We start from the raw sequence: 168,449 nt of genomic DNA, 5'->3' as shown, positions 1-168,449 counted from the left end.
GAACACAACAAATAACCACACACTATAAAAGTGTAGCACCCACTTTTAAATTTCCCTTTTCCGGCCGATACCCCCCCCCCCCCCCACCCCCTTTTTTTCTTTTGCGGGGGCGCCCCCCCCCCCCCCCCCCCCCCCAAAACCCAAAAATGAGCTCAAACAAATGCTGCAATCGGGGCTAAAATATTGTTTAAAAAAATAAATCCTTGTCAAGGTTTCAAACCTTGACAAGGATTAAAAAAAAACAAAACCTAAATATTAAAAATGAAATTAAAACTAAACCATTTACCACTTTTACTTCTGTCACTGTCATTGAACCTTAATGCTCAGGAAATCAAAGCAGAATTAAACAAAGAAATTAAAAGACAGGAAAAAATTTCCTACATTCTCGATTACCCTCAAAAAGTAAAAGGAAATGTACCGTTGATCGTGTTTTTACACGGTTCGGGAGAAAGAGGAAATAATCTGGAAGCGGTAAAAGCGCACAGCCCGTTCACGTATAAAAACCTGATCAAGGAGCCTGTAGCCATTTTAGCGCCTCAATGTCCGGAAAATACATGGTGGGATACGGTGACAGTTTATAATTTGATTAAAGAAATTCAGAAAAAGTATAAGATTGATGCTTCCAGAATTTACCTTACAGGGCTTTCTATGGGAGGTTGGGGAACACTAAAACTGGCAATGGAGCATCCTGAAATGTTTGCGGCCGTAGTTTCAGTTTGTGCGCCGACCGATAGAGTGATGTATGCGAACATTGATCAGTACAAAAATTTGAATATGAAAATTTTTCATGGCGGAATGGATGATGTGGTGTTACCCGAAAATGCATTTAATTTTTACCAAAAATTACACCCTGTAAATCCATCTGCGGAATTAACTATTTTTCCAAATGACAACCACAATTCATGGGATTCAACGTATTCCAATCCTGAATTGTATGACTGGATGTTGTCAAAGAAAAAGGAAAAATAATTAGATAATATTGATAATTTTAAGAAATTGCTATCATTTGCTGGGTTGAGCGCCCTTAATATGCACGACAATTTTAAAGTAAAACTTGGCAAACCTAGCATTAAAATTCATTATTATAAAAAACAAAGCCTAAAACCTTTGTTAAGTGAAACGCCTTTGCGCCAAAAAATTATAAAGTTTATCAAAGAACTTTGCGCCTTTGCGTTTAACCAACAAAAAAACAAAAAATAGAACTATAATTTATAAGAAGATAGATTTATGAAAAAGTTAATTGTAATGGCAACTTTAGCCCTTGCGCCGGTATTTTCGGCACAGGAAATGGTAACAAAGCCCGTTCAGTCTTATCAGACGGCTCAATATCAGGCTAAAAAGAAAGCTTTTGTAGATAATCTTTTGTCAAAAATGACATTAGATGAGAAAATCGGACAGCTGAATTTACCAAGTTCAGGTGATTTTACTACAGGTTTGGCTAAAAGTTCCGATATAGGAAAAAAAGTTGAACAAGGTTTAGTCGGTGGACTATTCAATATAAAAGGAGCTGACAAAATTAAAGCGGTTCAGAAAGTAGCTGTAGAAAACAGCCGTTTGAAAATCCCGATGATTTTCGGAATGGATGTTATTCATGGATATGAAACTACTTTCCCTATTCCATTAGGATTAGCAGCGTCTTGGGACATGAATTTGGTTCAGCAGTCAGCAAGAGTGGCTGCAAAAGAAGCTGCAGCAGACGGAATCAACTGGACGTTCTCTCCGATGGTTGACATTTCCCGTGAACCAAGATGGGGAAGGGTTTCTGAAGGTTCCGGTGAAGATCCGTTCTTAGGAAGCGAAATTGCTAAAAATATGGTATACGGTTATCAGGGAAAAGACTTGGCAAACGGAACCAATATTTTAGCTTGCGTAAAACATTTCGCCCTTTATGGAGCAGGTGAAGCGGGAAGAGATTACAATACAGTTGACATGAGTCACGTGAGAATGTTCAATGAATATTTTCCGCCTTACAAAGCAGCTGTTGATGCAGGAGTAGCTTCTGTAATGGCTTCTTTCAATGAAGTGGACGGAGTTCCTGCTACCGGAAACAGATGGCTTCAAACAGAAGTATTAAGAAACAAATGGAACTTCAAAGGTTTCGTAGTGACGGATTATACGGGAATCAACGAAATGGTTGACCACGGAATGGGAGATCTTCAGCAGGTTTCTGCACTGGCCTTAAAAGCGGGTGTTGATATGGATATGGTAGGAGAAGGTTTTTTAACAACATTAAAAAAATCTTTATCTGAAGGAAAGGTAACCCAGGCAGAAATCGATATGGCGGCGAGAAGAATTCTTGAAGCAAAATATGATTTAGGTTTATTCGACAATCCATATAAACATGGAGATGCAAAACTAGCGGCAAAAGAGGTTTACAGTATGGAAAACCGTAATATCGCGAGAAATGCTGCAGCTCAGTCAATGGTATTGATGAAAAATGAAAATCAGGTGTTGCCATTGAAAAAATCAGGAACGGTTGCAGTGATCGGTCCATTGGTTAACAACTCGATGAATATGGCAGGAACATGGAGTGTAGCGACAAAACATGCTATTTCTGTGAATTTAATGCAAGGTCTTCAGGCTAATTATGGTAAGGACGTGAAATTCCTTTCTGCTAAAGGAGCCAATATCGATTATGATGCTAAATTAGAAGATATTTATGCCGCTCACGGTAAAAAAACAGACAGGGATAACCGTTCAAAAGAAGCTTTATTAAAAGAAGCTGTGGACGTGGCTAATAAAGCGGATGTTATTGTTTTAGCGATCGGAGAATCAGCAGAAATGAGTGGTGAATCTTCTTCCAGAACTGAAATCACGATTCCTCAGTCTCAGGTAGATTTGTTAAACGAATTAAAAAAGACCGGAAAACCGATTGCAATGGTTCTTTTCACAGGTCGTCCTTTAGCATTAACGAATGTAAAAGATACTCCTGATGCGATACTGAATGCATGGTTTGCTGGTTCTGAAGCCGGAAATGCGATTGCTGATGTTCTTTTCGGAAAAGTAAATCCTTCCGGAAAACTTCCAATGACATTCCCAAGAAGCTTAGGTCAGGTGCCTATTTATTATAATGCTAAAAATACAGGTCGCCCGCTGGATCAGACTCTTGTTGACAAATGCGAATATCAGAGATTCCGTTCCAATTATATGGATGAGTGTAATACACCATTGTATCCGTTTGGTTATGGATTGAGTTATTCAAAATTCAATTATTCTGATATAACGGTTTCTAATGCAAATCCAAAAGGAAATCAGTCTATTCAGGCTTCGGTTACGGTAACGAATTCAGGAAATTACGATGGAGCTGAGGTGGTTCAGTTATACATCAGAGATATGGTGGGAAGCATCACCAGACCGGTAAAAGAACTGAAAGGTTTCCAAAAAGTAATGCTCAAAAAAGGTGAATCCAAAAAGATTACTTTTGACATTACTCCGGAAAATCTGAAATTCTACAACGGAGATTTGAAGTATGATTGGGAATCCGGAGAATTTGATATCATGATCGGTACCAATTCTGAGGATGTAAAACATTCAAAAATCAACTGGACGAAATAAATTTTATAAGCCGCTCAAAATGAGCGGCTTTTTTTATATCTTAGAATTAAATTTACTAATACCGTATTTTGGCATAATTTTTACCAAATTGAAAACATTAAAAATTTAAATATGAAAAAAACTATTTTATTAGGCGCAATGTTCCTGGGTTCTTTAGCTTTTGCACAGAAAGTCGGGGGTGACAGGGATGTTCACGGTTGTATCGGTTCGGCAGGTTATACGTATTCACAACTTAAAAATGACTGTGTACGGGTTTTTGAGCAGAAAATAAAGTTAAATGAAGTAAAATCGGATAAGAGCTATACTTCAATGACTGCCGTTATTTTCAGTAAGAATATGAAAAAAGCAGAAATTTTCATCCCGGATGGAAATGCAAAAAGCATCATTCTTGACAGACAGGGCAAAGGCAAGAGGTGGAAAAGTGGAAGTCATGTAAAAGACAGCTATGTTTTAGTTCCTTACAAAAAAACAGGCTACCAGATTAAGAAAAATGATGTCGTAATCTATCAATAAAAGTAAAAAGCCATTCGAAAGAGTGGCTTTTTTTCGTTGCAAGTAAAATAAAACGAACTCAAAAATTTATTTTAAATGTCATTTCGATATTAGGAGGGAAATCTACTATCCATAATCTTGTAACTCTAAAACTTTCCAACATAATCAGGAGCTTTATCCCGCTTTTGCTACTCGCTTTTTCTGTTTTCGGCGTCGGCAGAGCCGACGCCGAAAACAGAAAAGAGCTCAAACATGCCGCTCAATCGGGGCTAGTGATAATATACTGCAAAAAAAACCTAACAGGTTTTAAAAATCTGCTAGGTTTGATTATTAAAAAATCATTAATATTATCCGGCAACCACTTCCTCAGCATATACAGCACCTTCATAACAAGCATTGTAAATTGCTTTTAGCTCTTCTAATGTAGGAACTCTCGGGTTGAATCCGGTACATGGATCAATTAAGGCATTGTTAGCGATATAATCAAGATTTTTGTCCCAGTCTTCTCTTGAAATTCCAAATTCTTTGATGGCAGATTGATTATTAACCTCAGAACGTAACGTTTCAATAGCCTGAGCCAATTCTTCAGTCGTTTCTTTACCAATTACTTTGGCTAAGTCTGGGTAACGCTCAGTCGCAAAAGAGTTATAACGGATAACATTCGGTAAGAAAATAGCGTTTGAAGCCCCGTGAGGAATCCCGTATAAAGCTCCAACCTGGTGAGATAATGAGTGAACAATCCCCAACCAGGCGTTATTAAACGCCAAACCGGCCATAAAAGAAGCATCATGCATATTTTGACGGGCTGTAATATTGTTCGGATTTTCTACCGCCTCTTTCAAATTATCAAAAACAATCTCTAAACCTCCTTTTGAAAGCGCATCTGCTATATTGTTATCGATATTTGAAACATACGCTTCTACACAATGGGTTAAGGCATCAAGACCTGTATTTGATGTTACGTGAGCCGGCATTGAAGCACAGATTTCACCATCTACAATTGCAATATCCGGAGTCAGTTCGTAAGAAACAATAGGATATTTTACTCCTTTTTCTCTGTCTGTGATGACAGCAAGACCGGTTGTTTCAGTTCCTGTTCCGCTTGTAGAAGGAATAGCGATAAATTTAGCTTTATTTCTTAAAACCGGAACTGTAAAAGGTTTAATCATCGCATCAAAATCAGCATCAGGATATTCGTAAAATACCCACATGATTTTTGCTGCATCAATCGCAGAACATCCGCCCAAACCGATAATCCAGTCTGGTTCAAAAGCTTTGATCACTTCAGCACCTTTCATACATGTCGCAGATGAAGGGTCTTCCTCCACACCTTCGAAAATTTCCGTTTCGATTCCTGCTTCTTTAAGGTAAGCCACAGCTTTATCCAGTGTTCCGCTCTTTCTCATTGAGCTTCCTCCTGTTACGATCACTGCTTTTGTCCCTTTAATATTTTTTAATTCTTCAAGACTTCCCGCGCCATGGAAAACTTCTCCTGCAATAAATAATTTACTCATTTTTCTTATTAATTTTCGATGAGACAAAATTAGACAAGCCGGAATGAGTAATGTTATACAAACAGGACTACGCGTTATACATTTGCGCCAGCTCCTGCTGAAGTTCAGTAGGAGTTTCTTTCAGTTTTGATTTTACAAATTTATTAAGTGCTGAAGGAGAATTAAAACCAAGATCAAAAGCTATTTCCTTATGAGAAAGGTCAGAAAACATGAGCTGACGTTTGATTTCTATTAAAATACGATTGTGAATGGCCTGAATGGCTGTTTCTCCACAATGTTTTTTGGTAATGGAATTTAGTTTTTTCGGACTGATTGCCAGTTTTTCAGCATAGTACTGAACAGTTCGGTGATGTTTATAATGCTCATTCAGTAACTTTTTAAATCGGACATAAACCGGTTTGTCCGCAGTTTCTTTATGTAAAACAGGATGAAGTCCGTGTACAGATTCTATAAGTCCCAGGAGAAATATTTTAATGTGAAATCTCGCCTGTTCTTTTTTGATAAGACTGGGTTTTTGATAAATGCTTTTTATGACTTCTATAGTGTGTAGGCTTTGCTGAAAATCTTCGGAAGAAAGCACCGTACAGTTCAATTGTGTAGAAAGATTGACATTATAGGTACTCAGTTCGTTTTTCAGAATATCCGAACAAAATAATATTTCCTCAAAAAGGATGATTTTTCCTTTAAGATCCTCGCTTACATTAGAAATAAAATGAACCTGCTCAGGAAATATCACAGAAGTTTTTCCAGCTTTCAAAGAATGTGTTTTTTCTTCAATATGTATCTGGAGGCTGCCATTTTCCAGGACAATAATTAAGAAATGATCTTTTTTATGAGGCTTAAAATAATCTTTTAAATTTTCCTTCGTTAGGTCAAAAACACGGAATAAAAGGTTTTTATCTTCTTCTTTTTGAATGTTCTTTTTGATCTCCAGTTTCTTCAATCCGCCCATGAATAGTAATTTGAAGCAAAGTTAATACTTTCATAAAGACTACACTATAAACAAAAATGCGGTCTCAAAGTTATTTTTCAGCTTTGAGACCGCATTTATATAATGACATAGTTGATCAGGAATACTATTTAATGCCTAATTTGCTTTTCACAGATGCAGTAATATCGTCTCCGGCATTAGAATAAATCATACTGTTGCTGCCTTGGGATTTTGAGCTGTCAAAAACATAGGTTAAACCCTTTTCTTTGGCTACAGCAGCGATAGCATCGCTTACTTTCTTCTGGATAGGAGCGAATAGCTCATTTTGCTTATCAGAAACATCTTTTGCAGACTGTGTTTTCAGTGTTTCAATCTTCGTTCCCAATGCCTTAAGCTCAGTTTCTGCGCCGGCCAGTTCTTTTGTTAATTTATCTTTGTTAGCTGCAGTTAATGTTTTTTCCTTGTCCTGAGCGGCTTTCAGTTTCGTTTGAAATTCTCCGACCATTTTTGCAACCTCAGTCTGTTTTGTTTTGGCAAAATTTTCGGCAGTGGCAGAAGCCGTTTTTACATCGGCATAATTGGCGAAAATAGCATCAGAATTTATATGACCCAATTTCTGTTGTGCATTGGTAAAATTACTAACTAAAAAAAGTCCTGCAGAAAGCGCAATAATTAATTTTTTCATCTGTGATTTATTTAAAATATTAAGCCAAAATTATTGTATAATATTGAATAGTGCAGGAGTTTAACCGTTAAATTATTATAAATGTGATGATTATTAATGAATTAGTTATTTATAGTTTAAAATTTGATTTTTTAAATCTTATTTTGTTAAAAATATCATCCCTCAATAAAAGCCCGATCACAATTTTCATCTCTCACCGAAAAACCCTATTTTTGCATATCTAAAAAAGTAAAAGAAAAGAATGAATTCCTACAAAAATCCTTTGGAAGAACGCTATTCAAGCGAAGAAATGTTATTTAACTTCTCACATAATAACAAATTCCAGAATTGGAGAAAACTTTGGATTGCTCTTGCTGAAATCGAAAAAGATCTTGGGCTTGACATCACAGACGAGCAAATCGCTGAGTTGAAAGCTAATGCTGAAAACATCGATTATGATAAAGCGGCTGAGTATGAAAAAAAATTCCGTCATGATGTAATGGCTCACGTTCACGCATATGGTGATGTGGCGCCTTCAGCAAAAGGAATTATTCACCTGGGAGCTACTTCGGCATTTGTAGGAGATAATACAGATTTAATTCAAATCCGTGACGGACTTTTAATTTTAAAGAAAAAGCTGGTTAACGTGATGAAAAATTTATCTGATTTTGCAATTCAGTATAAAGATTTACCGACTTTAGGATTTACTCATTTCCAGCCGGCTCAGTTAACAACAGTTGGAAAAAGAGCAACACTTTGGCTACAAAGTTTAGTGCTTGACATCGAAGAATTGGATTTCTTCCTTGAAACATTAAGATTCAGAGGAGTAAAAGGAACAACAGGAACTGCAGCAAGTTTCCTTGAACTTTTCAACGGTGATTATTCTAAAGTTAAGCATTTAGATAAAGAATTATCAAAAAGATTCGGATTCGAAAAAGTTTTTGGAGTGTCCGGACAAACTTATGACAGAAAAATCGATGCTAAAGTAGTAGCATTATTAGGAAATATCGCACAATCTGCGCATAAATTCACAAACGATTTACGTCTTCTTCAAAATTTAAAAGAAATTGAAGAACCATTCGAAAAAAACCAAATCGGTTCATCTGCAATGGCTTACAAGCGTAATCCAATGAGAAGCGAAAGAATCGGAGCATTAGCAAAATATGTAATGTCTTTAACGACAAGTTCTGCAATGGTAGCTTCAACACAATGGTTTGAAAGAACATTGGATGATTCTGCAAACAAAAGATTAACAATTCCTCAGGCTTTCTTAGCTGTTGATGCAATCCTATTAATTTGGAACAACATCATGAACGGAATCGTGGTTTATCCAAACAGAATCAACAAACATATTATGGAAGAACTTCCTTTCATGGCGACAGAATACATCATCATGGAAGAGGTGAAAGCTGGTGGAGACCGTCAGGAGATCCACGAAGTCATTAGAGTTCATTCAATGGAAGCGTCTAAAAAGGTGAAAGAAGAAGGTAAGGAAAATGACCTTATCGAAAGAATTTTAAACGACGATTCATTAAAACTAGATAAATCAAAATTAAAAGAAGTTCTAGATCCTAAAAACTTCATCGGTTTTGCACCCATTCAAACGGAGGAATTCATCGCAAATGAAGTCCAGCCTATTATTGATGCAAACAAAGATCTGATAGGATTGGAGGCTGATCTTAAAGTATAAACAATATGCAGTCTTTTCGGCTGCATTTTTTATTTATAACCCAACATGAAAAAACTGCTTTTAACCATTCTCTTAGTCCCGATACTTTCTTTTTCCCAGGGAAAAGAAGTATTGACTTATTTTAAATCAAAGGATTCTCTGTTTGGAGTGAAAAATGAAAAAGGGAAAATTATTGTTCCTGCCCAGTTCAAAGTATTTTCAGATCTTCAGGATGGAGAGTTGGTGAAAGGGGAAACAATTTTTTTTGATGGCGACAGAAATGGCGAAAAAAGAGAAAAGAATGCTTGGGGATTCGTTTATGACAAAAAAGGGAATTTTCTGTACAGACCTTTCTTTTATGATAATGGAGCAGATTATTTCTCAGAAGGGGTAAGAAGATTTGTTAAAAACGGGAAAATGGGGTTTGTTGACAGAAACGGAACGGTTGTCATAAAACCTGTACATGATTTTATAGCTCCCTTCAATTATGGGTATGCTGCATTTTGTGACGGTTGCGACTGGGAAAAAACAAATGCAGAGCACAAAGCAATGGTAGGCGGAAAATGGGGAGTGATGAACCATAAAGGAGAAATCGCGGAACCTGTTGAGAAGTCTTTCAATACAATAGAGGTTGAAGGGCAGTCTTTTCCTAATCCTTTTAAATACAATGAAAAAGAGAAGAATATTCTTCAGTTTTTCGAAAAACAAAATAAAAAACTTTCCAATATTTATTATGTGAATGTTTATAATAAACTATCTGAAAATCAAAAGAGACTATTCTTTGAAATCGTTGAAAGACCAAAAGAAAATTTCCCGTATTATCAGATAAACACATATGATTACAGAAAGATGGAAGCAGGATTATCCCATCGGTTTAAGTTTCTGGTTTCAGAAGACGGTAAAACCTTTGAGGCTATGGATTATGATGATCAGAAGGTACCCTTTGAAAAGTGGCTGAAAAATGAATATGTTGAAGCTGAAAATTATCAGAGAGAACATCCGGATAATCCGAATAAATTAAGTAAATAAGTCTAATAATATTTAATATCTGGCATCTAATGTCTAATAACAAAAGAATTTTCGTAGAAAAGAGAGGTATTTTCGATGTAGAAAGTCCAAAAATTTTTGATGAAGTAAAAGCGGTTGCTCCGTCTATCCAAAGCGTAAAGGTATATAACGTTTACGATATTTTTGGATTAAATGACGGTGAATTCGAAAAAGTGGTAAACAGCACTTTCGTAGATCCGGTTACTGATATTTTAATCGAAGAAAATCCTGCAAAAGGAGTTCATTTCGCATTAGAATTTTTACCGGGACAGTACGATCAGCGTGCAGATTCTGCACAACAGTGTATTGCTTTACTGACTGAAAATGAGAAGTCAAAAGTAAGAAGTGGTAAATTAATCGAGTTTGAAGGAGTTTCCGAATCTGATTTAGCAAAAATCAAAGACCTTTTAATCAATAAAGTAGAGTCTCAGGAAAAAGATTTAAGCATCTTGGATATTCCTGCTGAAGAAATACCGTCAAAAGTTATTGTTCACGAAAACTTCATCAATTTTGATGATGCTCAGCTTGAAGAGTTCTTTAACAGCCATGGTTTTGCATTAGGTTTGGATGATTTAAAATTCATTCAGGAATATTTTAAAACTGAACAGAGAAATCCTACGGAAACAGAACTTAAAGTTTTAGATACGTATTGGAGCGATCACTGTCGTCACACAACGTTTGAAACAGAATTGTCAAATATTGAATTTGAAGGACAGTTTAAACATACATTGGAAACGATTTTCAATGATTATATCGAAAAAAGAAAATTTTTAGGACGCGAATTGAAACCAATTTCTTTAATGGATCTGGCGACAGTTTGCGGAAGATATTTCCATAAAACAGGTGATTTGGAAAACCTGGTGGTTTCTGACGAAATCAATGCCTGTACGATCAAAATCGAAGCTGAATACGATGGTAAAAAAGAACCGTGGTATTTATTATTCAAAAATGAAACACACAATCACCCAACAGAAATTGAACCTTTTGGAGGTGCTTCAACGTGTTTAGGTGGTGCAATCAGAGATCCTTTGTCCGGACGTTCTTTCGTTTTCCAGGCGATGAGATTAACGGGCGCTGCTGATGTGTTGGAGTCTGTAGATCAAACATTACCGGGTAAATTACCTCAGAAAACAATCACAAAACAGGCTGCAAACGGATATTCTTCTTACGGTAACCAAATCGGTTTGGCCACTACAATGGTTTCTGAAATCTATGATGAAGGCTACAAAGCAAAAAGAATGGAAGTTGGTTTTGTTGCCGGAGCGGTTCCTGTGGATTGGGTAAGACGTGAAAAGCCTGAAGCTGGTGACTCTATCATCATTTTAGGTGGTGCAACGGGTCGTGATGGTGTTGGTGGAGCAAGCGGAAGTTCGAAAGAACAGGACGAAACTTCTATTCACACGATGAGTTCTGAAGTTCAGAAAGGAAATGCCGTTGAAGAACGTAAAATCCAGAGATTATTCAGAAATCCTGAAGTGACGAGATTGATTAAAAAATCTAATGACTTCGGAGCGGGAGGTGTTTCCGTAGCAATCGGTGAAATCGCTGACTCTTTGGAAGTTAATCTGGATGTTTTACCTTTGAAATATGAAGGTTTGAACGGAACGGAGCTTGCTATTTCTGAATCTCAGGAAAGAATGGCGGTTGTGGTCGAACCAAAGGATAAAGAGCAGTTCATCAAATTCTGTGAAGCTGAAAATATTGTAGCCGTTGAGGTTGCAAAAGTGACAGATTCAGGAAGAATGCAGATGTTCTGGAAAGGCGATAAAATTGTTGATCTTTCAAGAGCGTTTTTAGATACAAACGGTTGTTCTAAAAGTCAGGAGGTTAAAATTACTCACCTTAATGAAGTAAAAGAAGAAACTCCATCATTTAATGAAGAGAATTTCTTGAAAATTTTAGGCGATAAAAATGTTGCTTCTCAAAAAGGTTTATTGGAGATGTTCGATTCATCTATCGGTGCGACTACGGTGGCAATGCCTTTAGGTGGAAAATATCAGCAGACTTTAATGGAAGGAAGCGTTCAGACGTTACCGGTCATCGGAGCAAAAAATATTGAAACGGTTTCTTTGGCAAGTTGGGGGTTTGATGCAGAGATTTCTAAACAGAATTCTTTGTTAGGGGCTTCTTACGCAGTTGTAGAAAGTGTGGCAAAAATCGTTGCAATGGGTGGTGATTATAAAAATATCAGATTCAGTTTCCAGGAATATTTTGAAAAATTAGGTCAGAACCCTGAAAAATGGGGTAAGCCTTTAGCTTCACTTTTGGGAGCTTATGATGCTCAGATTAATTTCGGTCTGGCTGCCATCGGAGGAAAAGATTCAATGAGTGGAACGTATCAGGATTTGAATGTTCCGCCAACGTTGATTTCTTTCGCTTGTGCAAACGGAGAAAAGAAAAATATTATCTCTCCTGAATTTAAAAATGAAGGAAATAAAGTGTATTTTTTCAATCATATTGCTCAGGAAAACGGGCTTCCGAATTATGATGCTTTAAAAGCTGTTTTTGAATTTATTTTCGAAAATATCAAAGCAGGAAAAATCGTTTCTGTGAAAACGGTTAAAGAAGGTGGAGTTGCAGTTGCTTTGGCTAAAATGAGCTTCGGAAACAGATTAGGTGCTGAAATTACAGTTGATGAAAATGGTTTGTTGACTAAAAATATCGGTAGCTTAATCATCGAATCTAAAGAGGAATTAAGTGCTACAAATCTTCAATTCATCGGAGAAGTTAAAAATTCAAATGTTATCAAGATTAATGATGCTGAATTTGCAATTGAAAAATTATTAGCTGCAAATACCAATACGTTTGAAAATCTTTTCCCAACAGTTGAAAAAGAAAAATTGACGGTTGAAATTGATGAAAAACTAAACTCAATCAACCCAAGAAATATCATTATTAAAAAATACGGAATCGCTCAGCCAAAAGTATTCGCACCGGTTTTCCCGGGAACAAACTGTGAATACGATACGTTGAACGCTTTCGCAAAAGAAGGTGCTGTCATCAGCAGTTTACCTTTAATTAATATCAATCACCAGTTATTGGATGAAAGTATCGATGCTTGGGTAGAAGAAATCAAAACTTCTCAGATTTTGGCTTTCTCAGGAGGTTTCTCCGCGGGTGACGAGCCGGATGGTTCTGCAAAATTCATTGTAAACGTTTTGAAAAACGAAAAGATGAGAAATGCAGTTCATGAATTGTTAGACAGAGACGGAATGATTATCGGTATTTGTAACGGTTTCCAGGCATTGGTTAAATCTGGATTATTGCCTTACGGAAGAATCAAAGATCTGGATGAAAATTCTCCGACGTTGGCTCACAATGCAATCAGAAGACATATTTCTCAGATGGTGAACGTAAGAGTTGTAAATGACGAATCACCTTGGCTAAAAGGTATGAAAGATCAGGTGTTTACTATTCCGATTTCTCATGGTGAAGGTCGTTTTATGGCTTCGGAAGCAGAAATTCAGAAGTTATATGAAAACGGACAGATTGCAACGCAATACTTAGATTTAGAAGGAAACATCGCCCACGGAATGCCGTTCAATCCAAATAATTCATTGTTCGGAATTGAAGGGGTAACGAGTCCTGATGGGAAAATCTTCGGTAGAATGGGACACCCGGAACGTTTTGCAGAAGGGTTGATGAAAAATATTCCAACCGCGAATTATCACAATATATTTAAAAATGGAGTCGAGTACTTCAAATAACAATAAAAAGAAAATGACTGTCATCAATGGCAGTCATTTTTCAAATCTGGAGGGTTTCTACGAAGAGGTTTCTCGACTTTTTATGAAAGATGAAGACTGGAAAGTCGGAACTCTGGACGGTTTTGATGATATTTTATATGGAATTGATACAGACATCAGCTGGAAAGATTCACAAAAATCAAAAAATGATTTAGGATTTGATTTAACTAAAGAATTTTATGAAAATAAAATCAGGCAGGGAAAACCTTTTAATGTTCAATTGATTCAGCAAAAACTGAATGAGCTGATTGACGGAACCGGTCAAACTTTATTTGAAATTTTAATTGAAATTATAGAATCCCATAAAAATATTACACTAATTTTGGATTGATTTTTAGGTAAACCATTACAATTTTATTTAAGAGTTACCCGTTGTGCATTTTGCAAAATTTTGGTATTAGATTCGTCAGTTCGAGTGTTTTTTCGTAACAAAGTGGAGAAAAAATGTATCGAGAAAAGATTCATCTTCAAAATTATAAACTTCTCGATACGATTTTTTTTCAAAAATCTACTCGAAGTGACGAAAACAAATTAAAATGCACAACGGGTTTAAGAGTTAAAATGAATTAAGTAATAGTAAACAGCTAGTATTAGAAGTGTCATGCTGAGTTTATCGAAGCATATTAATACTCTTAACTTCTTAAATTAAGACTTGATGGTTCAAAATTCTCAATTAAAAATATTAAAAAAGTAAATGAAAAAAATAGTATACGGATTATTCTTCGGCGACAGCATCACTTACGGAGAATATGACGGCGTTTTTGGGGGCTGGGTCGATATTCTGAAAAGATATGCTTTACAGAAATACAACGAAGGAAAAACCGATGAACTGATTCTTTTTAATCTTGGGATCGGAGGCGAAACAACGGAAGGTCTTGTCAGAAGAATTCCTCACGAAATGGCAGCCAGAAATTCTGCTGAAGGAAATATTGTTTTTATGGGCTACGGTGCAAATGATCTGGCAATTAAAGATGGTACTCAGATGGTAAATCCTGAAAATTTCAAAACAAATATTTTAACAGCAATTCAGGAGGCAAAAAAATATTCTAACGATATTTATCTGATAAGTATTCTTCCTTTTTCTAAAAACGTGGATGGAATAGTGGTCGCTTCAGGAAAGTTGAGAACTAATGATGGTGTTTTGGCTTACAATCAGATTCTGAAAGATATTGCAGTTGAAAACTCACTACATTATATTGATTTCTATTCCGCTTTTTTATACGATAAAGAAGTTTTACTTTCCAGAGACGGCGTTCATCCCAACGAAAAAGGCTATGGTATGATGGCTGAAATAGCAATTCCAATCATTGAAAAATATTTATAATGCCTCATTTATTTTCTTACGGAACCTTGCAGAAAGAGCAGGTTCAGATCGAAACCTTTGGTCGGATTTTAAAAGGAGAAAAAGATATTTTGACAGCGTATAAACTTGAAATGCTGGAAATAAAAGATCCTGAAGTATTACGAAAAAGTAACCAAAATTACCATCCTATTTTGGTATTTTCCGGAAATATCGAAGATGAGGTAGAAGGTGTTTTGTTTGAAGTCACAGATAAAGAAATTCTTCAGGCTGACGAATATGAGGTTGATGATTATAAAAGAATTGAAATAGTTTTCAAATCCGGAAAGAAAGGATTTATTTACGTTGGAAAATAGTTGTAGGCAGAAAAAATTAGAAAGACATCTGTGTGAACCATTGGACGTATTTAATTAAAAATGTATTTCCAATACACCAAAATTCCGGTTATAACAGACAAAATAGCCATTAAAATGACTGCTCCTGCTGCAATATCTTTGATGAACCTAATCCTTTTGTCAAACTCAGGCTGTACGATATCACAAATTTTTTCGATGGCAGTATTAAATATCTCTGCAGCTAAAACGCCAAAAGAAACCATTAAAATAAAAACGGTGTCAAGTTTGGAAAGTTTTAAATAAAAAATTAAAAAAAGATTAATAAAAAAGGCAAAAAGCTCAAGCTGAAAATTTCTTTCACTTTTCATCATTACAAAAATACCTCGGAAAGCATTTAAAAAACTTTTATGAATCGGTGGTTTTCGCATGAAAAAAGAATATTTACAAATATAATTATTTGCTTGAAGAAAATCCTTATCTTTAGTCCTTTCTGGTATTTTTTATCTATCAGAAAATTTAAAAGTAGAAATGATGTTAAAAAATCTTTGATTGTTGTTAATAACTCTCAGGATTATATTTTTCAGTCTATTTTCTATTTATTATATTTGTAAAAACTTATTTTTAAATCTATGAAATTTATTATTTCAAGTGGTGAACTGCAGAAGGCTTTGCAAACTGTAAGTGGCGTAATATCAAGCTCTCAATCGAGACCGATTTTAGAAAACTATCTTTTTGAATTAGACGGAAATAATGTTACTATTACAGCATCTGATGGTGAGACGACTCTTGTTACCTCTCTTGACGTGAAGTCTGATGACTCAGGGAAATTTGCTGTTCCTGCTAAGATTTTTCAGGATTTTATAAAGACGTATGGTGAACAGCCTTTGACTTTATCTGTAAAAGATAATGCAGAAGGTACCGGAAGTCAGCTTGAAATTTTGGATGAAAAAGATAATTTCGCAGTAGCATTGGATAATGCTGATGATTACCCGGAATTACCGGAATTTGATGCTTCTCAAAGTGTAACAATGCCTGCGGGAGTTTTGTCCGAAGCTCTTACCAATACTCTTTTTGCAACTAGTAATGACTCTCTTCGTCCTGTAATGACGGGAGTTCTTTTCCAGTTTGGAGAGAATGAGACCAATTTTGTTTCTACGGATTCTCACAGATTGGTCGTATATAAAAGAATGGACCTGATGAATGCCGAGCCAATGGAATTCATTATGCCTAAAAAACCGTTGAATATTTTCAAAAATATCCTGGCAAGCTCTAATGAAGATGTTACCATCGAATTTAATGAGAATATGGCTAAGTTTACTTTTGGAAAACATATCTGGATCTGCAGACTGATCGATGGGAAATATCCAAACTATACTGCGGTAATTCCTAAAGAAAATCCAAATGTATTGACGATCAACAGAAATCTATTGTTGGGAGCCATTAAAAGAGCTTCTATTATGTCCAATAAATCTACCAATCAGGTGAGATTTAAGCTTTCTGCAAATATCCTTCACCTTCATGCTGAAGATACTGAATATGCGAACAAAGCAGACATGCAGATTCCTTGTGATTATAATGGAGAAGATATCAATATTGGATTTAGCTCAAAATTCCTTACAGAAATGTTATCAATTCTTGGAGCTGATGATATTACAATGAAGATGTCTCAGCCTAACAGACCAGGAATTATTGAACCGCTGGATGGTCTTGAAGAAAATGAAAATATCCTGATGTTATCAATGCCGGTGATCGGATTGTAAACATCTTGACATAAAATCATAAAGAGATTGAAAATTTTTCAGTCTCTTTTTATTTTTAATTATTATGAAAAGCTTTTTTACATTGTTGTGTCTACTGCAATTTATAATCCTTTTTTCTCAGAAAAATATCAAAGTATATTATGAGAGAAAAGGAGATACAATGGTATATTATGCCGATAATCAGGAGATGTTTCCAATGTCTTTTGTCTTCTCCGGTCAGCCGGAACTGGAAAATATGAGAAGCCCGGAAGCTTTCAGAATGATTCAGGTAATGCCTTCAAAATCTTTGAAAAACAGAGTTGCTTATTTTGTTGTAAATAATAGAACAAAGAGATGGGGCGTAAAGAAGATGCCTCCTTATATGATGTATATCGGAGATGTGACTTTGAAAACCTATAATGAAGATTATCCATATGATCTTCCTTTCCGAAAAGGAAAGTCTGCGACTGTTTATCAGGGATATAACGGGACTTTTTCTCACCAGAACGAAAATTCTTTAGATTTTACAATGCCGGAAGGAACGGAAGTTCTTGCTGCCCGGGAAGGTTTAATTGTAGATTTTGTAAAGCATAATACAATAGGTTGCCCCACCAGAAATTGTGCTGATAAAGCGAATTATATTACCATAATGCATCCGGACGGAACATTTGCTCATTATTATCATTTAAAGCAAAATGGTGTTAAAGTAAATATGGGAGATTATGTGAATAAAGGAGCGGTGATAGGACTGAGTGGAAATACAGGCTGGAGTAAAGGGCCCCATCTTCATTTCGTATGCTATATTCCAAGTGCTACCAACGAGAAATTCAGGAAAACATTAAAAACTCTTTTCAGAACCGGAAATGGAAATAAAACGGAATATCTTGTTGAGAAAAAAACTTATTCCAGAGAGTATTAAAGAAAATCACATTAAAAATAGCGGATAACCTATTTAAAGTTATCTCTAAATTTCTATATTTCTCAAAAAAACACGACATTTGTAGACTCAAAAATTGAAGTAAAATTTCAAAATAATAAGATGAAACCGATCGGTTTTATCTGACCTTAGAAAAAATAAAGATTATCAGATGAAAATATCAAACAATTGGCTTAAAGACTACATTAAAACGGAATTGAAAACTGAAAGAATCGGTGAATTCCTTACTGATATCGGTCTTGAAGTTGAAGGGATAGAAAAATTTGAAAGTGTAAAAGGCAGTCTGGAAGGGATCGTTGTAGGAAAAGTGTTGACTTGCGAAAAACATCCGAATGCTGATAAATTGAAGAAGACAACAGTAGAAGTAGGAAACGGAAAGGTTTTAAATATTGTTTGCGGTGCTCCCAACGTTGAAGCAGGGCAAACAGTTCCTGTAGCAGTTGTCGGAACAAAAATCTACGATAAAACCGGAAACTTTTTTGAAATCAAAGAAGCAAAGATCAGAGGAGAGGTTTCTCAGGGAATGATCTGTGCGGAAGATGAGTTGGGTCTGAGTGAAGATCACGGCGGAATCATGGTTTTAGATGAAGAAAAGTATGAGGTTGGAAAGAATTTCGCGGATTATTTTGAATTGACGAACGATGAAGTTTTTGAGATTGGTTTAACGCCAAACAGAACGGATGCGATGTCTCATTATGGGGTTGCAAGAGATTTGTTCGCATATCTTTCTACCAACAAACAAAAATCTGAGTTTGAAAAAGTATCTTCAGAATCTTTGAATAATGAAGGTACCCACGAGTTTACTTTAGAAGTTGAAAGCACTGAATTGTGTCCAAGATATATCGGAGCTGTTATTGAAAACGTTAAAGTTGCAGAATCTCCGGCTTGGCTGAAAAACAGACTGAAAGCGATAGGATTAAGTCCAATCAACAATGTTGTAGATATTACAAATTATGTTCTTCACGGATACGGGCAGCCGCTTCATGCTTTTGATGCAGATAAAATTGCAGATAAAAAAGTAAAGGTGGGAACGGTAAAAGAAGGGACAAAATTCACAACTTTGGATGGTGTTGAAAGAACATTGAATGGTACTGAAATCATCATCAAAGACGGAAAAGATATACCAATGTGTATTGCGGGAGTTTTTGGAGGAGCCACTTCTGGAGTTTCTAATGAAACAAAAACTATTTTCCTTGAAAGTGCCTACTTTAACCCTGTTGCAGTAAGAAAAGGAGCTAAATTCCACGGTTTGAATACCGATGCCTCTTTCAGATTCGAAAGAGGAGTAGATCCGAATATCACCAGAACAGCAATTACTCATGCGATCAAATTGATTACGGAACTGGCTGAAGGAAAACTGACCGGAGATTTGTTGGAAGAATATCCTAAGAAAATTGAGGACAGCTATGTGATCATCAGATTCTCTAAAATTGAACAGATCTTAGGAACTAAAATTCACAGAGAGAAAGTAAAAGAAATTTTAAAAGCACTGGAAATTCAGGTTTTAAATGAAATTCAGAATGGGCTTGAAATTTCTGTTCCTGCATACAGAGCGGATGTGACAAGAGAAATTGATGTAATCGAAGAGATTCTGAGAATCTACGGATATAATAAAATTGATGCCCCTCAGAAAATTTCGTTTACGCCAGTGAAGCTTAGTGCACACGATCAGGATGAACTGGAAAACAGCTGGGCCAGAAATTTACAGAGTTTAGGCTTCAATGAGGTGATGAATAACTCTCTGACTTTTGTAAAAGATGAAGCTGATGCTGTAAAGCTGCTAAACCCGTTAAGCAATGATTTAGCATTTATGAGAAAGTCTTTACTGGAAGGACTTCTTCAAAATGCAATCTATAATATCAACAGAAAAAATCAGGATATTAAGTTTTTTGAATTCGGAAAAATTTATCATAAAAGAGATAAGTATGAAGAAAGAAAACAAATGGCTATTCTGGTTACAGGAAGAGAAGTTGCAGAAAACTGGCTTCAACCGAAATCTGTTACAGGTTTCTATAATTTAAAAGCTTATGTAAAAGTTTTATTGGAAAAACTGGCTGTTGATTATAAGGAAGTTGCTCTGTCTGATGAAAGATTTTCTGATGCTTTAGCTTATGAAATTGACGGAAAAGTATTAGTAAGAATCGGAAAAGTATCTTCTCAGATGTTGAAAGACTTTGATATTGATCAGGAATGTTTCTATGCTGAAATAGAATTGGAATTTGCTCAGGAACTGCGTTCTACAAATGAACTGAAGTTTAAAGATATTCCTAAATTTAACAAAATCAGAAGAGATTTAGCGTTATTGATTGATAAGAATATTAATTACGAAGATCTATATCAGGCTGCAAAAAAGAATAAGTCTCCATTCATTAAAAATATCAATTTATTTGATGTTTACGAAGGGAAAAATCTTCCGGAAGGTAAGAAGTCTTATGCTATGAGTTTTGAGCTTTTAAATGAAGAGAAAACGTTGGAAGAAAAAGAAATTGCAACGGTAATGGATTCTTTGATTAAATCTTTCCAAAAAGAATTCAATGCTGAATTGAGATCATAACTTTAAAAATTAATGCAAATTATATAAACGGACTTTTTTAAGTCCGTTTTTTTTGATGCCAGTTAATATCATTTTTTTAGTAAAAATTGATATAATTTTCAGCATGATTTTTGGAACATATCAACTGTTAAAGAATAATAAAATCTTCTGAAAACCGTTCAGATAATAATATTTCCGTAAATTTGATTTAAATAAAAATAGGAAGAAAAAATGAAAAATATCTTTTTAAGTATAGGTGCAGCTGTCGTGTTGGCGTCTTGTGGATCAATGACGAGCCCGTCTGCTTCAAAAGTAGGAAAAGCACAACCTTCACTGGCGAGTACAAAATGGGAACTGGCTGATAATGTAAAGGGTAAAGTACCAACTTTGAATATCGAAGGTGAGAAAATCAGTGGAAATGCAGGATGTAATAATTACTTTGGGACGGCAAAAGTTGATCCTACAAGTGGAAATTTTTCTGCCGGACAAATGGGTTCTACCAAAATGGCTTGTGATAATATGAGCGTAGAACAGAATTTTATGGATATGGTAGGAAAAGCTAATAAATATGTAGTATCTGGAAATACTCTGGAATTATATAAAGATAACTTATTACTTCTGAAATTTAATAAAGCTCAATAAAAAATAAAAGGAACTCAATCTGAGTTCCTTTTTTATGGATAAAATTGTTATTATTCTTCCTCTTCTTCGTCGTACTTAGCCAATTCTTCATCACACCATTTGAAAGCAGCTTCTACAACTTTAGTAGCTTCATCTGCCATAGTTTCCTCGTCGTCACCTTCTAGATCATCCAACCACTCAACTTCTTCTTCTTCAACGTTTAAGATGAATCTTGGGTATTCTGTATGAACTACGAATAGATCTTCTGGAAATTCCGAATTATCTGCTAATAAAAACTTTGGTAATTTCATTTTTTTAATGTTTTAACTTTGAATCAAAGATAATAAAATTATTGATATTTGTTCTTGTCGATCTTAACTTTTTGCAAAACTTTATAGCGTGTCAATGTTGTTTTCTGCAGGCTGTCATTTGGCTTAAAAGTAGTTCTTATTTGTGGGTTTACGGTACTTATCAGTTCTGCAATCTGCATTTTATCCAAATCCAATTCATCTTCCAGATAAAACTTTAATGGAACTTTATCTAATTTTTCAGATTTTAAAAATTCGGCGATAACTTTCCTGTTTTCAAGATAATTTCCTTTTGAAAGCCATGTGAAAAGCATTCCTGACAGTAAACTTAAAACTGCAATTACATATACTTTTAGCCCAAAAACCTGGAAGAGCCTTTTAAAATAAACCAACCAGATAGGAAGGCTGAAAGGAGCCATTAACCGATAATCTATAGGGTTTACGGAATAGAAATACTGAACAAAATAAGAACAGATAATTCCTGCGACACTCACAAAAACAAAGAAATATTCAGTATCGGATAATTTGTATTTAATAAAGAGATAAATGAGTAAAAGAATATTGGCTAGACCGATGCCATAAATTCCATAATTAACAATACCGCCACCCGGATTGGCAATATGAATAAAAGGATTGAAAGTAGTGCATAATCCTTGAAATAATTGAATCAGCAGTTCAGGAGTTGTATGAAGTCCCATTTCTAAAAATTGCTGAACATACTCGCTGTTAAAGTAATCGATAAATAAAAACTTGTATAAAACAATGAAAACAGTTCCAATAATTGCTGAAATGATGAAAGACACACCATATTTCCTTTTCCAGAAAATAAGACCATATAAACCCGTTGCGCCAATGGTAAAAAGAGCACTGTATCTGATGTTATAAAGAGCAATTAAACATAAAGAAAGATAAAAAACAGACTTCCATTTTTCCATTTTTCCATTGATAGTAAGCGTTGCGGCGTACATAAAAAGAAATATAAATGGTAAGATCAGAGCCTCACTCATTGTATAGGAAAAGATTGAAAGAAAGCTGAATAAAGTGCATAAAACAATAGACTCACGGAAGTAAAATTTCTTTTTCCAGGAGAAAAATATAATAAATAAGAACGCCAAAATTCCGATTACTTTACTGCTCCAAAATTCGTCAAACCCAAAATAGGTAAAGAATTTTATAGCAGCGGGATAACCTACAGGAGTCGTTGTATTATCAATAACCGGCAATCCCCGGGCAAACCTCATATAGCGGATAGAGTCCGGATTTACTCTGCCTTTTTCGTTGAGTAAAAAACGTAAAATGGTCATCACTAATGTAATGATGACCAATGATATCTGGATATTTTTTTCTTTTAATTTTATCAAAGTTATAGTTCTTAGATTATAAATAGGAGGCTTGAGCACCCAAATTTATAACTATAACTCTTAACTTTAAAATTATTTTGAAAACATTTTAGCCACTTTTTCAGCTTTTTTGCTTTCTGAGTAATCATAGAAACCTTCTCCTGATTTTATACCCAGTTTCCCTGCCATTACCATGTTTACCAATAATGGATTGGGAGCATATTTAGGATTTTTGAAACCGTCGTACATTACATTCAGAATCGCCAGGCATACATCAAGACCGATAAAATCAGCTAATTGAAGAGGTCCCATCGGATGAGCCATCCCCAATTTCATTACGGTATCGATTTCTTCAACACCGGCAACACCGTTATACAGAGTCTCAATAGATTCGTTGATCATCGGCATCAAAATTCTGTTAGCTACAAATCCGGGATAATCGTTAACTTCTACAGGAACTTTTCCTAAAGTTTTGCTCATCTCGTAAATTGAGTCGAATGTTTCTTTAGAAGTAGAATATCCTTTAATGATTTCAACCAGCTTCATAATTGGAACCGGATTCATAAAGTGCATTCCGATTACTTTGTCAGCTCTTTTTGTAGCAGCTGCAATTTTAGTAATAGAAATTGATGAAGTATTTGTAGCCAGAATACAGTTTTCCGGAGCAAACTCATCCATTTGTCCGAATATTTTTAACTTTAATTCCTGATTTTCAGTCGCTGCTTCTACAATAAGGTCTGCAGATCCTACTGCATCCTGAAGTGCAGTGAAAGTCGCAATATTTCCTAATGTTTCTGCTTTTTGTTCTTCTGTAAGGTTTCCCTTTGCAATTATTCTGTCAAGATTGGTAGTAATGGTTTTCAACCCTCTGTCTAAAGCTTCCTGTGATACATCTACCAAATTTACTTTAAACCCGCTTTGTGCGAAAGTATGTGCAATACCATTCCCCATGGTTCCAGCTCCGATAACTACAATGTTTTTGATCATTTTTCTTTTATTTTTTATAGATAGTTAAATTTCTAGCGTTGGCTAAATCAGCTTTTTTTACTATTTCTGTTTCCTCAAAACCCACTATCCCGTCATGATTTTTCTGTCTTGCATTATTTTGAGTTTCAACAGCTGATTTTAATCCTTTCATAAAGGCTGTTTTCTGTTTTTTTGAAAGATTATCTATCCCTATGTACAGATTGAATTCACCTTCTCTTCCCAAACCGCTTTGCCTGTAGATTTCCAGATTTTTAATTTTATTTTTTTTCTGAAATTGGGTTACGTATTTGTCTACAGGTTCTGTAGAAGGAGTGCCACAACAGATGCTTCCGTATCTTACCTGCAAATAGTTTTCTCCCTTCTGTGCGTAGAAGAAAGAAAAACTGAAAATTCCTGCTATTAATATTATTTTTTTCATAATTAATGTCCTTTATAGCCGCCTAAAATTAAGCTTAAAATTTTACTTATTAAAATAATCCCAAACTGTTTTGGAAACATCAGAAATAATTTTGCAGTTTACCGCATCGGTTTCCATTGAATTGCTGACAAATACAGCGATTGCATAATGTTTGTTATTGGGTAAAGTGACGATGGCAATTTCATTTTCAGCACCTGTAAGCCCTTCATTATTCTTTCCTGAAGCTCCCGTTTTTCTGGCGACAGGTGTGTCTTTTGGAAGTTGTTCGACCAATTTATTTTTGCCGGTGGATGTTGACAGTAATACTTTTGTAAGATAATCTGTCGATTTTTTGGATAATAACTTACCGTCATAAAATTTTTTCAGGACATCAACAGCCGATTTTGTTGTGCTGTAATTTTCATATTGAGCATTCCAGTCTTTATGCATCGCTGCTTCATTATATTTAATCTGAAAACCTTTTACTCCTTTAGAATCCATGAATTTCTGAACATTTTGGGTGCCTCCCAATAATTTAAGCATGATATCACAACCGTTATTATCACTTTTGGCGACCGTGAATTCAAGGATTTCGCTTAGTGGAACCTCAATGTTTCCGTCAGGATATTTATCGCGGAGCGGCGACCATGTATTTTCCAGTAAATTGGATGTATCCAGTAGAATTTTCTGATCAAGCGAAAGTTTTCCTTTATCGACCTGGTCTAATACTGCTGCTGCAATATGGAATTTGAATACACTTTGCATCGGAAGTTTTTTATCCTGATTTTTGCCATATTTAAAAGCATTTTCAAAACCAAGTACAGAAACTCCGACAGTAGCTTTTTTGTCTTTAATGATAGAATTGATTTTTTGTTCTAAAACTGATTGCTGAGCGAAGAGGCACGCTGAAATCAAAAGAAAAAGCAGACTTATTTTTTTCATAATATAAGGGTTAAAAAAATCCTTCTTAAAAGAGAAGGATTATGATTAATTTTAAAGAAATACTTCATTATCTCATACCGCTGATCCCTGCAATCATCGCACCAAAAATGGCAAGAATATACAGAGCAAATACAATAATAGTCAGAATTCCTATAAATTTATAATGCGATTTTAAATATTCAAATGCTTTGGTAAGCTCGGTTTGGTTATTTGAGCGCAGAGCAGACTTCATATTTGATGCAAACCTATAAAGATAATTGATAGGGATGAAATACAATGCAGCGAACACCAGATAAAAAAGTGAAAACACCAGACCTCCGCCAAATGGCATCATGCTGTTTCCGGAGCTCATAGACGCACCTAATGTCATCATAAATAAGGCAGCAATGACCATAATACCAATACCGATATATCCTAATATTGCGAGAAATGAAGTCCATTTTGCAGCTTCTGCAAGAAATAATTTTGATGCGTTGTCGATCCTTAATTCATCAAATTGTTCGAAAGGAGATTTTGTTTCCATGATAGTTTAATTTTTCAGGAAAAATACTTAAAATTATTAGAACTATGAATTATATTTTTGAATTTTAATACATTATTTCACTTCAAAATAATTAAAGTTTACTCCGTTATTTTCAAAGATAATCCGGATTTTATTGTCACCTTTTTTTAGACTGATTCCTTTTGTAGTGGCTGTTTTCCAATTTTCATTTCCTCCGGTGGATGGTAGTGAAAAGGTCCCCAGTTGTTTCCCGGAAGCATCTTCAATCCTGATTTTAGCATCCTGATCGGCAGCATATTTTATTTCAAAAGTGTAGGCTTTATCGCTTTTTGAATTTACGGTGTATTGTAGCCATTCTCCCGGTTCCGTTTTTCCTACATAATATTGGTGGTCTTTTGTTTTGTAAATATCGACTCCATCATTTCTTAGTTGATTTCCGGAATTCCATTCAGATCTTTTTGCCGGATCACTTACCCACAGATTCACAAAATCTTTATCGGAATATGCAGAACCTATTCTTCCTAAATCATAGTCGGTAGCCCCTATTTTTCCCGGAGCCTGAAGATTCTTAAAAGGTTTTGTGGAACTGTCTGTAGTTTGTCTGAACATCGCATCAATGACATCATTTTTAATTTCGGTATTGCCGAACTTATAGTTATCAGCAATTTTCATCAGTGCTTTTGTGGCAAATTCTTTTGATGGTTTTTCGCCTCCGTTCTTCCAGTAATCAAGGAGTTTTTGGTACTCAGGAGTGATTTTAACGTTATTAATGCCAGCGATATTGTCGATTTTTTTCATCGGCCAGAATGCATATCCGATATTGTGTTTATCGAGGAGTTGAATAAGTTCTGTAAACCATACGTTGGAGTTTTCTCCTGTTTCTCCCAGCCAGATCGGGATATTATGTTGTTCTCTTAAGTCTAAAATGGGTTTTAGTGTCTGGTCATCGTTATTATTCCAGTATTTATGGAAACTGAAAACCATATTTTTATCCCAAAGCGGCGTTAAACCGTTATAATTGTTTCCCCAGCCATTTCCTTCAATAATGATGATGTGTTTTTTATCAACCTGACGAATGGCTTCTGTAATCTCTTTTTGCAGCTTCCAAAGTGGAGCATTGGACATTTCATCTGTTCCGTTTGGATTTTTTCCTGTAAAATTTATGTTTGGCTCATTGATCAGATCATAACCGCCAATCCATGGCTCATCTTTATATCTTTCTGCCAGTTTTTTCCAAAGAGCAACCGTTTTTTTCTGATTTTCTTCACTTTCCCAAAGAGAAGGTTTCGACTTATCATTATCTGAAATATTCACATCATTCCCTTGTCCGCCGGGAGCTGCGTGAAGATCAAGAATTAAATATATTTTATTGTCTGCGCACCATTTTAATAGATCGTCAGTCATTTTAAAACCCTCTTCAATCCATGTATTCTGACCTTTTTTCGGTTCTTTTTCAATCGGTAAAGTATACAGATTATAATGCATCGGAAGCCTTATTGAATTAAAACCTGCTTTGGCCAAAAAATCGATATCCTGTTTTGTAATGCCGTTTTTGAGATAAGCTCTGTAGAATTCATTCATTCCGTCTTCACCGATCAGTTCTGCAATTTTTTCTTTGATTTTATACTGTGGTCCTGCAAAATCTGCGGTTTTCAGCATATATCCTTCCTGCAACATCCAGCCTCCCAGTCCAAGACCTCTTAATTGGATATTTTCACCTTTATCATTAATAATTTTCTGACCGCTTGTTTTTAGTAATTGTGATGTCCCAAATTGAGACAATAAAAGAGCGGAGAGTAGAATGGTTCTTTTCATAGTAGTTTTAATTATTTAAATAGTAAGGGATTGTTTTTTGGAAATTATTGTTAGATAATGACAAATATATTTAAAAATTATTGAATAGAAATTAAAAATATGCTTTTTCGTGTTGAATTTAAATCGAAAGTTTTTTAGATAATTTAAGGCATCTCCGGAGAGTTTTCAGAGGTCATTTATAAACATTTACCCATCTCAAACAATTTTCTTATTTTTGCTGTAATGCTGTCTAAAAAATCTCAATATGCTTTTAAGGCACTTTCATATCTTGTAGAAAAAAGAAATGGAGGTCCTATTCTTATTTCCGAAATTGCGGAACACAAGAAAATTCCTTTGAAGTTTTTAGAAAATATTTTACTCGAACTCAAAAAAGCGGATATCCTTGATAGTAAAAAAGGAAAAGGGGGTGGATATTTTTTTAAAGAAAATCCTGAAAACGTAAAGCTTGCCAAAATTATCCGTCTGGTAAATGGTCCGATTGCACTTCTTCCTTGTGTAAGCTTAAATTTTTACGAAAAATGTGATGATTGTAACGAAGATCACTGTAGTTTACATGATGTACTGATTGAAGTTCGGGATGCTTCGCTTAAAATTTTAGAAGAAAAAACTTTAATGGATTTGATCGATTGATCAGATCCTTTTTTTTGAATAATTAGTCTACTTGTTTGGTAGGATAATTATTTTATCTGATATTTGCATTACTTCAAATGAACAAAATATGATTTCAAAAGAAGATGCAGATACACTGAAACAGCTTTCAGCAGAAGAGGGATTGAAATTGATCTCATCAAAATTCTCAGACGGGGTTGTCTTTTCAACATCGCTTGGTCAGGAAGATCAGGTGATTACAGATATCATTTTCAGAAACCAGTTATCGGTAAAAGTTTTCACACTGGATACCGGAAGACTTTTCTACGAGCATTACGAATTACTTTCACAAAACAATTCAAGGTATAAAACAAAAACCGAAGTGTATTTTCCGGATTCTTCTGATGTGGAAAAATATGTGAATGAAAAAGGAATTAATGCCTTTTATCACTCTGTTGAAAACAGAAAAGAATGTTGTTTTATCCGAAAGGTAAAACCTTTGAATCGTGCTCTGAAGGGTGCTAAAGTCTGGGTGACCGGATTGCGTTCCGAACAGTCCGAAAACCGTGAAAATATGCCTGTCATTGAATGGGATGAAGCCAGGAATCTGTACAAATACAATCCGTTGATTCACTGGAGCTATCAGGATGTGCTGGAGTATTTGGAGCAGCATAAAGTTCAGGAACTGTCTTTGCACAAAAAAGGATTTATCAGTGTAGGCTGTCAGCCGTGTACAAGAGCGATTGCTGAAGACGAAAATCCCCGGGCTGGACGCTGGTGGTGGGAAAGTTCACAAAAAGAATGCGGTCTTCATACCCATTAATTCAAATTTTAAGTAGTAAAAATGAGTACATATAAACTAGACTATCTGGAGCAGTTAGAGGCCGAAAGTATCTATATTATGAGAGAAATTGCAGCTCAGTTCGAAAAACCGGCTTTGCTTTTCAGTGGTGGAAAAGATTCTATCACATTGGTACATTTGGCAAAAAAAGCTTTTGCTCCGATGAAAATTCCGTTTCCGTTGGTTCATATAGATACGGGACACAATTTTCCTGAAGCGTTACAGTTCAGAGATTATCTTGCAGAAAATATTGGTGCATCGCTTATTGTAAGAAAGGTGGAAGATACAATTAAAGCTAAAAATTTAACAGAGCCCAAAGGGAAATTTGCTTCCAGGAATTGGCTTCAGACTCATACTTTACTGGATACTATTGAAGAGTTTCAGTTTGATGCCTGTATCGGCGGAGCAAGGAGAGACGAAGAAAAAGCGAGAGCAAAGGAACGTTTTTTCTCTGTACGTGATGAGTTTGGACAGTGGGATCCGAAACTCCAGCGTCCGGAATTATGGAATATTTATAACGGAAGGATCAATAAAGGTGAAAATGTAAGGGTTTTTCCTATTTCAAACTGGACTGAGCTTGATGTATGGAATTATATCAAAAAAGAGAATATTCAGCTTCCTCCGATTTATTTTGCTCATGACCGCGATGTTATAGAATTTGACGGACAGCTGATCGCCGTTTCTGATTTTATTCAAATTGATGAAAATGATACAGTTATGAATAAAAAAGTACGTTACCGAACAGTAGGAGATATGACCTGTACGGCTGCTGTTGAAAGTTCTGCCGGGACTTTGGATGAGGTGGTGAATGAAATTACTGCTTCCCGGATTTCTGAACGTGGTGAAACCCGAATTGATGATAAGGTAACGGAGGCTGCGATGGAAGACCGAAAAAAAGCAGGATATTTTTAAGCTGGAAGCTGGAAGTTTTTAAAAACCTATAATTTATAACTCACAACTTATAACTAAATTACACGTGGACATATTAAGATTTATTACTGCAGGAAGTGTAGACGACGGGAAAAGCACCCTGATCGGAAGGCTTTTATATGACAGCAAAAATATATTGATTGACCAGCTGGAGGCGCTGGAAAAACAGTCGAAAAATAAAAACGAAAACGGAGTTGACCTCGCGATCCTGACAGATGGTCTGAGAGCTGAAAGAGAGCAGGGAATTACGATTGACGTTGCCTACCGTTATTTTTCTACACCAAAAAGAAAATTTATTATCGCAGATGCGCCGGGACATATTCAGTATACACGAAATATGATTACCGGAGCTTCCAATTCACAACTGATTGTCATTCTGATTGATGCAAGACAGGGAGTAATTGAACAGACAAGAAGACATTCGATTATAGCTTCCCTGCTAAAGATGAAGAATGTGGTGGTGGCGATTAATAAAATGGATCTGGTAGATTATTCTGAAGAAGTATATAATGATATTAAAGCTCAGTATCAATTGGTTGCTAAGAAATTGGAACTTAAAAACGTTAATTACTTCCCGATTTCAGCATTTCACGGCGATAACATCGTTGAAAAATCTGATAAAACGAATTGGTACGGCGGTCCGGCACTTCTTGACTTTCTTGAAAATGTTGAAATTAATTCAGCAAAGAATTTTGAGAGTCCAAGATTTCAGGTTCAATATGTGATTCGCCCACAGACCGATGATCTGCACGACTATAGAGGCTATGCAGGAGAAGTAATCTCAGGAGTTTATAAAAAGGGAGATGAGATAACAGTGCTTCCACAGCATATCCAGACCCGAATTTCAAAAATAGAAACCGGCGGAAAGGAAACAGAGTCTGTTTTTGCCAATCAGCCTGCTGTTATTCATATTGATGATGATATTGACATCAGTCGTGGTGATTTTTTAGTGAAAACCGAAAGCCTTCCGAAAGTTGATAATGAAATCGAAGCAGTAGTCTGCTGGCTTGATAAAAAGGAATTAAATGAAGGTAATAAATATTTTATTCAGCATAAAAGTAAAATTTTAAAAGCCATTGTTAAAGAAATTGACTATAAAATTGATGTTAATACTTTAGAAAAAACACCCATTTCTGAAAGTGTAAAATTAAATGAAGTGGTAAAAGTTCGATTGAAAACGGCCTCACCATTGGTTTTTGACAGTTTTGAGGAGAGTAATGCAACAGGGAATGCTGTTTTGATAGACGAGACAAGTAATTCAACTGTGGGTGCCATAATGATTTTATAATATGGTAATTTCAAGAAAAATTCAACTCAGGCTCAACGTGCTTTTTATAACACTGGCAGTATTGTTGATCGTGGTTTTCTCGATGTATGAATTAGGATATCTCGATGAATTACTGACCATTTTAGCGAGAGACCATTACATTTTTTACTGGATGATGCTGGTTGGGTTTTTGGCAGAAATTGTAGCAGGCTCTATGGGGATGGGCTATGGTGTGATTTGTACAACGACTCTTTTATTCCTGGGGATTCCTCCGCACGCTGTAAGTGCTAGTATTCATTCAGCAGAAAGTTTTACAACGGCAGCCGGAAGTATCAGCCATATCAAGCTGAAAAATGTAAGTAAAAGTTTAGTGAAAAAATTAGCTATTCCTGCTATTATCGGAGCAGTAATAGGAGCGGTTTCACTGACCTATCTCGGTGAATATTATTCGAAAATAACCAAAACTGTTATTTCTTTTTATACCTTATATCTGGGAATTCAGATTTTATCGAATGCTTTTAAGAAAAAACAGGATAAAAAGCTGAAAAAGAAAACGAATCTTACAAGGCTTGGTGTCATTGGCGGTTTTATCGATGCTTTTGCAGGCGGAGGATGGGGCCCACTGGTAACGGGTACTTTAATTAAGAATTCTTTTACTCCAAGATTTGCGGTAGGAAGTTCTACTGTCGCTAAATTTATTTTAACCTTAACGGCCGCTATTACTTTTATTTTTACATTGGGAATTCAGCATTGGAGTATCATTTTAGGCTTACTGATCGGAGGAATTGTTACGGCTCCTTTTTCAGCAATGCTTACGGCAAAATTACCCGTAAAAAGTATGTTTATAGTAATCGGAATTTTAGTTATTGTCATGAGTTCAATAACGATCTATAAATCTGTTTTCTGATATAAATTTTCTTTAATGTGGAAAAATAAAAGGTGGAAAAATACTTTTGATTTTGAAAATATTCTACATTTACATCATTAAAAAAATAATAATGAATATACATGTAATCGCGCTTTTCAGGTTTAATGAAAACTATTTGATGGAAGCGGTTGAACTTTTTCAGACTTTAGTAAGAGAAACCAGAAAGGAAGAAGGCTGTCTGCAATACGATCTTATTGAAGATAAAGACAATAAAGGTACTTTCTTTATGGTTGAGTTATGGGAGAGTGAGGAACATCTGAACCGTCACAATGGGCAGGATCATTTGCTTGATTTCAGAAAAGATGTTTCGAAAATGCTGGAAAGCTCTACACAAGTATATAAAGGATATAAAACACTGTAAGTTTTAGGCTGGAAGACTGACTGAAGCTGGAAGAAGGGGCTTTAAAAGTAATTTCTACCCTCTGAACTTTATAAAAAATTAAAAGGCTGTTCATGATATGAGCAGCCTTTTATTAGAAAAAATAGAAAGTATTAAAATTTAGATTGTATCATGAATTGTAACTAATTGATGATTTACAATTCACTTTGTATTATTTTACAATCAGTTTTTTGGTTTCTGAACTTCCACCGAAATTAATTTTTACTAAATAATTTCCTGAAGAAAGATGAGATAGGTTTAAATCCTGCTTATAGAAACCAGTCTGATTTGTCAATTCTGCTGAATATACTTTTTTACCTGATAGATCATATACTTCTACACTTCCTTTGTTTCCTGTTTTTTCTTTAACATCGAATAAAACAGTTACTTGCTTATCAGCAGTTGTAGGGTTTGGATAGATCCCGAAAGAAGCTTTTTTATTGGCAACATCGGTAACACCTAATGTTGAAGTAATATTTTTATATTTAAAATACATATTACCTGTAGAAGTACCGTCATTTGAAATGAAATACATTCTGTAGTAATCTGAACCTTGTTTTACATAATAAACCACATCGGAAATAGGAGCTCCACTTGTTGGCTTCCAAGAGTGCCCGATAGTTGTGATATTGCTTGAGAATGCAGTTGAAGCAGGTAAAGTTGAGGTAGCTGTTGCCTGTGTTTCAGGTTGTACTCTTGCTACAGTAATATTTGAATTCTGAACAACTCCTGCCATTCTGTACATCATGATATTGCCATAAAAAGTCCAGTATCTTGTGAACATTAGGTCCCAGCTTGCTTTTGCGGGCTCAAGGTTAGCTACTTTATCATTTGTTGCAAAAGAGAAATAGTTGAAGTAAGCATCATCAGCTCCGTTAGCAATTGTTTTAGTTTGTGTAGCTCCCCAAGAAGAAGTTGCTGTATCCCAGATTGCATATTTGAAAGTGTACCCTCCAAAATAATCATCAATCATGAATTTCACATACTGCCCTGAAGTCAGATATTTTAAAACAAAGATCACTTTTCCTTCTATGTGATGAGTTCCCCCATTATAATCTCCCCAGCCATAAGTGGCAGATCCCTGTTCGAAAGCTCCTTCCTGGAGGGTAGTGGTTACATCCGGGTTGTATAAAGCCGCACCATAGGTTGAAACATTGTTTGTTGTAATATTGTTCCAGTCCGAAGGCGTTGCAGATGCCTGATATACTTCAATATTCTGAGCATCATTAATTCTTGTTCCAAAATTCATTGCAGAGTTTCTGTAGAATGCGACGTCCCATGTATTGGCTGGCTGAGAAACGATACTGTTTGAGCTAAGATCAAAAAATACACGGTTCTGATAAGAAGGGCCCATTGTCAGGTTTACTGTGTTGTATCCGTTGGCATCTACCTGAGCTAATGCTGTCTGATTTACACTTAATGCAAACATTGAAGCAAGGAGTAGTTTTGTTTTCATAATATCTTAATGTTTATTTTCTGTTATTTAGAATGATTCCACAAAAGTAGATATTTATTTTTAATCATTCTAAATAAAAACATGATATTTGTCGTGTTTAATTTTAAATTTTTGTAATCTACGCATCTGGCAAACAAAAAAAGCTGGTTAATCAACAGATTAACCAGCTTTGAAAATGCAAATTATAGTCTAATAAATCTTATTTCTTAATGAATTTTGATTTTACAGCAGTTCCTTCAGCAGTTTCAATTAGGATAAAATAAACACCTGCCTGTAAAGCGCTGATGTCAAATTTCTGATCGCTTAATTTCCCTTCTGATACTTTTTGTCCTAAGGCAGAATATACCTGCACATTCTTAGGATCTTTTTTCGCGATAAACTGTAATGCTGTGTTGTCTGAGTTTACAGCGAATTTAATTTCTTCTTTAGATTTTGTAGCATCAGAGATTCCTAAAGTAGAAGTCGTGTTGTATACTACGTTATCGATCTGAATAGCAGTGTGGGCTATTGTCGGAGTAAATTTAAAAACAAGGTATGAACCGTTAGAAGCTGGGATCGGAACATTAATATTCTGGATTGTTCCGGGACCAGTAATCGTAATGGGACTTCCTACTGCAACAAAAGTTGACATATCCGCCGGGTTGGATGCTACTCCGATTTGAATTGTTGCCGGGCTTGTATAAGGATCTACAGCGGTAGCAGCAAATGACAAAGTTTTATCTCCGGCAGGCACTACAATCTGAGGAGTAATAAGATATGATGGATCCGATGGATTGTTACCAGCATATGATTGAATGTATTTGTTATTAGAATTTGTATCTGCGGCAACAATCATTCTCGGAGGTACAGGAGGGAATGAGTTTGTAGGTGATGCTACCACTGCAGACCACCCGTTTTGAGGGAAAGTAGTATTTCCTGCTGTAAAGTTGTCGAAGTTTTCATTAATTGTTGCTACTTGTGCATTAGCTGTAACAGCCGTTAACATTAAGGTTCCTAAAAGTAGTTTTAAATTCATAACGTTATTTTTATTTAGAATTGTTCCACAAAAATACATAATTATTTTTAATTGTTCTAAATAAAGCCCTATATTTGCGAAAAATTTTGCGTCTATGAAGAAGAAAGTGCTTTCCATTCTATCATTATCCATGTTCTTTTGGATGAATGCACAGGAAAAAGATTCTCTTAATCAAAATAAAATAGAAGAAGTTGTCATCACGGGGCAATATATGCAACAATCTATCAATAAATCTATTTATAAAGTTGAAGTAATTGATGCACAGCAGATTAAAAATATGGCTGTAACCAATGCAGCTGAAGTTCTTAACCAAAATCTTAATATTTTAGTTCAGCCTAATTCAGGAACCGGAGATTCCAATGCCAATATTCTTGGACTTAGCGGACAATATACTAAAGTTTTGATTGATAACATCCCTGTCGTAAGCGATCAGGGGATGGGAAACCTGGTAGATCTTACAAAAATCAATGTTAATAATATTGAAAGAATAGAAATTGTAAAAGGGTCTATGGGAGTTGAGTATGGTAATAATGCAGTGGCAGGGGTTATTAATATTATCACCAAGAAAAATTACGCAAGAAAATTCAATGCCCAGATTTCTTTGCAGGAAGAAACGGTGGGTAAAGACTATGACTGGTTTAAAAAAGGAAATGGACGACATGTTCAGTCTTTAAATTTAGGATACAGAATCAATGATAACTGGACGGTAACTGCCGATATTAATCATAACGATTTTCAGGGATATAAAGGGAGATATAACGGATATAAATATTTCAGCGAAGGAAATGACGGTAACAGAGGTTACGAATGGCTTCCAAAAGATCAGTTGATCACCAATGCTGCCATACGTTATGCCAAAGGAAAAACATCTTTCTTTTATAAAGTAAACTATCTTAACGAAGAAATTAACAGCTATAACCAGCTTATCAGTCCTGACTATAGTTCTGGAGATAAAACTTTTATAGCAAAAGACACAGATTATTTTACCAACAGATGGCTTCATCAGTTTAATATTCAGACTCAGATCGGAAGAATAAATTATACCGGAGACTTCTCTTATCAGACTCAGGAAAGAAAATATCAGGATTATAATTATGACGTTCCAAACAGACAGATTATGTCAAAAGATCCAAAACTTACTTTCTACGAATCAAAAGTGTTGTATTCAAGAGGGATGTTCAGTAATTTCCTGAATAGTGATAAAATTAATTTCCAGTTGGGATATGAATTGGACAGAACGAATGGGTACGCCAATTCTGTGACATTTGAATCTAATAATAACGGGAAAAGTATAGAAAGAACAATATTCAATTATGCTAATTTCTTATCGGCAGAATGGAATGTTAATAACTGGCTGTCATTACGTCCCGGAGTAAGATTAGCATTAAGCGATAGATTCGATTCACAATACAACTATTCTGTAACAGCGAAATTTAATACTTCTCAAAATTCAGATATTCGTGCGGTATTCGGATCTGCAAATAGATTTCCGACCTACGATGAATTATACACATATGTAGTAGATAACAATCACGATATTCGTGGAAATGAAAATCTAAAACCGGAAACCGGTTATTCTGCAGGATTATTCTGGGATTATAATACAACTTCTTCAGGAGCATGGAAGTTTAACCTGAGCTTATCAGGAATGTATCTGGATGTTAATGACAGAATTGAAAGCGTAATTGTAAATCTTCAGCCCCTGAAATATACGTATTTGAATGTAGATAATTACAAATCTCTTTTATTTGGCGGAGGATTAAATCTTAGAAAAGATAACTTCTCATTAAATACCGGAGTTTCGGTAATGGGTATTTCTCAGGCGTTAAATACAGGACAGATTACTTCGCCGAGCGACTACAATTTCTACCTTGAAGCTAACTTAGGTGCCAACTATACTTTGGATAATACAAAAACGCTTTTTGCACTCTATTATAAATACACCGGTAAAAGAAAGCAGTATACTTACACACCTTCCACAAGCATAAGCACAGATCCCGGACAATTTGTTTTGGGTGAAGTTCAGGACTTTAATATGCTGAACTTTACGGTTACCCAGCCTTTCTTTAAGAATCATTTTGAAGTGAGTCTAGGTATCAAAAACATCTTTGATGTTTCAACAATAAGAAATACCGTGACTTCAGGTGATGGACACAATGCAGCAGCCGGAGACCAGAACCTATTCTATGGCAGAAGTTATTTTGCCAGAGTAAACTACAATTTTTAAAATTATTACAATGAAAAAAATACTATTTTATCTTTTAATAGGAACATCACTAGTAACCCAATCTTGTATTAATGATAATGAAGACCCTGTAGCAGTTTTGCCTTCAGACGGTATTCTTGTGGATGCTAATGTTGGCGGACCTACACAGCCAAATCAGGTATGGTTGGATCTTAGTGATATTACCATTGTAGGAGGTAAAGAACAGCCAAAACAGACGTTTACCAAAAGAACAGACTGGGACATGGGATTTTATTCAGGAAGTTCATTCAAAGTGATTATCAATTCATCAATTATGATGGCAGCAGGAAATATTCCTAATGCTACGGATATCGACTTGGTGAAAGAAGTTGATGTAACGGCGTTGAAAAATCAGATACAGGTAGCTAATTTTAATCCTGCCAACGTATCCTATATCGATGATGTTAACGGAAACTTTCCTACTGATCGTACTGCAATAGCAGATATCAGTGCGGTAGATTCTGAAAATGCTATTTATCTTGTGAATATGGGCAAAGACCTATATACAGGTAGTGTTCCTGTAGGATCTATTACTACAGGAGGAGATAGTCGTGGATGGATGAAAGTTCAGGTTGTAAGATCAGGTGACGGTTATAAAGTAAAATATGCAGAATTAAATGCTACTACTCATAAGGAATTAATTATTGCTAAAAATGCTGCTTACAATTTTAATTTTGTAAGTCTTGTAAATAATAAAGAAGTATTTATTCAGCCTGAGAAAAAAGACTGGGACCTCAATTTTACTGTATTTACAAATGTTATTCCGGGTTCAGGAACCTATATTTACGGTGATTTTGTAACGACTAATATTGTAGGAGGGGCTGCTTCATATGAAGTTAAAGTAGCTGCCAATGTTGCTGCACAAACATATAAAGATTTTAAAAAATCAGATGTGGATGCATCCAAATTTATCTACAACGATCAGCGTTCTATCGGTCCAAACTGGAGAAATCCTGTAGGAGTAAATGGGCTTGAAGTTTATGGAGACCGTTTTTATGTGATCAAAGATCCTGAAGGAAATTATTTCAAACTTAAATTCTCAAAAATTACGAAAGACGGAGTCAGAGGTTTTCCTGAATTCGAATATAATCCTTTATAAAATAAATCAATTAAATAGTATATCATGAAAAAATTCATATTGGCAGCATCGGTACTTGTTGCAGTGTATTCATGTAAAAAAGAAACAGGAGCAAAATCGGAAAATGCTACTGAAACTACTTCAGAAACACCAAAATCTAATAATAAAATCGTAACCCTTAATGGCGGAATTACAGAAATTGTAGCAGCTTTAGGTCACGAAAAAGAAATCGTAGGTACTGACGTTACGAGTACATATCCGGAATCTTTAAAAGCTACTGCTAAAGATTTGGGTCATATGAGATCAATGACGATTGAGCCGATCATGGCGGTAAATCCAACCTTAATTTTAGCTTCTGATAAAGATATCAACCCTGAATTAATGGGGAAAATCAAGTCTTCGGGAATCAAAGCTGAAACTTTTAAACAGGAATTTACCGTTGACGGAACCAAAAAATTAATCGCAGACGTAGCAAAAGCGATCGGAAACTCAGATTATCAGAAATTAAATGATAAAATTGATGCTGATTTAAAACAAATTCAGCCTATCGCGAAAAAACCAAAAGTATTGTTCATCTACGCAAGAGGAAATATGTTGATGGTTTCAGGTAAAAATACACCAATGGACGCATTGATCGGTCTTGCGGGCGGTGAAAATGCAGTAACTGATTTCGAAGATTTCAAACCATTGACTCCTGAAGCGGTTGTAAAAGCAAACCCTGACGTACTATTCTTTTTCTCAAGCGGATTAGAAGGTGCCGGTGGAAATGAAGGTGCTTTAAAAATGCCGGGTGTTTCGCAAACAAACGCGGGTAAAAACAAAAAGATTATTGCAATGGACGGAGGCTTGGTTTCAAGTTTCGGACCAAGATTAGGAGAGGCTGCTGTAGGATTAAACAAACTTTTAGTTGAAAACACAAAGTAAATTATACTTTTATATAACAATAAGTGCCATACTGCTTGTCATCATAGCAGTATGGTCTCTTAATACAGGGGTTTACGACTTTGGGGGTAAATCTGCGTTTGAAGTTTTAGGAAAAGTAATACAGGGAGATTCGGGTTTATCATTAAGTGATAAATATGTAGTTTGGGACGTAAGAGCAGCCAGAATTATCATGGCAATTCTTATCGGAAGCATGCTGTCGGTTTCAGGAACGAGTCTGCAGGGATTATTCAGAAACCCATTAGCAACAGGAGATTTGATAGGTCTTACTGCGGGAGCTACATTAATGGCAGCGATTACCATTGTTTTAGGAGGATATTTCAGAGAGTATCTTCCTGAAGTAGTACAGTTTTCGCTGGTAGGGATTGCAGCTTTCATTGGTTCGCTTTTGGCGATGCTGCTGGTGTACAGAATTTCCACAAGCGGAGGAAAAACGAATGTTGTGATGATGCTTTTGTCGGGCGTTGCCATTTCAGCCATCGGTTTTTCAATTGTTGGTTTTCTGATTTATATTTCAAAAGATGAACAGTTGAGAGATTTAACTTTCTGGAACATGGGAAGTTTAGCAGCTGCAACCTGGACGAAAAACATTGTTTTGGCTGTAGTTTTAATACTTTCATATGCAATTCTTTTACCCAAAGGAAAAGCTTTAAATGCGATGATGTTGGGGGAAAAAGATGCTCAGCATTTAGGAATTAATGTTGAAAGGCTCAAAAAGCAAATCGTAATCATTGTATCATTAATGGTGGGAAGTTGCGTTGCTTTTTCAGGCACGATTGGGTTTGTAGGATTGATTGTTCCTTATATTTTAAGACTTTTATTTAAATCAAATTACAATTTTATTTTGCCTTTATCAGCTATTTTCGGAAGTGTTTTGTTACTGACGGCAGATACGATAAGCAGAAGCATTGTACAGCCTTCCGAGTTACCCATCGGAATTTTAACGGCCATGATGGGAGCGCCAATTTTTATCGCTATTTTGTTGAAATTTAAAAAGTCAATCTAATGGTTAAAGCACATCAGATCAGTTATAAACATAAAGAGTTCCATATTCTGGATAAAGTTGATGTCTCTTTGGGGTATGGTGAATTTTTGGCGATTGTTGGCCCAAACGGAGCCGGAAAATCAAGCTTACTGAGTGTTCTGGCGAATGAGGTGAAATCAAAACAGAAAATTTTATTTAAAGATAAAACTCTGAACGATTGGGAAATCAGAGAACTGTCAAAACATAAAGCAAAGTTCTCACAGCACAACAGTAACGATATTACTCTTGAGGTAAAAGATGTTGTGATGATGGGACGTTACCCTTATTTTGATGCTCAGCCCAGAAAAGAAGATTTTGATGCTGTCAACAAAAGAATGCACGAAACTGAAGTTTTCCATCTCAAAGACAGAGAATATAATACGCTGTCGGGCGGTGAAAAACAGCGTGTACATCTTTCGAGAGTCATGGTGCAGCTCGAGAATGAAATTACCCATAAACTGGTTTTTCTTGATGAACCTTTGAATAATCTGGATGTTAAACATCAATACAAAGCACTGGAAATCATTAAAAACTTTACTGAAAATACAAATTCTGCGATTGTGGTGTTGCATGATCTAAATCTTGCTGCTCAGTTTGCAGATAAAATATTATTAATGAAATCGGGGAGAGTCGCTGCTTACGGAACGCCTGATGAGGTTTTCACGGCTGAAAATATTAGCCAAGCATACAATTTTCCTTGTACGATTTGCCCACATCCAATCACTAATAACCCAATGATTATTTTCGGATAATATGGAAAGAGAAGACTTAAAAATATTAGCTCAAAATTTAGCCAATCCTCAAGGAGAAAAAGGAATTGAAATTGGTGAAATGATGAATGCTACCAACATCGGAATGACGCTGGAAAGCATTAAAACACTTTTAATTGAAGACGATGAAATGGTTCTTGAAATAGGTCATGGAAACGCAGCTCACGTTAAAAGTATTTTAAATAAAGCTCAAAACGTAAAATATACAGGAATTGATATTTCTGAAACCATGCATCATGAAGCCAAAAGATTGAATGAAGAATTTAAAAATCAGGCGAATTTTGTGTTGTATGAAGGAACAAAATTACCTTTTGAAGATCAAACTTTCGACAAAATATTTACCGTAAACACGGTTTATTTCTGGGAGCAACCGATTGAATATTTAAATGAAATTTACAGAGTTTTGAAAGATAGCGGAACTTTTGTTCTCACTTTCGGACAGAGAGATTTCATGGAGAAGTTACCTTTCACACAGTTCGATTTTACGTTGTACAATACAGATGAAATGGAAGAGACAGTTTCCAAAAGCCATTTTAAAAGAATGAAAATCTCCGAAAAAGAAGAGCAGGTGAAAAGTAAAACCGGAGACGAAACAATGACAAGAAATTATACAGTTTTAACCATAAAAAAATAAAATAATGAGCACATTAGTTAATGATTTGAAAGAAAAATGGGAAGCTCTGAAAGCTGAAAATCCGCATTTAAGAATTAGAAATGCAGCTGATCAACTTGGCGTAAGCGAGGCTGAATTATTGGCAACAAACGTAGGTGAAGGAGTTACTATCCTTAAACCTGAATTTAAAGATATTTTAACAGAAGCTGAACAGTTAGGAAAAGTGATGGCTCTTACACGTAACGACGAATGCGTTCACGAGAGAAAGGGAACTTACCTGAACGGTGATTTCAGCAGTCCTCACGCTCAACTTTTTGTAGGGGAAGACATCGATTTGAGAATTTTCCTAAACCATTGGAAATTCGCTTTTGGTGTTGTGGAAGGTGACAAAAAAAGCCTTCAGTTCTTCGGAAAAGATGGTTTGGCGTTACACAAAATTTACTTAACAAAAGACAGCAATGACGCTGCTTTCGACGTTATTGTTGAGAAATTTAAAGCTGATGAGCAAAATTCTACATTAGAATTAGAAACTGTAGCTCCGAAAGCTGGTGAAAAAGCAGATTCCGAAATTGATGTTGAAGGTTTCCAAAAAGCATGGACAGAACTGAAGGATACACACGATTTCTTCATGATGACAAGAAAATTCGGTGTGAGCAGAACGCAGGCTTTGAGATTGGCTCCGGAAGGTTTCACAAAGAAGATCGACAGCTCCAAAGTGGTAAACGTTTTAGAAGATGCTTCTGAAAAACAACTTCCAATCATGATTTTCGTTGGAAACAGAGGAATTATCCAGATCCATACCGGAAATGTAAAAAAAACACTTTGGCACCAACAGTGGTTCAATGTAATGGATCCTGATTTCAATTTGCACCTTGATGTAACGAAAATCGCTGAAGCATGGATCGTTAAAAAACCAACGGAAGATGGTGAGGTAACAGCCATCGAAGTTTTTAATAACGAAGGTGATTTTATCGTTCAGTTCTTCGGAAAAAGAAAACCGGGAATTCCTGAGTTACAAGAGTGGAAAGACCTTGTAGCAGATTTAGAAAAATAAATAATTAGATGATTTTATAAGGCCGTTTTGTATTTTCAAGGCGGCTTTTTTTATAAATTCTGAATTTATATCATCGTAAATCAAATGTTACTATTTCTTTATTTAAAAATTATTTCCACAGGCTCAGCATGACAAACGTTGATATTATCTGTTGAAATGAAGATAGATTAAGGGTTTAAACAGTTGGTTTGTCAGGCTGAGGCTCTCGAAACCTGTGTACATTTCTTTATGCAACTCTAAATGTTTTAACGGGGTAAATTTGCGACCTTTACGTTAAATAAAAACTATAATAAAATGAAAAATATATTCATCGCGATATTGCTTGCCGGTTTTTGCTCATTAAGTGCTCAAAACTTTAAAGCTTATCAGTTTTATGATAAAAAAGGAAAAGAAATCAAGACTGAAAAATTGGTTAAAGAACTGGCGGATTATGATGTGGTTTTCTTTGGTGAAAATCATAACAGTTCGATCAATCACTGGCTTCAGTTGAAGATTACGGAGGCTTTGTTTGCACAGAAAAACGGACAGCTTATTTTGGGGGCTGAAATGTTTGAAAGAGATAATCAGCCTCAGTTAAACCAATATTTAAACGGAAAGTTTGATGCTAAAACTTTAAAAGATTCAGCGCGGCTATGGAATAATTATGCAACAGATTATAAACCGTTGGTCGATTTTGCTAAAACAAAGAAACTGAACTTTATAGCCACCAACATTCCAAGAAGATATGCATCTCAGACGGCAAAAGAAGGGTTGGAATCTTTGAATAATTTAACTGAAAAAGATAAATCTTACATCGCTCAATTACCCATAAAAGTTACGTTGGACACTCCTGGTTATCCTGAAATGAAAGCCATGATGGGTGACCACGCGGACGGAACAAAAGTGATGAATTTTATTTCGGCTCAGGCCACCAAAGACGCAACAATGGCGGAATCTATTCTGAAAAATTTTCAGACTGGAAAAACGTTTATTCATTACAACGGAAATTACCACAGCAAAGAATTTGGAGGAATTTATTGGTACATTAAACAGAAAAATCCAAATCTTAAAATGGCAGTGATCTCTGTTTTTGAATCTGAAAATCCTGAACTAAAGGTTCCTGAAAAAGATTATATTCCAACGGATTTCAATCTGATTATTCCGACTGATATGACGAAAACCTATTAGATTTTCTATCATTAATAAAGGCTTCGACCCCGCTCAGCCTGACAACGCTAATACTATTCGTAGTATTATTCACTGTCAGGCTGAGCGAAGTCGAAGCCTTCATATGTAAAAGACATTAATTATATTTGTAAAACATTCTCCAAGAAATGAAAAAGCTATCCCTTTTATTTATCCTTTTTATAGGGTTAATTCATGCTCAGAAACTGACTTCCAATGAGATTTCCATTATCAATCAAGGCGACGTAAATTCTGCGTTACCGATTTATCAGACGACAGATGAGAATCAACATAAAACGTTATTGAGTCTCTCGACAGAAATAGATCCCCTGGACAAAAACACGGCAGTTTTAGTTAAAAGAATGAAAGAATCTCTTCTCTCAACAGATGGTGGAGTAGGTATAGCAGCTCCTCAGGTGGGAATTAACAGAAAAATTATCTGGGTTCAGCGTTTTGACAAAGAAGGCGAGCCATTAGAATATTTCTTGAATCCTGTGATCGTCTGGAGATCCGAATTACAGAATTTGGGTCCGGAAGGTGACTTATCAATTCCTGAATTCAGAGATCAGTTTTATAGAAGTAAGGTAATTCAACTGGAATATGTGGATTTGAAAGGTCAGAAATACTCGGAAATTGTAGAAGGTTTTACAGCCGTAATTTTCCAGCATGAGATCGACCATCTTTTCGGTATTTTAATTTCTGATAAGAAAGAAAAAGAGAAAAATAATTCTTACAAAAAAGTGGATGCCTTTAAGAAAAGTGAATCGATGACGAGATGATGAGTGTAATTTTATTTAGTTTTCGTTATTTCGTACTCGTTCATTCTTCGAATGGTGTATAATTTCATACCATTGTTTTCCATGAAATTAATAATATCATACATAGCAGAACCTTGCAATATATCATTTTTAAGGGCAAAAGAAATATTTAAAGGATTTATATGGTCTGCATTGACAATCGTATTTTGATTCTGTTTTAAAATTTTAATTATTTCAGCTGTTTTTATAGGCTTTAATTTTTGAATATGAGTAGTACTTTCTCTGATGAAATTAATGGAGTCCTGTTTTGAAAACTCAGACCGGTTTCCACACATTAAAGGAAATAATCTGGTTGAATCTATAGCATAGTAAGAATTATCTTTATTCAATATTAAAAAATGAAAAGCACCATTCAGATAATCTTTATTTAATCTCTTATCATATATAGCCGGAGGAATTTCTAACGAATCATTGCCCTTCACATAATTCAGTTTTTTTTCAAATGCAGATACGCTAAAATCATTTTTAGAATTTAAAAACGTGCGAGTATTCTCATGCTTGTTTTTAGAGCAGTTATACAGTAAAAATAGAACCAATATATTTTCAATTCTCTTCATTGGTAGATTATATTTAGTAGTGATGAACCCAATAATGAGGACATTTTCTGTTTACATTTTAATACTTTCTGATCTGTACGCAGGAAACTTGCCTGATTCTGGTTTTCTTTCCTGCTTTTTTCAATAAACCGGTCTCAGAATTTCTCTTAAATACGACTACTGTTCCACTTTGTGCATTGGTTGCTATTAAAAATTTTCCGCTGGGATCAAGTCCGAAAACTCTTGGATGTTTTCCTTTTACCGATTGGTAGGCAATTATTTTTAATGTTCCATTATTTTGAATGGAAAATATCGCGATATTATTTTCGTATCCACGATTAGATGCATACAAAAACTTTCCGTCAGGCGAAATATGAATATCAGAACTTTCAAAATCTTCTTTATATTTTTCAGAATGGGTATATATTCTTTGAATATTGTCCAGTTTTCCATTTTCGTAGGAATAAGCACTTATAGCTCCTCCCATTTCTTCAATACAATAAGCAAATTTTCCGTTGGGATGAAAGCTGAAATGTCTTGGTCCGCTTCCTGAAGTTGTTTTGGTAAAAGGAATTTCTGCCGGTTGTAAAGGCTCTTTATTTTCACTGTTAAATTGATAAGCTCTTATTTTATCAGCTCCCAAATCAGGAAAAAAGATATAATCAAAATCAGGAGAAAAAACAGTGGAGTGGATGTGTGCACGTTCCTGTCTACCTGGATTTACACTTCCTTCTGAAAATTGAAAATTTTGGATGTACGGTTCAATATTTCCGTTTTCTGAAATAGGATAAACGGAGACACTTCCCTCTGTGTAATTTCCGTTCACCAGCCATTTTCCATTTTTGTGCGCAGTCAGATAAACCGGGTTTTCTCCACCACTTTTTTGCTTATTGATGAAATTTAAAGTCTTATTTTTCCGATCGAATTCGAAACTGCTTACACTTCCTGCATTTTTTGTTTTACTTTCCGTGCAGGCGAATATGTATTTTCCATTGGGTGATAAAGTGATAAACGAAGGGTTTAAAATACCTTTGTAGGAAGCTATCTTTGATAATTTTCCTTTAATGGTATCTAATTCATAAACATAAATTCCTTCCAGATTCTTATCCCGATTGAATGAACCGAAGAAAGCATATGTATTTTGAGTATAGAAGTTTAGGAAAGTACAGATTGTAATGGTTGCTGTAAGAATCTTTTTCAAAACGATAAGTTGAAAATAATAAGAGTTTAACAAAAAAAACTGAGGCTTTTACTTATTTTAAATTTCTGGATTTAATTTCGTTTTCGAGTTCTTTACTGTCGGATTTCGTTTTTATTAATAGAAATACAAAAATCAGAGGGAAAAACGTAAAAAAGCCAAATCCATTTTTAATAGCCCCGTAAATTGAGATTCCTATTAAAAATCCGATAAGCACTGCATTGATGATGGTAAGAGTTTTTAAGCTTTTTCTTTTATCAAATAATTCCTGGTCGCTGAATTTTACAAATTTTTCTTCTTTCATCTGCTGAATGTTTAATTGTTTCGTAGGTTATTTTGTTTTGCGATTAATTTTATAAAATTAGCCTTTTTTCAGAGAACTGCAATTCTGTTTCTGATTTTAAAAAACAAAAAAATCTGCTTCAGAAAGAAACAGATTTGATATTTTTTAAATAAAAAGGATCTTAGTTATTCGTGACAGACAGCTTTACTTCAATATTATTTCTTGTTGCATTAGAATACGGACAGATTTCGTGAGCTTTTTCAGTTAGAGACTGTGCTTCTTCTATTGAAACTCCGGGAATATTTACATCCAGTTCCACAGCCAATCCGAAGCCGCCGTTTTCAATCTGACCGATGCTTACCTGCGCTGCTACAGTGGTTTCTCCGGTTTGTATTTTTGATAAACTGATCACTCGGTTTAACGCACTGTCAAAACAGGCCGAATATCCTGCTGCAAAAAGCATTTCTGGGTTTGTAAAGTCATCATTGGCACCGCCCAGGGCTTTAGGCATTCTCACTTCAAGATCAAGAATTCCGTTTTCACTTTTTACTTTGCCGTTTCTGCCTCCATGTGCAGTTACTTTAGTTGTATATAAGGTTTTCATTTATTTTTCTATTTTGCTTAATATTTTTTGAACACTTTCTTTCAGTTCAATCCAGTCTTCCGGAGTGACATCTATTTTATTATGAATCTTCCCCGGAATCTCACAAGCTTTTTGCTGAAGAGCTCTTCCGGATTCTGTAATGAAGACTTCAACCACTCTTTCATCTTCTTTTTTTCTTTTTCGCTGGATAAATCCTTTAGCTTCCAATCTTTTTAAAAGCGGAGTCAATGTTCCACTATCGAGGTATAATTTTTCCCCGATATTGTTGACAGCAAGCCCATCATTTTCCCATAATATCATCATAACAAGATATTGGGGGTAGGTGATGTCGAGCTCATCAAGAAACGGACGGTAAAGTCCAGTAATCTCCTTTGCAATCACATAAAGCGGGAAACAAATTTGATTTTCTAGTTTTAAAGATTTTGAATTTTCCATAAGATTGAAAAATGAAAGTTGATGAAAATTATTTTTTAATGATGAATTCCTCCATCGGAATACGGACTTTTTTCATGGAAGCCATCCAGTCTTTGTCCTCATCTCTGTAGCCAAGATAAAGCAAACTTACACTTTTTAAACCTAATTCTTTTAAACCTAGAATTTCGTCCACTACTTCATTGCTGAAACCTTCTGCTGGAGTACTGTCGATTTCCAGTTCTGCAGCCTGGGCCAGAGCAAAGCCTAATGCGATATAAGTCTGTCTTGCGGTGTGTGCAAAATGCTCTTCGGGAGTCTGGGCATCATACATTTCTTTGATTTTATCGGTATAACTTCCGAAACGGCCTCTCGGTAATTCTCTTTCATCGGTTGTAAAGTCATATACTTTATCGATTTTTTCGTTGGAATAGCTGTCCCAGGCTGCAAAAACCAATACGTGAGACGAATCTCTCATTACTTCAGGATTCAAAGCTCCCTGCACCATTTTTTCTTTCAGTTCCTGGTTTTCTACCACAATAACGCGGAAGGGTTGAAGTCCTGATGAAGTCGGAGCAAGTCTTGCTGCTTCTAAAATTTTATGTAAATCCTGTTCTGAAACTTTTTTTGTTGGGTCATAAGCTTTTACTGCGTGTCTCCAGTTTAAATTTTCTATTAATGACATCTTTTTTTATTTTAAAGTTAAACTACTATTTATGTATAATTAGTCATTCTTAAATGACAATACAAATGTACAAACAATTATATTGTGTGCAATTTAATTTCGTAAAGTTTAACATTTGAAAAAATCTATAATATTTATTTATGAAATTTTAAATAATTGATATGTAATTGGATAATAAAAAAAACTGCATCAGTTAATGCAGTTTTCTGTTTATAATTTTTCAAGCCATTGGATAAATTCAGGATAGAGATCATCAATTTTTTCGTCAGGATGTTTCATTCTGATAGCTAATAATCCGTCGTTAAATTCTTTCATCTTCGGAAATCCTCTTTCTTTCATCACCTGATTAACGCTGTAATAGGCATGATCCAAGGTTTTCTGATCATTTTTGAACTGATCGGCACAGAAAAGATAAAATGCTGCATACGTCATGTATTCATCAAACACTTTTTCCGGATTTACATAGTATTGTGTACCTTCCTGTTTTGTATTCACCCATTTTTCTCTGTCTTTTAAAGCATTATTGATTTCTTTTGCATATTTTTTTGTAGGTATTCCTACGTAATTATGATCAATTTCGGTGAACATTCCTCTTGTGTTCAAAATCATATTTTCCATTGGACTAAGAGATTTATCTTCGTCAACCGGAGGAAGTACCATCACAATTTGTTTAAAATCTTTGTCTTTGTAACTATCAGTATAATTAAATCCGTTGATTAAAGGTGAACATAAAATTAAGTAACTGCTTATTTTTGTGTTAAAGTTTTTCTCCAGCCATTTCCATTGTTTATCAAGATTAGCCTGTTGATTATAAGTAGAAATAATGCTCTTATAAAAAGGAAGATGATCTGTATAAAATTTTCTAAACTCTGACTTTACCGCGAAATCTTCAATTTCTTTTTTATAAGTAATGATAGGATTGATTGTAATTTTTTGTGAAGAAACACTTTGTGCCGGAAAAACATAATATTTATTAGCAATCAGCTGATTATTTTTAAAATCGTAACTGGTACCGTTTCCTGTTAGAAAAACATAATTTAGAGGATTCGCTTTAATTAAAGAATCGAATTTAACAATAATTTTTTCATTGCCGAATTTCTTAAAATACTGAAGAACATCCTGATAGTATTGCCCTTTTTGTTGTATCATATCATCATTGTCCAACCCAACTTCGGTAATCGCAATCATAATATGGAGTAATTCTTTCAGCTCATTGATCTCAATTTTTGTATTTCCCTGATGGTCTTTTTTAAACTTTTCATCAAAATGAATCTGCTTTTTTTCCTGAGCAGAAATGACGATGGATAAAAATAAACTATACAGTAAAATTATTCTTTTCATGGGTATTATTTGTTAGATATTAGTTTTTTATGATTTTTGAATTGAGTAATATAGAGCAATCAGAATTTTCCCACCAACTCACTTTTTAGTATTATATTTTTAATTTCAGTTTCAAAATAGTAATACAACTCACTGTTTTCATTCATTTGATTTTCCAGAACAATAATACTGACATCATTTTTAGGAATATAAATATTGAGCGAAGCAAAGCCATCACCTAAGCCTGTATGGCCGAAATATTGAACATTCTGATCGTTGACAATTCTAATATTGTAACCGTAACCCATTTTATCTTTTCCGAAAACATCATGCTGAGACATCGCAGAAGAAGTCGTCATTAGCTGATAGGTCTGGGAATTTAAAATTTTACTTTTATGAAGTTGGTTATTCCATATCGAGAGGTCTTTTGCTGTCGTAACAACTCCGTCTGCGGGTAGATTTTCATCATCAATAAAAGATTCGTCGACACTACTGAAAACATTATTTCTTACTGTATGTCCGACAACCAGTTTCCTCCTGTTTTCATTTGAATAGCAAAACGTATCATTCATTCCCAATTGGTGAAATAGATTTTCTGCTAATTGAGTATACGTTTGATGAGCAACATTTTCAATGATTTTTCCCAATAGAATGTTTGAAAGATTTCCATATTTAAAGTCTGATCCAGGCGTAAATAATAAGGGTTTTTCAAGATCCTGGATTCCATGCGTGTGATTCAAAAGTTGATGAACCGTCACAACATCAGCCCAGGATTGGGTAAGATTTGGTAAATATTTTCTGATAGGAGACTGTAGATCTACTTTTTCTTTTTCAGCCTCTTTTAATAGTAAGACGGATGTGATTTGTTTGGTATTTGACATGATTTCAAACTGATCATCAGGTTTCAAAGGAGTTTGATTATGTATGTTTTTAAAACCATACGCTCTGGAATACTGTGTTTTACCGTTTTTTGTAATCAATACAACGCCGTTAAATGTTCGGGGATATTTATTACTGATTAAGCTGTCTATTTCAAAAATATAATTCGTCTGTGCAAAAGAATTGAAAAATGAGAAAAATAATAGCAAGGTTAATAGTTTGAAATTCATCAGCATTGGGGTATAAGTTAATTTTTTGAAGTTCAAAAATAAACTTAAAAATTAAAATAAGCTAGTAAAAATAGGTGTTTAATTAAGGATTCAATCAATAACAAAACCCCATCAATAAGATGGGGTTTTGTTATGTTTATTCTCTTTCTGCAACTGTTTAATTTTAAAAAATAAAAGTAAAGAAGAGACAAGTATCAAGACTGATCCTAAAATATAAAAAATAAAAGGTTTATTTTCATCGCCACCCATAGGAGCAAATAAAAAAGCTCCTCCTACAATTAATAAATAAAGGCTAAGCCCAATTCTTGTATTAACTGTAGTTCCTAAAAGCCCAATAAATCCACAAAGAAATTCTGTTAGTAATTTTTTGTATAAATTATTCTTCATACTCAAAATTAACAAAAAAAATTATTTTTCCACCAATTCCGCTTCAAAAACATCTACAAAATGCTTTCTGATTTTAGCTTTAATATCTACCATTTCCTCTGGAGTCAGATCTCTTTCAAGTTCTCTTTTTAAAGAAGTCACCTGTTTGTCTTTAATTCCACACGGAACAATATATTCAAAATAGCGCATATCGGTATTTACGTTCAGTGCAAAACCATGCAGAGTTACCCAACGGGAAGCTTTTACGCCCATTGCACATATTTTTCGGGCATAAGGTTTTCCCACATCCAGCCAAACGCCTGTTTCGCCGGGAGAGCGTTCTCCTTTTATTCCATATTCAGCAATCGTTCTGATGATTACTTCTTCCAGATTTCGCATGTATTTATGAATATCTGTAAAGAAATTTTCAAGGTCGAGAATAGGATAACCAACGATTTGCCCGTAACCGTGATAGGTAATATCTCCGCCACGGTTTACTTTTACGAAAGTAGCCTCGATTTCCTTTAGTTTATCAATCCCTGCCAGCATATTTTCTTCATGCCCGCTTTTTCCCAATGTATAAACATGCGGATGCTCGACTAAAAGAAAGTGATTAGAAGTTGTATGATGTTGTTCTGCAGGTAAATCGCGGTTTTTTATTTTGGTATCGATAATATCTTTCATCAGCTTTTCCTGATAGTCCCATGAGGGCTGATATTCTTTTACGCCTAAATCTTCAAATTCTACTACTTTATTCTGATGTGTGTTCATACCAATTTTTGAATACACAAATTTAGTGATTTTTATGCTTTTATAGAATGGACAAAATCTATAGCTTTGGTCTTCCAATCTCTATTGTGTAACAAAATATTGACAAATGCTGTTCCGATGATACCTCCGGCTGCTTTTTCGGTAACATTTTCGAAATCTTCTTTTGATTTAATTCCAAAACCGATCATCACAGGGTTCTTAAGGGGCAGCATGGCTAATCTTGAAAGATAGTCTTCATTTTTTAATACAGCATTTTCATTTCCTGTGGTAGATGATGAACTTACCGCATACAAGAATCCGGAACTTAGAGAATCCAGATATATAATTCTTGCATCAGAAGTTTCGGGAGTTACCAAAAAGGTAAAATTCAGATTATATTTTTCTAAAATTTTCTGATAATTTTTTTCGAATTCAATAGCTGGTAAATCAGGGATAATCAAACCGGAAACACCACTTTCTGAACATTCTCGGCAGAAGTTTTCAAATCCGAAGCTTAGAACAGGATTAATGTAGCCCATTAAAATAACCGGAACTTGCAGTTCGTTTTTAATGGATTTGATTTGTGACAGAAGTTTTTCGATAGTCATTCCGTTTTTTAAAGCCAGTTCGTGAGCCTCGGAGATGACCGGTCCGTCTGCTACAGGATCAGAGTAAGGCATTCCGATTTCCATCATATCCGCTCCGGAATCTTGTATCAGTTTTATAATATCAGCAGTATCTTCAAGCTGAGGAATGCCTGCTGTGAAATAGATGTTGAGTTTTTTTTGAGGTTGGGTGCTGGAAGCTGGATGCTTGAAGTTATTGTTGATCATAGATTTAAATTAAGTTTAAGTTGACAAATTTTATTTTTGAAACTGAGCTAAACCTCTTGCTTCGGACTTCGATCTTCCAGCTTTTTCAAATACGTCTCCATATCTTTATCTCCGCGGCCACTTAAACAAATGACCACAATATCATTTTTATCAAATTTCTTTTTGTCTAAAACAGCCAATGCATGAGCACTTTCCAATGCCGGAATAATACCTTCCAGTTTTGTGAGCTCAAAAGCTGATTTTAAAGCTTCATCATCATTAATACTGAAAAATTCTGCGCGTTTTTCTTTGAATAAATGCGCATGAAAAGGACCTATTCCCGGGTAATCCAAACCTGCAGATATGGAATGAGGTTCAATAACCTGACCGTCTTTTGTCTGCATTACAAGACTCTTACTGCCATGCAAAACACCCAATGTTCCCAAAAAAGTGGTGGCGGCAGATTTTCCGGAATCAATTCCAAAGCCTCCGGCTTCAGCAGCAATTATTTTCACATCTTTTTCATCGACAAAATGGTAAAAAGTACCTGCAGCATTGCTTCCACCGCCAACACAGGCAATGACGTAATCTGGGTTCTTTCTTCCTGTCTGTTCATCAAGCTGTTCTCTTATTTCTTTTGAAATTATACTCTGAAATCTCGCAACCAGATCAGGGAAAGGATGTGGGCCTACCACGCTTCCGATTACATAATGGGTCGTAACGGGATTATTGATCCAGTCTTTTAATGCTTCATTCACGGCATCTTTTAGTGTTTTTGAACCTGAAGTCGCGGCAATAACTTCAGCACCAAGCATTTTCATTCTTGCGACATTCGGAGCCTGGCGCTGAATATCGATTTCGCCCATATACACAATGCATTTCATCCCAAGAAGGGCACATGCCGTAGCTGTGGCAACACCATGCTGACCAGCTCCTGTTTCTGCGATAATTCTGTTTTTTCCAAGGCGTTTTGCCAATAAAACCTGTCCCAGGGCGTTATTGATTTTATGAGCGCCGGTATGGTTGAGGTCTTCTCTTTTTAAATAGATTTTGGTATTATATTTTTCACTTAAATTTCTTGAAAAATATAGAGGAGTCGCACGACCGACATAATTTTTTAACAGCTCCTGATATTCTTGCTGAAAATCTTCAGATTCAATAATTTCAAGATAACTTTTCTGTAATTCTTCTACATTCGGATAGAGCATTTCTGGAATAAAAGCTCCTCCAAATTCTCCATAATATCCGTGTTCATCAGGATTTTTATAATTCATGTTATTTTTCTTTTAAATAGGTGTTTTCAGGAAGTCGACTGAGTAATTCTATTTTTTCTTTATCTGCATTAAAAATTAAGATATCATCATCTTCGGAAGTGATCCAATCTGTTCCTTCTTTTTCTTTAATTATTTTAGCTTGATCATGTAGAATCTTTACATCACATTTTTCATAAAAAGGACGTAAATCCATATTGCAAAAACCAATTGTTTCAAGATTTCTATTTGAAATATTTTCCCTCAGGAGCTGAATTAGTTTCTTTCCATTTCCTTTTTCAGCAGAAACGAGACCTACGGCTTCAACGAATTCATATTCCTTTCCCGAAATTTCAAGTGTAAAATCAAAATTCAGTCTGATAATAGCGGTCAGCCTGCTGAAATGATCTTTAATGAAATGAAATTCTGAGTTTTTGAAAAATAAACGGAAATAATCTGCATTCATGGTACTCCATGCCGGAACGTCCCACAGTTTTAAAATATTTTTTATCTCATCCTTCGTTAAGTCATTGGCTGTTTTAATTTGATAATTCATCCTTACAATGTTCTATAAATAATAAGCTGTGCTGAAACTGCTGTTGTGTAATCTGTTTATTTTGAAATAGAAAATTTATTTTTCCTGTGAGATCAACTAAAATAGGTAAATCCGGTTTGGAATTATACATATTAACGGCAATTTCGAGATTGTCGATCAAATAATAGGAATCAAATTTTTCGTACAGACAGAAGATCTTGCAGTACAAAATTCCAAAATCGTATTTTACATTAGCTCTTACATTCGTGTCCAATAGCTTATCGGCTATAATGACCAGATGGTAACTGTCCCATAAATGAATGGTTTCAAAGAAATACCGGATATCTTTTTCGTTGAAATTTTTAATAATTCTGATAAATTCCAACAATAAACCTTCCATCGACCAGTATTCTATGTCGCTGTCATTCTGTGAAATAAATTCATGAAGATTTTCAATTTTTTCATTTTCAAACCTTACCGGGAAAAAAGCCTGATGAACCGATTTTCTTATCGATTGTAAGCTCATCCGCTTCAATTTTAAAAGTTTGATTTTTTTTGAATAATATTTTTTCAAAGTGTCTGTTTTTATGTTTTTTTGTGTGTTTTTGTGGTAGTCCAAAGGGACTCTTATTCTCTCATAATTTCTTTAAATCTTCTTATTTTGTTTATATTTTTATTTCCAGGGCTAGTTTCAAATTTTGAATTGATATCCAATACCAAAGGTTTTTGCTTTAGTAAATGAATATCAGGGCTATTTTCTTCCGAAATTCCACCGCTTAAAAAATAAGGGAGAGGAATTTCTATGGTGTTCAGTATATTCCAGTCAAATTGTTTTCCCGTTCCTCCAAAAGCTTTTGAATCAGTGTCAAACAATAAATAGCTGATGTTTTTTGTGATCAGACTTTCGATTTTCGGTCTTTGGTTTCCAATTCTGATTACTTTTATAATTCCAATTTCAGGATCTAAATTTTCTCTTAATTCAGCAATAAAATCTTCATTTTCATCACCATGGAGCTGTACATAATTTAAATTGGCTTTTAGGGCTATTTCTATGATCTGCTGTATGGTTTCATTGACAAAAACTCCCACTTTTCCGCGATGACCGATCTTTGAAATATCTTCATAATGCAAATAATTCAGTACATATCTCGGTGATTTTTTATAGAAGATAAATCCCAAAAAATCGACTTTCATCAGAATCAGTTCATGAATTTGATCTAAGACTGTTAATCCACAGACTTTGAGCTGTTGCTTATTAGTTGATGTTTTGTCATTCATTGTTACAGATCTATTACTTTGATATTGAAATATTTGAGGTGAATTCTTTAAAAGCTTTTGCGGGGTTTTTATTTTTCATGAAATATTCACCCATTAAGAAACTATTAAAGCCTTTTTCTTTTAAATAGTTAAAATCTTCAATGCTGTAAATTCCGCTTTCAGCAACGGACAAAATTTCTTCCGGAAGCTGGTTCTTTAGCTGAACCGAATGTTGAAGATCTACTTTAAAATCTTTTAAATTTCTATTGTTAATTCCGACCAAATCAATGTTTGGGTTGATATGTTTTAATTCTTCCTCTGTATGTATTTCCAGTAAAACTTCAAGTCCCAGTTCATGCGAAAGTGCTGTGTATTCATCGACCTGGCGAGGTGAAAGACAGGCTGCAATTAATAATATCACATCAGCGCCCATACTTTTGGCTTCGTAAAACTGGTATTCATCAATCATAAAATCTTTTCTTAAAATAGGAATCTGTATATGATTTCTTACCTCTGAGATATCTTCAGAACTTCCTCCGAAAAAATCCTGATCTGTAAGAATTGAAATTCCGCTTGCTCCAAAATTTTGGTATGCTGAAACAACTTCTAAAGGCTGAAACTGATCATTAATAACTCCTTTTGAAGGCGATTTTCTTTTAAACTCTGCAATAATTCCGGTTCCAGTTTTAACAGACTCTTTCAAGGAAAAATTTGCTCTTCCAAAAAACTCAGAATCTTTTAATTCCTGAACTGAGATTCTTGATTTTGATTTTGAAATTTCTTCTCTTTTTCTCTGTATAATTTTATCTAAAATTGTCATTTTCCAGTTACTTTTAATTTTCTCCTTTTTCTTCAGGCTAAACGGAGACGTTTATTTGTTTAACAGTTTCGCTGAACCTCAAAACTTATATTATTCCAGCAAAAGTTCAAGACTTTTTAGTGCTTTTCCACTCTCTAAGCTTTCCTGAGCCAATAAGAGGCAATCATCATAAGTGCCGAATTTACCCGTATTATATAAAGCAACAGATGCATTGGCCAAAACCACAGAATTTTGCTGTTTTGTTCCTTTTCCTTCCAGTATATTCCTGAATATTTTGGCTGTTTCCTGAATGGTAGCTCCTGCTTTTATATTTTCCGGAGTTACATGGTCGAAACCCAGATCTTCTGAAGAATAAATCTGTTCACCGTTTTTTGTAATGATTTTAGTATCATGCGTTAAGCTGATTTCATCATAGCCATCTAATCCATGAACGATGATAAATTCTCTGTCATCTTTTTGAAGGAGATACTGGTAAATTCGGGCAATTTCCAGATTATAAACACCAATCATCGAAAACTGAGGTTTTACGGGATTCACCAATGGACCTAGCAAATTAAAGAATGTTCTTAAGCCCAGAGATTTTCGGAGCAATCCTACAGACTGAAGGGCAGGATGAAAATAAGGAGCATGGAGAAAGCAGATGTTTGCCTTTTCCAGATCAGTATTTAATTTCTCAGAATCATTTTTAAATTCATAACCTAATTCTTCAAGCACGTTTGATGAACCGGTAGTTGTTGAAGCTCCATAATTTCCATGTTTGGTTACTTTTTGTCCGGCACCGGCTACAACAAAGCTTGTTAAGGTGGAGATATTAATCGTATTTTTACCATCACCTCCGGTTCCTACAATATCGATCGCGTCCGTGGCATCTATATTTACAGGAACAGCCATCTGTAAAAGGGCTTCTCTAAAACCTTCAAGCTCTTTTAATGTAATATTTCGCATCAGAAAAACACTGATAAATGCCGTTACTTCCGTTGCATTAAATTTATTCTGGGCGATCTCAATCATGATTGCTTTAGCCTCAGATTTTGACAGTGTATGATGATTAAACAGGTATTGGAGTATTTCTTTCATTTGTGGAATTTTTACGGTTGAGGGAATGTCTGATGTTTTCAATTGAGTAGAAAATTTTTAATAATAACTTCTCCATCGGGAGTTAAAATACTTTCGGGATGAAACTGAACGCCATGCACATCGTATGTTTTATGTTGCAGTGCCATGATCATTCCGTCTTTATCAACGGCTGTGATTTCAAGTTCTTCCGGGAAATTTTGAGGATTAACGGCCCAGCTGTGATATCTTCCGACTTCCATTCCGCTTGAGAGGTTTCTGAAAAGCTTAGTGTCATTTTTTACCAGATCTGTGGAAGTTGCTACACCGTGAAAAATTTCAGAAAGATTAATTAAACTTCCTCCAAAAGCCTCTGCAATTGCCTGCTGACCGAGACAAACTCCTAAAATACTTTTGGTAGGCGCATATTCTTTGATCAGGTCTAGCAAAATACCCGCTTCTTCAGGAATTCCGGGACCCGGAGAAAGGATAATCTTATCATATTTTCCGATTTCTTCCAAAGTAATTTCATTATTTCTCACAACATCCACTCTCACGTTAAGAATCCTTTCGATAATCTGCACCAAATTGTAAGTAAAGCTGTCGTAATTGTCAAAAACGAGCACTTTGGTTGATGGATTTATAGTATTTTTCATTTTGTTTTTTTTATTATTAGTTAGTAACCAATTTATCTGCTTTTTCTACAGCTTTCTTCAACGCATTCAGCTTGTTGTTGACTTCCTGAAGCTCACTTTCGGGATTTGATTTTGCGACTAATCCGGCTCCTGCCTGGTAGTATAATGTATTGTTTTTGCTTAAAAAAGTTCTGATCATAATGGCTTGATTACAGTTTCCGTTTAAACCCATGATTCCGATGCATCCGCCATAGTATCCACGGGAGTCTTTTTCATATTTATTGATCAGCTGTAAAGCTTTGTGTTTGGGAGCTCCGCTTAATGTTCCCTGAGGGAAAGTGGTGGCCACCATTTCAAAAGGATTGGTATTTTCATGAAGATCGGCAGTCACTTCACTGACCATATGGATCACATGTGAAAAAAGCTGTATTTCTTTTAATTTTGTAACAGTCACATTTTTCCCCAGTTTTCCCAGGTCATTTCTTGCCAGATCTACCAGCATGGTATGTTCGGCATTTTCTTTAGGGTCATTTTTTAATTCCTCGATAGACTGTAAATCGGTTTCAAAATGTCCTGTTCTTTTAAAAGTTCCTGCAATCGGATGGATAATTGCCTTATTATTTTTGATGATAAGCTGGCTTTCAGGGCTTGAACCGAATAATTTGTAATTTCCGTAGTCAAAGAAGAATAGATAAGGGGAAGGATTGATATTTCTTAATGCACGATATACATTAAATTCATCTCCCTGAAATTTCTGTTCGAATCGTCTGCTCAGAACGAGCTGGAAAACATCTCCGCGCATGCAGTGTTTCTGGGCTGTTTTTACCAGGTCTATATATTCTTCATCTGTAATATTGGATGTTTCTTTTCCTATTTTTTCGAAAGGATAGATAACAGAATTTTGGTTTTTTATAAGACTTTCAAGCAGATAAAGCTCAGATTTCACTCCTTCCATCTGGTTTTCGATGATGTGCATTTCATCATTGTAATGATTAATGGCAATCACGTATTGGTATAGCCTATATCGCAAAATAGGAATTTCCACTTCAGGACTTTGTGCTTTGAATGATACGTTTTCAAAAAACTGTACGGCTTCAAAACTGGTATATCCAAAAAGACTTTGAGCGGTTTCTTCTACAAAATCATTGGTTTTTTCACATTCAAAAATACTGGAGAACTCATCGAAGATATCGGCTATTTTATGTTCAATAATAAACTGCTTTACCGGCTCTGAATTGGGTAGTTTAATCTCAAACTCTTTTAAATTTTTAATTTCAATTCCTGCCACTGCATTGATGGCTATAAATGAAAAATTATTATCAATATTTTTAGAATCTGAACTTTCTAAAAGGATGGTATCTCTGAATTTGTCCCGGATCTGCAGGTAAATACTCATCGGAGTCTGAAGATCTCCCAAGGTTTTTTTAGAAACGGTTTTTATTTTTATTTTCTTGTTAAACATTTGTTGTTTATTTTTTTGTTAAATGATGTAAATAAAAAAAGACTTCAACGGCATCCGTCAAAGTCTTTATATGTTGTTTTTATATTATCTAGTCGTTCTTCTTTTAACAACATGACAATAACTTCAGACCCGACGAAGAGTTTGAAAGCCACCACCAATTATTGTTGCTTGTTGTAAACATGTGACAAATTTAGATAATTTTTTAATACAAAATGCAAATTTTACGAAATTAAAAAAACTTAAGTCGTAATCTGCTATTTTGCTTTGTGAAGATTTTTCTTTAATTCTTCTAATTTTAATTTATAAATTTCATCATTATATTGATTGGTATAATCTTCTAATGCTTTTATGTATTCCTGTTTAAATTCTTTATTTGTTGGATCTGCTTCGTATTTTATTTTTGCTGACTGTATCGGTGCCAGTTTCTCATATTTCAGCATTGCTTTTCCCTCTTCCGATTTTCCGTAAAGGATCACCATATTTTTTTCGTATCCGAGAATATATTTTACAGGAAAAGACAGTCCAACTCTTGGAATTCTGATTGCATTTTCAATAGGATAGATGGAAGCTGTTGTCGTTGAAAAGAAGGTATCAACGTATTTTCCATCCTGTTTTTTTACGATGGCTTCATAGTCATGAATATATTCATCATTTAATGTAGAATTGGTTTCTGTATCAGAAGTGATGATTGCAGTGCTTTCAGTGCCATACTTATTTAAAAACCAGGCATTCAAAAACTGTCCGCCAATCCCGTTTAAGATAGCCAGGGGAAGAATGGGAATTAAATACCATCCTTTTTTAGTAAGATAGGCAAGGAGACCAAAAAACAGAAATATGATCACTGCTGTATAAAAACCGTGATGACTCGCAAAAAATAGAATTTTGGAAACAATAATCATAGCTTAAATTTACAATTATCTCTAGAAATACAATTTAAAAACATAAAAAATAATCAGTTAATGAACCGGTTCTGATAACGAAAGATCTGTAGTGCCACTGTAAAATACAATAAGTGTGGCTCCTTTTTCGCCGGTTTTTCCTCTGTGGGCAACGTCTACCATCTCTGGAACGGCCTGTCCTTCTCTGATCCATTGTGTTTTGCCATCCTCTTTTCTTTCTACCTCGATTTCTCCTTTCAGTACATAAGCGGCATTAATAACAGGATGTTTATGCCAGTCTAATGCCTGATTAGGGGGAACGGCGATTTTTAATACTGAAACTTCAGGCTGCCCAGATGGGTAACTTTGATAAAGTGTTCCATCCCATGATTTGGTGGTTTTTAAAAGAGTCGTGGACTCAATTTTATCTGAATATTCAGATTTTTGATCATCTGATGACGAGTTATCACACGATGAAGTGATAATAAATAATGAAATTAGAGCTGCTGTTTTTAATAAATTTTTAGTCATAAGTTTAGGATCGAATTTTTTTTAATCGATTGCGCAAAATTAATATTTCGCATTAAATTTCACAATTGAATGAATTATTTTTTTGTTAATAATAAATCATCATCTCTGAAAAAAATTTTAAAGTGAACATTTGTCATGAGTTTAAAAGTTTATTTTTTATATTTTTGTGACAAATTAGAAAACAATGAAAAAAGTATTAGCAATTGCATTTATCGGAGGTTTATTAGTAGTTAACTGCTCAAAAAAGCCTAATCATGACTTACAGGACAGCAACACGATGTTACCTGAACCGGATGCTCCAACAGTAGTAGACTCAACAGCTAAAAAAGCAGATACTCCTGCTGCAACACCTGCACCTGCTACCGAAGCTCCTAAAACTGACTCTGCAGCTGCAAAATAATGAAAAAACTGTTTTTGACAGGATGCGTAAGCCTGCTTATATTTTCCTGTTCTAAAAAAGAAAATACAGCCATTGACACAGCTGAAACGCCATCGGTTTCAGAGCCTGCAAAAACTAATCTTTCAGGAGATCAGATCATTGAAACATTAGATTGCTCAGGCTGTCATTCGGTAAATGAGAGAATGATAGGACCTTCTTATCAGGAGATCGCAGGAAAATATTCCCAAAAGGATATTGAGCTGCTGGCTTCAAAAATTATAGAAGGCGGAAGTGGAGTTTGGGGAAGTGTCCCTATGTCTGCCCATCCTCAGGTGTCTAAGGAAGATGCCAAAAAAATGGTAGAATATATTTTAAGTCAGAAAAAATAAAAAATGACTCCCGAAAAATCCAGTCTGCACACAAGAAATTTACATCGTAATCCATATGATTTTGATCAACTTATTTCTTGTGTGCCAGAACTGAAACATTACGTTTTTGAGAATGCATATGGAACAACAACCATTAATTTCAGCATTCCGAAAGCTGTAAAACTGCTGAATAAAGCCTTATTACAGCATTGTTATAATATTAAAAACTGGGACATCCCGGATTCTAATCTATGTCCGCCAATTCCGGGACGGGCAGATTATGTTCATTATATTGCTGATCTTTTGGAAGATCGACAGAAACAAATTCCTGTTGGATCTTCTGTTCATGGTTTGGATATCGGAGTAGGAGCGAATCTGGTATATCCTCTGTTAGCCTACAAATCGTATGGCTGGAAAATGCTGGGATCAGATATTAATCAGGAATCTTTAGAAAATGCACAGAAGATTTTAGATCATAATGCTGATCTGGAGCCTTTTATTCAGTTAAAAAAACAGTCTGATTCTCATTTTATCTTCAAAAATATTATAAAGTCAAACGATAAGTTTACATTTTCTATGTGTAATCCACCTTTTCATGATTCTGAAGATTCTGCAATGAAAGGAAACATCAGAAAAACAAAAAATATTAATAAATCAAAAGTTCAGAAACCTCTTCTGAATTTTGGAGGCCAACAGTCTGAGTTATGGTGTGAAGGTGGCGAACTGGCTTTTATTTCAAAAATGATTGAGGAAAGCACTTTGTTTTCATCACAGGTTCTTTGGTTTACTTGTCTGGTTTCTAAAAAAGATAATTTGTATAAATTAACGACACTTTTAAAGAAAGCAAAAGCCATAGATTTCAAGACTATTGATATGGCTCAGGGGCAGAAAGTCAGCAGAATGCTGGCATGGTCATTTATCCCTCAACAAGACAGAAAATCCTGGTTTTTGTAAATTTTACATAATTAATTGGGCTCAGAATAAAATATTTGGCTTTTAATCAGATATATGGAAGTCTGAAAAGGGAAGTTACTTAGACCAAAATAAGAATGATAAGCCACTTTGGATTCAGTCTTTAAATATCCCATAACATTTTTAAACATGAGAAGAATACCCAGCCTCTCTCTTCCGGCTTTCAGCCATATATCCTGTTTTTAACCTGAATTCACGTTATTTATTTTTAAGAAAAATTATTTTTCTGGAAAAAGTCATTGACCGTCAATTCAAAAATCACTAATTTTGCACGTTATTTTAAATAAATACAATGCAATTATCAGAACAAGAAATCATTAGAAGAGAAAAGCTGAATAAGCTTACTGAAATGGGGATTAATGCATTCCCTGCGGACGAGTATACCCTTACAGATACTACAGAATCTATAAAACAGGACTTCACAGAAAGTAAACAGGTGAAGATCGCTGGTAGATTGATGTCCCGCAGAATTCAGGGGAAGGCTTCTTTTGCTGAATTGCAGGATTCTACAGGCAGAATTCAGGTTTATTTCAACAGAGATGAGATCTGTACAGGTGAAGACAAGACTTTATATAATGAAGTGTATAAGCACCTTTTAGATATAGGAGATATTATCGGTATCGAAGGAGAACTGTTCACTACTCAGGTGGGTGAGAAAACGGTTTTGGTGAAAAACTTTGTAATTTTAACTAAATCTTTACGTCCGCTTCCACAACCAAGAACTGATGAAAATGGAGTAGTTCATGATGGATTTAATGATCCTGAAATGAGATACAGACAGCGTTATGTAGATTTAATTGTAAATCCTCATGTAAAGGATACTTTTGTTAAAAGAACAAAAATGTACACGGCGATGCGTCAGTTTTTTAATGATGCAGGTTATATTGAAGTTGAAACTCCGGTTTTGCAGGCTATTCCTGGTGGAGCAGCAGCAAGACCTTTCATTACGCATCATAATGCTTTAGACATTCCTTTATATATGAGAATTGCTAATGAATTATATCTGAAAAGATTAATTGTGGGTGGTTTTGACGGGGTATATGAATTCTCAAAAAACTTTAGAAATGAAGGGATGGACAGAACTCACAATCCGGAATTTACAGTAATGGAAATCTATGTGGCCTACAAAGACTATTATTGGATGATGGATTTCACCGAAAAAATGATAGAACATTGTGCATTAGCGGTGAACGGAACTACGAAAGCTAAATTTGGTGATCAGGAAATTGATTTCAAAGCGCCATACGCAAGAGTTTCAATGACGGAAGCTATTCAAAAATATACAGGTTTTGATATTACTGGAAAATCTGAGCAGGAATTGTTTGATTTTGCTAAATCTATCGGAATTGAGGTAAACGAAACGATGGGGAAAGGAAAATTAATTGATGAAATTTTTGGTGAAAAATGTGAAGGAAACTTCATTCAGCCGACATTTATTACAGATTATCCGGTAGAAATGTCTCCTCTAACCAAGAAACACAGAAGTCAGGAAGGTCTTACGGAGCGTTTTGAATTAATGGTTTGTGGTAAAGAAATCGCGAATGCTTATTCTGAGCTTAATGACCCGATTGATCAGAGAGAACGTTTCGAAGATCAATTAAAATTATCCGAAAAGGGAGATGATGAAGCAGGACAGTTCATTGACGAAGATTTCTTGAGAGCATTGGAATACGGAATGCCGCCAACTTCAGGAATGGGAATCGGAATGGACAGACTCATCATGTTCTTAACGAATAATGCATCAATTCAGGAAGTTTTATTCTTCCCTCAGATGAAGCCTGAAAAAGCTGTTCCTCAGATTGAATTGGGTGAAGATGAAAAAATAATCCTTGAAATTTTGAAATCAGGAGACCAGATTGCTTTAGCTGATGTGAAAGAGCAATCTAAACTTTCAGGTAAAAAATGGGACAAGGCTTCAAAAACTTTAACGAAGAACAATTTGGTTAAAGTAGAGAAAATTGAAGAGAATGTTTTTATGAAACTGGTTTAACATATACAAAATCATATATTAAGACTGCTGAAAGGCAGTCTTTTTTTATTTAATACAATATAAATTATTATTTTTGCTGAAAAAGTAAGCAACCATGAAAAGAATTTATTGTTTTATTATTGCCGTAGTACTCACTACTCAGAATTTTGATGCTCAGTATGTGGGACAAGATCCTGATTTTACAAGTTTATCAAATGTTGGTCAAGTTGTATTTTCCAATACAGGAAATATTTACAGAGGCTATCTGGGAATTTATAGTCCTAATAGTTCTATGAATTATAATATTACGCGTTATTTACCTAATGGCACAGTTGATCCTAATTTTGGAAATAATGGTACAATATCTCCTTCCCAAAATATCACATTGAGAGCAGAGGTTGAAAATAATCTGTATCTGTCATCAGGAAATAAAGTTTTAAAATTTAATTTCAATGGTACTCCCAATAGCGCATTTGGAAATAATGGAGAATGCATTCTGAATATACCAGATAACGGATCAATCGTTAATTTAGTTGTTAGTAGCGATCAGTCGATATATGTAAAAACGTCTTCTACATCAGGATACAACCTTTTTAAAGTTTTACCAACAGGAGCTGTTGATGCTGCATTCGGTGTGAAAAATTTTGGAGCTTTAAATTTTAATCTGTCAAAAATAAATAATAACTCACTAGTAATTTCTCATGCAGGAAGTAATACTAACGAATATAAATTAATTAAATATACTCCTCAAGGAGATTTGGATACAACCTTTGGAAATATGGGTAATCTTATTTTACCATATGTACCTAATGAAGTTCTTGTAGATAAACAAAATAAAATCATAACCAGACAGGGCGGAACGCTTAGAAAGTATAATACAGATGGAACTCAGGATAGTGGTTTTGGGAATAATGGAGAATTTAATTTGTCTTCTTTAACAACGGAACTTGTTGTAATCTCTAACATGGATATAGACAAAAATAATAAAATCATGTTATTTGGAAATATAAGCAGTAGTAAAAGGTTTTTTATAGGAAGAATTAATACAAATGGTACTCCTGATACTACATTTAGTGGTAACGCAACTTCTGCATTCTATATGAGTGCTCCCGATATGACTTTATCTTGGAGTACACTTACTTACTGCAAATCAACAGATGATGATAAGTATAACTGTTATACGAATCAACGTATGGGATTGGCAAGCTACCAACAAAATGTCATAAAATTCACGAGTAATTTTCCTGCTTCATTATCAACATCAGAGGCTGAAATTAAAAATGTAGAGATTTATCCAAATCCGGTATCAGATGTTTTAAATATAAGATTAGGCATCAATGAAAAACTCCAGAAAATAAATATCTATTCTATGGATGGCAGATTAGTATTCACAGGGACAGATGAAAAAACGGATATAAAATTCTTATCTGCAGGAAATTATTTACTGGAAGTCAAAACCAATAAAAATACCTATAACAAAAAAATTATTAAAAATTAAATTTGTCTGAAAAAGGTTGCTCTTCATATTGCTTTGGCTGATGGGAAAGAGCAATCTAAACTTTTCAGGTAAAAAATGGGATAGCGTTTCAAAAAATTTAACGAAGAATAACTTGGTTAAAGTAGAGAAAACTGAAGAGCATGTTTTGATGAAATTGGTCTAAATATATAAAGGTTGTCTTCGGATAACCCTTTTTGTTTAAAGTATAGTATTTGTGTATTCACATAAGAATAACTATTAAAACTGTGACTGTATTATGTTAAAAAAAATAAAAATCGATCAATCTGTTTCGATCTATTCTTCTTTTAATGAGAATTCAAAAACACTAGATTCTTTAAATGAAGGACAAATTGTAAATTTTAACCGTGAAAAAAGACGTAATCAAATTAATTGGATGGAGATTTATTTTCAAGGTAAGAAAGCTTATATCAAAAAGGATTTTTCAAAAATATGTATCTTAAGAAGAGCCAGACTTCTTGATAATTCATGCACTGTTATTTTCTATGAAGCAAAAGATGATAAAAAATATAAATTTGGAGAAATATTTACATCTCATCAATTTGACGATTTGAACCAAGGGTCTGTAAAAATGAAAAGAATTTATGATGAGGCTCAAAAAGAAAAAACGGTAAACTTATATTACAATAAAACAAAAGCAGAAGTTTCGAAAAGAATCTTTGCAAAGGGAGAAGAATTAATTATTGCTAGAGATCAAGGGGGAGTTCTGGAGGTTTTGTATGGAAAAAAGTTTGGATATATCTTATCTGATGTGGCTTATTATGAAGCGAGAAATTGGTGGATAATTGCAGTTGCAGTTCTGGTTGTTTTAGGTATTATAGCAGGAAGTTTTTATGCGCTAATAGATAACGGGTGGACAATTACAGGCAAAATTCTTTTAATTCCGGCGATTGTTATTACACTAATAATCGTGGTTTTTATAAAATTTATTTTAGCAATATTTGACATTATCTTTCAAAATCTTAGAAAACGATTTTAATTTATCCTCCAATAATTCGGAGGATAAATATATTAAGAAATTAAATATTATTTTCTCAGTTTACTGAACGAAGCCATTAAATAAAAGAGAAAAGGTAGTATAAACAATGAGCCCAACATGAGTGCCCATCCCAGTGCTGAAATTGTTTTTGGTGCTGCCACATGCTCTAACAATGATAAATGTTGCCCGTTGGCAAAAAGGATAATATTTGGATTATGCTGATACGTTGCGGCCACCAGTATCATAATGATCTGAAATCCGGCCAAAGCCCTAACAGGAAGTAATTTTCGGGTATTCATGGCTTTTAAAATTAACGCTAAACAAATGGTTGCAAAAACTGTGGCCATTATTCCTAAAGGTTTTGAGAAAACCCACATCACCAAAGGAATATCCGAAATATAAGCGGTCAAAAATACCAAAAGTCCTGTGATGACTACAAAAATCATCGTCTGTTTGGATTTTTTGATCATTAAACCTAGTTCAAGGCGATCGGTTGTTTCTCTCAAAGCAAATACAGAAGCCAGATAAGCACAAATGGAGACCGTAAATAATCCCACTGCAACACCAAACCAATTCAGCCAGCTGAAAATATATAAATCTAAAAAATTGGTAGCGTCCGGATCAATTGAATGTGAAACCGTTGCCGCAGCAATTAAACCGAGAAAAAACGGAGTCAGTAAACTTGAAAAATAAAAAATCTGTGTGTAAACAACCTGCCAGTCATCTTTCACAGCGTCATAATGCCTGAATGTGAAGGCGGTTCCTCTTGCAATAATTCCGACAAGCATCAAAACCAAAGGAATATGAAGGTAAGTTGACAGGGTTGTATAAATTTCAGGAAAACCCACAAAAAGAATCACAATGGCGATGATCAGCCACATATGATTGGCTTCCCAAACAGGAGCGATTGATTCATACATGATTTCTTTTGTCTTGTCACGGGCTCTTTTTTTAGTAAAAAGTTCCACAATTCCGGCTCCGAAATCCGCTCCGCCCAAAATCACATACAGACAGATTGACAGCCAGAGAAAGCCTATAACTACGTAAATCATGATCTTTTGTTTTTAGTGTTAAACTGAGCGTCAGTAGGATCATACAATCTCGGAACCATCTGTATCTGTCGTCTCAGTAAGAAGATGATAATGATTGATAAAGAAACAAATATGGCGGTGAAAAAGTAAAATGAATATTGTATTCCGGGCATCGGGGTTACTGCATCAACAGTTCTCATGATTCCATAGATAATCCATGGCTGGCGACCAACCTCGGTTACTGTCCAGCCTGCTTCCAAAGCGATATATCCAAAAGGAGTCGCTATTAAAAACGTCTTGAGTAGCCAGTTTTTGCTAAGCCATTCTTTTCTGAAAAATGTTGCGTATAAATAAATGGTTCCGATAATAATCATGACGACTCCAAAGAAAATCATAATCTGAAATGCATAATGTACAACGGGGACCGGCGGCCATTCATCTCGTGGGAAATCTTTCAGACCTTTTACTTCGTGATCAAAATCATTCGCCACCAGAAAACTTAAAACTTTAGGGATTTTTAAGGCATATTTTATTTCGCCTTTTTCTTCGTCAGGAATTCCTCCAATAACGAAAGATGCGCCTTTTTCTGTTTCAAAATGGGCTTCCATGGCTGCCAGTTTGATCGGTTGCCTTTCAGCAACAGATTTAGCAGCAACATCACCACTTAAAGGTGCTCCAAAGGCTCCGATCAAAGCAAATCCTGCTGCTATTCTGAATGCTTTGGTATGAAACTCAACATTCTTTTTTCTCATAATTAAATAAGCATGAACTCCCGCAACAGCAAATCCTGTTGCACAAAAGGCTGCAACGGTCATATGCAGAGCCTGTGGAAACCATGCGTCATTGAACATCGCTTTAATAGGATCTATATTTAAATATTGACCGTCAATATAATCAAATCCGGCAGGAGAATTCATCCATGCATTGGCAGCTACCACCAATATTCCTGAGGCCAATCCGCTTAAACCTACCAAAAAACCGCAAAACCAGTGAAACCATTTATTGAACTTATCCCAGCCATAAAGAAAAAATCCGATAGCGATGGCCTCAATAAAAAAGGCAGTTCCTTCCAAAGAGAAAGGCATTCCGAAAATAGGTCCTGCATGTTTCATGAAAGCCGGCCAAAGAAGACCTAGTTCAAAAGAAAGCATCGTTCCGGAAACGGCTCCTACAGCAAAAAGTATGGCAACTCCCTTGCTCCAGGCTTTGGTAAGACCTTTATATAGTTCGTTATTTGTTTTAAGGTATTTCCAGTGTGCGAAAGCCATCAGAAAAGGCATTACCATACCCACACAGGAGAATATAATATGAAACCCGAGCGACATTGCCATTTGTGCACGGGCAGCTAGAAAATCATCCATAATATCAACTTTTGAGTAAATAAATTTAAGCATAAATTATTGATGTCCGGTATGATTTACAACAGGAATGGTTTAAATAATAGGTTTTAACTTTGATACTTTTTAAGAGGTTGAAAGGCATAATTTTTGATGCCATGATGAAAAAATAAAAACACAATTATGAAAAAGATCTCGATTCTTTTCAACAATCAAAGGTCGGTATTTCTTGCTATTCTTTAAATGGAAATGTTATTACCATTAATGGAGCAAGTGTTTTTGAAAGTGATCTTTCAGGAGGGGCAAACATTACTACAAAAATTCAAGGAAATTATTTATATCTATTCACTCAGGGCAGCGTTACAAGATATATTATTACAGAAGCTTCCTTAAATACTCAGGAAACAAAAGGGAGTAGTACAATGAATTTCAACAATCCTTTTTCGAACGAGTTAAATATTAAAACAAACAAAAAAATTAATAGAATTGATATTTTTGATGACAGCGGACGTTTGATTTTGACTGAAAAATCAAAAACTGATATCAATACTTCATCATTACATAAAGGAATATATATTATTAAAATAACGGCAGATTCAAATGAAATTATCTCCAGAAAAGCGATAAAAAATTGATTCTGAAACAATAAGCAAAAAATTGATTCTTATTATAAAATTCAGGCAGGCTTCGGTCTGCTTTTTTATGTTTAAAACGATGTTTTTTGACATATTTTAACTTTCATACCTCGAAAAAAATCACGATATTTGTAGGTCTTTGCATATAGCAAGATTTTAATATTTAATATGAGTCAGAAACAATATACAGCTAGTAGTATTCAGGCATTGGAAGGAATGGAGCACGTACGTATGCGCCCTTCAATGTACATTGGTGATGTAGGAGTCAGAGGTCTTCATCATTTGGTTTATGAAGTAGTAGATAACTCTATTGACGAGGCTTTGGCAGGATACTGCGACACAATCTTCGTTGCTATTAAAGAAGGAAACGGAATCGAAGTTAGCGATAACGGTAGAGGTATTCCTGTTGACTTTCACGAAAAAGAACAAAAATCCGCTCTTGAGGTTGTAATGACCAAAATCGGAGCAGGAGGTAAATTTGATAAAGATTCTTATAAAGTTTCCGGAGGTCTTCACGGAGTTGGGGTATCGTGTGTGAATGCACTTTCTAACGAAATGATCACTACGGTTTACAGAGACGGAAATGTTTATCAGCAAGTATATTCCAAAGGAAAAGCACAGACAGAAGTAGAAGAAATAGGACACAGTGACAAAAGAGGAACCAAGCAGTTCTTCCAGCCTGATGATACTATTTTTACAGAACTGGTATATAACTATGATACTTTAGCAAGCCGTTTAAGAGAACTTTCTTACCTTAATAAAGGAATTACCGTTACTCTTACCGATGAAAGAGAAAGACTGGAAGACGGTTCTTTCAAAACTGAAATTTTCCATTCTGAGGGTGGTTTAAAAGAGTTTGTAGAATATATCGATGGAAGCCGTGAATCTATTATGGAGCACGTGATTTTCATGGAAGGAGAGAGAGATGAAATTCCTGTGGAGGTTGCAATGCGTTATAACACTTCGTTTAACGAAAATCTTCACTCTTATGTAAATAATATCAATACGCATGAAGGAGGTACTCACTTGGCAGGTTTCAGACGTGCTTTGACGAGAACTTTGAAGAAATATGCAGATGATCTTGGTATTCCGCAAAAAGAAAAAGTGGAAATCACCGGAGATGACTTCCGTGAAGGATTGACAGCCGTGATTTCTGTAAAAGTAATGGAACCTCAATTTGAAGGTCAAACTAAAACAAAATTAGGAAACTCTGAAGTTTCCGGTGCTGTTGATAAAATTGTAGGGGAGATGCTTACCAATTTCCTAGAAGAAAATCCTAACGAAGCAAAAATTATTGTTCAGAAAGTAGTTTTAGCGGCAAAAGCAAGACAGGCAGCAAAAAAAGCCCGTGAAATGGTTCAGAGAAAATCTCCGATGGGTGGTTCTGGGCTTCCGGGAAAATTATCTGACTGTTCTTCTAAAGATCCTGCAGAATCAGAACTATTCCTTGTAGAGGGAGATTCAGCGGGTGGAACGGCTAAACAAGGCCGTGACAGACATTTTCAGGCTATTCTTCCGTTAAGAGGTAAAATTTTGAACGTAGAAAAATCGATGCTTCATAAAGTATACGATAACGAGGAAATTAAAAATATTTATACAGCTCTTGGAGTTTCTGTAGGAACGGAAGAAGACAGCAAGGCGTTGAATATGGCGAAACTGAGATATCACAAAATCGTTATTATGACCGATGCTGATATTGATGGTTCTCACATTTCTACATTGATTCTTACTTTCTTCTTTAGATTTATGAAAGAACTGATTGAGAACGGATACATTTATATCGCTCAGCCGCCTTTATATTTATTAAAAAGAGGAAACAAAAAAATATACGCTTACAACGAAAAAGAACGTGAAGAGTTTACTTTAGAGATGTCTCCTGACGGGAAAGGGGTTGAAGTTCAGCGTTATAAAGGTCTTGGAGAGATGAACCCGGAGCAGCTTTGGGAAACAACTCTGAACCCTGAACACAGAATCCTGAAGCAGGTAACCATTGATAATGCTGTTGAAGCTGACAGTGTTTTCTCTATGTTGATGGGAGATGAGGTTCCGCCAAGAAGGGAATTTATTGAGAAGAATGCAAAATATGCGAAAATTGATGCATAATTAATATTCGTTAAAAATATTGACTAGAAAAGCTCCTAATCAGGAGCTTTTTTCATTTTAGAAAATGTTAAGTTTATTTTAAAATTATGAATAATATTTGCAAACTATAAAAAATAAGCTATATTTAGCACGTAAAACACACAAAAAACCTCAAAGATGAAAAAATCGACATTTTTAATGTCCATCAGTTCGATGGCGTTGTCTTTTTCTTTAAACGCACAAGTTGGGATTAATAATCCGAATCCCCAAGCCTCATTAGACGTTATCGGTAAACCTACAGTCACTTCAAGTTTAGACGGAATTATTCCTCCAAGAATTACAGGAGATCAATTAAGAGCTAAGACCTATACTGCTGCTCAGACAGGAGCACAGGTATATGTTACGGCAGCAGATTCAAATCCTTCAGGTCAAACCATTGGTGTGAAAGCTCCGGGAAACTACTATTTTGATGGAACTGTTTGGAAGCATATAGTCGATACCGTAAGTGCATTGCCAAATGGTACAGGCTCTGTAATTATGATCAACGGAGTACTACAGGTTGCACAAGAGATGACAATGAGAATGAGCCAGGATTGGGTAGTTCCTCTTGGTACAGGAAACCCTTCTGCAACAACCAATCGGTCAGCCATTGGAAATATTACGACCGAATTAGTGGATAATTATAATTCATATACGGGAACAACAACTACGAACTCATTTAAAGTAACTAATGATGGAACCTATCAGATTGGAATGAATTTTCCAATACAGAATCAAAACGGGAATGTATTAAATGGAAATTTTTATTACGGAGTATTTAATGTTACAGATAATAAATGGCAGGTTTTTACTATTTATACAGTAAACGATATGAATAATGGTGATGTTAAAATTATGAATTACCTGGGAGCCGTAGATTTGGTGGCATCAAAAACATATGCATTCTATGCGGGACAACAGCAACCGAATTTTACCGGTAGCAACGGTGCTAATTTATTAATAAGAGGTTTGTCTGTAGGAGTAAACGGGAATTTTGAATTAGGTTATTTTAGCGTAAAACGTATTAAATAAAACAATTATATCTAAAGGCAAAAAAGACTTCAAAAATGAAGTCTTTTTTTGTGGTATATATTTAAAAATAATTTTAGCAGAGATTAAGATTTCATTATTTTTGCTCAATTTTAATAATCATGATGAAAATTCTTTGTATCGGAGCCCTATCTATAGCTTCATTGCACTTTGCCCAGACTTATCCGGTTTCTTCAATTCCCGAAAGTTTAAAGAAAAATGCAAATGCAGTGGTTAGAAAAGATTTTATGACGGTTCAGATCAACAAAATCGATGAAGTTAGATATCAAAGTAATACAGTTACCACTGTTTTAAATAAAGACGGTGATGAAAAGGCCTTATTATATATTCCTTATAAGAAAGGAAACAGTATTTCCAATGTTAAAGTTACTATCTATGATGAATCTGGAAAGAAGGTAAAGTCATATTCAAAATCTGACTTTGGAGATTTTGCCAATAACAGCCAGGGAGTATTTTATTCCAACAGCAGAATTATGGCGTTATCGTATACACCTACACAGTATCCTTACACCGTAGATTTTTCATATGAAATTACGAATGAAAATACTATTTTTATTCCTGATTTTGTTCCTTTCTCAAGTACAAAAACCTCTTTGGAAGAAGCTGAATTCAGAATTATCAATAAATCCGGAATTGATTTAAGAACTAAAATATATCCTTCAAAATATAATTATGCGTCCGTCAATGAATCCGGTGATACTGCTGTGAAGGTTTATTCCTATAAGAATGTTAAAGCAGTGGATGAAGCAGATTTATTGCCGCAGCCTGAAGAGATTTTGCCCAAAGTAAGTTTTGCATTGACAAAATTTAATCTGGAAGGCAAGCAGGGAACACTGAATAACTGGACTGATTTTGGAACATGGTATTACAACAATCTTATACAGCCGGTTTCTGTTTCTACACCTACGATAAAAGCAGAGGTTGCCGCATTACAGCTTCAGGGATCAACAGAAGAAAAAGTAAAAAAACTGTATCAGTATATGCAGGCCAAGACCAGATATATTTTTGTAGGTCTGGGTATTGGAGGATGGATGCCGATGTTGCCGGATGAGGTGCATAAAAAAGGATACGGAGACTGTAAAGGGCTTACCAATTACATGAAAACGCTATTGGATGAAGCAGGAATACCTTCTTATTACTGCGTAATTAATTCAGGAGTCTCACAGATTTCTTTTGATAAAGATTTTCCAACAATGGGCGGGAATCATGCTATTTTGATGGTTCCTACTGAAAAAGGAAATATTTGGCTGGAAAATACGAGCCAGCAGTTTGCATATAATCACTTAAGTTACAGAACGACAGATCGAAACGTGCTTTCCGTTAAAAAGAATGGGATTGAACTGATCAATACACCGATCTACACTGCTGAACAGAATAAAGAGAAACAGTCTCTGAAAATTATCCTTAACGAAGATAACAGTATCAGCGGTGCCGGACAGTTTGCTTTTAGCGGCAGTCAGTACGATGTTAATTTGTTATATAATAATTTATCTCCAAAAGATAGAAATGATTTACTGAAGAACCGTATTGATGTTTTAAATTTTGATAAAATTGAAATGAAAAACTATATCAATGATAGAGATCTTGCCATTGCAAAGTTTGAAGTAGATTTTAAGGCTTTAAACTATTCTAAAAATGCGGGCAGTAGTATGATTTTCAGGTCGGTGCCTATTTTTACGAATGAAATTTATAAAACTGAAGAAAACAGGGAACTCCCTTTTGAATTGAGACAGTCTTTTGAAGATGATTTTGATATCAGCTTTATCATTCCTAAGAATTATAAAATTGATGAAATGCCGAATGATGTTATCCTTAATTCTGAATTCGGAACTTATAAACTGAGTTTCGTCAAAAATGGTGAAGAAATAAAAGTAAACAGGAAAATACGTGTAAATAAAGGAATTTACCCTAAAGAAAAATATAACGATTATATCAATTTCAGAAAAAAAACGATTAACATTGATAATTCGAAAATTCTAATAACCAAGATCTAAGCATGAAAAAAATATTTTTGATTGTTTTGGGCTCTATGAACTTTATGCTCATCGATGCACAAAAACATGAATTTCTTAATCCGCCTAAATTTAATGATGCAGATTTATCTAAGACAAAATCAACATTAGATGAGAATGCTCCTGCAGAGATTTTATACAAATCGCTACATTTCATGGTAGATCACTCTACAGGATGGCTTCATAAAAAATACTTTTACAGAGTTAAAATTTATAATAAAGATAAAGCTGAAGACTGGTTGAATCTTGAAGTTCCTTTATACCAGAGCGGAAGTGACGTAGAAACTTTGAATAAAGTGAAAGCCTTTACTTATAATCTTGAAAACGGAGTTACCGTTCCGACTAAAGTTGAAAAAAATTCTAAATTTAAAAGTAAAGAAAGTAAATATGTTACGATAACCAAACTGGCTTTTCCGAATGTAAAAGACGGTTCTGTTTTAGAGTATCAGTATGAAGTGATTTCACCCTTTTTGTTTTCTATTCCTGAAATCCTGATCGAATCGGATACCCCGTCATTATATACGGAATATGTGTTGGAAAATCCGTTGAATATTGCTTATAATATCAACTATACAGGATCTGTTACTCCAAAATACAGAGTAGTGGAAGAAAAAAATCTGTACGGAACTCAATATAAAACTTATCGTTTCGGTTATGAAAATCTAAAAGGTTTCAAAACAGAAAAGTTTGTAAAAAACGACAGGAATTACAGAACAAAAATCAGTGCTGAGTTGAACTCCACCAATTTCAGAGAATTAAAACTGTACTCTTCATCATGGGAACAAATCAAAGAAAGGCTTTATCAAAATGAAGACTTCGGAGGAGAATTAAAAAAAACAAGACTGGCAAAAGAAAATTTACCGGCAGGAGTTTCAAGTCTTAACAGCGACATTGAAAAAGCTGATGCGGTCTTTAAATATGTTCAAAATACCTTCACGTGGAATAAAGACAGAGGGATTTATACTGAGCAGGGATTAAAAAAACTGGTAGAGACAAAAACAGGAAATGCTGCAGAAATCAATCTTCTTCTGATTGCAATGTTGCGTGAAGCAGGAATTAAAGCAGACCCTATTCTTATTTCCACAGTGAGCAATGGACTTATCAATCTTGCATCACCCAATGTTTCTAATATGAATTTTGTAATTGCCGCCATTAAAGTAGATGATGAATACCATTTGTACGATGCCACTTCCAAGCAGTCATCGATGGATCAGCTTCCTCCGAGAGACTGGAATGAGTACGGTATTTTACTGTCAAAAGATAAAGTACAGCAGCTCTCAATGATCAATGCTAAGCCGAGTTTTACTTATTTGACAGCGAATGCAAAGATCAATGAAAACGGCAGTATTTCCGGAACCTATTCAGATAAAGATACAGGATCTTTTGCCATGTATGCGAAAGAGAATTATGATGACAACACAGATAAATATAAGAAGCAGTATAAGGAAAATTTTGCTATTGATTTTACGAATATTGATTCCAAAGTTCTAAATAACGGAGACTTCGAAAGTACAATGAATTTCTCTTCTGATAATCTGATTGACAGAATCGGAAAGAAAATGATCATCAACCCAATGTTGTTTCTGAATAAAAATTCCAATGAATTTGACCAGGTTGAGGCAAGAAAATATACCATTGATTTTATTTCGCCTTACACAAAAGTGAAGAAAATAATTTTGGAAATTCCTGAAGGCTATGCAGTTGAGGAGCTTCCTAAAAGCAAAAAGATTGTTACGGAAGACAAAGAAATTGAATACAGTTATTCCGTAGAGCAGAAGGGTAATACACTGGAAATAACTTCTACTACAAAAGTGACAAGTGCAGATTACCCTAAAGAATATTATTCTGCTTTTAAACAGATTTGGGGAGTGGCTTCAAAACAGGAAAATCAGGTTATCAGTCTGATTAAAAAATAGAAATTAATAATATTTTTAAATATTTTCAAAACCATTCAAAATTTGAATGGTTTTTGCATTCAGGATAGAAAATTAAATTATGAAAAATACAATTGCTGTTTTGGCTTTATCTTCCTTACTTGCTGTCTCAGCCTGTAATAAGACAAAATCCGATAGCCCGACTGCAGATAAAACAGAGATTACTCAGCCGGAAAAATTTACACTCGATTCTATAAAAATAAATGATTCTGTCATGCTAAATGATTCTTTAAAGATAAAGTTTAGCTCTCAAATGCTGGTTTTTCCGACTATAAAAGATAAAAAGCTGTTGGATAGTATTTATTATACCAATAAAGATGTCCAGGATTTTTCTAAGGAAGGTATTAAAAAATTAACTGAGAAAGAAAAGAACGATTATTTTATCAATGTAAAAAAAGACTCCAAAGACTGGCTTTCGGATATCAGATACTATCAGGAATGGTATTCGGATGCTTCTATGAAAATGGTTTCCAATGTCAATGATTATATGCATATTGAGTATTTCTGGAGCTCTTATGAAGGAGGGGCTCATGATAACTTCGGATTTGCAGAAAGGATTTTCGATCTTAAAAACAACAAAAAGCTACAGCTTAATGATATCACTTCCATGCCCAAAAATAAACTGGAAGAACTTCTGCAAAAAAATATCAATAAGCAGAATGGAGGTGCGACAGATGAAAATGGGACAGTTGATAATTCAGATATGCTTATCGTAGACAAAATTCCGGCAACGGGTAATTTCTATTTTGATCACAAAAATCTGTATTTCCATTACAGTCCTTATGAAATTACTGCTTTTGCAGCGGGAGATATTCTTATTCCGATTTCATGGGAGGAGCTTAAAGGTACTCTGAAACCTGAGTTTATGCAGAGAATGAAAATGAAATAACTGAAAGAGCTTCCTATCGGGAGGCTTTTTTTATGCCTTTGGAATGTTTTTTGACTGATAAGAAGAAACACTTTGTTATGAAAAAGGGCATTTATGTTTGGGCGGTTATTTCGCTCTTTACGATATCCGGTTGTAAAGAGTTGAAGATGAAAGATAAAGATTTGCAGACTCAGAATTTTTCTAATTTTCCTGTTGATTCAGTAATCGAAGAGGACTCAATTAAAGTTTTTGATTCAGTTACTATGAAATATTCGTCGAAACTTTTGGTATTTCCCAATTTACATGATAAAAAGCTTCTTGACAGCATTTATTCCCATAAAAAAAATATCACAGATTTTTCTAAAAACGGATTACAAAAATACCTTAAAGAGCAAAAAGAAGAAGCCTACGCTAGTGTTAAAACTTCAACAGCAGGTATCCAAAGATGGGAAAATACGTCTCAGATGAATCTTAAGTCAAATAAAAATGGTTTTATCCATATTCAGTACTATGATAATATTTCTGAAGACGGCAGCTCTGGAAATTACAGATATGTAGAAAAGGTTATCGATTTAAAGAATAATAAAAAACTGCAGTTGTCTGATATTACTGTGATTTCTAAAAATAAACTGTCGGAAATATTAAAGAAAAACATCTGCAATACAACAATGATGCAGCAAATGGAAAAATATGATCAGAAAGGATTCGGTATCTTGGCTTCTATTGATTTTCCGGTGACGAGCAACTTTTATTTTGATGATAACAATCTTTATTTTCATTATAATATGAATGAAATTACGACCAATTATGCTATCGGCGATATCATTATTCCGGTTCCGTGGACTGATCTGAAGGGAAGTTTAAAGTCTGATTTTCAGCAGCGAATGAAGATTAAGTATTAATTTGAACATCCGCTTTTTCGTATTAATAATTTTTTAATTTAAATAACCCTGAAATAAGTTCAGAATCAGCAATCAATTTTCTATTTTTGCGACAATGGAAAAAGTAGCCTTTATTATCAATCCTTTTTCGGCAAAAAAAAATTATCAGCCTTTCCTTAATGAGCTTAAAACTAAGGTTGATAATCCTTTGTATTATATCTCAGAATCTATTCAGGGAACAGATGATTTTATTGAAAAGCATTTCAATGACATCGATATTTTTGTTGCCATTGGAGGAGATGGCACAATTTCTACTGTCGCAAAAAATCTGATCAGTACCGATAAAATTCTTGCTATTTTTCCGGCGGGCTCAGGAAATGGATTTTCTAATGAAACACAGTTCAGCAAAAACTTAACGGAGCTTTTAGATAAAATAAAAGAGAAAAAATCCAGAAAGATTGATACTTTTACCGTTAATGATAAACTTTCAATCAATGTGTCAGGAACAGGATTTGACGGAAAGGTCGTTAAAGAGTTTGAAAAAACCGATCGCGGGTTTAAAAACTATATCAAAGTTTCTTTAAAAACATTTTTCAATTATAAGCCGATTAAACTTAAATTTTTACAGGAAGAATATCAGCAGTACAATGGTAAGTATTTAATGGTCAATATTGCCAATACCCGACAGTTCGGTAATAACGCTTACATTGCTCCGAATGCCAGTAAAAGTGATGGTTTGGTTGATATGGTTCTTGTTAAAAAGTTTCCATTGACTTATTCTCCGCTTTTCGCGTTCAGAATGTTTACAAAAAAACTGAAAGATGATGATTACATCACTTATCTTCCGGTTTCGGAAATTGAATTTAAAGTGAACACCAAAAATTGGCATCTCGACGGTGAATTCAATAAAATAAAATCCCCGATTCATATTAAAGTACAGCCGTCAAGCCTGAATATTTTGATATAAATTTTATTTAGTTAGTTGCGTCGAAACTATAAAAGTCTCCAGAGTTATTTTTGCATTTTCTGAAAAACGTTTTTGGTAAACCATTTTTGAAACTTATTTTTGATGCAGTTTTCTTATCACAGTCCAAGTTTGTATTTTGAAAGATAAGAATTCTACTTGCTAATTTTGTAGGCAAATCAGTATTTAAAGTAACATAATAATTTCCTAAATATTGATTCTTTTTATTAAAAATAAGAATTCGATTTGTTGCTCTGCGAGATAATCCCCAAATCCAAGTTGAATTCATTATTTTATATGTTTTTCCTTGGGTTGTCTTAAGGGTTCCTAAAAATGTTAAATGGGTTTCTGTTCCACCTTTTATATCCCATTTTCCAAAGACTAATTCTTTTCCAATCTGTCCTCTTTGTAAGACTTTTAATCGTATCTTAAGATCTTTATGCTGAGATTCCCCCAAAAAAGGAATTAATATTAGTAAAGCTGATAAAAATCGAATATTATGTAGTTTATTCATTAAATAAATTAAACTTCCAATTTCTTTTCAACTTCATTAGGGTGTGCCAGACAATATTGTAATTGTTCTTTGTCCAGCTGTTTTTCCCAGTTGGCTACCACAACAGTAGCTACAGAATTACCGATGACATTGGTTAAAGCTCTGCATTCACTCATAAATTTGTCAATTCCTAAAATTAAAGTCATTCCCGTAATAGGAATTTCAGGAACTACCGCCAGCGTGGCCGCCAGGGTTACAAATCCTGCTCCCGTAACTCCTGCTGCTCCTTTTGAACTTAACATGGCTACTAAAAGGAGCATCAGCTGTTTTTCAAGAGGAAGGTGAATATTCAGTGCCTGAGCGATAAATAATGAAGCCAGGGTCATGTAAATATTAGTACCGTCAAGATTAAATGAATAGCCTGTGGGAACCACCAGACCGACAATAGCTCTTGAGCAGCCGGCTTTTTCAAGTTTTTCCATAATTCCGGGTAGGGCAGATTCGGACGAACTGGTTCCCAATACCAAAAGAAGTTCTTCTTTTAGATAATACATCAGTTTAAAAATATTAAAACCGTTATACCAGGCAACAGCGCCCAAAACCAAGACTATAAATAATGCTGAAGTGATATAAAATGTTCCGACTAAAAAGATAAGGTTCAAAACAGAATGGAGTCCGTATTTTCCAATAGTAAATGCCATTGCTCCGAAAGCACCGATCGGAGCCAGTTTCATCAGCATATGAACAATTTTGAAAACCGGAGTTGAAAGATCCTGTAAAAATGCCGTTACTTTTTGACTTTTCTCTTTGGTTAAAACTAAAGCAACTCCCATTAAGATAGCTACTAAAAGCACCTGCAGGATGTTTTCGCCAACCAACGGACTGAAAAGGGTTTCAGGGATGATATTCATGATAAAGCCTGTCAGTGTTGACTCGTGTGCTTTTTGCTGATACTGAGAAACATCTCCTGATAATGTGGCAGGATCAATATTTAAGCCATGTCCTGGCTGTAAAATATTCCCTACGATTAATCCTATAATTAAAGCCAAAGTAGAAAATGTAAAGAAGTAAATCATTGCTTTGATGGCAATTCTTCCGACTTTTTTCAGGTCAGTCATGTGAGCGATTCCTAAAGTCAGCGTAATAAAAATTACCGGAGCGATAATCATTTTGACGAGTTTGATAAAACCGTCACCCAAAGGTTTCATTTTTTCGCCCAATTCGGGATAAAACTTTCCTAAAAGAATACCTGCCATTATGGCTATAATAACCTGAAAGTAAAGCTGCTGATAGATTTTTTTTGCTTTCAAAAGGAGTTTATTTGATTTTTAAAGGGCGAAAATTAAGAAAATTTATTTTTAAATATGACAAAAGTCATAAAAAGTTTCGGCGGGCCTGAAGGCCCGCCGAAACTTTATAAAGTATTTATTTTATTTCAGATTCTTTAAATGCTCATTCTTAGCTTCAATTCGAATGCTGTCAAAAAAGTGATGACCAAATTGAGCATGCAGATTATTATTCATCATCTCCTGATAACAAATCTCCGGTTTGGAGCTTTTATCAGCTGGAATGCATCCGGGAGGAGATATTGTATCAAAAACGACCTTTATATTATTTTTATTTAAAAGCTGTCTGAATTCTTTGCGTATATCTATGCTGTCACTCAGCTTTATATGCTCAAAATAAGTGAGCTTATTATTTTTAAAATCATTTTTTGCCTTTTCTCTAAGTTCTTCACAGGTTAATTTTTTCTTCTGACAGGAACAAATCAATAAAAACACTGAAAGTAAAAAGCAGAATTTCATATTTAGCTAATCAGTTTCATAATCTCCAAAGCTACCTTCAGGGCTTCAGTGCCGTCTTCGATAGAAACTTCTACATTTTTATTTTCTATAATAGAATCTGCCAAGGAGTTTAGCTCATCTAAAATAGCATTGTTAGGCTGAATATTTGGATATTCAAATAAAATCTGATTTTTTTCACCCTCTGCATTTTCAATAATCATATCAAATGGAGTAGGATTTTCAGGAGCATCCTTCATTCGGATAACTTCTGCTTTTTTCTCCAGGAAATCGACTGAGATATAAGCATCTTTCTGAAAAAACCTACTTTTCCTCATTGCTTTCATTGAAATTCTGGAAGTGGTAAGATTAGCAACACATCCGTTTTCAAATTCAATTCGGGCATTGGTAATATCCGGAGTTTTACTTACGACGCATACACCGCTGGCATGGATGTTTTTTACCTTAGACTTCACGACACTTAATAAAATATCCAGATCATGAATCATAAGATCCAAAACCACTGAAACATCTGTCCCACGGGGATTGAACTCTGCTAATCTGTGAATTTCTATAAACATCGGATCCTTGATGTATTCTTTTGTTGCCATGAAAGCCGGATTGTATCTTTCAACGTGTCCTACCTGAGCTTTTATATTATTCTCACGGCATTTTTGAAGAATTTCTTCAGCCTGTTCAAGAGTTTGTGTAACCGGTTTTTCGATGAAAAAATGAAGCCCTTTTTCAATTGCTTTTAAGGCATAATCATAATGATAGATCGTGGGTGTTACAATATCCAGAACCTCAATCTGATCAAGCAGATCATCGAAACTTTCAAAATATTTGTATCCGAATTCAGCTTCTAATTTTTTACCGTTTTCTGCATCTTTATCATGGAAACCTACGAATTCATATTTATCAGACTGATTCAGAAGTCGTAAATGTATTTTTCCTAAATGCCCGGCACCTACCAAACCTGCTTTTAACATAGCTGTATTAAATTTTTGTAAAGATAATAATTTTAGGTGTTAGGAAAGAGATGATAGGTTTTAGGTTGATAAATAATATTTGTTTTGTTATTTTTGTGCGAACTACCACTAGCAATCTAATAACTACATCTAATGACGCAGGATTCGTTTGTACATAAAGGAAAAAGAAAAATTTTAGTTGAATATCTTCGACGCAGAATTGGGATTTCGGATGAAAATGTACTTTCGGCAATGAATGAAGTTCCGAGACACCTTTTTATAGAAAGCATTTTTGAAGATTATGCTTATGAGGACCGTGCTTTTCCGATTTTAGCACATCAGACTATTTCACATCCTTCAACGGTTGCAGAGCAGTCTGAGCTTTTGCAGGTAAAAACCGGAGAAAAAATCCTTGAAATCGGGACTGGCTGCGGCTACCAGACTGCCGTTTTACTGGCAATGAAAGCTCATGTCTACACGGTTGAAAGACAGAAAGATCTTTTTGATTTTTCAAAGAAAAAACTACGCGAAATGCATCTGTATCCGAAGTTTCAGAGTTTTGGGGATGGTTTTGCCGGGCTTCCTACTTTTGCGCCTTTTGATAAAATTATTGTAACTTGTGGCGCTTCTGTTTTACCTACAGAATTATTGAAACAGCTGAAAGTTGGAGGAAAGATGGTAATTCCATTGGGACCAACGGATGAGCAGGTTTTATTCAGGTTTACGAAAATTTCGCCGACAGAGTTTGAAAAAGAAGAATTTGGAGCTTACAAATTTGTTCCGATGTTAGGAAATACAAATCAATAATTTGATATTGGGTTTATCTTTTCAGTTAAAAAATAGTCAGAATTATAAAATAAGTGGAACTGGTAGAGGTATTGGTCTCAAACACCAGTTTTACCTCTATATTCATTCAATAAATAGATTTTAGCCAAAATATATTTAAAAGGAAAGGATTAAAACGGGGATTATTTCTTAATTTTAAAAGATAATTTAGAATCCCATATGAGTTCCGCTATCCAGGAGTACAACAGTTTACAAACAGAATCTGACCATGAGATCTGTTCAAAATTAGCCGAGATAATTGATGAAAATCTGCCTGGTGCCCAATCAAAAATCTGGCATTCGCATCCGGTATGGTTTTTAGACGAAAATCCTATTGTAGGATATAGCAGGCAGAAAAAAGGAATCAGGCTGATGTTTTGGAGCGGAAAATCTTTTAATGAAGAGATGTTAAACATTCATGGGAGCAAATTTCAGGATGCGTCTGTTTTTTATAATGATATTTCTGAAATTAACGAAAATGATCTTAAAAGATGCCTGAAAAAATCTGAAAATATTCAATGGGATTATAAAAACCTGATTAAAAGAAAAGGAGAATTAATTCCGATAAAAAAATAATTTTATCCTTAGTTCGGAATAATAATTGGATTAAAAATAAAACTTAATCACTTAAATCTTATTATTATGGACACAAACAGATTTAAATCATCACACGATTTCAGCAATCTTCAGAAAAATCTGCATAATAACCCTGGTTACAGTGTAGAAAGTTATTCCCAGCAGGTTAAGGACTATATAAATGACATGAAAAGTAAGAACCAGGAAGCAACAAAGCACGGTTTTATGAGTCATGCCCAAAAATCTGCACAGGATGTTTGGGAAGAGATCCGGGAGATGGAGTCTGAAGCCTGGGAGAAAAATAAAAAGAACTCAGAATAACAGAATTAATTTTCAATAGTAAAGTTAGAAGAACCTCATTCTTTCCGGGAGTGAGGTTTTTATTTACATTGGCTTCAAGCATTTTATTTTTATAGGTTAGCCTGATGGTACAAACGAGGTTAAATGAATAATTTTTTAATTAAAATAATATTAAAAGTCCCTAATTATGCATAAAAAGGGACTTTTTTATTGAAAAATGGTTTGCTTTTTGTAACTTGAAATCTATTGTTTAAAAGAAAAATCTAAAAATAATATGAAAGTTTTTGTCAATAAAAGAATTCCGGAAATCGGCATTCATATGCTTGAAGATGCAGGATTGGAAGTATTTATTCCTGAAAATGAGAATCTGTCACACGATGAATGGTTAAGCTACTGTAAAAGCAGCGATGCTATTTTAAGTGTAGGAGGTGATTATAAATATGATAAAGATTTTTTTGATGAATGTCCGAATATCAAAGCGATTGCTTTATTTTCAGTAGGCTTCGACCATGTAGATATTAAAGAGGCCAACCAAAGAAATATTCCGGTTGGAAATACACCTGATGTTTTAAGTAAAGCGACTTCTGACGTTGCATTTTTATTAATGCAATCGGTTGCAAGAAGGGCAAGTTATAATTTTGAAAAAGTAAAAACCGGAAATTGGGGCTCATTTGATCCTTTACATGCCTTAGGACAGGAATTGTATGGAAAAACATTGGGCGTTTTTGGGCTGGGAAGAATTGGCTTTGAAATGGCGAAAAAAGCACAGAAGGCTTTTGATATGAATATTATTTATCATAACCGTCATCATAATGAAGAAGCCGAAAATGAGTTGAATGCAAGGTATGTTTCTTTTGATGAGCTAATTGAGAACTCTGATGTTTTAAGTATTCATGCGAATTTTAAGCCTGAGCAAAAAGAATTGTTTAATGCTGAAATTTTCGGTAAAATGAAACCGAATGCTATTTTTGTAAATACCGCGAGGGGAGGTTTTCATCATCAGAAAGATCTTTATGAAGCACTCACATCCGGTAAAATCTGGGGCGCGGGTCTGGATGTAACCAATCCGGAACCTATTTATAAAGATGATCCCATATTGGAGTTATCAAATGTTTGCGTTTTACCACATATCGGTTCAGCTACAATTGAAGCGAGAAACGGAATGTCAAAATTGGCTGCAGAAAACCTGATTGCCTTTGTTAAAGGTGAAAAAATGCCACATTGTGCTAATCCGGATGTTTATAATAATTAAATAAAAATTAAAAATACATTTAAAACTTTCATTAAAGTAAAGCTTGGAATCATTTTTGTCTTTTAAAAATTACCTTAAATATTAATATTATGATAGCAGAAGACAATTCTAAAGAACAGGAAAGAAAATTGGAACAGATGGATTACAATCCGAGTGAAGATATATTCAGACAGGAAAAGCATATTCCGTTGGATGGCGACGGAAATCCTATTGAAGATGAAAATCCTGATGAAGATAAAATAGATAAAGGACTGGATATTCCTGGTACCGAAGACGATGATGATCAGGAAGAAGTAGGAAGTGAAGACGAAGAAAATAACTATTGGAGTCTGAGCGATAATGAGGACGACCACGAAGAAGAAAACGAAGATTTAATCAACTAACCTTACTGAATTCAGTAAGGTTTTTTTGTTAATATTTATATTTTAATTATCTGTATAATAGACAGATGTGATCTTTTGGTGTTAATTTAACATAAATAAATAATTATCATTAAATTTTATAGAACGAAAAGTAATAACTTTATCATTAAGTAGTGATTAATTTTTTTAATAAATGATAAGATTTTTACAAATTTTGTTCTTATTAGTTGGTGTTTTTGTTTTTTCTCAAGCTCCCGTAGACATAAAAGTAAAAGATGCGCTTGGGAATGAAAATTTTAATGTCAGCTGTACTAACAACCTCGATGCGAATGGCTGTTTAGCCCTTCATGTGGAATATCCTGTACTGAAACAAACGACAAGTTATGAAGTAAGTCAGGCAACATATGCACCTCCTGTTGCAATGAACCAAGGAACAGCACTGAACGCAAATTATGATGACCTTTTTGCTGTAAAGCTTGACCTTCCTTTTAAATTTTGTTTTTTTAATCAATATTTTGACGCTTTGGTGGTGGGCTCCAACGGAATGGTAACTTTCGATCTCACGCAGCTCGGAAATATCAATTACCCGAATGTACAGTGGCAGAATCCAAACGCGAGTCTTCCGAAGAATTCTATTTTCGGAGTTTATCATGATATGGTTTTTTCCAATGGCGATTCATCAGAAATTTATTATTCAACGATAGGGACGGCGCCCTACAGGAAGTTTATCATTAATTTTTATAACGGCAGGGTAGCAGGATGTACAGACCGCTCTTCTTCACAGATTGTTTTGAATGAAACAACCAATAGTATTGAAGTTTTTGTCGATAAAAAATTAACCCCCTGTCCTACAAGAAAATTTGAAAATGCTTTAATTGGGGTAATGAATGCTGACGGAACGCAAGGGTATTCTCCTGCAACCCGAAATACCGGTGTTTGGCAGTCTTTGCAGGAAGGCTGGAGATTCAATCCACAGGGAAATGTAATTCAGCCGCAGGTAACGTGGACAAATTCTTCCGGTCAGACTGTTGGAAACGGTGTACAAACGACCATTTGTCCAACGCAAAATGAGGTGTATACTGCCAGCGTTGTATTTGATATTTGTGGAAACAGTACTCTGACCCTGACAGATGATTTTACGTTGACCTTTGATCCTACGTATCCCGCAGCAAAAAACTACACTCAGGATTTTTGCGGAAATACCTCCGTGAATATTAACCTGAATAGCTACCAGGCTAATTTAACTTCTCAAAATCCTGCGAATTTTAATTTCAGCTTTCATACCGGTTTACAGGATGCTCAGAACGGAATCAATGCGGTACCTGTAAGTTATAATCTTACGGCAAATACCGTTTTTTATGTAAGAATTCAAAATCCTACGAATCCAGGCTGTTATAGAATAGCGGTTTTAACCCTGAATTTACTCACCAAGAGCCTGCTTAAAAATACGGTAGAAATCTGCGATGTCAATAATGATGGAGCAGAGCAGAGCTATAGTCTGGCTCTATTGAATTCCGAGCTTTTCCCTACGGGAACAACCGGAATTTCCTACCACTCCACACAGGCAGATGCTCAAAACAACATAAATGCTCTAACAGCTGCGAATATTACGGCAAACACATCGCTTTGGGTAAGACTTCAGGATGCCAGCTGTACGTATATATTAGGACCTGTTCATTTTCAGTTTAAGCCGGGACCTAATGTCAACTCACCTGTCAGCTTCACGTATACTATTTGTGATATTAATGCTGATAATAATGAACCTTTCGATTATGCATTAACGATCGGACCTTTGATTACAACGCAGACAGGAGCTACTTTTACGGCATTTCAAACGTATGACGGAGCATATACAGGAACCGGTGCGGTGTTAAATACAATCCGGGATGGTATTTATCAGATTTTTATTAGAGTGCAGATCCCTAATGGATGTTTTGCTGTTGTTCCGGTGAATATGAATGTCACTTTTAATAAGATTACAGCTAATGAAAAGAATGAATATATCTGTTTTAACGGGACGGATGATATCAGCGTAAATCTTACGGCTTTATCAGCAGGAATGCTTGTTTTACCAACAACGGTACCGATGACTGAATTCTATGCGGATGCTGCAAGTGCAACATTGGGCACCAATCCGATCAGCCCGAATCAGGTCATTACGACCAATGGTAATTTTGTGACCCAAACCTATTTTGTGAGATTTGAGATATCAGATGACTGTTATACGATAAGACCCATTCATGTGAATCTGGTGCATCCTGTAATTGTTCAGTCTAATTTTGCAGTTTGCGATTTTAATAACGATAATACCGAAAATGTACAGTTGAATCCGTTAGCGGGAGCTATCATCGGAACTCAGAATGCAACGGTTGCTTTTTATCTCACGCAGGCCAATGCCCAAAACGGAATTAATGCGATCACCAACATCAATATAACAGGAAATCAGCAGATTTTTGTAAAAATTACCTCTTATACCTGTCAGCAGATTTACCCTGTGAATTTGAGCCTTACGTCCACTCCTGTGGTGAGTTCACCCATCAATATTACCCTTAATAATATTTGCGATAATAATAATGACGGAGCGGAAATATACAATCTTATTCAGGTTCAGCCCCAGATTTACAGCGGCTCGGATGCTGTTTTTACCTATTATACATCTTACGATCCGTCAACACATATTTTTTCAAATGAAATTACCAATCCGAGCCAGTTTTCGGTAGCAGGAAGTGCAACGGTTTATGTAAAGGTTAAATTTAATGCTAATGAATGTTTTTCTGCCGCTCGGATCAATATTCAGATGACATTCCTGCCGCCGGTGGTTTTAAATAATGCAACATTGAATACCTGTGATGAAAATTTTGATTTAAATGAAACTTTTCAGTTAACGAATGCTACTTCTCAGTTATTTATTCCGTCACAAAATACGCTGCCGCTTTCGGATATGACCATTACGTACTATAATACTGCTGCAGATGCCAACGCCGGAAATCCTTCAACCCAGATTGGAACGACTGTTACAACAAATGTTTCCAGCATCGCGGTATGGGCAAGATTTCAGTCAAACAACACAGGATGTTATTCAGTGGCATCCATTCAGCTGAATACCTATTTTCCGCCTAAAGCCATCAATTCTACCATTACAGTTTGTGATGAAAATTTAGATGGTAGCTACGAAGTTAATTTACTGAATTTTACAGATTCGATGGTTGATATTCCTAATCCGATGAATACATTCAGCTTTTATCTTACTCAGTCAGATGCTCAGAATGGTACGAATCCTATTTCTAATCCCGGAAATTTTACGGCTCAGCCTTTTCCTACGCAGATCTGGGTGAAAGTACAGAATCTTCCGGGTTGTGATGATATTGCGGTGATTAATTTTATTTTCGGAACAAAAATTACCCTGCAGAATACCGGACCATTCCAGCTTAATACCATTTGTGATACAGGAAATGACGGTATTGAAAATGTTAATCTGACTCAGTTTGAGCAGCAGATTTATACAGGACCGAATGTGAATTTCAGTTATTATCCTTCATTAGCTGATCTTAATGCGGGAACGAATGTCATTAATACACCCGGCAATTACCTTTTTAATCAAAATACAGGTTCCAGTATTATTTATGTAAAAGTAAGCGTCTCAGGATTTTGTTCTGGAGTAGTAGAGATTCATGTCTCATTAAAGCCAACGCCTATTTTTGATATTCCTACACAGTTTATTTGCCCGGACGGATTTTTAGATTATACAGTGCAGATTCCCAACTATACTATTGTAAGCTATGTCTGGACGGACCCTATAGGACAGATAATTTCTACGACCAATACCATAACGGGGATAAAAATACTCGGACAATATAAACTGACAGTGACAGCAAGTAACGGATGTTCTTACACAGATACTTTTGAATTGAAATACTATGATGTTCCGGTTATTCAGCAGCTGGAAATCAATGGTAATACCGCTACGGTTCATGCTACAGGCTCAAGACCTATTGTATATTCTATTGATGGAACGACATGGCAGCCAAGCAATATCTTTTATAACCTCCCAACAGGAATAACGACCTTTTATGTAAAATATGTAGAAGGTGAGTGTATTGTGAAACAGGATGGAGTCGTTTTAGATATTAAAAATGCAATTACTCCTAATGGGGACGGAGTTAATGATAAATGGATCGTAAGAGATCTGCATGTTTTCGGAAACAGACAGACCAATGTGAAAGTTTTCGACCGTTATCAGTCACTTATTTTTGAACAAAATACCAATACCCAGATTGTCTGGGACGGTACGATAAAAGGAAGAGCCATTCCGACTTCCAGTTATTGGTATGTCATTACACTTCCTGATGGCAGAACGTTTACAGGATGGATTCTCGTAAAGAATAATAATTAAAATATTTAAATTGATAGTTAATGGAGCCCGGCACAACGAAGTTGTGCCGGGCTCTTCTCATATAGACTTTTTCAATTTGAAAATACCCGCAATGTTTGTCATCTTACATCATATTTGCCATTTTATTATGAAGACTCAACGATGCAGTTTAGAACCTCAACATTTGATTTTATAGCTGAATTTTTTAAGTTTATCATTAAATTAACCAATCGAATCTTTCTACAATGACATTCCCCTCCTCCGGAGGGGTGGATTCGACCAAAGGAAGAAGACGGGGTGGTAAACAAAGACACAAAAACAACAAATAATGAAAAAAATCCTCACAGAAATCAACGGAATTCCTATTCATGAAAACTTCATAGAAAACTTACCGTATAACCCCAGCTTAAGAAAATTATTAAGCGGAAAACGCAAAGCCGGAGTTCTTGGCGAAGTTCTGTTTTGGAAACAGGTCCACGCAAAAAAATTTCACCATATAGATTTCGACAGACAAAGAATTATCGGAAATTATATTGTAGATTTTTACGTTAAAAAGTTGGGATTAATTATTGAAATCGATGGTTGGAGTCACGATAAAAAAGAAGCATACGATAAAATCAGAGATGAATATTTGGAATCTTTAGGCTTAAAAATTTTTAGAATTAATGATTTTGATGTGAGGAATAATATTTCTTTAGTAATGAAGGACTTGGGGGATTTTATTATTGAAAACTATAAAAACTAATTCTAATTATTCACAATGAAATTCCCCTCCTCTGGAGGGGTGGATTCGACCGAAGAAAGAAGACGGAGTGGTTCAATAAGTATGTAACATAAAAAAGTTTACCCCAATTAGTAGACATTGTAAACCACCCCGTTAAAAATTCTCCGAATTTTCGCCACCCCTCCAGAGGAGGGGAATTTTACGACTAAACGTCCATTAAAATTTTATTTGTCTTATATTTTATAAATTGAATATCTTTAAAACTTTCAATTTTAATAACATTTAACGTTAAACATAGAACCTTAAACCGTAATATGACTTTCCAGGAACAGATACAACAGGGCATTCCAAGCCAGTTACCACAGCCGAAACCATACGAAACCAATATCAACCATGCTCCGAAACGTAAGGAGATTTTAGGAGATGAAGAGAAAAAATTAGCCTTAAAGAATGCTTTACGTTATTTCGAACCTCAGTTTCATGCAGAATTGCTGCCTGAATTTAAGGAAGAATTAGAGAAATACGGAAGAATTTATATGTATCGTTTTCGTCCGGATTATGAAATGAAAGCAAGAGATATTGCTGAATATCCGGGAAAATCTGAGCAGGCAAAAGCGATTATGCTGATGATTCAGAATAATCTGGATTATGCAGTCGCTCAACATCCGCATGAATTGATTACGTATGGCGGAAATGGAGCGGTATTTTCAAACTGGGCGCAATATCTTTTAACCATGAAGTATCTGTCGGAAATGACCGATGAACAGACACTAACTATGTATTCGGGACATCCGATGGGCTTATTTCCTTCCCATAAAGATGCTCCAAGAGTGGTTGTGACCAACGGAATGATGATTCCTAATTATTCTAAACCGGATGACTGGGAGAAATTCAATGCGCTTGGGGTAACTCAGTATGGACAGATGACAGCAGGAAGTTATATGTACATCGGACCGCAGGGAATTGTTCATGGAACAACCATTACGGTATTAAATGCTTTCAGAAAAATAAATAAAGAACCACAAGGCGGGCTTTTCGTAACTTCAGGTTTGGGCGGAATGAGTGGCGCTCAGCCAAAAGCTGGAAATATTGCAGGTTGCGTTACGGTTTGTGCTGAGGTGAATCCAAAAATCACAAAAATTCGTCATGAACAGAAATGGGTGAATGAAATTCATGAAAATCTTGATGAATTGGTAGAAAGAGTCAGAAAAGCTCAGGAAAATAAAGAAACAGTTTCTCTGGCTTATCTTGGAAATATCGTTGAGGTTTGGGAAAAATTTGATCAGGAAAATTTAAGAATCGATATCGGTTCAGATCAGACTTCACTTCACAATCCTTGGGCTGGTGGGTATTATCCTGTCGGGCAAAGTTTTGAGGAATCTAATAAAATGATGGCAGAAGATCCTGAATTATTCAAAGAAAAAGTTCAGGAGACATTAAGAAGACATGCTGCTGCGATCAACAAACATACAGAAAAAGGAACCTATTTCTTCGATTACGGAAACGCGTTTTTGCTGGAAGCCTCAAGAGCCGGAGCCGATGTAATGGCTGAAAATCCGACGTTGGGAAGAGAATTTAAATTCCCTTCTTATGTTCAGGATATTATGGGGCCAATGTGTTTTGATTATGGTTTCGGACCTTTCCGTTGGGTTTGTACAAGCGGAAAACCGGAAGATTTACAGAAAACAGACGAAATTGCTTGTCAGGTTTTAGAAGAAATGATTAAAAACTCTCCTGAAGAAATTCAACAGCAGATGAAGGATAATATTCAGTGGATTAAAGGGGCTCAGGAAAATAAATTGGTCGTGGGTTCACAAGCGAGAATTTTATATGCCGATGCAGAAGGAAGAATGAAAATCGCAGAAGCTTTCAACAAAGCCATTAAAAACGGAGAAATCGGAGCGGTAGTTTTGGGTAGAGATCACCACGATGTTTCAGGGACAGATTCGCCTTACAGAGAGACTTCGAATATTTATGACGGTTCTAGATTTACGGCAGATATGGCGATTCACAATGTGATTGGTGACAGTTTCCGTGGTGCGACCTGGGTTTCTATTCACAACGGTGGTGGCGTTGGCTGGGGCGAAGTAATCAATGGCGGTTTCGGAATGCTGCTTGACGGAAGCGATGATGCCGACAGAAGATTAAAATCGATGCTTTTCTGGGACGTCAACAACGGAATTTCAAGACGAAGCTGGGCCAGAAATGAAGGCGCTGTTTTCGCCATCAAAAGAGCAATGGAAGCAGAACCAAACCTAAAAGTGACACTTCCGAATTTTGTGGATGAGAGTTTGTTTTAAGGACGAACGTCATTGCGAGGATGAAAGACGAAGCAATCTGTTGAATTAGTAGGACTACTTTGAATGGATTGCTTCGTTCCTCGCAATGACGCAATATATAAAAACCTGCTGTGAGGCAGGTTTTCTTTGTTTTATACTTTTGAAAAATAGTTGTCTTTACGCTGGTGCGAGGATCCTTATTTATGGATGCACGAGCTTGGAAGCTCGCGCTAGCTAGGAAAATTCAATTTCTTTTATTTTACATAATCTCAATTCTTTAGTACTTGTCAGTATAATATGATTTATTATAATTTTTTAGCCTTTTGTAATTTTTCTATAAATTCTTTAGGTTCACCATTGATATTATAATCATATGTTAGATATCCTTCGATGTAGTCTTCATTTTCTGAGAGGGAAGCTAGAAAATGTTGGAAATAATACAGAATCACATCAATTGAAATTTCAGGATAGAAAAAATCATCAGTGAATACATCTATGAATTTAAAAAACAATTCCTTGTTTGCTGTAAGAGAGTCGCTAATATCTTTAATTGTTTTCATTTTGAAGTAAGAAAATCTTGAAATAATTCCTTCATCTGCACCATTATTAAGCTCAACATAATCCCACTTCATTTTATTCGAAAGAAAATTTCTTGCTTCTTTTAATATTTCATTCTCCAAATTAAATTTTCCTAAACTAGCTTTATCTATACCAACATTTTGAGGTTCAGAAATAATCATATCCGAGACATCATATTCATAAGTTGAGAGTTCTTTTTTTAATCTATCAAATTCTTTGTCTGCTGTTTCTAATAGCGCTGATAATCTATTGAAATTTCGTTTGTATTGATCTGGAATTTCGATTTTACCTTTGTACCCTAAATCATGTTCAATTTCTGCCCAAGCATGCTGTAATATAGATCTAATTTGTATTTCGCATTTTAGATCTTTGTAAGCAGAGTATTCAGTTAAACTATCTCTTGAATTATTTAATGATATAACTAAATGTAGTGAGCGATATCCAAATTGGTCATTATTTAATTCTCTCTTATCAATTGAATTTCCTTCATCTATTTTAAATTCGTCTCTTATCAATTTTTCAACAAGATCAACGTCACTTTCTAAATGCGTTATTATTCTAACGCCCACAATATCTGTAATATCATTTATTGAAGAGTACTTATCAATTTTCTTTTCTATTTTTCGAGCTAAACTTTGATTTTCTTTTACACGACCAGACAAATTATGTACAAGCATTTCCTTTTGACGTAACAAGTCACCAATTAAATTTATAATTCTGTCACAAAACAAATCGTAGTTTTTTTGTTTTTCTAAAAATTCTTGTAGTATCTGTTCTTTCATGATAAATAGTTAAATGAAATTAGTATGCTGACTAATAAGTTCAAATATATAAAAGTAGTTTAAAATAATCCCCGTATTTCTATAGAAATTTTGTTAATTAATTTCAAAATAACCCAATCAAAACCACCTGCATCCGCAGAACCTTACAAACACCCATAAAACAAATCGCCGGTCCTTCATTTATTTAAAATAAGGTTGTTTGTAATCATCGGAGGCTTTCGTTGGTCTCCTAAAAGTTGTGGGAATGTTAGGAGATACATGGTTATTTGTTTTAAGGATAGTTATAACTAAACAACTTTTTATATACTTGATTTTTAATTTATTAATTTAAAAACACAAGCAAATGAAAATTGCACTTCCCAAATTGATTACTAAAGATTTTGCGACGTTAACAAGAAGAATTATTTCAAATTTCAATCTGGAAAATATCCTGTTATTACCAATTATCTTTTTGTAAAGGCAGTGTGAAATTTTAATATCTATAAGAAAGATCAGTGCGTTAATTCTTCTAAAAATTAAGTCATTCAAAACCTGCTTTATGTAGGTTTTATTTTTACCAATATTCATTAATTTATTATATTTGTATAAAATAATGACACTAAAAAACATAAAATAATGACAGCAGAAATAGAAAAATATATCGAGATCCAAAACAATATTGATGAGATTCTAAAGAATTCTCCTTTCAAAATGTCTTATATTATTGAGAAATCCGGAATTAAGAAACCGACGTTTTTTAAAAAATTAAAAGATAAAAGATTTACGCCCGAAGAACTTTTAGTGATTTCTAAAACGATCGAACTCAGAGAATGGCAGAATGAAACCAAAGAAGAAATTTTGGAATCATTGAAAAGGGCGGAAGAAGATATTAAAAACGGGAACACAATACCATTTGAAACTTGGAAATCAGAGAGAAATGCAAGATTAAAAAAGTATAAAGATGATGCAGATAGAGGTATTATCTAGTGCCGATTTAGACTTGAAAAATATTGAAGATTATCTTTTGAATAAATGGTCATATGAAGTTTTATTAGATTTTTATGAAAAATATGATAAAGCATTAGAGATTTTATCATCTGGAAAAGTATTATTTTCAAGTTATGAAGAAACAGAATTCAGAAAATATCTTTTGACAAAGCATAATACTTTAATTTATAAAATTGAAAATAATATCATTTATATTGTTCGTGTCCTCCAAAACTTTCAAAATCCTGACGAAAACTACAAATCTTTAACCCTATAAATAAACTACAATCTAATAAACAAACATGAAAAACCTAGGAATCATCGGCTGTGGCTGGTTGGGAAACCATATTGCGGAAAGACTTTCAAACCGATATGAAATCTTTGTAACCACGACATCCGAATCCAAAATAGAAGAATTTAAATCAAAAGGATATCATACAACATTGGTTGATTTTCCGGACGCTCAATCTGAAATGGGAGAGTGGGAGGTTGTATCACAATTAGATGCGATCATTATCACTGTTCCGTTTTCGGGAGTCAGAGGGATGCAGATTTCGATGAAAGACAGACAGGAAAATGTATTGAAATTTCTTGGAGACTATAAAGGACAGTTGTTTTTAATGAGCTCGACAGGTGTTTATCCTCAGACGGAAGAAAAAGAATTTACAGAAGACGATCAGCCTGCTGAAAATGTAGAAAGCGAAAGTTTTATTACCAATACATTTCCGAATGCAAATATTTTAAGATTAGCAGGATTAATGGGCGGTCAGCGACTGTTGAAGAATTATAATATTTCTAATTTGGATCTATTGGTGAATCATATTCATTATGCGGATATCTGTTCGATGGTGGAAAAAATGCTGGACCATCAATCTCAGGGAAAGGTGTACAATGTTGTGGCACCAATTCATCCTAATAAAGAAGAAATCATCAATGCTCAGAAAGATTTGCCATACACAGGGGAGCGCACAACGAAGGGAAGATTGATCTCTTCTGCAAAATTAATTTCAGAACTGGATTTTGAATTTCAATATCCGGATCCAAGATATTTTCATGTTGTAGGTGTTTCTGAATAATATTTTAAATGAAGTAATTCAGAACGTTTGTCATTCTGATGTAGAGAGAATCTCAATATAAAAGATTAGGGATTCTTAATTCCATTTTTGGGTCTATTCAGAATGACAAACGTTTCGTAAGAATGAACTTTTAAATTTACTTCACCGACTTCCAAATCTTTTTCCATTTTTCTTCCCAGACCTTCTCATCTTTTTTGCCCACAAAAGGCTGTTTCTTAGCTGGGATTACCTTTCCGGAAGGCGTAAAATCAACCATAATCAAGCCTACTTTTTCTCTGAAGTGTGTTTGTGAGTCGTTTCCAAAATAGGTGCTCCACCAATTTCCCTTTTTATCTTTGAAAAAGCCTGTACCGCCTGCACTGGGAACAGATTCATGACGATGTTCATAAGGTCCGTACAAATTATCGGATACGGCTAAACAGGTCGAATATCTTTCTTCATAATTATCTGCGGCTCCCAGATAGTATTTTCCGTTTCTCTTGAAAAGCACTGCCCCTTCATGACCGAGATCATGCATTCCTCTGGCTTCACACTTTGGTGCGTGATGAGAAGGATTTGTATCATAATGGGTGAAGTCTATTTTTTTGAAAGGCGTTGCAAAACCACTCAAATCATCTTTGAGCTGTGCAATTTCCTTGGCTGCTCCGTATGTGAAATACACTTTGCCATCTTCGTCCTGAAATAGAGTAGGGTCTATTCCATCGACAATAGAGCCTTTTTTCTCAAAAGCATTTACATAAGGACCTTCAGGTTTCCCGGAAACACTTTTCAGAATTCCGATACCACTCGGACACATGCTGAAGCAGATGTAATAATTGTTTTTAATATAATGAATTTCAGGAGCCCAAACGGCTCTCACGGCCCTTTTTGGATGTTGTCGCCATGCTTTTACCCACTCTTCAGCATCTTTATTAATATCCCAGACAAGACCTACATAATTCCAGCTTTCAAGATCTTTAGATTTCCATAATTCTACTCCTGCGGTGTATGCCCAGATATTATCTCCCGAAGATCCTGTAAGATAATAATTTCCATCGCCGCCAAGTGTAATGACACCGTCACGTAAATGCAGTTCCAATGCGGGTTTGATAGGAGGAAGTAAGCCTTTTTGCACGGCAGTTCCTTTCGCTAATCCTTCAAAATTTAAACTATATTCAGGTCTGGGATGTTCTCCTTTGTATCGTACGCCATCTGTTCCGCTTCGCCATCCTCCGAAACCATCCCCTGAAACTTTCTTTCCTGGACCACTGATTGGCAGAAACTGGCGAGCCCAAACCGTATCTTTTGCAACAGGAGTGTAAGGTTCTTGTGCATAAACAAATGGATTTATACAACCTGACGCCAGCAGATATAAAAGAAAAGAGATTTTCCTCATGATTAAAGATGTTAGTTGATGAAAACAAATATCTTAATCCTTTTTTATTTGAGTATCCTGCGGGAACATGGTTAATAAATAGTAGCAATGTCATGCTGAGCTCAGTTGAGCATCAGTTATGATTAAAAAATTTTGTAGTTGTTGTATCACAAAGTTTTTTTATTTTTAATGCACACCGTAATCAGGAAATAAGGGTGGTTAGATATGAGAAAATACTTTTTTAGCATAGTTTTCGGGCTGTTATTTTCAATTCCGTCAGCTGCATGTTTGAATGGAGAAACAAAGAAGCTTAAAGATGGGACTGAAATTTCTTTCAGTCATCCGGGTATGGTTCCGAGAGGACACCATTTTTATAGCGCTGAAGAATTGAATAAGATGATGAAGAATTTGGAAAAAGAGTATAAGAAAACAAAAGATATAGATTATTTATCTGATAAAGGTTACATTCTCATAATCCTTCATCAATATAATGAGGCTATTGATCTCTATAAGGAAATTGAGAGAATCAAACCGGGAAGATATTCAACAGCTTCAAATATAGGTACAGCCTACGAATTGGCAGGAGATAACAGGAAAGCTTTACAGTGGATCGAAAAATCTGTTGTTATAGATCCCGACTCCCATTCCGGGTCAGAATGGATTCATGTGAATATTTTAAAGAGTAAAATGAATGGAGATCAGTTTTTGACTTCCCAATTTTTATTGAATACTGATTTTGGAACAGAAAAAGTACCCATGACGAAATTAAGCAAATACGAGTTGCAGCAACTTCGAAAAGCACTCTTTTATCAGTTAAATGAAAGAGTATCGTTTGTACATCCTAAAGATCAGATTGTCGCCCAGCTTATATTTGATTTAGGAAATATTTCTTTTTTATTAAGTTTAAAAAATGAAGCATTAGAAGATTATAGAAGATCTGAATTATTTGGCTTTCAAAAACCTTTACTTAAGGAAAGGATAATTTCTGTTTCTAAAATAAATAATAAAATAGAATCTAAACAAAATTTACTGAATGAGTCAACAATAAATTTGATGTATACCATTCTATCTGTTTTAGCAATTAGCTTTTCAGGATTAGTTGTGTTTATTTTCAGGAAAAAAATTATTTTGATGCTTAAATAGACCTTTTTGAAGATTAACTAATAAATCTGTCACGATTATTAACCAGTCTGTAATTAAAGTTTTCCTTGTCTTCTTTGAAATTAGTTTAAGTAACAATCGAATTGTCACTAAGTATAAAATATATAGGCTATTTCCATTTGTTTTAATTAAAATGATATTATCCGGATTGATTGATGTATAGGGAGTATTGATCAAAAGCTTCATAAAATAATCAAAAGCTTTCCAACCTTTTTCACAAATCCTTCATCTATATCTTAAAAGGATATTATTATGAAACTTACCATACCAAAACCATGTCATGAAGATTGGAGCAATATGACTCCTGATGAAAAAGGGAAATTCTGTTCTGTTTGTGATAAAACCGTTCAGGATTTTACCGTTGCTTCTGATGAAGAAATTATAGATGCATTTTCGAATCCTGTCCAGGAAAGTATTTGTGGGAACTTTAATGAATCACAGCTTAACAGAGATTTGCAATATTCCTATATCAATTCATTATTTTCTAAATTTGCGGTAGGTTTTGTGGTGACAGCAGGAGGTTTTGTCTCGGTAAATGCGCAGCAGTGTGAAACTAAAGAAGTTGTGGTAAAGCAAAGAGGAATTATAGGAAAAGTGGCACCTCAACCGGTAAAAAAAGATACTGTAGATTCTTTCATCGTTTTAGGAGGAGTATATTCAGAAAAAATAAGCAATTATAAACCCTTATATGTAATGGATGGGAAAATAATCAGTGAAAAGAAATTTAAGACTATTGATTCCAATTCTATAAAAGCAATGAATGTGCTGAAAGGTAATTCTGCCACCACAATGTATGGTAAGAAAGGAAAAAATGGAGTAATTTTGGTAACGACGAAAAAGAAGTGAAAGTCTAAAAAGTCTAAAAAGAATTAATGAAAAGATATATTGCTCAATATCACAAAAAGCAATTTGTACTGCTCTCACAGGATAATCAGGAAATTGGGAGAATTGTAAATAACAATAACTTTTTTTATTTCAGACATTATATTGTCTTTAATTTCAGAAGTTATGATATTAAGAATGTTGGTTTTTTAAAAAATGATGTTGAACTTTTTAATGGAAACGATGTAATTTATTTTACAGATTTGAACAAAGAAAGAATCATAAAATCTGGAGAAGGAGTAAGAATTTATCAATTTAAATTAAATAAAACCAATCGATTATTTGAAAAAGAAAAGTTATTGATAGAAATAAAAGAAGAGAAAAAGAGATTTGAAGATGCTATTTTTCATGTTGAGGTTGAAGATTCTGTGGATGATTTATTGACGTTGCTGTTTCTATATTATTCTACGAGGGAATTTAATTCGATTGGTTGAGACGGAGATTAATTGATAAAATATTTTCACAGATTAAATATAAATCTTATTCGGAATGTTTATTCAAAGATGCTTCAGCGAGCTCAACATGACAACTCTAATAATAACCGTAATATTTGAATGGAAAATTTGTAGCGATGTCATGCTGAGCGAAGTCGAAGCATCTGTTTATAATTAAATTGATATTTTAAAAATCAAGAATCAATTTTTCACAGCTTTAATTGCTGCTTCATAATTAGGCTCCTGAGAAATATCGGCAACCTGCTCTTCGTAAACAATTTTTCCGGAAGGGTCAATGACAACCACCGCTCTGCTTAAAAGACCTTTCATCACAGAATCAGTAATTTCTACACCATATGTTTTTCCGAAATCAGAGCGGAAATCTGAAAGCATCACTACATTCTTTATCCCTTCGGCACCACAAAATCTTTTTTGAGCGAAAGGTAAATCCTTAGATATACAAAGGACTACAGTGTTGGGAAGGCTGGCTGCATCTTCATTGAAATGACGTACAGAAGCTGAACACACACCGGTATCTACACTTGGAAATATATTAAGAATCATATATTTTCCTTTGTAAGAGTCAAGGGTCTGATCTTTCATGGCAACATCCGTTAAAGTAAATTTGGGAGCAGCTTTATTGACTGCCGGTAATTTAGCATAAGTATGTACTGGTTTTCCTCCCATCAAAACGGTGTTGGAAGATTTGGAATTTTGTGCAAAAGTGAGTGCCGTGAAAAATAATAATGTGCTGAAAAATAATTTTGAAAACATGAACTTTATTTTTTTATAAGTTAAATTCAGGCTGCTAAGGATAGAAAGCCTCGGATATTTAGATGATTTGAATATTTTAAAGTTAAACGCTTTGGAAATAAAAGTTTTAAGCAAATGTATTCTTTTTTAACATGCCGAAGATTAATTTTAATTCAAATACCCATTAAATAGAGCGAATCTATTAAACAGCTATTTTTAAAATCAATTTTTCCGTCTACCTTTATTCTATTCAAATTTTACACTTAATTATTAAAAAATAAAAAGATTTATGGATTCAGTATCAAAACCATCATTTCACGAAATTTTTAAAACCGAAAATGAAATTCCCGAAGAATATAAAGTTCCCGAAATTCACCAGCGTGTTTATCTCTTAAACGGAGAGTTGGTAGAGTGGAACGGGGATGTTCAGAATATCTATTCCCCGATTTGCATTCCTACAGAAAACGGACTGGAAAGGAAACTCCTGGGAAGTATTCCGAATATATCTCCTAAAGAAGCGATGGAAGTTCTTGAAGCTTCAGTAAAAGCTTATGACAACGGTCTTGGAGAATGGCCGACCATGTCTGTTGAAAACCGTATAAAATGTATGCAGAAGTTTGTATATCTGATGATTCAGCAGCGTGATATCATTATCAGGCTATTGATGTGGGAAATAGGAAAAACACTTCCTGATTCTACGAAAGAATTTGACAGAACGGTAGATTATATTAACCAGACCATTGATGCCCTGAAGGATTTAGACCGCGAATCTTCGCGTTTTCAGCAGGCGGAAGGCACTATTGCCCAGATCAGGAGAGCTCCGCTTGGAGTGGTATTGAGCATGGGGCCATTTAATTATCCGCTAAATGAAATTTTTACGACCCTGATTCCTGCGTTAATTATGGGAAACACCATCCTATTTAAACTTCCGAAACATGGTGTTCTTGCACATTATCCTTTACTGAATGCTTTCAAAGAAGCTTTTCCAAAAGGAACGGTGAATACACTATACGGAAAGGGAGCAGAAATTATCACACCGATTATGGAAAGCGGAAAAGTAAATGTTCTGGCATTCATTGGATCCAGTAAAGTGGCCAACGGATTGAAAAAACTGCATCCTAAAGTTAATCGTTTAAGGGCTATTTTAAGTTTAGATGCAAAAAATGCAGCGATCGTTACTAAAAATGCGAATCTTGATGTCGCGGTGAGCGAATGTATTTTAGGATCTCTTTCGTTCAATGGTCAGAGGTGTACAGCGCTGAAATTGATTTTTGTACAAAAAGAAGTTGCCGAAGAGTTTACCCAAAAGCTGACTGCTGCAGTTTCGGCTTTAAAAGCGGGTCTTCCCTGGGAAAAAGACGTTAAAATCACTCCGCTTCCGGAAGTAAATAAACCACCTTATCTGAAAGAATGTATTGATGATGCTTTGTCAAAAGGAGCAAAAGTTCTCAATGAAAACGGAGGATATAATGAAGCTTCATTTGTTTTTCCTGCCGTTGTGTATCCTGTGGACAGTACGATGAAACTGTATCACGAAGAACAGTTTGGTCCGGTGATTCCTGTTGTTTCTTTTGAGGATATTGATGAGCCCATCGATTATCAGGTCAATGCAGACCACGGAATGCAGGTGAGTATTTTCAGTGAAGATGCACAGGAAGTTTCAAAATTAATTGACGCGTTTGTGAATTTAGTGAGCCGTGTCAATATCAACTGTCAGGCGCAAAGAGGTCCGGATGTTTTCCCGTTTACAGGAAGAAAAGACAGTGCCGAGGGTACACTTTCTGTTTTTGATGCGCTTCGTTCGTTCTCAATACGCTCTTTGGTAGCTGCGAAAATTACAGATTCTAATAAAGATCTATTGAATACCATTGTAAGGGATCATGATTCTAATTTTTTAAGCACAGATTATATCTTCTGATTAAATATCTGATTTATATCAATGAAGCCGCAATAAGTAATTTTATTGCGGCTTTTTAATATACAGAACAGTTATATGGTTATATTGAATTAATATTTTTGCAGCATCAGATGGGAATACTTTTGATATGAACTTTTATTTTAAATAAAGTTGTAACATTTTTTTTTAAATGACACTAACCCTTCAGAGTTTGAAACCATGACCTCATTAGAACAAGAATTTTTAAATAAAATCGAAAAACATAAAGGAATCATTTTTAAGATTTCCAAAATGTATATGGATGAAAAAGATGACCGAGATGATCTTTTTCAGGAGATTACGTATCAGGTCTGGAAAGCATATCCCGGATTCAGAGGGCAAAGTGAATTTTCAACCTGGCTTTACAGGATTGCTTTAAATACAGCTATTGTCTTTCTGAAATCTGAAAAGAAAAGAAGTTTTATAGGCAACGAAGATTTTTCTAATTATAAAATAATCCAGGACGAATATGATCATGAAAAAGAAGAAAAACTGGATAAAATGTATAAAGCAATTAATCAGTTAAATCCCATTGATAAGGCTTTTATCTTCTATTATCTCGAAGATTTCTCCGGAAAAGAGATTGCGGAGCAGATGGGTATTTCTGAAGGGAATGTAAGGGTGAAAATGAACCGCGCAAAAAATAAACTGAAAGATATCTTAAACTCAAAATAAATTCTAACTTTTTAAAATAACCGCAATGAATATAGATGAACTAAAAAATGCATGGAATGATGATGTTTCCCAGGAAACACCTGAAATCAGCATGGAACATAAAAATAAAATTAATCTTCCCCTGGAAAAAATGCGTAAGAATATGCGCATGGAATTTTGGTCTACGGTAGGGATATTTGTCTTTGCTTTTGCACTGATCAGCCTGTGTGAGGCTCCTTTTAAATTTAAATTTTATATAGATATTCTATTGATATCGATGGGATTTGTGACATTTTTCTTTTTCAGTAAATTTTTCAAGCTTTATAAAGAAATGGGCAGTCCTGTTTTAAAGACATACGATGCACTGAAAGATCTTTTGCAACAGCTTAATCTTAATAAGCAATATTATCTGTCTTTTTACCTCAGCTTTGTTCCTTTTCTGGTCTGCGAACTTATTATTGTCATCGAATGTATTCCGCGCAGAGAGCCATTGTCAGATATGCGTATTGCAACCACGCTTATATCTTCGGTATTAATCGGTCTGTTTGGACTTTATCTGATAGGAAACTTCTGGTTTAAACATTTTTACGGTAAGCATATTGCCAAAATTGAAAATTTATTAAAAGATTTGGAGAAATAAATTACTAAGGTCGGGCTGAAAGCCCGACCTTAGTAATTCCGGAAAATTTATGCCCTGTTGAATGTCAGAATATCTTTTGCTGAATCTGAGGCAATAACTAATCCGGCTGCCATCATTATGATATCTTTCAAAACCAGTCTTCCTGCTCCGGAGAGTAAAGGAAACCCATGTTCGGAACTTCCCAGATCAGGAACCCAAACTTCAGGGGTGGTGATAAGGAATGAAAGCGTAACAAATGACATTCCCGCAGTTAAAATTCCACCTGCCAATCCTATTTTAGGATAAAAAATCCCTAATAAAACTGAGACTCCGATAGCAACAATCATGGATCCTAAGCCGTAAGAAAAAAGATAAGTTCCATTGGATTTATGCCATTCAATATTCTCCTGAATAACCTCACCCTCTTTATTTTTATGAAGTTTATAATTATCAGCATCCGATACTTTTTTGTTTAGCATAAAACTCATGAAAGGAGAGTTGGCGACAAACGGAATAATCCCTTCAGCTTCGTAGTGAAAAGCTTTTAGATCGCCTATCCATGCCATAACGATAAAAATACTGATTCTTAAAAAATGAATGAAGTTTTTCTCTAAATTTGCTAAGACTTGTAACATAATTTATTTTTTTGACAAAATTATGCTGAACCTGCGGATGAAGGAATAGACGATTATGGATACTATTTGTACAAATCTGCCACAATAGAGATTCCGCCTTCTTTTCTGAACTGAGTCGGCGAAATTCCGGTATATTTTTTAAAATACTTACTGAAATGAAACTCATCATTAAAGTTCAGTTCATTAGCAATTTCTTTGAATGACTTTCGGGTTAGGTGAATCTGCTTTTTTGCCTCCAGAATAACTCTTTCCTGAATGATCTGGGAAGGAGTTTTATTAAAACGGGATTTTATCTTTTTGCTTAAAGTATTTGAGGTAACATTTAAAAGATCTGCATAGAATGAGACGTTTTTCTCAGTCAGAAAATATTCCTCTACCAGATTCTGAAACGTTTTTAACGAATTAAAATCATCTTTAAGCAATTCTTTATCAGGAAGAATTTTATTTTTTTCCTTACTGCTGATCGCTAAAATGAGCTGGAGATACGACTGCAGAATAGATCCGGAAAATTCCTCCTTCAGATCGATTGCCTGAATTTTTTTGAAATAATTCAGAAGGTCATTAAATACCTCTTGATTCAATGTAAAGTGAGGAAAAAGATAAATATTATTAAAGAGTAAACCATTACAGGCAACTTCATTTTTATGAAATTCGATGCAGTAAAAATCGCCGTGGAAATCCAGAACATCAACACTGATTTTTTCTTCACTCAAAATCTGAATATTCTGAAAAGGAGTAGAAAAAAATATCGTTTTACCATCAAAATCATAGTCTGTAAAATCAACAACAATTTTTCCTTTTCCTGTAAATAGAAAAATGTGATACATCGAATCTCTGAAAATAGAGCTGAAGTATCCTGAATCCTTTTTATGAACAGAAAAAAAAGAACTTTCCATCAGATAAAACTACATAATTTTCTTTAATATCCAGATGATCTACTGGGTATAATAAGCAGGAAATTCTCTTAAAATAGAATATAAATCTCTCCATTCAAAGTAACTCGGACTTACGCTGCTTACATTCTGTATTCCTTTTTGTATAAATAATTTCTTGGTTCGGGTCACGTGAAAATATTGGGACACAACAATAATACTGTTAAAATGAAACTTTGATCTCAGTTGAATCGTATTGTTGATTGTTGCCCGCGTATTATTACCTAAATTATCAACAAAAATTAAAGAATCAGGAATTCCTTTGGTAATAAGAAATTCTTTCATCTTATTACCTTCATAAAAGCCTTCTTTTCCTAGTCCTCCACTGACTAAAATTTTTTTAATCCGATGATTATTGTAAAGGGCAACACCACTTTCAAGGCGTTTTTCTAATCGGGTAGATAAAGTTCCGTCCTCATTGACTTTACTTCCGAGAATTACTGCAAGATCAGCTTTTTGACCTTCATCAGAGAGTCCGTCAACCGTTATAAATAAAGAATGAATGAAAAACCATAGCACAAAAACGGAAAAGGAAATTATAAAAAACCGAAAAATAATTCTGAGCATAAGCAATAATACGAGTTATTTTGTGTTGTTTTTTTTCTCATTATTAATTTCGCTTTTTACCCATTCCAGCTGGGGATCTTTTTTGTCAATGATATCCTGCATGGTCTCTTTGATAGTCACATCTGGCATTACACCTCTTTTCGTATTTGAAAAGTTAATATTGGGTTGTACTAAAAGAAGTCCTATCGGTAATTTTATATGAGAATTTGGAAGTTTCTGATAAGAATAAAATCCTGCAACAGTCCCATCGTTGGCGCCTCCCGTTTCTTCACCTACAAGGGTGACTCTTTTATCATTTTTAAGCTTCGCCGTGATGATTGAAGATGCTGAAAAGCTTCCGCCGTTGATCAAAACAAAAATCTTTCCGTTAAATACATTTTTCTGGGGTTTTGCAGACTTATTGGCTTTCATTTTGTAGTAGACTTTACCGTCTTTTTTGTAGGTGCTGAAGGTCTGTGCAAATACAAATGTCGGATAAAAAATACTTTTCAGGGCGTAATCCAGGGGCGTGCTTTTTCTGAAATAGTTGGTTCTTAAAGGAGTAAGTTTTGATGTTACTTCAGAAGGTTTTATCAAAACATAAGGTTGAGGTGAGAGGTAAGAATATAAATTATTGATCTCATCCAAAGCTCCGCCATAATTATTTCTTACATCAATAATAAGGTAGTCAGATTTTGAATTTTTAATCTTTTCAAAAGTTTCTTTATAGAATTTTTTAGAATAATCGCTGGAAAAACTTTTCACTTTTATATACGCTATAGTGCTGTCTTTATCCAAAAACTTAAAGTTTCTGTTATATGAATTCGTGAACGCTACATAATCGTTTACTTTCTTCTCTGAAGTTCTTTTTTCCTGTTCTTTATCTTCTTCAAGATCTTTTTCGGACTTGATTTCTCGATGTAAAGTAATGGTTTTTCGCTGGCCTTCGTAGAGCGTTTCTATTTTTGCACTATTGGTAAATCCGTTTTCGGCAGTATAAAAATTAAAGAATACATCTTTCAGGAAATAAGGCTGAAAAGTGGTATTAAATCCATCGCTGCTGATTAAACTTCGGTATTTCTTTACATATTCTGAAGCCGGAATATCGTTGATGGATAAAACTTCGGTTCCGGGCTTTATATTTTCGATAGAATCTTTATTTTCTATAATATATAAATGATCATCCTGAATATAGTATCCAAAGCGGCTGAACATTCCTTTTTTGGCATCTAATGATTTGATTTCTCTTCTGGTCAGTTTTTTTCTCGGAATCCTCAATGCCAGATGTCCTTCCCGGATATTAGCAATAACAGGCTGTAATTTAAAATAAAACTGAATAGGAGTAAGAGGTTCGTTAATCGTCTTTTTCAGGCTGTCAAATTGATGGTCAAGCTTTTCCTTAGAAATGTACCAGTAGAGTTTGGGATGCATTTCCTTGAGTTTGGAGTAGGTAAAATCTACATCCTCTTTCAGCTTTTCAGGTGAAATACAGGATGCTCTTTGCTCATTGTGTTTCCTGATGGATGAGCAGGAGGTGAGCAGTATGATAAAAAATAAAATTGGGTAATAGTTTTTCAAGTTTGTGGTTTTTTATCGCGCAAAATTAATAAGATTAAAATTATCCTTTCATGAAATTGATAATAAATTATTCTGAAGACATTATAATTTTAGTTAAAAATAAAGGTTTAACGCTTTCAGATCGTCATGTAATATTAAAGTTATAAATTTGAACCCTATTTTTTAAAAACATGATGTATACAATTATTGCAATCCTGGCTTTAGGATTTTTATTATATATGGTGATAACGGGACAACCTGCGTTTGGAGCAGAACCCAAAGGAGAAAGATTGGTGAGAATGAAAAAATCTCCGCATTATAAAAATAATCAGTTCCAGAATCTTAGCTACACACCGTCTATTGCAGAAGGCCACAGTGTGCCGAAGGTGATGTACGATTTCTTTTTTAAGAAGAAAGATCCTTATTTAAAACCTCATAAAATGGTTCCTGCCATTCATACAGATCTTAAGAGCATTCCTAAAGATCAGGATGTTTTTATTTGGCTGGGACATTCGTCATATTATATTCAGACGGATGGTATTTCTTTTCTTATTGATCCTGTTTTGAGTACTTATGGTTCTCCGTTTAAATATTTTAATAAAGCATTTGCCGGAGCTGATGTTTTTACACCAGAAGATGTTCCTGCTTTAGATTATCTTGTCATCACACATGACCATTATGATCATTTGGATTATCCAACGGTGAAAAAGATCAAAGACAGAGTGGGAAAAGTGATTTTACCTTTGGGCGTTGGAGCGCATCTTGAAAGATGGGGATATCAGCAAAGTCAGATTATTGAAGAGGAGTGGGGAGATAAAGTAGATCTTAAAAACGGGATCAGAATAATTTATACTCCTGCACGACATTTTTCAGGAAGAAAAATAAGCAGAAACCGAACACTTTGGACTTCATATGTTTTAGAAACTCCTACCAAAAAAATATTTTTAGGAGGCGATAGCGGATATGACAAACATTTTAAAATGATTGGTGAGCAGTATGGTCCGTTTGATTATGCAATCATTGAAAACGGACAGTACAATGAAGCCTGGAAATACATCCATGCATTGCCGGAAGATGTAATTCAGGCAAGTATAGAGGTGAATGCCAAAAATATTATTCCTGTGCACTCTTCGAAATTTGCGCTGGCATTACATCCCTGGAATGAACCTCTGAAGAAAGTAACAAGCCTTGGAAGAGCAAAAAATCTGAATATTCTGACCCCTATGATTGGTGAGCCATTGGATTTAAATAAAGCAGATCAGGTATTTGGAGATTGGTGGGAAGACAACCATTAACTCAGGCATGCCAGATGTCTTTATATCTGGCAGGATGGTTTTCAAATTGCTGTCTTACAAAATCACATTCCGGATCTACCAGTAAATCTTTTTCTTCGGCGTACCGTACCAGTTCGTCAAGGAGCATTTTGGCATATCCTTTACCTTCTAATTCTTCGTCAAGCTTTGTATAATAAACAGTCAACAGTTTACCGTCAATTTCTATGGACATATAGCCTGCCTTTTTATCATCAATTAATATCTGCAATTCATCCTGATATGGAGATATTTCAAATTTTACATTTTCCATAACTATTGAGATTAGGTTGAGTCTTTCATTTTTATTAGGTTTTAAGAAACTCTTTTTATGAGATTCTCTTCTTAAAGTTACAAATTATAAATTAACTTTTAAAATTAATTACCGGAAAAATGGTCATTTGGAAACGTTTTAAACAATATTTGATTGTTGATTAATCATATTTTGTATTCAGAATCTTATCAATTTTATAGCCTCCTTTATCTTTTTTTCATTTTCACTTTCAACCGAAAGTTTCTTCCGGATACCAAAGTCATTTCCAACATGGAGAAGAGGCCATTCAGTAAAATAGGTATTATGATAATAATGATTTCCAGCACAAAAAACTCAAATGGGATAATAGAAATATGGAAATGTTTCAAAGATTATAAGGGATGTATGGAATTTTAACAAAGATTGGGAGTAGCTTTCATCGATTTGGCATTTAAATTGAGAATCTAATTGTAATTAATTTAAAAATGAAGAGGCAATGAAAAAAATATTCATTACGGCACTGCTTGTAGGGACTTTTAGTTTAAGCTATGCACAGTCAGATTATTATAACGATTATAGAAGAAGTATTTCAGATATTAACTGGCAGACGGTCATTGCTGATTTAGTCCTGTCAAAAACTCAAGCCAATCAAATTGATGCTTTAAACGGTCGTTACCACGATTATGATTCATGGAATAAGACCTATGTACATAATCCTGACCGATGGCGAGATGATCGTTATGTAGAGCTGGAAAGGATTTTAGGAAGAGAAAAATACCAGAAATTCAAAACAAAATATTATAAAGGTCAGAATCCTGTAGCGGTCTACAACCGAAACAAAAATAATGATAAAAGATATAAGCATATGGATAAAAAGGCCAAAACTTATCATTCAAAGAATAAAAACAAACATCATTAATCAATTTTCAACTATTATATTCAATTTTAGGACTGATCGAAAGATCAGTCTTTTTTTAGGAATTGGATAGAATGAAGTCCTGTAAAAATTAAATTATCTTAACTTCAGACCCGAATCTTATAGCTCGTGTTTTTTACCTCGCACCCAATCCCACATTTATTTTATCAATTGTTATTATTTTCCGTAGGAGTGTTGTTTGAATTTTATAATTTTGGTCCATGGAATCTAACGAGACAGTTAAAGCTTTTTATAAACGTGTAGGCTTACAATGTATAAAAACACCCGGAGTAGGGCATTTCAATGTCTTCTCACGTGAAAATTGTTCTTTAATCACGCCTTACAGCAGAAGAGATTATTATAAAATTTCATTAATTATAGGAAGAGGTAAGCTTCATTATGCCGATAAATGGATCAATATTGACCGACCTGTATTACTATTTTCCAATCCTGTCATTCCATATTCCTGGGAAGCGGAAGATCCGAATCAAAGTGGGTTTTTCTGCCTTTTTACAGATCAGTTCATCCATGAGGGAAACCGTTTGGGAAATCTTCAGGATTCTCCGCTTTTTAAAATAGGAGGCACTCCCGTTTTCTTTATTAATGAGGATCAGCAGAAGACTGTTGCTGATATTTTTATTAAAATGATGACTGAAATTCAGTCTGATTATTTACATAAATACGATATGCTTCGCGCCTACCTGCACCTTCTTATACATGAAACCATGAAGATGCATCCTGCTGAAAATTTTGAGCCTTATCAGAATGCGTCACAAAGAGTGGCTTCTTTATTCATGGAATTGCTGGAAAGACAGTTTCCGATTGACAGTCCCGAAAGATTTCTGAAATTAAAAACTCCGACTGATTACGCTGAGAATCTTTCCATCCACGTCAATTCGCTAAACCGCTCTGTAAAGGAGATTACGGGAAGAACAACCACTCAGCAGATCACATCAAGAATCATTCAGGAAGCTAATGCCTTACTGAAACATACGGACTGGAATGTGTCTGAAATTGCATATGGATTGGGATTTGAAGAGCCAGCCTATTTTACCAATTATTTTAAAAAACAGACTGGAATGACGCCCAATACAGTCAGAACTTCGCTTGTTTGAATTTTATAATTCTTCGTTTGAATTCTATATTACATCCGAAGAATTCCTGTTATAATTTTGTCCTATCAATTTAAAACCACAGCAATCATGAAATTTAGAAAATTAGGAAACACAGGAAAGCAGCTATCTGCTATTGGTTTAGGATGTATGGGAATGAGTTTTGCTTACGGCCCTGCAGATGAGCAGGAAAGCATCAGTACTCTTCATAAAGCGCTGGATCTGGGCGTGAATTTTTGGGATACTGCCGATATGTATGCCAATGGTGAGAATGAAAAACTCATTTCAAAAGTCTTAGTTCCGAATCGTGATAAAATTTTTATTGCCACAAAATTCGGGTTCAGATTTAAAGATGGGAAAGCAAGTCACAGTGGTGCTCCCGGAACATATTTTGACGGTTCTCCGGAATGGATTAAAAAAGCAGTAGATCTAAGTCTCCAGAGATTAAAAATAGATGAAATTGATCTTTATTATGCACACAGAGTTGATCCGAATGTTCCGGTTGAAGAAACGGTAGGTGCAATGGCTGATTTGGTAAAAGCCGGAAAAGTGAAATATTTGGGTTTGTCAGAAGCTTCTGCTGAATCGATCAGAAAAGCAAATAAAATTCATCCGATTACCGCACTGCAGTCAGAATATTCTATTTTAACAAAAGATGTTGAAAAGGAAATTTTACCGACCATCAGAGAGCTGGGAATTACTTTGGTTCCTTATTCTCCGTTAGCAAGAGGTCTTTTTGCCAATATCAACGAGGTTCAGAATCTTGGAGATGAAGATTTCAGAAAATCACTGCCCCGTTACCAGGAAAAATATTTGGAAAATAATAGAAATTTAGCCAAAGAGATTAATGATTTTGCTGCTTCGAAAGGAGTTAAAGGAACTCAGCTGGCACTTGCCTGGGTATTGAATCAGGGGGAAGATATTATTCCGATTCCGGGTACAAAAAGAATTAAATATCTGGAAGAAAATATGGCAGCAACCGATATTGAGCTTTCTCAGTCAGATTTGCAGACTATCGATGCTATCCTTAGAAAATATCCTGATACTGGTGACCGTTACAGTGAAGGTTCTATGAAATTAGTAAATAATTAAAAATAAAATTAGCTTTCTGAATGATTTTCAGTAAGCTAAATATTTCATGAAAAGATTGAATGACAGGAATGAAAACTCTTAAAGAAAAAAATCAGTTTATTGCCACTATTTTGGCTTTTGCCGTAATTCCGATGTCGGGATTGGCAACGGATATCTATTTGCCGTCTATGCCGAGTATGGCGACAGAATTACATCAGCCGGAAAGTAATATTCAGCTTACGCTGTCTATATTTTTAATCAGTTACGGGTTGACACAGTTTTTTGCAGGAAGCATTGTCGATTCCTTTGGCAGATACAGGGTTTCTATGGCGTCGCTGGCTTTGTTTGTTGTTTCATTTTTAATTACGGCTACCACTCAGAATATTTTTGTTATCTATGCAATGAGGGTATTGCAGGGGATTTTATCGGGATTTGCGGTAGTTTCAAAACGGGCATTTTTTGTAGATGTTTATGAAGGCGAACAGCGAAAGCATTATCTCAGTATTATGACGATCGTTTGGTCGGTAGGACCTATTATTGCTCCGTTTATCGGTGGATATTTGCAGAAAAGCTTTGGATGGCAGTCCAATTTTTATGTTCTGGCAGGCTACAGCTTGTTACTTTTGATTCTGGAGTTTTTATTTTCGGGGGAAACACTGAAAAAAAGAAATCCTTTTCATATTGAATTCCTAATGAAAGAATACGAATCGATGTTTAAGGCGAAAGATTTTTTTTACGGAATGTTGATGTGCGGGTTGAGTTACTCCATGATTATGTTTTTTAATTTATGCGGATCATTTATTATTGAGCATAAAATGGGCTATTCGGAAGTTGTAGCCGGCTATGTTTCATTAATTCTTGGTTTTGCATGGATGACCGGAGGGTTTTTAGGAAAAGCATTAATCAATAAAGCATTTTTACCTAAAATTCGTTATGCTAATTTTATTCAGCTGATTTTAATTATTTTAATGTTTGTTGCTTCCTATTTTTCAAGCAATATTTACAGTCTGGTGGCTTTTGCCTTTTTGATTCACGTGACGGCAGGATTTATTTTCAATAATTATTTTTCCTATTGTATCGGGAGATTTCCGAATTCTGCAGGAATTGCCGGTGGTCTTACGGGTGGAATTGCATTCATCATCACCTCTGCGATCAGTTACGGAATTGTGGCGGTGATCAAACCTCAGATTCAGTTGCAGGTGGCAGAAGGGTATTTTGTACTGGGAGTTTTAGGACTGCTTATTTTAAGCATGATAAAACTTAGAAAGGCACATGCCTGATTTAATTTTTATTTATATTTTTTCTACTCATAATTTTTAATAATAAATCCTCCCGGAGAAATGGGAGGATTTATTTTTTAACATAAGAAAACTGAAAAGTTGATATTTATTTTTATTAAAGACGATTGTATAAGATTTTTACTTTAAGCTGAATTAAGCTTCTCCAAAAATTAATTCCGGATGATATATCTTTCTGAACATAACATATGTGACTGAAAGTACTGTGAATGCTATAATAGCATCAATGGTGGCCGGAAAGCCCAGTACCGCTATTTTGGAAAAGAATGCGAAAATGATATCGAAGAACATTCCTGCAAATACCCATTCTTTAAGTCTTAATAATCGGTTTGGAATTAAAAGAACAATAATTCCGGATAATTTAAAGACACCAAGAATGTAGATGAAGTGCGGTGGATAACCCAATTGTCGGGTAATGTCCCAAACTACAGGATTTTTTGTTAGTTCAAAGAAACCGCTGGCTCCGAACCATAATGACATGAAGATTGCTCCTGACCAAAAGATAATTTTTGTTGTTTTTGTTTTCATTTTTTATTGTTTTAAATTGTTAATATTATTCTGTTGTATGTAAGTTTTAGTTAAATATGGCCTTTGTAGAAGCTATGATTTCTCCGCTTCTTGTATTCTGAACCAGACCGATCACTTCCCAGTCATTGCTGTTGAAATTGTTGGGAATCGGAAATGTTGCTGTTCCTTCTTTGCTGTCTAAAGCCACCGGATATTGCTTCTGAACGATTTGATAATGATGTAGATTGCGACCTTCGTTTTCACCTCCGCCAACCTGTGTTGAAGCATGCTTTTCTACGAACGTGATGAGCAGTTTATCTTTAGGACCCGCTTGTGAGACGTTATAGTTAAAACTGATTTCTTTCGTAAGAATTTTTGCTTTTAAATCAATTTTATGGTCATTTAAACCATTTAATGCACCTGAAATAGAACTTTCTGCCATTGTTCTGTCAGAACCTACAAACTCTGTTTTTCCATTGATAACCAATTGAGGAGTGTAAATCTGTGACCCTAATTTGCTGCTATATTCCTGTTGACGCTGAGAATTCTGTATATTGCTGAAACGGTCTTTCCAACCCGTTCGGTTCCAGTAATCAACATGGTAGGAGAGAATATAAACCGGCTGGTCTTTATATTTTTTCTCAATTTCACCCATCAGCTGATCTGCAGGTGGACAACTCGAACAGCCCTCAGATGTGAATAGCTCCAGAACTGCAAAACCATCGTTCTTCACTGAAATATTCTGTGTTTCCTTGTCTTTTTTATCCTCGTGAACGAATGCTGAAAAAGTAAACATTAATGCTGCGAAAGCTGCCGTTCCTATAAGATTTTTTAGTATCATTTCTTTTAATTTTATTCAAATGTAGATCCCTTCTCAAGGCGAAAGAATATAAAAGAGGTTTAACCGGACAAATCGTGAGGTGAACCCGGAAATTGTACGGGGAAATGTTTTTGAGACTGGAAGAGAGAAGAGGTGAAAACCGGTAAGATTTGCAGTGATAAAGAAAGTAAGATACTCTGAATATAGAATAAAAATAAACCCTGATCATATCAATCAGGGTAATTTAAGGTCAAGATAATTTCGTTTTAAAATATCAATAGATTAGCTGTTTTTCTTGCCAATAAATGGAACGAGCATGGGTACTTTTTTTTGGTAATTTTTATATTCTTCTCCATAAAATTTTTCAAGATCTTTTTCTTCCAGAAATTTGACCGCAATAAAAATGTAAATACTTGTCGTTAAGGTGAATACTAAATGTCCGACTGTCATTACAGGTGCTGCCCAAAATGCAATCAGGAATCCCAGCATAATAGGATGTCTTACTATTTTGTATAAATAAATCACCTGAAATGTGTGGTTTTCAGGTTGTGCAGCTTTAATTTTTAAATTTTGAATCACTTGTCTTAATCCGAAAAGCTCAAAATGATTAATGATGCATGTAGAAATGAGCACAATCACCCAGCCTAAAAAATAAATGCCGTTGATGATCATTGTTGCTGTTTCGTTTTCAACCTCCCAAATTATGCCTTTCATGGGGCGCCATTGGCTGTACATTAATAAAAGAGCGCTACTTGAAAGTAGTACATAGGTACTGCGTTCAATGACGGGACTAACAAAGTTGGTCCACCATTTTTTGAATGCCGGTCTGGCCATAATGCTGTGCTGAAGGGCAAATAGACTTAGCAGGAGTAAATTGACGATAAGAGATTCTGTAAAAGAAGTTTCAGTTCCTGAGTCTATAGATTTCGGAACGATAAAATTGCCGACAAATCCTATGGCATACAGGAAAGCGACAAGAAAGACAAGGTAAGCGAATACTCCGTAAAGAAAAATAATTGATTTTGTCATGGTTATTGATTTTGTGATGGTTATTAATTTTAAAACGGTTTTTTTCTTATATTAATTTTATTTTTTTAAAACGGTTAAACGATTGTTTATGAATGAGTTTCGATGTCGGATATAAATTTAAAAAAAATATCCAATTAAAATATTTTTTAAATTTTGATGTGGTGGAATTATGCATACAGATGGTTGGAAGCTTGAAGATGAAGGCTTGAGATTACTGTTAGTTTCTTTGTCAGTGGTTTATGAGCTCCAAATTGTCTTACTGTGGTCTTAATAATTTTCCTCCTCAAACTTCCATCTTCTCTACCGGTCTTCCAGCCAGGTAAAAAAACTGTGAGATTTTTCTTTATTAATCAGAAGTTGCTCCGGCGTTTCAACGGTTAATTTGACCAGGATTTTTCGTTGAAAATAATGCTCCATTTCTTTAATAGCACTGAAATTGATGATATACTGTCGGTTTACTCTGAAAAACTGTTTTTGAGAAACCTGCTCTGCAACCTGTCCGAGAGTCTGACTCAGCTGAAATTGCTGTTTGTCAAAGGTCATCAAGTGGGTAATCTCATTGTGAATATAAAAATAAGCGATGTTTTCAGTAGCAATGGTGGTATATTTTTGATTTTTAAATACTAAAAAACTGCTCTTCGCAACGGCTTGAGGCAGTGAGATTTTCTGTATGAGTGCTTCCAAGTCCGGAAGTTCTGTTTTCTGAAAAAACTTCTTTAATTCATCAACTTTTCTGAATGCTTCTGCAATATCATCACGTGAAAAAGGTTTCAGGACATAGTCGACACCTTTGCTTTTAAAAGCATCCAGCATATATTGATCAAATGCAGTACAGAAAACTACCGGGCAGGTGATATCCGCCTGTTTGAAAATCTCAAAAGAAAGTCCGTCTGAAAGGTGGATGTCCATGAAGATCAAATCGGGTTTGATGCCTTTTGAGAAAGCATTTACGCTGGTTTCGATGCTGTCGTAAACATCCAGTATTCTGGCCTCGGGTTTTAGATCTGAAATTAGATTCTGAAGAGATTTAGCGGCCCTGAATTCGTCTTCAATAATGATTATATTCATGGATAAAAGGGAGTTTTATTTGAAATATTTTTTCGTCTGAGTTGATTTCAATTTCCTGTTCTAAAAGGTGCTTATAACGCAATTTTACATTGTCAAGTCCAATTCCTAACGAGTCTTCTGTGGTCATTTTTTTCTGAATCGGATTTTCAATAACAATTTTATTTTCAGAATTATAAATTAGAATATGTAAAGGTTTACTTTGCGAAACGATATTATGTTTAATGCAGTTTTCAACTAATAATTGTAAAGTAAAAGGTGGAATTAATGTTTTTAAAACGTCATCATTCAATTCTTGGGTTAGCTTAATTCCTTCACCAAATCTGGCTTTTTGCAGAAAAATATATGAATCGATAATTTTCATTTCCTCCTGGACGGTAATCAGGTCTAATTTTCTGCTTTCTAGTGTGAATCGGTAAAAGTCGGAAAGTTTCATAATGAAATCAATCGACTCCGAATCATTTGTTTCGACCATTGATTTTAATGTGTTTAAACTGTTAAAAAGAAAATGAGGATTAATCTGTTGTTTTAATAATTCGTATTGAGCTCCGAGGTTATCACTTTTCACTTTTTCCAGTTCAAGCTGAACCTGTTGCCCTGCGTAATTATTCTGCAGTAAAGTCAAAAACATATAACATACAAGATTGATCAGAATCCCGCGAACCTCTACCATCAACATAGTGGGACCAAAATTGATATGTGATAAAATAAGTTGCTGAATCCAGGCCAGACCAAACATAACAACCATTCCGAAGGCTAAAATAACCATCAGTCTTGAATAGGATATATTTTGTCGTCTTTTCCCGGCGTTACGGTTAAGCATATAAATATTAAGATACCACATGATCACTGAAAAAGCTGCTGTAATCGCTGAGTTTACTACTGCTTCTTCCCAGTTGAAAGCATGGGAGGCGAGTTGTGGCACCGAAGATAAAATCCCCAGAAATAGGGAACTTACCCAAATAACGGCTTGTGAAATTTTTATTTTTTGTTGCTGCATGACAACTGCGGATTTTAAAGGTGTTAAGTTATGTAAAAAGCTTTAAATCGAATAGTGAATTGTAACCCATAAAGTAAAAAAAGTAACGATATAAAGGGGTTTGTTTTGATAAAGAATCCAGAGTCGATTTCTCAACTCCGGATATCACGTTCAAATTTACTATTATTATGGTCTTTCGACTGGTTTATAAGTCATGATGTATTTTATTCTTTCTGCTTTATTGGTGGGATTATTTTCCGTTTTCGACTGATCTTTAAACTGATATAATGTGTTGCCGTTTTTATCAGTTTTTACCGTTTCCACATTCAGTAGTTCTCCGGTGATCGTTCCTCCAATGTATTGTGGATTTTCATGGTACTTCCAGGTAACTAGTTTAAATTCTGAATTAGGTTTGGGCTGATGATTTTCATCTGATAATGATTGCAAAGCTTCCTGATTTCCATATAAAGCGGAGGATGTTTCTTTTTGAGGATTTAATGATGTCGAAATAAATTTCAAATTCCCGGGATCAAATACCACCCGTTGTAAATCTTTATCCGGTTCATCGATTTTACATGCTGTAAATAAAGCGCATACTGACACTATGATAAAAAATATTCTTTTCATTATTTCTGTAGGTTTTTAATTAATCTTTCGGTATTTACTTTCATCGGAACATCAAAAAGATATCCTGTTTTTTCTCCTAACTGTCGGTGACAGGCAATACACGATTCTTTAGCAAAAGAGGCTGTTTTTCCTGTCGGATGAAGATCTTTTCCTGAAAACTTAGCGAATCCCCAGCCTTCCGTATCGGTATATTTTTTTGAATCTTTAACCATAAATTGTGCATTCACAAATTCTCCGGCTCTCACTTCTCCATCTGCTAGTTTTTCTTGTTTCCAAACGGATTTTACGACAATACTTCCATCCGGCCAGGGGTGAAAATTCTCTGTTTCAACGGCTTTTACAGCAATGTCATTTCCATAAATTACGCGTATTGATTTGTCAAAAAGTGTACTCATACTAATGACTTTCCAATGTTTAAAATCATCGGTATACTGTACTCCGTTGGGAGAAACCGGAAATTTCGAAAGTGCTGGATTTTTAGACGGTTCAGAATTTTGATGAATGTTTTTTTCTTCTTTCTGAGCCGTATTTATTCCGGATAATGAAAGGGTATATTTCTTAATGGTCTCTACATCTTTTGCCGTTATTTTAGCTGAAGGGTGGAGTAGTGTATAGTTGTGAAGAGGCATTTTCCCTGCCTGCATCATATTGAGAATGGCAAACATTTTTCCCTGGTGGTCGCCTGCGGAATAATTCCATTCTGAGAAGTTGAGAACTTCTCTGGCTCTTTGTACATCTTTATTTACGGCCCATGAAATAGGAGCAATTTTGTCGTACCAGCTTAAGTTTTGCTGATTTGAATGACAGTTAAAACACGAATTTTCAAGAATGGCGAGAACTTCGCGAGGGGCTTCTATTTTTTTAGTGACAGGCTTTCCTTCTAAGGGTTTGTTGAAAAGCTGTAAAACGGTAAAAATTCCTAAAACCGCCAAAAATATAATAGCAATGGGCTTTTTTACTGGTCTTTTTTTCTTTAATGAGTCCATAATGATTTATTTTTTATGGCTCAAAAGTAGGGGCTTAAATAGGTTTTTGAAATCTGAAATTAGGTGAAACGGACAAATCGGAAGGTGAAAATGGAATTTTGCGAATTAAAAAAATTTAGAAGCTGGATGAGGGAAGAGGGAAGTCTGTGACGTCCTTATATATTACTTCCAGCATCCAGCTTCAATTCTTCTATCTTATAACAGCATTCCGCCGTCGATGACGATTTCTGTTCCTGTTATGAAACTGGCGATATTATCATTGGACAGATACACAACCAGTTTTGCTACATCTTCAGCAGTACCCATTTTTTTTAATGGAATTGTTTCGATCAGCCACTCATTGATGCTTTTAAGTTTTTCTTCATCTAAACCGGCTTTCGTCATAACTTCAGTCTTTGTAGGTCCCGGACTTACCATATTGACACGGATTTTTCTTGGTGCTAATTCTGCGGCGGCCGTTTTTGCAATTGAATTTAAAGCAGCTTTGCTGGCCTGATAGACTGAACTGTTAGGTTTGTAGGTTGACGCTACAATGGATGATAAGAAAACAACAGAAGCCCCATCATTCAATAATGGGATGAATTTACTCAATGTAAAATAGGCTCCTCTGAAATTAATATTCATCACACTGTCGAAGTTGTCAACAGGCATATTTTCAATGGGAATTAAGCCTCCTGTAATTCCGGCATTGATAAACAGAATATCTACTTTGCCATATTGGTTTTCAACTTCTTCTTTTAATGAATCCAGATCCTCAAGATTCGCCTGATCTGCAACAAATGGTATTGCTCCCAATTCTTCTGCCGCCTTTTCAATAGCTTCTTTTCTTCTTCCTGTAATGATAACCTTTGCTCCTTCTGCAATTAATTCTTTTGCGGTTGCATATCCAATTCCGCTGTTTCCACCAGTTACGATGGCTAGTTTGTTATTAAACTTTTTCATTTCTTTTAAAATTTTTGACAAAGTTATTTTAAATTGGTATACTTTTGTAATCAGTATCACAGAGTATACCAGTATCATTCATTATATCATTTAACTTTGTTATTATGGAAAGAGATCAAACCGAAGAGCTTAGAGCATTGCAGGATACCCTTTATTTTATTGGAGGAAAGTGGAGAATTCCTGTCATTAATTCACTTTGCAACGGCAACAGACGTTTCCGTGAAATTGAAAGAAGTATTCCGGGAATTACCACAAGAATGCTTTCAAAAGAGTTGAAAGATATGGAAATGAATAAATTGGTTAAACGAACCGTTTACCCTGATACGCCGGTTTTAATTGAGTATGAGCCTACAGAATATTGCCGGACTTTTGGAAATATTATCGGAGAAATGATCAATTGGGGTAGGGAACATAGACGGGTGATTGTGGAGGATAAAATTTAATTTAAGGAATTAGGAATTAGCTTTTTCTTAATTTTCTTCGTGTCATTTAGAACGAAACGAATGGGGTGAAGAATCTACAATACTACGCTTAGATTCTTCTACATCGGAATAACAAAAACGACGCTCAAACGTTATTATTTAAACAAAAAAGCCCCTTAAAAAAGGAGCTTTTCATTTATATCAAGATCGAAAATTAAATTCCGTCGATGATTTCATTTAAAACAGTACTTGGTCTCATAGCTGCATACGTTTTGTATGTATCTGTTTTGAAGTAACCTTCAATTTGTTGAGGCTTACCTTGAGCACCGATTAATTCAGCATTGATAACATCTTCGTTTTCTTTCATTGCTTCTGCAATTGGAGCGAATTGTTTAGCCAATTCTGCATCAGCAGTTTGATTTGCCAATGCCTCAGCCCAATACATTGCTAAATAGAAGTGAGAACCTCTGTTATCGATCTGTCCGACTTTTCTTGCCGGAGACTTATCAGTTGCTAAGAATTTAGCATTTGCTTCATCCAATGCATCCGCTAAAACCTGAGATTTTGTGTTACCCTGAGTTTGTGCTAAATGCTCTAAAGAAGCCTGTAAAGCCAAGAATTCACCTAGAGAATCCCATCTTAAATAACCTTCTTCGATGAACTGCTCAACGTGTTTCGGGGCAGAACCTCCAGCTCCTGTTTCGAACAAACCGCCACCGTTCATCAATGGAACGATAGAAAGCATTTTTGCAGAAGTTCCAAGCTCAAGAATTGGGAAAAGATCTGTTAAATAATCTCTCAATACGTTTCCTGAAACAGAAATTGTATCTTTTCCTTCTCTTGCTCTCTGTAACGTTTCTGTCATAGCGTCTTTAACATCAAGAATCTTAATGTCAAGTCCGTTTGTATCGTGATCAGCAAGATATTTTTCTACTTTTTTGATGATTTCTCTATCGTGAGCTCTTCCTTTGTCTAACCAGAAAATGGCAGGGGTATCAGATAATCTTGATCTGTTTACTGCTAATTTTACCCAGTCCTGGATTGGAGCATCTTTAGTCTGACACATTCTGAAGATATCACCTTTTTCGACTTTTTGAGAAAGAAGAACAGCTCCGGCTTCATCCTGAACTTCAACTGTTCCTTCAGCAGATGCCTGGAAAGTTTTGTCGTGAGAACCATATTCTTCAGCTTTTTGAGCCATTAAACCAACATTCGGAACAGAACCCATTGTTGTAGGATCTAATTTTCCGTGCGCTTTCATATCATCAATGACTGACTGATAGAAACCTGCGTAAGAACGGTCCGGAATGATACATACTGTATCTTCTTCTTTTCCTTCTTTGTTCCACATTTTTCCTCCGCCTCTTACCAAAGCAGCCATAGATGCATCAACAATAATATCAGAAGGAACATGGAAATTCGTAATTCCTTTGTCAGAATTTACCATTGCTACTCTTGGTCCGTTTGCCAAAGCTGTTTCGATATCAGCTTTAATGTCAGCTTCCTGAGCATTTCCTTTGATTTTATCAAAAAGATCAGCAAGACCGTTGTTTGGATTCACATCTAAAGACTTGAACGTTTCAGTATATTTAGTGAAAACATCTTTGAAGAAAGTTTCTACAATCGCCCCGAAAATAATTGGATCAGAGATCTTCATCATCGTAGCTTTAAGGTGAGCAGAAAGAAGTACGTTTCTGTTTTTAGCCTCATCGATAGCCTGTTGAACGAATGCTCTCAAAGCATTTAGATTCATTACAGAAGAATCGATCACTTCTCCGGCCTGAAGACCTGCAAAATCTTTTAACAAAGTTTCAGCACCGTCATTTCCTTTGAAAACGATTTTATATTTTGTAGCATTCTCAAGAGTGGTAGACGTTTCAGTTCCGTAGAAATCTCCGTTGTCCATGTGAGCAACATCAGTTTTGCTGTCAGAAGCCCAGTCTCCCATTCTGTGAGGGTTTGCTTTTGCATAGTTTTTAACAGCTTTCGGAGCACGTCTGTCAGAGTTTCCTTCTCTTAATACAGGGTTTACAGCACTTCCTAATACTTTTGCATATTTAGCTTTAATAGCTTTTTCTTCGTCATTTTTAGGCTCTGCAGGATAATTTGGAACTGCAAAACCTTTAGCTTGTAGTTCAGCGATAGCTGCATCCAATTGAGGTGCTGAAGCTGAAATATTGGGTAATTTGATAATGTTTGCATCAGGTTGAGTCGCCAATTGACCTAATTCAGCCAAAGCGTCACCGATCTTCTGATCATCTTTCAAAAATTCTGGGAAGTTTGCTAAGATTCTTCCTGCCAAAGAAATATCCGGAACTGCGATCTCAATGTTTGCTGATTTTGTAAAAGCTTTTACAATCGGTAAAAACGAGTGTGTTGCCAACATTGGAGCCTCATCCGTAAGGGTGTAATAGATTTTTGATTTGTCTGACATTATACTGTTATTTATTATTTGATTTTTAAAGTCCCACAAATTTAGTGATTATGATTCTTTTTTCAACTTATTTTACATAAAAAAAGAGGCTTGTACCTCTTTAAATTTATAATTGAACAATTGTATATGCTCCTGTAGCGTCAAAATTAATTTTAAAAGTGAGTTTATAGTTTTTAGGAGTAGAATTGGCTCCCGGGAAAGAAATGTCCTGTCCGTTTATATCAAAGTTTCCGTCACTAAGATTGTCTCCGATTGTCTCCGTATTTCCGCCTCCCATTCCCAGATTTATTTTGAATTTTGTCGAGGAAGTTACACCGTTTATCTGAATATTGAATGTATTTGTATTTACATCATATGTAATATTTGACTGTGAGGACGGTGATGTTCCTGAAAAATAAATGTAAGGAGTGAAATTATAAATATAGGGTGTGTAAACAGTTGTATTCCCGACAAATCCTGTTGGTTTTATGCTTATCTGATAAAATCCGTTTGATGTAATATTATAAGCGTTTCCATTAGGAACAATTGCATTATTGGTATCAGAGCCATATACCATTGCAGAAGCATTTTGCGCGGTTATGAATTTTATCTGAGAATTCGCCGGAAAATATTTATAACCATATTTTTCGTTAGTATTTACTCTTAATAATTCAGCATTTGCAGCATTGAAAGAATTATAAGATCCATATAAATATAGATTTTGAGGTAAATTATTATTACCTCCGGACTGGTTTTGTGGTAAACTCAATGTCCCGGAATCACTCACGTTTAAAGTATAAGCTGCCCCATTCGGAGAAGTAAGTATAATGCCCTGTCCTGCTCCTGTCACAACTGTTTTACTTACCTGAGCATAAGGAACGCTCATTAATTGATTTACTCCAACATTTGTGTAATTAGAACCGCCTTGTGGATCCATTTCCACTTTTACGAATTTTGTGTTTGTTCCCCAGTTGATTCCTCCGAAACTTCCTGTTGTAGCCGTTCCTTGTCCGATATTTAAATTAACTAAACCTTTAGCATTCGTTGTTTTAGTATGGGTTTCTGTATATAAAGCGGTTCCGGTAGCGGAGTTTTCTAAAATACTTACTCTTAAAGAAACGTTTCCGTTTGCAATGGGAGCTCCGGAAGCATTGAAAGCAATCGTTTGATAACTGAAAGCTTGTGGAACCTGTGCACTTAATAAAGTGGCAAGAAATAATCCTATAGTAGCGTATAATTTTTTCATGTTTTAAATAGTTTTTTAAGGGTTTTTGATAATTTTAATAGGTTTCAGGTCAGGATTTTTGAAAGTGATCATATAAACTCCTTGGTTTAAAGTTCGGAGATTCAGTTGGTCAGACTCTAATTTTGTTTTTAAGACAAGTCTCCCGCTAAGATCATAGACTTCTACTTCATCGATTTTCGATTTGGAACTTAATTTTACATATACAGAATCTGCAGTAGGGTTCGGGTAGATTTTTACAGTCTCTTTTTCGAGCTCACTTACGCCCAAAACCTGAAAAACCGTTTGATAAAGCATTCCCATTGTTCCCGAATTATTCTGATCAGGATCAGTAGGGATAACAAAGATTTCCCCGACAGAATGCGCAAAAGTATCCGCAGAAACAGCTCCGGAATTGATATTCCCAATCACAGACTGAGCAAATCCAAGAAACGGTACTGCGAATAAAAGGAGAGTAATTTTTCTTCGCATAGTTATTAATTTTTATAAAAAGTTTGCGAATATAGTTAAATTTCAGTTTAAAAATATGATTGTCAGAGATAAGTACTTTTATTTTCACTTTAAGAATTATTTAACCATTTATTGATAAGATAAATTTTCTATTTTGATTAAATTTGAAAAACATTTAAAAAATAATTTATGTCAAATATTACATTAAAAGGAAACCCGGTAAGCACAATTGGAAATTTACCAACAGTAGGAACTACAATTAAAGATTTTGCTCTGGTAGATTCAGCATTAAATGTAAAAACTCTGGAAACTTTCGGAGGTAAGAAAAAAGTTTTTAATATTTTTCCAAGTATTGATACCCCAACGTGTGCATCTTCTGCAAGAAAATTCAATGAAGAAGCCTCTAACTTAGAAAATACAGTGGTAATCAATGTTTCTAAAGATTTACCATTTGCATTGGGAAGATTTTGCGCTGCGGAAGGATTGAATAACGTAGAAACACTTTCTGATTTCAGAAGCAGTTTCGGTGATGATAATGAGCTTACGATTGCAGACTCTCCATTGAAAGGACTGTTGAGCCGTGCGGTAATCGTAACTGATGCTGATAATAAAGTGGTTTACACTGAGCAGGTTTCAGAAATTGCTGACGAACCGAATTATGAAGCAGCTTTGTCAGCTTTAAAATAATTAGAAATAAAATTTTCTAAAAAAGCCTTGTGAAAATTATTTTTACAGGGCTTTTTTGGTAGTAAGAATTTCCAAAATTGAATTTAAAATGGTAAAAAGAATGGTCACCAATATTAAAACAGATGATTTGTCAAAAGCAGATATCTTTTATCATGAAATATTAGGTCTTGAAACTGTAATGGATTATGGCTGGATTAAAACTTTCGGGAATGATGAAGAATCCAAAGTTCAGATCAGTTTTGCGATTCAGGGCGGAAATAACACCGAAGTTCCTGATTTTTCAATTGAAGTGGATAATGTTGATGAAATATATCAAAAATGCAAGGATTCAGATTTTGAAATTATATATGATTTGACGAATGAAGATTGGGGAGTACGCCGCTTTTATGTAAAAGATCCGTTTGGAAACTCAGTTAATATTCTTCAGCACCAGCAAGGGTAATCCAAATAAGAAAGCAGGAAAAAATCCCGATTCTATACCCGGTTAATCAGGGTGGTTCATTTAATATTTCAGGACTGGTCACGAAAATAATTATCGGATTCATTGCTTGTTAATTAATATTTTCAATTGTTTTAATACGATTGTTGCATTCTATTTGTAAAAAAAAGATAGTTTTGCAAAAATTAAAAAACCAATGAAACGCATTTTATCATTATTATCAACCCTGGCTTTTGCTTTAGGGTTCTCACAAGACGGATTTTTGGATACTACTTATGGAAATTCAGGGTTCTCTGTTTATAACAGCGGAGCTTACGGGCAGTGTATCGAAGTAGATGTCAACCAAAGAATGGTGATCGGAACGTATAACATGAACAGTACGTTTAAATTTTACAGATTCAGTTCATCAAATCAGCTTGATACTACTTTTGGATCAAATGGAGTAACCACAATAAATTTAGGTGGTGAAGATGCGCTGCTGAAGGATATGAAAATCCAGTCAGATGGAAAAATCGTAGCAGTAGGATACTGGGAAGACGCAGGAAGTGCCAACAGAAAAGACTTCATTGTTATCAGATTGAATGCAGACGGAACACTGGATACTACATTTAACGGTACCGGTAAACTTACTGTTGCATTTGGTACAAATGAAGATATAGCCAATGCTGTTGCCATACAAAATGACGGTAAAATTCTGGTAGCCGGGCATTCTTTCACAGGATCTTACAGAGATATTGCCATTGCAAGAATAAATGTAGACGGAACTTTAGACAGTACATTTGGTACCGGCGGTAAGGTGACTACTGATCTCGCAGGAAATAATGATGCTGCGCTTTGTATCGCTATAAACAGCGACGGGAAATTTGCAGTTGGCAGCTATACTTACGGAGCGGGATCGTCAAATAATTTTGCTGATTTCGGTGTTGCGAAGTACAATACGAACGGTTCTTTAGATACCTCATTCAGTTCAGACGGAAAGCATGTTGTCGTAATTTCTCCGTCAGGTAATGATAAACCTGAGGCAATAGCATTTCAAAGTAATGGAAAAATCTTAATAGGCGGATCTGCATTTCTTAATACAAGTGTCAGAGATGATTTTGCAATCGTAAGATTAAATACGAACGGAACATTAGACACTTCTTTTAATGCTGACGGTATTTTTACAACAGCCTTAGGGTCATCGGATGACACAGCTAGCGCAATGAAATTACTTTCAGACGGCAAAATTTTATTGGCTGGAACTGTTGCTTCAGGATCTTATACTGATATAGGCCTCATTAGAGTTACAACCTCAGGTAATTTGGATACAACTTTCGGAACCAACGGAAAAACACAACAGGGATATGGTAATTTATCTGTTATTAAGGATATGGATGTCATGAGTGACGGGAAAATAATGGTTTGCGGATCTGCGGGTACAACGAATATTTTCCTTGCAAGATTCAATGGATCGGTGCCTTTGGTTTTGGGAACAAATGATTTGATCAATAACCAGAAAGATCTTTCTGTATATCCTAACCCTGTAAGAGAGATATTGTATTCTGACCAGAAACTGGAAACCTTCGAGCTTTATTCTGCAGGCGGTAGTCTGATAAGATCCGGGAAAAATGAAAGCAGCATCAATGTTCAAGATCTTCCGAAAGGAGTGTATATGCTGAAAATCAAAAATAAAGATAAGAGCGTAACAAAGAAAATAATTAAAAATTAATCATCAAAAAGCATCCTGAAAAGGGTGCTTTTTCTTATTATTGGAAATTAAACCTGAATTATGAAAACAGAAAAAGTGATTCCGATTTTAAGAATTTTCGATTACCGGAAAACAAAAGAATTTTACATCGACTGGCTTGGTTTTGAAATCGTTTGGGAGCATCATTTCGAAGACAATACTCCCGTTTATATGGAAGTTAAAAAAGATAATATCACTCTTCATCTGAGCGAACATCATGGGGACGGAACTCCGGGAAGCAGAATTTTCATCTGGGGTGAAGGCGTGGCAGATTATCATAAAGAACTGATCGATAAAAAATACAAATACAATCGTCCGGGGCTGGAAAAAACATTCTACGATGCGATTTCTTTCACCGTGGATGATCCATTTGGAAATAAAATTATTTTTAATGAAAAGTTTGATGAAGAAAAGCATAAAAATTTAAACTTTTACTCTATTCATTAATCTTGTTTAAATATAAATAAAAACAAACAATATGCTGTGAATCCGCTCAGCATAACTATTGCTAAAAATTAATCGCCAATAAAAACAGCTAGTATTAGATATGTCATGCTGAGCAAAGTCGAAGCATTTTCAATACGGTAATTAAATTCTTAATGTTCAAAACTGATTGCGATCATCAAAATTTAATCATAAATAAAACTAACTTTACATAATAAATGAAACGTTCCGGAACCGCAGATTTACCCCTTCACTATGGCAAAGTACCGCCATGGTTGTACGAGCGTATGTCAATTCTCGGACTTTCAATTATTGAAGTTATTTTGGCCGATTACGGAAAAGATGAAGTTCTTCGTCGACTTTCTGATCCATTTTGGTTTCAGAGTTTTGGCGCGGTGATGGGTATGGACTGGCATTCTTCAGGAATTACAACATCGGTAATGGGCGCTTTAAAACGTTCTGTTAATCCAAATTCTCAAACACTGGGATTGTATATTTGTGGTGGAAAAGGAAAGCTTTCCAGAGATACACCGTCAGAATTGCTTCAAATTGCTGACAAGACAGGTTTGAACGGAACGGAGCTGGTAAGAGCCAGTAAACTTTCTGCCAAAGTAGATAACACGGCAATTCAGGATGGTTATCAGCTGTATTTACATAATTTTATTGTTTCTGATCATGGAAACTGGAGTGTCGTTCAGCAGGGAATGCACGAATCTGACGGAACGGCAAGGCGCTATCACTGGCATTCGGAAAATATAAAATCTTTTATTGAAGAACCACACACAGGAATCAATGGGATTTCAAGGGGGCAGATTCTCAATCTTACCGACTCGGAAGCTTCAGAAAACCGGAAAGGAATTCTGGACATCTCCCATACGGATTCTGCAGAAATTATGAGCGATTTTTCAAGGCTGATGCTTCCCAATCATCATGATGTTCAGGCTTCTGATGTAGATTTAAGAAGACTGGGAGCTCTTCTGTATGTAACGCGCGAACAGCAGCCACAGAATTTTGAAGATTTATTATTGCTGGAAGGCGTAGGACCACGGACCATGCAGTCTTTGGCCTTAGTGAGCGAAGTGATTCACGGTGCACCTTCAAGGTTTAAAGATCCGGCAAGATTTTCCTTTGCCCATGGCGGAAAAGACGGTCACCCGTTTCCTGTTCCCACGAAAGTATATGATGAGAGCATACAGATCCTTAAAACAGGAATCGAAAAATCTAAGCTCGGAAATTCAGATAAATTAAAAACCCTGAACAAACTTCATCATATTATTGAAGCTACTGAAAAAGATTTTACTCCGGATTTCGATATTCAGGAGGTAATTGAAGAAGAGCGACAGAATTCCTGGCGTTTTGGCGGAAAAACGGTCTTTGGAGATGCGCAGAAACCATCCCCTCCAAAACCAATTCAGCTTTCTTTGTTCTAATGGATTTATTTCTGAATTTTTTGTTCTTTTGTTTCAAGACACAAGGACATAAGAATTATGATTAAAATTAGACGTTTAATAATTTATAATCAATATAAACAGTCTACAACGTTTGTATGTAAAGGATTACGCAAAAATTAACTGCTACAATCCGTCATTTTGTTTAATAAATCTTTCATCAGGTCCGATAAAAATTCTATTTTTAAAATCTTAAAAAACATTGACTTGATGACGAACAAAGCCTTAGAAATCTGCTATGATTTCCCATTTTTCCTACAGGAAGAGCTCGAAGAGATATTTCAGGCCCATGAAAAAGTTTTTTTCCAGAAAGGAGATTATATTCTTGAAGAGGGAAAAACGGCTAATGAATACTATATTTTGGAGAAAGGTTTGGCCCGTTCGTTTGTCAACGATTTTAATGGAAATGAAGTAACGACACATTTTTTTGTAGAAAACGAAATCATTATCGAAGTTTCTTCATTGTTCCAGAGAATTCCCACACAGGAAAATATTGTCTGCATTACAGACTGCGAATGCTGGAAATTCAGTTTTGAAACTTTTCAGGAGTTATTCCATAAAATTCCGAATCTCAGAGAATGGGGAAGAGCATGGATGTCGCAGCAGCTTTTTGTATACAAACAACGTTCTGTAGAAATGTTTACATTATCTGCAACAAAACGTTATCTCAACCTTTTAGAACAAAAACCTCACGTTATACAATTTGCACCTTTGAAGCAAATCGCTTCCTATCTGGGTGTTACAGATACTTCTCTAAGCCGGATTCGTAAAGAATTGGTTTCTCATCCGAAGAAAATTTAAATCTTGTCTTATGGCAAGTTGATTCTCATAGAGACTGGGTAATTTTGGTTAAAACTTAAACACTAAAAAATTACAAAAATGGAAATCAATCAAATTTATGTCAATCTTCCTGTAAAAGATGTTCAGAAAACAAGAACATTCTGGACAGAATTAGGTTTTTCGATTAACGAACAGTTTTCAGATGATAAAGCCATTTGTGTTATCATGAAAGAAGCTCATATTTATACCATGTTTTTAAAGGAAGAGTTTTTCCAGACTTTTACAGACAGACCTGTTGCAAAAGGAGAAACTACCCAAACGCTTCTTGCTATTGGGGTCAGCAGTCGTGAAGAGGTTGATAAGATGGTGCAAACAGCAATTGAAAACGGAGGTTCATTATACAGCGAGCCCCAGGACCACGGCTGGATGTATCAACGTGCTTTTTCAGATTTAAACGGACATCAGTGGGAAGTGATGTTTGCTGATATGTCTAAGATTCCGACAGAATAAAAATTTCTAAAATTAAAACAACACTTAAAAAAATACCAAATGAAAATCAACCAAATTTATGTAAACCTTCCGGTTAAAGATATTCTGAAGACAAAAGAATTCTGGACGAATATCGGATTCTCAGTCAACGAACAGATTTCAGATGAAAGAGCCGTTTGCATTGTGATGAGTGACAATATTTATGTGATGTTTATAACAGAGGAATATTTCGAGACTTTTTCCGAAAGGCCTGTTCCAAAAGGAGATACAACACAGGTTTTGGTGGCTATCGGATTAAACAGTCGTGAAGAAGTAGACCAGATCGTAAATGCTGCCGTAGCAAACGGAGCTTACCAGCACGAAGAACCGCAGGATTACGGCTGGATGTATCAAAATTCTTTCTGGGATATCAATGGCCATGGCTGGAATGTAACATTTGCTGATCTTTCCCAAATGCCAAAGGAGTAATCTTAAAATTCAAATATTTCTCGCAGATTTGGTTGATGACTTAGATTTTAATTTTACGTATTTCTATACACAATCATCAGCTTGATTTGCTAAATCTGCGAGAGAAAAACTAAACTCAAACCACAAATATTTTCACAAACAAACACAATCATCTGTGAAAATCTGTGAAATCCGTGGAAAAAAATCAATAAAAAATCAAACACAATGGACACACCAAAATCAAAAAAATTAGATATCATCATTCCTGCATTTCGGGGCCATAGCCAAAGTTTTCTGATGATTCTTGACGGAATTTCTGAGGAAGATGCGATAAAAAGAATTGAGGGCAGAACCAATCATATCATCTGGATGGCCGGTAACTTTCTCGATATGCGCTATGCATTGGGAACTGTACTCGGGCTTCAGGAAGAATTTGAATTCAGAGATCTTTTCTTTCAGGGGAAAGCATTGGATGAAAATTTAAAATACCCTTCTCTACAAGAGTTAAAAGATAGTTTTCATACTATATCACCGCTTGTTTATCAAAAGTTACTGGAAGCTGCAGATGAAGAATTGGATAAGGCTTTTCCGATGGGAATGAACATTGATTTCTTTCCTGAAACGGTTCTTAATTTCGTCGGAATGTGCATTGGTCGTGAAGACTATCTTTCCGGACAGATCGGATTGATGCGCAGAATTCTGGGTTACGAAGGAATGAAATACGATTTTGATAAAGACTTAAAATATTAATAATGAATAATCCTGTTGAAAAAGGGCATAAACGAGTCAACGGAATCAGGATGTATTACGAAATCTATGGTTCCGGAAAGCCTCTAGTACTGATTCATGGAGGTGGTGGTTCTATTTTGTTTGACTATAAAGAAGTCATTTCAAGACTGCAAAATACATTTCAATTGATAGGAATTGATCTGCAAAACCACGGGATGTCCGATCACCGCGATATTCCTGAGACTTTTGAACAGGATGCCCATGATGTTGTTGCTCTGTTGAAAGAACTGAATATTGAAAAACCTTCATTTTGGGGCTTCAGTAATGGAGGAAATACCGTGATGCAGATTGCCTATCTGTATCCTGAACGGGTAGAGAAATTAATTGTGGCTTCTACTTTTTATAAAAAAAACGGAATGATGGAAGGTTTCTTCGAAGGAATGACGGAAGCATCATTAGACTCGATGCCCGAACCTCTTAAAATTAATTTTCTAAACTTAAATCCTGACTTTTCGGCACTTGAAAATATGTTTGACAAAGACAGCAGAAGAATGCAGACTTTTGAAGACTGGGATGAAGATGTTTTGAAAAATATACAGTCTCCGACTTTCTTTATTTCGGGAGATAAAGATGTAATGAAACCTGAGCACATTGTTGAAATGTGGCGTTTGGTAAAGGATTCGCAATTAATGATTCTTCCTGCAACACACGGCTCTTATATGATGGCTGATTTTGAGGGAAATCTCGATGAAAAATTAATTGATTTTACGGTGACTGAGATTGAAAAGTTTTTGAAAAATTAATTTATCTATCTCATTGCTGAGATTCTTTAAGAACGAAAAATATTCTCAATCATTAAAAATCTTAGCGCTTAAAATAAAGAGATTGCCACGTCGCAAACTCTACTCAATAAAAAACAATCTTTAAAATAAAATATCATGGCTAAATTAAATCCGTACTTAAATTTTGATGGAAAAGCAGAAGAAGCTTTCACTTTTTATAAATCTGTTTTTGGAGGCGAATTTCTTGGGGAAGTTCACAAAATGGGAAATGCTCCCGGAACGGAAAATTTATCAGAAGAAGAAAAAAACAGAGTGATGCATATTGCACTTCCTATCGGTGGAGACTTGTTGATGGCATCGGACATTGTTCCCAGCTTTGGACAAAAACTGAATGTTGGGAATAACAATTACGTATCAATTTTTCCTGAATCGAGAGATGAAGCAGACAGGCTTTTCAAAGGGCTTTCAGAAGGTGGAAATATTGAAATGCCGATAGAAGATCAGTTTTGGGGAGACTATTTTGGGAGCTTTCAGGATAAATTCGGTGTTCATTGGATGGTGAACTATAACGAAGAATACACAAAATAATCTTATATTTAAACTAAATTATAAAAAGGGTAGCTGAATATTTAGTTACCCTTTTACTCCACTATTAAAAAATACAATTATGGAACCTATTAAGATTGATATTACGATTTTAGCCCCTGTTCAGAAGGTTTGGGATTATTATAATCAGCCAAAACATATTACAAAATGGAATTTTGCCCACGAATCATGGCAGTGCCCAAGTTCTGAAAATGATTTACGGGTTGGAGGAAAATTCAAAAACAGGATGGAGGCCAAAGATGGAAGTTTCGGATTTGATTTTGAAGGAATTTATGATAAGGTGATTCCTAATGAGAGAATTGAATATCATATTGCAGACGGTAGAAAAGTAGAAGTATTTTTTGATAAAATTGATGAAAATACAACGAAAGTTAAGATAAACTTTGATCCTGAAAAACAAAACTCTGTGGAAATGCAAAGAGAAGGATGGTACGCGATCCTGAACAATTTTCACAAATATGTTGAAAATCATTAAATACCTTTTTAGTCATCATGATCAACTTAATAATAATGGCAAAATGTTTAAGCTCTATTTGTGTCGTTAGTCATGTTGTGGAGGGAGATTTTTTACGAGGTATTATTGCTGTACCCGCAAGAAGAGCTTTGGAAAAAGAGAAGATAAATTCTTTAGAAAAATTATCCGATTATTCTGAAAAAGAAATTATGGAATTGCATGGTTTCGGAAAGAATGCGATGGAAAAACTAAAGATATATATGAAAGAAAATCATGTTTCTTTTAAAAATAATTAAAACATAAAACTTGTCATTCTGAAAAGGAAAAATCTCTAATTTAAAAAAATAGATGAGATGGCTTTGCTTTGCTCGCAATGACGATCAAAATTTAAAATAATATGAATAACGATATATTTCCATGCCTTTGGTATGACGGAGATGCAAAAGAATCATCAGAATTTTACTGTAATATATTTGATGGAAAAATTACAGCAGATACACCTGTTGTGATGAATATTGATCTCTTTGGTCAAAAAATAATGCTTTTGAACGGAGGTCCTCAATTTAAAAAAAATGCTTCTGTTTCGTTCATGGTGATTTGTGAAACGGAAGATGAGGTTCAAAAATACTGGGATCAGTTAATGGATGGTGGAATAGCCTTAATGCCTCTTGATTCTTATTCATGGAGTAAGAAATATGGTTGGGTGAAAGATAAGTATGACGTTACCTGGCAGATATTTTTAGGTGAAAAACAAAGTGAGCAGAAAATTATTCCTACTTTGATGTTTATTCATCAAAATAATGGAAAAGCTTTCGAAGCAATGGAATTATATACGGCTACTTTTCCGGACTCTAAGATTGGAAATATATTAAGATATGGAGACGGTAGTGAAGGTCATCCGGCGCCTGAGCCTTCGGAAAATATTCAGCATGCTCATTTTGAAATCGATGGATACAGTTTGTTCTGTATGGACAATTCTTACGATCATCAATTTGATTTTAATGAAGGAATTTCGATGGTAGTGATGACTGATGATCAGGACCAGACGGATACATATTGGAATAGGCTGACCTCTGATGGAGGGCGGGAAAGTATGTGCGGCTGGCTCAAAGATAAATATGGTTTTAGCTGGCAGATTGTTCCCAAAAGACTGATTCAGCTGATGAGTGATCCGGATCAGGCTAAGGCTCAGAAAGTGGTACAGGCAATGATGAAGATGCAGAAAATTATTATTCAGGATTTAGAAAATGCTTATAATTCTTAAATTTGACTGAAAGATGGAAGCGGGAGGAAGGAAGTTAAAATAGTTAATCAAATTGTTTTAATAGGACTAAAAATCTTCGGTTTCCATCTTCTGACTTCCAATTTCCCCTTTTCGGCTTGCTGTTTGATGGTATTCATAAAAGATTTGCCTATGAAAACACAGAACAAGTCACAATCTAAATCAAAAGTCCCGAAAGACGGACAGTTTCCTGAGATTATAAGAAATAATTATCAGGGAAGTCGGAAATTATTCAACAAAAAAGCGGTTATTTCAGGTGGCGACAGTGGAATCGGACAGGCCGTTGCAGTTCATTTTGCCAGGGAAGGTGCTGATGTGGCTATCATCTATAAAGAAAGTGATCAAGATGCGAGAGAAACCAAAAAATTAGTTGAGAAAGAAGGCCGGAAATGTATTCTATTAAAAGGTGATATTTCTAAAAAGACCTTTAGGTTAAAATCCTTAGGCAGGATTGAAAAAGAATGGAAAACCTTGGATATTCTGGTTAATAATGCCGGAATTCAGTTTCCAAAAAATAATATTGAGAAAATTTCTGATGAACAGATTCAAGAGACTTTTAATGTGAATATTATTTCAATGATCGCTTTGACAAGAGATTTTTTATCCTTACTCAAAAAAGGAGGCAGGATTATCTGTACAACTTCCGTTACTGCTTATCGGGGAAGTGATCATCTGATTGATTATTCTGCTACCAAAGGTGCTATTACAACTTTTATCCGCTCACTGGCGACCAATCTTGCAGACCGGAAAATTTTGGTCAATGGTGTTGCTCCCGGACCTGTCTGGACTCCTCTTGTGAAGGAAACATTTGATAATCTATCAACTTTTGGAAAAGATAATCCGTTGAAAAGAGCCGGTCAGCCTTCGGAAGTTGCCCCGGCTTATGTTTTTCTGGCATCAGAAGACTCCAGTTTTATCACAGGAGAAATTATTCATATCAATGGAGGAGACTTTGTCGGCGGATAATTTCGTAATTTGGAAATAAACCAAGCTCAACCTTAACAATACTAAATATCAATAATGGAAGTTTTAAATTTTGAAATTGAAATAAATGCAACCCCTGAAAGAGTATGGGATGTACTTTGGGGCGAAATCACCTATAGACAGTGGACCACCGCTTTTACGGAAGGTTCTTTTTATCAGGGAACTCTGGAAGAAGGAAGTATTGTGAAATTTTTTGATCCTCATGAAAACGGCATGTATAGCCGTGTTGAGAAAAATATTCCTCATAAAGAAATGAAATTTCTGCATCTTGGAGAAATTTATGATGGAGTGGAAGTTCCGCAAGATTGGGGTGAAGCCACGGAGGCTTACATTTTGGAAGAAAATGAAGATGGTACCAAATTGAAAGGAGAAATTCAGACCCCTGCAGAATTCAAAGAATTTTTTGAGGAAAAATTTCCTAAAGCATTGGGAATTGTGAAAAACCTCTCTGAGACCCAACTTTAATTTATGAGTTCTTCCACGTCAAAAAAATCGTAAACATTTACGTTTAAAAATAAAATCATCACTAAAATTAAAAATATGGAAACTTTATCTTACGAAAAAATAATCAACGCCCCGAAAGACAAAATATGGGATGTTCTTTGGGGGTCTGAAACCTATAGTGAATGGACGAAATTTTTCGGTCCGGGTTCGGTCATGAAATCTGACTGGAAGGTTGGAGGAAAAACGTATTTCGTCAATGCAGAAGGTGAGGGCATGGTTTCGACAATTGACAGCTTGGAAAAGCCGGATCAGATTATTTTTAAACATTTGGGCATGGTTGACAAAGAGGGTAATGAAGATACCGAAAGTAAAGAAGTTAAAGAATGGAGTGGATGTTTTGAAAAATATATTCTGATAGATTTTGACGGAAAAACAAAACTCCATGCAGAAGTTCAGGTTGAAAAAGAATGGCAGGAGCATATAAACAACGGTTTCATACAAGGACTGGAGGTGGTAAAAAATCTCGCCGAAAAATAATTCTTCTCACACAATTTAATTAGCCTTGTCAAGATTTTAAACTTGACAAGGCTAATATTTAAACAACTATAAGAGTCATCTGTAAAATCCTGGAAAACAAATCATAAATCATGAAACTATTAACAATCCTTTTTGTAACATTTATTCTTGCTTTGATAGGAACAAAGCTCTACCAGGGCGACTGGAATTTTTTATTTTCCGGAAACCTCGGCATGGCGGCTTTTATAATTTTCACAGGATTTGCCCATTTTAAATTTCAAAAAGGGATGGCGATGATGATTCCGGATTTTATTCCTGCAAAAATGTTTTGGGTATATTTCACCGGAATTATTGAAGTTGCTGCGGGGGTTGGCTTAATGATTCCTTCCGTTCGGGAGCTGACTGCGATTTTGTTAATCATTTTTCTGATCCTTGTTTTTTTGGCGAATATTAATTCATCCAGGAAAAAAATAAACCTTTTCAAAGGAGATTATTCAGGTCCCGGAATGGGCTACCTCTACAAAGAAAGAATTCCGATGCAGATTATTTTAATTGTATGGACCTGGTATTTCGGAATTTATTTAAATTAAAAAACAGAATTTATTATCAATGAACGGATTGTATTTTTACTTTCCGTTTTTTTATTTTCATAAATTATCTGATTATTTGTAACATTTGGGTCTTTTTAAATGTCTTATAGATAAGCATTCCATTTTAAATTAATAATTCCAAATCAAATCAAACCAAATTAAAATATGAATTATGAATCTGAATTCTAAAATATTAACTACTGCTCACGTTATAATATCAGCCATTATGATCAATGCACAAAGCTCAACAGCCAAGTTACCCGGTGATCCTACACTAGTTTCCTCTAAGGCTACTTTAGATCAATTAATCTCTTATGATAAGGGAAATTTTAAATATAAAGTGGAGGATTATTTTGCAAGACCAAAGGCTTCTCAGTTTAAAATATCGCCTGACGGGCAATACCTTTCATACAAGGAAAAAGATAAAGACAGCAAGAATCATGTCTATGTAAAAAACTTAAAAACAGGTACCGTAACCAAAGCGCTTGTAGAAAAAGATGATTTGATTAAAAGCTACGGCTGGTTGAGTAAAAAACGTCTGTTTTATACTCAGGATAAAGGCGGTAACGAAAATCTTCATTTGTATGCAGCAGATATAGACGGTAAAAACCTGAAAGATCTCACTCCTTTTGATGGGGTTAAAATAGGTTTTGTAACGATTATAAAAGACACTGATTTTGCAGTTGTTACTTTGAATAAAAATAACAAACAGATCTTTGAACCGTACAAAATCAATTTTGTGACAGGGGAAATGATACAGCTGTTTGAAAATAAAGATCCTAAAAATCCGATTGACGATTATCTTTTTGATAAAGAAGGAAATTTAAGAGGCTATACTGTTCTTGAAAACGGACTGACTACAAAAAATTATTATAAAGATCTACAAACGGGAAAATTCAATCTTTTGAAGACAACGGACTGGAAAGATACATTCAGTATCATGAGGTTTAATGACAATTCAAAAAATAAAGATGAAGCCTATGTTGTGACGAACCTGGATAGTGACAAATCGAGAATTGTTCTGTATGATTTGAAGAAAAATACTGTCATTAAAGAAGTGTATTCTAACCCTACTTTTGATGTAAGTTCAATAAGTGTTGCCGGAAAAAACAGAAATTATGAATTAGACTATATCAGTTACGAAGGAATTAAAAATGAAACCATTCCTGTAAGTCAGTTTTATAAAGATGTGAATGCTAAATTGAAATCTGAATTTGGAGATAAACAATTTTATGTAGTTTCTTCGGATGATAATGATTCCAAGCTTTTGGTAGTCGTTGACAGCGATAAATTATACGGAAAATATTACGAGTACGATACCAAAACAAAGACTATAAAACTTCTTCTTGACCTGATGCCTCAGCTAAAAGAAGAAGATATGGCTGAAATGCGCCCGATTGAATTCAAGAGCAGAGACGGTCTTACCATTCATGGATATATTACATTGCCAAAAGCTGCTGCAGAAGGAAAAAAAGTACCTTTAATTGTAAATCCTCATGGCGGACCGCAGGGAATAAGAGATCATTGGGGATTCAATCCTGAGACACAATTGTTTGCAAGCAGAGGATATGCAACACTGCAGGTTAATTTCAGAATTTCCGGAGGATATGGAAAAGAATTTCAGACCTCAGGATATAAGCAGATCGGAAGAAAAGCAATGGATGATGTTGAAGATGGTGTAAAATATGCCATTGAGCAGGGATGGGTTGACAAAGATAAAGTTGCTATTTATGGTGGAAGCCATGGCGGTTATGCAACTTTGATGGGACTGATTAAAACGCCGGACCTGTATTCTTGTGGTGTCGACTATGTCGGGGTTTCAAATATTTTCACCTTTTTCGATTCATTTCCTGAATACTGGAAGCCTTACAAAGAAATGGTAAAGCAAATCTGGTATGATCTTGATAATCCTGAAGAAGCGAAGATTGCTAAAGAAGTCTCGCCTGTTTTCCAGATTGATAAAATTAAAAAACCATTGTTTGTAGTGCAGGGAGCGAATGATCCGAGGGTAAATATCAATGAATCTGATCAGATTGTAAAAGCACTGAGAAGCAAAGGTTTTGAAGTTCCATATATGGTAAAATACGATGAAGGACACGGATTCGGAAAAGAACCGAACAGAATTGAATTATATAAATCTATGTTAGGATTTTTTGCTGAGAATTTCAATAAATAATGTTCAAATTTTTATAATTAAAAAAGGAAACGGAGGGTATTTTTACTTTCCGTTTTTTGTTTTTAAATACAAATAAGCTGAAAGGGTGAAAACAACGACAAAAACCCTAGCCCCGATAGAAACGGTACCCCACAGCAAGCGATGGAAAAAGCTTGGGCGTGAGGAGTATGAGTGGATAGCGGGAAATAGCTTCTAAAAAAATATAGATGACTTCGTTAGAATGACAAAATAAAAATAATTAAAACCACGATCAATAAAAGAAAAATTGAATTTCCGGAAAAATATTTTAAATTTATTAAAGTAAAACAAAAATTTCAATCGTCATAGCAATATGGAGATTGTCGAAAAAATAGCAATGCCACAGAAGGAGAAGGAAAATATCATCTCACAAACCGTTTCAAAGTACGGAGGAAAGCTGATGTCTTACATTCGTCCAAAAGTGAAAAATACGGAGGATGCAGAAGATATTCTGCAGGAGGTATGGTATCAGTTCAGTAGTCTTACCAATCTTTCGGAGATTGTGAATGTTGGCGGATGGCTGTATAGGGTAACAGCCAATAAAATCACCGATAAATACCGCAAGAAGAAAACTGAAAATCTCGAAGATTTTGTATATGAAGATGAGGATGGAAGTTTTTCTATAAAAGATATCCTTTTGCTTGATGAAAGTGCTGGTCCGGAAGTGAAAATGTTTCAGGATGAAATCTGGAAAAAGCTTTTTGAAGCGTTGGAAGAGCTGCCGGAAAAACAAAGACTTGTGTACGTAGAAAATGAACTCAACGACAAGACTCTCCAGGAAATTGCCGATGAACAAGGCGAAAATATTAAAACAATAATCAGTCGGAAAAATTATGCGGTCAAGCATTTGAGAAACAGACTGAGAAAATTATACGAAGATTTAAATAGTTAGAAAAAAGAAAGTTATGAATCATAATAAACACAAAAAGGGCTGGATTTTTTTATTCTTATGTCCGCCGTTAATCTTATTGGGAGTTACATGGATCGTCATGTCTCTTTGGAATTGTCTTCTTCCTGATATTTTGGGAGTGAAATCGATAACATATTGGCAGGCAATGGGAATTTTAATCCTTAGTAAAATTCTTTTTGGAGGATTTCATTTTGGAAAAGGAATGAGGGATTTTAAGGAGAAAAAAATGATGCGGGACAGAATGATGAGTTTATCACCTGAAGAAAGAGAAAAATTTAAGGAAGTCTGGAGAGATAAATGCTCAGGCGGTTTTTTTAACAGAAACAACAGAACAAACGAATAATAAAATTTTAGAAGTAGTAAAGTAAAATTAAAATTCATTCGTCTATATAAAAAACAAGAAGTAGTAAAATTTAAAATTTTGAAAAAATGAAAAATTCAGTATTAAAAGGTGCTCTTGGAGCATTAGCCGTAGCAGGTGTTGCAATAATCGCTAAAAAAGCAATCGAAAGAAAAAGATTTGTAAAAGGTATTTTTGAAGAATACGGAATTAAAGAGAAATCTCCTTTTGGATTGGCTGATAAAATCAGAGAAATGAATGAGGATCAATACCAGGAATTGAAAGGTAAATTCAAAAAAGAGTTCGCTTCAAGATGCGGCAGAAGACACGAAGCATTCGAAAAATAAAAAGTAAAACAACTAAATTGAAATTGTTAATTCCGGCGCGGGAAGCTATGCTTCCCGCGCCGGAATTGTTTTATAACGTCATTGCGAGAAGCAGAGCGACGAAGCAATCTCAAACTTTTACAAGAAATCTTAGCAAAGATTTTATAAAATAATATCTACAAAACAAGTATAGATTCCACGTTACATTCCGTTTTGCCCTTAATAACAAACTTTATTGATGTTCCAAACATTCAACCTTTGCTGAATGAAATGCCTTTGCGAACTAAAAATATTCTCAAACATTTCAAGAAAAATCCTTGCAAACTTTGCGTTAAAAATAGATTGCTTCGCTTGGCTCGCAATGACAAAAATCCTATGGAATTTGGAAACAAAAGAAAATAAAATCCTTATTTTTGCATAGTTCAATGAAAGATTACTATTATTTTCTCGGGATTTCTCACGATGCTTCAGAAGAAGACATCAAAAAAGCTTATAGAAAGTTATCTTTAAAATATCACCCTGACAAAAATGAAAATGATGATTTCTTTGCAGATCGGTTTCGTGAAATTCAGGAGGCCTACGAGACATTGAATGATAGAAGCAAGAGATATTCTTATGATCAGAATTTAGAAAGCCATCAGAAAAGCTTCAGATATAATGTTCCACCTTCAATTAAAACGTTTACAGCCAATAAAATTCATGCTAAAAAAGGAGAGGAGATTATTATCAATTGGCAGACACAGAATGCTGATGTTGTAAAGGTTTTGCCTTTTGGTCTGGAAAAGGCTTATGGAGAAAGAACTTTTAAAATAACAGAATTCAAAGACGGAAAATTTCAGGTTTTACTTCACGCAACCAATTCGTTATTGCATAAAACAGTAGTTCAGGGAATTACGATCACAGAAGTGTTTGAATCTGAAGGTGAAAAATTCAGAGATAAAGCGGAAGAGTTATTTAAGTCACAACCCAGAACAGCTGCGAATCCACAGGGGCAGCCAAAAATTATGAGAATAATTGCGGCTATCGTATTATTGGTATTAGCGATTTATTTTTTAGTAAAAAGCATGAGCTAGCTAAGCCATTTTTTTCCTTCCCGGACATTTTTTACATCTTTTTCCTTTTTTAAATTTTTTGCAACAAGATTTCTTGTCGCCACAATACATATCTTCAGTATTAAAAGAAAAAGCAGGAGTCAAAGCCGGTACTTTGAAAGGGACAATCATATTCATGTTGCAAATATATTAATTTAGAATAAATATAGATAATAATTTCTGGAAAATATTTTAATGCTGATTATTATTAAGTTAAGCTGTTCTGTGAAATGAAAGTAGCGTTAAAAACTTAACGCTACTGATGACTGAATTCTGAAAGCATGAGCTTTGTCATTGTTGAAATTCCGGACTCTTCCGTAGTTACCTTCAATACCCATTCTTAATTTTTTCAGGGGTTGAAAAACAAGATTCATTCCTACGTTCTGGAAATTTTTAGCCATATCTTTAGGAATATATTCTCTTTTTCCGATTCTTGAATAACTTACAAAGGCCACAGAGCTCCACTGCGGATTCCACCAATGCTCATAAATGGCTACCATATTGAACAATCTCAGGGTTTCCAATAAATTTCTGTTATATGGATTGGGTACTGCATCATATTTTTCACCGTTTAGATCACTGTTATTGGTCGCAAATCCTTTTCCGTAAGAGGTTTGAAATCTGAAGCTATTGGTTTCGGTAACATATCGGGTTCCCGAAATTACAGCCCCCCAACCCAATTTTGTTTTCGTTTGATAAGGATCATCAACAGAATATCTGATATCATAATTAATAGGTGAAATAATAATTCCGGCTTTTACATAGTTCTTTTTATCTCCATGGCGGTACATGGTGGCAAAAGTGGGAACAATATTTCTTTTCTGCCATTTTAAAGAGTCTACCGGTAATGAGATGCTTGTAGGTCCCGGATCTTCCAGCGAAACGGATAAAATTCCTTTTTTGGAAACAGGAGTTGTATATCGAACCTGAATTCTTCGGTTGAATAATAAACCGTCGGGACCGATAAAGTCAAACATATTCGGAAATATTTCATGGTCCGAAATATTACTCCAGGTACGTCCTGCAAGCCATTTTTTCCACGTGATGTATCCTTGTCGGAAACGTGGAGCAGTCGTACCGTCCGGACCATAAAGGTCAAATTCAAGATAAGCCGCAAAATTATCATCTCCCTTCGGATTTTTTTGCTTGATTCCAAGTCCTATCTGTGACTGTTTTATACTGAAGTTACTGCTTACAATATTGGTTTGAGGAATTTTGATGGTTTCCGCTGCAAAACCTTCCAATGATCCCATGTCCTGGAAATTAAAAATGACATCAGTCTGTACGGTACCTTTCAGATAAAGTTCCCATTCGTTCTGATCTTCGGCTTTGCTTTTTGTAAGGGTAATTTGTGAAGTAGCTTCTGCATTACATAGGAATGCAAAAATGATGGAGGCTAAATGCCTCGTTGTGTTTTTTTTCATCTTCTAAGTGTGTTTTTTTAAATTTGTCTTTTATCTATACTTTCATGATATATTGGTATTAGGTTTTTAGTTTAATTTTTTTTAATATCAGCTCATTTATGCTATCCCTGTTGAATGATCATCATATAAATAAGGGATGTTTTATAGATGATTAATTAATAAGGTTTTAGCAAATGAAAAATAAAATTACAAATTAATTTTTTAGTATATTTTAGTAAAAAATTAATTATATAAACTGATTTTAAGAAATTATTTATTAATTAAAATGAAATACTGTAAAAATTCATATTAATTTATACGCAAATTAAAATAAAATCCATAAGGATAGTACTGAAAAATAAAATTAGATTTTAGTCAAAAAAGTATTCGAAACTTATTCATTTTAAAAATGATATGCGGCTTTCTTTGCTATTTCAATAATTTTGTACTATTGTGCAATCTTGTAAAAAATTGTAATTTTACCAATCTTTTTTTACAAACAAAATCTAATATAAAAAATGAATACAGAACAGTTTGTGAGCCGTCACATTTCCCTAAATGAAGCCGATAAACAGGCGATGTTGGAAAGAGTTGGCGTTTCAAGTATCGAAGAGTTAATTTCTCAAACCATCCCTTCTTCTATCCGTTTAGAAAAAGATCTTGAAATCTCAGAACCGCTTTCAGAATACGAAATGCTGATCCATTCTAAGGAGCTGGCATCGAAAAATACTGATTATACAAGCTACATTGGTTTTGGATATCACAACACGTTATTACCATCGGCTATTCAGAGAAATATTTTTGAAAATCCTAGTTGGTATACAGCTTACACTCCTTATCAGGCGGAAATAGCGCAGGGAAGACTGGAGGCGTTGCTTAATTATCAAACTGTTGTATGTGATTTAACAGGTTTTGCTTTGGCAAATGCTTCGTTACTGGATGAATCTACAGCGGCTGCAGAAGCAATGCACATGTTCTTCAATAACAGAACGAAAGATCAGAAAAAGGCAAATGCCAATAAGTTTTTCGTTTCCGACCTTGTTTTGCCTCAAACAGTTTCTGTATTAAAAACAAAAGCTGAAGGGTTAGCAATCGAAATCGTTGAAGGAGACCACAAAACTCACCAGTTTGATGAAACGTACTACGGTGTTTTATTGCAATATCCTGGTAAAAACGGTATCGTGTTAGACTACACGGAAAATATCGTAGAATATAAAAAACTTGATTTACAGGTTGTAGTGGCTTGTGATCCGATGGCGTTGGTGAAATTGAAATCACCAGCTTCAATGGGAGCTGACTGCGCAGTGGGAACTTCACAGAGATTCGGTATTCCATTGGGTTACGGAGGTCCTCACGCTGCATTTTTCTCTTGTAAAGAAGATTATAAAAGAGATATCCCGGGAAGAATCATCGGAGTTTCTCAGGATATGTACGGAAGACGTGCATTAAGAATGGCTTTACAAACGAGAGAGCAACACATTAAGAGAGAAAGAGCGACTTCAAATATTTGTACAGCTCAGGTTCTTTTGGCTGTAATGGCAGGAATGTATGCTGTTTATCACGGTCCTAAAGGATTAAACTATATCGCTGATCAAATCCACTTTAAAGCTAATGCTTTGAAAAACGGTCTTAAAGCATTAGGGTATGAAGCGGTTGAAGAGCCAATCTTTGACACGGTGAAAATCGTAATGAGCGAAGATGAAAAAGGAAGATTGTCGAGAATGATGCTTGATCATAAACTTAACCTTAACTATTTCACAGAAGGTATTGTAAGCATCGCAATCAACGAAAGTACAACATTGGAGAAATTAAATTATCTAATGGCTTCTTTTGCTCAGTTTAAAGACAAGCAGACTTTCAAATTAGAAATTAAAGAAGGATACAGCATTCCGGAAGAGAATTTAAGAAAAGACGAAATTCTTACGGAAGAAGTATTCAACAAATATCATACTGAAACAGAATTGATGCGTTACATCAAGCGTCTGGAAAGAAAAGATTTATCATTAACACATTCAATGATTTCTTTGGGTTCTTGTACGATGAAACTGAACGCTGCAACGCAAATGCTACCGCTTTCTTGGGATAACTGGGGAGCTGTTCACCCATTTGTACCGGTTGATCAGGCTGGAGGTTACCAGGAAATGATCAGAGAACTGGAAAAAGATTTAGCTGAAATTACAGGTTTCGCAGGAACTTCTCTTCAGCCAAACTCTGGAGCTCAGGGAGAATATGCCGGATTAATGGTGATCAGAGAATACCATATTTCAAGAGGTGAAGGTCACAGAAATGTAGTATTGATTCCTCAGTCTGCACACGGAACAAACCCGGCTTCTGCAGCAATGGCGGGAATGAAAATCGTTGTAGTTAAAAATCTTGAAAACGGAGAAATTGATTTCGAAGATTTAAAAGCTAAAACAGAGCAGCATTCTGAAAACCTATCTTGTGTAATGATCACTTATCCGTCTACTTACGGATTCTTTGACGCGAACATTAAAGAAATTACAAGCTTAATCCACCAACATGGCGGACAGGTATATATGGATGGTGCCAACATGAACGCTCAGGTAGGATATACAAGTCCGGGAAACATCGGAGCAGACGTTTGTCACCTGAATCTTCATAAAACTTTCGCAATTCCTCACGGAGGCGGAGGTCCTGGAGTTGGTCCGATCTGTGTAGCTAAACACTTAGTGCCGTTCCTTCCTACAAACGCAAACATCAGAATCGGAGCTAAAGATGCTATTGAAGGTATTTCTGCAGCACCTTACGGTTCTGGTTTGATCCTAAATATTTCTTATGCTTACATTAAGATGCTGGGAACTTCAGGATTGAAAAAAGCAACTGAGCACGCGATCTTGAACGCTAATTATTTAAAAGAAATTTTAGCTGAACATTTCCCGATTTTATATTCAAACGAAAACGGAAAAGTAGCACACGAATGTATCGTAGATTTCAGACAGTTTAAATCTTTAGGCATTGAAGTGGCTGATGTTGCAAAAAGATTAATGGACTATGGTTTCCATGCTCCAACAGTCTCTTTCCCGGTTGCTGGAACATTAATGATCGAGCCTACAGAATCTGAAAGCAAATCAGAAATCGACCGTTTTGCAGAAGCTTTAATTGCGATCAAACAGGAAATTGACGAGATTGCTAACGGAGAAGCTGATGCAGCAAACAACGTACTGAAAAATGCTCCTCACACTGAGCAGGTGGTAATCTCTGATTCTTGGGATAAACCATACAGCAGAGAAAAAGCAGCTTATCCGCTGGAGTGGGTAAGAGATCACAAATTCTTTGCTTCCGTTTCAAGAGTTGACGAAGCTTATGGAGACAGAAATTTAGTTTGTACTTGTGAGCCGATCGAAGCTTATATGTAATTAAAAATTTTTTAAATATAGAAACTCCCTTTCAGTGATGAGAGGGAGTTTTTTATTAATAATGGAATTAAAATGGCGTTTGTCACTTCTCGATACATTTTTCTCCGCTTCGCTACGAAAAATACTTTAACTGACAGAGTTAATTTGTAAAGTAATAGTTTTTATTTTCGTCACTTCGAGTAGGTTTTAAAAACCGTATCGAGAAGTTTTTGAATGAATGACGATGATGTTTCTAGGTTTTTACCAGTCTCAATGCATTTTTTCCGCTTCGTTGTAAAAAACACAAGAATTATGGGAAGTAGTTATTTATCAAATTTCTTTTTTGCCAAATTGGGTAAGTTTTCATACCGCCCCTCAATTAATGCTAGCTTTTTCGCTTGAGACCATTTTTTAATCTTTTTCTCAAAAAGAATCGCTTGTTCAATATCTGTAAAATGACAAAAATAAGCCAGTTGAAGTGGGCGTCTTGAATGAGTATAAGATCCAAAATATTTACCGTCCTGATGTTCGTCAAAACGTTTGTAAACATTTTCAGTAACACCTGTATAAAAGGTATTATCGGAACAAAGCAGTATGTAGACAAATGAAGTTTGCATTTTTAAAAATACCAAAAGTTCTCATTATAAAGCTGCTTTCTGTTGATTTTCAAATACTTTTTAATTAATGTGTCAAATTTTTCGTCACTTATAGTTGATTTAAAAAAAATAGTATGGATAAGCTTTTTTTATATAATTTTTTTAGTTGACTGGTTCTCGATACATTTTTCTCCGCTTAGCTGCGAAAAACACTCGAACTGACGGAGTGAATTATAGAGTAATAGTTTTTACGTTCGTCATTTAGAGGAAATTTTAAAAACCGTATCGAGAAGTTTTTGAATGAATGAGAATCATTTTTCTCCGCTTTGCTACGAAAAACACTCGAAGTGACGACCAATAAATTTAAGATATGATTTTTTGAGATCATTATAATATTATGTTTCATTGAAAATTTATCCCAAAACTGAGAAAAAATATCCCAATCACATGATTAAATTGTAATTAGCTGATCTATAGCGTCTAGCAGGACGCAACAGGATGCCCGTATTCACGTTTGTGTTTAGATTAGTTAACATAAAATTAATCCTATGAAAAAATCATTACTAACGAAGCAAACGCTTACAGCTTTACTATTTTGCGGGTTACCATTCTCTACTTTAGATTTGAATGCTCAGACGCTGGCATTTCCTGAAGCTACCGGTTTTGGAAGATACACTACAGGTGCGAGAGGGGCTGCCAATCCTCAGATTTATCTGGTTACCAATTTAAATGACAGCGGCCCGGGATCATTTCGAGATGCAGTGAGCCAGCCGGGGCGATTTGTAATTTTTAAAGTTGGAGGAATTGTAAATTTACAATCGATCGTTGCGGTAGCTCCCAATACGACTATTGCCGGACAGACGGCTCCGGGAGAAGGAATTTTATTTTTAGGGCCCCGAGTTTCGTTTTCCGGAGCCAGTAATACAATTGCAAGGTATTTTCGGATCCGTTATGGCGGAACATCACAAAATCAGGATGCCTCAGGAATATCGAATGGTGCCAATATCATATTGGATCATATGACTTTTACGTGGGGTACGGATGAGGTTTTTTCTGTAAACTGGGATAATAACGGGACAAGTCCTGATAATATTACCATTCAGAATTCTATCATCGGACAAGGCCTGCACCGTCACAATCATTCTGCAGGCGGATTAATGCAGCCTCCGGCAGGCGGGAAAATAAGTTTGATCGGAAATCTGTATATCTGCAATAAAACCCGTAATAATAAAGTAAAAGGAATTAATGAATTTGTCAATAATGTAGTCTATAATTGGGGAAATTACGGGAACACTTATGGACATACCCAATCGGGAGAAGCTTACATTATGGGAGGAGATTCTGCGGGAAGCTCTTTTGCGAATATCATCAATAATTATTTTATCGGCGGTCCGAATACGAGCAGTACGGTGAGCACTCCTTTCAGTGTTGGAAATGCCAATTTCAATTTATATGGTTCCGGAAATTATTTTGATAATAATAAAAACGGAGTTCTGGATGGGACTTTGGTTCCCCAAAATTTAACAGGATATCCTGTGGGAGATATGGCTGCAATTCAATCAACTGCGTATGATTATCCGGTGAAAAATCCGACTTTGTCTGCTCAGGGTGCTTACGATCAGATCGTTGCAGGGGTAGGAGCGTCATATCCAAGGCGTGATCAGGTAGATAACTTAATGATTTCAGATCTGATGTCGAAAGGAACTACTGCTACTTATGTATATGTACAGAGTGATTTAACGACTCAGTTTGGATTTACGAATGGTGGGGCTGGGCATGTATACGGTGCCCCGGCTCCATTGGATACGGATAATGACGGTATGCCGGACGCATGGGAAACAGCCAATGGACTGAATCCAAATGTTTTTGATGCGTTGGCTGTGAGTACTACACATGCTCCGTACCTGAACATTGAAGTATATATTAATAGTCTGCCGAATACGGCTGCTCCGGATTTTATTATTCCGCCAACGAATTTGAACTTCACGAATGCAACTACCGCTGGAAGCCCGACATCGAGTTCTTTAACGGTTAACTGGAACGACAATGCCAATAATGAAACAAATTATGTACTGGAACGTTCTACCAATGGAACTTCTTTTTCTGTTATTGCGACACTTCCTGCTAATGCAACAAGTTATAATGAAACAGGTTTAACGCCTAATACTCAATATTATTACAGGGTTAAAGCTATTAATGCAACAGAATCTTCAGTGTATACATCAAATGCGTCGGTGACTACGCCTCCGGTTCCGTCAGCTCCAGGAAAAGCAACGACTCCGATACCGGCAAATGGTAATAATAATGTAGAACTTAGCAATGGTAATTTCCTTTTAAAATGGACCGGCAGTTCAAATACAACAACGTATTCGATTTATTTTGGAACTGATCCTCAGAATTTAAGTAATGTAACCAGTATACCTTATACTTCTGCACCTTCATATCAATTGACCAATTTAAACACCGCTACAAATTATTACTGGAGAATAGATTCCGGCAACGCTCTTGGTTCTGTGACGGGTGATGTATGGAGTTTCCGCGCATTAACACCGGGGCTTGTCGGAAACTGGCCATTCTCGGAAGCTCCTTCTTCAGGTGAGCAGATTGCTGATGCAACTTCTTATGCCAATAACGGAATTTTGGATGCGGCATATGATAATGCGAGCGTAAGGGTTCCCGGTAAAGAAAATTTTGCTCTTGATCTGGCAACCTCACCAAGTAATATGTACATCGCTAGTATTCCTCATCAGGACCAGATTTCGTTTAATAATAATTCCTTTACAGTTTCTTACTGGATGAAAGCTCCGGCAAGTATGATTCCATCGTCTTCAGCAACAAGTCTTTATGTGTTGTGTAAAGGTTCATTTACTAAAAATACGGCTACAGGAGCGACGGGCAAACGTTTTAATGTAGAGATCAAAGGAGGTCAGCTACGATATGCGATCGATGATGACATTACGAAAAAGGAAATTACATCTCCGATTGCCAACTACTTTACAGGGAATTGGGTGCATGTCGTTATCCAGAGAGACATTGCCGCACATAAAATGAGAATTTACACGAATGGTGTTTTAAGCGTTGAAGGAGATGAAACTGCAGTTACCGGAATCGGTGAAGCCAGTGACCTGATAATCGGAAATATCGGTGAGCTGGAATTTTTGTCGACAGCTAATGCTCCGGCTCCTTATAAAGGTGCTTTTGATGAACTTAAAATGTATAACTACGCATTATCTTCAACGGAAGTTTATAATTTATACAATCAGGCTGTACTGGGGAATAAGGAATTCAGTATCAGTAAAAATATGGGAACCGTATATCCGAATCCTGTAAAAGATCAGGTTTTTATTCAGCTTCCTGAGTATAAAAAATCGAATCTTACAGCAACAGTGCTTGATATGACCGGAAAGATTGTTTTAAAACAGCAAATCAAGGCAGACGGCAGCGGAATTTTTAAATTGAATATGAACGATAAAAAAGTATCGGGAAATTATATTCTCAATGTATCAGGAGAAAACCTTAACAGCAATTTTAAAATTATGATTAAGTAAATGAGAGAATAAAATAATTAATTTTTGTACAAAATCCCTTTCAGTGTGAGCTGTGAAGGGATTTTTATTATTTCTGCTGTCTTTTTTTTGTAAAATAGGTGAGTAAGAATGTTAAAGCCATAATACAGCACGTTATAAGAACCGTTGTTATGATTGTAGTACTGTCATCTGATTCAGGATTGCTGGTATATTCTTTATGACAGGATATTAAAAACAGTAGCGGCATCACCAGACCGCCATTCAATTTTTTTTCCATCAGGTATGATTTTGTATTTTGTGTCTTTTCGAATCAACAATAATGCCGTTTACCCGAATCTAAATGGCTATGAAAACTCCGTTTTTTGTGACTTAAATGTATTTTAAAATAAAATTTTGTATATCTTTAATGTAAATGAAAAAATCCCTTTCAAAACTGAAAAGGATATTATTTTATTGAGATTCTATTTTTTTTGAATAATTTCTGTACAAAAAATTATTGATTATGGACAAGTTGGATAATTTCATGAAGTACATCAAGATTAATATATTTCAGCGTTCTGAACTTTATACAATACCCACTTACACTTGCTTTTCCGAGCTTCTGACCATACGTTTCGGATAAAAACTTCTTATCCTCAATTCCCATAATGTAGACCGAAATCCCTGTGGTATTCGCACTCAGACCAACTTTATAAAACTCTTTTGTAGTGCCATTGGTATATTTTATCATATGAACTCCGTATCCGATATTGGGATTGGACACAACTTTACCATTCTCATCTTTACCGTCTAGAAACCATAGCTTGCAGTCTGGCATAGTTTGCAAAATGAATTGATGCAAAGTTTCCAATTCTGAACTTTTGGGTTCGGATTGGCTGGTGATGTAGTTTTGGATTTGCTCTGATGTGTTCATATAGTTGAATTTTTAAATACCAGTCTGTAAAAGTTTTACAATTTCTGCATTCCCTTTTTCTTTTGCCATTTCTAAAGCTGTTTTTCCGTCTTTGTTTTTTATCGTTAAGTCCGGTTTGTATTTTAGCAAAAATTTGACAGTTTCGATATTTCCACGCTGTGCACAATACATGATGGGAGTTTCATTGTCCTTATCAATATTATTGATATCAGCTCCGTTCTTTATAAGATATTCAGCGATATTCACATAGCCCTTTCCGATTGCGCTTGCAAAAGGGGTTGCCAGATCAGACGCCTTTATATCTACAGTTGCTTTACTTTCTACCAGAAGTTTCACAATTTCCATTTTATTATTTCTTGTCGCAAACCGTAGAGAAGTCCATCCGTTTACATCCTGAAAATTTGGATTTGCCTTATTTTTAACAGTAGTTCCACGATTTCTGTATAGCCCTCCTGAGCTGCCAGACTTAAAGGTGTGGCTGTTGTTTCTAATGGAGTATTTACATCAGCTCCTTTTTTTATAAGAAGCTCAACAATTTTTGAATTTCCTGTTCCTACTGCTGCGTACAAAGGCGTAATGTGAAATTCTGTAGACTTTTGATTAATATCTTCTCCTTTTTCTAATAGTTTACTGACTTTTTCAAAGTCCTGATTTTTTATGGCAGTAAATATTTTTTGAGAAAATGCCGAAGAGAATGTGAATAATAATAAAGCAACAAGCAGGCTTTTAGTTTTCATAGGTTATGTTTTATCTTAAATTTAAACCAGCCAAATATAAAAACAAAATCTTTTAATCAATTACGTTTTATAATTAATCCTCTTCTTTTTTAAACAAATGTATAAAAGCTGAAGTCAAACTTCAGCTCAAGATGACAAATTATTTGCCTTAATTTTTAACCTGTGATTTTCAGAGATTCAATAAGTCCGTTGTTTAACTTAAAATGATATTTCAGAATAACAGGACTTCCCGGAAATGTACCTGAAATTTCTGCGGATAAAATATTTTCCTCATGATTGTATTCCAAAGGCTTCATAATAGCATTGTATTCTCGGTTTGCTGTATCAATCCAATATTCTATTGCTGTTTTTCCATTGTGGGTCTTGCCTTCATCCAATACGACAGCTGTTTCACTGAAACAGTTCGCATAAGCATGGCTATTAAAACTCGATTGTGCTTTCACGAGTTCTGAGATAGGTTTGGGTAAATTCATTTTGTTTATTTTAATATTAAATTGTAGGTATTGTTCCTCCGTCAATGATATATTCGGTTCCGGTGAGATAGTTGGCTCTTGGTGAAACAAGAAATCCTACCAGTTCAGCAATTTCTTGAGGCTGTGCAGGTCTTCCAAAAGGAATTCCGCCGAGAGCATCCATTACGCTTTGTGTTGCCTGTTCGATGGAGCTGTTATTACTTTCAGCAATCCTTTCCATCATTCTTTCAGAAGCGGTGGTCATGATCCAGCCTGGTGAAACCGTCAGAACCCGAATTCCTTTTGGTGCAACTTCATTGGATAAACTTTTGCTGTAATTCAGTAAACCTGCTTTTGCAGCCGCATAGGGAAGGGTGCTGTCATATAAGGGTAATCTTGCCTGAATAGAGGCAATATGAATAATTACTCCGGTTTTCCTTTCAATCATCTGGGGTAAAAAAGCTCTGTCTAAACGTACAGGGGATAATAAATTCGTCTGCAGCGATTGCAGCCAGTCATCGTCTGTCAGTACAGCAAAACCACCGCCTGTAGTTTCTGAACCTCCAAGGTTATTGACCAGAATATCCAGCCTTCCGAATTTCTGTAAAACTTCTTCTACAACTTTTTGAGTTCCCTCGGAAGTACTTAAATCTGCTGAAATAAAATGCAGACCATTTTCATCTTCAGGTGGATTTCTCGCTGTGATGATCACTGTTGCTCCTGCTTCATGTAATCTTTTTGCAATGGCTTCTCCTGCTCCTTTTGTACCACCTGTAACTAAAGCAATTTTAGCCTTTAATTCATTATTAAAATTAAATGTTTCGTTCATGTCTTAATTCTTTGATACAAATTTCAGAAGTATCTTAGTTTCTGACAATAACGGAAAACCGAATTGCATAGGGATAATTTTTTCCCCTATTGTACATTTTCGAACATTGGGCTACTTTTGTGATATGCATGAAAGAAAAATACCACTAAATTTAAATTGCGGACTTGATCTGATCGGTGAAGTGCTTTACGGTAAATGGAAAATCCGTTTGCTGTGGTTTATTAATGAAGGTCATCTTCGCCCAAGTGAATTGCAGCGTAAAATTCCCGATGCTTCAAGACGGGTTTTGAATATTCAGCTGAAAGAATTGGAAGAACATGGCTTGGTTTCCAAGAAAATTTATGCTCAGGTCCCGCCAAAAGTGGAGTATTATCTTACAGATTTTGGTAAGACACTGATTCCTGTGATCTCGGCACTGGGAAATTGGGGTGATGAGCATCAGGATCGTTTGCGCAAAGTGATTTTGAAACAGTAAAAAGAATATTATTTCCCCTCATTCCAATAATAAGAATCCGGATAAATTCTGGCTCCAAAAACTGCCGTTCCCACTCTCACTATCGTAGATCCTTCTTCAATAGCTGTTTCCAGATCTCCGCTCATTCCCATGGAAAGTTCTTTCATCTCCACATTCGGGATGTTTTGCTGGATGATTTCCTGTTGTAGATTTTTAAGAATTTTAAAACAAGCTCGTACTTTCTCTGTTTCTGCGCTAAATAAGCCAATCGTCATCAAACCTTTGATTTTTAAAGTATTCAATTCAGCCACTTTTTTCACCAGATCTAGAGCAAAATCAGGATGAATTCCAAACTTACTTTCCTCATTCGAAGTATTCACCTGAATGAAGATATCAATTCTTTTTCCTTCTGACAAAAGCCTTTGATGAAGTTTTTCAGCTAAATCAATCCGATCAACAGACTGAACGCAGCTTACTCCATATTTCAAAATATCCTTGATTTTATTGGTCTGAAGATGTCCGATAAAATGATTTTCGTGCGCAATTTCTTTTAAATCTTCGTACTTTTCCTTTAATTCCTGAACTTTATTTTCAGCAATTAAAGTCTCCCCATTTTCTAGAGCAATTTTAATTCTTTCAGCGGAAACGGTTTTTGTAGCCAGTAATAATTTAACTTCATCAACATTTCGACCCGCTTTTTCACAAGCATTCTTTATTCTCTGGTTGATGAGTTCAAGGTTGTGGAGTAGATCTTCTTTCATGATTGCGTTTGACGTTGAGTTTCCAGTTTGTGAATTAAATTTCCTTTCACCACCGTAAACGTATGATCTTTCGCCTCTGCAAAAGAAACATCATATTTTCGGGCTATTTTTCTTAGATCTTCAGGGAATTTCGACAACAGATTATCATAAAAAGTATCCAGGAAATCTTTTGACGGCATTTCATAATTAATTTTCAGCTGGAAACGTCTGATCAAAGCTGTGTCAATGATTTCCGGGTGATTTGTAGCACACAAAAGGAGTGCATTGTCAGGATAATAGTCAATCAGCTGGATCAATGTATTTACCAGTCGTCTCATTTCGCCCACATCTTTATCGTCGCTGCCTCTCGCTTTGCCGATCTGGTCGAGCTCATCGAGAAAAAGTACGGATCTTTCACGAGCAGCTTTATCAAAAATCATTTTGATATTCTGAGATGTTTCCCCGATTCTTGAAGAGACAATATTACTTAAGTTAAGAATGATGATGTTTTTACCCAAAGCATTCGCAACAGCTTTTGCAGTCATTGTTTTTCCACAACCCGAACTTCCCTGAAGAAGCACTTTGTTGTTGACAGGGAGCCCATATTCCTGCAATTCTTTGGAATAAGTATTTTCTTTAATGAGCTGTACAAATTGTTCCTTATTTTTAGGTTCAAGGAAAACATCATTGAGGGTCACTTCTTCTTCTTTGTCTTGAATAATAAGATTGTACAGATTCATTGTTTTTATTTTTAGAGTTAGGCTTTCATTTGATGTTCAGGACAGTCGATTCGGAGATCTTCGGCATATAATGTTTGCTCCAAAAGCTTGCAGAAAGGCTCTTTTCCGTCCTTTGAAGGTTGAAAATAAGCACAGGTCGAACACATTCTCTGAATCGTAATGACTCCTGAAGTATTGAGCTGCTGAATAATCCCAAACAGGCTTTGAAGCATATTTTCTTTGCTTTGTTCATCCAGTTTTTGGATCGGAGCGGTAATTTCCTTTGTAAAATAAGAAGTTTTATCTGCTATTTCTTTTCCTTTTTGGGTAAGGTGAATAATATAGCTTCGCGTATCGTGAGGTTCATATTCTTTGGTAATCAGATTTTTTTGTTCAAGAGATTTTACAGTTTCGCTGATTGTGGCTTTCGTCATGTTAAATTCATCAGCCAAATAGCTTACTTTTCTTTTTTCATCGCTGTGGTTCAAAAGAAAAATCAAAACCTGCACCTGAATCGGGCTCAAAGCATGTTCCTTACTTTCCTGCCAAAGCAAAACACGGAAAGCCTGCGAAATTCTTTCTAAAGAAGCCACAATTTTGCTCTCCGTACTTTGATTCTGATGCTTTAAGTTAAAATCTGATTCGTTCATCAATTACAATTTTCCATTTCTATAATGGTATAGCCTTTTTCATTAATTTCGGCTTCCCATTGTGGAAGAAGCGTTTCTATATGGCAGAAACTGCATTCTTTTGCAGAAAGTTCCTGGCTTTCCTGCCCTTTCTTTTTTAAATAATCTTTTCCGTAGCTGTAGATTATGTCTGTTTCTGTAATTTCTTTAGGAGCAATGATGTCGAAATGCATTACTGATCCGTCCTTTTTTGTGACGTAAGTGTCCCAGACTGCTACTTGCATTGTATTAAATTTTAAAATGTTACTTTAATTAATAATAAAAATGCTTCACAAAGGTAGTAGTCCTAACTATGTGAAGCAAATTTTTTAACCTTTTACTTCTTCCATAGAAGCACCGAAGTTGATGTGAAGAACGTTTCCGGTTGGTGTTACTAAAGCTGGCACAGATTTCAAACCTACTTTTTCTGCTTCTTCAATTCTTTCCTTATTGTTTCCAAGATGTACGATTTCTACATTATCCTGTCCGATTAATGTAATGATGTCATGTTCTGCGCTTATACAAACCGGACAACCTGCATGATAAAAAACTGATTTTTTCATTGTTTAAAATTTTGATTGTTTAAAGATTAATTTTCTGATACAAATTTAGTTAGGGTCCCTAACTAAGTGTAGTGAAATAATATTTTTAACAAAATTTTAACAATTTTATATCTTTGAAATTAATGTAAATTATTGGTTATTAATATTTTATTTAGTTTTGGAATAATGTCGTTTTCTTTGTCTGAAAGATTAATGAAAAATTGGGTCTGCCATTTTTGAGTTGATATGGCTTGTTTGTTTTCAGGAAGATCCCAATCCGGATAAATTCTGAATCCCCGCTTTCCGGTTTTTAGGGAAGAGGTGATAATATTTTTTTTTGCAAGGATATCTTTACGAAAGAAGAAAAATCCGGACTGATTTTTATATTCTGTAATGATAATATAAAAATCAAATGAATCCTGATCGGTAAAAGGTTCTGTTTCTTTTGTCTCTGGGTTTCTTTTCCATAAAGTAACAAACTGTCCTGTTTTTTTAGGAGTAACTTTGGCTTTACGAAACTTTATACTGAATTGATTAAGTTTAAAATTATACCCGGAATATTCTTCACACTCTGAATCCTTATTAAGATCAGATAGCTGTAAATTAAGCAGAGAAATGACAGAATGAAGGATTTCAATTTCTTTGATCATAAAGACAAACATACAGATGTTTGGGTATACAAAACAAAAAAGCCGAACTTTCGTTCGACCCTATCGGCTATTATAAAAATTAAAATTTGTCTGAGTTTTACGTTATGTTTTGGGGCTCTTTTACTCCGCCTGAGTAAAAGAGCGCAATCTGATTATTCAGATTAAAAACATAAACAATACAATCATATCTTCATATACTGATTACTTTCAGCATTAGAAATTCTTAGTTATTCTCTCTTTTTACTGTCATAAAGTAAGAAGCGAATACTACTAAACATGTTGCGATTCCGATGTAAGTTACCATTTTTGTTTTATTTATAATTATTTGACTTTTTATTATCAATTTTACATTTGCAATATTACAACTTTCAAATGATGTGCCAAATGAAATAATCATGATGTTTATCAGTCACTTATGTTGTGTTATGTTAAGGTTTTGTATCTTTTTGTTTACAATTATTTAATATGTTTTTGAAAAATTAATGTTATTTTTATTATCTTATCTGTAAATTTTTGAAAATCTGTTAATACTTTCTGGTCTTATATTTAAGACTTGATAATGCAAAAAAGAAGAAATGATATGCATAAGACCGGCTGTTAAAAAATAAATTTTAACACTTACACGAAATTTAATATTAATAAAAATTAAATGAAGTTGAAATTTTTAATCACTTTAATGTGAACTGTATGTTTCTTTTATTGAAATTGATTTCGGCAGGATTTTCAATTTTAATACTTTTGTAGAAATTCTTTATTGATGATACGCAGTTATATATATCTGGTGCTGGCTATTGTTTTTGAAATTATAGCGACTACTTTTCTGAAAAAATCTGAACAGTTTACCAGAATTATTCCGTCTGTCATTACCGTTGTGGGATATATAGCGACTTTTTATCTGTTGAGCCTTACGCTTCGTCAGGTTCCAATAGGAATAGCCTACGCCATTTGGTCGGGCGTAGGAATTGTGTTTATTACGATTATCGGGATGGTCGCTTTTAAACAGGTTCCCGATATGCCGGCGATTATCGGAATAGTATTAATCGTATTAGGTGTAATTGTGATTAATTTATTCTCAAAGATGGGATCGCACTAAAATTGGAAAAATTTAATTTAAATGTAAATTAAAAAACAGGAGTATTATTTAAGCAATGATATCCTGCGTTTTCTGCTGTTGTTTCCAATGCTCAGCTCTTTTTTCGTAAAGGAAAAATTTACCCAGTTTATACTTAAATTTCAAATAACCCCGGAATTCAATTCCTTCAAATAATCTGTAAGGGATTTCCGGATTTTCTTCTAATGACCTTTTAATACCCTGGCTGAATACAGATGGACCCGTTGTAGAATGTACATCATTCGGATAGCGGTGCGTCTGGATATTATCAATCATCAGCTCAAGGGTTTTTTTCAGAAACGGATGGTTTTTACTGAAGATAAGACCCCACTGTACATAAAGATTCGGGTGTCTCTCTGCACTGATAACGGCTTCATCGTTTTCTTTAATCAGATATCGTAAAGGCTTGGTAATGGCACTGTCGATATCGAGATATACACCTCCTTTTTTATATAAAACGGCATATCTGAAAAAGTCAGCTTTGGCAGCGCCGATTGTCAGTTTATTATAACTTTCAATATATTCGGGTGGAAATTCATCTGTGATAAACTTTTCAATATCATGATCATCATAGAAAAAATAACGGTATTCAGGATTTTTTTTCTTCATATACCAGATATGTAATTTCGTGATCAGAGGAAGCTTTTTTGTCTTAAAAGTCTGGAATATTTGTTTTGGAATGGACATGTCTATGGATTTAAAATATTATTCTTATTAAAAATGATTCAGATTAAATTTTAGATAGGCAGAGAATAAATAATTGAAAATTAATCGATTGCACTGCGTGGTTTTAGTTATTAAAATAAATCTCTTCAATAAGTTATCCCTTGGATTATTTTTTTACAAAAAAGTTAAATCAATCATTTGATTAATTTTTTCTTTTTCCAAATGGATTATAAGAAATCCCGATATTGAAATAAAAAGAAGGCTTAGGGCTGGCTTCAAAGAAGTAATCTTTAAAAGATTCATTTTTTTCAAATATTCTGGCGTTCGGAACTGCTCTGATGCCTGTTTTTAATGTTCCGATAAAACTTCCTATTTTCTGCTCATACATCGCTCCGGAATTAATTTCAAGTTGTCTGTACTCATATTTTTTGTCGGCATCATAAATATAAAATGAAGTATTATCCATCTCAGTACCGAAAGATATTCTTCCGTTTTCGAAAATATTTCTTTTGATCAGAACTCTTTTAGGCAGTATGATGTCAGCAATCCAGCCATTATTAAAGGTATGTTCATAGGTAAATGTAGGGATTACAGGAACCTGAGAACTGGGATCTATAATTCCGACCAGCCCCACACTCATTTTAGTTTTAGGATTGGCTTTTAAAATCATTGTTCCGGTAACCATACCGCGCATTCTTTCAAAATGCTGCTCGCTTCCGTCAATAGAAAAATTGGCAGAAAAGACAGTCGTTTTATTAAACAGTTTAGAAAAATAAGTGAAACTCAGTGTCTCGGAGTGGTAATGAAAATCATTGTTTTTGGCATAATCTGAAATAGAATTTTCGGTATCAACAGAGGTGTAGCGATAATTTAAAGTGGTGCTTAAAATCCACTTTTTTGTCCTGATCAGATTAATATTTGAACTTAACTTCACCTGTGAAAAATTATTCACTTTATTTTCCGGCAAATCTGCACCATGAAGTTTTGAAGAGAATTTATAAGGCGTAAGCTGGGTAAACTCTACATTGAAATCTCTTGCCAAAGGAAACTTTTCGGCTACATAGGCCATTACTTTTTGCGGAATGCTGTCACGGGTCTGAGCCAGATAAAAATTGGAAAAGGTGAGCAGGGAAGAGGTAAGAACAGTTTTTTTGAAAGTATTCATATTTATTTTATAGGGGTGATTTTTGACTGAAAAAAATTGAAAATGAATATCTTGTCATAGAATACTTCAATTCCGTTTTCGATAATAAAATCCGAATGCATACCCGGAGGCGTTTTCATATCCTCTTCTACAAATACAAACCAAAGTTCCTCAAGATGATGCTGTTTTTTGAATTCTTCCGAAGCATAAGGATTTAAAGGTGCCGAAAACTTCAGATCATAAAATAAAATTCCCTTTTTTGTTCCGTTTTCTTCAATAATATTCACCGGATTGTTTACATAATCAATCACTTTTAAACTTTGATTATAGCATTCTATAAAATGGTGAAGATCAATTAACTGAATGATTTTTTCTTCCTGCTGAGAATCAGACATATAAAAGCATTCCAATGTGATTTTCTCAGTTAATTCCTGAAAAGCGTTTAATTCCATACATTTTAAATTTTACAGGACAAAGGAATAGAGAATAGCTTTCGGGAAAGTGTTTTTTATACGAAATGCCTTATATTTTATACAAAATCGGGAGTTGAAAAATTTTGTATAATAAATTGCAGGGTTGGTATAATATTATGCCTTCCGATTCCGTTATTACTTATTTTTGTTTCTGATAATTAGCCAATGAAATACATTTCCGAAGAACTGAAAAACAACTGGTTTATCGATTTTCTTATTGAAGACCGATACAGGCTGTTACGGCATCTGGTATTTCTTATTTTCTTTTTTCTTTTAATTTATAATGCTCGTTTCTGGCATTGGTATTCGGGAATTCATCAGTACTATATCCTTTTTTTCGTTTATATATTATTGATAGGAATGGTATATATCAATATTTATGTACTGGTTCCTTTATTTTTCTTTAAAACAAAGTATATCACTTATCTCATTCTTTTGATTTTATTGGGAGTAATGGGGCTCAACTTTATAGGATACTGTTTTGATGTCTTCTTTTCAGATTTTAGAGTCGTTAATATTCATCGCGAAGGGGAGAAAGGCGGGATTTATGAAGGGGTATTAATGTGTATTCCGATTATTCTGACCACAACAACGATCAAACTTTTACAAAAATGGACGAAAGACAATAAAAGGATTACAGAATTAAGTAACCTTACACTGAATATGGAGCTCAATGAGTTACGGAATCAGATCAATCCTCATTTTCTGTTTAATATGCTGAACAATGTAAAGGCATTAATCAGAACAGATCCTGAAAAAGCATCGACAGTTATTATCAAGCTTTCTGAATTCTTAAGATATCAACTCTATGAAAACAGCGAGGAAAAAACTCTATTAACGTCAGAAATTGAGTTTTTATCCAATTTTTTAAACCTGGAAAAAATAAGGCGGGAAAACCTTTCGGTTGAAATTAAAAGTAAAACCGACCGGCGAATACTGAACAGCACTTTTATTCCGCCCAATCTTTTCACAACATTTTTAGAAAATGCCATCAAGCATAGTGTAGAACTAAATGGGAAAGAATCTTATATCAGAATTGATGTTGAAATTGAGAATAGAGAATTATATTTTACCTGTACCAATTCCCGAAACCCAGAATTTGTAGTTTCGGACAAAAAGTACAGTGGGCTCGGGCTCGCCAATATCAGGAGGCGTCTTGAACTTTTATATGGAAAAACCTATGATCTGGAAATTATTTCCACAGAAAATGAATATGTCGTTAAATTAATTATTCCTATATGAATTGTATTATTGTAGATGATGAGCCGCTGGCAAGATCAGAAATGCGTTCATTAATTAATGAAGTGTCCAAACTGGAAATTTTGGGCGAGTTTTCCAATGCTCCTGCTGCTATGGAGTTTTTGAAAACAAATGAAGTAGATCTTATTTTTCTTGATATTGAAATGCCTATGGTGACAGGTTTGGAATTTGCTGAGATGCTTCCTGAATTAAGTCTTGTTATTTTTACCACCGCTTATTCTCAATATGCCCTGAAGAGTTATGAGCTTGATGCCGTAGATTATTTATTGAAGCCGATTGAGAAAAACCGGCTGGAAAAAGCGATCAGTAAAGCCGTTCTTTACAAAGATTTATTATCCGGTGATACGGTTAAAAATACCATAGAATCTAATACGGATGACTTTCTTTTTATAAAAGCAGAAAGAAGATATTATAAAATCAATTTCTCGGATATTAAATTTATTGAAGGTCTTAAAGATTATGTTGTGATTCATACCCAGTCGCAAAAGTTGATCACGGCAATGAATTTAAAAACTATTCATCAGAAAATTCCATTCTCAAATTTTTTAAGAGTAAGCAAATCATATGTAATCAATATGAATTATATCGACTCTTTTGATAATCATAATCTGTACATCGGAGAATCCGAAGTCCCGTTGGGAGAAGTATATAAATCAGAATTTTTTAAAGCCTATTCCGGAGGTTCGCTGAATATTGAAAATTAATGGATTTGATTTTTAAGGTATCACAGAGAGGAAGCAAGTGGGATAGAAACTCAAAAACGACAACAAATCTATCGGCTAAACGACATGAGTTGATATTTTTTTCAAAGTCCATTTTTTATTTTTAAAAACAGCCTCAATAAATCCGCCGCCACCGCCATTTCCATAGTTAATATAAAATTTATTCGTGTTTTTATCTTTTTTAATTCTTCCCAAATGGACTGGAAACATCCCTGATTTATAGTCTGACTTTAACATATTCTGCTTTTTTTCGGGGTAGATCAGAACCTTTACATTTTTGGGCGTAATTTTCTGAAAATAATCACAGTCTGAAAAATAACCTGTAAAAAAATAGTTACTCTTAGAAAAATTAAAACTCTGGTAGTCATTATCGATCACTTGGGAATAAAGATCTGCAAACTTTGAACTTTCAGATTTGTATAGTGGATTGACGTCTGTGAAATCCGGAACGCCGTCGCTATCAGTATCTGCAGACTTCGGATTTAATAAAATTAATTCCTCAAATAAATCATTGAAACGATCATGATCAGTATCTTTTCTTACAGCATCAAGATTGATTTCAAAAGCTAATCGATCTCTTACTGCTTCAGTAGGAGGACCAAAAGGATAGCCCCAGCTTTCACTGATCCGTATCAAACTTCCATGAGCCACAAACTTATTACCGGATATAAAATTTTCAGGTTGCTGATCATTAAGATAAGAAAACTTACTAAGTCCTAAATAATAGGCATTCGGAATATTGTTTTTTATTTCCAGAAACCAATATCCAAATTGATTTTCACCAATTCCATAGATTACATTATTTGTATGTTGGATATTTTTATAATTGAATTGTTCGCCGAAATTTTTTATCAGGTCGGAGAATCTGAGTTGATATTCTTCAGCTCTTTTTTTCCATGCATTTTCATCTTTTAAAAAATCCATATTACGATCATTGTTATAATCCTCTTCATAGCTTTCAATGTTCTTATTAGTCGTAAATTTCACATGATCCGGATTGGCTTTAATAATATCTTCAGGTTTATCAATTGAGAATTCTTTATATTGAACTTTATTGTCTTTTCCATCTTCGAAACAGCTTTTTTCTGTCTGGTACTGCTTACAGGACAGGGTAGAAATAGGAATGAGCATTAAATAAAATAATTTCATACAATTCTTGTTTTTTTAATATAATTTTTGATCTATCTCACAGTAAAAACTTGTTCTTTTACCAGAGCCAGTGTCTTTTTTAATGATTTCAGCGCCGCATTTCGGACAGTTTTTCCGATGGTAAACCTGAAAATGTTTTTTTAGTACATTGGCTTTTTTCCATTTTTTGAAATCAAAACTATAATTTCTGGCTTCATCTATAAGTTCTTCTAATTTCTTCGGCGGTAAATTTCTGATCAGACTTTCAGGATGAATTCCAATTCTGAACAATGCTTCATTTTTAATAATATTTCCAACCCCCGAAAAAATATCCTGATCCATCAAGGCATCACAAACCATCATTTCAGCATTTGATTTTAATTTTTTCTCAGCCTTCCTAGGCTTCCATTCATCACTCATCACATCGGCTTCCCAGTCAATTTTTGATAAAAATTCAAGATCAACCCATTTTACATTGCAGGTATAAAAATACATGCCGCCCATTTTAAAAGTCAGTGATAATTGTAATTGCTGATCAGGTTTTGTCTGTTGGTCTACTTCATAAGAGCCGAACATTAACAAATGAATTCTTATTGCAAATTCGTCAAAAATCAGATAAGTCTGTTTTCCAAAAGTTCGGATTTCAAGTAATATTTTTCCTTCCAAAGATTCTTTTTCAAAGGGAGCATTGCCCTCTGCTGTTATTACTTTTTTGCCTGCAAATTTTTGCAGATCTTCTTTCATTAATACTATTGTCGGACCTTCGGGCATGGCTATTTTTTCCGATAAAAATTCAAATATTATTCCGTAAAAGTAAAATTTGAAGTAATTTTGAAAAATGATGAACTTAAACCAGATTTTCACCAATCAGCGTACAGGAAACAATCCACATACTAAAGTTTCAAGAACAGATTTTCAGAGAGATTTTGACAGAATTATTTTCTCATCGGCTTTCAGAAGACTTCAGAATAAAACTCAGGTTTTTCCGCTTCCGGGAAGTGTTTTTGTGCACAACCGTCTGACACATTCATTGGAAGTTTCATCTGTCGGACGCAGTTTGGGTAGTGTTATCGGAGAATTTATTCATGATAGCTTTACGGGTGATTTAACGGAAGATTCTAAAAACTTCTATCTTCATAATTTAGGAAATGTCATTGCAGCGGCCTGTCTTTGTCACGATGTTGGAAATCCGGCATTCGGACATTCGGGAGAAGATGCAATTGCCAGTTATTTTGAAAGAAATGAAAATGATCTGAAGCCTAAATTTAATGAAAAAGAATGGGCGGATCTGGTAAATTTCGAAGGGAATGCCAATGCGATCCGGGTGCTGGCTCAGCAACAGCAGGGAAAAGATGCAGGAGGAATTCAGCTGACGTTTGCCACCCTGGCAAGTATTGCAAAATATCCTTGTGAGGCGATTGCTAAGAAGAAAGGAATTATTCACCGAAAGAAATTCGGATTTTTTCAAAATGAAAAAGATATTTTTCTTGAAATAGCAAAAGGAACAAGTTTAATCTCAGAAAGTGAAGAACCTTATATTTTTAAAAGACATCCATTTGTCTGGCTGGTAGAAGCAGCAGATGATATTTGCTATAATATTATCGATATGGAAGATGCCCACAGATTGGGAATCGTTTCAACAGCAGACTGCAAAAATCTGTTTTTTGAATTGGTAAAATCCGAAACCGATGACGTAAATAGAGTAGAGCAAAAACTTAATTCTATCGGCAACGAAAACGAACAGATTTCCTATCTGAGAGCCAAAGTAATCAATGCTTTAATTAATAAATCGATTGAACTTTATAAAAGTAATTTCAATACGATCCTTGAAGGAAATTTAGATCAGGGACTTCTTGATATCTATAAATCAGAAAATAAAGCTTTACAGGATATAGAGTCTTTCTCTATCGAGAAAATTTACAATCATAAAGCGGTTGTAGAAATCGAAAATGCAGGTTATAATGTAATGTATGAATTGCTGGATCATTTTATTCCATCAATTTTAAAATCTGCCGACGACAGAAAATCCTATGATAAAAAAGCATTAAAATTACTGCCTAAACAATTCGTTTACGATGAAGGAACGGATTATCAGAAAGTATTGGGAGTGATTGATTTTGTATCGGGAATGACAGATAATTATGCGACCGATCTTTACAGAAAAATTAAAGGAATTGATATCGGAATGACGGTTTAGATTTTAGATGGGTGGGAAGATGGATACTAAAAGTTTTTGATGTTTGAAAACCTGATTTTTTATTTGAAGCTTTATCCCGCTTTCGCTACTCGCTTTTTCAAGTTTCGGGGGGGGGGGGGGGGGGCGCGCCCGCATGAAATAAAAAAAAAAAAAAGAAAAGGAGCTGGGGGGGGGGGGTGAGGCGAAAGTATGATTTTTTTTATTTTTTTAAATATT

Annotated in this window: 174 protein-coding genes; 96 read left to right on the top strand and 78 right to left on the bottom strand. The window is 35.0% G+C overall.

Translation table 11 applies throughout. From position 1 onward, the window contains the following. Positions 1 to 261 precede the first annotated feature (261 nt). The 3 genes from M2373_RS18130 to M2373_RS18120 all read left to right on the top strand — a co-directional run bounded on the left by M2373_RS18130 (position 262) and on the right by M2373_RS18120 (position 4,068). Positions 262 to 969: a prolyl oligopeptidase family serine peptidase gene (locus M2373_RS18130; RefSeq protein WP_259112627.1), complete on the top strand. Its 708-nt coding sequence runs from the start codon at positions 262 to 264 to the stop codon at positions 967 to 969. Between the two features lie 258 nt (positions 970 to 1,227). Then, positions 1,228 to 3,555: a beta-glucosidase BglX gene (bglX, locus tag M2373_RS18125; RefSeq protein ID WP_259112626.1), complete on the top strand. Its 2,328-nt coding sequence runs from the start codon at positions 1,228 to 1,230 to the stop codon at positions 3,553 to 3,555. A gap of 111 nt (positions 3,556 to 3,666) precedes the next feature. Further along, positions 3,667 to 4,068, top strand: coding sequence for a hypothetical protein (locus M2373_RS18120; RefSeq protein WP_259112624.1), 402 nt, complete (start codon positions 3,667 to 3,669; stop codon positions 4,066 to 4,068). A gap of 326 nt (positions 4,069 to 4,394) precedes the next feature. Here M2373_RS18120 and M2373_RS18115 read toward each other — a convergent pair whose 3' ends face one another. From M2373_RS18115 to M2373_RS18105, 3 genes are all read right to left on the bottom strand, one after another. After that, positions 4,395 to 5,561, bottom strand: a complete 1,167-nt coding sequence (locus M2373_RS18115; protein ID WP_259112622.1) for an iron-containing alcohol dehydrogenase — start codon at positions 5,559 to 5,561, stop codon at positions 4,395 to 4,397. 67 nt (positions 5,562 to 5,628) lie between these two features. After that, positions 5,629 to 6,513, bottom strand: coding sequence for a helix-turn-helix transcriptional regulator (locus M2373_RS18110; protein WP_259112619.1), 885 nt, complete (start codon positions 6,511 to 6,513; stop codon positions 5,629 to 5,631). A gap of 124 nt (positions 6,514 to 6,637) precedes the next feature. Further along, the gene (locus M2373_RS18105) at positions 6,638 to 7,177 is read right to left on the bottom strand and encodes an OmpH family outer membrane protein (RefSeq protein ID WP_259112617.1); all 540 of its coding nucleotides are present in this window, start codon (positions 7,175 to 7,177) and stop codon (positions 6,638 to 6,640) included. Positions 7,178 to 7,418: 241 nt separating this feature from the next. Here M2373_RS18105 and purB point away from each other — a divergent pair, with 241 nt between their 5' ends. From purB to M2373_RS18075, 6 genes are all read left to right on the top strand, one after another. Beyond that, positions 7,419 to 8,846 carry an adenylosuccinate lyase gene (gene purB / locus M2373_RS18100; protein ID WP_062161694.1) on the top strand — a complete coding sequence of 476 codons (1,428 nt, stop codon included), beginning with the start codon at positions 7,419 to 7,421 and terminating at the stop codon, positions 8,844 to 8,846. Positions 8,847 to 8,891: 45 nt separating this feature from the next. Then, complete coding sequence (locus M2373_RS18095) at positions 8,892 to 9,854, top strand: WG repeat-containing protein (protein ID WP_259112614.1); 963 nt, start codon at positions 8,892 to 8,894, stop codon at positions 9,852 to 9,854. A 29-nt stretch (positions 9,855 to 9,883) separates the two neighbouring features. Next, entirely contained in the window at positions 9,884 to 13,579 is a 3,696-nt protein-coding gene (locus tag M2373_RS18090) for a phosphoribosylformylglycinamidine synthase (protein ID WP_259112613.1), read from the top strand. Further along, positions 13,557 to 13,949: a ribonuclease inhibitor gene (locus M2373_RS18085; protein ID WP_259112611.1), complete on the top strand. Its 393-nt coding sequence runs from the start codon at positions 13,557 to 13,559 to the stop codon at positions 13,947 to 13,949. The genes M2373_RS18090 and M2373_RS18085 overlap by 23 nt, the downstream gene beginning before the upstream one ends. 363 nt (positions 13,950 to 14,312) lie before the next feature. Beyond that, complete coding sequence (locus M2373_RS18080; RefSeq protein ID WP_259112609.1) at positions 14,313 to 14,942, top strand: GDSL-type esterase/lipase family protein; 630 nt, start codon at positions 14,313 to 14,315, stop codon at positions 14,940 to 14,942. Then, positions 14,942 to 15,274: a gamma-glutamylcyclotransferase family protein gene (locus M2373_RS18075; protein ID WP_259112608.1), complete on the top strand. Its 333-nt coding sequence runs from the start codon at positions 14,942 to 14,944 to the stop codon at positions 15,272 to 15,274. The genes M2373_RS18080 and M2373_RS18075 overlap by 1 nt, the downstream gene beginning before the upstream one ends. A gap of 50 nt (positions 15,275 to 15,324) precedes the next feature. Here M2373_RS18075 and M2373_RS18070 read toward each other — a convergent pair whose 3' ends face one another. Then, positions 15,325 to 15,681 carry a diacylglycerol kinase family protein gene (locus M2373_RS18070; protein WP_259112606.1) on the bottom strand — a complete coding sequence of 119 codons (357 nt, stop codon included), beginning with the start codon at positions 15,679 to 15,681 and terminating at the stop codon, positions 15,325 to 15,327. Positions 15,682 to 15,882: 201 nt separating this feature from the next. Here M2373_RS18070 and dnaN point away from each other — a divergent pair, with 201 nt between their 5' ends. The 4 genes from dnaN to M2373_RS18050 all read left to right on the top strand — a co-directional run bounded on the left by dnaN (position 15,883) and on the right by M2373_RS18050 (position 21,104). Further along, positions 15,883 to 17,013 (top strand): DNA polymerase III subunit beta, encoded by a 1,131-nt coding sequence (gene dnaN, locus M2373_RS18065; RefSeq protein ID WP_259112605.1) that lies wholly within the window; start codon positions 15,883 to 15,885, stop codon positions 17,011 to 17,013. Positions 17,014 to 17,077: 64 nt separating this feature from the next. Continuing rightward, positions 17,078 to 17,911, top strand: a complete 834-nt coding sequence (locus M2373_RS18060) for a M23 family metallopeptidase (RefSeq protein ID WP_259112603.1) — start codon at positions 17,078 to 17,080, stop codon at positions 17,909 to 17,911. A 169-nt stretch (positions 17,912 to 18,080) separates the two neighbouring features. Then, positions 18,081 to 20,483: a phenylalanine--tRNA ligase subunit beta gene (gene pheT, locus M2373_RS18055; RefSeq protein ID WP_259112601.1), complete on the top strand. Its 2,403-nt coding sequence runs from the start codon at positions 18,081 to 18,083 to the stop codon at positions 20,481 to 20,483. Between the two features lie 210 nt (positions 20,484 to 20,693). Then, complete coding sequence (locus M2373_RS18050; RefSeq protein ID WP_259112599.1) at positions 20,694 to 21,104, top strand: META domain-containing protein; 411 nt, start codon at positions 20,694 to 20,696, stop codon at positions 21,102 to 21,104. A gap of 50 nt (positions 21,105 to 21,154) precedes the next feature. Here M2373_RS18050 and M2373_RS18045 read toward each other — a convergent pair whose 3' ends face one another. The 7 genes from M2373_RS18045 to M2373_RS18015 form a co-directional block, all read right to left on the bottom strand. Beyond that, positions 21,155 to 21,394, bottom strand: a complete 240-nt coding sequence (locus M2373_RS18045; RefSeq protein ID WP_007845674.1) for a hypothetical protein — start codon at positions 21,392 to 21,394, stop codon at positions 21,155 to 21,157. Between the two features lie 38 nt (positions 21,395 to 21,432). After that, positions 21,433 to 22,752: a hypothetical protein gene (locus tag M2373_RS18040; protein WP_259112592.1), complete on the bottom strand. Its 1,320-nt coding sequence runs from the start codon at positions 22,750 to 22,752 to the stop codon at positions 21,433 to 21,435. Between the two features lie 72 nt (positions 22,753 to 22,824). Continuing rightward, positions 22,825 to 23,715, bottom strand: a complete 891-nt coding sequence (locus M2373_RS18035) for a 3-hydroxybutyryl-CoA dehydrogenase (RefSeq protein WP_259112634.1) — start codon at positions 23,713 to 23,715, stop codon at positions 22,825 to 22,827. Positions 23,716 to 23,725: 10 nt separating this feature from the next. Further along, entirely contained in the window at positions 23,726 to 24,136 is a 411-nt protein-coding gene (locus tag M2373_RS18030; protein ID WP_259112590.1) for a hypothetical protein, read from the bottom strand. A 42-nt stretch (positions 24,137 to 24,178) separates the two neighbouring features. Further along, the gene (gene bla-A, locus M2373_RS18025) at positions 24,179 to 25,057 is read right to left on the bottom strand and encodes a CGA/CIA family class A beta-lactamase (protein WP_259112588.1); all 879 of its coding nucleotides are present in this window, start codon (positions 25,055 to 25,057) and stop codon (positions 24,179 to 24,181) included. A gap of 67 nt (positions 25,058 to 25,124) precedes the next feature. Beyond that, positions 25,125 to 25,580 (bottom strand): DUF5362 family protein, encoded by a 456-nt coding sequence (locus M2373_RS18020; protein ID WP_259112586.1) that lies wholly within the window; start codon positions 25,578 to 25,580, stop codon positions 25,125 to 25,127. A 72-nt stretch (positions 25,581 to 25,652) separates the two neighbouring features. Beyond that, the gene (locus M2373_RS18015) at positions 25,653 to 27,374 is read right to left on the bottom strand and encodes a cellulase family glycosylhydrolase (protein ID WP_259112584.1); all 1,722 of its coding nucleotides are present in this window, start codon (positions 27,372 to 27,374) and stop codon (positions 25,653 to 25,655) included. 222 nt (positions 27,375 to 27,596) lie between these two features. Between M2373_RS18015 and M2373_RS18010 the strand changes: the two genes are divergently transcribed. The 6 genes from M2373_RS18010 to M2373_RS17985 all read left to right on the top strand — a co-directional run bounded on the left by M2373_RS18010 (position 27,597) and on the right by M2373_RS17985 (position 32,289). Next, entirely contained in the window at positions 27,597 to 28,004 is a 408-nt protein-coding gene (locus M2373_RS18010; RefSeq protein ID WP_259112583.1) for an Rrf2 family transcriptional regulator, read from the top strand. Between the two features lie 88 nt (positions 28,005 to 28,092). Beyond that, a complete protein-coding gene (locus M2373_RS18005) occupies positions 28,093 to 28,785 on the top strand; it encodes a phosphoadenylyl-sulfate reductase (RefSeq protein ID WP_259112582.1) in 693 nt (230 codons plus the stop codon). A gap of 21 nt (positions 28,786 to 28,806) precedes the next feature. Further along, positions 28,807 to 29,715, top strand: coding sequence for a sulfate adenylyltransferase subunit CysD (gene cysD, locus M2373_RS18000; RefSeq protein ID WP_259112581.1), 909 nt, complete (start codon positions 28,807 to 28,809; stop codon positions 29,713 to 29,715). Between the two features lie 64 nt (positions 29,716 to 29,779). After that, on the top strand, positions 29,780 to 31,021 hold the full coding sequence (locus M2373_RS17995) for a sulfate adenylyltransferase subunit 1 (RefSeq protein ID WP_259112580.1): 1,242 nt from the start codon (positions 29,780 to 29,782) through the stop codon (positions 31,019 to 31,021). Position 31,022: 1 nt separating this feature from the next. Further along, complete coding sequence (locus tag M2373_RS17990) at positions 31,023 to 31,907, top strand: sulfite exporter TauE/SafE family protein (RefSeq protein WP_259112579.1); 885 nt, start codon at positions 31,023 to 31,025, stop codon at positions 31,905 to 31,907. A gap of 91 nt (positions 31,908 to 31,998) precedes the next feature. Continuing rightward, complete coding sequence (locus M2373_RS17985) at positions 31,999 to 32,289, top strand: putative quinol monooxygenase (protein ID WP_259112578.1); 291 nt, start codon at positions 31,999 to 32,001, stop codon at positions 32,287 to 32,289. Positions 32,290 to 32,479: 190 nt separating this feature from the next. Here the strand turns inward: M2373_RS17985 and M2373_RS17980 are convergent, their stop codons facing one another. Both M2373_RS17980 and M2373_RS17975 read right to left on the bottom strand, forming a co-directional pair. Further along, the gene (locus tag M2373_RS17980; protein WP_259112577.1) at positions 32,480 to 33,763 is read right to left on the bottom strand and encodes a T9SS type A sorting domain-containing protein; all 1,284 of its coding nucleotides are present in this window, start codon (positions 33,761 to 33,763) and stop codon (positions 32,480 to 32,482) included. A gap of 199 nt (positions 33,764 to 33,962) precedes the next feature. Next, positions 33,963 to 34,778, bottom strand: a complete 816-nt coding sequence (locus M2373_RS17975) for a T9SS-dependent choice-of-anchor J family protein (RefSeq protein WP_259112576.1) — start codon at positions 34,776 to 34,778, stop codon at positions 33,963 to 33,965. 94 nt (positions 34,779 to 34,872) lie between these two features. Here M2373_RS17975 and M2373_RS17970 point away from each other — a divergent pair, with 94 nt between their 5' ends. The 9 genes from M2373_RS17970 (at position 34,873) to M2373_RS17930 (ending at position 44,447) form a co-directional block, all read left to right on the top strand. Then, complete coding sequence (locus tag M2373_RS17970) at positions 34,873 to 37,005, top strand: TonB-dependent siderophore receptor (protein WP_259112575.1); 2,133 nt, start codon at positions 34,873 to 34,875, stop codon at positions 37,003 to 37,005. A gap of 10 nt (positions 37,006 to 37,015) precedes the next feature. Continuing rightward, complete coding sequence (locus M2373_RS17965; RefSeq protein ID WP_259112574.1) at positions 37,016 to 38,122, top strand: HmuY family protein; 1,107 nt, start codon at positions 37,016 to 37,018, stop codon at positions 38,120 to 38,122. 24 nt (positions 38,123 to 38,146) lie between these two features. After that, positions 38,147 to 39,025, top strand: a complete 879-nt coding sequence (locus M2373_RS17960; RefSeq protein ID WP_259112572.1) for a hemin ABC transporter substrate-binding protein — start codon at positions 38,147 to 38,149, stop codon at positions 39,023 to 39,025. Then, positions 39,009 to 40,049 (top strand): iron ABC transporter permease, encoded by a 1,041-nt coding sequence (locus tag M2373_RS17955; protein ID WP_259112570.1) that lies wholly within the window; start codon positions 39,009 to 39,011, stop codon positions 40,047 to 40,049. Before M2373_RS17960 ends, M2373_RS17955 begins: the two co-directional genes overlap by 17 nt. Beyond that, a complete protein-coding gene (locus M2373_RS17950; RefSeq protein WP_259112569.1) occupies positions 40,049 to 40,819 on the top strand; it encodes a heme ABC transporter ATP-binding protein in 771 nt (256 codons plus the stop codon). The genes M2373_RS17955 and M2373_RS17950 overlap by 1 nt, the downstream gene beginning before the upstream one ends. Before the next feature lies 1 nt (position 40,820). Beyond that, positions 40,821 to 41,471 (top strand): class I SAM-dependent methyltransferase, encoded by a 651-nt coding sequence (locus M2373_RS17945; protein ID WP_259112568.1) that lies wholly within the window; start codon positions 40,821 to 40,823, stop codon positions 41,469 to 41,471. Between the two features lie 4 nt (positions 41,472 to 41,475). Further along, positions 41,476 to 42,504, top strand: a complete 1,029-nt coding sequence (locus M2373_RS17940) for a hemin-degrading factor (RefSeq protein ID WP_259112567.1) — start codon at positions 41,476 to 41,478, stop codon at positions 42,502 to 42,504. 294 nt (positions 42,505 to 42,798) lie between these two features. Next, a complete protein-coding gene (locus tag M2373_RS17935) occupies positions 42,799 to 43,671 on the top strand; it encodes a ChaN family lipoprotein (protein WP_259112565.1) in 873 nt (290 codons plus the stop codon). 146 nt (positions 43,672 to 43,817) lie between these two features. Continuing rightward, positions 43,818 to 44,447: a peptide deformylase gene (locus tag M2373_RS17930; RefSeq protein WP_259112562.1), complete on the top strand. Its 630-nt coding sequence runs from the start codon at positions 43,818 to 43,820 to the stop codon at positions 44,445 to 44,447. An 11-nt stretch (positions 44,448 to 44,458) separates the two neighbouring features. On the opposite strand, the gene M2373_RS17925 is transcribed toward M2373_RS17930, so the two are convergent. The 21 genes from M2373_RS17925 to M2373_RS17825 all read right to left on the bottom strand — a co-directional run bounded on the left by M2373_RS17925 (position 44,459) and on the right by M2373_RS17825 (position 60,981). Then, positions 44,459 to 45,043: a hypothetical protein gene (locus M2373_RS17925; RefSeq protein WP_259112561.1), complete on the bottom strand. Its 585-nt coding sequence runs from the start codon at positions 45,041 to 45,043 to the stop codon at positions 44,459 to 44,461. A gap of 58 nt (positions 45,044 to 45,101) precedes the next feature. Continuing rightward, on the bottom strand, positions 45,102 to 46,223 hold the full coding sequence (locus M2373_RS17920) for a lactonase family protein (protein ID WP_259112559.1): 1,122 nt from the start codon (positions 46,221 to 46,223) through the stop codon (positions 45,102 to 45,104). A gap of 52 nt (positions 46,224 to 46,275) precedes the next feature. Continuing rightward, complete coding sequence (locus tag M2373_RS17915) at positions 46,276 to 46,524, bottom strand: hypothetical protein (RefSeq protein WP_259112556.1); 249 nt, start codon at positions 46,522 to 46,524, stop codon at positions 46,276 to 46,278. A gap of 160 nt (positions 46,525 to 46,684) precedes the next feature. Then, positions 46,685 to 47,107 carry an organic hydroperoxide resistance protein gene (locus M2373_RS17910; RefSeq protein WP_259112555.1) on the bottom strand — a complete coding sequence of 141 codons (423 nt, stop codon included), beginning with the start codon at positions 47,105 to 47,107 and terminating at the stop codon, positions 46,685 to 46,687. Then, positions 47,108 to 47,542, bottom strand: coding sequence for a MarR family winged helix-turn-helix transcriptional regulator (locus tag M2373_RS17905; protein ID WP_259112554.1), 435 nt, complete (start codon positions 47,540 to 47,542; stop codon positions 47,108 to 47,110). It lies immediately after the preceding gene. Between the two features lie 28 nt (positions 47,543 to 47,570). Continuing rightward, on the bottom strand, positions 47,571 to 48,203 hold the full coding sequence (locus M2373_RS17900) for an NAD(P)H-dependent oxidoreductase (RefSeq protein WP_259112553.1): 633 nt from the start codon (positions 48,201 to 48,203) through the stop codon (positions 47,571 to 47,573). Between the two features lie 210 nt (positions 48,204 to 48,413). Beyond that, a complete protein-coding gene (locus M2373_RS17895; protein WP_259112551.1) occupies positions 48,414 to 49,544 on the bottom strand; it encodes a DUF4932 domain-containing protein in 1,131 nt (376 codons plus the stop codon). Between the two features lie 59 nt (positions 49,545 to 49,603). Continuing rightward, a complete protein-coding gene (locus M2373_RS17890) occupies positions 49,604 to 50,632 on the bottom strand; it encodes a serine hydrolase (RefSeq protein WP_259112549.1) in 1,029 nt (342 codons plus the stop codon). Between the two features lie 111 nt (positions 50,633 to 50,743). Next, positions 50,744 to 51,019 carry a hypothetical protein gene (locus M2373_RS17885; protein WP_259112547.1) on the bottom strand — a complete coding sequence of 92 codons (276 nt, stop codon included), beginning with the start codon at positions 51,017 to 51,019 and terminating at the stop codon, positions 50,744 to 50,746. A gap of 21 nt (positions 51,020 to 51,040) precedes the next feature. Then, positions 51,041 to 51,769, bottom strand: a complete 729-nt coding sequence (gene lipB, locus M2373_RS17880; RefSeq protein WP_259112546.1) for a lipoyl(octanoyl) transferase LipB — start codon at positions 51,767 to 51,769, stop codon at positions 51,041 to 51,043. Positions 51,770 to 51,801: 32 nt separating this feature from the next. Beyond that, positions 51,802 to 52,581 carry a tryptophan synthase subunit alpha gene (gene trpA / locus M2373_RS17875; protein WP_259112544.1) on the bottom strand — a complete coding sequence of 260 codons (780 nt, stop codon included), beginning with the start codon at positions 52,579 to 52,581 and terminating at the stop codon, positions 51,802 to 51,804. Between the two features lie 47 nt (positions 52,582 to 52,628). Beyond that, a complete protein-coding gene (gene trpB / locus M2373_RS17870) occupies positions 52,629 to 53,834 on the bottom strand; it encodes a tryptophan synthase subunit beta (protein ID WP_259112543.1) in 1,206 nt (401 codons plus the stop codon). A 1-nt stretch (position 53,835) separates the two neighbouring features. Continuing rightward, positions 53,836 to 54,366 carry a hypothetical protein gene (locus M2373_RS17865; RefSeq protein ID WP_259112541.1) on the bottom strand — a complete coding sequence of 177 codons (531 nt, stop codon included), beginning with the start codon at positions 54,364 to 54,366 and terminating at the stop codon, positions 53,836 to 53,838. Then, positions 54,350 to 54,871, bottom strand: a complete 522-nt coding sequence (locus tag M2373_RS17860) for a hypothetical protein (RefSeq protein WP_259112540.1) — start codon at positions 54,869 to 54,871, stop codon at positions 54,350 to 54,352. Before M2373_RS17860 ends, M2373_RS17865 begins: the two co-directional genes overlap by 17 nt. A 101-nt stretch (positions 54,872 to 54,972) precedes the next feature. Further along, positions 54,973 to 55,623, bottom strand: a complete 651-nt coding sequence (locus tag M2373_RS17855) for a phosphoribosylanthranilate isomerase (RefSeq protein ID WP_259112539.1) — start codon at positions 55,621 to 55,623, stop codon at positions 54,973 to 54,975. Positions 55,624 to 55,636: 13 nt separating this feature from the next. After that, on the bottom strand, positions 55,637 to 56,422 hold the full coding sequence (gene trpC / locus M2373_RS17850; RefSeq protein ID WP_259112537.1) for an indole-3-glycerol phosphate synthase TrpC: 786 nt from the start codon (positions 56,420 to 56,422) through the stop codon (positions 55,637 to 55,639). Positions 56,423 to 56,512: 90 nt separating this feature from the next. Continuing rightward, the gene (gene trpD, locus M2373_RS17845) at positions 56,513 to 57,499 is read right to left on the bottom strand and encodes an anthranilate phosphoribosyltransferase (RefSeq protein WP_259112535.1); all 987 of its coding nucleotides are present in this window, start codon (positions 57,497 to 57,499) and stop codon (positions 56,513 to 56,515) included. Between the two features lie 38 nt (positions 57,500 to 57,537). Then, on the bottom strand, positions 57,538 to 58,131 hold the full coding sequence (locus M2373_RS17840) for an aminodeoxychorismate/anthranilate synthase component II (protein WP_259112534.1): 594 nt from the start codon (positions 58,129 to 58,131) through the stop codon (positions 57,538 to 57,540). Between the two features lie 16 nt (positions 58,132 to 58,147). Further along, positions 58,148 to 59,572, bottom strand: coding sequence for an anthranilate synthase component I family protein (locus tag M2373_RS17835; protein ID WP_259112532.1), 1,425 nt, complete (start codon positions 59,570 to 59,572; stop codon positions 58,148 to 58,150). 254 nt (positions 59,573 to 59,826) lie between these two features. Further along, entirely contained in the window at positions 59,827 to 60,471 is a 645-nt protein-coding gene (locus tag M2373_RS17830; RefSeq protein ID WP_259112531.1) for a hypothetical protein, read from the bottom strand. Positions 60,472 to 60,528: 57 nt separating this feature from the next. Continuing rightward, on the bottom strand, positions 60,529 to 60,981 hold the full coding sequence (locus M2373_RS17825) for a cupin domain-containing protein (protein ID WP_259112530.1): 453 nt from the start codon (positions 60,979 to 60,981) through the stop codon (positions 60,529 to 60,531). A 184-nt stretch (positions 60,982 to 61,165) separates the two neighbouring features. Between M2373_RS17825 and M2373_RS17820 the strand changes: the two genes are divergently transcribed. The 6 genes from M2373_RS17820 (at position 61,166) to M2373_RS17795 (ending at position 67,164) form a co-directional block, all read left to right on the top strand. Continuing rightward, positions 61,166 to 61,381 (top strand): hypothetical protein, encoded by a 216-nt coding sequence (locus M2373_RS17820; protein WP_055981519.1) that lies wholly within the window; start codon positions 61,166 to 61,168, stop codon positions 61,379 to 61,381. Further along, complete coding sequence (locus M2373_RS17815; RefSeq protein ID WP_259112529.1) at positions 61,381 to 61,749, top strand: c-type cytochrome; 369 nt, start codon at positions 61,381 to 61,383, stop codon at positions 61,747 to 61,749. The genes M2373_RS17820 and M2373_RS17815 overlap by 1 nt, the downstream gene beginning before the upstream one ends. A 3-nt stretch (positions 61,750 to 61,752) precedes the next feature. Then, positions 61,753 to 62,682 carry a 23S rRNA (adenine(1618)-N(6))-methyltransferase RlmF gene (gene rlmF, locus M2373_RS17810; protein WP_259112528.1) on the top strand — a complete coding sequence of 310 codons (930 nt, stop codon included), beginning with the start codon at positions 61,753 to 61,755 and terminating at the stop codon, positions 62,680 to 62,682. Positions 62,683 to 62,992: 310 nt separating this feature from the next. Further along, positions 62,993 to 64,690 carry a lysine--tRNA ligase gene (lysS, locus tag M2373_RS17805; RefSeq protein WP_259112527.1) on the top strand — a complete coding sequence of 566 codons (1,698 nt, stop codon included), beginning with the start codon at positions 62,993 to 62,995 and terminating at the stop codon, positions 64,688 to 64,690. A 94-nt stretch (positions 64,691 to 64,784) separates the two neighbouring features. After that, complete coding sequence (locus M2373_RS17800) at positions 64,785 to 66,167, top strand: T9SS type A sorting domain-containing protein (protein ID WP_259112525.1); 1,383 nt, start codon at positions 64,785 to 64,787, stop codon at positions 66,165 to 66,167. 256 nt (positions 66,168 to 66,423) lie between these two features. After that, entirely contained in the window at positions 66,424 to 67,164 is a 741-nt protein-coding gene (locus M2373_RS17795) for a hypothetical protein (RefSeq protein ID WP_259112523.1), read from the top strand. A 47-nt stretch (positions 67,165 to 67,211) separates the two neighbouring features. Here the strand turns inward: M2373_RS17795 and M2373_RS17790 are convergent, their stop codons facing one another. Continuing rightward, positions 67,212 to 68,216, bottom strand: a complete 1,005-nt coding sequence (locus tag M2373_RS17790) for a cytochrome d ubiquinol oxidase subunit II (RefSeq protein WP_259112522.1) — start codon at positions 68,214 to 68,216, stop codon at positions 67,212 to 67,214. Then, positions 68,213 to 69,556 (bottom strand): cytochrome ubiquinol oxidase subunit I, encoded by a 1,344-nt coding sequence (locus M2373_RS17785; RefSeq protein WP_259112521.1) that lies wholly within the window; start codon positions 69,554 to 69,556, stop codon positions 68,213 to 68,215. Before M2373_RS17785 ends, M2373_RS17790 begins: the two co-directional genes overlap by 4 nt. Before the next feature lie 398 nt (positions 69,557 to 69,954). Here M2373_RS17785 and M2373_RS22610 point away from each other — a divergent pair, with 398 nt between their 5' ends. The 8 genes from M2373_RS22610 (at position 69,955) to M2373_RS17750 (ending at position 80,000) form a co-directional block, all read left to right on the top strand. After that, positions 69,955 to 70,167 (top strand): T9SS type A sorting domain-containing protein, encoded by a 213-nt coding sequence (locus tag M2373_RS22610; protein WP_409013216.1) that lies wholly within the window; start codon positions 69,955 to 69,957, stop codon positions 70,165 to 70,167. A 168-nt stretch (positions 70,168 to 70,335) separates the two neighbouring features. After that, a complete protein-coding gene (gyrB, locus tag M2373_RS17780) occupies positions 70,336 to 72,270 on the top strand; it encodes a DNA topoisomerase (ATP-hydrolyzing) subunit B (RefSeq protein WP_259112520.1) in 1,935 nt (644 codons plus the stop codon). Between the two features lie 156 nt (positions 72,271 to 72,426). Continuing rightward, complete coding sequence (locus M2373_RS17775; protein ID WP_259112519.1) at positions 72,427 to 73,320, top strand: hypothetical protein; 894 nt, start codon at positions 72,427 to 72,429, stop codon at positions 73,318 to 73,320. 119 nt (positions 73,321 to 73,439) lie between these two features. Then, entirely contained in the window at positions 73,440 to 75,332 is a 1,893-nt protein-coding gene (locus M2373_RS17770; RefSeq protein WP_259112518.1) for a DUF3857 domain-containing protein, read from the top strand. 2 nt (positions 75,333 to 75,334) lie between these two features. Then, the gene (locus M2373_RS17765; protein ID WP_259112517.1) at positions 75,335 to 77,266 is read left to right on the top strand and encodes a transglutaminase-like domain-containing protein; all 1,932 of its coding nucleotides are present in this window, start codon (positions 75,335 to 75,337) and stop codon (positions 77,264 to 77,266) included. 79 nt (positions 77,267 to 77,345) lie between these two features. Further along, the gene (locus M2373_RS17760) at positions 77,346 to 78,173 is read left to right on the top strand and encodes an RsiV family protein (RefSeq protein ID WP_259112516.1); all 828 of its coding nucleotides are present in this window, start codon (positions 77,346 to 77,348) and stop codon (positions 78,171 to 78,173) included. Positions 78,174 to 78,250: 77 nt separating this feature from the next. Next, on the top strand, positions 78,251 to 79,054 hold the full coding sequence (locus M2373_RS17755; RefSeq protein ID WP_259112515.1) for an RsiV family protein: 804 nt from the start codon (positions 78,251 to 78,253) through the stop codon (positions 79,052 to 79,054). A gap of 94 nt (positions 79,055 to 79,148) precedes the next feature. Beyond that, the gene (locus tag M2373_RS17750; RefSeq protein WP_259112513.1) at positions 79,149 to 80,000 is read left to right on the top strand and encodes a diacylglycerol kinase family protein; all 852 of its coding nucleotides are present in this window, start codon (positions 79,149 to 79,151) and stop codon (positions 79,998 to 80,000) included. 7 nt (positions 80,001 to 80,007) lie between these two features. On the opposite strand, the gene M2373_RS17745 is transcribed toward M2373_RS17750, so the two are convergent. The 4 genes from M2373_RS17745 to M2373_RS17730 all read right to left on the bottom strand — a co-directional run bounded on the left by M2373_RS17745 (position 80,008) and on the right by M2373_RS17730 (position 83,260). Beyond that, entirely contained in the window at positions 80,008 to 80,511 is a 504-nt protein-coding gene (locus M2373_RS17745; RefSeq protein WP_259112511.1) for a hypothetical protein, read from the bottom strand. Positions 80,512 to 80,519: 8 nt separating this feature from the next. Continuing rightward, the gene (locus M2373_RS17740) at positions 80,520 to 81,800 is read right to left on the bottom strand and encodes a dicarboxylate/amino acid:cation symporter (protein ID WP_259112510.1); all 1,281 of its coding nucleotides are present in this window, start codon (positions 81,798 to 81,800) and stop codon (positions 80,520 to 80,522) included. 120 nt (positions 81,801 to 81,920) lie between these two features. Beyond that, on the bottom strand, positions 81,921 to 82,295 hold the full coding sequence (locus tag M2373_RS17735) for a hypothetical protein (protein ID WP_259112508.1): 375 nt from the start codon (positions 82,293 to 82,295) through the stop codon (positions 81,921 to 81,923). A 2-nt stretch (positions 82,296 to 82,297) separates the two neighbouring features. Continuing rightward, the gene (locus tag M2373_RS17730) at positions 82,298 to 83,260 is read right to left on the bottom strand and encodes a Gfo/Idh/MocA family protein (protein WP_259112507.1); all 963 of its coding nucleotides are present in this window, start codon (positions 83,258 to 83,260) and stop codon (positions 82,298 to 82,300) included. 132 nt (positions 83,261 to 83,392) lie between these two features. On the opposite strand from M2373_RS17730, the gene M2373_RS17725 reads away from it, so the two are divergent. The 8 genes from M2373_RS17725 (at position 83,393) to M2373_RS17690 (ending at position 93,950) form a co-directional block, all read left to right on the top strand. Further along, on the top strand, positions 83,393 to 84,046 hold the full coding sequence (locus tag M2373_RS17725) for a protein-L-isoaspartate(D-aspartate) O-methyltransferase (RefSeq protein ID WP_259112505.1): 654 nt from the start codon (positions 83,393 to 83,395) through the stop codon (positions 84,044 to 84,046). 198 nt (positions 84,047 to 84,244) lie between these two features. Beyond that, positions 84,245 to 84,640 (top strand): DUF1801 domain-containing protein, encoded by a 396-nt coding sequence (locus M2373_RS17720; protein WP_259112503.1) that lies wholly within the window; start codon positions 84,245 to 84,247, stop codon positions 84,638 to 84,640. Between the two features lie 66 nt (positions 84,641 to 84,706). Continuing rightward, positions 84,707 to 84,961, top strand: a complete 255-nt coding sequence (locus M2373_RS17715) for a prevent-host-death protein (RefSeq protein ID WP_259112501.1) — start codon at positions 84,707 to 84,709, stop codon at positions 84,959 to 84,961. A 253-nt stretch (positions 84,962 to 85,214) separates the two neighbouring features. Beyond that, a complete protein-coding gene (locus M2373_RS17710; protein ID WP_259112499.1) occupies positions 85,215 to 86,192 on the top strand; it encodes a D-glycerate dehydrogenase in 978 nt (325 codons plus the stop codon). Between the two features lie 89 nt (positions 86,193 to 86,281). After that, on the top strand, positions 86,282 to 86,575 hold the full coding sequence (locus M2373_RS17705) for a hypothetical protein (protein ID WP_259112497.1): 294 nt from the start codon (positions 86,282 to 86,284) through the stop codon (positions 86,573 to 86,575). A gap of 193 nt (positions 86,576 to 86,768) precedes the next feature. Beyond that, a complete protein-coding gene (locus tag M2373_RS17700; RefSeq protein ID WP_259112495.1) occupies positions 86,769 to 90,947 on the top strand; it encodes a T9SS type B sorting domain-containing protein in 4,179 nt (1,392 codons plus the stop codon). Positions 90,948 to 91,254: 307 nt separating this feature from the next. Next, positions 91,255 to 91,671, top strand: coding sequence for an endonuclease domain-containing protein (locus M2373_RS17695; RefSeq protein WP_259112494.1), 417 nt, complete (start codon positions 91,255 to 91,257; stop codon positions 91,669 to 91,671). A gap of 293 nt (positions 91,672 to 91,964) precedes the next feature. Then, a complete protein-coding gene (locus M2373_RS17690) occupies positions 91,965 to 93,950 on the top strand; it encodes a urocanate hydratase (RefSeq protein ID WP_259112492.1) in 1,986 nt (661 codons plus the stop codon). A 284-nt stretch (positions 93,951 to 94,234) separates the two neighbouring features. Here the strand turns inward: M2373_RS17690 and M2373_RS17685 are convergent, their stop codons facing one another. Further along, a complete protein-coding gene (locus M2373_RS17685; RefSeq protein WP_259112490.1) occupies positions 94,235 to 95,290 on the bottom strand; it encodes a GTP pyrophosphokinase family protein in 1,056 nt (351 codons plus the stop codon). Between the two features lie 615 nt (positions 95,291 to 95,905). Here M2373_RS17685 and M2373_RS17680 point away from each other — a divergent pair. From M2373_RS17680 to M2373_RS17670, 3 genes are read left to right on the top strand one after another with little or no spacing between them, the layout of a single operon-like run. Continuing rightward, complete coding sequence (locus tag M2373_RS17680) at positions 95,906 to 96,256, top strand: hypothetical protein (RefSeq protein WP_259112489.1); 351 nt, start codon at positions 95,906 to 95,908, stop codon at positions 96,254 to 96,256. Further along, positions 96,231 to 96,533, top strand: a complete 303-nt coding sequence (locus M2373_RS17675) for a type II toxin-antitoxin system RelE/ParE family toxin (protein ID WP_259112488.1) — start codon at positions 96,231 to 96,233, stop codon at positions 96,531 to 96,533. Before M2373_RS17680 ends, M2373_RS17675 begins: the two co-directional genes overlap by 26 nt. Positions 96,534 to 96,558: 25 nt before the next feature. Further along, a complete protein-coding gene (locus tag M2373_RS17670; RefSeq protein ID WP_259112486.1) occupies positions 96,559 to 97,332 on the top strand; it encodes an NAD(P)-binding domain-containing protein in 774 nt (257 codons plus the stop codon). A gap of 136 nt (positions 97,333 to 97,468) precedes the next feature. Here M2373_RS17670 and M2373_RS17665 read toward each other — a convergent pair whose 3' ends face one another. After that, positions 97,469 to 98,707 (bottom strand): family 43 glycosylhydrolase, encoded by a 1,239-nt coding sequence (locus M2373_RS17665; RefSeq protein ID WP_259112485.1) that lies wholly within the window; start codon positions 98,705 to 98,707, stop codon positions 97,469 to 97,471. A gap of 204 nt (positions 98,708 to 98,911) precedes the next feature. Between M2373_RS17665 and M2373_RS17660 the strand changes: the two genes are divergently transcribed. From M2373_RS17660 to M2373_RS17650, 3 genes are all read left to right on the top strand, one after another. Then, positions 98,912 to 99,829 carry a tetratricopeptide repeat protein gene (locus tag M2373_RS17660; RefSeq protein ID WP_259112484.1) on the top strand — a complete coding sequence of 306 codons (918 nt, stop codon included), beginning with the start codon at positions 98,912 to 98,914 and terminating at the stop codon, positions 99,827 to 99,829. 270 nt (positions 99,830 to 100,099) lie between these two features. Beyond that, complete coding sequence (locus M2373_RS17655) at positions 100,100 to 100,693, top strand: hypothetical protein (RefSeq protein WP_259112483.1); 594 nt, start codon at positions 100,100 to 100,102, stop codon at positions 100,691 to 100,693. Positions 100,694 to 100,719: 26 nt separating this feature from the next. Continuing rightward, positions 100,720 to 101,163, top strand: a complete 444-nt coding sequence (locus M2373_RS17650) for a hypothetical protein (protein ID WP_259112482.1) — start codon at positions 100,720 to 100,722, stop codon at positions 101,161 to 101,163. A gap of 201 nt (positions 101,164 to 101,364) precedes the next feature. On the opposite strand, the gene tpx (M2373_RS17645) is transcribed toward M2373_RS17650, so the two are convergent. Continuing rightward, positions 101,365 to 101,937 carry a thiol peroxidase gene (gene tpx / locus M2373_RS17645; RefSeq protein ID WP_259112481.1) on the bottom strand — a complete coding sequence of 191 codons (573 nt, stop codon included), beginning with the start codon at positions 101,935 to 101,937 and terminating at the stop codon, positions 101,365 to 101,367. A gap of 268 nt (positions 101,938 to 102,205) precedes the next feature. Between tpx (M2373_RS17645) and M2373_RS17640 the strand changes: the two genes are divergently transcribed. The 3 genes from M2373_RS17640 (at position 102,206) to M2373_RS17630 (ending at position 105,146) form a co-directional block, all read left to right on the top strand. Beyond that, a complete protein-coding gene (locus tag M2373_RS17640; protein WP_259112480.1) occupies positions 102,206 to 103,834 on the top strand; it encodes an NADP-dependent glyceraldehyde-3-phosphate dehydrogenase in 1,629 nt (542 codons plus the stop codon). A gap of 198 nt (positions 103,835 to 104,032) precedes the next feature. Next, positions 104,033 to 104,527, top strand: a complete 495-nt coding sequence (locus M2373_RS17635) for an RNA polymerase sigma factor (protein WP_259112478.1) — start codon at positions 104,033 to 104,035, stop codon at positions 104,525 to 104,527. Positions 104,528 to 104,552: 25 nt separating this feature from the next. Next, entirely contained in the window at positions 104,553 to 105,146 is a 594-nt protein-coding gene (locus M2373_RS17630) for a hypothetical protein (protein WP_259112476.1), read from the top strand. A 47-nt stretch (positions 105,147 to 105,193) separates the two neighbouring features. Here the strand turns inward: M2373_RS17630 and M2373_RS17625 are convergent, their stop codons facing one another. From M2373_RS17625 to M2373_RS17610, 4 genes are all read right to left on the bottom strand, one after another. Next, positions 105,194 to 105,760, bottom strand: coding sequence for a YkgB family protein (locus M2373_RS17625; RefSeq protein ID WP_259112475.1), 567 nt, complete (start codon positions 105,758 to 105,760; stop codon positions 105,194 to 105,196). A 62-nt stretch (positions 105,761 to 105,822) separates the two neighbouring features. Beyond that, the gene (locus M2373_RS17620) at positions 105,823 to 106,656 is read right to left on the bottom strand and encodes an AraC family transcriptional regulator (protein ID WP_259112473.1); all 834 of its coding nucleotides are present in this window, start codon (positions 106,654 to 106,656) and stop codon (positions 105,823 to 105,825) included. Positions 106,657 to 106,695: 39 nt separating this feature from the next. Further along, the gene (locus M2373_RS17615; RefSeq protein WP_259112471.1) at positions 106,696 to 107,259 is read right to left on the bottom strand and encodes a YdcF family protein; all 564 of its coding nucleotides are present in this window, start codon (positions 107,257 to 107,259) and stop codon (positions 106,696 to 106,698) included. A 15-nt stretch (positions 107,260 to 107,274) separates the two neighbouring features. Further along, entirely contained in the window at positions 107,275 to 108,816 is a 1,542-nt protein-coding gene (locus tag M2373_RS17610) for a S41 family peptidase (protein WP_259112469.1), read from the bottom strand. 170 nt (positions 108,817 to 108,986) lie between these two features. Here M2373_RS17610 and M2373_RS17605 point away from each other — a divergent pair, with 170 nt between their 5' ends. Then, positions 108,987 to 110,090, top strand: a complete 1,104-nt coding sequence (locus M2373_RS17605; RefSeq protein WP_259112467.1) for an MBL fold metallo-hydrolase — start codon at positions 108,987 to 108,989, stop codon at positions 110,088 to 110,090. A gap of 1 nt (position 110,091) precedes the next feature. On the opposite strand, the gene M2373_RS17600 is transcribed toward M2373_RS17605, so the two are convergent. Further along, on the bottom strand, positions 110,092 to 110,379 hold the full coding sequence (locus M2373_RS17600) for a GNAT family N-acetyltransferase (protein ID WP_259112465.1): 288 nt from the start codon (positions 110,377 to 110,379) through the stop codon (positions 110,092 to 110,094). A 475-nt stretch (positions 110,380 to 110,854) separates the two neighbouring features. Here M2373_RS17600 and M2373_RS17595 point away from each other — a divergent pair, with 475 nt between their 5' ends. The 4 genes from M2373_RS17595 to M2373_RS17580 all read left to right on the top strand — a co-directional run bounded on the left by M2373_RS17595 (position 110,855) and on the right by M2373_RS17580 (position 114,737). Then, entirely contained in the window at positions 110,855 to 111,277 is a 423-nt protein-coding gene (locus M2373_RS17595; protein WP_259112463.1) for a hypothetical protein, read from the top strand. 218 nt (positions 111,278 to 111,495) lie between these two features. After that, entirely contained in the window at positions 111,496 to 112,389 is an 894-nt protein-coding gene (locus M2373_RS17590) for an AraC family transcriptional regulator (protein WP_259112461.1), read from the top strand. A gap of 87 nt (positions 112,390 to 112,476) precedes the next feature. Continuing rightward, the gene (locus tag M2373_RS17585; RefSeq protein ID WP_259112459.1) at positions 112,477 to 113,478 is read left to right on the top strand and encodes an aldo/keto reductase; all 1,002 of its coding nucleotides are present in this window, start codon (positions 112,477 to 112,479) and stop codon (positions 113,476 to 113,478) included. A 59-nt stretch (positions 113,479 to 113,537) separates the two neighbouring features. Beyond that, complete coding sequence (locus M2373_RS17580; protein WP_259112457.1) at positions 113,538 to 114,737, top strand: MFS transporter; 1,200 nt, start codon at positions 113,538 to 113,540, stop codon at positions 114,735 to 114,737. A gap of 153 nt (positions 114,738 to 114,890) precedes the next feature. On the opposite strand, the gene M2373_RS17575 is transcribed toward M2373_RS17580, so the two are convergent. The 8 genes from M2373_RS17575 to M2373_RS17540 all read right to left on the bottom strand — a co-directional run bounded on the left by M2373_RS17575 (position 114,891) and on the right by M2373_RS17540 (position 121,710). Then, positions 114,891 to 115,283, bottom strand: a complete 393-nt coding sequence (locus M2373_RS17575; protein ID WP_259112455.1) for a DoxX family protein — start codon at positions 115,281 to 115,283, stop codon at positions 114,891 to 114,893. Positions 115,284 to 115,329: 46 nt separating this feature from the next. Beyond that, a complete protein-coding gene (locus M2373_RS17570) occupies positions 115,330 to 116,103 on the bottom strand; it encodes a thioredoxin family protein (RefSeq protein ID WP_259112454.1) in 774 nt (257 codons plus the stop codon). Between the two features lie 261 nt (positions 116,104 to 116,364). Beyond that, entirely contained in the window at positions 116,365 to 117,111 is a 747-nt protein-coding gene (mddA, locus tag M2373_RS17565) for a methanethiol S-methyltransferase (protein WP_259112452.1), read from the bottom strand. A gap of 300 nt (positions 117,112 to 117,411) precedes the next feature. After that, positions 117,412 to 118,179 (bottom strand): LytTR family DNA-binding domain-containing protein, encoded by a 768-nt coding sequence (locus tag M2373_RS17560; RefSeq protein WP_259112450.1) that lies wholly within the window; start codon positions 118,177 to 118,179, stop codon positions 117,412 to 117,414. Then, entirely contained in the window at positions 118,160 to 119,176 is a 1,017-nt protein-coding gene (locus M2373_RS17555) for a sensor histidine kinase (RefSeq protein WP_259112448.1), read from the bottom strand. Before M2373_RS17555 ends, M2373_RS17560 begins: the two co-directional genes overlap by 20 nt. 165 nt (positions 119,177 to 119,341) lie before the next feature. After that, positions 119,342 to 119,782, bottom strand: a complete 441-nt coding sequence (locus M2373_RS17550) for a hypothetical protein (protein ID WP_259112446.1) — start codon at positions 119,780 to 119,782, stop codon at positions 119,342 to 119,344. Then, entirely contained in the window at positions 119,782 to 120,768 is a 987-nt protein-coding gene (locus M2373_RS17545; protein ID WP_259112445.1) for a heme-binding domain-containing protein, read from the bottom strand. The genes M2373_RS17550 and M2373_RS17545 overlap by 1 nt, the downstream gene beginning before the upstream one ends. 195 nt (positions 120,769 to 120,963) lie before the next feature. Continuing rightward, positions 120,964 to 121,710 carry an SDR family oxidoreductase gene (locus M2373_RS17540; RefSeq protein ID WP_259112444.1) on the bottom strand — a complete coding sequence of 249 codons (747 nt, stop codon included), beginning with the start codon at positions 121,708 to 121,710 and terminating at the stop codon, positions 120,964 to 120,966. Positions 121,711 to 121,814: 104 nt separating this feature from the next. Here M2373_RS17540 and M2373_RS17535 point away from each other — a divergent pair, with 104 nt between their 5' ends. Then, positions 121,815 to 122,153: a helix-turn-helix domain-containing protein gene (locus tag M2373_RS17535; RefSeq protein WP_259112443.1), complete on the top strand. Its 339-nt coding sequence runs from the start codon at positions 121,815 to 121,817 to the stop codon at positions 122,151 to 122,153. Between the two features lie 193 nt (positions 122,154 to 122,346). Here the strand turns inward: M2373_RS17535 and M2373_RS17530 are convergent, their stop codons facing one another. From M2373_RS17530 to M2373_RS17520, 3 genes are all read right to left on the bottom strand, one after another. Further along, on the bottom strand, positions 122,347 to 124,566 hold the full coding sequence (locus tag M2373_RS17530) for an NADP-dependent isocitrate dehydrogenase (RefSeq protein WP_259112442.1): 2,220 nt from the start codon (positions 124,564 to 124,566) through the stop codon (positions 122,347 to 122,349). Positions 124,567 to 124,672: 106 nt separating this feature from the next. After that, entirely contained in the window at positions 124,673 to 125,791 is a 1,119-nt protein-coding gene (locus tag M2373_RS17525) for a hypothetical protein (protein ID WP_259112441.1), read from the bottom strand. 15 nt (positions 125,792 to 125,806) lie between these two features. Beyond that, complete coding sequence (locus M2373_RS17520) at positions 125,807 to 126,259, bottom strand: T9SS type A sorting domain-containing protein (RefSeq protein WP_259112440.1); 453 nt, start codon at positions 126,257 to 126,259, stop codon at positions 125,807 to 125,809. A gap of 168 nt (positions 126,260 to 126,427) precedes the next feature. On the opposite strand from M2373_RS17520, the gene tpx (M2373_RS17515) reads away from it, so the two are divergent. From tpx (M2373_RS17515) to M2373_RS17400, 24 genes are all read left to right on the top strand, one after another. Next, a complete protein-coding gene (gene tpx / locus M2373_RS17515) occupies positions 126,428 to 126,925 on the top strand; it encodes a thiol peroxidase (RefSeq protein WP_259112439.1) in 498 nt (165 codons plus the stop codon). Between the two features lie 88 nt (positions 126,926 to 127,013). After that, complete coding sequence (locus tag M2373_RS17510) at positions 127,014 to 127,367, top strand: VOC family protein (RefSeq protein WP_259112438.1); 354 nt, start codon at positions 127,014 to 127,016, stop codon at positions 127,365 to 127,367. A 193-nt stretch (positions 127,368 to 127,560) separates the two neighbouring features. Continuing rightward, positions 127,561 to 129,072, top strand: coding sequence for a T9SS type A sorting domain-containing protein (locus tag M2373_RS17505; RefSeq protein WP_259112437.1), 1,512 nt, complete (start codon positions 127,561 to 127,563; stop codon positions 129,070 to 129,072). 60 nt (positions 129,073 to 129,132) lie between these two features. Further along, positions 129,133 to 129,537, top strand: a complete 405-nt coding sequence (locus tag M2373_RS17500; protein ID WP_259112436.1) for a glyoxalase superfamily protein — start codon at positions 129,133 to 129,135, stop codon at positions 129,535 to 129,537. A gap of 215 nt (positions 129,538 to 129,752) precedes the next feature. Further along, positions 129,753 to 130,964, top strand: coding sequence for a DUF763 domain-containing protein (locus tag M2373_RS17495; protein WP_259112435.1), 1,212 nt, complete (start codon positions 129,753 to 129,755; stop codon positions 130,962 to 130,964). A gap of 228 nt (positions 130,965 to 131,192) precedes the next feature. Further along, the gene (locus M2373_RS17490; protein WP_259112433.1) at positions 131,193 to 131,783 is read left to right on the top strand and encodes a Crp/Fnr family transcriptional regulator; all 591 of its coding nucleotides are present in this window, start codon (positions 131,193 to 131,195) and stop codon (positions 131,781 to 131,783) included. Positions 131,784 to 131,861: 78 nt separating this feature from the next. Continuing rightward, positions 131,862 to 132,272: a VOC family protein gene (locus tag M2373_RS17485; protein ID WP_259112432.1), complete on the top strand. Its 411-nt coding sequence runs from the start codon at positions 131,862 to 131,864 to the stop codon at positions 132,270 to 132,272. 39 nt (positions 132,273 to 132,311) lie between these two features. After that, positions 132,312 to 132,719 (top strand): VOC family protein, encoded by a 408-nt coding sequence (locus tag M2373_RS17480; RefSeq protein ID WP_259112431.1) that lies wholly within the window; start codon positions 132,312 to 132,314, stop codon positions 132,717 to 132,719. Positions 132,720 to 132,923: 204 nt separating this feature from the next. Then, positions 132,924 to 133,448, top strand: coding sequence for a DinB family protein (locus M2373_RS17475; RefSeq protein WP_259112429.1), 525 nt, complete (start codon positions 132,924 to 132,926; stop codon positions 133,446 to 133,448). Positions 133,449 to 133,450: 2 nt separating this feature from the next. Further along, entirely contained in the window at positions 133,451 to 134,230 is a 780-nt protein-coding gene (locus tag M2373_RS17470; RefSeq protein ID WP_259112428.1) for an alpha/beta fold hydrolase, read from the top strand. Positions 134,231 to 134,365: 135 nt separating this feature from the next. Further along, the gene (locus tag M2373_RS17465; RefSeq protein ID WP_259112426.1) at positions 134,366 to 134,797 is read left to right on the top strand and encodes a VOC family protein; all 432 of its coding nucleotides are present in this window, start codon (positions 134,366 to 134,368) and stop codon (positions 134,795 to 134,797) included. 79 nt (positions 134,798 to 134,876) lie between these two features. Further along, positions 134,877 to 135,290, top strand: a complete 414-nt coding sequence (locus M2373_RS17460; protein WP_259112425.1) for an SRPBCC family protein — start codon at positions 134,877 to 134,879, stop codon at positions 135,288 to 135,290. A 35-nt stretch (positions 135,291 to 135,325) separates the two neighbouring features. After that, positions 135,326 to 135,565, top strand: a complete 240-nt coding sequence (locus M2373_RS17455; protein ID WP_259112424.1) for a hypothetical protein — start codon at positions 135,326 to 135,328, stop codon at positions 135,563 to 135,565. Between the two features lie 101 nt (positions 135,566 to 135,666). After that, entirely contained in the window at positions 135,667 to 136,533 is an 867-nt protein-coding gene (locus tag M2373_RS17450) for a VOC family protein (RefSeq protein WP_259112423.1), read from the top strand. Positions 136,534 to 136,683: 150 nt separating this feature from the next. Then, entirely contained in the window at positions 136,684 to 137,517 is an 834-nt protein-coding gene (locus M2373_RS17445) for an SDR family oxidoreductase (protein ID WP_259112421.1), read from the top strand. 54 nt (positions 137,518 to 137,571) lie between these two features. Next, positions 137,572 to 138,000, top strand: a complete 429-nt coding sequence (locus M2373_RS17440) for an SRPBCC domain-containing protein (RefSeq protein WP_259112420.1) — start codon at positions 137,572 to 137,574, stop codon at positions 137,998 to 138,000. Positions 138,001 to 138,075: 75 nt separating this feature from the next. Then, positions 138,076 to 138,516 (top strand): SRPBCC domain-containing protein, encoded by a 441-nt coding sequence (locus tag M2373_RS17435; protein ID WP_259112419.1) that lies wholly within the window; start codon positions 138,076 to 138,078, stop codon positions 138,514 to 138,516. A 110-nt stretch (positions 138,517 to 138,626) separates the two neighbouring features. Then, the gene (locus M2373_RS17430) at positions 138,627 to 139,085 is read left to right on the top strand and encodes a DoxX family protein (protein WP_259112418.1); all 459 of its coding nucleotides are present in this window, start codon (positions 138,627 to 138,629) and stop codon (positions 139,083 to 139,085) included. A gap of 172 nt (positions 139,086 to 139,257) precedes the next feature. Beyond that, positions 139,258 to 141,261 carry a S9 family peptidase gene (locus tag M2373_RS17425; RefSeq protein WP_259112416.1) on the top strand — a complete coding sequence of 668 codons (2,004 nt, stop codon included), beginning with the start codon at positions 139,258 to 139,260 and terminating at the stop codon, positions 141,259 to 141,261. A gap of 331 nt (positions 141,262 to 141,592) precedes the next feature. Then, complete coding sequence (locus M2373_RS17420; RefSeq protein ID WP_259112414.1) at positions 141,593 to 142,171, top strand: RNA polymerase sigma factor; 579 nt, start codon at positions 141,593 to 141,595, stop codon at positions 142,169 to 142,171. A 13-nt stretch (positions 142,172 to 142,184) separates the two neighbouring features. Continuing rightward, on the top strand, positions 142,185 to 142,532 hold the full coding sequence (locus M2373_RS17415; protein WP_259112413.1) for a hypothetical protein: 348 nt from the start codon (positions 142,185 to 142,187) through the stop codon (positions 142,530 to 142,532). An 86-nt stretch (positions 142,533 to 142,618) separates the two neighbouring features. Further along, positions 142,619 to 142,876 carry a hypothetical protein gene (locus M2373_RS17410; RefSeq protein ID WP_259112411.1) on the top strand — a complete coding sequence of 86 codons (258 nt, stop codon included), beginning with the start codon at positions 142,619 to 142,621 and terminating at the stop codon, positions 142,874 to 142,876. 17 nt (positions 142,877 to 142,893) lie between these two features. Further along, entirely contained in the window at positions 142,894 to 143,028 is a 135-nt protein-coding gene (locus M2373_RS17405; protein WP_259112410.1) for a hypothetical protein, read from the top strand. Between the two features lie 252 nt (positions 143,029 to 143,280). After that, a complete protein-coding gene (locus tag M2373_RS17400; RefSeq protein ID WP_259112409.1) occupies positions 143,281 to 143,928 on the top strand; it encodes a J domain-containing protein in 648 nt (215 codons plus the stop codon). Between the two features lie 260 nt (positions 143,929 to 144,188). Here M2373_RS17400 and M2373_RS17395 read toward each other — a convergent pair whose 3' ends face one another. Further along, on the bottom strand, positions 144,189 to 145,370 hold the full coding sequence (locus M2373_RS17395) for a DcaP family trimeric outer membrane transporter (protein ID WP_259112407.1): 1,182 nt from the start codon (positions 145,368 to 145,370) through the stop codon (positions 144,189 to 144,191). A 497-nt stretch (positions 145,371 to 145,867) separates the two neighbouring features. Between M2373_RS17395 and gcvP the strand changes: the two genes are divergently transcribed. Further along, on the top strand, positions 145,868 to 148,726 hold the full coding sequence (gene gcvP, locus M2373_RS17390; protein ID WP_259112405.1) for an aminomethyl-transferring glycine dehydrogenase: 2,859 nt from the start codon (positions 145,868 to 145,870) through the stop codon (positions 148,724 to 148,726). Between the two features lie 302 nt (positions 148,727 to 149,028). Here the strand turns inward: gcvP and M2373_RS17385 are convergent, their stop codons facing one another. Next, a complete protein-coding gene (locus M2373_RS17385; RefSeq protein WP_259112404.1) occupies positions 149,029 to 149,322 on the bottom strand; it encodes a GIY-YIG nuclease family protein in 294 nt (97 codons plus the stop codon). A 527-nt stretch (positions 149,323 to 149,849) separates the two neighbouring features. Between M2373_RS17385 and M2373_RS17380 the strand changes: the two genes are divergently transcribed. Further along, positions 149,850 to 152,849 carry a LamG-like jellyroll fold domain-containing protein gene (locus M2373_RS17380; protein ID WP_259112403.1) on the top strand — a complete coding sequence of 1,000 codons (3,000 nt, stop codon included), beginning with the start codon at positions 149,850 to 149,852 and terminating at the stop codon, positions 152,847 to 152,849. A gap of 67 nt (positions 152,850 to 152,916) precedes the next feature. On the opposite strand, the gene M2373_RS17375 is transcribed toward M2373_RS17380, so the two are convergent. The 6 genes from M2373_RS17375 to M2373_RS17350 form a co-directional block, all read right to left on the bottom strand. Continuing rightward, positions 152,917 to 153,105, bottom strand: coding sequence for a hypothetical protein (locus M2373_RS17375; RefSeq protein ID WP_259112402.1), 189 nt, complete (start codon positions 153,103 to 153,105; stop codon positions 152,917 to 152,919). A gap of 216 nt (positions 153,106 to 153,321) precedes the next feature. Continuing rightward, complete coding sequence (locus M2373_RS17370) at positions 153,322 to 153,741, bottom strand: DUF1801 domain-containing protein (RefSeq protein WP_259112401.1); 420 nt, start codon at positions 153,739 to 153,741, stop codon at positions 153,322 to 153,324. Positions 153,742 to 153,753: 12 nt separating this feature from the next. Continuing rightward, positions 153,754 to 154,233: an ankyrin repeat domain-containing protein gene (locus M2373_RS17365; RefSeq protein WP_259112632.1), complete on the bottom strand. Its 480-nt coding sequence runs from the start codon at positions 154,231 to 154,233 to the stop codon at positions 153,754 to 153,756. Beyond that, positions 154,128 to 154,478, bottom strand: coding sequence for an ankyrin repeat domain-containing protein (locus M2373_RS17360; protein WP_259112399.1), 351 nt, complete (start codon positions 154,476 to 154,478; stop codon positions 154,128 to 154,130). The genes M2373_RS17365 and M2373_RS17360 overlap by 106 nt, the downstream gene beginning before the upstream one ends. A gap of 155 nt (positions 154,479 to 154,633) precedes the next feature. Continuing rightward, positions 154,634 to 154,951, bottom strand: a complete 318-nt coding sequence (locus tag M2373_RS17355; RefSeq protein ID WP_259112397.1) for a nuclear transport factor 2 family protein — start codon at positions 154,949 to 154,951, stop codon at positions 154,634 to 154,636. A 16-nt stretch (positions 154,952 to 154,967) separates the two neighbouring features. Continuing rightward, on the bottom strand, positions 154,968 to 155,759 hold the full coding sequence (locus M2373_RS17350) for an SDR family oxidoreductase (RefSeq protein ID WP_259112396.1): 792 nt from the start codon (positions 155,757 to 155,759) through the stop codon (positions 154,968 to 154,970). Between the two features lie 124 nt (positions 155,760 to 155,883). On the opposite strand from M2373_RS17350, the gene M2373_RS17345 reads away from it, so the two are divergent. Beyond that, entirely contained in the window at positions 155,884 to 156,234 is a 351-nt protein-coding gene (locus tag M2373_RS17345; protein WP_259112394.1) for a helix-turn-helix domain-containing protein, read from the top strand. 8 nt (positions 156,235 to 156,242) lie between these two features. Here the strand turns inward: M2373_RS17345 and M2373_RS17340 are convergent, their stop codons facing one another. The 6 genes from M2373_RS17340 to M2373_RS17315 all read right to left on the bottom strand — a co-directional run bounded on the left by M2373_RS17340 (position 156,243) and on the right by M2373_RS17315 (position 159,532). Beyond that, on the bottom strand, positions 156,243 to 156,974 hold the full coding sequence (locus tag M2373_RS17340; protein ID WP_259112393.1) for a YggS family pyridoxal phosphate-dependent enzyme: 732 nt from the start codon (positions 156,972 to 156,974) through the stop codon (positions 156,243 to 156,245). After that, entirely contained in the window at positions 156,971 to 157,693 is a 723-nt protein-coding gene (locus M2373_RS17335; RefSeq protein ID WP_259112391.1) for an AAA family ATPase, read from the bottom strand. The genes M2373_RS17340 and M2373_RS17335 overlap by 4 nt, the downstream gene beginning before the upstream one ends. A gap of 17 nt (positions 157,694 to 157,710) precedes the next feature. Beyond that, positions 157,711 to 158,322 (bottom strand): MarR family winged helix-turn-helix transcriptional regulator, encoded by a 612-nt coding sequence (locus M2373_RS17330; RefSeq protein WP_259112390.1) that lies wholly within the window; start codon positions 158,320 to 158,322, stop codon positions 157,711 to 157,713. Continuing rightward, complete coding sequence (locus M2373_RS17325) at positions 158,322 to 158,585, bottom strand: DUF2024 family protein (RefSeq protein WP_259112389.1); 264 nt, start codon at positions 158,583 to 158,585, stop codon at positions 158,322 to 158,324. Before M2373_RS17325 ends, M2373_RS17330 begins: the two co-directional genes overlap by 1 nt. A gap of 84 nt (positions 158,586 to 158,669) precedes the next feature. Then, entirely contained in the window at positions 158,670 to 158,903 is a 234-nt protein-coding gene (locus M2373_RS17320) for a conjugal transfer protein TraF (protein WP_259112388.1), read from the bottom strand. A 119-nt stretch (positions 158,904 to 159,022) separates the two neighbouring features. Then, positions 159,023 to 159,532: a MepB family protein gene (locus tag M2373_RS17315; RefSeq protein ID WP_259112387.1), complete on the bottom strand. Its 510-nt coding sequence runs from the start codon at positions 159,530 to 159,532 to the stop codon at positions 159,023 to 159,025. A 757-nt stretch (positions 159,533 to 160,289) separates the two neighbouring features. Here M2373_RS17315 and M2373_RS17310 point away from each other — a divergent pair. Next, a complete protein-coding gene (locus M2373_RS17310) occupies positions 160,290 to 160,625 on the top strand; it encodes a DMT family transporter (protein WP_409013215.1) in 336 nt (111 codons plus the stop codon). A gap of 48 nt (positions 160,626 to 160,673) precedes the next feature. Here the strand turns inward: M2373_RS17310 and M2373_RS17305 are convergent, their stop codons facing one another. From M2373_RS17305 to M2373_RS17295, 3 genes are all read right to left on the bottom strand, one after another. Then, entirely contained in the window at positions 160,674 to 161,330 is a 657-nt protein-coding gene (locus M2373_RS17305; protein WP_259112386.1) for a glycosyltransferase family 32 protein, read from the bottom strand. A 181-nt stretch (positions 161,331 to 161,511) separates the two neighbouring features. After that, positions 161,512 to 162,474 carry a hypothetical protein gene (locus tag M2373_RS17300; protein WP_259112384.1) on the bottom strand — a complete coding sequence of 321 codons (963 nt, stop codon included), beginning with the start codon at positions 162,472 to 162,474 and terminating at the stop codon, positions 161,512 to 161,514. A gap of 2 nt (positions 162,475 to 162,476) precedes the next feature. Then, the gene (locus tag M2373_RS17295; protein ID WP_259112383.1) at positions 162,477 to 162,905 is read right to left on the bottom strand and encodes a hypothetical protein; all 429 of its coding nucleotides are present in this window, start codon (positions 162,903 to 162,905) and stop codon (positions 162,477 to 162,479) included. Positions 162,906 to 163,091: 186 nt separating this feature from the next. Between M2373_RS17295 and M2373_RS17290 the strand changes: the two genes are divergently transcribed. Then, on the top strand, positions 163,092 to 164,168 hold the full coding sequence (locus M2373_RS17290) for a sensor histidine kinase (RefSeq protein WP_259112382.1): 1,077 nt from the start codon (positions 163,092 to 163,094) through the stop codon (positions 164,166 to 164,168). Further along, positions 164,165 to 164,890 carry a LytTR family DNA-binding domain-containing protein gene (locus tag M2373_RS17285; protein ID WP_259112381.1) on the top strand — a complete coding sequence of 242 codons (726 nt, stop codon included), beginning with the start codon at positions 164,165 to 164,167 and terminating at the stop codon, positions 164,888 to 164,890. The genes M2373_RS17290 and M2373_RS17285 overlap by 4 nt, the downstream gene beginning before the upstream one ends. A gap of 75 nt (positions 164,891 to 164,965) precedes the next feature. Here the strand turns inward: M2373_RS17285 and M2373_RS17280 are convergent, their stop codons facing one another. Together M2373_RS17280 and M2373_RS17275 are read right to left on the bottom strand one after the other, a co-directional pair. Continuing rightward, entirely contained in the window at positions 164,966 to 166,057 is a 1,092-nt protein-coding gene (locus M2373_RS17280; RefSeq protein WP_259112380.1) for a hypothetical protein, read from the bottom strand. Positions 166,058 to 166,072: 15 nt separating this feature from the next. Continuing rightward, positions 166,073 to 166,807, bottom strand: coding sequence for a DNA-formamidopyrimidine glycosylase family protein (locus tag M2373_RS17275; protein WP_409013214.1), 735 nt, complete (start codon positions 166,805 to 166,807; stop codon positions 166,073 to 166,075). A 70-nt stretch (positions 166,808 to 166,877) separates the two neighbouring features. Between M2373_RS17275 and M2373_RS17270 the strand changes: the two genes are divergently transcribed. Beyond that, the gene (locus M2373_RS17270; protein ID WP_259112629.1) at positions 166,878 to 168,233 is read left to right on the top strand and encodes a deoxyguanosinetriphosphate triphosphohydrolase; all 1,356 of its coding nucleotides are present in this window, start codon (positions 166,878 to 166,880) and stop codon (positions 168,231 to 168,233) included. Positions 168,234 to 168,449: the final 216 nt, after the last annotated feature.

It is taken from the genome of Chryseobacterium sp. JUb7 (assembly GCF_024806495.1).
Classification (GTDB): domain Bacteria; phylum Bacteroidota; class Bacteroidia; order Flavobacteriales; family Weeksellaceae; genus Chryseobacterium.
Note: the sequence above shows the minus strand (reverse complement) of the source record. Positions and strands in the feature narration are given on the sequence as shown.

Bases quoted from the DNA above. Each gene is read 5' to 3' on its own strand.
- M2373_RS18130 (WP_259112627.1), top strand. From the start codon at position 262: ATGAAATTAAAACTAAACCATTTACCACTTTTACTTCTGTCACTGTCA.
- bglX (WP_259112626.1), top strand. From the start codon at position 1,228: ATGAAAAAGTTAATTGTAATGGCAACTTTAGCCCTTGCGCCGGTATTT.
- M2373_RS18120 (WP_259112624.1), top strand. From the start codon at position 3,667: ATGAAAAAAACTATTTTATTAGGCGCAATGTTCCTGGGTTCTTTAGCT.
- M2373_RS18115 (WP_259112622.1), bottom strand. From the start codon at position 5,561: ATGAGTAAATTATTTATTGCAGGAGAAGTTTTCCATGGCGCGGGAAGT.
- M2373_RS18110 (WP_259112619.1), bottom strand. From the start codon at position 6,513: ATGGGCGGATTGAAGAAACTGGAGATCAAAAAGAACATTCAAAAAGAA.
- M2373_RS18105 (WP_259112617.1), bottom strand. From the start codon at position 7,177: ATGAAAAAATTAATTATTGCGCTTTCTGCAGGACTTTTTTTAGTTAGT.
- purB (WP_062161694.1), top strand. From the start codon at position 7,419: ATGAATTCCTACAAAAATCCTTTGGAAGAACGCTATTCAAGCGAAGAA.
- M2373_RS18095 (WP_259112614.1), top strand. From the start codon at position 8,892: ATGAAAAAACTGCTTTTAACCATTCTCTTAGTCCCGATACTTTCTTTT.
- M2373_RS18090 (WP_259112613.1), top strand. From the start codon at position 9,884: ATGTCTAATAACAAAAGAATTTTCGTAGAAAAGAGAGGTATTTTCGAT.
- M2373_RS18085 (WP_259112611.1), top strand. From the start codon at position 13,557: ATGGAGTCGAGTACTTCAAATAACAATAAAAAGAAAATGACTGTCATC.
- M2373_RS18080 (WP_259112609.1), top strand. From the start codon at position 14,313: ATGAAAAAAATAGTATACGGATTATTCTTCGGCGACAGCATCACTTAC.
- M2373_RS18075 (WP_259112608.1), top strand. From the start codon at position 14,942: ATGCCTCATTTATTTTCTTACGGAACCTTGCAGAAAGAGCAGGTTCAG.
- M2373_RS18070 (WP_259112606.1), bottom strand. From the start codon at position 15,681: ATGCGAAAACCACCGATTCATAAAAGTTTTTTAAATGCTTTCCGAGGT.
- dnaN (WP_259112605.1), top strand. From the start codon at position 15,883: ATGAAATTTATTATTTCAAGTGGTGAACTGCAGAAGGCTTTGCAAACT.
- M2373_RS18060 (WP_259112603.1), top strand. From the start codon at position 17,078: ATGAAAAGCTTTTTTACATTGTTGTGTCTACTGCAATTTATAATCCTT.
- pheT (WP_259112601.1), top strand. From the start codon at position 18,081: ATGAAAATATCAAACAATTGGCTTAAAGACTACATTAAAACGGAATTG.
- M2373_RS18050 (WP_259112599.1), top strand. From the start codon at position 20,694: ATGAAAAATATCTTTTTAAGTATAGGTGCAGCTGTCGTGTTGGCGTCT.
- M2373_RS18045 (WP_007845674.1), bottom strand. From the start codon at position 21,394: ATGAAATTACCAAAGTTTTTATTAGCAGATAATTCGGAATTTCCAGAA.
- M2373_RS18030 (WP_259112590.1), bottom strand. From the start codon at position 24,136: ATGAAAAAAATAATATTAATAGCAGGAATTTTCAGTTTTTCTTTCTTC.
- bla-A (WP_259112588.1), bottom strand. From the start codon at position 25,057: ATGAAAAAAATAAGTCTGCTTTTTCTTTTGATTTCAGCGTGCCTCTTC.
- M2373_RS18020 (WP_259112586.1), bottom strand. From the start codon at position 25,580: ATGGAAACAAAATCTCCTTTCGAACAATTTGATGAATTAAGGATCGAC.
- M2373_RS18015 (WP_259112584.1), bottom strand. From the start codon at position 27,374: ATGAAAAGAACCATTCTACTCTCCGCTCTTTTATTGTCTCAATTTGGG.
- M2373_RS18010 (WP_259112583.1), top strand. From the start codon at position 27,597: ATGCTGTCTAAAAAATCTCAATATGCTTTTAAGGCACTTTCATATCTT.
- M2373_RS18005 (WP_259112582.1), top strand. From the start codon at position 28,093: ATGATTTCAAAAGAAGATGCAGATACACTGAAACAGCTTTCAGCAGAA.
- cysD (WP_259112581.1), top strand. From the start codon at position 28,807: ATGAGTACATATAAACTAGACTATCTGGAGCAGTTAGAGGCCGAAAGT.
- M2373_RS17990 (WP_259112579.1), top strand. From the start codon at position 31,023: ATGGTAATTTCAAGAAAAATTCAACTCAGGCTCAACGTGCTTTTTATA.
- M2373_RS17985 (WP_259112578.1), top strand. From the start codon at position 31,999: ATGAATATACATGTAATCGCGCTTTTCAGGTTTAATGAAAACTATTTG.
- M2373_RS17980 (WP_259112577.1), bottom strand. From the start codon at position 33,763: ATGAAAACAAAACTACTCCTTGCTTCAATGTTTGCATTAAGTGTAAAT.
- M2373_RS17975 (WP_259112576.1), bottom strand. From the start codon at position 34,778: ATGAATTTAAAACTACTTTTAGGAACCTTAATGTTAACGGCTGTTACA.
- M2373_RS17970 (WP_259112575.1), top strand. From the start codon at position 34,873: ATGAAGAAGAAAGTGCTTTCCATTCTATCATTATCCATGTTCTTTTGG.
- M2373_RS17965 (WP_259112574.1), top strand. From the start codon at position 37,016: ATGAAAAAAATACTATTTTATCTTTTAATAGGAACATCACTAGTAACC.
- M2373_RS17960 (WP_259112572.1), top strand. From the start codon at position 38,147: ATGAAAAAATTCATATTGGCAGCATCGGTACTTGTTGCAGTGTATTCA.
- M2373_RS17950 (WP_259112569.1), top strand. From the start codon at position 40,049: ATGGTTAAAGCACATCAGATCAGTTATAAACATAAAGAGTTCCATATT.
- M2373_RS17945 (WP_259112568.1), top strand. From the start codon at position 40,821: ATGGAAAGAGAAGACTTAAAAATATTAGCTCAAAATTTAGCCAATCCT.
- M2373_RS17940 (WP_259112567.1), top strand. From the start codon at position 41,476: ATGAGCACATTAGTTAATGATTTGAAAGAAAAATGGGAAGCTCTGAAA.
- M2373_RS17935 (WP_259112565.1), top strand. From the start codon at position 42,799: ATGAAAAATATATTCATCGCGATATTGCTTGCCGGTTTTTGCTCATTA.
- M2373_RS17930 (WP_259112562.1), top strand. From the start codon at position 43,818: ATGAAAAAGCTATCCCTTTTATTTATCCTTTTTATAGGGTTAATTCAT.
- M2373_RS17925 (WP_259112561.1), bottom strand. From the start codon at position 45,043: ATGAAGAGAATTGAAAATATATTGGTTCTATTTTTACTGTATAACTGC.
- M2373_RS17915 (WP_259112556.1), bottom strand. From the start codon at position 46,524: ATGAAAGAAGAAAAATTTGTAAAATTCAGCGACCAGGAATTATTTGAT.
- M2373_RS17910 (WP_259112555.1), bottom strand. From the start codon at position 47,107: ATGAAAACCTTATATACAACTAAAGTAACTGCACATGGAGGCAGAAAC.
- M2373_RS17905 (WP_259112554.1), bottom strand. From the start codon at position 47,542: ATGGAAAATTCAAAATCTTTAAAACTAGAAAATCAAATTTGTTTCCCG.
- M2373_RS17900 (WP_259112553.1), bottom strand. From the start codon at position 48,203: ATGTCATTAATAGAAAATTTAAACTGGAGACACGCAGTAAAAGCTTAT.
- M2373_RS17895 (WP_259112551.1), bottom strand. From the start codon at position 49,544: ATGAAAAGAATAATTTTACTGTATAGTTTATTTTTATCCATCGTCATT.
- M2373_RS17890 (WP_259112549.1), bottom strand. From the start codon at position 50,632: ATGAATTTCAAACTATTAACCTTGCTATTATTTTTCTCATTTTTCAAT.
- M2373_RS17885 (WP_259112547.1), bottom strand. From the start codon at position 51,019: ATGAAGAATAATTTATACAAAAAATTACTAACAGAATTTCTTTGTGGA.
- lipB (WP_259112546.1), bottom strand. From the start codon at position 51,769: ATGAACACACATCAGAATAAAGTAGTAGAATTTGAAGATTTAGGCGTA.
- trpA (WP_259112544.1), bottom strand. From the start codon at position 52,581: ATGATCAACAATAACTTCAAGCATCCAGCTTCCAGCACCCAACCTCAA.
- trpB (WP_259112543.1), bottom strand. From the start codon at position 53,834: ATGAATTATAAAAATCCTGATGAACACGGATATTATGGAGAATTTGGA.
- M2373_RS17865 (WP_259112541.1), bottom strand. From the start codon at position 54,366: ATGAATTATCAAATTAAAACAGCCAATGACTTAACGAAGGATGAGATA.
- M2373_RS17860 (WP_259112540.1), bottom strand. From the start codon at position 54,871: ATGAGCTTACAATCGATAAGAAAATCGGTTCATCAGGCTTTTTTCCCG.
- M2373_RS17855 (WP_259112539.1), bottom strand. From the start codon at position 55,623: ATGAATGACAAAACATCAACTAATAAGCAACAGCTCAAAGTCTGTGGA.
- trpC (WP_259112537.1), bottom strand. From the start codon at position 56,422: ATGACAATTTTAGATAAAATTATACAGAGAAAAAGAGAAGAAATTTCA.
- trpD (WP_259112535.1), bottom strand. From the start codon at position 57,499: ATGAAAGAAATACTCCAATACCTGTTTAATCATCATACACTGTCAAAA.
- M2373_RS17840 (WP_259112534.1), bottom strand. From the start codon at position 58,131: ATGAAAAATACTATAAATCCATCAACCAAAGTGCTCGTTTTTGACAAT.
- M2373_RS17835 (WP_259112532.1), bottom strand. From the start codon at position 59,572: ATGTTTAACAAGAAAATAAAAATAAAAACCGTTTCTAAAAAAACCTTG.
- M2373_RS17830 (WP_259112531.1), bottom strand. From the start codon at position 60,471: ATGATTATTGTTTCCAAAATTCTATTTTTTGCGAGTCATCACGGTTTT.
- M2373_RS17825 (WP_259112530.1), bottom strand. From the start codon at position 60,981: ATGACTAAAAATTTATTAAAAACAGCAGCTCTAATTTCATTATTTATT.
- M2373_RS17820 (WP_055981519.1), top strand. From the start codon at position 61,166: ATGAAAAAAGTATTAGCAATTGCATTTATCGGAGGTTTATTAGTAGTT.
- M2373_RS17815 (WP_259112529.1), top strand. From the start codon at position 61,381: ATGAAAAAACTGTTTTTGACAGGATGCGTAAGCCTGCTTATATTTTCC.
- rlmF (WP_259112528.1), top strand. From the start codon at position 61,753: ATGACTCCCGAAAAATCCAGTCTGCACACAAGAAATTTACATCGTAAT.
- lysS (WP_259112527.1), top strand. From the start codon at position 62,993: ATGCAATTATCAGAACAAGAAATCATTAGAAGAGAAAAGCTGAATAAG.
- M2373_RS17800 (WP_259112525.1), top strand. From the start codon at position 64,785: ATGAAAAGAATTTATTGTTTTATTATTGCCGTAGTACTCACTACTCAG.
- M2373_RS17795 (WP_259112523.1), top strand. From the start codon at position 66,424: ATGTTAAAAAAAATAAAAATCGATCAATCTGTTTCGATCTATTCTTCT.
- M2373_RS17790 (WP_259112522.1), bottom strand. From the start codon at position 68,216: ATGATTTACGTAGTTATAGGCTTTCTCTGGCTGTCAATCTGTCTGTAT.
- M2373_RS17785 (WP_259112521.1), bottom strand. From the start codon at position 69,556: ATGGATGATTTTCTAGCTGCCCGTGCACAAATGGCAATGTCGCTCGGG.
- M2373_RS22610 (WP_409013216.1), top strand. From the start codon at position 69,955: ATGAATTTCAACAATCCTTTTTCGAACGAGTTAAATATTAAAACAAAC.
- gyrB (WP_259112520.1), top strand. From the start codon at position 70,336: ATGAGTCAGAAACAATATACAGCTAGTAGTATTCAGGCATTGGAAGGA.
- M2373_RS17775 (WP_259112519.1), top strand. From the start codon at position 72,427: ATGAAAAAATCGACATTTTTAATGTCCATCAGTTCGATGGCGTTGTCT.
- M2373_RS17770 (WP_259112518.1), top strand. From the start codon at position 73,440: ATGATGAAAATTCTTTGTATCGGAGCCCTATCTATAGCTTCATTGCAC.
- M2373_RS17765 (WP_259112517.1), top strand. From the start codon at position 75,335: ATGAAAAAAATATTTTTGATTGTTTTGGGCTCTATGAACTTTATGCTC.
- M2373_RS17760 (WP_259112516.1), top strand. From the start codon at position 77,346: ATGAAAAATACAATTGCTGTTTTGGCTTTATCTTCCTTACTTGCTGTC.
- M2373_RS17755 (WP_259112515.1), top strand. From the start codon at position 78,251: ATGAAAAAGGGCATTTATGTTTGGGCGGTTATTTCGCTCTTTACGATA.
- M2373_RS17750 (WP_259112513.1), top strand. From the start codon at position 79,149: ATGGAAAAAGTAGCCTTTATTATCAATCCTTTTTCGGCAAAAAAAAAT.
- M2373_RS17745 (WP_259112511.1), bottom strand. From the start codon at position 80,511: ATGAATAAACTACATAATATTCGATTTTTATCAGCTTTACTAATATTA.
- M2373_RS17735 (WP_259112508.1), bottom strand. From the start codon at position 82,295: ATGAAATTCTGCTTTTTACTTTCAGTGTTTTTATTGATTTGTTCCTGT.
- M2373_RS17730 (WP_259112507.1), bottom strand. From the start codon at position 83,260: ATGTTAAAAGCAGGTTTGGTAGGTGCCGGGCATTTAGGAAAAATACAT.
- M2373_RS17725 (WP_259112505.1), top strand. From the start codon at position 83,393: ATGACGCAGGATTCGTTTGTACATAAAGGAAAAAGAAAAATTTTAGTT.
- M2373_RS17720 (WP_259112503.1), top strand. From the start codon at position 84,245: ATGAGTTCCGCTATCCAGGAGTACAACAGTTTACAAACAGAATCTGAC.
- M2373_RS17715 (WP_259112501.1), top strand. From the start codon at position 84,707: ATGGACACAAACAGATTTAAATCATCACACGATTTCAGCAATCTTCAG.
- M2373_RS17710 (WP_259112499.1), top strand. From the start codon at position 85,215: ATGAAAGTTTTTGTCAATAAAAGAATTCCGGAAATCGGCATTCATATG.
- M2373_RS17705 (WP_259112497.1), top strand. From the start codon at position 86,282: ATGATAGCAGAAGACAATTCTAAAGAACAGGAAAGAAAATTGGAACAG.
- M2373_RS17695 (WP_259112494.1), top strand. From the start codon at position 91,255: ATGAAAAAAATCCTCACAGAAATCAACGGAATTCCTATTCATGAAAAC.
- M2373_RS17690 (WP_259112492.1), top strand. From the start codon at position 91,965: ATGACTTTCCAGGAACAGATACAACAGGGCATTCCAAGCCAGTTACCA.
- M2373_RS17685 (WP_259112490.1), bottom strand. From the start codon at position 95,290: ATGAAAGAACAGATACTACAAGAATTTTTAGAAAAACAAAAAAACTAC.
- M2373_RS17680 (WP_259112489.1), top strand. From the start codon at position 95,906: ATGACAGCAGAAATAGAAAAATATATCGAGATCCAAAACAATATTGAT.
- M2373_RS17675 (WP_259112488.1), top strand. From the start codon at position 96,231: ATGATGCAGATAGAGGTATTATCTAGTGCCGATTTAGACTTGAAAAAT.
- M2373_RS17670 (WP_259112486.1), top strand. From the start codon at position 96,559: ATGAAAAACCTAGGAATCATCGGCTGTGGCTGGTTGGGAAACCATATT.
- M2373_RS17665 (WP_259112485.1), bottom strand. From the start codon at position 98,707: ATGAGGAAAATCTCTTTTCTTTTATATCTGCTGGCGTCAGGTTGTATA.
- M2373_RS17660 (WP_259112484.1), top strand. From the start codon at position 98,912: ATGAGAAAATACTTTTTTAGCATAGTTTTCGGGCTGTTATTTTCAATT.
- M2373_RS17655 (WP_259112483.1), top strand. From the start codon at position 100,100: ATGAAACTTACCATACCAAAACCATGTCATGAAGATTGGAGCAATATG.
- M2373_RS17650 (WP_259112482.1), top strand. From the start codon at position 100,720: ATGAAAAGATATATTGCTCAATATCACAAAAAGCAATTTGTACTGCTC.
- tpx (WP_259112481.1), bottom strand. From the start codon at position 101,937: ATGTTTTCAAAATTATTTTTCAGCACATTATTATTTTTCACGGCACTC.
- M2373_RS17640 (WP_259112480.1), top strand. From the start codon at position 102,206: ATGGATTCAGTATCAAAACCATCATTTCACGAAATTTTTAAAACCGAA.
- M2373_RS17635 (WP_259112478.1), top strand. From the start codon at position 104,033: ATGACCTCATTAGAACAAGAATTTTTAAATAAAATCGAAAAACATAAA.
- M2373_RS17630 (WP_259112476.1), top strand. From the start codon at position 104,553: ATGAATATAGATGAACTAAAAAATGCATGGAATGATGATGTTTCCCAG.
- M2373_RS17625 (WP_259112475.1), bottom strand. From the start codon at position 105,760: ATGTTACAAGTCTTAGCAAATTTAGAGAAAAACTTCATTCATTTTTTA.
- M2373_RS17620 (WP_259112473.1), bottom strand. From the start codon at position 106,656: ATGGAAAGTTCTTTTTTTTCTGTTCATAAAAAGGATTCAGGATACTTC.
- M2373_RS17615 (WP_259112471.1), bottom strand. From the start codon at position 107,259: ATGCTCAGAATTATTTTTCGGTTTTTTATAATTTCCTTTTCCGTTTTT.
- M2373_RS17605 (WP_259112467.1), top strand. From the start codon at position 108,987: ATGATGTATACAATTATTGCAATCCTGGCTTTAGGATTTTTATTATAT.
- M2373_RS17600 (WP_259112465.1), bottom strand. From the start codon at position 110,379: ATGGAAAATGTAAAATTTGAAATATCTCCATATCAGGATGAATTGCAG.
- M2373_RS17595 (WP_259112463.1), top strand. From the start codon at position 110,855: ATGAAAAAAATATTCATTACGGCACTGCTTGTAGGGACTTTTAGTTTA.
- M2373_RS17590 (WP_259112461.1), top strand. From the start codon at position 111,496: ATGGAATCTAACGAGACAGTTAAAGCTTTTTATAAACGTGTAGGCTTA.
- M2373_RS17585 (WP_259112459.1), top strand. From the start codon at position 112,477: ATGAAATTTAGAAAATTAGGAAACACAGGAAAGCAGCTATCTGCTATT.
- M2373_RS17580 (WP_259112457.1), top strand. From the start codon at position 113,538: ATGACAGGAATGAAAACTCTTAAAGAAAAAAATCAGTTTATTGCCACT.
- M2373_RS17575 (WP_259112455.1), bottom strand. From the start codon at position 115,283: ATGAAAACAAAAACAACAAAAATTATCTTTTGGTCAGGAGCAATCTTC.
- M2373_RS17570 (WP_259112454.1), bottom strand. From the start codon at position 116,103: ATGATACTAAAAAATCTTATAGGAACGGCAGCTTTCGCAGCATTAATG.
- mddA (WP_259112452.1), bottom strand. From the start codon at position 117,111: ATGACAAAATCAATTATTTTTCTTTACGGAGTATTCGCTTACCTTGTC.
- M2373_RS17560 (WP_259112450.1), bottom strand. From the start codon at position 118,179: ATGAATATAATCATTATTGAAGACGAATTCAGGGCCGCTAAATCTCTT.
- M2373_RS17555 (WP_259112448.1), bottom strand. From the start codon at position 119,176: ATGCAGCAACAAAAAATAAAAATTTCACAAGCCGTTATTTGGGTAAGT.
- M2373_RS17550 (WP_259112446.1), bottom strand. From the start codon at position 119,782: ATGAAAAGAATATTTTTTATCATAGTGTCAGTATGCGCTTTATTTACA.
- M2373_RS17545 (WP_259112445.1), bottom strand. From the start codon at position 120,768: ATGGACTCATTAAAGAAAAAAAGACCAGTAAAAAAGCCCATTGCTATT.
- M2373_RS17540 (WP_259112444.1), bottom strand. From the start codon at position 121,710: ATGAAAAAGTTTAATAACAAACTAGCCATCGTAACTGGTGGAAACAGC.
- M2373_RS17535 (WP_259112443.1), top strand. From the start codon at position 121,815: ATGGAAAGAGATCAAACCGAAGAGCTTAGAGCATTGCAGGATACCCTT.
- M2373_RS17530 (WP_259112442.1), bottom strand. From the start codon at position 124,566: ATGTCAGACAAATCAAAAATCTATTACACCCTTACGGATGAGGCTCCA.
- M2373_RS17525 (WP_259112441.1), bottom strand. From the start codon at position 125,791: ATGAAAAAATTATACGCTACTATAGGATTATTTCTTGCCACTTTATTA.
- M2373_RS17520 (WP_259112440.1), bottom strand. From the start codon at position 126,259: ATGCGAAGAAAAATTACTCTCCTTTTATTCGCAGTACCGTTTCTTGGA.
- tpx (WP_259112439.1), top strand. From the start codon at position 126,428: ATGTCAAATATTACATTAAAAGGAAACCCGGTAAGCACAATTGGAAAT.
- M2373_RS17510 (WP_259112438.1), top strand. From the start codon at position 127,014: ATGGTAAAAAGAATGGTCACCAATATTAAAACAGATGATTTGTCAAAA.
- M2373_RS17505 (WP_259112437.1), top strand. From the start codon at position 127,561: ATGAAACGCATTTTATCATTATTATCAACCCTGGCTTTTGCTTTAGGG.
- M2373_RS17500 (WP_259112436.1), top strand. From the start codon at position 129,133: ATGAAAACAGAAAAAGTGATTCCGATTTTAAGAATTTTCGATTACCGG.
- M2373_RS17495 (WP_259112435.1), top strand. From the start codon at position 129,753: ATGAAACGTTCCGGAACCGCAGATTTACCCCTTCACTATGGCAAAGTA.
- M2373_RS17490 (WP_259112433.1), top strand. From the start codon at position 131,193: ATGACGAACAAAGCCTTAGAAATCTGCTATGATTTCCCATTTTTCCTA.
- M2373_RS17485 (WP_259112432.1), top strand. From the start codon at position 131,862: ATGGAAATCAATCAAATTTATGTCAATCTTCCTGTAAAAGATGTTCAG.
- M2373_RS17480 (WP_259112431.1), top strand. From the start codon at position 132,312: ATGAAAATCAACCAAATTTATGTAAACCTTCCGGTTAAAGATATTCTG.
- M2373_RS17475 (WP_259112429.1), top strand. From the start codon at position 132,924: ATGGACACACCAAAATCAAAAAAATTAGATATCATCATTCCTGCATTT.
- M2373_RS17470 (WP_259112428.1), top strand. From the start codon at position 133,451: ATGAATAATCCTGTTGAAAAAGGGCATAAACGAGTCAACGGAATCAGG.
- M2373_RS17465 (WP_259112426.1), top strand. From the start codon at position 134,366: ATGGCTAAATTAAATCCGTACTTAAATTTTGATGGAAAAGCAGAAGAA.
- M2373_RS17460 (WP_259112425.1), top strand. From the start codon at position 134,877: ATGGAACCTATTAAGATTGATATTACGATTTTAGCCCCTGTTCAGAAG.
- M2373_RS17455 (WP_259112424.1), top strand. From the start codon at position 135,326: ATGGCAAAATGTTTAAGCTCTATTTGTGTCGTTAGTCATGTTGTGGAG.
- M2373_RS17450 (WP_259112423.1), top strand. From the start codon at position 135,667: ATGAATAACGATATATTTCCATGCCTTTGGTATGACGGAGATGCAAAA.
- M2373_RS17445 (WP_259112421.1), top strand. From the start codon at position 136,684: ATGAAAACACAGAACAAGTCACAATCTAAATCAAAAGTCCCGAAAGAC.
- M2373_RS17440 (WP_259112420.1), top strand. From the start codon at position 137,572: ATGGAAGTTTTAAATTTTGAAATTGAAATAAATGCAACCCCTGAAAGA.
- M2373_RS17435 (WP_259112419.1), top strand. From the start codon at position 138,076: ATGGAAACTTTATCTTACGAAAAAATAATCAACGCCCCGAAAGACAAA.
- M2373_RS17430 (WP_259112418.1), top strand. From the start codon at position 138,627: ATGAAACTATTAACAATCCTTTTTGTAACATTTATTCTTGCTTTGATA.
- M2373_RS17425 (WP_259112416.1), top strand. From the start codon at position 139,258: ATGAATCTGAATTCTAAAATATTAACTACTGCTCACGTTATAATATCA.
- M2373_RS17420 (WP_259112414.1), top strand. From the start codon at position 141,593: ATGGAGATTGTCGAAAAAATAGCAATGCCACAGAAGGAGAAGGAAAAT.
- M2373_RS17415 (WP_259112413.1), top strand. From the start codon at position 142,185: ATGAATCATAATAAACACAAAAAGGGCTGGATTTTTTTATTCTTATGT.
- M2373_RS17410 (WP_259112411.1), top strand. From the start codon at position 142,619: ATGAAAAATTCAGTATTAAAAGGTGCTCTTGGAGCATTAGCCGTAGCA.
- M2373_RS17400 (WP_259112409.1), top strand. From the start codon at position 143,281: ATGAAAGATTACTATTATTTTCTCGGGATTTCTCACGATGCTTCAGAA.
- M2373_RS17395 (WP_259112407.1), bottom strand. From the start codon at position 145,370: ATGAAAAAAAACACAACGAGGCATTTAGCCTCCATCATTTTTGCATTC.
- gcvP (WP_259112405.1), top strand. From the start codon at position 145,868: ATGAATACAGAACAGTTTGTGAGCCGTCACATTTCCCTAAATGAAGCC.
- M2373_RS17385 (WP_259112404.1), bottom strand. From the start codon at position 149,322: ATGCAAACTTCATTTGTCTACATACTGCTTTGTTCCGATAATACCTTT.
- M2373_RS17380 (WP_259112403.1), top strand. From the start codon at position 149,850: ATGAAAAAATCATTACTAACGAAGCAAACGCTTACAGCTTTACTATTT.
- M2373_RS17375 (WP_259112402.1), bottom strand. From the start codon at position 153,105: ATGGAAAAAAAATTGAATGGCGGTCTGGTGATGCCGCTACTGTTTTTA.
- M2373_RS17370 (WP_259112401.1), bottom strand. From the start codon at position 153,741: ATGAACACATCAGAGCAAATCCAAAACTACATCACCAGCCAATCCGAA.
- M2373_RS17360 (WP_259112399.1), bottom strand. From the start codon at position 154,478: ATGAAAACTAAAAGCCTGCTTGTTGCTTTATTATTATTCACATTCTCT.
- M2373_RS17355 (WP_259112397.1), bottom strand. From the start codon at position 154,951: ATGAATTTACCCAAACCTATCTCAGAACTCGTGAAAGCACAATCGAGT.
- M2373_RS17350 (WP_259112396.1), bottom strand. From the start codon at position 155,759: ATGAACGAAACATTTAATTTTAATAATGAATTAAAGGCTAAAATTGCT.
- M2373_RS17345 (WP_259112394.1), top strand. From the start codon at position 155,884: ATGCATGAAAGAAAAATACCACTAAATTTAAATTGCGGACTTGATCTG.
- M2373_RS17340 (WP_259112393.1), bottom strand. From the start codon at position 156,974: ATGAAAGAAGATCTACTCCACAACCTTGAACTCATCAACCAGAGAATA.
- M2373_RS17335 (WP_259112391.1), bottom strand. From the start codon at position 157,693: ATGAATCTGTACAATCTTATTATTCAAGACAAAGAAGAAGAAGTGACC.
- M2373_RS17330 (WP_259112390.1), bottom strand. From the start codon at position 158,322: ATGAACGAATCAGATTTTAACTTAAAGCATCAGAATCAAAGTACGGAG.
- M2373_RS17325 (WP_259112389.1), bottom strand. From the start codon at position 158,585: ATGCAAGTAGCAGTCTGGGACACTTACGTCACAAAAAAGGACGGATCA.
- M2373_RS17320 (WP_259112388.1), bottom strand. From the start codon at position 158,903: ATGAAAAAATCAGTTTTTTATCATGCAGGTTGTCCGGTTTGTATAAGC.
- M2373_RS17315 (WP_259112387.1), bottom strand. From the start codon at position 159,532: ATGATCAAAGAAATTGAAATCCTTCATTCTGTCATTTCTCTGCTTAAT.
- M2373_RS17310 (WP_409013215.1), top strand. From the start codon at position 160,290: ATGATACGCAGTTATATATATCTGGTGCTGGCTATTGTTTTTGAAATT.
- M2373_RS17305 (WP_259112386.1), bottom strand. From the start codon at position 161,330: ATGTCCATTCCAAAACAAATATTCCAGACTTTTAAGACAAAAAAGCTT.
- M2373_RS17300 (WP_259112384.1), bottom strand. From the start codon at position 162,474: ATGAATACTTTCAAAAAAACTGTTCTTACCTCTTCCCTGCTCACCTTT.
- M2373_RS17295 (WP_259112383.1), bottom strand. From the start codon at position 162,905: ATGGAATTAAACGCTTTTCAGGAATTAACTGAGAAAATCACATTGGAA.
- M2373_RS17290 (WP_259112382.1), top strand. From the start codon at position 163,092: ATGAAATACATTTCCGAAGAACTGAAAAACAACTGGTTTATCGATTTT.
- M2373_RS17285 (WP_259112381.1), top strand. From the start codon at position 164,165: ATGAATTGTATTATTGTAGATGATGAGCCGCTGGCAAGATCAGAAATG.
- M2373_RS17280 (WP_259112380.1), bottom strand. From the start codon at position 166,057: ATGAAATTATTTTATTTAATGCTCATTCCTATTTCTACCCTGTCCTGT.
- M2373_RS17275 (WP_409013214.1), bottom strand. From the start codon at position 166,807: ATGCCCGAAGGTCCGACAATAGTATTAATGAAAGAAGATCTGCAAAAA.
- M2373_RS17270 (WP_259112629.1), top strand. From the start codon at position 166,878: ATGAACTTAAACCAGATTTTCACCAATCAGCGTACAGGAAACAATCCA.